Origin of the sequence: Sorangium sp. So ce363 (genome assembly GCF_051520435.1) — a bacterium.
Lineage (GTDB): Bacteria > Myxococcota_A > Polyangia > Polyangiales > Polyangiaceae > Sorangium > Sorangium cellulosum_B.
Genome location: NZ_CP150333.1, coordinates 5,217,124 through 5,447,809, shown reverse-complemented (window position 1 = coordinate 5,447,809; position 230,686 = coordinate 5,217,124). Strand labels below are relative to the sequence as shown.

Annotated in this window: 181 protein-coding genes, 3 tRNA genes, 1 pseudogene and 2 riboswitches (2 of these 187 running past the window's edge); of the genes and pseudogenes, 85 read left to right on the top strand and 100 right to left on the bottom strand. The window is 71.3% G+C overall.

Features of this window, described 5'->3' with window-relative positions; genetic code table 11:
- From WMF12_RS20720 to WMF12_RS20710, 3 genes are all read right to left on the bottom strand, one after another.
- Nucleotides 1-164, bottom strand: the 5' portion of a protein-coding gene (locus WMF12_RS20720) for a hypothetical protein (protein ID WP_437873245.1). The gene continues 1,228 nt to the left of window position 1, outside the view; the window shows 164 of its 1,392 coding nt (coding positions 1-164); the start codon lies at nucleotides 162-164; its stop codon lies off the left edge, out of view.
- 17 nt (nucleotides 165-181) lie between these two features.
- Entirely contained in the window at nucleotides 182-1,090 is a 909-nt protein-coding gene (locus WMF12_RS20715; RefSeq protein ID WP_437873875.1) for an RHS repeat-associated core domain-containing protein, read from the bottom strand.
- Nucleotides 1,091-2,721: 1,631 nt separating this feature from the next.
- Complete coding sequence (locus tag WMF12_RS20710; protein WP_437873244.1) at nucleotides 2,722-4,197, bottom strand: DUF6531 domain-containing protein; 1,476 nt, start codon at nucleotides 4,195-4,197, stop codon at nucleotides 2,722-2,724.
- A 573-nt stretch (nucleotides 4,198-4,770) separates the two neighbouring features.
- Here WMF12_RS20710 and WMF12_RS20705 point away from each other — a divergent pair.
- On the top strand, nucleotides 4,771-6,234 hold the full coding sequence (locus WMF12_RS20705; RefSeq protein ID WP_437873243.1) for an alkaline phosphatase D family protein: 1,464 nt from the start codon (nucleotides 4,771-4,773) through the stop codon (nucleotides 6,232-6,234).
- 102 nt (nucleotides 6,235-6,336) lie between these two features.
- Here WMF12_RS20705 and WMF12_RS20700 read toward each other — a convergent pair whose 3' ends face one another.
- The 5 genes from WMF12_RS20700 to mxcG form a co-directional block, all read right to left on the bottom strand.
- Nucleotides 6,337-7,719, bottom strand: a complete 1,383-nt coding sequence (locus WMF12_RS20700; RefSeq protein WP_437873242.1) for an OmpA family protein — start codon at nucleotides 7,717-7,719, stop codon at nucleotides 6,337-6,339.
- A gap of 237 nt (nucleotides 7,720-7,956) precedes the next feature.
- Nucleotides 7,957-8,874 (bottom strand): trypsin-like serine protease, encoded by a 918-nt coding sequence (locus WMF12_RS20695; protein WP_437873241.1) that lies wholly within the window; start codon nucleotides 8,872-8,874, stop codon nucleotides 7,957-7,959.
- Between the two features lie 197 nt (nucleotides 8,875-9,071).
- Nucleotides 9,072-10,325, bottom strand: a complete 1,254-nt coding sequence (locus tag WMF12_RS20690; RefSeq protein WP_437873240.1) for an MFS transporter — start codon at nucleotides 10,323-10,325, stop codon at nucleotides 9,072-9,074.
- Between the two features lie 10 nt (nucleotides 10,326-10,335).
- Entirely contained in the window at nucleotides 10,336-11,658 is a 1,323-nt protein-coding gene (locus tag WMF12_RS20685) for an aminotransferase class III-fold pyridoxal phosphate-dependent enzyme (RefSeq protein ID WP_437873239.1), read from the bottom strand.
- Between the two features lie 45 nt (nucleotides 11,659-11,703).
- The gene (mxcG, locus tag WMF12_RS20680; RefSeq protein WP_437873238.1) at nucleotides 11,704-16,131 is read right to left on the bottom strand and encodes a myxochelin non-ribosomal peptide synthetase MxcG; all 4,428 of its coding nucleotides are present in this window, start codon (nucleotides 16,129-16,131) and stop codon (nucleotides 11,704-11,706) included.
- Nucleotides 16,132-16,801: 670 nt separating this feature from the next.
- Between mxcG and WMF12_RS20675 the strand changes: the two genes are divergently transcribed.
- The 4 genes from WMF12_RS20675 (at nucleotide 16,802) to WMF12_RS20660 (ending at nucleotide 22,058) form a co-directional block, all read left to right on the top strand.
- Nucleotides 16,802-16,927, top strand: coding sequence for a hypothetical protein (locus WMF12_RS20675; protein ID WP_437873237.1), 126 nt, complete (start codon nucleotides 16,802-16,804; stop codon nucleotides 16,925-16,927).
- A gap of 244 nt (nucleotides 16,928-17,171) precedes the next feature.
- The gene (gene mxcH / locus WMF12_RS20670; protein ID WP_437873236.1) at nucleotides 17,172-19,700 is read left to right on the top strand and encodes a TonB-dependent siderophore myxochelin receptor MxcH; all 2,529 of its coding nucleotides are present in this window, start codon (nucleotides 17,172-17,174) and stop codon (nucleotides 19,698-19,700) included.
- Nucleotides 19,701-19,749: 49 nt separating this feature from the next.
- A complete protein-coding gene (locus WMF12_RS20665; protein WP_437873235.1) occupies nucleotides 19,750-21,063 on the top strand; it encodes a hypothetical protein in 1,314 nt (437 codons plus the stop codon).
- 98 nt (nucleotides 21,064-21,161) lie between these two features.
- Nucleotides 21,162-22,058, top strand: coding sequence for a PepSY domain-containing protein (locus WMF12_RS20660; protein ID WP_437873234.1), 897 nt, complete (start codon nucleotides 21,162-21,164; stop codon nucleotides 22,056-22,058).
- Nucleotides 22,059-22,113: 55 nt separating this feature from the next.
- Here the strand turns inward: WMF12_RS20660 and WMF12_RS20655 are convergent, their stop codons facing one another.
- The 5 genes from WMF12_RS20655 to dhbC all read right to left on the bottom strand — a co-directional run bounded on the left by WMF12_RS20655 (nucleotide 22,114) and on the right by dhbC (nucleotide 27,811).
- On the bottom strand, nucleotides 22,114-22,890 hold the full coding sequence (locus tag WMF12_RS20655) for a 2,3-dihydro-2,3-dihydroxybenzoate dehydrogenase (protein ID WP_437873233.1): 777 nt from the start codon (nucleotides 22,888-22,890) through the stop codon (nucleotides 22,114-22,116).
- Between the two features lie 12 nt (nucleotides 22,891-22,902).
- On the bottom strand, nucleotides 22,903-23,748 hold the full coding sequence (locus WMF12_RS20650) for a siderophore-interacting protein (protein ID WP_437873874.1): 846 nt from the start codon (nucleotides 23,746-23,748) through the stop codon (nucleotides 22,903-22,905).
- 46 nt (nucleotides 23,749-23,794) lie between these two features.
- Nucleotides 23,795-24,787, bottom strand: a complete 993-nt coding sequence (locus WMF12_RS20645; RefSeq protein ID WP_437873232.1) for an isochorismatase family protein — start codon at nucleotides 24,785-24,787, stop codon at nucleotides 23,795-23,797.
- A gap of 94 nt (nucleotides 24,788-24,881) precedes the next feature.
- A complete protein-coding gene (locus WMF12_RS20640) occupies nucleotides 24,882-26,552 on the bottom strand; it encodes a (2,3-dihydroxybenzoyl)adenylate synthase (protein WP_437873231.1) in 1,671 nt (556 codons plus the stop codon).
- A complete protein-coding gene (gene dhbC / locus WMF12_RS20635) occupies nucleotides 26,549-27,811 on the bottom strand; it encodes an isochorismate synthase DhbC (RefSeq protein ID WP_437873230.1) in 1,263 nt (420 codons plus the stop codon). The genes WMF12_RS20640 and dhbC overlap by 4 nt, the downstream gene beginning before the upstream one ends.
- Before the next feature lie 242 nt (nucleotides 27,812-28,053).
- Nucleotides 28,054-28,280, top strand: a riboswitch (cobalamin riboswitch).
- Between the two features lie 207 nt (nucleotides 28,281-28,487).
- Between dhbC and WMF12_RS20630 the strand changes: the two genes are divergently transcribed.
- The gene (locus WMF12_RS20630; RefSeq protein ID WP_437873229.1) at nucleotides 28,488-30,518 is read left to right on the top strand and encodes a TonB-dependent receptor domain-containing protein; all 2,031 of its coding nucleotides are present in this window, start codon (nucleotides 28,488-28,490) and stop codon (nucleotides 30,516-30,518) included.
- Nucleotides 30,512-31,744: a YncE family protein gene (locus WMF12_RS20625; protein WP_437873228.1), complete on the top strand. Its 1,233-nt coding sequence runs from the start codon at nucleotides 30,512-30,514 to the stop codon at nucleotides 31,742-31,744. Before WMF12_RS20630 ends, WMF12_RS20625 begins: the two co-directional genes overlap by 7 nt.
- A gap of 34 nt (nucleotides 31,745-31,778) precedes the next feature.
- Here WMF12_RS20625 and WMF12_RS20620 read toward each other — a convergent pair whose 3' ends face one another.
- Both WMF12_RS20620 and WMF12_RS20615 read right to left on the bottom strand, forming a co-directional pair.
- On the bottom strand, nucleotides 31,779-32,735 hold the full coding sequence (locus tag WMF12_RS20620) for a ribonucleotide-diphosphate reductase subunit beta (RefSeq protein ID WP_437873873.1): 957 nt from the start codon (nucleotides 32,733-32,735) through the stop codon (nucleotides 31,779-31,781).
- A gap of 59 nt (nucleotides 32,736-32,794) precedes the next feature.
- A complete protein-coding gene (locus WMF12_RS20615) occupies nucleotides 32,795-35,302 on the bottom strand; it encodes a ribonucleoside-diphosphate reductase subunit alpha (protein ID WP_437873227.1) in 2,508 nt (835 codons plus the stop codon).
- A 255-nt stretch (nucleotides 35,303-35,557) separates the two neighbouring features.
- Nucleotides 35,558-35,765: riboswitch (cobalamin riboswitch) on the bottom strand.
- Between the two features lie 138 nt (nucleotides 35,766-35,903).
- On the opposite strand from WMF12_RS20615, the gene WMF12_RS20610 reads away from it, so the two are divergent.
- Entirely contained in the window at nucleotides 35,904-36,770 is an 867-nt protein-coding gene (locus WMF12_RS20610) for an NAD-dependent protein deacetylase (RefSeq protein ID WP_437873226.1), read from the top strand.
- Between the two features lie 34 nt (nucleotides 36,771-36,804).
- On the opposite strand, the gene WMF12_RS20605 is transcribed toward WMF12_RS20610, so the two are convergent.
- On the bottom strand, nucleotides 36,805-37,380 hold the full coding sequence (locus WMF12_RS20605; protein WP_437873225.1) for a prolyl hydroxylase family protein: 576 nt from the start codon (nucleotides 37,378-37,380) through the stop codon (nucleotides 36,805-36,807).
- Nucleotides 37,381-37,503: 123 nt separating this feature from the next.
- Here WMF12_RS20605 and WMF12_RS20600 point away from each other — a divergent pair, with 123 nt between their 5' ends.
- Both WMF12_RS20600 and traA read left to right on the top strand, forming a co-directional pair.
- A complete protein-coding gene (locus tag WMF12_RS20600) occupies nucleotides 37,504-40,377 on the top strand; it encodes a helix-turn-helix domain-containing protein (protein WP_437873224.1) in 2,874 nt (957 codons plus the stop codon).
- 196 nt (nucleotides 40,378-40,573) lie between these two features.
- Complete coding sequence (traA, locus tag WMF12_RS20595; RefSeq protein ID WP_437873223.1) at nucleotides 40,574-41,884, top strand: outer membrane exchange protein TraA family protein; 1,311 nt, start codon at nucleotides 40,574-40,576, stop codon at nucleotides 41,882-41,884.
- Between the two features lie 56 nt (nucleotides 41,885-41,940).
- Here traA and WMF12_RS20590 read toward each other — a convergent pair whose 3' ends face one another.
- Nucleotides 41,941-42,429, bottom strand: a complete 489-nt coding sequence (locus WMF12_RS20590; RefSeq protein ID WP_437873222.1) for a type II toxin-antitoxin system RatA family toxin — start codon at nucleotides 42,427-42,429, stop codon at nucleotides 41,941-41,943.
- 49 nt (nucleotides 42,430-42,478) lie between these two features.
- Between WMF12_RS20590 and WMF12_RS20585 the strand changes: the two genes are divergently transcribed.
- The 4 genes and pseudogenes from WMF12_RS20585 to WMF12_RS20570 all read left to right on the top strand — a co-directional run bounded on the left by WMF12_RS20585 (nucleotide 42,479) and on the right by WMF12_RS20570 (nucleotide 47,479).
- Nucleotides 42,479-43,072: a Uma2 family endonuclease gene (locus tag WMF12_RS20585; RefSeq protein WP_437873221.1), complete on the top strand. Its 594-nt coding sequence runs from the start codon at nucleotides 42,479-42,481 to the stop codon at nucleotides 43,070-43,072.
- Between the two features lie 198 nt (nucleotides 43,073-43,270).
- Nucleotides 43,271-43,389: pseudogene (locus WMF12_RS20580) on the top strand (serine hydrolase); the annotation flags it as partial.
- Nucleotides 43,390-43,646: 257 nt separating this feature from the next.
- Nucleotides 43,647-45,155, top strand: coding sequence for a metallophosphoesterase (locus WMF12_RS20575; protein WP_437873220.1), 1,509 nt, complete (start codon nucleotides 43,647-43,649; stop codon nucleotides 45,153-45,155).
- Nucleotides 45,156-45,394: 239 nt separating this feature from the next.
- The gene (locus WMF12_RS20570; RefSeq protein ID WP_437873219.1) at nucleotides 45,395-47,479 is read left to right on the top strand and encodes a hypothetical protein; all 2,085 of its coding nucleotides are present in this window, start codon (nucleotides 45,395-45,397) and stop codon (nucleotides 47,477-47,479) included.
- 65 nt (nucleotides 47,480-47,544) lie between these two features.
- On the opposite strand, the gene WMF12_RS20565 is transcribed toward WMF12_RS20570, so the two are convergent.
- Both WMF12_RS20565 and WMF12_RS20560 read right to left on the bottom strand, forming a co-directional pair.
- On the bottom strand, nucleotides 47,545-47,934 hold the full coding sequence (locus tag WMF12_RS20565) for a response regulator (RefSeq protein ID WP_437873218.1): 390 nt from the start codon (nucleotides 47,932-47,934) through the stop codon (nucleotides 47,545-47,547).
- The gene (locus WMF12_RS20560) at nucleotides 47,931-50,807 is read right to left on the bottom strand and encodes an ATP-binding protein (protein ID WP_437873217.1); all 2,877 of its coding nucleotides are present in this window, start codon (nucleotides 50,805-50,807) and stop codon (nucleotides 47,931-47,933) included. Before WMF12_RS20560 ends, WMF12_RS20565 begins: the two co-directional genes overlap by 4 nt.
- Before the next feature lie 134 nt (nucleotides 50,808-50,941).
- Here WMF12_RS20560 and WMF12_RS20555 point away from each other — a divergent pair, with 134 nt between their 5' ends.
- Genes WMF12_RS20555 through WMF12_RS20545 form a run of 3 tightly spaced genes read left to right on the top strand, consistent with a single transcriptional unit; the run spans nucleotide 50,942 to nucleotide 53,867 of the window.
- Nucleotides 50,942-51,064 (top strand): hypothetical protein, encoded by a 123-nt coding sequence (locus WMF12_RS20555; protein WP_437538562.1) that lies wholly within the window; start codon nucleotides 50,942-50,944, stop codon nucleotides 51,062-51,064.
- On the top strand, nucleotides 51,061-52,047 hold the full coding sequence (locus WMF12_RS20550) for a hypothetical protein (RefSeq protein WP_437873216.1): 987 nt from the start codon (nucleotides 51,061-51,063) through the stop codon (nucleotides 52,045-52,047). The genes WMF12_RS20555 and WMF12_RS20550 overlap by 4 nt, the downstream gene beginning before the upstream one ends.
- A complete protein-coding gene (locus WMF12_RS20545; protein WP_437873215.1) occupies nucleotides 52,044-53,867 on the top strand; it encodes an ArnT family glycosyltransferase in 1,824 nt (607 codons plus the stop codon). Before WMF12_RS20550 ends, WMF12_RS20545 begins: the two co-directional genes overlap by 4 nt.
- Nucleotides 53,868-53,873: 6 nt before the next feature.
- Here WMF12_RS20545 and WMF12_RS20540 read toward each other — a convergent pair whose 3' ends face one another.
- The 4 genes from WMF12_RS20540 to WMF12_RS20525 form a co-directional block, all read right to left on the bottom strand.
- Nucleotides 53,874-55,337, bottom strand: coding sequence for a hypothetical protein (locus tag WMF12_RS20540; RefSeq protein ID WP_437873214.1), 1,464 nt, complete (start codon nucleotides 55,335-55,337; stop codon nucleotides 53,874-53,876).
- 64 nt (nucleotides 55,338-55,401) lie between these two features.
- Nucleotides 55,402-55,617, bottom strand: coding sequence for a hypothetical protein (locus WMF12_RS20535; protein ID WP_272099673.1), 216 nt, complete (start codon nucleotides 55,615-55,617; stop codon nucleotides 55,402-55,404).
- Between the two features lie 118 nt (nucleotides 55,618-55,735).
- A complete protein-coding gene (locus WMF12_RS20530; protein ID WP_437873213.1) occupies nucleotides 55,736-56,752 on the bottom strand; it encodes a tetratricopeptide repeat protein in 1,017 nt (338 codons plus the stop codon).
- 163 nt (nucleotides 56,753-56,915) lie between these two features.
- Nucleotides 56,916-57,368 carry a hypothetical protein gene (locus WMF12_RS20525; RefSeq protein WP_437873212.1) on the bottom strand — a complete coding sequence of 151 codons (453 nt, stop codon included), beginning with the start codon at nucleotides 57,366-57,368 and terminating at the stop codon, nucleotides 56,916-56,918.
- A gap of 183 nt (nucleotides 57,369-57,551) precedes the next feature.
- Between WMF12_RS20525 and WMF12_RS20520 the strand changes: the two genes are divergently transcribed.
- Nucleotides 57,552-57,884, top strand: a complete 333-nt coding sequence (locus tag WMF12_RS20520) for a hypothetical protein (RefSeq protein WP_437747315.1) — start codon at nucleotides 57,552-57,554, stop codon at nucleotides 57,882-57,884.
- A gap of 124 nt (nucleotides 57,885-58,008) precedes the next feature.
- On the opposite strand, the gene moeB is transcribed toward WMF12_RS20520, so the two are convergent.
- The gene (moeB, locus tag WMF12_RS20515; protein ID WP_437873211.1) at nucleotides 58,009-59,172 is read right to left on the bottom strand and encodes a molybdopterin-synthase adenylyltransferase MoeB; all 1,164 of its coding nucleotides are present in this window, start codon (nucleotides 59,170-59,172) and stop codon (nucleotides 58,009-58,011) included.
- Nucleotides 59,173-59,374: 202 nt separating this feature from the next.
- Entirely contained in the window at nucleotides 59,375-60,925 is a 1,551-nt protein-coding gene (locus WMF12_RS20510; protein ID WP_437873210.1) for a hypothetical protein, read from the bottom strand.
- A 97-nt stretch (nucleotides 60,926-61,022) separates the two neighbouring features.
- Here WMF12_RS20510 and WMF12_RS20505 point away from each other — a divergent pair, with 97 nt between their 5' ends.
- Nucleotides 61,023-61,736: a cob(I)yrinic acid a,c-diamide adenosyltransferase gene (locus WMF12_RS20505; protein ID WP_437747312.1), complete on the top strand. Its 714-nt coding sequence runs from the start codon at nucleotides 61,023-61,025 to the stop codon at nucleotides 61,734-61,736.
- Nucleotides 61,737-61,757: 21 nt separating this feature from the next.
- Here WMF12_RS20505 and WMF12_RS20500 read toward each other — a convergent pair whose 3' ends face one another.
- The 3 genes from WMF12_RS20500 to WMF12_RS20490 all read right to left on the bottom strand — a co-directional run bounded on the left by WMF12_RS20500 (nucleotide 61,758) and on the right by WMF12_RS20490 (nucleotide 64,785).
- Entirely contained in the window at nucleotides 61,758-62,555 is a 798-nt protein-coding gene (locus WMF12_RS20500; RefSeq protein WP_437873209.1) for a CDP-alcohol phosphatidyltransferase family protein, read from the bottom strand.
- Between the two features lie 245 nt (nucleotides 62,556-62,800).
- The gene (locus tag WMF12_RS20495) at nucleotides 62,801-63,946 is read right to left on the bottom strand and encodes a hypothetical protein (protein WP_437873208.1); all 1,146 of its coding nucleotides are present in this window, start codon (nucleotides 63,944-63,946) and stop codon (nucleotides 62,801-62,803) included.
- A gap of 356 nt (nucleotides 63,947-64,302) precedes the next feature.
- Complete coding sequence (locus WMF12_RS20490) at nucleotides 64,303-64,785, bottom strand: MarR family winged helix-turn-helix transcriptional regulator (RefSeq protein ID WP_437554343.1); 483 nt, start codon at nucleotides 64,783-64,785, stop codon at nucleotides 64,303-64,305.
- A 253-nt stretch (nucleotides 64,786-65,038) separates the two neighbouring features.
- On the opposite strand from WMF12_RS20490, the gene WMF12_RS20485 reads away from it, so the two are divergent.
- Nucleotides 65,039-67,786, top strand: a complete 2,748-nt coding sequence (locus tag WMF12_RS20485) for a transglycosylase SLT domain-containing protein (RefSeq protein WP_437873207.1) — start codon at nucleotides 65,039-65,041, stop codon at nucleotides 67,784-67,786.
- A gap of 187 nt (nucleotides 67,787-67,973) precedes the next feature.
- The gene (locus WMF12_RS20480) at nucleotides 67,974-69,347 is read left to right on the top strand and encodes a hypothetical protein (protein ID WP_437873206.1); all 1,374 of its coding nucleotides are present in this window, start codon (nucleotides 67,974-67,976) and stop codon (nucleotides 69,345-69,347) included.
- A 111-nt stretch (nucleotides 69,348-69,458) separates the two neighbouring features.
- Here WMF12_RS20480 and WMF12_RS20475 read toward each other — a convergent pair whose 3' ends face one another.
- Entirely contained in the window at nucleotides 69,459-73,886 is a 4,428-nt protein-coding gene (locus WMF12_RS20475; protein ID WP_437873205.1) for a protein kinase domain-containing protein, read from the bottom strand.
- Nucleotides 73,887-74,146: 260 nt separating this feature from the next.
- Between WMF12_RS20475 and WMF12_RS20470 the strand changes: the two genes are divergently transcribed.
- Nucleotides 74,147-74,593, top strand: a complete 447-nt coding sequence (locus WMF12_RS20470) for a response regulator (protein WP_012236479.1) — start codon at nucleotides 74,147-74,149, stop codon at nucleotides 74,591-74,593.
- A gap of 103 nt (nucleotides 74,594-74,696) precedes the next feature.
- Nucleotides 74,697-75,467, top strand: coding sequence for a carbon-nitrogen hydrolase family protein (locus tag WMF12_RS20465; protein ID WP_437873204.1), 771 nt, complete (start codon nucleotides 74,697-74,699; stop codon nucleotides 75,465-75,467).
- 130 nt (nucleotides 75,468-75,597) lie between these two features.
- Here the strand turns inward: WMF12_RS20465 and WMF12_RS20460 are convergent, their stop codons facing one another.
- Both WMF12_RS20460 and hemW read right to left on the bottom strand, forming a co-directional pair.
- On the bottom strand, nucleotides 75,598-76,539 hold the full coding sequence (locus WMF12_RS20460) for a pyridoxal-phosphate dependent enzyme (protein ID WP_437873203.1): 942 nt from the start codon (nucleotides 76,537-76,539) through the stop codon (nucleotides 75,598-75,600).
- 72 nt (nucleotides 76,540-76,611) lie between these two features.
- Nucleotides 76,612-77,856, bottom strand: a complete 1,245-nt coding sequence (hemW, locus tag WMF12_RS20455; protein ID WP_437873202.1) for a radical SAM family heme chaperone HemW — start codon at nucleotides 77,854-77,856, stop codon at nucleotides 76,612-76,614.
- Between the two features lie 250 nt (nucleotides 77,857-78,106).
- Here hemW and WMF12_RS20450 point away from each other — a divergent pair, with 250 nt between their 5' ends.
- Nucleotides 78,107-80,281, top strand: coding sequence for a RelA/SpoT family protein (locus tag WMF12_RS20450; protein WP_437538533.1), 2,175 nt, complete (start codon nucleotides 78,107-78,109; stop codon nucleotides 80,279-80,281).
- Between the two features lie 10 nt (nucleotides 80,282-80,291).
- Here the strand turns inward: WMF12_RS20450 and WMF12_RS20445 are convergent, their stop codons facing one another.
- Nucleotides 80,292-80,894, bottom strand: coding sequence for a YkgJ family cysteine cluster protein (locus WMF12_RS20445; protein ID WP_437873201.1), 603 nt, complete (start codon nucleotides 80,892-80,894; stop codon nucleotides 80,292-80,294).
- Between the two features lie 56 nt (nucleotides 80,895-80,950).
- Between WMF12_RS20445 and amrB the strand changes: the two genes are divergently transcribed.
- A complete protein-coding gene (amrB, locus tag WMF12_RS20440) occupies nucleotides 80,951-82,456 on the top strand; it encodes an AmmeMemoRadiSam system protein B (RefSeq protein WP_437873200.1) in 1,506 nt (501 codons plus the stop codon).
- A gap of 112 nt (nucleotides 82,457-82,568) precedes the next feature.
- On the opposite strand, the gene WMF12_RS20435 is transcribed toward amrB, so the two are convergent.
- Complete coding sequence (locus tag WMF12_RS20435) at nucleotides 82,569-83,798, bottom strand: FHA domain-containing protein (RefSeq protein WP_437301585.1); 1,230 nt, start codon at nucleotides 83,796-83,798, stop codon at nucleotides 82,569-82,571.
- Nucleotides 83,799-84,211: 413 nt separating this feature from the next.
- Between WMF12_RS20435 and WMF12_RS20430 the strand changes: the two genes are divergently transcribed.
- A tRNA-Gly gene (locus tag WMF12_RS20430) sits at nucleotides 84,212-84,286 on the top strand.
- Nucleotides 84,287-84,473: 187 nt separating this feature from the next.
- Nucleotides 84,474-85,637 (top strand): AAA family ATPase, encoded by a 1,164-nt coding sequence (locus WMF12_RS20425; RefSeq protein WP_012236471.1) that lies wholly within the window; start codon nucleotides 84,474-84,476, stop codon nucleotides 85,635-85,637.
- On the opposite strand, the gene WMF12_RS20420 is transcribed toward WMF12_RS20425, so the two are convergent.
- From WMF12_RS20420 to WMF12_RS20410, 3 genes are all read right to left on the bottom strand, one after another.
- Nucleotides 85,549-86,754, bottom strand: coding sequence for a pseudouridine synthase (locus tag WMF12_RS20420; protein ID WP_437873199.1), 1,206 nt, complete (start codon nucleotides 86,752-86,754; stop codon nucleotides 85,549-85,551). The two genes, WMF12_RS20425 and WMF12_RS20420, sit on opposite strands and share 89 nt — an antisense overlap.
- A 227-nt stretch (nucleotides 86,755-86,981) precedes the next feature.
- A complete protein-coding gene (locus tag WMF12_RS20415) occupies nucleotides 86,982-87,761 on the bottom strand; it encodes a hypothetical protein (RefSeq protein ID WP_437873198.1) in 780 nt (259 codons plus the stop codon).
- Nucleotide 87,762: 1 nt separating this feature from the next.
- Nucleotides 87,763-88,626 (bottom strand): hypothetical protein, encoded by an 864-nt coding sequence (locus WMF12_RS20410; protein ID WP_437873197.1) that lies wholly within the window; start codon nucleotides 88,624-88,626, stop codon nucleotides 87,763-87,765.
- 307 nt (nucleotides 88,627-88,933) lie between these two features.
- Here WMF12_RS20410 and WMF12_RS20405 point away from each other — a divergent pair, with 307 nt between their 5' ends.
- The 11 genes from WMF12_RS20405 to WMF12_RS20355 all read left to right on the top strand — a co-directional run bounded on the left by WMF12_RS20405 (nucleotide 88,934) and on the right by WMF12_RS20355 (nucleotide 102,181).
- A complete protein-coding gene (locus tag WMF12_RS20405) occupies nucleotides 88,934-89,143 on the top strand; it encodes a ribbon-helix-helix domain-containing protein (protein WP_012236467.1) in 210 nt (69 codons plus the stop codon).
- Between the two features lie 257 nt (nucleotides 89,144-89,400).
- Nucleotides 89,401-91,203, top strand: a complete 1,803-nt coding sequence (gene lepA, locus WMF12_RS20400; RefSeq protein ID WP_437554314.1) for a translation elongation factor 4 — start codon at nucleotides 89,401-89,403, stop codon at nucleotides 91,201-91,203.
- Nucleotides 91,204-91,283: 80 nt separating this feature from the next.
- On the top strand, nucleotides 91,284-91,925 hold the full coding sequence (locus WMF12_RS20395) for a hypothetical protein (RefSeq protein ID WP_437873196.1): 642 nt from the start codon (nucleotides 91,284-91,286) through the stop codon (nucleotides 91,923-91,925).
- A gap of 23 nt (nucleotides 91,926-91,948) precedes the next feature.
- Nucleotides 91,949-93,391, top strand: a complete 1,443-nt coding sequence (locus WMF12_RS20390) for a M16 family metallopeptidase (RefSeq protein WP_437873195.1) — start codon at nucleotides 91,949-91,951, stop codon at nucleotides 93,389-93,391.
- Nucleotides 93,388-94,752 (top strand): M16 family metallopeptidase, encoded by a 1,365-nt coding sequence (locus tag WMF12_RS20385; protein ID WP_437873194.1) that lies wholly within the window; start codon nucleotides 93,388-93,390, stop codon nucleotides 94,750-94,752. The genes WMF12_RS20390 and WMF12_RS20385 overlap by 4 nt, the downstream gene beginning before the upstream one ends.
- Nucleotides 94,753-95,085: 333 nt before the next feature.
- A complete protein-coding gene (locus WMF12_RS20380) occupies nucleotides 95,086-96,081 on the top strand; it encodes a collagen-like protein (RefSeq protein ID WP_437873193.1) in 996 nt (331 codons plus the stop codon).
- Between the two features lie 65 nt (nucleotides 96,082-96,146).
- Complete coding sequence (locus WMF12_RS20375; protein WP_437873192.1) at nucleotides 96,147-96,668, top strand: hypothetical protein; 522 nt, start codon at nucleotides 96,147-96,149, stop codon at nucleotides 96,666-96,668.
- 100 nt (nucleotides 96,669-96,768) lie between these two features.
- Nucleotides 96,769-98,169, top strand: a complete 1,401-nt coding sequence (locus WMF12_RS20370) for a tetratricopeptide repeat protein (RefSeq protein ID WP_437873191.1) — start codon at nucleotides 96,769-96,771, stop codon at nucleotides 98,167-98,169.
- A 194-nt stretch (nucleotides 98,170-98,363) separates the two neighbouring features.
- Nucleotides 98,364-99,950, top strand: a complete 1,587-nt coding sequence (locus WMF12_RS20365; protein ID WP_437873190.1) for a protein kinase domain-containing protein — start codon at nucleotides 98,364-98,366, stop codon at nucleotides 99,948-99,950.
- A gap of 63 nt (nucleotides 99,951-100,013) precedes the next feature.
- Nucleotides 100,014-100,976 carry a hypothetical protein gene (locus WMF12_RS20360; RefSeq protein WP_437873189.1) on the top strand — a complete coding sequence of 321 codons (963 nt, stop codon included), beginning with the start codon at nucleotides 100,014-100,016 and terminating at the stop codon, nucleotides 100,974-100,976.
- Nucleotides 100,976-102,181 (top strand): lipoprotein receptor, encoded by a 1,206-nt coding sequence (locus WMF12_RS20355; protein WP_437873188.1) that lies wholly within the window; start codon nucleotides 100,976-100,978, stop codon nucleotides 102,179-102,181. The genes WMF12_RS20360 and WMF12_RS20355 overlap by 1 nt, the downstream gene beginning before the upstream one ends.
- Before the next feature lie 64 nt (nucleotides 102,182-102,245).
- On the opposite strand, the gene asnB is transcribed toward WMF12_RS20355, so the two are convergent.
- From asnB to WMF12_RS20320, 7 genes are all read right to left on the bottom strand, one after another.
- A complete protein-coding gene (gene asnB / locus WMF12_RS20350) occupies nucleotides 102,246-104,258 on the bottom strand; it encodes an asparagine synthase (glutamine-hydrolyzing) (protein WP_437873187.1) in 2,013 nt (670 codons plus the stop codon).
- 1 nt (nucleotide 104,259) lies between these two features.
- Nucleotides 104,260-105,849, bottom strand: a complete 1,590-nt coding sequence (locus WMF12_RS20345; protein ID WP_437873186.1) for a class I adenylate-forming enzyme family protein — start codon at nucleotides 105,847-105,849, stop codon at nucleotides 104,260-104,262.
- A 19-nt stretch (nucleotides 105,850-105,868) separates the two neighbouring features.
- A complete protein-coding gene (locus tag WMF12_RS20340; protein WP_012236454.1) occupies nucleotides 105,869-106,129 on the bottom strand; it encodes an acyl carrier protein in 261 nt (86 codons plus the stop codon).
- A 390-nt stretch (nucleotides 106,130-106,519) separates the two neighbouring features.
- Nucleotides 106,520-107,494: an NAD(+) synthase gene (gene nadE / locus WMF12_RS20335; RefSeq protein ID WP_012236453.1), complete on the bottom strand. Its 975-nt coding sequence runs from the start codon at nucleotides 107,492-107,494 to the stop codon at nucleotides 106,520-106,522.
- Nucleotides 107,495-107,693: 199 nt separating this feature from the next.
- Nucleotides 107,694-108,659 carry an aspartate carbamoyltransferase catalytic subunit gene (locus tag WMF12_RS20330; RefSeq protein ID WP_272099608.1) on the bottom strand — a complete coding sequence of 322 codons (966 nt, stop codon included), beginning with the start codon at nucleotides 108,657-108,659 and terminating at the stop codon, nucleotides 107,694-107,696.
- Between the two features lie 8 nt (nucleotides 108,660-108,667).
- Nucleotides 108,668-109,231: a bifunctional pyr operon transcriptional regulator/uracil phosphoribosyltransferase PyrR gene (gene pyrR / locus WMF12_RS20325; protein WP_012236451.1), complete on the bottom strand. Its 564-nt coding sequence runs from the start codon at nucleotides 109,229-109,231 to the stop codon at nucleotides 108,668-108,670.
- 165 nt (nucleotides 109,232-109,396) lie between these two features.
- A complete protein-coding gene (locus WMF12_RS20320; RefSeq protein WP_437873185.1) occupies nucleotides 109,397-110,731 on the bottom strand; it encodes a hypothetical protein in 1,335 nt (444 codons plus the stop codon).
- A gap of 107 nt (nucleotides 110,732-110,838) precedes the next feature.
- On the opposite strand from WMF12_RS20320, the gene WMF12_RS20315 reads away from it, so the two are divergent.
- The 9 genes from WMF12_RS20315 (at nucleotide 110,839) to ribD (ending at nucleotide 118,122) form a co-directional block, all read left to right on the top strand.
- Nucleotides 110,839-111,570 (top strand): YceD family protein, encoded by a 732-nt coding sequence (locus WMF12_RS20315; RefSeq protein ID WP_437873184.1) that lies wholly within the window; start codon nucleotides 110,839-110,841, stop codon nucleotides 111,568-111,570.
- A gap of 4 nt (nucleotides 111,571-111,574) precedes the next feature.
- Nucleotides 111,575-111,769, top strand: a complete 195-nt coding sequence (gene rpmF, locus WMF12_RS20310) for a 50S ribosomal protein L32 (RefSeq protein ID WP_012236448.1) — start codon at nucleotides 111,575-111,577, stop codon at nucleotides 111,767-111,769.
- A gap of 88 nt (nucleotides 111,770-111,857) precedes the next feature.
- On the top strand, nucleotides 111,858-112,853 hold the full coding sequence (locus WMF12_RS20305) for a beta-ketoacyl-ACP synthase III (RefSeq protein ID WP_437747284.1): 996 nt from the start codon (nucleotides 111,858-111,860) through the stop codon (nucleotides 112,851-112,853).
- 159 nt (nucleotides 112,854-113,012) lie between these two features.
- On the top strand, nucleotides 113,013-113,954 hold the full coding sequence (gene fabD / locus WMF12_RS20300; RefSeq protein WP_437873183.1) for an ACP S-malonyltransferase: 942 nt from the start codon (nucleotides 113,013-113,015) through the stop codon (nucleotides 113,952-113,954).
- 6 nt (nucleotides 113,955-113,960) lie between these two features.
- A complete protein-coding gene (locus tag WMF12_RS20295; protein ID WP_437747282.1) occupies nucleotides 113,961-114,707 on the top strand; it encodes a 3-oxoacyl-ACP reductase family protein in 747 nt (248 codons plus the stop codon).
- Between the two features lie 146 nt (nucleotides 114,708-114,853).
- A complete protein-coding gene (gene acpP, locus WMF12_RS20290; protein WP_437873182.1) occupies nucleotides 114,854-115,102 on the top strand; it encodes an acyl carrier protein in 249 nt (82 codons plus the stop codon).
- A 127-nt stretch (nucleotides 115,103-115,229) separates the two neighbouring features.
- Nucleotides 115,230-116,474: a beta-ketoacyl-ACP synthase II gene (gene fabF, locus WMF12_RS20285; RefSeq protein WP_437873181.1), complete on the top strand. Its 1,245-nt coding sequence runs from the start codon at nucleotides 115,230-115,232 to the stop codon at nucleotides 116,472-116,474.
- Nucleotides 116,475-116,498: 24 nt separating this feature from the next.
- The gene (gene nrdR / locus WMF12_RS20280) at nucleotides 116,499-116,960 is read left to right on the top strand and encodes a transcriptional regulator NrdR (protein WP_012236442.1); all 462 of its coding nucleotides are present in this window, start codon (nucleotides 116,499-116,501) and stop codon (nucleotides 116,958-116,960) included.
- Between the two features lie 16 nt (nucleotides 116,961-116,976).
- A complete protein-coding gene (gene ribD, locus WMF12_RS20275; RefSeq protein WP_437873180.1) occupies nucleotides 116,977-118,122 on the top strand; it encodes a bifunctional diaminohydroxyphosphoribosylaminopyrimidine deaminase/5-amino-6-(5-phosphoribosylamino)uracil reductase RibD in 1,146 nt (381 codons plus the stop codon).
- A gap of 18 nt (nucleotides 118,123-118,140) precedes the next feature.
- On the opposite strand, the gene def is transcribed toward ribD, so the two are convergent.
- Nucleotides 118,141-118,653: a peptide deformylase gene (def, locus tag WMF12_RS20270; RefSeq protein WP_272099591.1), complete on the bottom strand. Its 513-nt coding sequence runs from the start codon at nucleotides 118,651-118,653 to the stop codon at nucleotides 118,141-118,143.
- A gap of 124 nt (nucleotides 118,654-118,777) precedes the next feature.
- The gene (locus WMF12_RS20265; protein ID WP_437873179.1) at nucleotides 118,778-120,910 is read right to left on the bottom strand and encodes an ATPase, T2SS/T4P/T4SS family; all 2,133 of its coding nucleotides are present in this window, start codon (nucleotides 120,908-120,910) and stop codon (nucleotides 118,778-118,780) included.
- Nucleotides 120,911-121,909: 999 nt separating this feature from the next.
- Between WMF12_RS20265 and WMF12_RS20260 the strand changes: the two genes are divergently transcribed.
- Nucleotides 121,910-122,116 carry a cold-shock protein gene (locus WMF12_RS20260; RefSeq protein ID WP_012236438.1) on the top strand — a complete coding sequence of 69 codons (207 nt, stop codon included), beginning with the start codon at nucleotides 121,910-121,912 and terminating at the stop codon, nucleotides 122,114-122,116.
- Nucleotides 122,117-122,292: 176 nt separating this feature from the next.
- On the opposite strand, the gene WMF12_RS20255 is transcribed toward WMF12_RS20260, so the two are convergent.
- Together WMF12_RS20255 and WMF12_RS20250 are read right to left on the bottom strand one after the other, a co-directional pair.
- Complete coding sequence (locus tag WMF12_RS20255) at nucleotides 122,293-123,237, bottom strand: metallophosphoesterase family protein (protein ID WP_437873178.1); 945 nt, start codon at nucleotides 123,235-123,237, stop codon at nucleotides 122,293-122,295.
- Between the two features lie 127 nt (nucleotides 123,238-123,364).
- A complete protein-coding gene (locus WMF12_RS20250) occupies nucleotides 123,365-124,330 on the bottom strand; it encodes a formylglycine-generating enzyme family protein (protein WP_437873177.1) in 966 nt (321 codons plus the stop codon).
- 238 nt (nucleotides 124,331-124,568) lie between these two features.
- Here WMF12_RS20250 and WMF12_RS20245 point away from each other — a divergent pair, with 238 nt between their 5' ends.
- From WMF12_RS20245 to fxsT, 3 genes are all read left to right on the top strand, one after another.
- Nucleotides 124,569-126,068 (top strand): SIR2 family protein, encoded by a 1,500-nt coding sequence (locus tag WMF12_RS20245; protein ID WP_437873176.1) that lies wholly within the window; start codon nucleotides 124,569-124,571, stop codon nucleotides 126,066-126,068.
- Nucleotides 126,069-126,094: 26 nt separating this feature from the next.
- On the top strand, nucleotides 126,095-127,171 hold the full coding sequence (locus WMF12_RS20240; RefSeq protein ID WP_437873175.1) for an ATP/GTP-binding protein: 1,077 nt from the start codon (nucleotides 126,095-126,097) through the stop codon (nucleotides 127,169-127,171).
- A 144-nt stretch (nucleotides 127,172-127,315) separates the two neighbouring features.
- Nucleotides 127,316-130,186, top strand: a complete 2,871-nt coding sequence (gene fxsT / locus WMF12_RS20235; RefSeq protein ID WP_437873174.1) for an FxSxx-COOH system tetratricopeptide repeat protein — start codon at nucleotides 127,316-127,318, stop codon at nucleotides 130,184-130,186.
- A gap of 1 nt (nucleotide 130,187) precedes the next feature.
- On the opposite strand, the gene WMF12_RS20230 is transcribed toward fxsT, so the two are convergent.
- The 4 genes from WMF12_RS20230 to WMF12_RS20215 all read right to left on the bottom strand — a co-directional run bounded on the left by WMF12_RS20230 (nucleotide 130,188) and on the right by WMF12_RS20215 (nucleotide 135,127).
- Complete coding sequence (locus WMF12_RS20230) at nucleotides 130,188-131,507, bottom strand: pyruvate dehydrogenase complex dihydrolipoamide acetyltransferase (protein WP_437873173.1); 1,320 nt, start codon at nucleotides 131,505-131,507, stop codon at nucleotides 130,188-130,190.
- Nucleotides 131,508-131,546: 39 nt separating this feature from the next.
- Nucleotides 131,547-132,530, bottom strand: coding sequence for a pyruvate dehydrogenase complex E1 component subunit beta (locus WMF12_RS20225; RefSeq protein WP_437747272.1), 984 nt, complete (start codon nucleotides 132,528-132,530; stop codon nucleotides 131,547-131,549).
- Nucleotides 132,527-133,504 carry a pyruvate dehydrogenase (acetyl-transferring) E1 component subunit alpha gene (gene pdhA, locus WMF12_RS20220; RefSeq protein ID WP_437873172.1) on the bottom strand — a complete coding sequence of 326 codons (978 nt, stop codon included), beginning with the start codon at nucleotides 133,502-133,504 and terminating at the stop codon, nucleotides 132,527-132,529. The genes WMF12_RS20225 and pdhA overlap by 4 nt, the downstream gene beginning before the upstream one ends.
- A gap of 201 nt (nucleotides 133,505-133,705) precedes the next feature.
- Nucleotides 133,706-135,127: a protein kinase domain-containing protein gene (locus WMF12_RS20215; protein WP_437873171.1), complete on the bottom strand. Its 1,422-nt coding sequence runs from the start codon at nucleotides 135,125-135,127 to the stop codon at nucleotides 133,706-133,708.
- 179 nt (nucleotides 135,128-135,306) lie between these two features.
- On the opposite strand from WMF12_RS20215, the gene WMF12_RS20210 reads away from it, so the two are divergent.
- Nucleotides 135,307-136,362: a hypothetical protein gene (locus tag WMF12_RS20210; protein WP_437873170.1), complete on the top strand. Its 1,056-nt coding sequence runs from the start codon at nucleotides 135,307-135,309 to the stop codon at nucleotides 136,360-136,362.
- Nucleotides 136,363-136,479: 117 nt separating this feature from the next.
- Here WMF12_RS20210 and WMF12_RS20205 read toward each other — a convergent pair whose 3' ends face one another.
- On the bottom strand, nucleotides 136,480-137,052 hold the full coding sequence (locus WMF12_RS20205; protein WP_437873169.1) for a hypothetical protein: 573 nt from the start codon (nucleotides 137,050-137,052) through the stop codon (nucleotides 136,480-136,482).
- A 356-nt stretch (nucleotides 137,053-137,408) separates the two neighbouring features.
- Between WMF12_RS20205 and WMF12_RS20200 the strand changes: the two genes are divergently transcribed.
- The gene (locus WMF12_RS20200) at nucleotides 137,409-138,284 is read left to right on the top strand and encodes a M48 family metalloprotease (RefSeq protein ID WP_437747267.1); all 876 of its coding nucleotides are present in this window, start codon (nucleotides 137,409-137,411) and stop codon (nucleotides 138,282-138,284) included.
- Nucleotides 138,285-138,400: 116 nt separating this feature from the next.
- Nucleotides 138,401-138,730: an FKBP-type peptidyl-prolyl cis-trans isomerase gene (locus WMF12_RS20195; RefSeq protein WP_012236426.1), complete on the top strand. Its 330-nt coding sequence runs from the start codon at nucleotides 138,401-138,403 to the stop codon at nucleotides 138,728-138,730.
- Nucleotides 138,731-138,836: 106 nt separating this feature from the next.
- Here WMF12_RS20195 and WMF12_RS20190 read toward each other — a convergent pair whose 3' ends face one another.
- Together WMF12_RS20190 and WMF12_RS20185 are read right to left on the bottom strand one after the other, a co-directional pair.
- Nucleotides 138,837-140,024: a Stp1/IreP family PP2C-type Ser/Thr phosphatase gene (locus tag WMF12_RS20190; RefSeq protein WP_437873168.1), complete on the bottom strand. Its 1,188-nt coding sequence runs from the start codon at nucleotides 140,022-140,024 to the stop codon at nucleotides 138,837-138,839.
- Between the two features lie 101 nt (nucleotides 140,025-140,125).
- On the bottom strand, nucleotides 140,126-140,956 hold the full coding sequence (locus WMF12_RS20185) for a hypothetical protein (protein ID WP_437873167.1): 831 nt from the start codon (nucleotides 140,954-140,956) through the stop codon (nucleotides 140,126-140,128).
- A gap of 115 nt (nucleotides 140,957-141,071) precedes the next feature.
- Between WMF12_RS20185 and WMF12_RS20180 the strand changes: the two genes are divergently transcribed.
- Nucleotides 141,072-142,523 carry a sigma 54-interacting transcriptional regulator gene (locus WMF12_RS20180; RefSeq protein ID WP_437873166.1) on the top strand — a complete coding sequence of 484 codons (1,452 nt, stop codon included), beginning with the start codon at nucleotides 141,072-141,074 and terminating at the stop codon, nucleotides 142,521-142,523.
- A gap of 36 nt (nucleotides 142,524-142,559) precedes the next feature.
- Here the strand turns inward: WMF12_RS20180 and WMF12_RS20175 are convergent, their stop codons facing one another.
- The 3 genes from WMF12_RS20175 to WMF12_RS20165 form a co-directional block, all read right to left on the bottom strand.
- Nucleotides 142,560-143,927 carry a hypothetical protein gene (locus tag WMF12_RS20175; RefSeq protein ID WP_437747263.1) on the bottom strand — a complete coding sequence of 456 codons (1,368 nt, stop codon included), beginning with the start codon at nucleotides 143,925-143,927 and terminating at the stop codon, nucleotides 142,560-142,562.
- Nucleotides 143,928-144,017: 90 nt separating this feature from the next.
- Entirely contained in the window at nucleotides 144,018-145,109 is a 1,092-nt protein-coding gene (locus WMF12_RS20170) for a hypothetical protein (protein WP_437873165.1), read from the bottom strand.
- Nucleotides 145,110-145,460: 351 nt separating this feature from the next.
- Nucleotides 145,461-145,877 carry a YbjN domain-containing protein gene (locus WMF12_RS20165; protein ID WP_437873164.1) on the bottom strand — a complete coding sequence of 139 codons (417 nt, stop codon included), beginning with the start codon at nucleotides 145,875-145,877 and terminating at the stop codon, nucleotides 145,461-145,463.
- 213 nt (nucleotides 145,878-146,090) lie between these two features.
- On the opposite strand from WMF12_RS20165, the gene WMF12_RS20160 reads away from it, so the two are divergent.
- Entirely contained in the window at nucleotides 146,091-147,902 is a 1,812-nt protein-coding gene (locus WMF12_RS20160) for an N-acetylmuramoyl-L-alanine amidase (RefSeq protein WP_437873163.1), read from the top strand.
- Between the two features lie 40 nt (nucleotides 147,903-147,942).
- Here WMF12_RS20160 and WMF12_RS20155 read toward each other — a convergent pair whose 3' ends face one another.
- Both WMF12_RS20155 and WMF12_RS20150 read right to left on the bottom strand, forming a co-directional pair.
- Nucleotides 147,943-148,530, bottom strand: coding sequence for a response regulator (locus WMF12_RS20155; RefSeq protein WP_012236418.1), 588 nt, complete (start codon nucleotides 148,528-148,530; stop codon nucleotides 147,943-147,945).
- Nucleotides 148,531-148,533: 3 nt separating this feature from the next.
- Complete coding sequence (locus tag WMF12_RS20150; RefSeq protein ID WP_437873162.1) at nucleotides 148,534-149,451, bottom strand: NUDIX hydrolase; 918 nt, start codon at nucleotides 149,449-149,451, stop codon at nucleotides 148,534-148,536.
- A 526-nt stretch (nucleotides 149,452-149,977) separates the two neighbouring features.
- Here WMF12_RS20150 and WMF12_RS20145 point away from each other — a divergent pair.
- Complete coding sequence (locus WMF12_RS20145; protein WP_437538483.1) at nucleotides 149,978-150,340, top strand: TraR/DksA family transcriptional regulator; 363 nt, start codon at nucleotides 149,978-149,980, stop codon at nucleotides 150,338-150,340.
- A gap of 126 nt (nucleotides 150,341-150,466) precedes the next feature.
- On the opposite strand, the gene uvrA is transcribed toward WMF12_RS20145, so the two are convergent.
- On the bottom strand, nucleotides 150,467-153,436 hold the full coding sequence (gene uvrA / locus WMF12_RS20140; protein ID WP_437873161.1) for an excinuclease ABC subunit UvrA: 2,970 nt from the start codon (nucleotides 153,434-153,436) through the stop codon (nucleotides 150,467-150,469).
- 253 nt (nucleotides 153,437-153,689) lie between these two features.
- On the opposite strand from uvrA, the gene WMF12_RS20135 reads away from it, so the two are divergent.
- The 10 genes from WMF12_RS20135 (at nucleotide 153,690) to WMF12_RS20090 (ending at nucleotide 163,751) form a co-directional block, all read left to right on the top strand.
- On the top strand, nucleotides 153,690-154,748 hold the full coding sequence (locus tag WMF12_RS20135; protein ID WP_437873160.1) for an SUMF1/EgtB/PvdO family nonheme iron enzyme: 1,059 nt from the start codon (nucleotides 153,690-153,692) through the stop codon (nucleotides 154,746-154,748).
- Nucleotide 154,749: 1 nt separating this feature from the next.
- On the top strand, nucleotides 154,750-155,739 hold the full coding sequence (locus WMF12_RS20130) for a formylglycine-generating enzyme family protein (RefSeq protein ID WP_437873159.1): 990 nt from the start codon (nucleotides 154,750-154,752) through the stop codon (nucleotides 155,737-155,739).
- 275 nt (nucleotides 155,740-156,014) lie between these two features.
- Nucleotides 156,015-156,088, top strand: a tRNA-Ile gene (locus WMF12_RS20125).
- A gap of 35 nt (nucleotides 156,089-156,123) precedes the next feature.
- On the top strand, nucleotides 156,124-156,879 hold the full coding sequence (locus WMF12_RS20120; RefSeq protein WP_437873158.1) for a zinc ribbon domain-containing protein: 756 nt from the start codon (nucleotides 156,124-156,126) through the stop codon (nucleotides 156,877-156,879).
- Nucleotides 156,880-156,892: 13 nt separating this feature from the next.
- Complete coding sequence (locus WMF12_RS20115; RefSeq protein WP_437873155.1) at nucleotides 156,893-158,164, top strand: serine/threonine-protein kinase; 1,272 nt, start codon at nucleotides 156,893-156,895, stop codon at nucleotides 158,162-158,164.
- Between the two features lie 161 nt (nucleotides 158,165-158,325).
- Nucleotides 158,326-158,847 carry a hypothetical protein gene (locus tag WMF12_RS20110; protein WP_437747253.1) on the top strand — a complete coding sequence of 174 codons (522 nt, stop codon included), beginning with the start codon at nucleotides 158,326-158,328 and terminating at the stop codon, nucleotides 158,845-158,847.
- Between the two features lie 24 nt (nucleotides 158,848-158,871).
- Entirely contained in the window at nucleotides 158,872-161,274 is a 2,403-nt protein-coding gene (locus WMF12_RS20105; protein WP_437873153.1) for a PrkA family serine protein kinase, read from the top strand.
- 8 nt (nucleotides 161,275-161,282) lie between these two features.
- Nucleotides 161,283-162,077, top strand: coding sequence for a TatD family hydrolase (locus WMF12_RS20100; protein ID WP_437873151.1), 795 nt, complete (start codon nucleotides 161,283-161,285; stop codon nucleotides 162,075-162,077).
- 68 nt (nucleotides 162,078-162,145) lie between these two features.
- Nucleotides 162,146-163,534 (top strand): TonB family protein, encoded by a 1,389-nt coding sequence (locus tag WMF12_RS20095; protein WP_437873149.1) that lies wholly within the window; start codon nucleotides 162,146-162,148, stop codon nucleotides 163,532-163,534.
- A 140-nt stretch (nucleotides 163,535-163,674) separates the two neighbouring features.
- Nucleotides 163,675-163,751: transfer RNA gene (locus tag WMF12_RS20090), tRNA-Met, on the top strand.
- A 59-nt stretch (nucleotides 163,752-163,810) separates the two neighbouring features.
- Here WMF12_RS20090 and WMF12_RS20085 read toward each other — a convergent pair.
- The gene (locus WMF12_RS20085) at nucleotides 163,811-165,505 is read right to left on the bottom strand and encodes a L,D-transpeptidase (protein ID WP_437873147.1); all 1,695 of its coding nucleotides are present in this window, start codon (nucleotides 165,503-165,505) and stop codon (nucleotides 163,811-163,813) included.
- A 158-nt stretch (nucleotides 165,506-165,663) separates the two neighbouring features.
- Between WMF12_RS20085 and WMF12_RS20080 the strand changes: the two genes are divergently transcribed.
- Nucleotides 165,664-166,278: a protein-tyrosine phosphatase family protein gene (locus tag WMF12_RS20080; protein WP_437747248.1), complete on the top strand. Its 615-nt coding sequence runs from the start codon at nucleotides 165,664-165,666 to the stop codon at nucleotides 166,276-166,278.
- Here the strand turns inward: WMF12_RS20080 and murJ are convergent.
- A complete protein-coding gene (murJ, locus tag WMF12_RS20075) occupies nucleotides 166,247-167,902 on the bottom strand; it encodes a murein biosynthesis integral membrane protein MurJ (RefSeq protein ID WP_437873146.1) in 1,656 nt (551 codons plus the stop codon). The two genes, WMF12_RS20080 and murJ, sit on opposite strands and share 32 nt — an antisense overlap.
- Before the next feature lie 60 nt (nucleotides 167,903-167,962).
- Entirely contained in the window at nucleotides 167,963-169,477 is a 1,515-nt protein-coding gene (locus WMF12_RS20070; RefSeq protein ID WP_437873144.1) for an alkaline phosphatase family protein, read from the bottom strand.
- Nucleotides 169,478-169,939: 462 nt separating this feature from the next.
- Between WMF12_RS20070 and WMF12_RS20065 the strand changes: the two genes are divergently transcribed.
- The gene (locus WMF12_RS20065) at nucleotides 169,940-170,866 is read left to right on the top strand and encodes a hypothetical protein (protein ID WP_437873142.1); all 927 of its coding nucleotides are present in this window, start codon (nucleotides 169,940-169,942) and stop codon (nucleotides 170,864-170,866) included.
- A gap of 451 nt (nucleotides 170,867-171,317) precedes the next feature.
- Nucleotides 171,318-172,892, top strand: a complete 1,575-nt coding sequence (locus WMF12_RS20060; protein WP_437747244.1) for a sigma 54-interacting transcriptional regulator — start codon at nucleotides 171,318-171,320, stop codon at nucleotides 172,890-172,892.
- A 143-nt stretch (nucleotides 172,893-173,035) separates the two neighbouring features.
- Here WMF12_RS20060 and WMF12_RS20055 read toward each other — a convergent pair whose 3' ends face one another.
- Entirely contained in the window at nucleotides 173,036-174,550 is a 1,515-nt protein-coding gene (locus tag WMF12_RS20055; protein WP_437873139.1) for a phytoene desaturase family protein, read from the bottom strand.
- A 16-nt stretch (nucleotides 174,551-174,566) separates the two neighbouring features.
- Nucleotides 174,567-175,463 (bottom strand): isoaspartyl peptidase/L-asparaginase, encoded by an 897-nt coding sequence (locus tag WMF12_RS20050; protein WP_437873137.1) that lies wholly within the window; start codon nucleotides 175,461-175,463, stop codon nucleotides 174,567-174,569.
- Nucleotides 175,464-175,732: 269 nt separating this feature from the next.
- On the opposite strand from WMF12_RS20050, the gene proS reads away from it, so the two are divergent.
- Nucleotides 175,733-177,289 carry a proline--tRNA ligase gene (gene proS / locus WMF12_RS20045; protein ID WP_437747241.1) on the top strand — a complete coding sequence of 519 codons (1,557 nt, stop codon included), beginning with the start codon at nucleotides 175,733-175,735 and terminating at the stop codon, nucleotides 177,287-177,289.
- 88 nt (nucleotides 177,290-177,377) lie between these two features.
- On the opposite strand, the gene WMF12_RS20040 is transcribed toward proS, so the two are convergent.
- From WMF12_RS20040 to WMF12_RS19995, 10 genes are all read right to left on the bottom strand, one after another.
- Complete coding sequence (locus WMF12_RS20040; protein WP_437873134.1) at nucleotides 177,378-178,040, bottom strand: hypothetical protein; 663 nt, start codon at nucleotides 178,038-178,040, stop codon at nucleotides 177,378-177,380.
- Nucleotides 178,041-178,441: 401 nt separating this feature from the next.
- Complete coding sequence (locus WMF12_RS20035) at nucleotides 178,442-180,085, bottom strand: serine/threonine protein kinase (RefSeq protein WP_437873132.1); 1,644 nt, start codon at nucleotides 180,083-180,085, stop codon at nucleotides 178,442-178,444.
- Nucleotides 180,086-180,223: 138 nt separating this feature from the next.
- A complete protein-coding gene (locus WMF12_RS20030; RefSeq protein WP_437747238.1) occupies nucleotides 180,224-180,871 on the bottom strand; it encodes a hypothetical protein in 648 nt (215 codons plus the stop codon).
- A gap of 97 nt (nucleotides 180,872-180,968) precedes the next feature.
- Nucleotides 180,969-181,895 (bottom strand): PfkB family carbohydrate kinase, encoded by a 927-nt coding sequence (locus WMF12_RS20025; RefSeq protein ID WP_437718701.1) that lies wholly within the window; start codon nucleotides 181,893-181,895, stop codon nucleotides 180,969-180,971.
- Nucleotides 181,896-182,074: 179 nt separating this feature from the next.
- Nucleotides 182,075-182,962, bottom strand: coding sequence for an S-methyl-5'-thioadenosine phosphorylase (gene mtnP, locus WMF12_RS20020; protein ID WP_437747237.1), 888 nt, complete (start codon nucleotides 182,960-182,962; stop codon nucleotides 182,075-182,077).
- Nucleotides 182,959-183,597 (bottom strand): guanylate kinase, encoded by a 639-nt coding sequence (gmk, locus tag WMF12_RS20015; RefSeq protein WP_012236392.1) that lies wholly within the window; start codon nucleotides 183,595-183,597, stop codon nucleotides 182,959-182,961. Before gmk ends, mtnP begins: the two co-directional genes overlap by 4 nt.
- Before the next feature lie 9 nt (nucleotides 183,598-183,606).
- The gene (locus WMF12_RS20010) at nucleotides 183,607-184,476 is read right to left on the bottom strand and encodes a YicC/YloC family endoribonuclease (protein ID WP_437555443.1); all 870 of its coding nucleotides are present in this window, start codon (nucleotides 184,474-184,476) and stop codon (nucleotides 183,607-183,609) included.
- Nucleotides 184,477-184,502: 26 nt separating this feature from the next.
- A complete protein-coding gene (locus WMF12_RS20005; protein ID WP_437747236.1) occupies nucleotides 184,503-185,549 on the bottom strand; it encodes an SDR family oxidoreductase in 1,047 nt (348 codons plus the stop codon).
- A 23-nt stretch (nucleotides 185,550-185,572) separates the two neighbouring features.
- Nucleotides 185,573-185,890 carry a hypothetical protein gene (locus WMF12_RS20000; protein ID WP_437747235.1) on the bottom strand — a complete coding sequence of 106 codons (318 nt, stop codon included), beginning with the start codon at nucleotides 185,888-185,890 and terminating at the stop codon, nucleotides 185,573-185,575.
- Nucleotides 185,891-186,099: 209 nt separating this feature from the next.
- Nucleotides 186,100-186,612 (bottom strand): DUF507 family protein, encoded by a 513-nt coding sequence (locus WMF12_RS19995; RefSeq protein WP_012236388.1) that lies wholly within the window; start codon nucleotides 186,610-186,612, stop codon nucleotides 186,100-186,102.
- A 212-nt stretch (nucleotides 186,613-186,824) separates the two neighbouring features.
- On the opposite strand from WMF12_RS19995, the gene WMF12_RS19990 reads away from it, so the two are divergent.
- Complete coding sequence (locus WMF12_RS19990) at nucleotides 186,825-187,586, top strand: Crp/Fnr family transcriptional regulator (protein WP_437873128.1); 762 nt, start codon at nucleotides 186,825-186,827, stop codon at nucleotides 187,584-187,586.
- Nucleotides 187,587-187,983: 397 nt separating this feature from the next.
- Here WMF12_RS19990 and WMF12_RS19985 read toward each other — a convergent pair whose 3' ends face one another.
- From WMF12_RS19985 to WMF12_RS19960, 6 genes are all read right to left on the bottom strand, one after another.
- On the bottom strand, nucleotides 187,984-189,075 hold the full coding sequence (locus WMF12_RS19985; protein WP_012236386.1) for a TIGR04552 family protein: 1,092 nt from the start codon (nucleotides 189,073-189,075) through the stop codon (nucleotides 187,984-187,986).
- Nucleotides 189,076-189,168: 93 nt separating this feature from the next.
- Nucleotides 189,169-189,348 carry a hypothetical protein gene (locus WMF12_RS19980; protein WP_012236385.1) on the bottom strand — a complete coding sequence of 60 codons (180 nt, stop codon included), beginning with the start codon at nucleotides 189,346-189,348 and terminating at the stop codon, nucleotides 189,169-189,171.
- A 506-nt stretch (nucleotides 189,349-189,854) separates the two neighbouring features.
- On the bottom strand, nucleotides 189,855-190,298 hold the full coding sequence (locus WMF12_RS19975) for a hypothetical protein (RefSeq protein ID WP_437873126.1): 444 nt from the start codon (nucleotides 190,296-190,298) through the stop codon (nucleotides 189,855-189,857).
- Between the two features lie 6 nt (nucleotides 190,299-190,304).
- Nucleotides 190,305-190,748 (bottom strand): c-type cytochrome, encoded by a 444-nt coding sequence (locus WMF12_RS19970; protein ID WP_437873125.1) that lies wholly within the window; start codon nucleotides 190,746-190,748, stop codon nucleotides 190,305-190,307.
- Between the two features lie 218 nt (nucleotides 190,749-190,966).
- Nucleotides 190,967-191,590: an OmpA family protein gene (locus WMF12_RS19965; RefSeq protein ID WP_437554177.1), complete on the bottom strand. Its 624-nt coding sequence runs from the start codon at nucleotides 191,588-191,590 to the stop codon at nucleotides 190,967-190,969.
- A gap of 466 nt (nucleotides 191,591-192,056) precedes the next feature.
- Entirely contained in the window at nucleotides 192,057-193,127 is a 1,071-nt protein-coding gene (locus tag WMF12_RS19960) for a hypothetical protein (protein ID WP_437873124.1), read from the bottom strand.
- Between the two features lie 247 nt (nucleotides 193,128-193,374).
- Here WMF12_RS19960 and dnaE point away from each other — a divergent pair, with 247 nt between their 5' ends.
- The gene (dnaE, locus tag WMF12_RS19955; RefSeq protein ID WP_437873123.1) at nucleotides 193,375-197,013 is read left to right on the top strand and encodes a DNA polymerase III subunit alpha; all 3,639 of its coding nucleotides are present in this window, start codon (nucleotides 193,375-193,377) and stop codon (nucleotides 197,011-197,013) included.
- Here the strand turns inward: dnaE and WMF12_RS19950 are convergent.
- From WMF12_RS19950 to WMF12_RS19930, 5 genes are all read right to left on the bottom strand, one after another.
- Complete coding sequence (locus tag WMF12_RS19950; protein ID WP_437873122.1) at nucleotides 197,006-198,007, bottom strand: AAA family ATPase; 1,002 nt, start codon at nucleotides 198,005-198,007, stop codon at nucleotides 197,006-197,008. The two genes, dnaE and WMF12_RS19950, sit on opposite strands and share 8 nt — an antisense overlap.
- Before the next feature lie 68 nt (nucleotides 198,008-198,075).
- A complete protein-coding gene (locus WMF12_RS19945; protein WP_437873121.1) occupies nucleotides 198,076-198,687 on the bottom strand; it encodes a D-glycero-alpha-D-manno-heptose-1,7-bisphosphate 7-phosphatase in 612 nt (203 codons plus the stop codon).
- Between the two features lie 7 nt (nucleotides 198,688-198,694).
- Nucleotides 198,695-199,315 (bottom strand): D-sedoheptulose-7-phosphate isomerase, encoded by a 621-nt coding sequence (locus WMF12_RS19940; protein ID WP_437747226.1) that lies wholly within the window; start codon nucleotides 199,313-199,315, stop codon nucleotides 198,695-198,697.
- A 63-nt stretch (nucleotides 199,316-199,378) separates the two neighbouring features.
- Nucleotides 199,379-200,374 carry a GHMP family kinase ATP-binding protein gene (locus tag WMF12_RS19935; RefSeq protein ID WP_437873120.1) on the bottom strand — a complete coding sequence of 332 codons (996 nt, stop codon included), beginning with the start codon at nucleotides 200,372-200,374 and terminating at the stop codon, nucleotides 199,379-199,381.
- The gene (locus WMF12_RS19930; RefSeq protein WP_437873119.1) at nucleotides 200,371-201,117 is read right to left on the bottom strand and encodes a nucleotidyltransferase family protein; all 747 of its coding nucleotides are present in this window, start codon (nucleotides 201,115-201,117) and stop codon (nucleotides 200,371-200,373) included. Before WMF12_RS19930 ends, WMF12_RS19935 begins: the two co-directional genes overlap by 4 nt.
- A gap of 123 nt (nucleotides 201,118-201,240) precedes the next feature.
- Between WMF12_RS19930 and WMF12_RS19925 the strand changes: the two genes are divergently transcribed.
- The 6 genes from WMF12_RS19925 (at nucleotide 201,241) to WMF12_RS19900 (ending at nucleotide 206,135) form a co-directional block, all read left to right on the top strand.
- Nucleotides 201,241-201,513, top strand: a complete 273-nt coding sequence (locus WMF12_RS19925) for a hypothetical protein (protein WP_437873118.1) — start codon at nucleotides 201,241-201,243, stop codon at nucleotides 201,511-201,513.
- Nucleotides 201,514-201,857: 344 nt separating this feature from the next.
- Nucleotides 201,858-202,445, top strand: coding sequence for a hypothetical protein (locus WMF12_RS19920; protein WP_437873117.1), 588 nt, complete (start codon nucleotides 201,858-201,860; stop codon nucleotides 202,443-202,445).
- A gap of 305 nt (nucleotides 202,446-202,750) precedes the next feature.
- Complete coding sequence (locus tag WMF12_RS19915; RefSeq protein ID WP_437554160.1) at nucleotides 202,751-203,326, top strand: ATP-binding protein; 576 nt, start codon at nucleotides 202,751-202,753, stop codon at nucleotides 203,324-203,326.
- A complete protein-coding gene (locus WMF12_RS19910) occupies nucleotides 203,323-203,889 on the top strand; it encodes a SpoIIE family protein phosphatase (protein ID WP_272099468.1) in 567 nt (188 codons plus the stop codon). Before WMF12_RS19915 ends, WMF12_RS19910 begins: the two co-directional genes overlap by 4 nt.
- Nucleotides 203,890-203,896: 7 nt before the next feature.
- Entirely contained in the window at nucleotides 203,897-204,457 is a 561-nt protein-coding gene (locus WMF12_RS19905) for an STAS domain-containing protein (RefSeq protein ID WP_437873116.1), read from the top strand.
- A 172-nt stretch (nucleotides 204,458-204,629) separates the two neighbouring features.
- A complete protein-coding gene (locus tag WMF12_RS19900) occupies nucleotides 204,630-206,135 on the top strand; it encodes an HAD-IG family 5'-nucleotidase (RefSeq protein ID WP_437873115.1) in 1,506 nt (501 codons plus the stop codon).
- Nucleotides 206,136-206,177: 42 nt separating this feature from the next.
- On the opposite strand, the gene dusB is transcribed toward WMF12_RS19900, so the two are convergent.
- Entirely contained in the window at nucleotides 206,178-207,164 is a 987-nt protein-coding gene (gene dusB, locus WMF12_RS19895) for a tRNA dihydrouridine synthase DusB (protein ID WP_437873114.1), read from the bottom strand.
- Between the two features lie 494 nt (nucleotides 207,165-207,658).
- On the opposite strand from dusB, the gene WMF12_RS19890 reads away from it, so the two are divergent.
- On the top strand, nucleotides 207,659-209,257 hold the full coding sequence (locus tag WMF12_RS19890) for a serine/threonine-protein kinase (protein ID WP_437747218.1): 1,599 nt from the start codon (nucleotides 207,659-207,661) through the stop codon (nucleotides 209,255-209,257).
- 376 nt (nucleotides 209,258-209,633) lie between these two features.
- Here the strand turns inward: WMF12_RS19890 and WMF12_RS19885 are convergent, their stop codons facing one another.
- The 9 genes from WMF12_RS19885 to WMF12_RS19845 form a co-directional block, all read right to left on the bottom strand.
- The gene (locus tag WMF12_RS19885; protein WP_437873113.1) at nucleotides 209,634-210,146 is read right to left on the bottom strand and encodes a hypothetical protein; all 513 of its coding nucleotides are present in this window, start codon (nucleotides 210,144-210,146) and stop codon (nucleotides 209,634-209,636) included.
- 920 nt (nucleotides 210,147-211,066) lie between these two features.
- A complete protein-coding gene (gene leuB, locus WMF12_RS19880) occupies nucleotides 211,067-212,131 on the bottom strand; it encodes a 3-isopropylmalate dehydrogenase (protein WP_437873112.1) in 1,065 nt (354 codons plus the stop codon).
- Nucleotides 212,128-213,774: a citramalate synthase gene (gene cimA / locus WMF12_RS19875; protein WP_437873111.1), complete on the bottom strand. Its 1,647-nt coding sequence runs from the start codon at nucleotides 213,772-213,774 to the stop codon at nucleotides 212,128-212,130. The genes leuB and cimA overlap by 4 nt, the downstream gene beginning before the upstream one ends.
- A gap of 83 nt (nucleotides 213,775-213,857) precedes the next feature.
- On the bottom strand, nucleotides 213,858-215,552 hold the full coding sequence (locus WMF12_RS19870; RefSeq protein ID WP_437873110.1) for a 2-isopropylmalate synthase: 1,695 nt from the start codon (nucleotides 215,550-215,552) through the stop codon (nucleotides 213,858-213,860).
- A gap of 34 nt (nucleotides 215,553-215,586) precedes the next feature.
- Complete coding sequence (gene ilvC, locus WMF12_RS19865) at nucleotides 215,587-216,600, bottom strand: ketol-acid reductoisomerase (RefSeq protein ID WP_012236362.1); 1,014 nt, start codon at nucleotides 216,598-216,600, stop codon at nucleotides 215,587-215,589.
- A gap of 106 nt (nucleotides 216,601-216,706) precedes the next feature.
- Nucleotides 216,707-217,255 carry an acetolactate synthase small subunit gene (ilvN, locus tag WMF12_RS19860; RefSeq protein ID WP_012236361.1) on the bottom strand — a complete coding sequence of 183 codons (549 nt, stop codon included), beginning with the start codon at nucleotides 217,253-217,255 and terminating at the stop codon, nucleotides 216,707-216,709.
- Nucleotides 217,256-217,392: 137 nt separating this feature from the next.
- Nucleotides 217,393-219,102: a biosynthetic-type acetolactate synthase large subunit gene (gene ilvB / locus WMF12_RS19855; RefSeq protein WP_437873109.1), complete on the bottom strand. Its 1,710-nt coding sequence runs from the start codon at nucleotides 219,100-219,102 to the stop codon at nucleotides 217,393-217,395.
- A 93-nt stretch (nucleotides 219,103-219,195) separates the two neighbouring features.
- Complete coding sequence (locus WMF12_RS19850) at nucleotides 219,196-219,648, bottom strand: hypothetical protein (protein ID WP_437873108.1); 453 nt, start codon at nucleotides 219,646-219,648, stop codon at nucleotides 219,196-219,198.
- A gap of 106 nt (nucleotides 219,649-219,754) precedes the next feature.
- Nucleotides 219,755-219,985: a hypothetical protein gene (locus tag WMF12_RS19845; RefSeq protein WP_437873107.1), complete on the bottom strand. Its 231-nt coding sequence runs from the start codon at nucleotides 219,983-219,985 to the stop codon at nucleotides 219,755-219,757.
- Nucleotides 219,986-220,397: 412 nt separating this feature from the next.
- Between WMF12_RS19845 and WMF12_RS19840 the strand changes: the two genes are divergently transcribed.
- The 4 genes from WMF12_RS19840 (at nucleotide 220,398) to WMF12_RS19825 (ending at nucleotide 224,866) form a co-directional block, all read left to right on the top strand.
- Nucleotides 220,398-221,414, top strand: a complete 1,017-nt coding sequence (locus tag WMF12_RS19840; protein WP_437873106.1) for a hypothetical protein — start codon at nucleotides 220,398-220,400, stop codon at nucleotides 221,412-221,414.
- A 147-nt stretch (nucleotides 221,415-221,561) separates the two neighbouring features.
- On the top strand, nucleotides 221,562-223,022 hold the full coding sequence (locus WMF12_RS19835; RefSeq protein WP_437873105.1) for an amidase: 1,461 nt from the start codon (nucleotides 221,562-221,564) through the stop codon (nucleotides 223,020-223,022).
- A gap of 37 nt (nucleotides 223,023-223,059) precedes the next feature.
- Nucleotides 223,060-224,256: a saccharopine dehydrogenase family protein gene (locus WMF12_RS19830; RefSeq protein WP_437873104.1), complete on the top strand. Its 1,197-nt coding sequence runs from the start codon at nucleotides 223,060-223,062 to the stop codon at nucleotides 224,254-224,256.
- Nucleotides 224,257-224,299: 43 nt separating this feature from the next.
- Nucleotides 224,300-224,866, top strand: a complete 567-nt coding sequence (locus tag WMF12_RS19825) for a gamma-glutamylcyclotransferase (protein ID WP_437873103.1) — start codon at nucleotides 224,300-224,302, stop codon at nucleotides 224,864-224,866.
- Here the strand turns inward: WMF12_RS19825 and gyrA are convergent.
- The 4 genes from gyrA to WMF12_RS19805 all read right to left on the bottom strand — a co-directional run bounded on the left by gyrA (nucleotide 224,863) and on the right by WMF12_RS19805 (nucleotide 229,808).
- Entirely contained in the window at nucleotides 224,863-227,484 is a 2,622-nt protein-coding gene (gene gyrA / locus WMF12_RS19820) for a DNA gyrase subunit A (RefSeq protein ID WP_437873102.1), read from the bottom strand. The two genes, WMF12_RS19825 and gyrA, sit on opposite strands and share 4 nt — an antisense overlap.
- Nucleotides 227,485-227,923: 439 nt before the next feature.
- Nucleotides 227,924-228,496, bottom strand: a complete 573-nt coding sequence (locus tag WMF12_RS19815; RefSeq protein ID WP_437873101.1) for a hypothetical protein — start codon at nucleotides 228,494-228,496, stop codon at nucleotides 227,924-227,926.
- Between the two features lie 303 nt (nucleotides 228,497-228,799).
- Nucleotides 228,800-229,033: a hypothetical protein gene (locus WMF12_RS19810; RefSeq protein ID WP_437873100.1), complete on the bottom strand. Its 234-nt coding sequence runs from the start codon at nucleotides 229,031-229,033 to the stop codon at nucleotides 228,800-228,802.
- A gap of 79 nt (nucleotides 229,034-229,112) precedes the next feature.
- Nucleotides 229,113-229,808 (bottom strand): hypothetical protein, encoded by a 696-nt coding sequence (locus WMF12_RS19805; protein WP_437873099.1) that lies wholly within the window; start codon nucleotides 229,806-229,808, stop codon nucleotides 229,113-229,115.
- Between the two features lie 137 nt (nucleotides 229,809-229,945).
- Between WMF12_RS19805 and WMF12_RS19800 the strand changes: the two genes are divergently transcribed.
- Nucleotides 229,946-230,686: the 5' end (the start) of a protein kinase domain-containing protein gene (locus WMF12_RS19800; RefSeq protein WP_437873098.1), read on the top strand. Its footprint extends 792 nt past the window's final position; the window shows 741 of its 1,533 coding nt (coding positions 1-741); the start codon lies at nucleotides 229,946-229,948; its stop codon lies off the right edge, out of view.

The following is a 230,686-nucleotide window of genomic DNA, read 5'->3' as shown; positions in this document are numbered from 1 at the left end:
TGAAGAGCGCGCTCCCAAGTAACGAGGATCTCGGAGCAAGGCACGCCGCGTTCTTCAAGGAACCTGCGCAGCAGGAGCTCGTCCCACGAGCGGCTGAATTTGGCATGGCGCTGGATCCAGGAGAGGAGCGAAGGGGTGAATTCTTCTAGGTCGCCGATTGTCATCGTGGTTCCCGTGGCGATCAGCGGATCCGCGTCCACTGGCCATTCCGATGCTCCCAGGTGCCCAACGCGCTCGGGCCTCCGGGCGGAGGGGCCGCGTTGTTGAAATACGCTGCGTTTGCCGGGTTGTTGGTGAAGGATGTGGGAGGATTGAACACCGGCCCTGTATGGCCGCCCGCTGTTCCCGTTGCGACCACATTGTTCGGCGGAGTCATCCCGGCGAGCGTATAAAGCCGCGGGATCATCTGACTGCAATTCTCGCAGGCGGGCCACCGCTTCTCACCGCCTGGATTGGATTGGTCTATCCTACGTCCGCTCACGATCCCGTCATTCGTGTCGATTCCGCTTAACGCGCTGCCCAGGTTCTGCTGCCATCCCGGATCCCCCGGACGACATGACCTCGGTGGAGTTCCGGACCGTTGGGATGGCGGAGTCCCGTTCCACTCCCACTCGTTCAGGTAGTTGCTCAGCGCGTGCGGCTCAGCGCATCGCCCGCGCGAATCGTTCTGCCTTGCGGTATTCGCATCGTTCGGAGGCAACGCAGCGCGTACGGCAGGATGCAGGTCGTCCAGGCTGGCACCGCTCTCCCCTCGACCGAGGACCGGGCGACTGCCCGCCGGGCCCGGGCCGTAGAGCACCGACTGCGCTGCGAGGCCATCCAAATCGAAGGCCTCCGTCGGCCTTCCCTCCGCGTACGCATAGGTTCGCAGGCTCCCCTCCAGCCGGATCGGCTCCGGGCTCAGGTACTGCCCCGTCTCCGGATCGTAGTAGCGGTGCCTGTTGTAGTGGAGCCCCGTCTCTTCGTCCGCGTACTGCCCCGGGAACCTGACCGGCGTCAGTCCCGCCCGCTCGTCTTCGACCCTCCCGAACAGCGACGCTTCCAGCGTGCCGACGAGCCGGCCATCCTCCGCCACGAGCGCCTCCGGCATCCCGCTCGGCGCGTCGACATAGTACCGGACCTCGTCATGATCGCCCCGCCGCACGAGGTCGGCCAGCGGCAGCGAGGCCCCTGGCAGCACCGCGTACACGCGCTCCTCCACGACCGGAGCCCCGCTCGCCGGCGCGCGCTCGCGGACCTCGTGCACCATCGCGTCTCCGCTCCAGGCGTACCGCGTGATGCTCTCCACGGCGCCAGCCCTCTCCACCCGCTTCTCGAGCCGCCGCGCGAACGGGTCGTACACGAAGCGGACCACCCGCCCGTCCGGCAGCCGCACCGCCTGGAGCAGGTTGTCGTCGCCCCAGTCGAAGCGCCACGAGCGGCCGTCAGCGGCGGCCTTGCTCGTCATGCGCCCTCGCTCGTCATACGCGAACGTCACCTCTCCGCGCGCCACGAGCCGCCCGCCGGGCGCGTACTGCCGCTGCGCTGCGCCCTCGTACAGCTCTCCGCCCGGTCCGTGGCTGAAGCGCTCCATCTCCTCCCGTCGTGCCCCCTCGGTCCGCTGGCGCGCCACGGTCATCCCGTTCGCGTCGCGCGGGATCTCCACATGGCTCCCTCGCGTCGCCTCGCCCACCGCCTGGAGCAGCCCCGCCGGCGACCACCCGTAGCTCTGCGCGAAGGTCACCCCGAGGGGCAGCGGCCCCACCCACGCAGGCTCGCCCGTCCGCACCACCGGCCCTGCCTGCGGGCTCATCACACTTACCCCCGCGATGAGCCCATCCGGTGTCACGTCCTTGGCGATGCGTCCGCCTGCCGGCAGCGTTCGCTCCACCAGGTTGCCCGCCGGATCGTAGGCCAGGCGCAGCACCCCCGCCGCGCCCAGCACGACCTCGACCGCCCGCCCCGCCGCGTCGCGCGCGATGTCCATGGTCCCGAACGGACCCGCCGTCCGCACCGCGTTACCGAGGGCGTCGTACGCCGTCTCCGTCATCGTCCGCTGGTTGCCGCGCGCGACCGTCTCGCGCACCACGCGCCCGCGCGCGTCACGCGTGTACTCGCAGCTGACCTCTCCGCTCGTCACGTACTCCATCCGGCCGAGCGGGTCATAAGCGATCTTGTCCCTTCGCCCGTCCGAGAAGCTGCGCTCGATGAGCCGCCCGCACGCGTCGTAGACGAGCTCCACGTGACCCGCGCCGTCCCGGATCTCGGTGATCCGACCCATCGCGTCATGGCGGTAGATGATCCGGCGTCCATCGAACGTCTGCTCCTCGACGATGCGCCCCTCTCCCCGACGCACGTACCGGTGCTCATCGCCGGCCTCGTTCACCACGCGCACGAGATCCTGCTCGCGATCGTGGAAGTACCGCACCGAGCTGCCATCGGGCCGGACCACCTCGGTCACGACGCCGATCCCTCCCCAGCGCAGCGTGGTCACGCGCCCGTCGGCGTCGACGATGCGCGAGAGGCGACCGTCGGCGTCGTGATCGTAGCGCTCGGTCGCTCCGCTCGGCCGCCGCACGGACACGAGCCGCCCGCTCGCGTCGTAGGCGTAGATGGTCTCGAGCCCCCGCTCGTCCACGAAGCCCGTCACCCGACCCAGGAAATCATACCGAATCCGCCGCGTTGACCCGTCGGGCTCGATCACGGTCACGCGGTTGCCGAGCGCGTCGTACACCATCCGGGTCACGCCGCCGTTCGGGAGGGTCGCCTCGACGAGCAGGCCGCGTTTGTCGTAGCGGAACGCCGCCACGAGCCCGAGCTCGTCGGACACCTCAGCGACATCCCCTTGCGCGTTCCGCTCGTAGCGGGCGACCCCTCCGAGCGCGTCCCGCACCTCGGCGATGCCGCCCAGCTCGTCGTAGGCGTAGTCCGTCTTCGCGCCCATCGGATCCACCACTGCGCGCAGCCGCCCGATCGCGTCGCGCTCGCAGCGCCACGCATGCCCGAGGGCGTCGCGGTACTCGAGCACGTTGCCCGCGGCGTCGAACCGGTACGAGTGCAGCCCCCCTGCCACACGACCTTGTCCGCCTTGTCCAGGGGATTGCCCTCGATGCGCCGCTTCGACCGCGAGGTGATCACCTCGGTGAAGACGCCGTGATCCTCGATCTTGACATGGCAGAACCCCTTCGCCCTGGTCTCGCCGTCATCCAAGGTGTCAGGCAGCTCGCGGTCGAGCGCGTCGTTGCCGGGTCGCTCGCACCACGTCTCGACGCAGCGGCCCCGGTCGTCGTAACGAAATTGCGCGACGAGCCCCCCGGGCTCCCGGCGCCGGATCAGCCGGTGCTCCTCGTCGTACTCGTACCGATGCTCGTGGCCGGCCGCGTCGATCGCGGCCACGAGATCACCCCGCTCGCCGTACCGGTACGTGCGAAACGAGGTCCATCGCCCCTGCGCCGACGCGTTCTTCACCTCGAAGGCAGCGACCCTGCCGTCCGCGTGCCGGCGGACGCGGACGACCCGCCCTGCGCTGTCGAACACGTGCGATAGGCGCTTCCCCTCGTACGCCAGGCGCACCTCGTTGCCGTAGCGATCGACGATGCGCGACAGGAGCCAGGAGCTCTCCTGCTGCTCGCCGAGCACGTACAAGAGCCCTCCCGCCTCGAGCGTGTAGCCCGCCTCGTGCCGCGTCAGCCGGCCGCAGGGGAGGGCGACGGGGCGTCCCGGCTCGGGCACCGCAGCCGTCGTCGGCGCGGCGTTCGGCTCGAGCACCCGGAGCGTCCTCCTCCGCTCCTCGATGGTCCAGGCCAGCGAATGGCTCCAGCCGAACCCGAGGCCCAGATCGACGTCGCGCGTCTCCGACGAGTAGCTCCGTTCGATGAACAGCGGGATGGGCCCCGGCAGCGCTAGATCGACGACCTTGGCCGTGTAGACGCGCCCGGTCACGGGGTCGATGGGATCCCCCGCCGACGTGCCCCCACCGCGCCCGTGCGAGGGGTTCGGACAGCCCCCGCCGCTGCCCGGACCGCAGGAGCCGGCGTTCTTGCCGCCGCCCTGCGCCCCCTCGCCGTCACCGCTCCCGTTCGCGCCTTGCCCGCCTCCGCGCCCCCGGCCTCCGCGCCCGCTGCCGCCACCCCCGCCGCCGTCTCCGCCGAGGATCCACGTGCCGGGGTTCATGCCAGGTATCGCAGGGATGTTCGGAACCGGAGCCGTGCGTGCCATGGCGCCATCGTTTCCAGCTGTCCCGTGCAGTCAACCTCTCGGCGAGCGGGGGAGGTGGCAGCCCCCCGGGCGCAGGATGCCGTGGTGATAGATTCGGCACACATGTAGTGTCATTTGGCATGCAGATCTGTAAACATCGGTACACACGTAGTGTCATTTGGCATGCAGATCTGTAAACGTCGGGGCACACGTAGTGTCATCTGGCATGCAGATCTGGTGACCGCGCCGAGCGCTGACGGCGACGGCGGGGAGCGCGGCGCGATCCCGAGGGGCCCCGGCGTGGTCCGCCTGCCCGACGGCTCGCTGCGCCTGTTCTACGAGGTCGGCGGCGGGCCAGGGCTACCCCGTGGTCGCCGCCGGCGTCGCGCCCGCCGACGCCGCGCTGCCGCCCCCCACGCCGTGAGCACGAGCGGAGAGCGCCTCTGGCCCGACGCCTCGCCCCTCTCGCGAGCGCCTCGAGCGAGCCGAAAAACTTGCGTCCGGCCGCCCGCGACGAAACATAGGGGAGAGTGCCCGCCAGGACCACGGCGCCTCTTCCCTCAGCCTGACGAGCTCTCGCCAGAGAGGCGGACCATGGCGTTCAAAAGCGCAGTCATCGGACACACGACGCAGACAACCAGCAGGATCTTGGCCGTCTTCGAGAGGCCCAAGGGGAGGGCGAGGCTGGCGTTCGCGGACGACAACGGCGTTCGCACGCTCGACGTGCCGATCAGCAGCGCGCCGCCCTTCGGGCTCGCCACGTTCGAGCTGAGCGGGCTGAGCGGCGAGAGGGTTCGTTATGGCATCGTGGAGCACGACGCAGGAGACCCGCTCCCCACACCCGCGGACAACCTGAGCATCAACGGCTCCGCCTTCCGCACCGTCACGAACGGGCCGATTCGAATCGGCCTCGTGAGCTGCAACGACATCGATAACCACGAGTTTCCCAAGGAGAGGCGCGGGGCGATGTGGCGGGCGCTCAAGGCCCTCGTGGACGAAGGCAAGGTGAACCTTTTGGTTCACGCCGGTGACCAGATCTACGGCGACGGTGATCCCACGGGCTGGTCGGCCTCGGAGGGGCGCACCGCCGCGTACCGCAGGCACTACGTGCACACGTGGTCGCACCCTGACGTGGCGGCGGTCCTCGGGAGCTGTCCGAACGTCATGATGTGGGACGACCACGAGATCTACGATGGGTGGGGGTCGAACAACAACGACGGCTCCCCGCCGGCCGTGGAGCGCTACAGGGCCGCGGAGCAGGCGTTCAAGGAGTTTCAGGCGGCGCTGAGCCCGAGGGACCGCTTGAGCAGCTCGGGGTTCGGCTGGATCGCGAAGCACGGCGACGTCGCCATCCTCGCGGTCGATGGGCGGTCGCAGCGCTCGTGGAAGAACGGGACGATCCTCGGCAAGCAACAGCTCGACGACCTCGAGCTCAGGCTCAACGAGCTCGCGGCGCTCGATCTCAGGCACCTCTTCGTCGTGGTCGGCACGCCCGTCGTCTACCTGCCGCTCGCGGCCGCGGAGGCGCTCACGAACACGTTCAACATGGCCTCCGTCGATGACATCCGGGACGGCTGGGCTGCCTCCAACAACCAGAACGAATGCAGGCGTTTCCTGATGTCTCTCATGAATTTCGCCGGCTTCAGCCCTCGCACCCAGGTGACGCTCATGGGCGGCGACATCCACGTGGGCACGATGGCGCACATCGACACGGTCCTCGGATTCGGGCAGCCGCGCTCGCGACCGCGCCTCTATCAGGTGACCGCGTCCGGCATCGCGCGCCCTGCCCCCAAGGGGATGTCCCGCATCATCCTCTCGCTGCTGACGAACGGCGGCAGTCAGAACCTGTTCAACGGCGACATCAAGGGGTTCCTCCGGGAGATCTCGGGGTCCGAACACAGGTACTGCGTCACGCATCGCAACTTTGCGATCCTCGATCCGAGCGACGGAGCAGACGACTGGGACAAGAACAACAACCTGGTGGTCCGCTTCCACGTGGAGAAGGACAACGGCGCCGTCGGCGTCCTCGAGCAAGTCCTCCCGAGAGTGCACACGTAAGAGCCGAGCGGCCATGCGCCGGCCTTTCGCCGGCGCCGGTACCCTGCTTCCGCAGGCCGGCGCCGGTACCTTGCTCCTGGCGCAGAAGGGTGAGTCGCCGCTTCAGAGGCTCAGGACCATGACGTCGATCCGGCGGTTCTGCGCGCGTCCGCCGGCGGTGTCGTTCGACGCCACCGGTTGCTCGGCGCCCATCCCGGCCACCTCGATGCGATGGGGAGCGATCTGTCGCGCGGTGAGCTCGTTGCGCACCGCCTGGGCTCGCGCCAGCGACAGCGATCTGTTCCCCTCGGCGCCGCCCACGGCGTCGGTGTGCCCTTCGATGCGCACCCGCGCGGAGGGATAGGCGTCGAGGATGACGGCCAGCGCTTCGAGCTTCGGCCGCGAAGCTTCGGTCAACTCCGTGGTCCCGAAGCGGAAGCTCACGCCTTCCATCGAGAAGCGCTTGGGGCCATCCGCGGCTCCGGCGTCGAGGTACCGCGCGATCTCCGCCTCGGAGCCGTGCTCGTCGACGGAGAGGACCTTGCCGCCCGGGAGCGTCATCTCGCCGGCCGTGATCCTGAGCTGCTCGACGATCTCCGGCGCGCTGGGGGGCGCCTCGCCGGGCGCGGCGGCCGTGGGCGCCTCGGCGCGCGGCGCCTCGACCTGCGGCGGCGGCGCGGCGGGCTGAGCGAGATCGTCCCTCGGAGCCGCCGCGATCGGGGCTTCGTGCGTGGGCTCGGCGGCGGTGCGCTCCGGCCTGCGTTCGCGGACGAACGCCCAGAGGCCTCCGAGCACCGCCGCGGCCAGCAAGGTCGGGAGCAGCCATTCTCGCGTCTGACGTTGACGGGCAGGCCCTTCACGCGAGGGAAGCGGGGTTGACGACTCCGTCGTTCGGGACGGGACGGGTGATACCGCATCATGCGGCCGTTCGCGCGCCGCCGCCGCGACGAAAGGAGCGCTCGCCGCCATGGAGGGAGCGAGGAATCCAGCGAGGCCCGCCGGGGCGCGCGGATCGTCCTTGAAGGCTTGCTTGTGATGAGAGAGCAGATCGGCGAGCCCTCGCGCGGTCAGCCCTCTCGACCTCACCTCGCGGCCGAGCACGCACGCGACGATCGGAGCGACCAGGCCGAGCATCGCGGTCGAGCACCGCTGCTCTGCGCCGGAGGAGCGGGAGATGAGATCGATCATCCCGCTCGCGCGGTCGCCGAACAGGCGGGCGATCATCGACTGCCCATGGCGCGAGAGCTCCTCGGCCTGCTCGGCGCGGAGGGGCCCTGCTCTCCCGAGCAGACCTTCGTAGTCCCGCTCGGTGATCATCCTGAACAGCTGCGCTGCGCCGCTCTCCGAAGAGGCGACCTGAGCCATTCCGGCGAGCAGCGTCGGCACCGAGCTCTCCGCGGCGCCGCGCACGTTCGTCGGCGATTCATCGCTCAGGCCCAGCCCCTTCGTTGCGGCCGAGATGAGCTCGGGCGTCAAGAAGCCCCTGGTGGTGTCCAGCAACGACATGGTTCCGATCCCTCCGGGAAGTGATCATCGGCGCGGGCGAAGCAGCGTCGTCGCGCACGCGACCCTGCCCGCATGAGCGTCGATCCCGTGTCTGTCTTCCGTTGACTCCGCGCGATGCGAGCGACGTGCCGGCACGCCCGCGCGTCGCGCGCTGTGCCGCGGCTGCACACGGCCTGCTCCTGCCGCGTCCTGCCCCTCGCGCTCGGCGAGGCGAGCCGGCGCGATGGCGCGCGGCGCTCAGCGTCGTGCGAGCGCGGCCGTGCGGGCCTCGGCCGTCAGCGCGGCGAAGGCGTCCGTGCGCGTATAAACGTGGTTGCCAGCCGCGGTGCACCCCGCGCCTCGCGACGTGATGCCCACCACGTCGCCGCGGTCGGCGTCGATCACCGGACCTCCCGAGTCGCCGGCGCAGGTCGCCCCCTCGATCTCGAACTCGCGCGGACCGAGGACCTTGCCGGTCGCCGGATCGGCGCGGGGCCCGACGGCGGCGACGAGGCGCGGACCGCGCGCGGCGCGGACGCCGAGCCGGTTGGACGCTCCGCCGCCGTACCCGACGGCGACCACGCTGTCGCCTGGATCGAGCGCCCCGACCTCGCGCATCCGCAGGAGCGCCACGTCGGTGAGGGGCCGATCGAGCACCAGATAGGCGATGTCCGCGTCGCAGAGGACGCGCTCTTTCCCGTGCAGCGTGGCCACGGCGCGCGCCCGCGCGGCGTCGCGGGAGACATCGATATGGTCCCCGGTGTAAATGGCGATCTCGGAAGGATCGATGTCTCCGCCGACGTGATCGCCGTTGTGCGACCGGCCCGAGCGATCGCAGCGAGGGGCCGCGGTCAGGTTGCGCGAGATGCAGTGACGCGCGGTCAAGACGAGGTTCGGCTCGACGAGCGCGCCGCTGCACAGGCTCACGCGTCGCTCGCCGCCCCGGGGATCGCGATGCGACACGGCCACGGCGACGACGGAGCGCGCGGCGCCGTCGATGAGGGGCTCAGGCGCGCCCTTCGCGCGGGGCGAGACCTCGGTGATCGGCGCGACGGCCGCGACCGGAGGAGGCGAGGCTTCGGCCGGGATGACGGCGACGACGATGCGTGGGACGAGGGCCGCGACGAGGCAGCCAAGGCATCCCGCGAGGCGCGGGACGAGAGACGGGGACACCATTGATGAGGTCACCGACAAAGAGCATGTGAAGAGCGGCCGTGCAAGCCGACCCCCTGGAGCTTTTCTCCAGCATCAGAAGGGGAGGTGCCCCCGGTGGGTTGTTGTTCCCACCGAGGGGAATCGGAGATGGAAACCAGGTCAGTCAGGTGAGGGGCGCCCGGCTGGATGCGCGCTCTCTGGACTCCCGCGCTCGTCGACTAGCCCCGGCCCTCCAGCGCGCGCTCAGCGCCGGCGCTGCTCGACGCGCCGAGGGCGACGTGTCGCTCGATCAGGAAGATCAAGCACGACGACGCGAGCGTGAAGGCGATCGCCAGCGCGGCCACCGCGCCCATGCCGTCGAGGCGCTGGTCGGGGAGCTCGTGCAGCATCCTGGCCGCGAGGAACGCGGCGAGCGCCGACGAGAGGTGATCCACGGCCGACTGGATGGATCCGAAGCGCGCCCGCTCGGAGGGGAGCGGGACCTTCGAGGCGAGCGTGCTGTGGGAGATGTTGCGGATCGCCGTCCCGGTCATGAAGGCGACGAAGACGACGAGCACGGGCAGCCCCGGCACGTACGAGTGGAACCCGGCATAGAGGACGGCCACGAGCATCGCCGCCCCGACCAGGCTCGTGCGGAACGCGCCGATGCGATCGATCAGCGCGCCCGCGGTGCGCATCACGACGAAGGTGAGCGCGCCGCCCGCGAGGTAGAGCAGGCCGAGCCGCTCGCGCGGATAGCCGAGGTTGTGCTGCACGTAGGCCGAGATGTTCGGGATGACGAGGAACGACGCCATCGTCATGACCGCTGTCGCCGCGTACGAGAGCAGCACGAGCGGGCGGCCGACGAGCGCGCGGAGCTCGCGCAGGGCGTCCTCCTCGGCGCGCGCCCGCGCCCCGGCGAGGTGGCCGCGCATCGAGGGGAGCAGCCGCAGCGCGAGCCCCGCGACGGTGAGCCCGAGCGCCGCGACGGCGAAGAACGGCGCCTGGAAGCCGCCGCGCCGCGCGAGCTCGAGGCCGGCCGGCACCCCGAGCACCGCGGCCAGGGAGTAGGCGCCCATCACGACGCCCATCGCCTTGCCGCGCCGCTCCGGCGGGATCGCGTCCGCGACGATGGAGAACGCGATCGAGGTCGCGGGCCCCCCGAAGGCCCCGGCGAGCACGCGCGCCGCGAGGAGGCTCGGCAGGCCGGTGGCGAGGCCGCCAGCGGCCGTGCCGAGGACGAGGCCGAGCATCGCGACGGCGAGCGCGCTGCGCCGGTCGAAGCGGTCCAGGAAGAACGCGCCGGCGACCCCCGAGACCGCCGCCGCCGCGGTGTAGCTGCCGCCGATCAGGCCGATGTCGGACATCGGGATGCCGAGCGCGACCGCGAAGTCCGGCCCGAGCGGCATGACGACCATGAAGTCGAGCAGGTTGACGAACTGGACCGCGGCGATGAGGAACAGGAGGGTCCGTTCGGAGCGAGCGTTCTGCACGACCGTGGGCTCAGCTCTGGGCCTTCGCGCCCGCGCCGCGCTCGATCACGCCGCGGCTCGCCAGCTCGAGCAGCGCGTCGTGCGCCGCGTCGATCGTGTGATCGATCTGCGCCTCGGTGTGCGCGCCGCAGAGGAAGTTGACGTCGCGCCGCAGCAGGACGCCGCGCCTCGCCATCGCGCCGACGAACGGCTCCATGCGCTTCGTGTGGACGGCCAGATCCTCGGCCATGAGGAAGAAGGGGATCGCGTCGTACCCCACGACGCGCAGCGGGAAGCCGCCTTGCTCCGCGCGCCGGTTGATGCCCTCGCGGAGCCGCTTCCCGAGCGCGGCGACCTTCGCGATGGTGTCGGTCTCGCGGTACTCGCGCAGCGCCGCCCTGCAGACCTCGAGCGAGAGCATCTCGCCGCCGAACGTCGTCGACACCTGGAGCTCCGAGAGCCGGCTCATCACCTGGCGCGGCCCGGCGATCGCCGACAGCGGCATGCCCGCGGCGATGCCCTTCGAGAAGCAGACGAAATCGGCCTCGATCTGGTAGTACTCCTGCGCGCCGCCGCGCGCGAGCCGGAACCCGGTGACGACCTCGTCGAGGACGAACAGCACGCCCTGGGCGCGGCACGCCTCGCGCACCTCGCGCAGGTACTCCGCCGAGACGCACCGCTTGTAGGGCAGCGAGAGCAGCACGAGCGCGAGCTCCGGGCCCTTGCTCGCGATGAGATCGAGCAGCGGCTGCTCGTCGGCCTCGGCCATGAGCGGCATGCGGTGGGTGTACTCGCGCAGCACCGCCGGGACGCCCGGGGTGTCGAACATGAAGTGATCGTGCCAGCCGTTGTAGCCGATGGTGACGACCTTCTCCCTGCCGGTCACGTGGCGGGCGAGCCGGATGGCCGCCGACGTCGCGTCCGCGCCGGTCTTGAAGAAGCGGGCCATCTCGGCGCCCGGGGTCATCGCGACGAGGTCCTGCGTGGCGGTGACCTCGACCTCCGTCGGCAGCGAGTGAAGGATGCCCCTGTCGAGCCGACGCCGGATGGCGTCGACGACCGCCGGGTGGTTGTGCCCCAGCGTGTTCGCCCCGAGCCCGCAGATGTAGTCGATGTACTGGTTGCCATCGACGTCGCGCACCAGCGCGCCCTCGCCGCCCTCGAGGTACACGGGGAACGAGCCGAGCGCGAACATCTCCGGCCGCTTCATGAGCGACTGCGTGACGCCGGGGATGAGCCGGCGCGCCTCGGCGAGCAGCGCGTTCGAGCGGTCGAGCCGGAGCCCCTCCGCGGCGCCTTGCGGCGCGCCGCCTCCCTGCTTCCTGTCCCGTGGGTCGATCGTCTGTGTGGTCATCGTGGTCGTTCTCTCTGGCTAGAGGTTCTCGTCCGTGAGCCGGTGTCATGAGGGGCGCGGCGCTCGCCGCGCCGCGCTGGAAGGGGGCGGCAGGAGGCCTTCCTCGACGCAGCGATCGAGGTAGCGGTAGAGGAGCGCGCGATCGATCGACGGGCACGTGATGCCGGTGCCGGCCAGGCCGCGCTCCAGGTTGTCGCAGCGCACGCGCCCGATGCCGAAGGTCGCCTCTCCGTCGGCCGGGGCCGACTGCAGATCGAAGAACGCGAGCGTGGCGCTGTCCGCGGCGTCGGCGCCGTCCTTCAGCCGCGCGCGCCACGCCGCGACCGGGCGCCGCTCGACCGGATAGCCGTAGTCGCGCGCCCAGTCGAAGAGCTCCGTCAGCCGGACCTCGGGCGCAGGGGCGACGTTGACCACGGCGCCCGTGGTCTGCGCGGTAAGCGTGGTAAGCGAGAGCCGCACGATCGCGCGCCCGACGTAGTCGACGGGCGTCCACACCTCCCTCACGTCGAGATCGGGCAGGACGCCGGCGGGGATGCCGGCCCGCAGCAGCCGGAAGACCAGATCCTGCTCGTTGACGACGCCGGTGTCGGGCGCGCCGACGACGCGGCCCAGGCGGTACACGGCGACCGGCAGCCCGCGCTCCGCGGCCTGCTGCACCAGGCGCTCGGCCGCCCACTTGCTCTGCTGGTAGCCGTCGCGCAGGCCGGGGTGCGGCGGCACGAACGCCTCCGCGACCTCGGGGCTCGCCGCGATGCCCGGGGCCACGGCGAGCGTCGACACGTGGTGCAGCGGCTTGGGGCGCACCGCCGCGGCCAGGCGGAGCGCCTCGCGCGTGCCGATCACGTTGGCGGCGCGCAGGCTGCGGTAGTCGCGCACGAGGCTCACCACCGCGGCGTTGTGGTAGATGGCGTCGCACTCCGCGGCGAGCTGGACGAACCGCGCGGCGCTCAGGCCGAGGCGGGGCTGCGTCAGGTCGGCGGGCACGGCGAGCACCCGCGCGTCGATGCCGTCCACCGGCAGGCGCTGCTTCGAGAGCGCCTGCCGGATGCGCTCCGCTGCGTGCGCCTCGCTCGCGGCGCGCACCAGGCAGACCACGGTCGCGTCCGTCTGCGTCAGGAGCTCGTGGAGCAGGTGCGCGCCGACGAAGCCGCTCGCGCCGGTGAGCACGACCTGCCGCGGGCGACCGCCGCCGCCGGACCACGCGAGCGATCGGGGGACGACGTCCTCGGGGAGCTCGGCGTCGGCCAGCATGGCGCCGGGGGGCTCGCCGCTCGTCTGCGCCGCCGCCGCGCCCTGCGCCTCGTCGAGGGCGCGCGCGAGCGCCGCGACGGTCGGGTGGCGGAAGATCATCGCGACGGGGATCTCCCGTCCGAGATCGACGCTGAGCCGGTTGGCGACCTGGATCGTCTGCAGCGACTGGCCGCCGCGCTCGAAGAAATCGTCGTGCGCCGACAGGCCGCTCACGCCGAGCACCTGCTCCCAGACCTGCAGCAGCTGCCGCTCGAGCGCCGTCGCGGCGGCAGGCGGCTCCGCCGCCGCGGCGATCGGCGCCTCCCGCAGCGCCTTACGGTCGATCTTGCCGGAGCTCGTCCTCGGCAGCCGATCGGTGAGCACGAAGGCCGAGGGGATGGCGGCCGCGGGGAGCAGCGAGCGCGCGTGCCGGCGGAGCTCGGCCGGCGACGGGGCGGGGTCCCCGGCGACGAGGAACGCGGACAGGCGCTTGCCGCCGCCGGCCGAGGCGTGCCCGATGACGGCCGCCTCCCGCACGGAAGGATGGCGCAGGAGCGCCGCCTCGATCTCGAGCGGATCGACGCGGTGGCCGCTGATCTTGAGCTCGTCGTCGACGCGCCCGACGAAGACCATCTGCCCGTCGGCCCGCTGGAGGACGAGGTCGCCGGTGCGGTACGCGCGCGGGCGGTCCTCCAGCTGGTCGAGCACGACGAAGCGCGCGGCGTCGAGGTCCGGCCGCCCGAGGTATCCCCTCGCCAGCCCGGGCCCGATGAGGTGGAGCTCGCCCACGGCGCCCTGCGGGACCAGCCGGCCGTGCGCTTGCGTGTGCGTGTCGACGATGGCCGCGCGGACGCCGGGCAGCGGCGTACCGATCGGCGCCTCGTGTCTGTCGTCCGGCGCCCCGTCCGGCGCGTCGCCGCCGCTCAGCGTGGCGGCCGAGGCGACGACGGTCGCCTCGGTGGGGCCGTAGGTGTTGAGCAGCCGCGCGCGCCGACCGACGGCGCGGCGGAAGCGCTCGACGCGCTCGGGCAGCGCCGCCTCGCCGCCGATGATGACGGTGCGGACGCCCTCGGGGAGCGACGCCGCGCCGGTCGAGAGGCCGTAGGCGAGCTCGTGCCAGAACGCGGTCGGCAGATCCAGGACGGTGATCCGGTGCCTTTCGCAGGCGTCGAGCAGCCGCGGCACGGATTGCAGCATCTCGTCCGTGCGCAGCACCAGCGCGGCGCCCGCGCACAGGGTCAGGAAGATCTCCTCGACGCTGGCGTCGAAGTGCAGCGGCGCGAACTGCAGCACCCGGTCGTCGCGGCGCAGATCGTAGCGGTGGGTCGCGGCCGCCACGAAGTGGGCCAGCGCGCCGCGCTCGATCATGACGCCGTTCGGGCGGCCGGTGGAGCCGGACGTGTAGATGACGTACGCCAGGTGCTCCTCCGCGCCCTGGACCAGCGCCCGCGCCGGCGCGCCGTGGATCGCCTCGTCCAGGAGCACGAGGTGCGCCGCGCGATCGCTCCCCACCTTCGCGGCGTGCTGCGACGTCGTGACGACGATCGCCGGTCTGGCGTCGTCGAGGATCGCCGTCGTCCTCGGCTGCGGCCCGTCCGGATCGAGGGGGAGGTAGCCTGCGCCAGCGTAGAGCGCGCCGAGGATCGCGGTGATGGCGCCGATGCTGCGCGGCAGGAGCACCGCGACCAGCGTGTCCGGCCCGGCGCCGAGCGCGGCGAGCCGGGCGGCGAGCCGCCGGGCGGCGAGGTCGAGCTCGCCGTAGGTCACGCGCTCGAGGCCGTGGTGGACGGCGGTCGCGTCCGGCTGCTCGCGCGCGCGCAGGGCGATCTGCTCGACGACGGGGCGCGCCGGCGCGGGCAGCGGGCCCCCGTCGAGCAGCGCGCCGGGCTGCCCGGCCGCCTGCGCGCCGGGCGCGCGCGCCGCGGCCCGGGGGAGGTCGATCTCGGCGCGATCGAGGGCCTGCTCGGGGGCGGCGGCGACCGCCTCCAGGAACGCGAGGAAGCGCCGCTGGTGCGCCGAGAGATCCTCGTCGCCGTAGCAGGCCGGGTTGGCGTCGAGGTCGAGCCGCGGCCCGCGCCCGTCCGATCTCGCGTAGATGCCGAACGACAGATCCTCGACCGGGCCGGCGGAGATGTTGTGCGCGACGCCGCGATGCCCCGCGAAGCGCAGGTCGTAATCGAACGGCATGATGTTGACCACCGGGCCGAACAGCCGGCGGCCGCCGCCGATCAGCTTGAGATCCCGGCGGAGCTGCTCGTAGCGATACCGCAGGTGCGGCCGGACGGCCGCGAGCTCGGCCGCGACCTGCCGGGCGACATCGACCAGGCTCGCGCCCTCGGCGACCGGCACCCGGAGCGGGACGATGTTCATGACCATGCCCGGGATGCGCAGCGACACCGAGCCGAGGCGCCCCATCACGGGCAGCCCCAGGACGATCTCGGGCGCGCCGGTGAGCCGGTGCGCGTACGCCGCGGTCGCGGCGACCACGACGTCAGGCCAGGTCGCCTTCGCCTGGCGCGCCACGTCCTTCAGCCGGTCGACGGTGGACGGCGCGAGCGACGCCGTCCGGCGCAGGCAGGCGCGCGACGCGGGCGCCGGCTCGTCGCCGAGGCTCACCGGCTCGGGCCGGTCGGCGAAGCGCTGCGTCCAGAAGGCGCGATCGCGCTCCAGATCGGGGGAGGCGCGGTAGGCCAGATCCTCGTCGACGACCCGGCGCAGCGACCCGAAGGCGCCGCCTTCGCTCGATCGGCCCTCGACGCGCGCGGTGTAGATCTCGGCCACCCGCCGCGCGATCAGCGAGAAGCCGTAGCCGTCCAGCGCGATGTGGTGCGCGCGCTGGTACCAGAAGAGCCGATCGGGCCCCGCCGTGAACAGCGCCTCCGTGAAGAGGGGCCCGCGCGCGAGATCCACCGGCCTCGCGAGATCCTCGCGCATCCACGCCTCGGCCGCGGCGAACGCGTCCGGCGCCGCGCTGACGTCGACGCGGTGTACAGGGAAGTCAGGGGACAGGTCGAGGCGCTGGCGCGGCCCATCCGCCTCGCTCGTGAAGCGCACGTGCAGCGTCTCTGCCTCCGAGACGGCCTGGCGTATCGCGGCCTCGAGGGTCGCGAGATCGATGGACCCGCAGATCTCGACGCACTCGCCCGCGTTGTACACCGGGCTCGCGGGGTCGAGCTGCTGGCCTAGCCAGATACCGTGCTGCGCGGCCGACAGCGGCCAGCGCGCGTCCTGAGGAGCGACCATGACGACAACCCTCCTGGTTCAACCGGCGCTCGACGGGACAGCCGCCAGAGGCACGCTCGCGGCAGGCGATCCGCGGCCCGCGACGACGGCGCAGAGGCGGCCGTGACGCCCGAGCCAGCGCCGTTGGAACGAAAGCGGAGCCCGCCGGCGCAGCGGGGCCCGAGCCCCGAGAGCACGCAGGGCAGGGGCGCCGGACGTCGTCCCGATAGCGGACCCAGCTCGATGACGCCGCGATGGGCGCGGCCACCTCGGCATCGACGAGTGAATGAAAATGAAAACTACTTTCAAGTTCGTTTATGGTGAGGTAGGGTGGGCATTGTCAAGCGAATTCGTTGGGACCCCCGCCACGGGCCACCGTCCCGTGGGGGGCCTGTCCGCGCCAGCGAGGCACGGCGCCGGCGGCCCGAGCGAGCGCGCAGATCGCGCCGGTTTCGGCCGCGATCTCGCGCTGCTCGGACCTGCGGACGTCGCGACGCTTCGCGGACGCTCTCCGACCGCTTTCGCTTGACAACGCTGTCGGTAGCATGGCAGGTTCCGGATTGAAAGTGAAAGTGACTTTCATTATTGAAAGTGGGGTTCCACGATGGACAACCTGATGTCGAAGGCGACTGCTCCGCCCGACAGCCGGTGTGATCACTGCGGCGTTGCTGGACGTGCCGAGCCCAATTCCGTGCGCTGCGGCTGCGGCAGCCTTCTCGCCCGGTATGTGCCCGGCGGCGTCGAGCTGAAGTGCCGGCGGTGCAAGCGCGTCGTCGTCGTCCCGGTCCCGGCGGCGGCGGAGGACGTGAGCGGTTGAATCTCCCAGAGCGCTGACATGACAGCTCGCGGCGGCGGCCCCTGGCCAGCGCGGTCTGCGCCATCCGAAGAGGCCTGAAGAGCCGGCGAGCGAGACGCCACGACAACCAGCTTGCGCAGAGCCGGCCAGAGCGCCGCTTCGTCACGCTCCGGTGAGCATGCCCGGTGATCTCATGATTCGATTACAGCGCTTGCGTTGCGCCGCGCTGGCCGGGACTCTGGTCCTCGCCCCCTGCGGTGCCCTGTTGGCCTTTGCAGCGGACGCGCGGGCGAGCGAAGAGGCCCCTGCCGGGGAGGACGGCGAGGGAGCGGCACCCGGGGCCGAGACAGCGCCGGCGGCGCGCGCCCCGGGCGATGGCGCCGCGCTCGCGGTGCGCCCGCCCGAGCTCACGGGCGCGGTCGAGGCGGCGTATCCCCAAGCGGCGCGCGAGGCGGGGTTGGAGGGGAGCGTCGTGCTGCGGCTGACGATCGACGCGGAAGGGCGTGTCACCAGCGCAGAGATCGCCGAGCCCGCGGGCCACGGGTTCGACGAGGCCGCGCAGCAAGCGGCGCTGCGCTTCCGCTTCACGCCGGCCTGGCGAGGCGACCGAAGCGTCGCGTCGCGCATCCTCTACCGCCACGACTTCCGGCTGCCTGCGCCGCCCCCCGCGGCCGCGCCCATCGCGGGCGTCGCCGGTGCCGCGCCCGTCACAGGACCCGTCGGTGCCGCGCCGGTCGCTGGCGCCTCAGGGCCAGCTCTGCCCGCGATCGAGGTGAGCGTGCGGGGGGCCTCCGAGGCCGAGCGGCTCCGGACCTCCGCGCAGGCGGTCCAGGTGATCGAGACCGTCGAGGCCAAGCGGCAGGCCGCGGATCTCGGCCAGGTGCTGGCGCGCGCCGAGGGCGTGAGCGTGCGCCGCCTCGGCGGGCTCGGCTCCGACGCGCGCTTCTCGCTGAACGGCCTCACCGACGACCGGATCCGCTTCTTCCTCGACGGCGTGCCGCTCGACCTCGCCGGGCACTCCTTCGGGGTCGCCAACGTGCCGGTCAACCTCGTCGAGCGCGCCGAGATCTACCGCGGCGTCGTCCCGCTGCGCTTCGGCACGGACGCGCTCGGCGGCGCGGTGAACCTGGTGACCGATCAAGACACGCGCGGTACGGGCGCGTCGGCGTCCTATCAGGTCGGCTCCTTCGGCACGTACCGGATGACCCTCGGCGCGCGCCACGCGCACGCGCCGAGCGGCCTCTTCGCCCGCGCGAGCGGGTTCGTCGATCGCGCGCGGAACGACACCCCGATCGACGTCATGGCGTTCGACGAGAGCGGGCGCCTGTCGCCCGCGCGCGCCCGGCGGTTCCACGATGGCTACGTCGCGGCCGGCGGCGCGGCCGAGGTGGGGGTCGCCCGGCGGCCGTGGGCCGACCGCCTGCTCCTCCGCGCCTTCTTCACCTCGCACGACAAGGAGGTGCAGCACGGCCTGCTCGTCGACATGCTCGACGGCAGGGTCAAGTCGCCGCCCTTCGGAGAGGTCACCTTCGGCAGGCAGACCGGCGGCGCGCTGCTGCGGTATGCGCAGCCGTTCTTCGGGAGGGCGCGGCTCGACGCCCTCGCGGGGTACTCGTACGCGCGCACGACCTTCCTCGACGTGGCCACGTGCACCTACGACTGGTCGGGCGGCTGCGTGGAGCGCCCGTATCGGGGGGAGGTCGGGGACGACGCGAACGACCAGCAAGTCCGCCAGCACACCGCCTTCGCTCGCGTCAACCTGGCCTGGCACCCCGCGACCGAGCACCTCCTGCGCTTCGGGCTCTCGCCGAGCCACGTGACGCGCACCGGGAGGAACCTTGTCGTGGCCGAGCCCGAGAAGGACCCGCTGACCGCGGAGCGGGAGCTGTGGAGCGGCGTGGCAGGCGTCGAGTACGAGGCCAGGCCCCTCGAAGGCCGGCTCGCGAACATCGCCTTCGCCAAGCTCTACCTGCACGGCGTCCGCACCCGGGAGCACCTGCCGAGCGGCCGGATCGGCGACGTCGATCGAGCGACCCACCGGGTGGGGGCAGGGGACAGCCTGCGCTTCCGCTTCACCGACGCCCTCTACGCCAAGGCCTCGTACGAGTACGCCACCCGCCTGCCGACGCCGGAGGAGCTGTTCGGCGACGGAGGGCTCATCGTCTGGAATGTCCACCTGGAGCCGGAGGCGAGCCACAACGTCAACCTGGGCGTGACCCTGGAGCGCGCGGAGACCGGCGCGGGACAGCTCCGGTTCAGCGCCAACGGCTTCGGTCGCTTCACCGAGGATCTGATCACGCTGCGAAGGCACCTGGGCTACTCGGAGTACGGCAACACGCTGTCGGCGCGATCCGTCGGTATCGAGTCGACGGCCGGGTGGACCGCTCCGGGCGACTGGCTGTCGGTCGACGGTCACGTCACCTGGCAGGACTTCCGGGACGGCTCGACCGGCGTTCGCATCCAGAACCAGCCGTACCTGTTCGGCGGGGTCGTCGCGCGCGCGCAGTGGCCCGAGCTCGCGGCGCGGCGTGATGTCCTGTCCATGACCTGGCACGCCGATTATGTACACGCCTTCTTCGTCGGCCCGGAAGGCCGCGGCGTAGCCGATTCCAAGGCGGAGATCCCGTCGCAGCTCGTGCACACGCTCGCGCTCACGTACCTGGTCGAGCGCGGCGGATGGACGGTGAGCTCGACCGTCGAGGTGCAGAACCTCACCGACGAGAAGGCCTTCAGCTTCTACGGCGTCCAGCGCCCCGGGCGAGCGGCGTACGCCAAGCTCGCCTTGAGCCTGTGAGCCGATGTTCGTGCGACAGCAGTTGAAACCCGACACAAGGAGATCCTTCATGTTATTTCGTGCGCGCTACGCGAATGCCCTCCTCTTGACCCTGCTCCTCCCGTGCTTCGTCGCCTGCGGCGACGACACGAGCGATGGCACGAGCAGCGGCGCGACGAGCGGCGGCGCCGGCGGCGCGGGGGGCGCCGGCGGCGAAGGCACCGGCGCCGGCGGAGCCACCAGCGGCACGGGGGGGACGCCCAACGCAGGGCCGGCGTACGCCCTCACGGTCCAGGTGTTCGGGCCGGACGGCGGCGACACGCAGAGCTACGTCATCGTGACGGACGACATCGACTCCGATGAGATGCTGTCGCTGGACGACGCCATCGAGGTGCAGGGGCGCGCCCTCGGCGTCGGGCTGGACGGCGGAGGCGCGGTGTTCGTGGCGAGCGACGCCGCGGCGACCGTGACCCGCTACGACCTGCAGGAGGACGGCAGCCTCGAGGAAGGGGACACCATCAGCTTCCAGGGCAAGGGCCTCGCGAAGCTCGGCGAGTACGGCACCCAGTTCCACTTCGTCTCGGAGACCAAGGCGTACTTCTTCGATGGTCCCACCGCCCAGGTGGTCGTCTGGAACCCTCAGGAAATGACGGTCACCGGCGACATCCCGCTCGAGGATCTCGTGATCCAGGACGCCACCCTCACGTACTCCTCCTCGTCGCCGCTGGTCCAGGGCGACGACGTGATCACCTTCGGCGGCTGGCGGATCGGCGCGGAGGTCCCGAGCGTGGCCGCGGTCGTCGTCGTGGACAGCGCGACGGACGAGGCGACCGTCGTCACCGACGATCGCTGCGGTTACGTGCGCGATGGGGTCGAGGGGCCCGACGGCATGATCTACGTGGCCACCGAGGCGTACGGCGCGGCGGTGCACCGGCTCAACCCCGACAACGCGGCCGCCCCGTGCATGCTGCGCTTCGACCCCGAGACGAGGCAGTTCGACCCCGAGTTCCACGTCGAGCTGAGCACGCTGTTCGACGGCGACGCCGCCGGCTCGCTCTTCGGCGGTCCGGACGGGAAGGCGTTCCTGCGGGTGCTCGACGAGAGCCTCTTCGCGATCGCGGACGACACCCACCCGCGCGTGCTGGCGAGCGCCGCGGCGTGGCGGTGGGCCAGCGTGGCGCTCGGCGATACGCCGACCGCCACGGTGCTCGACGCCGCGCCCGGCGGCGGCAGCGTCCTGAGCGTCGCGCTCGGCGACCGCACCTTCCTGCTGGAGTTCCAGGGCCAGGAGTCGACGACGCTCCGCGAGATCGGCGAGGACGGGCCGGGCGAGGCGAGCGTGAGCGCGCCTGGGCTCACCTTCTCCGTCGCGAAGATCCGATGACGCTCGCGCCCGATCACGAAGGAGCGATGAGGGACAACGCCGCGCGAGGGCCCCGTTCGCCACGGGGCCCCCGCGGGCGGCCGCGTTACGGCGCGATCATGAAGGTCGTGCGGCGCGTGCACATGTACCTGGGCTTGCTGCTGTTCCCCTGGATACTGCTGTTCGGGATCAGCGGCACGCTCTTCAATCACCCGCAGATCGGGCGAGACATCGACAGCCGGTCGCTCTCGGGAGAGCGGCTGTCGGCGCTCACCGGGTTCCAGCCCTGGGATCCCGGCGAGCTCGCGCGCCAGGTCGTCGAGCAGCTCAACGCCGGCTCGCCCTCGCGCTACACGCTCGATCCGGGGACCCCGGGCGCGTTCTCCGGGTGGCCCCTGCTCGCGGCGCCGCGCGCCGACGGGGGACGCCAGGTGGTGATCCTGCGCCTCGACGACGGCAGCGCGACGGTCTCCAGCCACCCTCCCGAGCCGGAGGCCCCCGCGCCCCCGTTCGCCGGCGTCGCGATCGACCTGCCTGGACACAGGATGGCGGCGGTGCAGGAGCAGATAAAGGATCTCCTGCCCAAGATCGGCGTCGACGCCGCGGCGCCGCTGCGCGCCCACCCGAAGATCAGCCCGGAGCTGCGCTTCGGCATGCGCGACGCGGACGGCCGCGCCTGGAACGTCACGTACAACCTGGGCACGGGGCGGCTCGACGGGCGGCCGGCCGGCGCGCGGGGGTGGCCTCGCTTCGTCGAGGTGCTCGAGACGCTCCACAAGACGCATCACTTCCCCGCGCACGGCGGCGTGGCGTGGCTCTGGGCGCTCTTCGCGGACATCACCGGGATCACGCTGGTCGTGTGGGCGCTCAGCGGCCTCGCCATGTGGTGGCAGATGAAGCCCTCGCGGGTCCTCGGCGCCCTCGCGATCGCCGCCGCCGTGGCGCTCGCCGCGGTGGTGATGGTCGGCACGGCGTCGGACGCGCTGTTCGGAAACGTGGGCAAGGAAGGCCCGTGAGCCCGGCGCGCCGGTGTCCGCGCCCGCGGACATCGACGCTTCGGGCGGGCCGGGATCAAGCGCCCAGCGTGGCGCCTCCGTCGACGCAGAGGTCGTGCATCGTGATGTGCCGCGCCTCGTCCGAGAGCAGGAACAGCACCGCGCTGGCGACGTCGTCCGTCGTGGCGATCCGGCGCAGCGGGATGCCCAGCCGGAACGCCTCGGGGGCGCCGGCGATGACCTCCTGAGCGCCGCGATCATCCGCCCAGAGCGCGCGCTGCATCGGCGTGTCCGTCGAGCCAGGGGACACCACGTTGCACCGGATGTCGTGCTGCGCGAGCTCCACGCCGAGGCACTTCGTCCACTGGGCCGCGGCGGCCTTCGAGGCCGCGTAAGCGCCCATGTTCATCCGCGGCGTGCGCGCGGCGTTGGACCCGACCGTCACGATCGACCCCGATCGGCGCGGCACCATGCGGCGGGCCACGGCCCGGCTCACGTTGAACACCCCCCGGGTGTTGACCGCGAAGGTGCGCTCCCAGTCGTCGCTCGTCAGCGAGAGGGCGCCGCCCACGCGCAGCACGCCGGCCACGTTGACCAGCATCTCGAGGGGGCCGAGCTCGCGCTCGATCCGCTCCACCGCGCCGTCGACCGCCTCGCCGTCGGCCACGTCCACCGCGAACGCCGCGGCGCGATGGCCGCTCGCCTGGAGATCGGCGACGACGGCGCCCAGGCGCTCCCGGTTCGCGTCCACCGCCGCCACCGCGGCGCCCCGCGCGGCGAGCCTCCGGGCGACGGCCTCGCCGATCCCCTGGGCCGCGCCGGTGACGAGCGCCGCCTTGTGCTTGAACTCCATCGATCGCTCCCGTCAGGCCCTGTCGAGCCCGTCCATGATCCGGTGCCGCTCCGCGTGGTACGCCTCCTCGGACTGGCTGGCCTTCCAGTAGGGGATCGCGTACAGCGCCTCGCGCCCGAGCCCGCGCTCGTCGAGCAGGTGATCGCGGATCGCGACGACGGACGACGACTCGCCCGCGACCCAGGCGAAGACGCGGCCCGCTGGCCACCCCAGGGCGCGGACGGCCGCCTCGAGCCGGGGGCCCGGGGCGTGCTCGCCCTGCAGGTAGATCCAGGTCAGCGCGACGTGCGGCGGGCGATCGATCTCCTGCACGTCCGCCGCGTCGGGGACCGCGACGATGGCGTGGCCGCGCGCCGTCTTCGGCAGGGCCTCGAGCAGCGCGCCGATGGCCGGCAGCGCGGAGAGGTCGCCGGCCAGGAGGTACCAGTCCGCGGGGCCGAGCATCGGATCGGGGCCCCCCGGCCCGGCGATGCCGATGCGGTCGCCCGGCCTGGCGTGGTGGGCCCACCGCGACGCGGGGCCGTCGTCCCCGTGCAGGACGAAGTCCACGTCCAGCTCGCCGGCCTGCGCGTCGTACCTGCGCACCGAGTACGTGCGCGTGATCGGCCGCCGCGGCATCGGAGGCCAGGCGGGGCCGTCCGGGCCCAGCGTGGGCAGCTCCGGCGCCGCCTGGTCGCCGCGCGGGAAGAAGACCTTGATGTGCGCGCCGCCGCAGCGCGCGGGGAACCCCGCGATCGCCTCGCCGCCCAGCGTGATCCGCCGCATGCGGGGAGAGATCGCGGTCGTGCGCAGCACCTCGAGGAGGCGCGGCGGGGTGCGCGCCACCGTCCTGGGCGGGGATGTCGCGACGTGATTCATGGTGACCTGTGCCATGGGGAAGCCGTCGTGGGGCAAGCTCGGCCGGTCAGCGGGCGGCTTCCTGGAGGGGCGCCTCCGCGCGGTGCCGGGGCGCTGGCCTCGCCTCGCGCGGCAGCCGGGCCGACAGGAGCTCCCACCAGTGCCCGAGCGTCGGCAGCTCGGCGAGGTCCACGAACGCGACGTCGATCCCCGCGGCGCGCCACTGCTCGACGAGCGTCATGAGCCGAATCGAGTCGAGCCCCAGATCGAGGATGCCATCGCGATCGGAGATCGCCGAGGGGAGCTGGTCGAGGACCTCGGCCACGTCGCCGCGCAGGCGCTCGACCCATGGCGCCCGGTCCTGCGTCCCCCCGAGCGGCGCCAACGCCGGTGCGTCGCGCTGCGGGGTGCTCGTCCGCTCGCGGGGCGCGAGCGCGGCCAGGACGTCGCTCGTCGGCAGCGCGACGCCGCACCGCTGCGCGACGTAGGCGATGGCCATGTCGTGCTGCTGCCGGGAGAAATCGGCGGTCCCGTCGGTCACGAGGAACGGCTGGACGTCGTTCATGAACGCCTCGCACGCGGTCAACAGGCACCCGATGTGCGCGTACACGCCGCACACGATCAGCTGATCTCGGCCCCACCGGCGCAAGAGATCCAGCAGCTCCGTGCGCTGGAAGGCGCTGTACCGCCACTTGGTGAGCACGGTGTCGGCGCTTCCAGGCGCGAGCTCGCGCACGATCTCGTGTTTGTCGGGCTGCTGCGTCAGCCCGGGCCCCCAGAGATCCGTCAGCAAGCCGCGCTGGGCCCTCGTCTGCTCGGCGGGCTGCTTCGTGTAGACGACCGGGATCCCGCTCGCCGCGCACCGCTCCCGGAGCAGGCGGGCACTTTCGATCAGCTCGACCATCGGCGACGCGCTCGCGTCGTAGAAGCCCAGGAAATACTCCTGCATATCGTGGATCAAGAGGACGGAGCGCCCCGGGTCCGGCCGCCATGACACCCGGCTCTCCGGGAGCTCATCGGCTCGTGGCATGCGATAGGTCTGGATGCGGGGGATGGCCATGGTCGTTCCTCTTTCTCTCTCTCGTGATCGCAGCGCTCCTGTCGATGGAACGGGCCGCGGGCGTCGCTGCGCCGCCTGGGCCCGCGCTGTCCTCTCAGGCGCGCGCGCCCTGCGCGAGCCTGTCGGCGATCCACCGGCGGAGCGCCTTCTTGTCCACCTTGCCGACGCTCGTCGTCGGGAGGGCGTCGAGCCACTCGATGCGATCGGGCACCTTGAACTGGGCGACGCCGCGCTCGCGCAGGAAGGCGTTGATCTCCCTCGCTGGCGGCGGCTGCCCGCGGGCCACGAGGAACGCGCACGATCGCTCGCCGAGGTGCGAGTCCGGCATGGCGACGAGCGCCGCGTCGCGCACCGCCGGGTGGGCGAGGACGTGGTTCTCGACCTCCTCGGCCGCGATCTTCTCGCCGCCGCGGTTGATCTGATCCTTGGCGCGGCCCTCCACGACGAGGTAGCCCTCGCGGGTCCGCCGCACGAGATCGCCCGTGCGGTAGAAGCCGTCGCGCGTGAACGCCTTCTCGTTGTGCGCGTCGGCCCTGTAATAGCCGCGGATCGTGTAGGGCCCTCGCGTGAGCAGGTGACCGACCTGCCCGGGCTCGACGTCGCGGTCGTCGTCGTCCACGACGCGGACCTCGTCGTGGGGCGAGATGGGCCGGCCCTGCGTCTCGAGCGCGATGGCGTCGGGGTCGTCGAGGCGGGTGTAGTTGACGAGCCCCTCCGCCATCCCGAACACCTGCTGCACCTTGCAGCCCAGCGTCGGCCCCACGCGGCGCGCGACCTCCGCGGGGAGCCTGGCGCCGCCCACCTGGAGCACCTTCAAGCTCGACAGGTCGTGCCGCGCCGTCCGGGCCGACTCCAGCCAGACCGAGGCCAGCGGCGGCACGAGCGCGGTCAGCGTGACCCGCTCCCGCTCGATCCACGGGAACGCCTCGTCCGGGCTGGGGCGGCGGCAGAGCACCACGCGGCCGCCGGCGTGGAGCACGCCCAGGCTCCCGGGTGAGCTGAGCGTGAAGTTGTGCGCGACGGGGAGGACGGCGAGGTAAACGCTGCCCTCGTCGAGCCCGCAGATCTCCGCGCTGGCCCGCACGCTGTAGAGGTAGTCGTCGTGCGTCCGCGGGATGAGCTTCGGTACGCCGGTGCTCCCGCCGGACAGCTGGAAGAAGGCGACGTCCCCCGCGGCGGGCTCCGGGAGCTCGACGGGCTCCCGGTCCAGGCCGGAGAGCGCGGTGTGCTCGCCCGGATCGCCGGCCACGAGCACGTGCCGCAAGGTCCTGACGTCGCGCCGGATCTGGCTCGCCAGCGCGCGGTAATCGAACCCGCCGTCCCGGTCGGCGATGACGTACGCGACCGCCTCGGTGTGCTCGCAGAAAACCGCGATCTCGGCGCGCCGGTGCGCTGGCAGGGCCAGCACGGGGAGCGCCCCGAGCCGGAACAGCGCGAAGCACACCTCGAAGAACTCCGCGATGTTCGGGAGCTGGACGACGACGCGATCCCCCGGCCGGAGCCCGAGGTGCAGCAGGCCCGCGGCGAGGCGATCGGCGCGCCGATCGAGCTCACCGTAGCTCAGCCGGCGATCGCCGCTGACGAGCGCGATCCGATCCGGGTGCCGCGCGGCCCGCTCGCGGAGCAGGCGCCCGAAGGTCTCGCCGCGCCAGTAGCCGGCGCGCCGGTAGAGATCGGCCATCTCGGCCGGCCACGGAGTCCAGCCGTCGAGCGCCTGCGTTCGCGCCTGCGCGGGCGCCTGCCGGCTCTCCTCCGGAGCGCTCATGCCATCTCCGGCGCCTGGTTGAGGCCGAGCGCGTTCAGCATGGTCCCGAGCTTGGCGGTGGTCTCGGCGAGCTCGTGCTCGCCGTTCGAACCGATGACGATCCCGGCCCCGGCATAGAGGCGGAGCGCCCGGCCGGCGACGTCGGCGCAGCGGATGACGACCGCCCACTCGCCGTCGCCGCTCGCGTCGGACCAGCCCACGAGCCCCGTGAAGAACCCGCGATCGAACCGCTCGATCGCCTCGATGGCGTCGCGGGCGCGGTCCGTGGGGTATCCGCACACCGCGGGGGTCGGGTGCAGCGCGGTGGCCAGCTTCATCGAGGAGATCGAGAGATCGCGCAGCTCCCCGGTGAGCCGGCTCGACAGGTGCCACAGCGTCGGGGTCTGCGTGAGCGAAGGCTCGTCGGGGACGCTCAGGCGCCGGCAGAACGGCCGGAGCGCGGCGGCGACGGCGTCGACGACGATCGCGTGCTCGTGCCGGTCTTTCTCGGACGCGAGCAGGGCGATCGCCCGCCGGCGGTCCTCGTCGGGGTCCGGGCTGCGGACCGCGGAGCCGGCGAGCGGATTGGCGATCACCCGGAGCCCGGAGCGGGACAGGAGCAGCTCCGGGCTCGCGCCGATGAGCGTCCGCGCGCGCGAGGTCGGGACGCCGCGCTCCGCGCTGGAGAGCCCCGCGGTCGGATCCGAGAGGTTGGCGGCGAAGGTGTAGCCGTTCCGGTTCTGGTGCGAGAGGCGCTGGAGGACGAGGCGGAGATCGACCGGCTCTCGCAGGACCATCTCCAGCATCCTGGAGAGGACCACCTTGCTCAGCGCCTCGGACCGCATCAGGCCCACTGCCGTCTCGACGCCGCGCACGTAGTCGCGGGGCTCGGGGACCTGGCGCAGCTCCTGGATGGTGATCGGCAGGTGCGACCGCGGCGATTCCGACGTGTGGTTGAGCGGGCCCGCGCTCTGGATCGCCCTCGGCACGATGAGGTGCGCCGGCGACGTGCTGTTGAACGGCACCGCGCCGACCACCATGGGGAGGCCCTGGCCGGCCCTCGACGCCGCCGCGAGCACCCTCGTGACGCGGTCCGCGAGGCGGTCGCCCTGATCCGCGCCGTTCGGCTCGAGGATCATGTCGTGTACGCCCTGCGCGAGGAGGGTGCGTGTCGGCGACGCGAAGAAGAACGCCGACTCAGGGGTGTATTGCTTCAACAGCTGCCCTGCGTTCACCGCGGGCAGCGCGACAGAGGCCGGTATCGAGATGGAACTCGTCACATTCAGCTCCGATGGGCGTCGAGAGCCACGTGGGCTCGGATCATCGGGCGCTGGACGTCAGGTCTCGGGCCGCTCGTTTCTGGTAACTGATAAAGAAAATCAGTTTCAAGTAACTCTTGGCACGCGCGTGCAAGACTGTCAAGGGACTCCCGGTTCTGTCTCGGGTGTGCATCGCCGGTGGGCCCGTGGACGGGGCGCTCCGGGCCTTCGCTTCTGCGTTGACATCCTGCGTGACGGGTGCGACGAGTCGCCCCGCCATCGGTGCTCGTCCGGCCATCCCCTGGCGAGCTGAAAAGGGAACCCGGTGAGAATCCGGGACTGCCCCCGCAGCGGTGAACGGGAACGACCATCACCAAGAAGCACTGGGCATGCACCAGAGCAGCCTGGGAAGCGGTGATGTGTAGGAGAGCGACCGGCGACGGCCGCAGCGCCCGTGAGTCCGAAGACCTGCCGAAGGTGCGCGCGCCGGTGCTCTGGCGCGCGTTGACCTGAGCCTTCGAGGGGAAGGCGCGCAGGCTCTCGACCACCTCGCTCGCGCGCGGTGCCGTGGCCCGTCACGCAGCCTCCTCGCTTCGGCTCTCAGCTCACCCGGAGCAGCGCTGGGTCGACGCGGGCAGGCGGCGCGTGAATGGTTGATTCCTCTGATCGTCGGTCGCGTCGGCGCCGGAGCGCCGGCGTGGCGTGCTGGCTCTCGCTCGCCGCCTGCAGCGCCGTGGCGGCCCTGCCGGCCGCCCGCGCCGACGATCCGCGCAGGCCGGAGGCCGAGCAGGAGGCCGGTCGCGCTGCCGCTCCACCGGGGGCAGACCCGCTGGAGGTGCGCGTCGAGGGGGATCGCATGCGCGCGCCCGCGCCGCCCAAGGACAGGTCCGTCGCGGGGTCGGTGCTGGGCCGCGAGCGCCTCACCGGCGCGGGGCTCGGAGCGGCGGACGTGCTCCGCACGCAGCCGGGCGTCCTCATCATCGAGTCGGGCGGCTTCGGCGGGCCGGCGACCGCGGCCCTCCGGGGAGCGACCGCCACGCAGACGCCGGTGTACCTCGCCGGCGTCCGCCTGAACGACGACGTCGTGGGGACGGCGGATCTCTCCCTCGTGCCCCTCTGGCTCATCGAGCGCATCGAGATCTACCGCGGCCACGCGCCCATCGAGGCCGACCGCCTCGGCCCCGGCGGAGCGATCTTCTTCGAGCCGCGGCGGCCTTCCCGGACGACGGCCGGCGCGGGCGCCATGGCGGGCTCGCTCGGCGCGCGGCGCGGGTGGGCGTTCGCCGGCGCCAGCGCGGGCCCGGTGAGCGCGATCGTCGGGGTGAGCGCGGAGGCCGCGGAGAACCGCTACGCGTTCGTCAACGATGGCGGGACGCTCTTCGACGAGAGCGACGACACCCTGGAACGCCGGCAGAACGCCGACGTGCGCACGATCGACGCCTGGGCGCTCGCGCGCGTCGAGCTCGGGGGCGGCGCGATCGTCGACGTGATCGCGAACGGCACCGGCCGCGAGCAGGGCGTGCCGAGGCTCGCGCTCCTGCCGTCCCGCGAGGCGCGGGGGGAGTCGCGGCGCGCGCTGACGTCCGTCGCGGCGCGGGTGCCGTTCGGCGGAGAGGCGCAGCACACGCTCGAGGCGCGCACCTCGTTCATCGAGGCGCGGTCGGAGGTCCATGATCCCCTCTTCGAGCTCGCGCTGCTCACGCCGGAGCTCCGCCTCGCCGGCCGCCGCCTGGAGCAGACGCTCGGGGCGACGCTCTCCTTCGCCGACCGGCTCCGGGTGCGGCCCGTGCTCTCGGTCGCGCGCGAGGGCATCTCGCGCGCGCCGGACGACGTACCGCTCGCGCGGGCGCGGCGCTCGTTCGCGCGCGGCGCCGTCAGCGCGGAGGCGCGCCTCGGCGAGGGGCTCGCGCTGCACGCCCTCGCGAGCGGGGAGTGCCACGCCACCGGGGCGGACCGCGAGCGCCCTTGCGACGTGCTCGTCCCGACCGGGCGGGTCGGCGTGGAGGCGGGGAGCGACCGGCTCCGGCTCCTCGCGACCGTGGGCCGCTACGTCCGCGTCCCGACGCTCGGCGAGGTGTACGGCGTCTCCGGCGTCGTCCACGGCAACGCGGAGCTCGAGCCGGAGTCGGGCGCCACGATCGAGGCCGGGATCCGGGCGCAGACGGGGCGCGGCGCCGTGCTGCGCGGCGCCTTCCTCGACGTGTTCGCGTTCGGGAGCGCGGTCTCCGGGCTCGTCGCGTACGAGCGCTCCGGCCAGGGCTACGTGAACCCGTACAACGTCGGCCGCGCCCGCGTCGTGGGCGCGGAGCTCTTGGCCGGGGTCGAGGTGACCTGGTTCCTCCGCGCCGAGATCGCGGCGACGCTGCTCGATCCGCGGGACACGACGCCGGGGCGGACGACGAGGAACGACCTCCTCCCGTTCCGCTCGCGCCTCGTCGTCGCGCCGCGCCTGCACGCCGAGTGGAAGCGCCCGGGCGGCGCCGTGTTCTCGGGCGCGTCGGGCGAGATCCGGGCCGTGTACCAGTCGAGCCGGTACGCCGATCCCGCCGGGCTCGGCGTGATCGCGGAGCAAGCGACCCTCGACCTCGACGCGGAGGCGAGGTGGCTCGGCGGGCACCTCGCGGTGAGAGGTCGCGTCGCGGATCTCCTGGACGCGCGGCGTACGGATGTCGTCGGGTTTCCGCTCCCGGGACGGAGCGTGTTTTTCACACTGGAGTCAACATGGTGAAGATCAGACTGTTTGCGATCGCGATCTCGATTCCGATCCTCGGGTGCAACGTGGATTCGCCGCCGCCGTCGACGGGCGGGGTCCACGGCGGCGGCGACGGCGACGCGTGTGAGAGCGGCGTCGTCATCGTGACGAGCGACTACCAGTCGACGAACATCGCTGTGTCGGCGCTCGACGGGACCACCCTGTCGCCCTCCTTCGTGTCGAGCGGCGCGGCGAAGCCTGGGCTCAGCCTCGCGCTGTCCGGCGACGTCGATGTCCCGGGGGCGGCGCCGCCGTCCGGCCGCGTGGTCCTGCTCGATCGGTTCGGCACGAACGTGATCACCTGGATGGATCTCGAGACCGCCGAGGTCCTCGCGCAGCTCCCGGTCGGGCAGGGGTTCGAGTCGAACCCTCAGGACTACATCGAGGTGGGCGCGGACCGCGCGCTCGTGTCGCGCTACGGGAGCAACCCGAGCCCGGGCGTGGAGCCGTTCGACGAGGGCGGCGATCTCCTGATCGTCGACACGAAGGAGTACTCCATCGTCGGGCGCATCGCCCTGCCGGAGGAGGAAGAGGGGCTCCTGCCGCGCCCGTCGGGGATGGCGCGCGTCGGTGACGACGTGGTCGTGGCCCTCGGCCGGCTCGCCGCGGACCTCTCGACCGCGGGCGAAGGGCGCTTCGTGGGCGTCTCGCCGGAGCAGGGCGCCGTCACATGGACGGTCGACGTGCAGGGGCTCTACGGCTGCGGGCGTCTCGCCGTGTCGCCCTCGGGAGAGCGGCTGGCGGTCGCCTGCTCGAGCCGCTTCGACGCCGAGGCGATGGAGTACGACCCGGCGACGAGCGACATCGTGATCTACGACGCTCGCACCTCGCCCCCGGAGGAGATCGAGCGGCTCGGCGTGGCCAGGGCGCTCGGCGCCGCCGTCCAGCCGACGCTCGCCTTCGCCTCCGAGGACGTCCTCCTCGGGACGGCCTACGCGGGCGGTGCGTTCGCCGGGGACCGCGCCTTCTCCGTGAGCATCGCCACGGGCGAGGTCACGACGCTCGCCGAGGCGACCCAGTCCTACGCCTTCGGCGGCGTCCACTGCTCGCCCGGCTGCGGCGATGTCTGCCTGCTGAGCGACGCGGAGAGGAGCAAGCTCCGGCGCTGGAAGGTGGCGGCGAACGGCGCGCTCGAGCCGCTGGAGGACGCGACCGTCGACACGGAGATCGGGCTCCCGCCGCGAGGGATCGGCGGGCTCTGATCGGCCCCGCGGGCGGTACGTCGGTTGACAGGCGTCAGAACGCGGCGTCGAGGACGACCTCCCCGGAGACGCCGACCTGATACGCGGAGACGCGGCGCTCGAAGAAGTTCGTGACCTCCTGGACGTCTTGCAGATCCATGAACGAGAACGGGTTCTTCGCCCCGTAGCGCTTCGGCATGCCGAGCGTGGCGAGCCGCTGGTCGGCGCAGAACTCGAGGTAGCTGCGCACGTCGCGCGCCGACATGCCCGCGACGCCGGCGCCGAGGAGATCCTCGGCGAACCGGGCCTCGCAGGCGATCGCCTCATCCATCATGTCGAGGATCGACCGCGAGAGGCCGGCGTCGAAGAGCTCGGGCTCCTCGCGCCGCGCCGTGCCCACGACCTCGAAGGCGAAGCGCATGTGCGCGCTCTCGTCGCGGAAGACCCAGCTCGTCCCCGCGGCGAGCCCGTGGAGCAGGCCGCGTGAGCGCAGGAAGTACACGTACGCGAACGCGCCAAAGAAGAAGAGCCCCTCGACGCACGCGGCGAAGCAGATGAGGTTCAGGAGGAACCGCTGCCGCTCGGCGCGCGACTCGAGCCCCCCGAGCGACTCGACGGAATCGAGCCACCGCATGCAGAAATCGGCCTTCTGGCGGATCGAGGGGATGTTCTCGACCGCCGCGAAGGCGCGGTGACGGTCCTCGGGATCGGGGATGTACGTGTCGAGGAGCGTCAGATAGAACTGGACGTGAAGCGCCTCTTCGTAGAGCTGCCGCGACAGGTACATCCGCGCCTCCGGGGCGTTGATGTGCCTGTACAGGTTGAGGACGAGGTTGTTCGCCACGATCGAGTCCCCCGTGGCGAAGAACGCGACGAGGCGCTGCACGAGGTGCCGCTCCGCGTCGGTCATCTTCCGCAGGTCGCCCACGTCCGTGGAGAAGTCGACCTCCTCCACGGTCCACGTGTTCTTGATGGCGGAGCGGTACATCTCGAAGAAGGCCGGATAGGCCATCGGGCGCAGGGTGAGGCACTGGCCCGGATCCAGGAGGCGCGCGGGGCGGCTGACGCGGCTCACTGGCAGGCCTCGCACGCCTCGGGGTTCTCGAGCGCACACGCCACGTCCGCGGCCGCCTTCGCCGGCGGCGCCTGCCCCCAGCCGCCCTCGCGGCGCGGCGCGGCGCCGCCCTCGGGCGTGCGGTCCGGCGCCGCCTCCACGGTCGCCTTGGCGATGCGCGTCGCGGGGCGCGATCGCAGGTAGTACGTCGTCTTGAGCCCCTTCTTCCATGCGTGGAAGTACATGCTCGAGAGCTGACCGATGGTGGGGTTCTCGATGAAGAGGTTCAGCGACTGGCTCTGATCGATGAAGGCCCCGCGATCCGCGGCCATGTCGATGAGCGAGCGCATCGGGATCTCCCACGCCGTCCGGTACACGGCGCGGAGCTCCTCGGGCAGCTCGTCCATGCCCTGGACCGAGCCCTCCGCGAGCTTGAGCCGGGCGCGCACCGCGTCGTTCCAGGCGCCGAGCCGCTTGAGCTCCGCGACCAGGTAGCGGTTCATCTGCAGGAAGTCCCCGGAGAGCGTCTCGCGCTTGAAGAGGTTGGACACCTGCGGCTCGATGCACTCGTAGCAGCCCGCGATCGACGCGATGGTGGCCGTCGGCGCGATGGCGACGAGCAGCGAGTTCCTGAGCCCCTCGGCGCGGACGCGCGCGCGGAGCGCCTCCCAGCGCGCCGTGTCCTCCGGGACGACGTCCCACGCGTCGAACTGGAGCTCTCCGCGCGCGGCGCGCGTCTCGTCGAACGCCGGGTGTCGCCCCTTCTCCGCCGCGAGGTCCGCGGACGTCGAGAGCGCGTGGTAATACACATCCTCCGAGATCCGCCTCGAGAGCTCACGCGCGGCCGGGGCGTCGAAGGGCAGGCGCATCTGGAAGAACACGTCCTGCAGGCCCATGAGCCCGAGCCCGACGGGACGCCAGCGGAGGTTCGATCGCCTCGTCGAGGGGATGGGGTAGTAGTTGAGGTCGATGACGCGGTCGAGCTGGCGGACCGCGGTCCGCACCGTGCGCGCGAGCTTCTCGAAGTCGACCGCGACCGCGCCGTCCGCCAGCGTGACCGTGTGGCGAGCGAGGTTGATCGAGCCCAGGTTGCAGACGGCCGACTCCTCGTTCGAGGTCACCTCCAGGATCTCGGTGCAGAGGTTCGAGAGGTGGACGATCCGGCCCGGCAGCGCCGTCTGGTTGCAGGCGCGGTTCGACTTGTCCTTGAACGTCATCCAGCCGTTGCCCGTCTGCGCGAGCGTGCGCATCATCCGCGCGTAGAGCTCGCGGGCCTTCATCGTCTTCTTGGCGAGGCCCGCCCGCTCGGCCTCGACGTAGCGACGATCGAACTCCTCACCGTAGAGATCGGGGAGATCGCGCACGTCCTTCGGGTCGAACAGGCTCCATTCACCGTCGGCCTCGACCCGCTTCATGAAGAGGTCCGGGACCCAGCTCGCGAGGTTCAGGTTGTGCGTGCGCGCCGCCTCGTCGCCCGTGTTGTCGCGCAGTGAGAGGAACTCCTCGACGTCGGCGTGCCACGGCTCGAGGTAGACGCAGCAGGCGCCCTTGCGCTTGCCGCCCTGGTTCACGGCCGCGACGGACGCGTCGAGCGTCTTGAGCCAAGGCACGATCCCGCTGGAGTGCCCGTTGGTGCTCTCGATGAGCGAGCCGCGCGACCGCACCCGGTGGTAGGCGAGCCCGATGCCGCCCGAGAACTTCGAGAGCATCGCGACGTCGGTGTAGCGCTGGTAGATGGTCTCGAGGTGATCGTCCGGCGAGTCGAGCAGAAAGCAGCTCGAGAGCTGCTCGTGGCTCGTCCCGGAGTTGAACATCGTCGGTGAGCTCGGCAGGTAATCGAGCGACGAGAAGAGCCGGTAGAGCTCGATGGCCTGCGCCGCCGTCTCGGACAGCGCGCACGCGATGCGCAGGAAGAACTGCTGCGGCGTCTCGATGACGAGGCGCGTCTCGGGGTGCTTCAGCAGGTAGCGGTCGTAGAGGGTCCGCAGGCCGAAGTACTCCAGCTCGTTGTCCCGCCCCGGCTCGATGGCGTCGTTCAGCTTGCGGGCGTTCTGCGCCACGAAGCCGTGGAGCCGATCGTTGATGAGGCCCAGCCGCCGCCCCACGGCGATGGACTGCGAGAACGCGTGGATCTCCTGATTGCGGACTTCCTTGTCGATGTACGTGGCGAGCAGGCGCGCCGCGAGCTTCGCGTACTGGGGCTCATCGGCGATGAGCGACGCCGCCGTCTGGATGGAGAGCTGATCGAGCTCGCGCGTCGTCGCGCCGTCGTAGAGGCCGCTGATGGTCTTTGTCGCGACGCGGAGCGCGTCCACGTCGGACAGGGCCGCGCAAGAGCGGCTCACCGCCCGGACGATCTTGTTGACGTCCACGGGCTCGCTCGACCCGTTCCTCTTCTTCACCCGCATCGTCGTGTGCGGGAGCGTCTCCTCCGCGCCGGCGCTCGTCATGGCGGGCGCGTGGGGTGCGTGGAGCGCGCGCAACGGCGCCGCGCCGTTGCTCTTCACCAACGGTTCGTTCAGCATGGCATCCTCCTCGTCGTGCTCGTTCCGAGCGGTCCCGGACCGCTCGCGTCGATGCCGCGAGAGCGAAGAAGCCAGCCGATGCGCGCGGGTGCGCCAGGCTCTCTGGAGGAGCCATCGGACCGACCGCTCGCCCCCGCGGGCGAAAGGAAGACAGCGCGGGAGGGGGTCGGAACCGGGACAAGCGCGAGAGTCTGCGCCAGCTCGGACCTACCCGCCTCCCTCGAGGCTTCCAGGTCAAACCGGCGCTGGATGTCTCTCCTGCGCAGGATGTTGGCAGGTCTTCGGGCTCACGAGCGCTCCGGCTCTCGCCGGATTCCTACGGTCCACCGCTTCCCAGCCCGAGGGCCAGTGCGCGTCGTGGAGATCGTTCTCGCTTACCGCTGCGGGGCAGCCCCGGATTCACACCGGGTTCCCTTTTGAGCCCCGGGCCGAAGCCCGAGGCACCAACATGGGCACTACATATGGTGGTGCAGTGAGTCGGTCAAGCGAGATGTTGTGGGGGAGCTCCTTTGCTCGGTTGCACGCTCGATTGCATGTTCAGTTGCATGGTTGCGTGGTCGACGCTGGCGGCGCGCGCCGTCGCGGGCCACAACCCGGGCATATGCCGCTCAGCGAAGCGCGTCCGGCCGATCCGCTCGACGACCTCGTCGCGCTCCTGCGCGGCAAGCGGATCGTGGCGCTCACGGGCGCGGGGTGCAGCACCGAATCCGGCATCCCGGATTATCGAGGGCCCGAGACGCGGCGCCGCGCGCGGAACCCGATCCAGGGGCGGGAGTTCTCCCGCTCGGCCGAGATCCGGCAGCGCTACTGGGCGCGCGCCGTGATCGGCTGGGAGCGGTTCTCCAGGGCCGAGCCGAACCCCGCCCACCGCGCCCTCGCGCGGCTCGAGCAGGCGGGGCAGCTCGATGGCCTCATCACGCAGAACGTCGACGGCCTCCACCAGGCCGCGGGCAGCCGTCGCGTCATCGAGCTGCACGGGACGCTCTCCGAGGTCGCCTGCCTCGCGTGCGGCGCGATGGAGCGGCGCGCCGCCCTCCAGGAGCGGCTCCTCGCGCAGAACCCCGGCTGGCTGCGCCTCGCGGCCGACGTCGCCCCCGACGGCGACGCCGACCTGCCCGCCGAGCATGTGGCGGGCTTCCGGGCGCCGCCGTGCCTCCGCTGCGATGGGCCGCTCAAGCCGCGCGTCGTCTTCTTCGGCGAGAACGTGGCCCGGCCGATCGTCGACGCGGCGTTCGCGCTCGTGGACGCGGCGGACGCGCTCCTCGTCGTCGGCTCGTCGCTGGCGGTCTTCTCGGGCTACCGCTTCGTGCTGCGCGCCGCGCAGCGAGGCACCCCGATCGCCATGATCAACCTCGGCTCCGCGCGCGGCGAGGAGCTCGGCGCGCTGAAGATCGAGGCCCGGGCCGGCGAGGTGCTGCCGCGCCTCGCCGAGGCGCTCGGCGCCGGCGCCACCGCGGCGCCCCGCTGAGGCGCCGAGCGCCGGCGCACGCGCGGCGCTGGCATCACCCGCGCCGGTACATCACGTCGCTGCGGAGGACGTACTTGCTCCCCCGTGTCACGGCGGCGCCGCGGTGGAGCCGGCGGTGCTCGAACAGGAGCGCCATCCCGCGCCGCGGGGCGATGCTCCGGCCGCCCCAGAAATCGGTCGTGCCGCCCTCGAAGTCGTCGTTCAGGTAGATCATCGCGGTGAACAGGCTCCGCTCGCCGCCGGATCGCACGAACGACCCGTCGCCGTGCCAGTTGAAATATTCGCCCTCGGTGTAGCGATAGTAGCGGAATCGCTCGTTCAGCCCGACGGCGCGGTGGAGGCCGAAGCTCGGCGGCGTCCAGGGCGCGAGCCGCTCCCAGAGGCTCGCGGCGAGGTCCGGATCGTCGATCATGACGCGGCCGTTCTTGCGCACCTCGAGGTTGATCACCTCGCTGCCCCCGATCGGCGCCTGCTCGAAGCCTCGCGCCTCGGCGAGCGCGATGAAGCCCTCGCACTCCTCGGGCGACAGGACGTTCGTCACCGTGAAGATGCGGAGATCGTCGGTGTAGTCGGTGCACTGGGCGGTCCGTTCGGCGTGCAAGGTGCTCATGCGTGAAGCGTGGGTCCAGGCGGACCGGATCCGGAAGGGCGGGATCCGGGCAGGACCGGGCAGGACCGGGCAGCGCGGTGGACAGGAGAGCGCCGCATCGCCGATGATCGCGCGCTCGCACCGATGGCACGGGTCTCCAGGGCGGGCCGCGGCGCGGAGCCCGCGGTCCGCTTCAACCACACGCTCCTCCAGCGGGCGCGGCTCGATCTCGACCTGACGCAGGAGCAGGTCGCCGCGTCGATCGGCGTCGACGTGCGGACCTACCGCCGCTACGAGTCGGGCGCCGTCAACGATCCGCGGCTCGGCTTCTCGGTCCGGAGCCCGTCCCGGCGGCGCATCATCGAGCGGCTCGGCGCCGAGCTCGGCCTCGCCGAGGCGGAGCTGCTCGTCGTCGAGGCCGAGGCCGAAGCCGCGCCGGCGGCGGATCCCGCCGCAGAGGAAGCGGGTGCGGCGAGCCAGGCCGCGGAGGCGCCCGCCGGGGCGAGGAGGGCGCTCGCGGGGGCGGGGGAGGCGCCCGACGAGGAGGCAGCGGAGAAGGCGCCGGCCGGCGCGCCCGCGCCGTCGCAGGGAGCCGCCCCGGCATGGCGCCCGCTGCACGCGCACACGCTCCAGCGAGCGCGGCACTTCGTCGGGCGCGCGGAGATCCTCGATCGGCTCGCCGCGTGGGCCGACGGCTCGCCGCCGCGCCCCCGGGTGATCGCGCTCCTCGGCGTCGGCGGGGCGGGCAAGACCGCGATCGCCGAGCGCTTCCTCCAGGGGCTCGGCGACGCCCCGCGGCCCGGCGGAGTGCTCGTCTGGAGCTTCTACGACGACCCCAGGACCGAGGCGTTCCTCGATCAGGCGGCGGCCTACTTCGCGCCGGGCGCGGGCGCCTCGGGCCCGGCGGCGCCGCGGCCTCAGGCGGCGCCCGGAGAGCAGCTCGCGCGGCTGAAGGAGGCGCTGGGGCAGGGACCGCCGCACCTGCTCGTGCTCGACGGGCTCGAGACCGTGCAGGCCGAGGGGGGCGCAGGGCGCGCGCACGGCGAGCTCCACGACGCGCTCCTCCGGCGGCTGCTCTGCGCGATCGCGTCCGGGCTCGGCGGCGCGCGGGCGCTCGTCACGTCGCGCTTCGAGCTCGCGGATCTGTCCGCCTGGGCCGAGGGCGGGCTCGCGACGATCCGGCCCGAGCCGCTCTGCGAGGGCGACGCTGCGTCGCTCCTGCGCCGCTGGGGCATCCGCGGCGACGACGGCGCCCTCGGCGCGCTGCTCGAGACGACGGGCGGCCACGCGCTGTCGGTCGCCGTCGTCGGCTCCTACGTGGGCGCGTTCCTCGGCGGCGACGCGGGGCGGCTCTCCGCGGCGCAGGCGGCGCACCTCGCCGAGGCCGAGCAGGACGACGTCCTCGCCCGCCGCCTGAGCTCGGTGCTGTCGGCCTACGCGCGCGCGCTGCCGCCGGGTGAGCGGGATCTGCTCGCGCGCCTCTCGGTGTTCCCCGGCGGCGCGGGCGAGGAGGCGCTGCTCCAGCTGGTCCGGGCCGGCGGCGAGATCGCGGGCGCCATGGTGGGGTGGGGCGCCGCGGAGCTCGCGCGCGGGCTCGCCCGGCTGGAGCGGCTGGGGCTCGTGTTCGCGGCGCGCCCGGGCGAGCGCTGCTACTCGACGCACCCCTTCGTGCGGCAGCACTTCAAGTCGCTGCTCGGCGTGCCGCCGGAGCGCGTCCACGCCGCGGGGAGCGCCGCGCCGCCGCCGCGCCTCGACGAGGCGCCGCGCCGGGCGCCGCGGGAACGCGAGGCGGTCGACGCGTACGAGGCCATCCTCACCGAGCTGCTCGGCGCCGGGCGGGCGGGCGAGGCGTACGACATCTACGCGCTCGCCCTCGGCGGCTTCGCGCACCTCGGGCTCAAGCTCGGCGACATGGCCCGCGGCGCCCGTATCCTGCGCGCGTTCGCCGGCGGCGACGACCCCCGCGGCATGCCGGCCTCGCTGCCCGCGCGGGTGCGCGCGTCGCTCGCGTACGACGCGGGGCTCTATGCGGGCGCGCTCGGGGATCTCGCGTTCGCCTGCGCCTGCTACGAGGCACACAACGAGATCGCCGGGGCGCTCGCCGACCCGGCGCCGATCGCGACCGGCCTGCGCACGCTGGCGTATACGGAGCGGCTGCGGGGCGACCTGACCGGCGCGCGCCGCCTGCTCGAGCGGTCGGCGGAGATCGCCGGCGGCGCCGCGGGGAGCGCACGCCGCGCCGCGGACCAGGGCCACGCCGTGCGCGCGCTGGCGCTGCTCGCCGCGGTGCTGCACGACCTCGGCGAGGTCGACGCGGCGGGCGAGCGCTTCGCGCGCCTGCGGGAGCTGGGCGACGCGCCGGTGGCGCGCCGCGCGCTCTGGGAGGCGGAGCACGCGCTAGCGCTCGGGCGCCGCGACGAGGCGCGCGAGGCCACGGAGCGGAACATCGCCGAGTGCAGGCGGAGGGGATGGGAGGGGCACGTCGCTCACGGCCACACGCTGCTCGGCCTCGCGCTGCTGGACGGAGGCGAGGGCGGCGACGTCGCGTCGGCCGAGGCGCACCTCGTCGAGGCGCGCCGCTGGGCTGCCGCGACGGGCGAGGTGGAGGTCGCGCTGCGGTGCCACGAGCTCGCGGCGCGGATCGCGCTCGCCGCTGGCCGGCTCGACGACGGCGCGCGGCAGGCGCTGGAGGGGCTGCATGTCGCGGAGGCGTGCGGGTTCGGCCCGTTCCGCGCCCGGCTCGCGCTCGTCGCCGCGCGGTGCGCGCTCGCGCGCGGCGCGGGGGCGGCGGCGTCCGCGACGGCGCTCGCCGACTCGTCGGTGGCGTGGGCGGGTGAGGACGCGTGGGCGAGGGCGGACGCGCTGCACTGGGCGGGCGTGGCGCGCGCGGCGGCGGCGCGCGGCGAGGAGCGCGCGCGAGGGCGGGAGCTGCTCGCCGAGGCGGCGGCGCTGCGGGCGCGCCTGCGCCACCCCGGGGCCGGAGCGTCGCGGGAGGCGCTCGCGCGGCTAGGCGGATGAGGGCGCGCCCCGCGCGCGCGCCGGCGACGAACGGAGCGCCGCGGGCGGACACTCCGCTGCTCGCTGTCGGGATCGTGCCCGCGAAGGGGATTTCTGGGCTCCGCGTTACGAGCGCGGGATAACGTGACGTGCCGTGAATCGCGGGTCGCATGCGAGCGGCCGCGTAGTTGCGCTGTTTTCCTTGCCAGGAGCGACCATGTTCCACCGACGTCCCAAGCTGACGATCTCTTTCGTGCTCGCCCTCTCCACGGCGCTGGGAGCACCGGGCGCCGCGAACGCCGAGCCAGTGATCATCGAAGGAGGTCCTGTAGCTCCGCTCCCCGCCGAGGCAGGTACGGGCCTGTGCGGCGCGCAAAGGCCATCGTCCGCGCCAGATGTCGACTTCTGGGTTCCGACGAGCGACAGGGCGGGCTTCATCGAGAAGATGAACACGTTCTTCGACGCGGGGCAGGAAGAACTCGTGAGCTCCGTGGTGCGCACACCGCTCGATCTCTCGAACAAGTACGACGCCGGGAGCGAGGCGAGCTTCGGCGATTTTCTGGACGCTGTCTCCGACTGCCCGGCAGGAGGGTGCGACTTCGTCGCGAACGAGCCCGACGTGGCGTTCGGCATGCGCCTGCGCGGGTACCTGGCCGTGCTGCCCGACCACATCGAGCAGCCTGTCCACTTTGGCATTTACGCCGACGACGCCGTGGCCCTCGTGATCTACGACTCGGCGCAGGCCGCCTATCCGGTGCTGGTGCAGCCACCCGCGCTCGGCGCACCCAGCTGGCGAATGACGAATACCGTCACGTTCGCCGAGGAGGGCCTGTACCCCGTCGAGATCCTCTATGCCGCGATCGCCGAGCATTCAGAGCTCGAGGTGTCGCTCCTGGTAGGCGAGTTCGAGGATTTTCAGCTCAAGGCCGGCGAGGCCGGCAGCACGAACCTCGCCGAGTCCGGCTTCACGCTCCTTGAGCCGGCGGCGTTCCATCGGAGCGTGGCGGGCGACGCCTCCGCGTCGGACGAGGACGCCTGTGCGCAGTGCGGCCGCGAGTTCATCGGCCAGAGCGGAAACACCGGCTGCGAGCCGGGCTCCTACTGCAACGACGCCGCGCTGTGTGCGCCGTGCGTCGTCGACGCCTTCTGCGGGCCTTCGTGCAACCCGTGCAGCGCGGCGGCGCCGCGCTGCGCCCTCGTGGAGGGGACGCCGGCGTGCGTCGCGTGCGTGGGCGACGCGGACTGCGATGACGGCGAGGTCTGCGACCTCGAGGCGCACGCCTGCGTGGTGCCGCCCGGCCCCGACGCGGGCGCCGGCGGGACCGGCGCGGGTGGGGGCGGCGGGGGCGGCGCGGGTGGGGGCAGCGGCGGCGCGGCGTCCGAGCCAGACGCGGAGGACGACGAGGGCGGCTGCGGGTGCCGGGTCGGCGGCGAGGGGCGGCAGGGCGGCGGGCTCGCCTTCGCGCTCGCTGGGCTCGGGCTCGCGCTCGCGGGCGCTCGTCGCCGGACGCGCGCGGCCTCGCGGTGAGCGGGTCCACGGAGCGCGGATCGCGCTGAGCTCCCGCGGCGCGGCCTTGCCGCGCGTCAGACGGCTGCCGGGCCGCGCCTCGGCAGCCGCTGAAGGATGTCCGTCGTCTCGGCGCTCTGCTTGAGCCCGGCGAGGCGCTGCTCGATGTCGCGCCTCAGCACGGCCGCCATCACCGGCTCCAGCACCGGGGCGAGGGCCTGCGGGCGCGCGGTGAAGTTGTAGCGGAACGTGACGCGGGTCTGCTGCGGCGATAGCGCCTTGAAGAGCCATGCGCCCGAGAACTGGCGGAAGATCCGCGGCCCCTCGACCATGGTGATGGCCACCTGCTCCGGCGGGTTCAGGGTGATGTAACGGGCCTCCATGGACAGCCCGTTCTTCGCCCGCACCCACACCCGCACGCCGACGGCGGGCTCGGTCGCGCCGTCGCGGTAGCGCATCTCGCGGAGGAACGGGTCCCACTCGAGCCGGAGAGCGTAGTCCTGGGACAGCGCGAAGAGCTCGTCGGAGGCGGCGTCGATCTCGGCGGTGCTCTGGATCGTGGGCATGGCGCCGAGGATAGGGTCGTGACGCGCTGGCGTGGCATACTGCCGGACCATGAACGAGCCGGCGCGCAAGATCGTCTGGACATACGCCGAGTATCTCGAGCAGGAGCGGGCGAGCCCGACGAAGCACGAGTTCTTGAACGGCGAGATCTTCGCGATGGCCGGCGGGACGCCGGAGCACGCGCGCCTGTGCCTGAGCGTCGGTGCCGAGCTTCGGGCGCAGCTCCGCGGGCGGCCCTGCGCGGTCTACTCCGCCGATCTGCGCGTCCGCGTGCAGGCGACCGGGCTCGCCACGTACCCTGACGTCAGCGTCGTCTGCGGGAGGCTCGAGCGCGATCTCGCGGACAACGACGCGGCGCTCAACCCGATCGCCCTGGTCGAGGTCCTCTCCGAGAGCTCGGAGGCCTACGACCGTGGGCAGAAGTTCGCGCACTACCGGCGGATCCCCTCGCTCCGGGAGTACGTGCTCGTCTCGCAGCACGAGCAGCGCATCGAGGTGTTTCACCGCAACGAGGACGACTCGTGGACGCTCCGGGAGGCCCGCGCTGGAGGGGGCGCGCATCTCGAGGCGATCGGGTGCGCTCTGTCGGTCGACGAGGTTTACCGAGACCCGTTCGCCCAGGTCGCGACGGAGGCAGAGGGGTGACTCCAGTATTCGTGATGAGCCTCGCCACATCGGCTGGATGAGCGGCTTGAGCGAGTGATTGCTCGACACCCCTACCGCGCCGCGTGCGGCCGAAAGCGCCCGTGCGACGCGGCACGGAACACCAACCCGGTCCTGACAGCCCCCCTCACGAACGGGAGTTGAGCGCGCCGAGGTGAGGGTGACGCAAGACGACCACCCGTCCTGCAGCTCGTCGGCGAGGGCGAGGTCGATCTACGCGCCGATCGAGACCCACCAGCCGGACCTCGTGCGCGCCGACGGCATCGACGGCCGCGAGATCACCGTGCGTCAGCTGCTGTACGGCGAAGCGGGCGCCGAGCAGGCGTACATGGACGTCCTCGATCTCGTCGATACCGCCCTGTGCGAGTGACGGCCCGGGGGCGCTCGCGCACGCCGAGCGGCGGCGAGCCGGCGGGCGAGTCGATGCCGGCCGAGCCGTCCGCTCGCCCGGCGCTCGCCCTCCTGCGAATCGTCGCGGCACGCGGCTTGCGACGCGCGCGGGGTGGGGGACGCGGCCGTCGCTCATGGCGAGATCGCTCCACCCTGGAGCAGGGCAATGGATGGCGCAGCCAGGGATATCTTCGTCATCAGCGATCTGCACATCGGTGACGGCGGCGCGCGCGACAACTTCGAGGCAGGCAAGAAGACGTCGCAGCTGCGTGCATTCCTCGACCACGTGGGCAGCGAGGGGGGCGAGCTCTTCATCCTCGGCGACCTCTTCGAGCTCTGGCAGATGAACCTCAGCCTCCTGTTCGTGAAGCGGCGGGCGCTCCTCGACCAGCTCGCCGCGCTGAGGCTCGTCTACGTGCCCGGCAACCATGACGTCGATCTCGTGCACTTCATCGAGACGGACCTCCTCAATCACCCCTTCTTCGCGTGCATGCGCGCGCCGTTCACCCGGGAGCTCGGCGGCAAGCGGTTCCACTTCTGCCACGGGCACGAGACCGATCCGTTCAACGCCGGGGACGAGCCCGGCTTCGGCCGCATGTTCTCCATCCTCGCCGGCGTCGCCGAGGACGAGAACGGCTCTCCTCTCCTCAAGGGCGGCGAGAGCGTGGAGGACGTCCTCGAGCGATTCGGCGACTCGATACTGACGATCTGGAAACGCACCCTGGCGACGATGAGCCAGCGCGTGACCGAGGGGGACCCGTCCCCCCGCGGGGCATTGACGCCGGCGCAGAACCCGGACCGGCTCGGCGAGCACGTGGTCGGGGTCCGCGCGGAGCTCGACACGGGCGCATACGACGTGGCTGTCCTCGGGCACACCCACAAGGCAGGCTCTATCGGTGACTGGTATTTCAACAGCGGTTCATGGGCCGGGCCTCTCAACTCGTTCCTTCGCATCTCTCCGGACGGACATGTCCGCTATCTGGAGTGGAAAGACGGTCGCGCCGTCGAGCGCGGGATGCCCCTCGTGCTCCCGGATGCGAAGCCCGATCGCGCACGTTCGGCGACGAAGAGCCCGGTCGCCGCGGCCCTCTCCGCCGCGAGGACGATCTTCCCGAAGCCGACGCGCCCGGAGCGCTCCCGATGGATCCTCATCGCGCAAGGCGCCCTCGCGCTCTCCGTGGGCGCCGGCGCACTGACGATCTCCGTCGGTCAGGGGTCCTCCGCGGGGTGGCGCCTGCTCGTCCTGGCCTTCGCTGCCTACGCGCTCGTCGATGGCGCCCTGTCGCTCGTCGGTGCGTTGCGGGAGCCGCCCATCCGACGCCTCCTCTCCCGCGTGCGCGGCGTGGCGAGCCTCCTTCTGGGCCTCGTCGTGCTTCGTCGCGGTCACGTGGTCGAGATGTTCGTGGTCCTCGTGGGGTTCTTTGCGTTCATCTCCGGCGCGCTGCGCGTCGCGGCGTCGATCGTGCTCAAGGGAATGGTGGAGTCGAGGTGGCTCTTCGTCGTGGGCGCTGGCTCGACGCTCGCCGGCCTCGTCCTGCTGCTCTTGCCCGCGTCGGCGGTGCCTCTCAAGTTCGTGCTGGCCGGCTATCTCTGTTACTACGGGGCAGGGGAGCTCCTGGCAGGCGTCTTCGGGCAGCGGCTGCCCAGGGCGGCGGGCGTCCGTCCCTCCGCATGAGGCCGCTCCCGCGCCGCCGGACAACGCTCCTTCCTACCTGCGCGTAGAAACACCCCCTCTCCGGGCGTCCTTGATCTACGCTCCTGCGCGTCTGGCAGTCCGGCGGCCGATCGCGCGGGGAGGCGTTCTCGCGGCGCGACCACGGCGCCGGGCGCTCTCGCGGCGCGCCTCCTCGCTCTCGCTGGCCTCCCGGCCGCCCCGCGCGCCTCGCAGGTCAAAGGCCCCTCGGAGCTGCAGCCATGAAGATCTCCCTCCCGATCCCGCCGTCCCGCCGCGCCCCGCTCGGCGCCCTCGCCGGGCTCGCCGCCCTCGCCGCGGGCGCCGCCTGCTCGGCTCCGCACCCCCCTCTGCCGGCCGAGCCGCCGCCGGCCGCGCCACCAGCGCCCACGCCCACCCAGGCCGCGCCCCAGGCCCCGCGCTTCGATCAGATCCCCCGGCTCGAGCTCAACCGCATCGCCGTCGAGCTCGATCTCCCGCTGTTCTGGATCGCCGACCGCAACGGCTCGGGCGCCGTCGACCCCGACGAGGTCTCCGCCCTCTGGCGCCACACCCCGGCGCCGACCTGGGTCGCCTCCGGGGCCTTCACCCCGGCGTTCACGTCGGCTTATGCCGCGATGACCCAGGTCAAGGCCGAGGGCCACCTGCGCGCTGGCCTCGACGAGGCCGAGGTGCGCCGCCGCGATGCCGTCCTCGCGGAGCTCGCGGCCGGCCGCCCCTCGCTCCTCCGGTCCGACTTCCGCGGCGCGCCCGCCGAGGATCGCGCCATCGTCGGCCACCTGCTCAAGGTGGCCGAGCTCATCGAGCAGATCCACGCGAAGCAGCTCGGCTCCGCCGGCATGGCCGACAAGATCCCGGCCGACGACCCCGCCAGCCGGGCGTTGTTCTGGCGCAACCAGGGGCCCTGGTGCCAGCAACCCAGGACGCGCGACGATCCGAGCTGCAGCGCGCTGCCGAGCAGGCCGCCCCGCGTCACCGGCGTCTATCCGGCGCGCCTCCAGCAGGACAAGAAGTTCTGCGCTGCGCTCGAGGCGCGCCCGGATCAGAAGGCGCTCCTCTCTCCCTTCACCGTGGTGGTCGAGGAGCGCGGCGCCCTCAAGGCCGTGCCTTACAGCGAGGCCTACAAGCCCGAGATGGAGGCGGTGAGCCGGGAGCTCAAGGCGGCGGCCGAGGCGATCCAGAGCCCGAGCGAGGCCGCCTTCAAGGCCTACCTGCTCGCGGCGTCGCAGGCGTTCCTCGACAACCGCTGGGAGGTCGCGGACGAGCCCTGGGCGAAGATGAACGCCGAGAACTCGGCGTGGTACCTGCGCGTGGGGCCGGACGAGACCTACTGGGAGCCGTGCAGCCGCAAGGCGGGCTTCCACGTGAGCTTCGCGCGGATCAACCAGGAGTCGCTGACCTGGCAGAAGAAGCTCGATCCGGTGAAGTCCGACATGGAGACGGCCTTCGCGAGCCTCGCGGGCGCGCCGTACAGGGCGCGCAGGGTCGCTTTCCACCTGCCCGACTTCATCGACGTCCTCATGAACGCCGGCGAGTCGCGCGCCGCGACCGGCGGGACGTCAGGGCAGAGCCTGCCGAACTGGGGGCCGGTCGCGACCGAAGGCCGCGGCCGCACCGTGGTCATGGTGAACCTCCTGCAGGACGACGACAGCCGCGCCGCGCTCCGGGAGGCCGCCGCCTCGCTCCTCTGCAAGACCACGATGGAGAGCGTCTCCCTCGAGCGCCCCGTGGCCGCGCTCGGGACGGTGCTGCACGAGGCGGCCCACAACCTGGGCCCGGCGCAGGGCTACAAGGTGCAGGGCAAGACCGACGACGAGCTCTTCGGCGGGCCGCTCGCCGTGATGCTCGAGGAGCTCAAGGCCCAGACGGGCGCGCTCTTCTTCACCAGCTGGCTCGCGCAGAAGGGCGTCCTCGACCCGGCGCTCGCCCGCATGTCCGAGGTGAGGGACGTGATCTGGGCGCTCGGGCAGGCGGGGCAGGGCATGTACACAGCGGGCGGCGAGCCGCGGCCGTATGGTCACCTCGCCGCGATCCAGCTCGGCAGCCTGCTCGACGCAGGAGCGATCGGTTTCCACCGCGGCGAGACCGCGGCGAACGGCGCGGACAAGGGGTGCTTCTCGATCCAGTCGGACAAGCTGCCCGCCGCGGCGGAGGCGCTCGCGAGGACGGTGCTCGGGATCAAGGCGCGCGGCGACAAGGCCGGCGCGCTGCGCCTCCGCGAGACGTACGTCGAGAAGGCCGGCGCCTGGAAGGCGCTCCGCGGCGTGATCGAGGAGCGCATGCAGCGCATGCCGCTCGGCAGCGTCGTCTACGCGATCGAGCTGTAGCGGGTCGTCCCCCTGGGCTCCGCGCTGGCATCCATGCCGCGCCGCGCGCTGCTTGCCGCGCGCGCTCAGCGGACCGCAGCCCTGACCAGCCGCAGCAGATCGTCGAGATCGACGGGCTTGCGGACGATCCAGAGCGCTCCCTCCTTCATGCAGCGCGCGGCGGCCGCGTCGGAAGCGTGCGCCGTCACCACGATGACCGGCAGGTTCGGGTGGAGCCGCTTCAGGGCGGCCAGGGTCTCATCGCCGCCCATGCCTGGCATCCGAAGGTCGGTGATCACCAGATCGAACGGCTCGCCCTTGACCTGCTCGACCGCCGCCTCGCCTGTCGCCGCGGTAGCGACGTCGTACCCCTCGAAGGACAGGACGGTATCCAGCGTCTCTCGGATCGCTGGCTCATCGTCGATCACCAGGACCCGCGGCCTGCTGCCCGGGCGCTCGCTCGGCTGGTCGTTCACGTCGTGTCCCCGTCGCGGCCTTGCGCGTGAGATGCGGGCAGCCACATGCGGATCGTCGTCCCCGCGCCGAGCTCGCTCTCGACGCGGATGTCGCCGCCGTTTTCCTGGATGAACCGATGCGTCAGCGAGAGCCCGAGGCCGGTCCCCTTTCCCGGCGGCTTGGTGGTGAAGAAGGGCTCGAACAGGCGGTCCAGGTGTTCGGGGCGGATACCACAGCCGGTGTCGTGCACCTCGATCTGCACGCCCTCGATGTCCCTGCAGGGGAGGGGGTGAGCCTCGACCTCGACGGTGCCGCCGCGCGGGGTCGCATCGATCGCATTGCCGATCACGTTGAGCAAGGCGGAGTCCAGCTGCGCCGGATTCACGAGCACGGTGGGCAGCGGCGCCGCGGTGGAGCTGTTCACCTTGAGGTGGACGGCGCGCTCGCGCGCCCGCGGCGTGGAGAGCTCGTACGCGCGGCGGAGCGCGGTGGACATGTCGCACGTCTCCCGGCCGATCGTCTTGCCGCGCGAGTAATCGAGCAGCGCTCGCGTGAGGTCTGAACAGCGGTGGGCCTGCTGCTCGATGGTGCGCAGGACCTTGAGCAGCAGGCGCTCATCGGGCATCCCGTGGCCGTCGCGCTGCCGCTTGAGGACGAGCTGGGCGTTCATCAGGATGATGGCGACCGGGTTGTTCAGCTCGTGCGACAGCCCCGCGACCAGGGTTCCGATCGCCGCCATCTTGCCGGCCTGGACGAGCTCTTCCTGCGTCTCCGAGAGCCTCTTCAGGGCCGTCGCGAGCTCGCTGTTCTTCGCCTCGAGCTCCTGGTAGGCGCGGTGCAGGCGCTCGGCCGCGCGGACCCGCGCCTTGAGCTCCAGCGGATCGAACGGCTTGACCAGGTAGTCATCGGCGCCGACCTCCAGCCCCCCCACCGTCTCGGCGCGGCTCGCCCTGGCCGTCAGGAGGATGATCGGGATAGAGCGGAGGTCGGGCTCCTGCTTGAGCTGCCGGACCAGCTCGAAGCCGTCCATTTCCGGCATCATCACGTCCGATACGATGACGTCGGGCCGGCTCGCGTTGACCGCTTCGAGCGCCTCGCGGCCGTTGGTCGCCAGCGCGATCTCGTACTCGGCCAGCAAGATGTCCTCGATGTAGGACCGCATGTCCGGGTTGTCTTCCACCACGAGCAGGCGCGGCGCGGGCTCGGTCCGCCGCACCCCGGCGCCGCTCGCGCCCGTGGCGCGCAGCTCGGGCTGGGCGAAATCGCCCGCGCCGGCGCGTGTTTCATTCGCGCTCGTCCGCACCGGCGGGCCAGGGGGCGGCGGCGCGATCCGAGGGGCCGCAGCGCGCGGCAGCCGCACGAAGAAGCGAGAGCCAGCGCCGCGCTCGCTCTCCACGCCGAGGGTGCCGCCCATCAGCTCCGTGAGCTCTTTGACCAGCGACAGCCCGATCCCGGTCCCTTCGTGCTTGCGCGTCATCGACGCGTCGATCTGCTGAAACCTCTGGAACAAGAGGTGCATCTTGTCCGACGGGATGCCCGGACCGGTGTCCTCGACGCAGAGCTCGAATACGCCGTCGCGCGGCCGCAACCCGACCGCGATCCGACCCCCCGGCGGGGTGAACTTGAGCGCGTTGCCCAGCAGGTTGAGCGCGATCTTCTCGAATTTGCGCCGATCGAGGGGGACCGTGTCCAGCGCGGGGTCGACCTGGAGCGCGAGCTGCAGGCGGCCCCGCTCCGCCGCTGGCCGAGCTTCTTCCACCAGGTCGGCGACGAGCGTCGTCACGTCGACCGCCTCCCAATCGAGCACCATCTTGCCGGCCTCGATCTTCTGGTAGTCGAGCACGTCGTCGACAAGCCGGTGCAGCCGCCGCCCGCTGCGCTGAATGCGCTCCAGGTGCGTCCGCACCTTCGGCGACAGCGGCTCGTCCGGGCTCGACAGCAGCGACTCGAGCGGCCCGAGGATCAGCGACAGCGGCGTCCGCAGCTCGTGGCTCATCATCGTGAGGAACTCTCCCTTGGCGCGGGCAGCGGCGTCCGCGGCCTCCTTGGCCTTGTGCAGGTCGAGCTCCATCTGCTTGCGCTCGGTGATGTCGGCGTAGATCCCGAGCAGCCCCGTCACCTCGCCGCTCTCGTCGCGGATGGGCACCTTGCTGGTGAGCAGGACCCGCCGCTGGCCGTCCGGGCGGAGCAGGGGCTCCTCGATGTCGAGCATCGGGACGCCTCGCTCCATGACCTCGCGGTCGATCTTCACGAAAGCGGCCGCGTCCTCCCCCATGCCCCAGACGTCGAAATCGGTCTTGCCCACCAGGTTCTCCAGGACCCTTGTGTGGGTGTCGTTGAGGAAGTTCTGGTTTCCTCCGAGAAACCGGCCCTGGCGATCTTTCCAGAAGATGGCGTGTGGGACATTGGCGATGACGTATTTCAGCACCGCTTGCTGCTGGTCGAGCGCGTCCAGCGCCCGCTGTCGTGCGGTGATATCGATGCACGTGGCGAGGGCGCCAGTGACCTTGCCGGCCGGGTCCCGCAGCGGGATGTAGCGAGCCTCCAACCAGCCTTCCGGCATCTGCCCGACGGTCGTCACCGCTCGTCCCTCGAGGGCATGGCGCGCGTTCTCGGTGACGCACGGGTAGGCGGCGAACACGTGGAACACGGAGCGGCCCACGCGCTCGCCAGGCTTCAGCCCCAGGGCTTCGAGCCCGCGCCCCTCGAAGAGGGTGATGATCCCGCGCTCGTCGAAGGAGAAGAGCGCGAGCGGCGCATGGGTGAGCACAGTGCGCAGTCGCGCCTGGACATCCACCGGCGTCGGGGCTCGGGAGTTCGATCCACGGGCGGCGCGCGTGCGGGGGAGGTCGACATGGCCGACCTCGGCGGGCTGGCGGGAACGGTACGACATGGTTTTGTGGGGTAACCAACATAATGCCGGCGCCAGGAACGTTTAAGCTCCACACCGCCAGAAAACCGGCCGCGGGGCAGGAGCCATCCGTCGCATTTCCTCCACGATTTCCATCGTGTAGGGCTACCGACGTGATGGACCTCATCCGCCGCGCCGCGCTCGCACCGTCGTGCTACAGGCCCGAGCCGGTGATCGCCGTCTCCGCGCTGCTCTTGCCGGCGGCACGCGCCGATCGGCTCGCCCGGAGGACGGCGTGACCTCGGCGCAGCTCCATGAGACGGCCTCGCCCGCGGGCGAAGCGGCGAGCGCGCGCGGCCGGCGCCGCGCCCTCGGCCTGCTCGCCCTCCTCGGCCTGCCGGCGCTCGGCCTCGGAGAGCTCGTGGCGCACGTGTACTTCAGCGAAAGCGCTCCAGATTTCGACGCCTGGCGCGAGGTGGGGGCGCCCCTCGCGGCGATGAAGCAGCCGGGGGACCTCGTGGTCGTCGCGCCTGGATGGGCCGATCCGGCCGCGCGCCGCGCGCTCGGGGACGAGCTGATGCCCTTGCGCGACGCCGCCCGGCCCGACGAGAGCCGCTACGCGGCCGCGGTCGAGATCAGCGTCCTCGGCCAGCGCGCCGAGGAGCTCGCGGGCTTTCGCGAGGAGGCGCGGCAGGAGCGCGGCCCCTTCGTGCTCCGGCGCCTCGTGAACCCGTCGCCCGCGCGCGTCGTCTACGACTTCGTCGACAACGTCGCGCCGGCGTCGGCCGACGTGCGCGTCACGGATCCTCCGGCCGCGTGCCGCTGGAACCCGCGCGCGCGGATCGCCGCCGGCGGGCTCGGCGGGAACCCGACGTTCCCCGCCGAGCGCTTCGAGTGCCCCGGCGGCCCGTTCTTCAACGTGGGCGTCACGGTGATCGCGGACGAGGAGTTCCGCCCTCGCCGGTGCATCTGGTCCCACCCGCCGAGGGACGGCGAGATCGTCACGCGCTTCCGCGGCGTCCCGCTCGGCTCGGTGATCCGAGGGCACGCGGGCATGTACTGGATCATCGAGCGGGAGCGGCGGGGCGCGCCGGTCACGCTGTCCGTGCGCGTGAACGGCGAGACCGTGGGCGAGGCGACGCACGCCGACGGCGACGGGTGGGCGGCGTTCGAGTTCCCGCTCGCCGCCCACGCGGGCGCGGCCGAGGCGGAGGTGGAGTTCGCCGTGAGATCCGCCGACTATACGCACCGCCACTACTGCTTCGAGGCGGACACCCGATGAAGCGCTCGGCGCCACTCGCGCCCGCCGACGGCCTGATCGCGCTCGCGTTCGCGGCGGCGTACGTCGCCCTGCTGCTCGCGACCGCGGGTGATCTCGGCTACGCGCGCGACGAGGGCTTCTACTTCTTCGCCGCGAACCGCTACGGCGCGTGGTTCCAGGCGCTCCTCGAGGCGCCGCGCGCGGCGCTCGATCCGCGGAGCGTCGACGCCGCCTGGTCGGTGAACCACGAGCACCCCGGCCTCATCAAGTCGCTCTTCGCGCTCTCCAACCTCGTCCTGCAGAAGCGGCTCGGGCTCTTCGCCATGGAGGGCACGAGCTACAGGTTCCCCGCGATGGTCCTGTCGGGCCTGGGGGTGGCGCTCGTGTACCTCTGGGGCACACAGGCGCGCGATCGGCTCGCCGGCGCGGCCGCGGCCGCGCTCTTCGCGATGCTGCCGCGGTACTTCTACCAGGCGCACCTCGCGTGCTTCGACGCGCCGATCGTGACCGTGTGGGCCCTGTGCGCCTACGCCTACTGGCGCTCGCTGCGGGACGGCGGGGCGCTGTGGCCCGTGCTCACCGGGGTCGCCTTCGGCCTCGCGCTCGACACGAAGCACAACTCCTGGTTCTTGCCGATCGTCTGCGTCTCGCACGCCGTCGGCATGGAGCTCAGGGACCGGATCGTCGCGCGCGCGATCGCGGCGAGGGCGGCGCCCGCGGCCGCCGCCGCGGCGTCGCCTGCGCGGCCCGGAGGCGCCCGGCGACCTCTGGCCGCGCTCGCCGCGATGGCGACGATCGGCCCTCTCGTCTTCTACGCGCTCTGGCCGTGGATCTGGCGCGACACGCTCCCGCGCCTCCGCGAGTACGCGTCGTTTCACCTGAACCACGAGTACTACAACATGGAGTTCCTCGGCCGGAACTACTGGACGCCTCCGATGCCGAGGGCCTACGCGCCCGTGATGACGGCGGCGACGGTCCCCGTCGTGACGCTGGGCCTCTTCGCCGCGGGGCTCTGCGCGGCAGCGCGCGAGCGCCTCCTCTATCCGCTCGCGTGCGCGGCGGCGCGGCTCGCCCCGGAAGGCGGGAGGCTCGCGCTCGCCGCGGAGCGGGCGCTCGCCGCGCGGCTCCGCCCGCCCGCGGACGATCCTGGCGGCACGGCGCTCCTCTGGTTCCTCGCCATCGCCGCGGTGTACGGCGCCTGGCTCTCCCCGAGCACGCCGATCTTCGGCGGCACGAAGCACTGGATGACGGCCTACCCGTTCATCGCCCTGTTCGCCGGCGCCGCGTTCTCCGCCGCCGTGCGGCGCGCGCGCGTCGGTCTACGCGCGCTGCTGCTTTCCCGGCGCGCGCGCGGATCCCGCGCGCGGACCAGCTTCGCCGCGCGCGGCCCGCTGGTCCCGGCGCTGCTCGGGGCGGCGGTGGTCGCGGCGCCCATCGCCGAGACGCTGCACGCGCACCCGTGGGCGCTCTCGAGCTACACGCCGCTGGTCGGCGGCGCGCCCGGCGCGGCGAACCTCGGGCTGAACCGCACGTTCTGGGGGTACACCACGGGCGCGGTCGTCGCGTACCTCAACGAGCACGTCCCACCCCGAGGGACGGTGTACATCCACGACACCGCTGGCCCGGCGTGGGAGATGTTGCTGCGCGACGGGCGCCTGCGAGAGGACATCCGTGGCGTGGGGGCGGTCGCGGGCGCGGACTTCGCCCTCTACCACCACGAGAAGCACATGCTGGGGCAGGCGTACCAGGCGTGGGTCGCGTTCGGGACCACGAGCCCGGATCACATCGCCGGACCCGATGGCGTGCCCGTGATCCTGGTCTACCGCAACCGCGCCCGCTGAGCGCGATCAGCGCTTCTTCGCCGCCGCCTTCTTGGCGGGTGCCTTCGCCGCCTTCTTGGCGGGCGCCTTCGCCGCCTTCTTGGCGGGCGCCTTCGCCGCCTTCTTCACGGAGGCCGGCGCCGCGGCCTTCCCGGTCGCCGCCTTCTCCGCCGGCGCGCTCGCCTTCTTGGTCGCGGCCGCCGGCTTCTTCGCCGGCTCCTTCTTCGCGCCTCGGACCGCCACGGCCCTGGGCTTGCTCGCCGCGGGCTGCTCCGTCGCCGGCTCGGCCGGCTTGCGGGGCTTCTCCCGCGGAGCGGCCTTCTTGGAGGGCGCCTCCTCCTCGTCGAGGTCCTCGTCCTCGTCGTCGAGGTCTTCTTCCTCCTCGTCGTCGAGGTCTTCTTCCTCCTCGTCGTCGAGGTCTTCTCCCTCCTCGTCGAGCGCCTCGCTCTCGTCCTCGTCGTCGAGGTCTTCGTCCTCGCTCTCGTCGTCGAGGTCTTCGCTCTCTTCCTCCACCGCCACCGGAGCAGGCTCGCGGCGTCGCGACGGCGGGGCGTCGTTGCGCAGGGGAGCGGCGGCCGGCTTCCGGGCAACGTCGAGCTCGTCGAGCGGGTCGCCGAGCACCACCGCTATCTCACGCTTGAAGTCGGTCATGTGACTGTCGACCTCGAGCGCATCCTGCTCGGACAGCGGCGTGAGCTTGAGCTTGAGGACCCGATCGCCCGCGAGCTCCCACGACGCGGCACAGCCGCCCTCGCGCAGCATCCTCGAGGCGATGGAGTCGATCCGCTGGCGCAGACCGCCGCGCGCCCCGGCCTCGATCTTGCGCTGCAGCTCGAAGCGGCGCTCCATCACCGGGAGCGTCACCACCTTCGCCTCGACGAGATCGGAGAGCTCGTCGGCCACCGCCTCCTCGATCTCGAGCCGCGCGTCGGGGTCGCTGCTCTCGAGCGAGAATGTCGCCTCGCGGAGCTCGGGATCGTAGCCCGTCAGCTTGCCGCCGGCGCTCTGGGCCGCGCGCGTCAGCGACTCGCGCAGCACCTGCGCCGGCGCGCGCTTGCCGACCGTCGAGGCGACGTACCCGAGCGTGTCCAGGCGCACGTGCACAGGGCCGTCGTCCTCGAGGCCGAGCTCGGGACGCGGCCCGAGCAGCGCGTCGCGCATCACGCGGAAGACATCCCGCTTGATCACGTTGTCCTCGGTGAAGATGTCCTCGACGTGCTCGGACTCCATCAACGTGCTCGTGAGGCTCGCCACGAGCTCCTCGACCTGGTCGTCGATCTCGTCGGTGCCGAACGTGGTCGTGGGCTCTCCGTCGACGAGGGCCCACGGCTCGAGCCGGGGCGTGATGGCCGCGATGTCCGCAGCCATCTTGTCCTCCAGCTCGCGCGCGAGCGCCGTCGCGCCGCCCCTGGCCACGAGGATGTGCCCGTGCGCCTTCAACGCGTCAACGATGCTCGTGGAAAGTCGGCGGGAGAGATTGCGCTCGTTCACGAGGCGCGCAGCTTACACGGTTTGCGCGGCCTGGCGATATTTGAAGACCGCGGATCGGCCGTGCTCAGGGGTCGTTCTCGATCACCTTGATCAGCACGCCGCCGATGCGCTCCGGGATGACCGCGCGCGCCGCGTCGGCTCCTCCGGACCGGATGCTGACGCGGACGATGAAGCCCACCCCGTCCTCCCGCTCGACCCCGATGCCGACACACCACGGCTCGCCGCTGATCTTGGCCTTGAGCTCGTCCTTGGCCCGCCGGGCCGATCCCACGTCGCTCATCTCGTTCACCTCTCCTGAATTGGAGCGCGTTGCAGCAACCTCTCGCGCTCACTCGCTGGTTCCGACCGCCAAGACCTGCCACGTCGCGGGCGCGTCGGCGACGCCCGCGGCGCCCGCCTCAGAGGTGCCTGCGCGCGATCTCGGCCCACGTGCCGGTCGGCTCGATCTCGAGGTACCTGCGCCAGCACGGGCGCGCCTTCGTCGGATCGCCGATCTGCTCGTAGGCCATCGCGAGGTTGTAATAGGCGTCCGCGAAGCGCGGATCGCTCCCGATCGCACCCTGGAAATAGCGGATGGCATCGGCCGCCTGGCCGCGCTCGAGCATCACGTAGCCGAGGTTGTACTGCGCCTCCGGCTGGGCCGCGTCGAGATCGAGCGCCTTCATGTAGAGCGCCTCCGCCTGCTCCTCGGCGTTGCGCCGGAAGCAGATGTTGCCGAGGTTCGTGTAGGCGATGGCCAGCCACGGGTCGATCTCGAGCGCGCGACGGTAGAGCGCCTCGGCCTCGTCCATCGTCGCCGGATCCTCATCGAGCTGGCTGGCCTGCATGTAGAGCTCGTAGGCCGTGCGCGCGCGCTCCCGCCCCACCTTCGGGCGGAGCACCCGCACGACGTCGTCGCGCAGCTCCTTCACCTCGAAGTCGAGCACCATCTGCCCCGTGAGCGGCTCGAACGCGCCCGACGCGCCCCGGACCACGACCGCCTTGCCGTCGAAGGCGACGCGGAGCTCGGCGAGGGGGCGCGTCACCTTGGGGAGCGCGGTTCGGATGTTGTCGATCGCCCGCGCGACGTCGCGCAGGCGCACCTTGCGGGCGATCAGGTCGCGCGCGGCGCGCAGCGCGATCAGGTCCGAGAAGGTGTACGCGCGCCGCCCCCGCCGCCGGCCGCTCGGCGCCGCGATGCCGGCGCGATCGAGCGAGCGCAGTCGCCCGGGCGAGATGCCGAGCAGCCGCGCGACCTCGGTGCCGGTGAACATGTCGGTGACCGGCTCGCGGGCGCCCGGCGCAGGGAGCGGCGCCTCTGTCGCGTCCGCCCGCGGCGCAGGCGGGGGCTGCGACACCCGCCCGCCACCAGGGCCGAACACGACGTGGATCACCTTGTCGGAATTTCCGGAGGCGGAACGGTCCTTCTTGCTCATCGCAGCGTCACCGGCTCCGCGCCGAGGATCGGCGGAGGCAGAGCGCGTCGTGGGGAGCGTACCCCGCCTCGCGCCGGAGTGCTCCCGTTCTCCACGTGGACACGCGCGTCAAGGGGGCACGGCCGGCGGTCGCGGTCTCGTCGGGAAGGTCCTTGCATCGCCGTCACGCGCGCGCCGTCCTGTCCGTCGTTATCAGCACGCGCGCCGTGACGTCCACGGTCAGCGCGAACGAGACCGCCGCGGCGTGCGGCGCGAAGCCGCAGCGGATCTCGGCCTGCATCGGCCCGAGCGGCCCCCCCGCGCGCGCGGCGGCTTCTCGGTGGGCCACGCGGAGCGCCCGCAGCCTGAGGTGAGGGTCGAGCGCGAGCGCCCGATCGAGCCGCGCCGCCAGCGGCGCGTCCGGCGGCAGCGCGACGTGCAGGCTGGTCGACCCGTAGTAGACGAGCGCGCCCCCCTCGTCGCGGGTGCTGCCCTCGCTCAGCACGTCGGCGCTGTCGAACAGCGCGTGGAGGCGCCCCGTCGAGCAGGTCACGAGCTCGATGTGCCTCCGCTGGAGGAGCGGTGGACGCTGGACCTTCGCCAGACCGGGACCGGGTAGACGCTCGCTGCGCGACATGGCGATCGCGATCGTGGCACCGCTGCGCGCTGCGTCCCAAAAGCGCGCGGAGATTCGCACAAAGTTGCTGCGGCACCTGATTTCGTGCGGGACGCCGGGGGCCGCGCGGCCGCGACGAATTTGGCCACGCGCGGCGCGCCTTGCCACGATGCGTGCCGCGCCGAAGGGCGCGAAGGAGCGAGCATGGACTACACCGGCACGGATCGCCGCAAGCACCGGGTCTTCATCACCCGCAACACGGAGTATCACGTCCGCGACGACATCTGCGTCGCGGTCCGCGATCGGGCCGCGCGCAAGTTCAGGCCAGCCCACCTCGCGCTGCACCTGAAGCTCCAGGGCGCGGTTCGGATCAACCCGAACGGCGTCGTGATCCCGGAGCCGCAGAACGCGCGCGTCGGCAGCCCCATCTATTTCACCCAGATGGATCACGACGGGATGGAGCGGCAGATCGTGACGAGCCGCGTGGAGGCGATCGAGCGGCCCGAGAAGGCCACGGTGCTCCAGTACCCCTCGTGACACAGCGGAGCGCCCGGCCGCGCGGCGCGGGCGCTCGTCGTCGTGGACGTGGTCCTGGTCGTCGTCGTGCACGCCCCGCCGCGCGGGCGCTCGTCGTCGAGCGCGCCGCGCGTGGCGTGTCCGCTCAGCCGAGCGCGCAGAAGCCTTCGTAGTCGATGTAGCTCGTGATGGTCGGCGACTCGCCGCAGACGGGGCAGTTCTTGTCGCGGCGCAGCTTGAGCTCGCCGAACTTCATCCGCAGCGAGTCGTAGGTGAGGAGCCGGCCGATGAGGGGCGCCCCCTTGCCGAGGATCAGCTTGACCGCCTCGGTCGCCTGGATGATGCCGATGATCCCCGGCAGGATCCCGAGCACGCCCGCTTCCTGGCAGCTCGGCGCGAGGTGGGCGGGCGGCGGCTCGGGGTAGAGGCACCGGTAGCAGGGGCCGACGCCCGGCATGAACGTCGTCACCTGGCCCTCGAAGCGGAAGATCGAGCCGTGCACGACCGGCTTGTTCTTGAAGACCGAGGCGTCGTTCACGAGGTAGCGCGTCGGGAAATTGTCGCACCCGTCGACGATGATGTCGAACTGCTCGAAGATGCGGTCGACGTTGCCGCTGTCGACGCGCTCCTGGAACTTCACGACCTTCACGTCGGGGTTCAGGTCGCGGATCGCGGTCTCGGCGCTGTCGACCTTGGGCTGGCCCACGCGCGAGGTCGCGTGGAGGATCTGCCGCTGGAGGTTCGAGTTGTCGACGACGTCGGCGTCGACGAGGCCGAGCGTCCCCACGCCGGCGGCGGCCAGGTAGAGGGCCGCCGGGCTGCCGAGGCCGCCGGCGCCCAGCAGGAGCACCTTGGAGGCGAGCAGCTTGGCCTGCCCCGCCTCGCCGACCTCGGGCAGGAGCAGGTGCCGGGAGTACCGATCCCGCTGCGCGTCCGTGAGGTTGGGCGGCATCTCGACCGGGTAGGCCATGTCCTTCCAGCGGGAGAAGCCCGGGTTGGCGCTCTCCACGTTGGTGTAGCCGAGCTCCTGGAGCGTCTTCGCGGCGAGCGCCGAGCGCGTGCCGCCGGCGCAATAGGCCACGATGTGGGCCGACTTGTCCGGCAGCTTCTGCTCGACTTGGATCTCCAGAAAGCCTCGCGGGATCGAGATCGCGCCCGGGATGAAGCCGGCGCGGTACTCCTCCTTCTCACGCACATCCAGGAGCACCATCGGGACCTTGTCGTCGAGGCGGCGCTTGAGCTCAGTCAGCGAGAGCTCGCGGATGGACTTGCGGACGTCGGAGATGAGGTCGCTATAGGTCGTAGGCATCGTGGCTCCTCAGGGATGGAGAGACTTAGGTGCCCGGCGCTACGAGTCAACGACGGACGGCCGGCGGTCGAGAATTGTGGCCACGCGGGCAGAGCGAGCGCCGCGCCTGTCGGCAGGGGCGAGGCGCGTCGGCTCGGCCTGCCGGCGCGGCGCAGCCAGCCGCTCGGCGGCGGCCGGAGGGCTGGGCTCCGCCAGGGCGGAGCTAGCGGCTGCGAGGCAAGAGATCGGGCCGCGATCGGAGCGAGGCGAGGGGCTCCTCCTTCTGCATGCCCCCCTCGCACTCGATGCGCGCGACGCGACCTGCGGGCGGCACGTCGATGATCGTCGCCGGCTCGTTCTCCGACTTGCAGAGCGCGAGCACCTTGGTGCCCGGGGCGAGGCGCCCGCTGCGGAGCTGCTTGCGCGGCAGCTTGATCTCGGCGTCGTCGGCGAGCCGCCGGACGGTGATGTCGGCTCCCTGGACGTCGCTCACCACGCCGAGCTCGAGCGTCGGCTGCTTCTCGCGGAGCGGGCCCCACACGCGCTCGCCCTTCAGCTGGTCGTTCGGCGGCAGCCAGTCGACGGTCGGCTCCTGGGCGAGGCGCGGCAGCGGCACCCACCCGATCGCGACGTCGAACGCCGCCGTGACCACGGCCGTGCCGGGGTCGACCTCGGTCACCAGCGCGCGATCCTTGGTCTGGCCGATGACCCACACGGGCGTCGAGGGCAGGAGGCTGCGCGTCGGCTCGCCGTCGCTGTCCGACGCGGGCGAGACCGCGACGGTGCCGTGAGACCAGCGCTTTTCCGGCTTCTTCATGGGCTTCATCCGGACCTTCCGCGCCTCGACCCACGCCGCGAGGGCGGCGCGCTTCCGCGCGAGCAGCTCGGGCAGCGCGCCGCTCCCTGGCAGCTCGGCCGCGTCGGGCGCGGGCGCCTCCCAGCGCAGGAGCGCGATGGTGGCGTCGAGCTGTTCGAGCGTGGCTGCCGCGTCCTGGGTGCCGAGCGCCCTGCCTGCGAGCTCGGCCAGCCGTGGCGCCGCGGCCGCGCGGACCCGCCCGAGGATCGCGCGCCCTTGCTCTTCGGAGGTGTCTCCACGCTTCACGGCGGCGTCGATCTTCTCGACCACGCTCGCCCAGCGTCCGGCCGAGACGTCCGCCTCGACCTGGCCATAGAGGACCTCGGCGATGGTGGCGTCGAGCTCCGCGGTGAGCCGGTCCGTGGCGGCGTCGCCGAGGACCGCCCTCGTCGGCGGGGCCGCGAGGAACGCGCGCGCCTCCGCGAGCTTGCCGGCGATGGTCGCGTCGTCGACCTTCCTGCTCGCGCACGCCGCGGCCTGCGACGCCACGAGCCGCCGGACCTCGTGGGTGAACGCCTCGCTCTTCAGCTCGTCGATCCGCGCCGACAGCTCGTGGAACGCGGCCTCGCACTCCTTCTGGTCGAGCAGCTCGGCGGCGTCGTTGGCCCAGACCTTCGCCTCGCGCCTGTCGACCTTCTCGCGCAGCTCGCCGATCTGGTACCGGTGCGAGTCGACGCCGAGCCCGCTCGCCTTGTCGAGCAGCCCGCGGGCGTCGGCGTACCGCTTGTCGGACAGCGCGCGGCTCGCCTCGTCGACGCGGCGCTGGCTCTCCGCGATGCGCGCCATCTCCGCCGTGACGGCGGGCTTCGGCGCCGGTCGCGCGGCCGGCTCGGCGGCGCAGCCGGCCGCGACGGGGATCGCGGCGAGGACGAGGGCGATGGAGACGGGATGACGGAGCAGCGGCCCTGCTGAGCGCATAGGGACAGGACTGTTCCACTTCCCCCGGAGGATCGTCAACATCGCCTCCGGCGGCGTTTCTTGACCCTCGTGCGCTGAGGCCTTACGTGAGCTCCCCGTGAGCGACGACGATACGCGCGGGACGGGTGCCCAGACGCCGGACGCCGGGGAGAGCGGCGGCGCGCGCGTCTTCAAGGCGCCGAAGATCACGATCAACCGCGTCTACACGCGGCAGGGGGACGGCGGGCTGACCCGGCTCGTCGGCGGGCAGCTCGTCCCGAAGGACGACGCGCGGATCGAGACCTACGGCACCGTCGACGAGCTCAACGCGCTCGTCGGCGCCGCGCGGCAGACGTTGATCGAGCTGCTCCCGGGGGCGCCGAGCGAGGGCGCCCAGCGCCTCGTGGAGCTCGGGCGCACGCTGCTCCGCGTCCAGCACGAGCTCTTCAACCTCGGGTCGATCCTCGCGACGCTCCCGGAGGACGTCCACCCGAAGCAGCCGCGCGTGACGCAGGCCGAGATCGATCTCCTCGAGGCCGAGATGGACCGCTGCCAGGTCGAGCTGCCGCCGCTGCGCTCGTTCGTCCTCCCCGGCGGCTCGCGGCTCAACACGGACCTCCACGTGGCGCGGACGGTGTGCCGCCGGGCGGAGCGCTGCTGCGTGCGCCTCGCCCAGGCCGGCCACGCCGATCCGCACGCGGTCCGCTACCTGAACCGCCTGAGCGACGCGCTCTTCGTCTGGAGCCGCTGGGCGGCCGCGCTCCTCGGCACGCCGGAGCTCCTCTGGGAGCCCGATGCCTCGGCGAGCGGCGGCAAGGCGCCGCCCGCCTGAGCCGCGCCGGCCTGGCCGGCATCACAGCGGCGCGCTCGTGGCCTTTCCGCCGCGGAGCAGGCGCGGGTGCTCTCCACCGGAGCGCGCGGTCGTCCTCGGCTCGCGCGGCGCCGCCGCGTCGGCCGCCGCGAGGGCGGCGCGCGTGCGCTGCACGAGCCGCAGGCCCGCGGCGAGGCCGACGCCTGCCACGAGGGCGATGCAGGCGAGCGTGATCGGGAAGGGGAGGGCGCCGGTCAGCCGCGCGGTCGGCACGGCCGGACCGAAGACGAGCGCCGCGACGAGGTAGGCGAGCCGCTCGTGCCGGCGCATCAGCCCGTCGGGCAGCGAGATCTGGTAAGCGTCGGCCTTGGCCCGCGCGTAGCTCACGAGCGACGAGGCGACCATCGCGACGAGCGGGATCGCGAGCGCCGCGGGGTGCTCTCGGTAGAAGACGGCGAGGCCGATGAGCGGCGCGGCGTCGGACAGGCGGTCGAGGCACGAGTCGAGCACCGCGCCGGCGCGCGACGCCCTGCCGCCTTCGCGCGCCACCATGCCGTCGAGCGCGTCGAGGACGGCGCCGGCGATGAGCAGCGCGGCGCCGGACCGGAAGCGGCCGGCCGCGAGCAGCGGCGCGCAGGCGAGCGACAGGCCGAGCGAGAGGTAGGTGAGCGCGTCCGGCGAGACGCCGAGGCGCACGAGCGCGCGTGCCGGGGCGTGGAACGACCAGTAGAAGGCCTCGACCACCGGCCTGGGGAGCAGCGCGCTCCCAGGAGAGGCGCCGAGCCGCGGCATCGCGGGTCGGCCGCGGCGCGCGACGCGCACGGCGTAGGCGCCGAGCACGGCTGTGCAGATTAGGATCGCAAAGGCGCAGGGGAGGACGGCCACGCCGAGGGCGGTTGCAGGGTTCGATCCGGGGCCGCGTCAGGCGACGCGGGCGCATCGCCGCGGGCGATCGGGCTGCGCTGCTGCGAGCGACGACCTCGCGCCGTCGCGGGCGGCCTGGCCGCGTCCCCGCGCGCCGCCCGTGCGGGCGGGATGCGGTGAACGGTCGCGGAGGATCGCGCCGCGTGGGCGGGCGGGCGGAGCTAGGGGCAACTGGCGCGCGAGAGCCGGATGCCCTGGTCTTGCTCCGTGTAGGCGATACCGAGCTCCTGGCCTGTCCAGGCCAGCGCCGGGTACCGGGCGGTCGCGCCGCCGCTCGCCTCGATCTCGTCGCCCATGGGCTCGAGGTCCCCGCTCAGCAGCGTGACGAAGACCCCCGGGGGACCGTCGCGGAACTGGTAGTACGCGACGGCAAGGCCGTGCCCTGTCCACGCGAGCGCCGGCCAGTTGGCGCTGTCTTCGCCGTGCGAGACGATGGCCTCGGGCGACACCTCGTCCTGCGCGGAGATCCGGAGCGCGCGGATCTGCTCCGCGCCGCTGCGGGTGTCCTCCCAGACGAGGAAGGCGTCGTCTCCGCCGAGCACGACGCGCGGCACCTTGGCGGTGACGCCCTGGTGCGCGATCGGATCGAGCGGAGCGCTCTCCTGGCCCGGCCTGGCGAAGCCGAGCGCGTCGCCCTGGCTCCAGACCAGCGCGGTCCTCTCACCGTCCGAAGCGACGGCCGGAAATTGCGCCTGATCCAGCGGCATCGAGCTGCTCAGCGCGCCGCTGTCGAGGTGGCCGAGCTGCGACCCGCCCGCATCCATCCACGCGATGAGCGTCCCGTCCTGGCTCGCCGCCGCGGTGGGCCAGGACTCGGCCGCTCCGCTCCTGGCCAGATCGAAGGCCGCGCCTTCGGCGACGCCTTCCAGCGTTGCGCGGCGGCCGCGCACGACGCTGCCCGCGCCGTCCTGATCCTGCCAGAGGACGAGCAGGCCCTGCCCGTCGCGGTGAACGCTCGGGTGGCTGGAGACGCCCGGCCCGTCGTCGATCACCTCTTCCCGCAGCTTGTTGCCCTCCGCGTCGACCGTGGTGAGGAGGATGTCGCCCTCGTCGGCCGCGCGCTCGTGCCACGCGATGGCGAAGCCCGCCCCCGTCCACGCGATCGAGGGCGTGATCCCGCGGCCGCTGCTCACCTTCAGGCCCTCGGCCGCGATCGTGCAGGCTGCGGCATGGCTCCCGGTCCCTCCGCCTCCCGCCGCGTGCCCTCCGCCTCCCGTCTCTGCTTGCCCGCCTCGTTCTCCGGAGCCGCAGCCCCATGACGCCGCGATGATCGCCGCGCTGATCGAGCCAAGAACCCAGTGCCTCATTGTTCCCCCGTCGTGGTGATGGGAGGCGCTCGGCGCGGCGCGCGCCGCGCGGAGATCGCACCGAATGCCTCGATTCACGGGTCCGGCGCGGCGACGTCCTCCGTCTCGGAGACGGCGAGGCGCAGATCGCCGTGCGGGACGACCGCCGTTTCTCTGTTCGATGTCCGGAGGGGCTGCGGGTCGCGGCCCAGCCCTGCGCTTCACGCAGATCACGCAGCGTGCGCCGAGCTTCAGGCCGCGAAGCGCCGTTCGCTCAGCGCGTCGCGGCTCCAGCGCCGTGCGCGCCTGCAGGCATTCTCCGATCGGCGCTGCCCTGACTGGATCGCGCGCCGCGCGCGCGGATCCGACCGGCGGCTCTACTCGTCGCCCTGCTGCGGTTGCAGCGCCTCAGCGACGGCCGCGAGCACGTCCTGCGCGGCGTCGAGCTTGCGTCGCGGCACCGACTTCAGCGCCTGTCGCACGGCCGCCTCCACCGTGCCGGTGCGGAGGCTGTCGAGCTCGCGTCCGCGCGCGGTGAGGCCCAGGAGCGCGCGGCGCCCGTCCTTCGGGTCGACCCGGCGCTCGATGATCCCGCGCTCTTGCAGCCGCTTCAGCACCCCCGTGAGGGTGCTCGGGTGCAGCTGCATGATCTCGGCGAGCTGACCGGCGGAGATCCCCGGGTAGCGCCCGACGATGCGAATGACGAGCCGCTGCGGGCCCGTCACGCCCATCTTCGCCTCCATGCGCTTCGACGTCGACTGCAGGCCGTGATCGACGGCCCACAGGAGCTTCATGAAGTCGAGCACCTCGCCCAGCCGAGAGCTCTTCTCTGAAGGGGGTCCGGCTGGAGACGAGCGCATCGCCGGTGCTTGCTAGCTCGCCCGGACGCGGGCGGCTAGTGCTGGTCGCAGCGAGGGCCGTCGGCCCCGGGCAGGCGCGGGGCGCGGCGCCGGTGCAGAACGCCGAGGAATTCGGGCCGGAACATCGCGGGAAGCCGCGGGCGCACCGGGACGCACCGGGAAGCGCGGCGATGTCGAGCAACCCACGGCGCCGCCGTTGTCTCCGCGCTTTGCCGTAGCGCTGGCGGGCGGTTTCGGAGCAAGATCCACGTCGATGAGCTGGGCACGGCGAGCCGCTCTGTGGACCGGGCTCGGCGCGCTGCTCTGCATCTCGGGCGCGGCCGTCGGCCAGGCGCCATCGGTGCGCGCGTCCTTCTCGGCGGCGTACCGCGCCTTCCGTGATCCCGGCCTGCTCGATCGCGCGCCCGCCCTCGCGGCGACGGCCGACGCCTGCCCTCCGCCCGCTGGCGACGCGCCGCCCGCCCTCACGGCGCTCCTCGTGCACGAGTTCCAGCCCGCGGCGGACGACGATCTCGAGGACCCCGACGGGGCGGTGCTGGCCACGCTGGCGATGCCGGACCTCGACGTGCCCCTCACGCGCCGCACGATGCGGTTCGTCCGCTTCTTCGCCCAGTCCGACGAGGGGCGCGCCCTCTTCCAGCGGCGCTTCCGGCGCGCCGGCGCGTACCGCGAGATCATCGAGCGCTCGCTCCGCGAGGCGGGCCTCCCGGAGGATCTGCTCTGGGTCGCGGCGATCGAGAGCGGCTTCGACCCGCGCGCGGTCTCGCCGGCCGGCGCGGCGGGGCTCTGGCAGTTCATGCCGAGGACAGGCGAGGCCTACGGCCTGGAGCAGTCCGAGTGGATCGACGCCCGCATGGGCATCACGCGGGCCACGGACGCCGCGACCGCGCACCTGCGCGACCTGTACGAGCGATTCGGCCGCTGGGACCTCGCGCTGGCGGCGTACAACCTCGGCCACGAGGGCGTCCTCCGCGCGCTGTCGAAGGTCGCGGCGGCGCGCGATCCCGAGGCCCGCGGGCCCGTCGGGCTCGCTGAGCTCTCGCAGGCCGGCGCCATCCCCAAGGAGACCGCGGACTACGTGCCGCAGATCATCGCCTTCGCGATCGTCGCGGCGAACCGCGGGCGCTTCGGGCTGGACCTGCCCGACGTCGCGCCTCTCCCGCCGCTCGACCTCGGCGAGGTCGCGGTGCCGCCGGGGACGCGGCTCCGCACGATCGCGCGCGCCGCGGGCATCTCGACGGCCGTGCTGCGCGAGCACAACCCCGAGCTCCTGCGCGACCGTGTCCCGCCCGGCCGTGTCGACCACCTGATCTCGCTGCCCGCCGATCGCGTCGCGCGCGCCATGGCCCTCTTCCCCGCCTACCTCGACCACGAGGAGCTCGACGAGGACGAGGGCGACGGCGCGAGCGCTGGGCTGCCGCAGCGCGCCGCGATCGGCGAGCTCGCGCTGGACAGCGCGTCGCTGCCGCCCCGCCCCGTGTCGCTCGGTCGGAACCGGCTCCCCCTCTTCACCCCGCCCGGCCAGGCGCCGGCGCCCATGCCGCTCCTCGGCAACCCGGAGGCGCTCGATGCGAGGCTCCCGATCGTGATGGTCGGCGGCGGCGTCGGCTTTCGCCCTGCCTTCGAGGACGACCCGCTCGGCGTCCGGAGCGGGCGCCTCGTCCCGGTGTCGCCTTTCGACGACGTCGGAGGCCCGAGCGCGCGCCGCGCCCTCAAGGGGCGCGAGGCGGCGATCGAGAAGCAGATCGGGCTCCTCGCGGGGCTCGGCCAGGAGCAGGTGCAGCGCTTCCGCCTCCCGAACGGCATCGCGGTCGACTTCCGGGAAGATCCCGCGGCGCCGCTCGTCTCGATCAGCGCTGCCGTCGCCGTGCCGGCGCGGTCCGCGGGCGACGCCGGCGCGACGGGGCCCGCGCTCGCCAGCGAGGCGCGCGTCGCGATCACCGTGCCTCCGCGGGATCTCGACGTCGGCATCGACCTGGTCGCCGCGCGGCTCAGGATGCTGCTCGGCGAGGCGAGCGACGCGCGCGTGGCCGAGCTCAGGCGGCAGGCCAGCGCGGCCTCGCGGCGCGCGCTCGAGCGGGCGCCGTACGGCCCCTCGTGGCTGGCGCTCGGGGACGCGCTGTTCCCCGCCGGCCACCCGCTGGAGGGCACCTTGATAGGGGCGCGCGGCGACGCAGGCGCGGCGAGCGATCTCCTGCTCACCGAGTCGCTCCGGCGCGAGCGCGCCGCGGCCCAGGCGACGATCGCGCTCTCGGGCGACGTCTCCCGCGCGGCGGTCGAGCAGGCGCTCGCGCGCTCGCTCCAGCGCGCCGTCGAGGAGCCGGAGCGGCCCATCGGGCCGCATCCGCGCGAGGAGCGGATCGTCATCGAGGACGCGGTGCCGGCGCCGCGGCTGCTCTATGGCTGGATCGCGCCGCCGGAGGGAGGCACGGACGAGGCGCCGCTCCGGGTGGCGATGGAGATCCTCGTCAGCCCGCGCGTCGCGCGGCTCGCGAAGGCCCTCGTGGCCGAGGGGCAGCTCGCGTCGGAGGTGACGGGGCGCCTGTCGCTCGGCGCGCAGGCGAGCGTCGCGGCGGTGGAGCTCACGCCCGCGCCGTCGCGCAGCGCCGCCGAGCTGGAGCAGCGCCTCGACGCCGAGCTCGCGTCGCTCGCGACGTCCGGGCCTACCTGGCGGGAGCTGGCCCTCGCGAAGGCCTTGCTCAAGCTGGATCTCGAGAGAGAGCTCACCCGGCGCGCGACGGTCGCGCCGCCGCCCGCGTCTCCTCGGCCGATCACCGATCTGCGGCTGCGCGCTGCGCTCGACCCGGGCAGCCTGCCGAGGCTGCTCCGCGCGCTCGAGGAGGTCGAGCCGGCCGATGTGCGCGCCGTGGTCGCGCGGACCTTCGGCCGAGAGCGTCGGGTGAGCGTCACGACCTGGCCGCGCGGCGGAAGCGGCGGAAGCGCCGTGGCGACCGCGGCACCCTCGACGCTCCCGCCGCTCGCTCCACCGCAGCAGCCGTGAGGCCGCTGGCGCTTGTTCAATCGGACGAACGCGGCCGAGCGTGCCCAAACGTGCCCGAACGCCCCTGAACAGGTCGGCGTGTAACCGGCGTCACATGTTCAGCACCTCGCGCGCCAGCCGGCTTTTTTCACCATGAACTTATGGACAGGTATGGACAGCTGGTAGCGATTGGAGATAGCACGGGAGAATGACGACCCCTGTGAAGCCGCTGATGGCTGCGGCACCGGCGAGCGAGCACTCCGGCCATTTCCAGGACGGTGTCTATCGGCCCTCTCTCTCGTCGCCCGCGGAGGCGCAGGCGCTGCGGGTGACGCGAAGCGGCGTCGTGGAGCGCGCGGCGCGGACCACCGCGAGGACGCACTCCGGCGTGCGGTTCTCGGAGGTGTCCGAGCTGCCTTCGCTGCTCGACCACGTGCCCGCGGTCATCGCGCTGGAGCGGCAGCCGGTGCTGCGCAACCTGCTCATCACCCAGTGCTACTACGAGATCTCCGCGGAGCTCGTGAAGCTGCTCGGCGGACGCAACGCCCACTGGTGCACCTTCGCCACGTGGGCCTCGAAGACCGCGGGGCGGTTCATCCGCAACGAGGAGGTGCCGGCGGTGCTCCGGCAGCTGATCCTCTCGGACGAGGACGAGCGGGAGGTGATCTCGCAGCGCGCCGGCATCGCGACGGGGCGCGGCAAGGGCGAGCCCGAGCGCTCGCCGCTCGCCAGCGGCGTCAACCTGCTCACGCCCTGGTGGGGTCATGGACTCGATCTGATGGAGATCCCAGAGCGGATCTTGCGCGAGCTGAGCTCGGACATCGCCCTCGGCAATCTCAAGGTCTTCGAGGAGCTCGGACCCCTGTTCGTCCGCATGATCCACCTCTATCGAGAGTGCCCGCGGCCCGGCGACGCGCAGCTCGCCGCGCTGCTCGACGGGCTGCAGACAGGGCAGTCTCGTGAGGGCGGACAGGGGCTGCTCCGCAGCGCCATGGCGCGCTACCACGAGGCGATGCTCACGGAGGAGAAGGACAGGAAAGCGGAGCTGGTCCTCCTCGCCAACGCGCTCGTCGGGCTGCACGAGCAGGTGCGGCTCCAGCCGTACATCGCGAGGGCGCTCAACGCGCCCGTCCGCTGCCTGCGCGACTCGATCGGCGTTCCCGGACGGCACCTGCCCGACGCGCTCAGGTCCGTGATCCGCGAGCAGGCCGAGAAGGTGCAGGCGGTCTGGCGTCTGCTGGCCACGAAGGAAATGATGACCATGCGCCTGCCGGACGAGCTCCTCGATCTCGGCTACGACCTGCCCGCGCCGCCCGGGTTGCCGCTCCACTGCGCGGAGCTCGCGACCATCGAGGATCGCGAGCTCTTCGACCTCCTGAGCGAGTACAACGCGCACGACCAGACGACGCACGGCTGCGGCGCAGAGGACTGGGCGTCGCTGCCCGAGCGCATGGGCTACATCCTCGAGCTGTTCCGCTCACGGCAGTCCTGCACGCGGCTCCTCGAGCGGCCCTTCAGCCGCGAGCAGCACGCCGAGATCGTCGCCTGGCGGGTGCCGATGCCCATCCACGGCGAGCTCTAGCGCCGCGCTCCGGAGCTCCTGCGGCGTCTCCCGCGGTCGCCTCGCGGCGGGACGCGCCTCGCGCGCCGCCGAGGCGCGCTGCTCCTTCTCTTCCAGCGCGCCGCCCTCCGCTCAGGGGCGGGCCGCGCGGCGCTCGGAGAGCTGCGCCAGAAGGCCGAGCGCGCCCTGACCCTCCGCGATCTCGCGCCCGCGCCGGAAGGCCGCCTCGGCCCGATCCCGCGCCTCCGCGGCCGTCGGCGCGCCGCGCACGAGGGCGATCTCGCCCTCGAGACGGTAGAGCTCTGGCTCGAAGTAGCGTTCGTCGCTCTTCTCGACGAAGGCCAGCGTGTCGGCGAGCAGCGCGCTCGCCTCGTCGACGTTGCCCGCGCCGAGCTCCGCCTCGATGAGCGCTGACCGCCAGTAGGTGAGCGACACGCGGCTGCCGACGCCCGTCAGCATCGCCAGGCCTCCGCGGATGCGCGCGGCGCCCTCGGCATACCGCGCGCGCGCCGCCTCGCCGGCCGGCCCCTCGGCCGCGCGCGCCGCCGTCGCCCAGCCGAGGTCGATCTGGCTGAGCGCCGCCCAGTGGGGCATGCCCACCTCCTCGGAGAGCTTGCTGAGCGCGTGCGCGTGCGCCTCCGCGCCCGCGAGATCGCCGAGCAGGCAGCACAGCACGGCCGCGAAGTGCTCGACGAAGCCGCGGCTCACGGGCTGGTTCAGCTCCTCGCACAGCGCGATCGCCTCGTCGACCGAGGCCCTGGCGCGCTCCGGCTCGCCGAGATGGAACGCGATCCAGGCGAGGTGAGACAGGGAGAACGCCGCGGCGTCCTGGCCGAAGAGGAAGGCGAGCGGGAGGTGACGCGCGGGATCGTAGAGCGCGAGCACCTTGTTGAAGTGCTCGCGGGCCTCGCGGAGGTGCCCTCGGAGGAAGCGCGTCGCGCCGAGCGCCTGGTGGGCGCCCAGCGTGATGCCGGCGTCGCCCGTGCTCTCGGCGAGCGCGAGCAGCTGCTCGCCGTGCTGCTCCGCCAGCGCGTAGTCGCCGCGGACGTGGAAGAAGATCCAGAGCCCCCACAGCGCGGGGAAGAGCTGCGGCGAGGAGCCCGCCTCGCGGCAGAGCGCGTGCGCGCGCGCGTACGTCGCCTCGACCTCCGGGGCGGCGTAGCCGCGCGTGATCATCAGCGGGACGCCGAGCGTGGTCTGCAGCGTGATCTCGTCGCGCGTCCGCTCCTTGGTCTCCGGGAGCTGCTTGAGGAGCTCTAGCCCGCGGCTGAGCTGGCTGATCGCCTCGGCGTGCGCGGACGAGAACAGCGAGGCCTCACCCGCGCGCTGCCACGCCGCGATCGCGGGGCCGAGCAGCGCTGCCTCGGTGTAATGCCGCGCGAGCAGCTCGGGCGGCGTATCCGTGGAGCGCTCGGCGAGGACGGCGGCGATGCGCGCGTGGTACACCTGCCGGGTGCTGCGGAGCAGCGACTGGTAGGCGGCGTCCTGCACCAGCGCGTGCTTGAACGTGTACGTCGAGCGCGGGGGGCGCCCCCGCTGGAAGAGCAGCTCGGCGTCGACGAGCTGCGCGAGCGCCTCGCGCAGCAGCTCGGGGCTCGACGCCATGAGCAGCGGCTCCGCGCCCGCGCTGCCCGCCGCGCACAGCTCGAGCGCCTCGTAGCCGAACGATCGGCCGAACACCGCGGCGAGCTGCGCGACCTCCTTGGCAGGGCCCAGGCGATCGAGGCGCGACATCAGCGAGTGCTGGAGGGTGGTCGGGATCTCGGGCGCACCCACCCCCTGGCGCGCGGCGCTCGGCGCGCCGGTCGACTCCTCTGCGGCGGCTTGCGCGGCGGCTGACTCGACCACCATGCGCGTGAGCTCCTCGGCGAACAGCGGGACGCCATCGCTGCGCTCCGCGAGCGTCCGGATCATCTCGTCTGGCAGCGACGCCTTCATGCCCGGCGCGCCGCTCGTCGCGTATTTGCCGGCCAGCTGCTGGACGAGCGCCCGCATTCGCTCGGCGCTGAGCGGGGCGAGGTAGATCTGGGTGAAGTGCGAACGCACCGGCCACGGCGGCGCGAACGTCGGGCGCGCGGTCAGGAGCAGCAGCAGCGGAGACGGCCGCCCCTCGTCGATGAGCCGGCCGAGCAGCTCCAGGGTCGACGGGTCGGCCCAGTGCAGGTCCTCGGCCGTGAGCACGAGCGGCTGCCGATCGGCGAGCCCGAGGAAGAGCTGCAGGAGCGAGGAGATGGTCTCCTGCCGCTGGCGCTGCGGGGTGAGCGCCGGCACGGGGTGACGTCCCTCCGTCGGGATCGACAGCAGCGCGGCGAGCAGCGGCACGGCGAGCGGCCCCGCCTCCGCCTCGGCGAGCAGCTTCTCCAGCCGCGCGAGCCGGTCTTCGCGCGGCTCGAGCCCTGCGCCGCGCTCCGTCGGCGGTGCGGCGCCGCTCAGCGTGCTCGCGCGCTCGCGATCGCCCGCGAGCAGCGCGTTGAGCAGCTCGATCACCGGATAGAAGGCGCTGTTCTGGAGCTGCGGCGAGCAGCGCGCCTCGAGCCACAGGTGGGGCGTCCCGGCCAGCCGATCGCGGAACGCGCGCACGCTCCGCGACTTGCCGATCCCCGCCTCGCCCGTCATCAGCACGACCTGGCCCGCGCCCCCCGCGGCCCGCGTCCACCGGGCCGCGATCTCGTCGAGCTCGCTGTCTCTCCCGACGAGCGGCGTGAGCCCGTGCTGCATCCTCGCGTCCAGCCGGTCCCGCGCGGTCGTGCGCCCGTGCACCGCGAAGACCTCGATCGGCTGGCGCGCCTCCTTCGGGCTGATCTCGCCGAGCGCGTCCACGTGGTAATAGCCCTCGACGAGCTTCAGCGTCGCGCGGCTCACGAGCACCGTGCCCGGCTCCGCGTGGGCCTTCAGCTGCGTCGCGGCGTTCAAGGTCGGGCCTGCGAGCGATGGCGCGGCGTCGCTGTCCGCCACGACGACCATCCCGGTGTGCACGCCGACCTGCACGGACAGCGGCATGGACACGAGCTCGCGCGCGTTCAGGCGGGACATGTGCTCGACCAGATCGAGCGCCGCCTGCACGGCGCGGAGGGCGTCGTCCTCCCTCGCGACGGGGTGGCCGAAATACGCGATCGTCTCCTCGCCTGGGGAGCGGAGGAAGACCCCCTCTTGCGCCCCGATCACCTGGGCGCACACCGCCTGATACATCTGGACGAGCTCGTGGAACGCCTCGCTGTCGACCGTGTCCGCGATGCGCTCGGCGCCGGCGAGCCCGCAGACCAGCACGGTGAGCTGGCGGCGCTCGCCGCGGCCGGTGGTGGACATCGGCCGCGTCCCGGGCGCGACGCTGGGGCGGGACGTGAAGTTCGTCGCCGGCGCCGTCTGCGGGCTCCCCGAGGCGCCGAGGTGGATCGACGCGTTGCGGATCGGCCTCGCCGGCGCCGCGGCGGGCGCGACATTGCGGCCTGGGATCGCGAGCGTCGGCGCGGCGCCGAGCCGCTCGTCCTGCCGCTGCTGCTCGGGGGATTTGCGCACCGTGCCCGGCGGCGGCTCGGGTTGCTCGGACGGCACGAGCTGGGTCTCCTGCTCGGCCTCGACCTGCCGCGCCGGTCGCGTCGCGATCGCCCGCTGCTCCAGGGCGCCGCCGCGCTCCTTCAGCGAGGCGGAGTGTCCAGGATCGGGCGGAAGCGGCCACGGGATCCCCGACACGTCGCACTCCTCCAGCAGCTCGTAGGCGTCGCGGGCGGACCGGAAGCGGTGCGCCGGCGACTTGGCGGTCGCTTGCTCGAGCAGCACGCCGAGGGGGTGGCCGCGGAGGGCGCGGGGGATCGGCACCGGCTCGGGGCTCAGCTGGCGGAAGATGACCTCGGCGATCGTCGCCTCGTGCATCACGGGCGCGCCGATCAGGCACTCGAGAAAGGTGAGCCCCCATGCATAGATGTCCGCCGCTGTGGTCGGGGTGGACTGCACGAGCTGCTCCGGGGCCATGTAGGCCGGGGTCCCGTTGAACTCCCCGGTGGGGGTGAGCGCGCGGTAGTCGGCGGAGCGGGCCTCGCCGATGAGCGCGGCGATGCCGAAATCGAGCACCTTGGCGTGCGTCCGCTTGCCCGACCCGGCGACCATGATGTTGTGCGGCTTGAGGTCGCGGTGCACGACGCCGCGCTCGTGGGCGAAGCCGATGGCGTCGAGCACCTGCAGCATCAGCCGCTTCGCCTCGTTCGGCTCGACCCCCCTCGTGCGCTGGCAGCGCGCGGTCAGCGTCTCGCCGTCGACGTACTCGAGCGCCAGGTAGAGCTCGCCTTCGGGCAGGCGCCCGGCGTCGAGCAGGCGAACGATGTTCGGGTGGCTCAGCTGGGCGATGACCTGCATCTCCCGCTCGAAGCGCGCTTCCTGGGAGCTCGACTCGCGCGAGCGCCGCAGCACCTCGGGCCGAAGCAGCTTGAGCGCCACGCGCTGGGTGGTCACGATCTGGCGCGCATCGTAGACGACGCTATGGCCGCCGCTCCCGAGGTGGCCGAGCACCTGATACCGGCCGTCCACGAGCGCGCCGACCTCGAGCAATCCATCGCGAGCGGGCATCCCCTGATCTCTTACCGCCGAACGCCGCCGGAGTGGATCGTGAACGCCGCTGCCGGTCCAGGTTGATCGCTCGCGGCGCATCGCGAGGCCCGCTGAAGCGACGCGAGACAGGGCGCCGGGGCGAAGCGGCGCCCACCTCTGCCGGCCTTCCCGCTGTGTCGCGTGCCTGGCTGTCCTTCGCTGGGCGTGATGCAGGCAACCAGATCGCCTCGGCTTGAGCGCGTGGTGCAGGAGAACGAGGTCTGATACCCTCGCGCTTGATGGGCAATGCCCCGCACTCCGGCAGCATGCCGCCACCTTCGAGTGGTCGGGGCCAAGGAGCCCTCCTCTACGCCGTCGACGATGAGGAGCTCAACCTGGACCTCATGGATCGGGCGCTCCGCTCCGGCTACCAGGTCCGCACCTTCGGAGACCCTCGCCGCGCGCTGGCGGCCGCGGTGAAGGAGCCGCCCGCCGTGGTCGTCGCCGACTACCGGATGCCTCATTTCAGCGGGCTCGCGCTGCTGCGCGAGCTGCGCCGGCAGGGGCTGAGCTACGTCCCGGTGCTGGTCTGCGCCCCGACCGACGTCGAGCAGATCCAGAAGATCTCCCGGGAGAGCGCGGCCTTCCGGATCATCACGAAGCCCTGGATCGCCTCGGATCTTCGCCGCCAGGTCGACCTGGCGGTGAGCCTCCACCAGCTCCAGGTCGCGCGGAACCACCGCTGAGCCGAAGGCGCCCCGTGGCTTCGCCGTGCGCTGTCCGGGGCGATGCGACCGGATCGCCGGCGGGCGGCGCGGGAGCGTGCTCGCGGTGCCGGGGCGTCCGGTGGTGTCCTTGAGCGATCGCTCCCTCGACGTGGTCGCGCTCGAGCTGCCGCAGCGCTTCGGCGACCGAGGGGGCGCGCTTGCCGAGATCGACGGTCTCCTCGGCTCGCCAGCGCTTGCGGGGGCAGACCTGGTGCTGCTGTCCGAGCTCATCCTCACGGGCTATGTCTCGCCGCGGGGCGACAGCGATCTGCGCCGCTTCGCGGAGCCGATCGACGGGGAGTCGGCGGAGCGGCTCGCCGAGTTCGCGCGAAGGCATGGGATCGCGCTGGCCGGCCCCCTCGTCGAGGCGAGCGGGGGCCGCTTTTACAACAGCTTGCTCGTCTTCGACGCCGACGGACGGCGCGTGGGCCATTACCGCAAGCGTCATCCGTGGTTCCCGGAGCGCTGGGCGGCGCCGGGGGATCTCGGGACGCCGGTCCTCGAGCTGCGCGGCGTCAAGCTCACCGTCGCGATCTGCTTCGATGTTCACTTCGTCTCCGAAGACGCGGGCGACGCGCTCGATGAGGCCGATCTGCTGCTCTTTCCTACGGCGTGGGTCGACTCGCCCGGGGAAGGGGACATGCGCGCCGATCTCCTGCCCGTGCTCGCCCGGCGCCATCGCATCTCGATCGTGAACGCCAACTGGGGGCCCTCCCGCCCTGCGCTCGACGGCCAGGGCGGCTCGCGCATCCTCGACGCGCAAGGGCGGTCGGTCGCAGCGGCGCCGCCCGGCCCAGGGCCGAGCGCTGTACGCGCCGCCTTGCGCTTCGCGCGAGAGCGGCGCGGCACGTGAGCGTGGGCGCGGGGAGCGCCAGCGCGCCCTCGCGCGTAGGCTCGAACGCCTGAGCGCGCTCAGGTGAAGGTCGAGCTTCCCCGCGCGGGCGCGGCGAAGCTGGGAGCCGGCGTGGCTCCCGCGATCGCGCTCAGGTGAACGGGAGCCGGGTCAAATCGACGTTGCCTCCGCTCACGATGACGCCGATCCGCGCCCCTTGGACCAAGCGCCGCAGGACCGCCGCCACCGGGACGGCCGCGCTCGGCTCGATGACGAGCTTCATCCGCTCCCAGACGACGCGCATCGCCTTGACGATGTCCTCTTCGCTCACGGTGACGATCTCGACCCCGCGCTCGCGCAGGACCGCGAAGGTGAGCTCGCCGAGCGAAGTGCGGAGGCCGTCGGCGATCGTGACCGGGTCGTTCGAGGGGATGATCCTCCCCTCGCGCATCGATCGCGCCGCGTCGTCCGCGGCCTCAGGCTCGGCGCCGATCGTGCGCGCGCGCGACAGCGAGCCGGTGGCGATGGCGGTCCCGGAGAGCAGCCCGCCGCCGCCCACGGGCGCGACCACGGCGTCGAGATCGTCCACCTGGGCCGCGAGCTCCAGCGCGGCCGTGCCCTGGCCGGCGATGATGCGCGGGTCGTTGTAAGGATGGACGAAGATCGCGCCCGTCTCGGAGATCACGCGGGCGATCGTCTCCTCGCGCGACCGGAGCGTGGGGGCGCAGCTCACGACCCGGGCGCCGTAGCCCTCCACGGCGGCGCGCTTCACCGCGGGCGCGTTCTCGGGCATGACGATGTACGCGGCGACGCCGCGGATTCGGGCCGCGAGCGCGAGCGCGGCGGCGTGGTTGCCCGAGGAGTGGGTCGCGACGCCGCGCCGCGCCTCCTCGTCCGAGAGGGACAGGACCGCGTTGCACGCGCCGCGGAATTTGAACGCCCCGACCCGCTGCAGGTTCTCGCACTTGAAGAAGACGCGCGCCCCCGCGATGCCGTCGATCGTGCGGCTGGTCATGACGGGCGTCACGTGGGCGTGGGGCGCGATGCGCACGGCGGCGCCGCGGATGTCCTCGACGGTAGGCAAACGGCTCATGGGACGCTCATCGGAGCGCGGTCCCGGCCCGGCGTCCACCGCGAGCCCACGTGACGCCCTCGCGGCGCTGCTTCAGAACAGGTCGGCCGCGATGCCGTCGGCGAAGACCCAGGCTGCTCGCGGGACGCGGACCCGCCCGCCGGCCACCTCCAGGCGGCCGGCGCGCTCGAGCCGCTCCGCGGCCCGCCTCCGCGAGGGCGGCCACGCCGGCACCCCGAGCGCCGCCGCGGCGGCCTCGAGATCGAGCCCCTCGCGCAGCCGCAGCCCGAGCATGATCCGCTCGGACAGCCGCGTCTCCGGGTCGAGCCGCTCCTCGCTCTCCACGGCGATCGCCTCGCCGCCCTCGGCCATCGCAGCCATGTACCGTTCTGGACTCACGATGTTCCGGTACCGGACCGCGAACGCTTCTCCATGCCCCTCCGCGCCGGCCGAGCGAAGGCCCCAGCGCGGGTCCGGGCGAGACACCGTCCCGTAGGCGGCGCACCCGAGACCGACGTAGTCGATGCCTTGCCAGTAACCCAGGTTGTGGCGCGCCTCGTGACCCGGCCTCGCGTAGTTCGACACCTCGTAATGGGCGAGCCCCTCGGCCTCGAGGGCCTCGTCGATGGCGAAGAACGTGTCCGCAACGCCATCGTCTCCGGCGAGCGGCAGGCGACCGCGCCGCGCGAGCTCTCCGAACGAGGTGCCGGGCTCGACCGTCAGGCTGTACGCCGAGATATGGGTCACCCCCGTCGAGGCCACGGCGCGCGCCTCGGCGGCGGCGTGCTCGGGGCGTTGCTCCCGCGCCGCCTCGACCGTTCCGACCGCGACACCGTAGATGAGATCGCCGCTCACGCGCGGCATCCCGGACCGGAGCGCCGCCGAGAGCGCGCCGAGCCCGCCGTCTGGGTCGTGCAGGCGCCCGAGGAACCGGAGGCGATCGACGTCGAGGCCCTGAACTCCGATGCTGAGCCGGTTCACTCCGATCGCTCGGAACGCTCGGGCCCGCTGCTCATCGAGCGAGGTGGGGTTGCACTCCACGGTCACCTCGAGGTCCGGCGAGAGCCGGCCGGCGGCCGCGGTGATGGCCGACAGCACCCTGCCCATCTCGTCCGGCTCCCACAGGGACGGCGTCCCGCCGCCGAAGAAGATGCTCCGGAGCTCGCGCTCGCCCAGCACATCCTCCCGCTTCCGGAGCTCGGCCAGCACGGCGTCGGCATAGCCGCGGTGGTCGATCGCCTCCCGCGCCTTCGCGAAAGACACGAAGTCGCAGTAGGGACACTTCTTGAGGCACCAGGGGAAGTGGACGTAGACGGTGATCGGCTCCATGGTTTTCATGAATCCGCGACAACATTCGACCCGACGCAAGCGGGCGAAGCGGAAACTCCGAGATGAACCGAGATGAGGACGAGGACGACGTGGATGGCGACGAGGACGCGCGGCGGAGCGCGCGTGCCCTGCGCCGGGCAACGCGCCTGGGCACCTTACTCTGCGCGCGCGCGTCGCGCATGGTGACACAATTGCGGGGTCTAGATCGCGGTGTTAGCGTGCGAAAGGGAGGGGGCGCATTGCGCCCACCGAACTCTTCATGCTGACGTTGACGGAGCTTGTCGATCGCGTCCGGACCTATCAGCCGGCTGCAGACGTCGATCTCATCGCCCGGGCCTACGCCTACAGCTCTGATGCTCACAAGGGGCAGACCCGCAAGAGCGGCGACCCTTACTTTTCCCACCCGGCGAGCGTCGCCGCGATCATCACCGAGCTCAAGCTGGACACGGCGAGCGTCTGCGCCGGTCTCTTGCACGATGTCGTCGAGGACACGCTCGCGACGACCACCGACATCGAGAACAGCTTCGGCCAGGAGGTGGCGTTCCTCGTCGACGGCGTGACGAAGCTCTCGAAGATCAACTTCGCTTCCAAGGAAGATCGGCAAGCCGAGAACTTCCGCAAGATGCTGGTGGCGATGGCGCGGGACATCCGCGTGCTCCTCGTGAAGCTGTGCGACCGCCTCGACAACATGCGGACGCTCGAGTTCATGAAGCCCGAGGCGCAGGACCGGATCGCCCGGGAGACGATGGAGATCTACGCGCCGCTCGCGAACCGCCTCGGCATCGCGCGCTTCAAGAGCGAGCTCGAGGACCTGTCGTTCAGGTACATCGAGCCGGAAGCCTGGTCGGACCTTTCGCAGAAGGTCAAGACGACCGCGAAGGAGCGGGACAAGTACATCCACGAGGTCTCGAAGGTGCTCGCGGGCAAGCTCGCGGAGCAGGGCTTCGCGGTCGACGTCACCGGCCGAGCGAAGCACCTCTACTCGATCTGGCGCAAGATGCAGGCGCAGCAGTGCGATTTCGATCAGGTCTATGACGTCATCGCGTTCCGGGTCCTCGTCGAGTCGGTGGCTGACTGCTACGCGACGCTCGGCGTGATCCACTCGCAGTGGACCCCGGTCCCCGGCCGCTTCAAGGACTACGTCGCGCTGCCCAAGCCGAACATGTACCAGTCGCTGCACACGACGGTCATCGGACCCGGGCGCGAGCGGATCGAGATCCAGATCCGCACCCACGAGATGCACCGCGTCGCGGAGCAGGGCATCGCGGCGCACTGGAAGTACAAGGAGAACAACTCCGGCGGCATCGACCCGAAGGACGCCGCGCGGTTCGGCTGGCTCCGCCAGCTGATGGAGTTCCAGAAGGAGCTCAAGGATCCGGCCGAGTTCCTGGAGAGCGTCAAGGTCGACCTGTTCCAGGACGAAGTGTACGTCTTCACGCCGAAGGGCGACGTGCGCGTCTTCCCCCGCGGCTCGACGCCCATCGACTTCGCGTACGCGATCCACACGCAGGTCGGCGAGCACTGCTCGGGGGCACGGGTCAACGGCGCCATCGTCCCGCTCCGATCGAAGCTCCGGAACGGCGACGTGGTCGAGGTGATGACCAACCCGAGCCAGCACCCTTCGAAGGACTGGCTCGATTACGTCTCGACCAGCCGCGCGCGCTCGAAGATCCGCAACTTCCTGCGCACGGAGCAAAGGGAGAAGTCGCTCAAGCTCGGTCGTGAGCTCCTCGAGAAGGAGATGCACCAGCGCAGCATGAGCCTGAGTCGCCTCACGAAGCACGAGGGCGAGCTGCGCAAGGTCATGGAGCGCTTCGGGGTCACCTCGGCCGACGAGCTCTTCATCTCGGTCGGGTATGGCAAGGTGAGCGTCCGCGCGGTGTGCGAGTTTCTCGCGCCCACGCCCAAGGAGAACGAGAAGGGCACGCCGACCCCGCCGCCCGAGTCGATCAAGGAGGGGCGCATCGAGTCGCTCGTCCGCAAGGTCACCGGGCGCGACAGCCACGGCATCCGGCTGAACGGCATCGACGACGTCCTCGTCCGCTACACGAAGTGCTGTAACCCGCTCCCAGGCGACGAGATCGTCGGCTTCATCACGCGCGGCCGCGGCATCACCGTCCACCGCCGCAACTGCGCCAAGGCGTTCGACACGGACCCGGAGCGCCGCGTGGAGATCTCCTGGGACTCGCGCGCGAAGATTAACCGCCCCGTGCAGATCAAGGTGATGACGGCGAACCGGCCGGGCATCCTCGCGACGGTCGGCCACACGTTCCACGAGCAGGGCATCAACATCAGCGAGGCGACCTGTCGCGCGGGCGACGACGGTCGGGCGATGAACACGTTCACGTTCCTGTGCTCCGACCTCGCGCAGCTGAAGAGCGTGATCCGGCGGCTGCAGCGGATCCCCGGCGTGATGGCCGTCGAGCGGACCTGAGCGGCGGGCCTCAGCGGCCACGGCGAGCGCGCGCCGAGCTGCTCGTCCTGGGCGGCGCGCCCGCGGCGCTCGGTCCAGCCTCCGCCAGGGCGCGGGTGAGCGGACGGCCGAGGTCGCCGCCCGGCTCGTGTAGCGCGGCGATCTCCTGCACCTTGCGGACGAGCCGGGTCACGTCGTGGTGGCGGACCGGGGATCCAGCGGAGGCGCGATCACAAAAGAACGTGCGGCACCCGAGGGGCCTCGCGGCATAGATCGCGCAGCGGCCGGCGTCGGTGAGCATCGGGCACCGCCGCTCCGACGCCTGCGGCAGCGCGCGTCGCCGGCTCGGGCCGCCGGCGGACGCCCCCGGCTCGGGCGCTCCCGCCCCGTCCGCTCGCACGATCCCCTCGAGCGCTCGGCGGCCCCCGCGAGCCGCGATCGCGCGCCGGACGGCAGCGAGCTCGACGGACGTCACGTACGGTTCGCGGCCTGTGATCCCGAACCGACAGCACTCGGTCGAGGCCTCGCACGTCCAGCCACTGAAGACCTCTTCCGCCTCGCGGTACACGGCCGACAGCTCGGTGAACAGATCGGCTTCACGGACGGGTGGATCGAGGGTCGTGGTTCGACGCATTCGTTCGGAGGCGCTCTCGTGGTGATCGGACGTACTGCCAGCCCGAAGCGGCCGCGATGCAAGGGGTGGGGAGGGGTGCGGAGCCGGGCGGAGCTTCAAGCAGCGACCCTAGTGCCACGCAGCGCCGCTGCGAAGTAGCAATCCGCCATCCTGACGGGGGCTCTGACGCAGGGCACCAGCGCTGTCCGTTCTGGAGCGAGCTGCCGCTGCGACCGCGGGGGCGTCGGCGCTGTTCCCGGATGCGCGAGGCCGCGCGCTGGGCGGCGAGCGCGCACGCGCTATTCTCGCGCTGGATGCCGGTGCTGCGCCCGAAGCTTCGAGCCCTTGAGATCGTCGTCATCCAGGATGAGCGCCATGGCCGCGCGTTGATGCTGCGCGACACCGAGGGCATCGCGCCGTCTCCGGTCGTCGTTCCCGCCGCGAGCGCCGCCGTGCTCGCGCGCTTCGACGGGAGGCGACCGATCGACGAGATCGCGCGTGACGTCGCCCGGTCGACGGGCCAGCACGTGGACGCCGCCCACGTGTCGCAGCTGGCCGACGAGCTGGAACGCGCGTGGATGCTCGACAGCCCGCGATTCCAAGCGCGCCGGCGGAGCGTCGTGCAATCGTTCGACGCGGCGCCGATCCGGATGGCCGCGCACGCGGGCGGCGCGTACCACGGCGATCGGCGGAAGCTCGCCGACTTCATCGAGCGAAGGTGCCTCCAGGTCGCGCGGCCGCAGGGCGGAGCGACGCGCGCTGTAGCGCCGCAAAGCGCGCCAACGCGCATGGTCGGGCTCTGCGCGCCGCACATGGATCTCTGGCGCGCCGCGGCGGGCTACGGGCATGCCTATGCTGCGTTGGAGCAGGCGCTGGCGGGTCCAGGGCTCGAGCAGGTCGACACGTTCGTTCTGCTCGGGACGTCGCACGCCGCGATGCGCCGTCCGTACGCCGTCTGCGAGAAGACGTTCGCGACGCCGCTCGGTCCTCTCGAGCCGGATCGAGAGATGATCGCGGAGCTCGCGGCGGCGAGCCGCTTCGACGTGCGCGAGGACCAGTACCTGCACAAGAACGAGCATTCGATCGAGTTTCAGGCCGTGTTTGTGCGGCACCTCCTTGGCGGCCACGCGGCGTCGATCGTACCCATCCTCTGCGGCCTCTCGGAGTGTCAGGCGCGGCGTCGCGACCCCGCGCAAGACGATGGCGCCGAGTCGTTTCTGAGGGCGCTCCGCGACGCCCTGGCGAAGCGCCCCGGTCGCGTCCTCGTCATCGCAGGAGCGGACCTCGCCCACGTCGGCCCGCGCTTCGGTGATCCCGCGCCCCTGGACGAGCGGCAGCGGACGGCGCTGCGCGACCGCGATCTCGCATCGATCGAGCGCGCGACGTCGATCGATGCGCCGGGCTTCTTCGTCGACGTCGCACGTGACCTCGCCAGCCGTCGCGTCTGCGGCCTCGGCCCCATCTACACGCTGCTCCGCGCGCTCCCGCCGTCGTCCCGCGGCGAGATGCTGCACTACGAGCAGTGCGTCGACCCCGAGGAGGGATCGATCGTCAGCCATACGTCTCTCGGATTTTACGGTTGAAGATCCGCGCCTGGGCGTCCGCCTTGCGCGCGCTGGCGCTTCGTCATCGAGCTCGCCGAGAGCCCCCCGCGCTGGCGCGACGCGAGGCTCCCGCAGATGAAACGGGCGTCACTCAGCCGCGCGGGACCCTGCGGCGCGCGATGTCGAGGCCGAGCCGGTCGGCCTCGCGGTAGATGGCCTGCCGCGACATGCCCAGGGCACGCGCAGCCGACGCGACGGAGCCGTTGGCCCGGGCGAGGGCGTCCTCGAGGCGGGCGCGCGCGAGCGAAGGATCCGTCGCGGGCGGGAGGTTCGGCTTCACCCGCGGGCCGCGCGCGAGCGATCCCGCGATCGGCGTGACGGAGAGCGGACCGTCCGGCGCAGCCTGGGCTGCGGTCACGATCGCGGACTCGAGCTGCGGGACGCCGCCCGGCCAGCCGGCGCGGACGAGCGCCTCCAGGAGCTGCGGAGTGAAGCGGTCGAGGCCGATCGCGTTGCGCTCCGCGATGTCGCGCACGATGAGCGGCACGTCCTCGCGCCGCATCTCGAGCGTCGGGATCGTGATCCGCTTGCCGGAGAAGAGCGAAGCGAACCACGGCGCCACGCGCCCGTCGCCGGCGGCACGGTCGAGCGGCTGTCCGGTCGTCGCGATGATGCTGACGCCGTTCGAGCGACCGACCGAGTGCGCGATCTCCAGCTGCTGCGGGCGCGGCAGGCGATCGGCGTCGAGGACGAGCCATGTCATCGGTCGTGCGCCCGGCGGAATGGCCGGCTTCGTCTCGGCGCTGCCATCGACGACCAGCGTCTCACCCAGGCCCTCGCGCACCGCTGCGGCGAGGCGAGCCAGCGTCCGCTTCCCGACCCCGGGCGCACCCTCGATGCAGACGCTGGAGCCCGACTGCACGAGCTTCATCACCGGGTCGATCCAGTCCTTGCGCTGCTTCGAGCCGAACACCAGCGGCCCGAGCCGAGACGGCGCGCCGTCATACAGCGCGAGGTGCCGCTCGACGAAGACCCCGAGCTGATGCCCGAGGCGCACCACGTCGCCGTGCATCACGCCGATGCGCCGGGCGCGGACGCCGTTCACCCACGTGCCGTCGTGGGTGTCCATGTCCTCGATGTAGCAACCGTCCGAACGGACGCTGATCTTCGCGTGCTCCGGCGCGATCCCGTGGCCCTCAATGCGCCCGTCGCGCGCGGCGCTGCCGATCACGGCGCCGTCCATGAGGCTCACGATCCGCGGCGGAGCGTCGAGCCCGATCAGGACGAGCCCCCACCCGCCGTCGTCATCCTGTCGTTTGGCGTGGACTCCGGACCGGTACTCTTTCTGAAGGACCGGCGCCGTTGTCTCCGCAACGTCCACTCGCAAAGCAGTCTGTTCGTTCATGCTCCCCCCAAGTCCAAAGGACCTGCCTGGTCGACCCAGGCCAACCAAGAGCGCGCCGAGTGGCGGGCACCCCTTATGATGTAAGAGCCCCCCACACGGTGCCGCTGTCGCGAACGCGAAGGCTTTTGTGAGCGGCACCGTTCGTGGTGCTGCTTGGCGAGCCCCCTCGCTCGCAATGGCCACACAATACTCGACCAGAGCGGCCGTGCAACCTGCCGGCGACGGAAGTTTTGAGGTTTTGTTGTTGAGAGCTTGACTCCCACCACGCCGATTGGTACTCATCCGCCACGCATCGACGGAGCGAACCTCCGGTGATGACCCGGCGCGAATCAGGATTTTTCTGACAAACGCCTTTAGAAGTGGTTTCCTGAATTAAGTGATTGACATCTGCGGGAGTAACTCAGTGGTAGAGTGCAACCTTGCCAAGGTTGACGTCGCGGGTTCAAATCCCGTCTCCCGCTCCACGACATAGGCTCTGCGGCAGCGAGCAGACCCTGCGAGGCCGGTGTGACCCACCGGCCTCTGTGTTTTGTTCAACGTTTTGCTCAACGTTTTGCTCAACCGCTCGGCGCGCTGGCGTCGTGGGAACGCACGGGGCGATGCGCCGAACGGTGCGCCAGGCGGCGGGCCTGTGATACGAGGATTCGCCTCATGTCCGCTCCGCTCCACGAGCGCCTGCGCCTGCTTGCCCATAGCCTCGAGCGGCAGTTCCTAGGCAAGGACGAGATCATCCGCCTGCTCATGATCGCGGTCGTCGCGGGCGAGCACTGCGTGCTCCTCGGCCCGCCGGGGACCGCGAAGAGCGCGCTCATCCGCACGCTCGCCGAGCTGATGCAGGCGCGGTACTTCGAGTACCTGCTCACGCGCTTCACCGAGCCGAACGAGATCTTCGGCCCGGTCGACATCGGTGCTTTTCGCGAGGGCGTCTACCGCCGGAACACCTCGGGGATGCTCCCCGAGGCGGAGATCGTCTTCCTCGACGAGGTCTTCAAGTCGAACAGCGCCATCCTGAACGCGCTGCTCACGCTGCTGAACGAGCGCAAGTTCGCGAGCGGCGGCCAGGTGCTCCGCTGCCCGCTCATCAGCGTCTTCGCTGCCTCGAACGAGGTGCCCGGCGACGAGACGCTGACCGCGATCTTCGACCGCTTCCTCCTGCGGGTGCAGTCCGACAACCTCGACGCCTACCACTTCAGCGAGCTGCTCCAGCGCGGCATCCAGCAGGAGATCCGGCATATGGCCGGCGAGCCGCTTCGCCCGCTCGTCGCGGCGCGCGAGCTCGCCGAGCTCGGCCGAGGGTTCGGCGCGCGGATGAACTTCGGCGATGCGTTCCTGTCGGCCTACAAGGGGCTGGTGTTCCAGATCCGCGCCGAAGGGATATCGCTCTCGGATCGTCGTGTCGTGAAGATGCTCAAGCTCTTCGCAGCGAGCGCTTACCTCGATGGCCGCCAGACGACCGACGCGAGCGACTTCTTCGTGCTCAAGCACATCTGGAACAACCAGGATCAGGCGGCGATCCTCGAGGGCATCGTGCAGCCGGTGCTCGAGGCCTTCTTTCGCGAGCACCCGGATCGCCGCCGCGTCGGCGCGCTCGGCGTCGGCGTGGAGGCGCTCGCCGCGGAGATCGATCGGATCCGGCAGATCCTCACGGGCGGCGCCTCGCTCGGCGACGTCCAGCTGTTCAGTCAGCTGAAGGCGCTCGGCGAGATCAAACAGGCGCTCGCCGGCATCAACGACGCTCGCGCCCGCGAGCTCGAGGCGCGCGTGTCTCAGCTGCTCGAGGCTTCGTTTCGGAGCGGACGCTTCGCGCAGATCTAGCGGCGCCCGGTCCGGGCGTCGCCGGCGCGGCGGCGTCGGTCCTGGAGCGAGCCGTCCTCCCTGCCGGGCTCCGGGCGGGCGTGCTCGGGGCGGCGTCGGTCCTGGAGCGAGCCATCCGCCCGGCCGGGCTCCGGGCGGGGGCGGGCGTGCTCGGGGTGGTGTCGGTCCTGGAGCGAGCCATCCGCCCGGCCGGGCCCTGACCAGGTGCGCTCGGGGCGTCGGCGTTGGTTCTGGAGCGAACTCTCGGCTGTGCCGGTCCCCGGCCGCGCGCGGCAGCACCAGCGGCTTCCTGTGTAGGCCGAGGTGACGCCTTCGCGCCTGACCGGGCCGAGCTGGCCGTGCGGCGGTGGTCGACCGGACCCGACGACGCGCCCATCACCGCGCCGCGGATCCGCTTGGGCACGCCGAACGCCTCGCGGATGTGGAGGAGCTCATCCACCGTCAAGGCGCGCCACTCTCCCGGCCGGAGGCCTTCCGAGCTCACGCCGGCGAACGTCGTCCGGGCCAGGCGCATCACGGGCCAGCCGGTCGCCTCGCCCATGCGACGGATCTGCTGGTTGCGGCCCTCGCGGAGGGTCACCTCGATCCACGTCTTGTCGCCCTCGTGGCGGAGCAGCCGCGCCTCGGCCGGCAGCGTGACGCCATCCTCGAGGCGGATCCCCTCGCGCCACGGCGTGAGATCGTCCTCGCTCATGACGCCCTGAACCTTCAGGACGTAGGTCTTCGGCACGCCGCCGCGCGGATGGAGCAGCGCGTTGGCGAAGTCGCCGTCGTTTGTCATGAGGAGGATGCCGCTCGTCGCGAAGTCGAGCCGACCCACGGGGTAGAGCCGCGCGCCCGTGCCGCGCACGTGGTCGGCGACCGTCGGGCGCCCCTCGGGATCGCGCAGTGTCGAGACGACGTTCCGCGGCTTGTGCAGCGCGACATAGACCGGCGCCTCGGAGACGAGGCGCTTGCCGTCGACCTCGATGCGGTCCTTTTGCCGGTCGGCCTTCAAGCCGAGCTCGGTCACGACGCGCCGGTTCACGCGCACCCGCCCGGCGAGGATGAGCTCCTCCGATGCGCGACGCGAGGCGACGCCGGCGCGCGCGATGATCTTCTGCAGACGTTCTTCCATGGTGTGCTCGGGACCTACGCCGACGCGATGGTGTCGGCCGACGGCACTGATAAGCACGCTCCGCGCGCCGCGTCGACCGACCTGGGCGGTACGCTGCTGGGATCCGAGGCCGACGGCCGGCACGCCTGCCCTGGCGAACGCCTGCGGCGGCAGGAGCACCTGTGCGCGCTTGCGCCGTCCGGGCAGGGGGCGAAGTTGACCCGACCTCGGCTCGAAGGAGGCGCGCTCTATTTCTTCTTGTCGCTGGAGGGCGCCGCGCTCCCGCTGTCGCCCACGGCCTCGTTTGCCTTGTCCGCGGCCGCTTGATCTTCCGCAGCCTTCTTCGCGGCTGCAGCGGTGGCCTCCTCTTCTTTCTTTCGCTCGTCGTCCTCGAGGCGGCGCTTCAGCTCGTTGTCGTGATCCCACCGATCGACCCGCTCGTCGGCATCGACGTCCACGCCCATCCGCTCGAGCCGACCCATGCGGTAGATCTCCCAGACGTCCGGCTTGCCGTCGCGGTTCGTGTCGCGCTTGATGCGCGCGAGCTTGCCGCCGCTGTAGTACTTCCACTCGTCGGGGTTGCCGTCGCGATCGGAGTCGACCTTCACCTCGGCCAGCCTTCCACCGGCGAACGTGAGCCATGTGTCGATCCGGCCGTCGTAGTTCGAGTCGGACTCCTCGTGAAGGCTCTCGCCCTTGTCGTTGTACTTTCGGACGACGTCCTTCACCCCGTCGAAGTTGGTGTCGATCTCGCGGCAGACGAGCGCCCTCTGGCGGTCTTCGCCGGTGCCCACGATCTGCCAGACGCGCCTCACGTTGGGCTGGATCGCGCCTGGCCCGGCGGTCTCGCTCGTCTCGCGATCTTCTTTGCCCTTCCAGTCGCACATCGAGCGATCGTCGATGCTGCCGTCGGCGTTGCGAGCCGCCTCGACCCTCGGCGCCTTCGCGCCTTCGAACCCTGGATCCGAGCCGCACGCCGCGCCGAGCAGGCTGAGCGTGGCCAGCGCGATGAGCGCTTGTCTCCTCATGTCACGGTCCCTTCTTGGCGGCCGGCTGGCCGGGCGCGGAGCCCGCGGGCGCGGTGCTCGCCGATGCAGCCGCGCCAGCGGGGGCAGCGGTGGGCGCGGCGGTCGTCGATGCAGCCGCGCCCGCGGCGGGGGCAGCTGTGGGCGCGGCGCCCGGCGCCCCGGCAGCCGCAGGCTGCCCTGCGCCCGCCCCTCCCTCCACGGGCGCGGCGCCGCCGGGCGGGGGCACGGGCGCTTTCGGCGCGCCGTACGACTCGGCGCAGAGATCCACCACGCTTCCGGGATCGGCCTTGCCGTCGGCGTTCTGATCGCTCGCCACGACCGCGCACTTCGCGTCGTTCGGGTTGTTGAATTGCCACCACTGGTCGACGATCCCATCGCCGTCGGAGTCGCGCTCGCGGCGCGCGAGGCGCGGACCCTCGTAGTAGTCCCAGGTGTCGAGCTTGTCGTCGAAGTTGGTCTCGCGCTCCTTCAACACGACCGCGCCGCGCTCGTAGTGAGCGATCTCGTCGGCCCGCCCGTCGCGGTCGAAGTCCGATTCGCGCCGCCGTTCCACCCCCTTGCCGTCGTAGTAGATGAAGGCGTCGATCGCGCCGTCCAGGTTCAGGTCGACGACCCGACAGACCTCCCGGCCGTCTTGCTTCACGTGGATGATGTCGGGTATCCGGTCGCCGTTCACATCGACCTTCTCCGCAGAGGCGGAGTCCTTGTCGCAGGGCTCGTGGACGACCGCCGTGTCCCGTTCGCTGGTGGAGCCCTTCGCGCTCGAGGGTTCCGGCGTCGAGGACGCGCAGGAGGCGACCGAAATGGTGATCAGGGCCACAAGCGAGCACCTGGACGACCGCCAGGTGAGCGGGAATCGCGTCATCAAGAGATTCCTCCGGCCAGCCCGGAACCCTCGGGACAGAAGCTCGACGCGCCGGGCGAGCCGTCCCGACGCGGACCAGCTTCAAGCCGCAGTCTAGACCGCGGCCCGCGCGCACATCAAGAAGCCCACTAAACGCGACGGACGCGACGGACGCGACGGACGCGACCCGCGGCCCAGCCCGGCCGATCCCCGAACCCCGGCGAGCACGGTGGCGCCATTCCGATTGACATCATACGTACCGGCATCTAGGGTAACGTCTTGTCAGTCGTACCCTTCGAGACTGGCGGGTTACCCTCCCGGGCGTGACATGTCGCGGAAGAAAGTCTCGACGACCATCTACATCACGCCCGAGCAGGCCGAGCGGCTGAAGATCCTGCACGAACGCACCAAGGTCCCGATCGCGGTCTACATCCGCGAAGGGATAGATATGGTCCTCAAGCACTACGAGCACGTGCTGCCAGGGCAGATGTCCCTGGAGAGCCCGCCGGTCGCCGCGCCGCCGATCCCGAAGAAATGACCGGCGCCGGGGGCCGCAAGGCTCTGGGCCCGGGGTGCTGGGCGCCGGTCGCTCGGGGTGGATAGCTTCGCGGCGCGGGTCGCGCTAGGAGCAGGCACGCCGCGGTCCTCCATTTTCCGCGGCGCTCGTAGAGCCGCGCGCCGCGGCTCGCTCCCCCTGAGGGGCCCGGACGTTCCAGTCCGCTCCCTCGCATCTCGGTCGAGGCCGCGCGCTGCGGCCGCTAACGCTGGTCAGGTCGCCGCGCCCTGAAGCTCGCTATGCCCGTTGATTCCAAGCTCATCCGCAACTTCTCGATCATCGCCCACATCGACCACGGCAAGTCCACGCTCGCCGACCGCATCCTCGACGCGACCGGGGCGCTCACCGCCCGCGAGCAGAAGGAGCAGTTCCTCGACAAGATGGACATCGAGCGCGAGCGGGGGATCACGATCAAGGCCCAGACCGTTCGCCTGGATTACACCGCGAAGGACGGCCAGACGTACCGGCTGCACCTCATCGATACGCCCGGGCACGTCGACTTCAACTACGAGGTCTCGCGCAGCCTCCAGGCGTGCGAGGGCGCGCTCCTCGTCGTCGATGCCACCCAGGGCGTCGAGGCGCAGACCCTCGCGAACGTCTTCCTCGCCCTGGACAACAACCTCGCGATCCTCCCGGTCCTCAACAAGATCGACCTCCCCTCGGCCGACGTCGAGCGGACGACCCGCGAGATCGAGGACGTCATCGGCCTCGACTGCTCCGGCGCCATACCCGCCAGCGCCAAGACGGGGATCGGCATCGCGGAGATCCTCGAGGCGGTGGTCGCGCGCATCCCGGCGCCGAAGGGCGACCTGAACGCGGCGCCCCGCGCCCTCATCTTCGACAGCTGGTACGACAGCTACCGTGGCGCGGTCGTCATGGTGCGCGTCGTCGACGGCATCATCAGGAAGGGCCAGAAGGTCCGCTTCATGGCGACCGGCCGCGACTACGAGGTCACGGAGATGGGCGTGTTCACGCCCCACGCGACCGCCATCACCGAGCTCGGGCCAGGGGAGGTCGGCTTCCTCGTCGGCAACATCAAGAGCGTCGTCGACACGAAGATCGGCGACACGGTGACCGACGCCGTCCACCCGGCGACGACGCCGCTTCCCGGCTTCAAGGAGGTCAAGCCGATGGTCTTCGCCGGGATCTTCCCGACGGACTCGGCCCAGTACGAGGACCTCCGCGACGCCCTGTCGAAGCTCCACATGAACGACGCCGCGTTCGTCTTCGAGCCCGACACCTCCGAGGCGCTCGGGTTCGGCTTCCGGTGCGGCTTCCTGGGCCTGCTCCACATGGAGATCATCCAGGAGCGGCTGGAGCGCGAGTACAACCTCGACCTCATCACGACCGCGCCGAGCGTCGTCTACCACTGCTACCTGAACGACGGCTCGATGAAGTCGATCGAGAACCCCGCGAAGCTCCCGCCGCCGAACCTCACCGATCGCATCGAGGAGCCGATCTTCCGGATGACCGTCCACGTGCCGTCGACGTACGTCGGCGCGGTCCTCGCCCTGTGCCAGGAGCGGCGCGGGGAGCAGAAGTCGATCCAGTACGCCTCGTCCGACCGCGTGATCATCACCTACGACATGCCCCTCAGCGAGGTGCTCTTCGACTTCCACGACAAGCTGAAGAGCGTGTCGCGCGGCTACGCGTCGATGGACTACGAGCTCGTCGGGTACCGCGCCGACGACCTCATCAAGCTGGACATGCTGGTGAACGGCGACCCGCTCGACGCCCTCAGCGTCATCGTGCACCGGGACAAGGCGTACGCCCGGGGCCGGGACCTCGCGGTGAAGCTCAAGGACATCGTGCCGCGCCAGCAGTACGAGGTCGCGATCCAAGCGGCGATCGGGTCGAAGGTCATCGCGCGGACGACCGTGAAGGCGATGCGCAAGGACGTGACCGCCAAGTGCTATGGCGGCGACATCAGCCGCAAGCGCAAGCTCCTCGAGAAGCAGAAGGAGGGCAAGAAGCGGATGAAGATGGTCGGGAGCGTCGAGATCCCGCAGGAGGCGTTCCTCGCCATCCTGAAGATCGACTGACGCGCGGGGAGGCTGGTCACCGCGCGCCGCGCGGCCACGCGAGCGTGGCGGCGCGCGGCGCACGCTCGTATAAGCCGCCCATGCAGCCCGCCCCCGTCCGGCCGCGCGAGCTCCGCGCGGCGTTCTCTGCCCTCGCCCTCGCCCTCGCCGTCCTCGCGTGCGACGAGCCGCCCGCTCCGGCGCCTCGAGCGTCCACCTCAGCCTCCGCGCCGCCGGGCGCGGACAGCGCGGCGCCGGCCCCGAGCGCCGCGGCGACCCTCGCGGCCATGGAGGCCGCGAAGCGAGAGTTGCCGCCGCGGCCGATCCCGATCGGGTCGAGCGGGCCGATCCAGCCGAGCGCGCCGGCGGAGCAGCAGATGATGGCGATCCAGTACACGCTCGCCATGGTGTCGCCGCGGTCGACCGACCCGCTCGTCGACAAGCCCTACCTCGAGGGCATCCTGCCGAAGCTCGCCGCGGCGGTGCGCACCGCCGACAAGGGCAAGACCCCGCCGAACCCTGTCAAGGCGACCAAGGGGAACAGGAAGATCGAGGTCGACATGGGCAAAGGGTGCACCGAGCGCACCCCGTCCAACCTGCTCGCGCAGCGGGCAGGCTCCTCTCTGAAGGAGGCGTACGACGCGGGGATCCTCGTCGTCTCCTGCCACGACGACCGATGGGAGTGCCACCAGTCGACGCGGGATCCGAGCGACGTCCTGTGCCACGCAGCGCCGCGGCGCTGAGCGTGGTATGGGCTGCGCCTGCCATGCAGGAGACGCTTGCCTACTCGGTCCCCGGCGCCAACGCCCTCCCTCGAACGGGTCCGCTCGCCGAGATGCTCGTCGAGCTGAACCGCGAACGCCCGCCGCTCGCCCGGCTGCGCCACGACGCCACCGTCGCGTTCGGTCCGACGATGCGCGTCGAGCGCTTCGCCCTCGGGAACGGGCTCAAGGTGCTCGTGCTCGTCGACCCCTCGGCGCCCGTGGTCTGCCTGCAGACCTGGTTCGGCGTCGGCTCGCGCCATGAGCGCGTGGGCAAGACCGGCATCGCCCACCTCTTCGAGCACCTCATGTTCGGCGAGACGGAGAGCGTCGCTCACGGCGCGTTCGACCGGATGCTCGAGGAGGCCGGCGCCGAGACGAACGCGGCGACGTTCCTCGACTGGACCTACTACCACACGAACCTGCCGAAGGACGCGCTCGAGCTCACCCTCCGCCTCGAGGCGCAGCGCATGGCGCGGCTCGTCCTCCGCGATCCGCAGGTGTCGAGCGAGAAGGAGGTCGTCGCCAACGAGCGGAGGCAGCGGGTCGACGACGACGTCGACGGGGCGGTGAGCGAGCTGCTCTACAAGGAGGCGTTCACCAAGCACGCCTACGGGTGGCCGACCATCGGCTGGATGGAGGACATCAAGGGCTTCACGACCGAGGACTGCGTCGAGTTCTACCGGACGTACTACGCCCCCAACAACGCGGCGCTGGTCATCGTCGGCGACGTCGCGCTAGACGAGGCGCTGCGCGGGGTGCAGGACCACTACGGCGCGCAGGAGCCCTCGAAGATCCCGGTCGAAGAGGTGTGCCCCGAGCCGCCGCAGATCGCGGAGCGCCGCGCCGAGGTGGTGAAGCCGACCGCCACGCACAAGGTCGCGATCGGCTATCGCGCGCCGGCGCTCGGGGATTTCGACCACGCGCCCCTCGCCCTGCTGAACGAGATCCTCTTCTCCGGGCGGTCGTCGCGCGTGCATCGCGCGCTCGTTCAGGAGCAGGAGATCGCGAGCGAGGTCCGGGGTTGGGTGGGCTCGTTCCGCGATCCTTCGCTCTATGACATCTATCTCTCGGCTCGCGGCGAGCACACGGGCGAGGCGCTGCTCGCGGCCCTCGAGCCGCTCCTGGAGGCGGTGCGCCGCGCCCCCGTTACCGAGGCGGAGCTCGATCGGGCGAAGGCGCGCATCGAGCTCTCGGTCCTGCAAGGGCTCGAGACCGTCGCCGGCAAAGCAGAGCAGATCGGCTTCTACGAGACGGTGCTCGGCGATCCTGCGGCCCTGTTCGAGCGGCTCGCCGCCTACCGGCGGGCGACCGTGGGGGATCTGCTGCGTGTGGCGCGGCGCTACCTGGTGAGCTCGGCGCGGACCGTGATCCACGTGATCCCGGACGGGACGAGCGACGAGGACGACGAGGACGGGACGGACGCGGAGAGCGAGGAGGCATCGTGAGCCAGAGCGTGAAGAGCGGCCTCGCCTGGGGCGCCGAGGGGCAGGGCAGGGGAGCGACGGGGGGTCGCGTGGCGCCCCGCGACGGCGCGGTGCTCGTGGAGACGAGCCACGCGCTCCCCATCGTCAGCATCGTGGTCGCGTTCCCCTCTGGCTCGGCGCACGATCCGGCCGGGCGCGAGGGGCTCGCGCGCGTCACGGCGCGCATGCTCCGCCGCGGCGCGGAGGGCTACAGCGCGAACGAGATCGAGGAGACGATCGACGCGCTCGGCGGGGAGTTCGGCACCGACGTGGCGACGAGCGCGACGACGGTGCATTTCGAGGTGATCAAGCGCTCGCTCGACCGGTTCGTCGAGCTCGGGGCCACGCTCCTCGCGCGCCCGACGTTCTCGCCGCCGGAGCTCGCGCGGCTCCTGCGCGAGGCCGAGGCCGAGCTCATCGAGGCGCGCGACAGCGATCGCTCGCTCTGCAGCCGCGCCTTCCGGCGGACACTTTTCGCCGGGCACCCGTACGGCCGCCGCACCGCGGGCACCATCCCGACGTTGCGGGAGATCACGCGCGACGACGTCGCCGCGTTCTATGCGCGGCACTACAGCCGGCGCAACGCGATCGTCGCCATCTCGGGCGACATCGAGCCCGGCGAGGCGCACGGGGTCGCCGAGCGCCTCCTGTCCGGCCTGCCCGAGGGCGAGGCGATCCCCGATCCGGTGACGGATCCCGGTGCGAGGCCGGGGCGTTGCCTCGTGTTCGTCGACAAACCCGAGCGGACGCAGACGCAGATGGTCATCGGCGGGCTCGGCACCGACGCCCACGACCCCGATCACATGGCGCTCCTGGTCGCGAACACCGCCTTCGGAGGCACCTTCTCGTCGCGGCTGATGCAGGAGGTACGCGCGAAGCGTGGCTGGTCCTACGGCGCCTCGTCGCGCGCGGGCTTCGATCGGCACCGCGACGCGTTCACCATGTGGACCGCGCCCGCGGCGCAGGACGCCGCCGCCTGTCTCTCCCTGCAGCTCGGGCTGCTCGAGGCGCTGCGGCGCGATGGGATCACCGAGGACGAGCTCACGTTCGTGAAGCGCTACCTCGTCCGCTCGCACGCATTCGAGATCGACACCGCGAGGAAGCGCGTGCACCAGAAGCTCGACGAGCTCCTGTACGATCTGCCGGAGGGGTACCACGAGACCTACCTGAAGCGGATCGAGGACGTCACGCTCGAGGAGGCGAACGCCGCCGTGCGGCGCCGGATCTCCGAGGACGATCTCGTTATTGGCGTCGTCGGCACGCACGAGGAGATCGGCGAGGCGATCGCCGCGGCCGTCCCGAAGCTGGCCGAGGTGAAGATCGAGCCGTACGATCTCGAGTAGCCGGCGCCGCGCCGAGGGCGATCACGTCGCGGCGCGCAGGCCGCGAGACCCGGGCGCGCGCCGTCTCGGGCGCTCTCGCCCCGCGGCGGCGAGGCCTCGCGCTGGCGACGCCGGCGGCCTGTCCGAGCGGCGTCGGACGCCCGGGAGCGCGATCGGAACCGCCCGTCGGCCGCTGGCATCCAAGGCGCTGCTCCTTCGCGAGATCGTGGCAGGGCTCGCGGCCCGCTCCAGGATCATCGGCACCTCCGGCCGCGATCGCTCAGCGCGCGCCGCGCGATGCCTGCCACGGCGCACCTGGCGCCGGCTCGCGAGGGCGAACGAGGGGAGCTCGCGATGAAGGCACGAACCATCCACGCGCCGGTCCTTGCGGCGGTGACCGCGCTGTCCGGGCCCGCTGCCGCGGCGGTCCCCGTCACGATCACCCACCAGGGACGCCTCTTCGATTCGGTGGGCCAGCCCATCGACGACACGCTCGACGTGGTGTTCGCGTTCTACGACGCGCCCGACGCGCCCGTGCCCGTCTGGAGCGAGCTCCACACCATCACGTTCGACCAAGGTTATTTCTCGGTCGACCTCGGCGAGCTCGCGCCCGTCGACAAGCCGGTCTTCGACGGCGCGGCGCGCTACCTGGGGATCACCGTCGGGGACGACCCCGAGATGGTGCCCCGCGCCAAGATCGCGAGCGTTCCGTATGCGCTCCAGGCCAGCAACGTCGCGGGGGACATCACGCCGAACTCGATCTCCATCGGCGGTCGCGTCGTCATCGACAGCAGCGGCGTGTGGGTCGGCGATCCGATCGGCCTGCAGGGCGCGCCGGGGCCCGCGGGCCCTCCCGGCGCGGCCGGTCCGGCCGGTCCGGCCGGTCCGGCTGGGCCGCCTGGCGCTGCCGGGCCCCCGGGTGCGCCGGGGGCGGAGGGGCCGCAGGGACCTCCTGGTGTCATCTCGAGCACCTACGTTTCCGCCGCGGGTGCCGCCCCTCAGAAACCGCTGCAGTTCCTGGCTGCGCCCGCGACCGTGAGCGTGACCGCCTCGGGGCAGCGCGTCATCGTCGTCTCCAACAAGGCGCTCGGCGCCGCGTCGACCCCGGCGGACCAGCTCCACCTCTGGATCTGCTCTCAGCAGCTCTCGCCTCTCGGGGAGCTCAGCCCAGAAGGGACGGGCGTCTATGCGGTCCAGGTCCCGGCGCACACCCGCATCACCATGGGGCTGAGCGCAGTGCTGTCGCCTCCCCCAGGCCAGTACAACGTCGGCCTCTGCGGGAAGTCCGATAGCCCCTTCTGGACCAACAACGACTATTCGTACACCTCCGCTGTCGTCTCGATGCAGTAAGGTCGGGCTGGGCGGCCAACCTCGCGCGCCGCGAGGCGCGCGGCGCCTGCCCTCCGATCGCCACCATGCAGAAGGAGCTGATGACCCCCGCGGCGATCCTGCTCGGCAGCGTCTTCATCGCAGCAGGGCTCTACCTCGGGCTGCAGCGTCCGCCGCCACCTGCGCCTCCGTCGGCCAGCGTGGAGGCCTCGACAGCACGCGCGGGCGCGCTGCCTGCGACTGCGGGCGCGCGCGCCCCTTCGCTGCCTGTGCATCACCCTGCGTCGGCAGGGGCCTCGCCGCTGACGAGCGAGCTATACAAGCGTGTCGAGGGGGATGCCGCCAAGGAGCTCGAAGCGCGCCGGTCGCTCTTCGTGAAGCAGTGCTGGGAGCCTTCGCTCAGGAAGAATCCCGCTCCAGCGCGCGCCAGGTACATCTTCAACATGACCTTCGATGCGTCCGGGGACGAGATCGCCCGCGGCATCAGCGAAGTGCGAGGGATGGATCGTCCCGACGCGGCGCAATGCCTCCGGATGATGCCGCTGGGGCTCGTCGTGTCGCCGCCCGGAACGCGCGTCTCCGTCGAGGTCGAGATGACCCTGCCGTGAGCGCGCCGTGGCTGTGAGCGCGCCCTCACCGCGGCGGCCGCGCTGCAGCGATGCCTCTCTGCCGTTTGGTCCGCGATGGACGGTGGGCTAAGGTCACGCCGTGCCTTGGCTTGCCGAGCTCGCCCTGCACCTCTGCCGCGTGCTGCACCTGGTGGTCCTGGCGATCGCGCCCACGTCGCTCTCGCCTGAGCCGCTCCCGGCCGGCGCGCTCGCCCTCTCGGGATCGCTCTCGGCGGCCGCGCTCGCCGCGGCGCTCGGCCTGTCGGCGTGGTTCGCCGCGCGGCTCGATACACGGCTCGCCAGGAACGGCGCGGCGCTGCTGTGGATCGCGATCGCCGCGGCGCTCGCGGCCACGCTCTACTACCGCGGGCCTCGCGCGCCGCTCGCGCAGGGGGTCGTGTTCGTCGCGGTTCCCCTGTGGGCGGCGCTCGCGACCCTCGCCGCCGCCGCCGCGGAGCGCTGGCTCGGATCGAGCTTCAAGCACCGGCGCATGGGGGCCGCGATCGTCGTGATCGGCCTCGGTGTCGTCCAGCTGAACGGGGCAGCGCCCCTGCTCGGGTCGCGCGAGAGGATGTGGTGGGCAGCGCTGCGCCGCGACGGCGCACACCTGCGCGCGATCGACGAGCTCACGAGGCCGCTCCGCGAGCGGCGCAAGGTGGACGAGCTTGACGGCGTCGCGGCGCGCTGCCTGAGGATGCACCCCGCCGCCGCGCCCGCCGCGCCGGCCACGTGCGCCTGCCTCGCGCTGCGCGCCGAGGCGAGGCTGCACGCCCGCAACGCTGGCGCCGCCCTCCGCGATGCGGAGTCCGCGCGCGAGCGGTGCCCGGAGCAGAGCAGCACGCGCGCGGTCCTGGCCGAGGCGCTCGCCGTCGCCGGCCGCCCCGAGCGTGCCGAGGCCGAGGCGCGGGCCGCGCTGGAGGAGGGCGGCGACCCGTCGCGGCTCCGCTATGCGCTCGCGCTCGCGCTCGAGCGCGCGGGTCGCCTGGCCGAGGCCAGGGCCGAGGCGGATCGCGCGATCGACGCCGGTGCCGGCCGGAAGGCGCAGCTCCTTGCGGGAGCGCTCGCGATCCTGGCCGGAGATCTCGACGGGGGGAAGGCGCGCCTCACGCCGCTCGCCGAGCAGGATTCCTCGGACGCCGAGGTGCTCTACAACCTCGCGCTCATCGCCGACAAGCGCGGCGACTACAACGGCGCACGTCAAGGCTACCTCGCCGCCCTGAAGGCCGAGCCCAGGAGCGCCGATGCGCGCTACAACCTCGCGCTCCTGACGTTCCGTGCGGGCATCGCCGAGGAGTCGCGCCACCACGTCCGCAAGTTCCTCGATGCGTTCCCGGACGATCCGCGGGGCAGCCAGCTCGCGCAGACGACGGGCACGCCGCTCGACAAGACGTACACGACCGACAAGACGGACAAGGCCGACGGCGGCGGCGTGCTTCCGGGCCGGCCCGCCGAGCGGCGGTCTCTGCAGGAGCCCGCCGCCGCGAGCTCGGGTTCTCGCTAGCTTCCGCCGCGAAGCGTCGTAACCGACGCAAACGACGCAAACGACGCAAACGTCGCAAACGTCGCAAATGCAGGGCGCGGGGGATGGCGGGGCTTCTACGCCATTTCATGCTGTCGGCCCCAGTTCACTTTTGCATGGCGCGAACGTGACCCTGGACGACGACCTGTGTTATTCCAGAAGGTCTGGGAGGCTGCGTGACACCCGCCGCGGGGAACACCGTTGCCGATCGCTTTCGCCTGGTGCGTCCGCTCAGGCAAGGCGGGATGGGCTCGGTGTGGCTCGCCCAGCACCTCGGCCTCGACATCCCGTGCGCGATCAAGTTCATGAACGCGCAGGGCGTCTCCAAGGAGGTGCGGCTCCGGTTCGAGCGCGAGGCGAAGGTCGCCGCGCAGATCCGCAGCCCGCACGTCGTGCAGATCCTCGACCACGGCGTCTGGCAGGGGACGCCGTACATCGCGATGGAGTACCTCGAGGGGGAGGACCTCGACACCCGCATCCAGCGCGTGGGGCGGCTCGACCCGCACGACACCATGGCGATCACGGCGCAGGTGGCGCGCGCCCTCACCAAGGCTCACGCGAGCGGCCTGGTCCATCGCGATCTCAAGCCGGCCAACATCTTCCTCGTCCGGGACGACGACAGGGAGATCGCCAAGGTGCTCGATTTCGGCATCGCGAAGGACAGCACGCCGCAGGTCACCTCCACGACGAAGACCGGCTCGCTGCTCGGGACGCCCGCGTACATGAGCCCGGAGCAGGCGCAGGGCACCAAGAGCATCGATCACCGCTCGGATCTCTGGTCGCTCGCCGTCGTCGTGTTCGAGTGCCTCACCGGCAAGCTCCCGTTCAACAGCGAGGCGTTCGGCGATCTGCTCCTCAAGATCATGGTCAAGCCGCTGCCCGTGCCGTCGCAATTCGCCCCCGTGCCGCCTGGCTTCGACGCCTGGTGGGCCCGCGCGGCGTCGCGCGAGCCGGACGCGCGGTTCCAGAGCGCGAAGGAGTTCTGCGACGCGCTCGCGATCGCGCTCGACATCGCGAGCGAGAGCTTCGAGCCCAGGACGAGCATCGTCGGCCCGTTCCGCGTGTCCGGCGAGCGCATCTCGGTGGAGCTCGGGTTCGCGCCACGATCGAGGGAGAGCGCGGCGCTCCCCGACGCGGGGCCCGACAGCGCGGCGCCTTCGTTCGGGGACGCGGTCACGCTGATCGCCTCGGCGGACGGCGAGGCTGCGCGGACCTCGGCTGGGCCCGGCGCGACGGTGGCCTCGCCAGGCGCAGCGGTGGGCGCGTCCGCGATGTCCGGCCGCCAGATGCGGCCGCAGACCACCAGCGCGCTGGTTTCGGTGGTATCTCCTCCAGTCCGGCGGCCTGTCGTCGGACGCGCGCTCGCCGCCGCGGCGGCCGGCGCGGTCGTCCTCGTGGCCGTCGCGTTCTTCGTCCTGCGCGGCGGGAGCCCTGACGCGACGGGGCAGCCGCTCGCGCAGCCGGCTCCCACGGCTTCAGTGTCCGATGCGCCGCGGGGGCCCGACGTCGTGGCGCCGGCCACCGCCTCCGCGCAGGCGCCGGAGCCGCCCCCCTCTGTGGCCTCGACGGCTGCGGCCTCGGCGACGGCGCCCGCGGCGTCTGCGACGCCGTCCTCGGTCTCGGCGACGCCGTCCTCGGTCTCGGCGACGCCGGCGAGCGGCCCGCGTGTGCCATCGGCTCAGCCCGCTCAGGCGAAGCCGCGTTCCCCCGCGCCGCCGGGGAGCGTCCGCCGCAAGCCGAAGCCGACGGATTTCGGCATCTGACGTTCACCTGCAGCACTTCGCACGGACCTCCTTCGTATGGCTCGTCGACTAGGGATCGCTTCCTTGCTGCTCGCCCTGACCTTCACGCCCGCCGCGCTGGCTCAGGTCTCGGACGCCGATCGCGCGACCGCGCGCTCGCTCGCCGTGGAAGGGCAGGAGGCCCTCGAACGAAAGGACTTCGCGGCCGCGCTCGATCGGTTCAGCCGCGCCGACGCCATCATCCACGCGCCGACCCTGCTGCTCGGCGTAGCCCGAGCCCAGGTCGGCGTGGGCCAGTGGATCGCGGCCCAGGAGTCGTACAGCCGCATCCTCCGCGAGGGGGTGCCGGAGAAGTCGCCCGAGCAGTTCTTCGAGGCGATCGCGGCCGCTCAACGCGAGCTCGACGCGCTCGCGCCCCGGATCCCGCAGGTGCTCATCTCGGTGAGCGGGCCGGACACCGCCGCCGTCACGATCGACGATGCGCCGGTGCCGCGCGCCGCGCTCGGGGTCCGGAGGCCGGTCGATCCAGGCGACCATGTCGTCCGGGCGTCGGCCGCGGGGTTCGCTCCGATCGAGGTGAAGGTGACGCTCGCCGAGGGCGCCAGCGAGACCGTCGCGCTCCAGCTCAAGCCGGTCGCGCCGCCGCCTCCGGTCAAGCCGCGTCCACCGGTGGCGCCGCTGCCAGACCAGGGCGCTCCTGCTTCCGGTTCCGGCGGCAGCAGCCGCACGGTGCTGGCGATCGCCGCGTTCGGGCTCGGCGGCGCCGGGCTCGCGGCCGGCGCCGTCGGCGGCGTGCTCGCGTTCGGCAAGCACGGCGATCTCTCGGAGCGCTGCCCCGGCGGCCGGTGCGCCCCGTCGCTCAAGGGCGAGATCGACAGCTACCACGCGATGGGCACCCTCTCGACGATCGGGTTTGCGATCGGCGCGGTGGGCGTCGGCGCGGGGGCGTTCCTGCTGCTCACAGCGCCGAGATCGCCGCAGCGCGCCGGGATATCGATCACGCCCGTGATCGGGCTCGGCTCCGCGGGAGCGAAGGGGAGTTTCTGATGCGCCAGGCGTTCGGAATCGGCTCGATGGTCTGCGTTGCCATCATGACCGCCGCGGCATGCACCAGCGTGCTCGGGGACTTCACGGTGAGCGAAGCCAGCGCGAGCTCGGCCGGTGGATCCGATGCGTGCGCGACCGGCACGGCGGACTGCGACGGCAACCCCGACGACTGCGAGGTGAACCTGCTCGACAACCCCCAGAACTGCGGCGCTTGCGGCGCGGTGTGCCTGGACGGCGGGACGTGCAGCGCGACCGGCTGCAGCGGGGCCACGGAGATCGCGCGCGGGTTTCCCACCATCGAGGCTCCGAACGCGAACCTCCTCACCGTCTACCAGGGCGAGGTCTACTGGACCGCCGGCGAAGGCACGGACGGCAGCGTGCAAAAAGTGTCGATCCTCGGCGGAGCCGTCACGACGCTCGCCGTCGGCCAGAACGCTCCGTACGGGATCGCCGTCAACCAGCACGGCGTCTTCTGGTCCAACCTCAACGACAAGGACGTCTTGATGGTGGACCGCAACGGAGCACGCGCGCCAGAGGTTCTCTTCGACTCGGACTTCGCGACCCTCGGCGTGGCTGCGGACGACAACGCGGTGTTCTGGGCGCAGCGCGCAGCTGGCATCGGCACGCCGGGTGACGGGAGCCTCATCGGCCAGATCCTGATGCCCGGCGAATGGGCGGACGACGAGTTCCTCGAGGTCAGCAATGCTTCGCCGCACCTCATCGCGCTCGACCAAGAGCACGTGTACTGGGTCGACAGGAGCCTGCGCGGCACGGTGAACCAGACGCATCGGCAGACCCGCGACACGAAGCGGCTGGCCGACGAGCAGCCGTTTCCGTACGCCATCGCCGTGGACGACGACCACGTCTACTGGACCAACAGCCCGCGCGGGGATCACGCCAGCGAGCTGTCTGCCGTCATGAGGGCGCCGAAGGACGGCTCGGAGGACGCGGTGGTTGTCTGGACGGCCGCCGAGGATGATGACGTGGCGCATGCGTCCCCCGACTGCATCGCCGTCGATGGGCTCGATGAGTTCGTCTACTGGACCGATCAGGGGTCGCCCCGCGTGATGCGGAAGCTCAAGGACGGCACCGGCAGGGCTCGGCCGCTGTACGAGGGCGGCACCCCGCGCGGGATCGCGCTCGCAGGGGGGGTCGTGTACTGGGCGGACGAGAGCAGCGGCACGATACGCAAGCTCCCCCGCTGAGGGGCGGCGCACATGCGCCCCGCGGCGTCACGCCGCCGCTCAGCGCGGGGCCGAGCGCGGCCGGTCAGCCTGCAGCGTCGCGCACCCGATCGACGTCGACGCCCAGCCGGCCTGACGTGTCGTCGGCGGCCGAGACGACGCGCGCGCCCTGGAGGATGTCGCGCGCCATGAGCTGCGTGGAGAGGATCGCGCAGAACGCCATGTCGTCGGTGTTGCTCATCGATTTGCCGCCGGTCTTGCGGCACTTCGCGACGAGCGCCGCGACGGGCTGCGCCTGCCAGATGCCGGCGTCCTTGATGGCATCCGGCGACAGGCACGCCTCGACATAGTCCGGCGTCCCGCTCCCGAAGAAAGGCTGCACCACGGGCGCGCGGTACGGCTGCTTCTTCCGATCGAGGACGCCGGGCGGCAGGAGATCGCCCATCGCGCGCTTCAGCACGTGCTTCTCGTCGAGGGTGCGGAGCTTGAGCGCGTCCGGCAGCGCGTCCGCCACGTCCATCACGTTGGGATCGAGGAACGGGAAGCGCCCCTCGACCGAGTTCGCCATCATCATGCGCTCGCCCTGGGAGGAGAGCAGGTAGCCGGAGAGCAGCGTCGTGATCTCCAGGTACTGCGCGCGCGCGAGCGGCGTCCAGCGCATGAAGTCGCGCGGCAGCTGCTCCCTCAGGCGATCGGCCGCGGCGGTGTCGCCGATGCCCTCGCGCATCGCTGGATCGAGCATCAGCTTGATGCGGCTCGTGGCGTCCCAGCGCGGGCGGTGGGAGTAGAACGGGTCGTCCGTCTGCGCGAGGTTCCGCCCGAAGAAGGCCTTGGCCATCTCGACCTGCGCGACCGGCGACCGCTGCAGGTAGGGGTAGAGCCGGAGGAGGAGCTGCGGCCTGAGCTTGCTGTCCGGGTGGCGCGCCCAGAAGCGGCGTACCCGGTCCTCGCGGAAGATGTCGTAGCCGGCGAAGAACTCGTCGGCGCCCTCGCCCGTCAGCACCACGCGGTAGCCGCTCTGCCGGACGAGGCGCGCCAGGATGAACAGCGGCGCCGGGGCGGTGCGCAGGAGCGGGGCCTCGGCGTGGTAGACGACCTCCGGGAAGACGCCGGCGATGTCGGCGTCACCGCACTGGATCGACGCGTGCGACGTGCCGAGGTGCGCTACGGCGGCGCGCTGGTACTCGGCCTCGTCGAACTCGCGCTCGGCGAACTCGACCGAGAACGTGCGCAGCGGCACCTCGCGGTTCGAGGCGATGAGCGCCGCGACGATCGTGGAGTCGAGCCCGCCGCTCAGGTAGCTGCCGACGGGGACGTCGGCGCGCAGGCGGATCGTCGAGCCGCCGCGGACCGCCTCGCGCACGCTGGACACGAGCCCCGCCTCGTCGCCGCCGGGCGCGCGCCCGACGGGGAACTCGGGGCGGAAGCGGACCGAGACGCGCGGCGCCACGTCGCGATCGAGGTCGAGCGTCGCCACCGCGCCCGGCGGGATCTGCTGGATGCCCTCGTACGGCGTGAGCGGGGCGGTCGGCGCCCAGAACGTCAGCGCCTCGTCGAGGCCCTCGCGGGAGATCGCGCGGGGGATGGTGGGGTCCTGGAAGAGCGACTTCACCTCGCTGGCGAACCGGAGGACGCCGCGGTGGACCGTCCAGAAGAGCGGGTTGATGCCGACGCGGTCGCGCGAGAAGAACGCGCGCCTCCGCTGGACGTCCCAGATGACGAACGCCCACTGGCCGTTCAGCCGATCGACCATGGCCTCGCCGTACTCGGCGTAGGCGTGGATCAGCGCCTCGGTGTCGCTCTTGGTCCGGAAGTGATGGCCGTTCGCCGTGAGCTCCTCGCGGAGCTCGATGTAGTTGAAGATCTCGCCGTTGAAGCAGACCCAGAGCGTCTCCTCGGCGTTGGCCATCGGCTGCCAGCCGCCGTCGAGGTCGATGATCGACAGGCGCGAGTGGGCCAGCGCGACGTGGCGATCGCGGTAGATGCCGAAGCCGTCAGGGCCGCGGTGGCGGAGCGCCCGCGCCATCTTGAGGGCCAGCTCGCGGTCGGGGTTCGGCGCGTCGGTGCGTAGGTTGATGAGGCCGGCGATACCGCACATATCAGATGAGCTCGCTCTTCTTGACTTTGCCGCTCGCCGTCTTGGGGAGCGAATCCATGAACTCGACGAACTTGGGCACGGCGACCTCGTCGAGCTCGGACCGCACCTTCTTGCGGACGTCGTCGGCGGTCACCGCGGCGTCAGGGGCCTTCACCACGGCGGCCTTCACCGCGACCCCGAGCACCTGATCCGGCACGCCGACGACCGCCGCCTCGACGACGCCCGGGACCTTGCAGATCACCGACTCGACCTCGAGGGGGCTCACCTTCTCGCCGCGGGTCTTGATGATGTCGTCCTTGCGCGCGACGAAGTAGAGGTACCGGTCCTCGTCCATCTTGAAGAGGTCGCCGGTGTGGAGCACGACCTCGCCCGGGAGGGGCCCCGGCCGGAGCGCGCGTGCGGTCGCGTCGGGGTTCCTCCAGTAGCCGCGCATCACGTTCGGCCCGCGCACGACGAGCTCGCCCACCTCGCCCGGCTCCGCGTGCGTGCCGTCCTCTCGCTCGATCCAGAGCTCCTCGTTCGGCATCGCGATGCCCACGGAGGACGGCCGCTCGAGCGCCAGGGAGGGCGGCAGGTAGCAGACGCGCGTGCACTCGGTCTGGCCGTACATCGCGAAGAACGAGACGTTGGGCAAGAGCTCGCGGAGGCGAAGGAGCTGCGGCGCCGGGAGCCCGTACGCGGCGTTCGTCATGTACCGGAGCGCCGAGAGATCGGCCTTCGCGAAGTTCTTGAGCGAGAGCATCGACGCGAAGATCGTCGGCACGCCCGCGAAGCCGGTCGCCCGCTCCTCGGCCATCCGCTGGACGATGGGCCACGGCATGGAGAAGCCCTTCTCGAGCACGACGGTCCCGCCGAACGCGTGGGTCACGAGCAGCTGGAAGAGCCCGTAGGTGTGCGACAGGGGCAGCACGCAGAGGATCACGTCGTCCGCCGTGTGCTCGAGGTACGCGCCGATGGCCGCGGTGCTGTTGCGGAGGTTCTGGTGCGTCAGCATGACCCCCTTCGACTCGCCCGTGCTGCCGCTCGTCCAGCAGAGCGTCGCCAGATCGAGCTCGATCGCGCGGCGCGCAGGGGGCTCGCCGGGCGCGCCGGCCAGGGCCTCCTGGAAGTCGCGCCCGTCGGGCGGGGGCCCGGCCGCGGCCGGGGGAGCCGCGCCGCTCAGGAACGTCGCCGCCGGCCTCGCGCCGGGCGGGAGCTCGGCCACGGCGGCGAGGCTCTCGCGCATGCCGCGCGCCGCCACGAGCACGCGGGGGCCCGCGAGCTCCATCACCTGGCCGAGGCGCCGCGGTCGCATCGCGGTGCCGAGCAGCGACGGCACGCCGTCGGCCCGGAGCGCTCCGTAGTACGCGACGACCGCGTCCACGCCGTTGTCGAGCGCGACCATGACGCGATCGCCGCGCTGCACGCCCGCCTCGCGGAACAGGGCGGCGCAGCGATCGGCCAGCGCGTCCAGCTCCCGGTACGTGATCCGCCGTCCCTCGCAGACCAGCGCGACGTGGTCGGGGCGAGAGGCGGCGAACGATCGCAGCGCGGAGTCGATGAGGAAGCGATCCGAGCGCGGATCGCGACGAGCGGTGTGCTGCGTGCTCATGCGCCCCCCGGGGTTCGGGCTAGTTGCTGCTCTTCTTCCCGCTCACGTAGGTGACGAGCCTGGCGATCGAGCCGAAATTCTCCGGCACCATCTCCTCGTCGGCGACCTGGATACCGAGATCCTGCTCGAGGAACTGAACGATCTCGAGGACGGCCGTCGAGTCCAGGATCCCTTGATCGAGCAAAGCGACCTCGGACCCGAGATCGGCGGTAGCGCCCCGGTATCCGAACGAGGTGACCAGGAAGTTGCGAATCGTCGATTCGATGCTGGAAGTGCTCATGGAGGTAGTCTCCACGTCTATCACCCCCCCGGCTTTCCTGTCGAGAACACTCCGCGGAGCGACGGCCAGCGCGCAGATCGCGGCAGGACGCGGTTGCGGTCGCGGTTCATCGTTCACGTTCACGTTCACGTTCACGCACGCACGCGTCCGCGCTCGTTCGTGTGCGGTGTTCCCCGTGCCGTCCGTGTTCGAAAGCCGCCGCCAGGGCGCGCCGCGGAGGTGAGATTGGCGACTGACGATCTCGCTGTGAGCCCGTCCGCCACCGTCGTCAACGTGAGTGAATGTCAACGAGGTTTCGCGCTGTTTCCGGCGGGTTTCACGACCGGGGAACGGCGTCCCAAGCTGAGAATGCCGTTGACAGCGGCGAACGCGGTCTGACGGCGCGGCTCGTCAGGCGTGGCCCTGATCGCGGACGAGCAGCGGCTGCGCGTGGAGGTACTGCGCTACCCGACGCTTCGCTTCGATGTCCTTGAACACGCGCTCGACCTGCTGCGGCGTGATGCCGACGGCAGACGCCGCGTCCGCGGCCGGAACGTTGTTGTTGTAGGCGTACAGGCAGAGGTCCATCTTGTCGTAGGGGAGCGCGAAGTAGAACTCGTCCTGCCCCTGCGGCATCGAGAACGTGTCCGTCGTCGGCGCGCGCCTGCGGATGTCGGCAGGGACGCCGATGTACTCGGCGAGCGCGTAGACCTGGCTCTTGTACAGGTGCGCGATCGGCTTGAAGTCCGCGGCGCCGTCGCCTTGCTTGACGAAGAAGCCCTGATCGTACTCGAGCAGGTTCGGCGTGCCGGCGACGGCGTAATTGAGCCTGTCCGCGTGGTAGTACTCCATCATCTTGCGGATGCGCTGCTTGAAGTTCGTCGCGGCGACGAGCTGCAGGTACGCGTTCAGGGGCATCCGCTTCACGCGCGGCTCCTCGCCGGGCGGCTGCGCCGTCAGCTGCGAGACGTTCAGCCTGTCGCTCTCGAGGATCGAGGGGAGCGTGATCTTGAACTTCCAGCTCTCGTTGTAGTCCGGGTAGACCATCCGGATCGCCTCGTCCTGCCGCTCGTAGCAGCGGAGGCCGGTCAACGCGGGCTTGATGTTCTCGATGACCGCCTCGATGCCGAGCCCCTCGGCGAGCAACTTGCCGAGGCGGAGCGCGTCATCGGAGGTGTCGCGCTCGGGCATGAAGATGCCCAGCACCTTGTCCTTGCCGAGCGCGCGGACGCACAGCGTCGAGACGACGGAGCTGTCGATCCCGCCCGAGATCCCGACCACGGCCCCGCGCCGCCGCAGCGTACCGAACACCTGATCCCGGATGGCCTGCTCGATCTCTTGCGCTACCGCCGGGGCATCGATCCTGAGGACGTCTCGCGAAAACATGGTTGGCTCCACCCTTTCAAAAAGATGGACCAGCCTATTAAAACGAGGCGCAACAGGGAACCCTGTTCGCTGCCAGCGGGCGTATGCCAGGGGGGAGCCGCGCGCGTTGGCCGCGTCTTTCATGGTTCCGTGGGTTTCATGGGCCAGGGCGTCCGTCTACCCCGGCTGCGCCGCCGCGCCCGGAGGGCCGGGGCGATCGTCAGGGCGCGGGCCGTGGCTCGCCGGTCGCGGAGAACTCGTTGGCCTCCGCGGCCAGGATCCAGAGCACGGCCATCCTGACCGCGACGCCGGCCTCGACCTGGTCGAGGATCACGCTCTGTGCGCCGTCCGCGACGCGCGGATCGATCTCCACGCCGCGGTTCATCGGCCCCGGGTGCATCACGATCGCGTCTGGCTTGGCGAGCGCGAGCCGGGCTGGGTTCAGCCCGAACGTGCGGCTGTACTCGCGCGTGCTGGGCAGGAAGCTGCCGCTCAGCCGCTCGCGCTGCACGCGCAGCATCATCACCACGTCGGCCCCTTCGAGGGCGGGCTCGATCCGATCGTAGACCGTCGCGCCGAGCGACTCACCCGCGATCGGCAGGAGCGTGCGCGGGCCGGCGAAGCGGACCCGCGCGCCCATCGTCGTGAGCAGGTGCGCGTTCGAGCGGGCCACGCGGCTGTGGACGATGTCGCCGCAGATGGCGACCTCCAGCCCTTCGAGTCGTCCCTTGGCGCGCCGGATCGTGAACGCGTCGAGCAGCGCCTGCGTCGGGTGCTCGTGCGTGCCGTCCCCCGCGTTGACGACCGCGGCGCGCGTGTGCGCGGCGACGTGGTGCGGCGCGCCCGACGCGGCGTGCCGGATGACCAGCACGTCCGGCTGCATCGCCTGGAGGTTCTGCACCGTGTCGAGCAGCGATTCCCCCTTGACCGCGCTCGAGGTGGAGACGCTGATGTTGATGACGTCGGCGCTGAGCCGCTTGCCCGCGAGCTCGAACGACGTCCGCGTGCGCGTCGACGGCTCGTAGAAGAGGTTCACGACCGTCTTGCCGCGGAGCGTGGGCACCTTGCGCACGCTCCGCCGGGAGACGTCGAAGAGCGACTCGGCGGCGTCCAGGAGGGCCACGATCTCGGTACGCGAGAGACCCTCGATGCCGAGCAGGTGTCGGTGCGGGTAGATCCTCCTCATGCGCTGGCTTACGTTCCTTCCGGTGGCGGGGGGGGCTCCGAGAGCTTTGTGCCGGCGGCGGTGACGAGAGCCCAGAGCTCGCCCGCGCGCTCCACGACGTCGATGCGCTGCCCGGGGGCGAGCTCGACCGCGCGGACGATGTAGTCGGGGTGAATCGGCAACTCCCTGCCGCCGCGATCGACGAGCGCGACGAGCTCGATCCGCTGCGGTCGCCCGTAGTCGAGCACCGCGTCGAGCGCCGCGCGGATGGTGCGACCGGTGTAGATGACGTCGTCGATCAGCACGATGCGCCGGCCGTCGACGGGGAAGGAGATGTGGCTTGGGCCGATGCGCGGGTTCGGCAGGGCGGTCGCGGCGTCGTCGCGGTAGAGCGTGATGTCGACGGCGCCGACCGGCGGCGCGTGCCCCTCGATCTCGAGGAGCAGCGCGGCCAGCCGCTTGGCCAGCGGCTCACCGCCCCGCCGGATCCCGATGAGCGCCAGATCTTCCACGCCGCGGCCGCGCTCGGCGATCTGGAGCGCGATGCGCCGCAGGCCGCGCCCGATGGCGGCCGGGTCGAGCAGAGCTTCCATGGCGCGGCGAGGGCTAGCACGGCGAGCGCCCTGCACCCAAGGCCCGCGTGCGCTGTCCGCCGGATCGCCCGCGCGCCCGAGGGCGCGCGGGCGATCCGGCCGTGCTGAGGAGGAGGAGCGCCGTCGGCGCGGCGTCGCGGCAGCGGCGCGGAGGCGCGGGCGGCCTCAGTCGGGCTGGTGCAGGACCCGCTGGGTGCGCTCGACGAAGTAGAACCGCTCGAAGCCCGCGCGCTGGAACGTGAGCGCGCCGAACCCGTTGACGGCGATCGCGGCCGCGCCGAGGGCGTAGAACGGCGCGCCGAAGCGGCGGCCGGAGACGGCGATCATCGCGAAGAGAAACGGGGCGAAATCGTTGGAGAAGCGGTAGCCGAACTGGAGCCAGCCGGTGTTCTGGTAGAGGAGGCTCGGCAGCGCGACCGCGGACACCGTGGCGGCGAGCGCCCAGAACGGGGGCGGCGTGCGTCGGGGCCAGAGGGCCCACGCGTAGATCGGCGTGGTCACCCAGAGCGCGAGCCCGTGGGCGTTGATCTGGAAGGGGGCGCCCTGCACGTGGGTGTACGGCAGGCCGGTGAGCACCACCGCGAGGTTGCGCGGCAGGTAGTGGTACGAGAAGAGCCCCCACTTCTCGATCCGCGCGCGCCACGCGATGTGGAGGTACCGGTGGCCGAACTCGGCCGCGTCGCCGAAGCGCGCGTGGTTGTGCCAGAGCAGCGCCGAGAGCACGAGCGCCGCCGGCGCGGCGAACAGGGCGAGCCGGCGCAGGAGGGCGCGCGGGTCCGAGCGGTCCACGCGGAGCGCCTCGAACAAGAACAGCGGCAGGGCGAAGCCGAGCGGCGTGCGGGTCGCGAAGCCGAGGCCCAGGGCGAGGCCCGCCGCGAGCGGATGGGCGGCTTCGAGCGCGCAGTAGAGATAGACGCACGCCAGCGCGACGCCGACGACGTGCGCCGCGAACCACACCGTCCCTTGCACCGCGCTGAACCAGTAGACGCTCCCGAGCGCGAAGAGCAGCGAGAGCGCGACGTTCTCGGCCTGCGTGCGGTGGCTGCGGCGCGAGGCCGAGAGCTTCTCCAGCGCGAGGAAGAGGACAGCGGGCCCGACGCCGGCGAAGGCCAGGAAGAACTGCCCGTCGCGCACGCGCTCCGCGCTGCCGGCGAGCTTGACGAGCGGCGCGATGAGGACCGCGGGGAAGGGGGGGAAGCTGACGTAGTAGCGGTCGCCGAACACGGCGAAGTCGTTGCCGCCCGCGTGCGCCGGCGGCGGTCCGCCGAGATCGAGGCGGCCGTGGAGCCACGCCTCCGCGAGCAGCGCGTAGTGGTTGTAGGGCGTGTGAGCCGCGAAGATCTCGCGGGAGGAGCTCGCGGCGTACACGAGCGTCACGAGCGCGTAGAGGGCGATCGCGACCGCTGCGCGGCGGCCTGCGCGCCGTGCTTCCCCTGAAGGTTCCGGCCGCCGATCGGCGGCGCCCGCGGCGCGGGCCTCGGGCGTGGCGCTACGGTCCATGCGCGGGCGACGCTACCATGCAGCCTGATGTGACGGCGGCCGCCGGTCGTTCTTGCGAGCCAACGCACCCCGCGCTAAACGCTCCGCTTTCACTGGCCCGGAACCCCATGTCCCAGTTTGCCGTCTCTGCCAATGACATCGACATCTCCGGTATTTCGCTGGACATGCCGCTGCCGCTCGACTGGATGAACGCGGCGCTCGCTGACGCCGACGTCACCGGGCGCGCGCCAGGCCACCTCTCGGCCCGCCTCTCGCGGACGGGGAACGAGATCGTCGTGCGCGGCCGCGTCAAGGCGCCCGTCGCCACGCCCTGCGCGCGGTGCCTTGCCCCTGCCTCGCTGGACGTTGACGCCGAGCTCTCGCTCCTCTTGCGTCCTGCCCCGAAGGCGGACGGCCACGGTCACGGCCACCGGCGGGACGACGCTGCCCGCAACGGCGCGGCGAAGCCTGGGGCGAGCAAGGTCAAGGAGGCCGAGTACGAGTTCACGGCGGACGAGGCCGACGTCGACACGTACGACGGCGAGACGGTCGAGCTCGATCCGTTCATCCGCGAGGCCATTCTCCTCGAGATGCCGAACTTCCCCTTGTGCTCGGAAGCTTGCCCGGGTATCGGTCCTGCCGCGTCCCGAGAGGACCGCGAAGGCGGCTCCTCGGCCCTCGTCCGCGGGGCGGCGGAGGAGGATGAGGCCGCTCCAGGCCTCGACCCGCGGCTCGCGCCGCTCAGCGCGCTCCGAGAGAAGCTTGGACAGAAGCCCAGCGGCTCTGACAGGCGCGCGCAACCTGCATCGCCCCCCCCGGCCAAGGCCGGGACACCGAAGAAGAAGACCAAGAAGGAGTAGTTCCGTGGCCGTCCCCAAGAGGAAAACCACCCCCAGCAAGCGCGACATGCGGCGCGCCAACCACGACAAGGTGACCCCCGTCCAGCTCGTCTCTTGCGAGAACTGCGGGGAAGCCCGGCTCCCGCACCGCGCCTGTGGCGCCTGCGGGCACTACAACGGGCGCAAGGCGAAGGCGACCAAGGCGACCGCGGCCTCATGACGGGCGCGGGTGCGCCGGCGCGCGCGAACGCTGCGCCCGCGCACCTGGGCGCGGCGCCGGCTCGCGCGGATGCGCGAGGGGCCGTCGCATGAGCTCCCCGCAGCCGAGGAGCCGCATCCTCGGGACGGGCAGCTACGCGCCCGCCCGAGTCGTGCACAACACCGATCTCGAGAAGATCGTCGACACCTCCGACAGCTGGATCAGCGAGCGAACGGGGATTCGTCGACGTCATATCGCTGCCGAGGGAGAGCTCACGAGCGACATGGCCGCTGCGGCCGGCCGCTCTGCGCTGGACGCCGCCGGGCTCTCGGCGGCTGACCTCGACATGATCATCGTCGGGACGATCAGCGGCGACACCCCGATGCCCTCCTGCGCCGTGTACGTGCAGCAGAAGCTCGGCGCTCAGGAGATCCCCGCGTTCGACATCTCGGCGGCCTGCGCCGGCTTCGTCTACGGCCTCACGATCGCCGATCAGTTCATCGCGAACGGTGTGGCCCGGCACGTCCTCGTGATCGGCGTCGAGCTGCTCTCGCGCATCCTGAACTGGAAGGATCGCACGACGTGCGTCCTGTTCGGCGACGGCGCTGGCGCGGTCGTGCTCGGGCCTGCGTCGGGCGACGGCAGAGGCATCATCTCGACGCGGATCTTCAGCGACGGCACGCTCGCGAACTCGCTGGTCATCCCGGGCGGCGGCACGGCCGAGCCGCTGACGCCCGAGGGCATCGAGCAGAGCCGCAACAAGGTCCACATGGTGGGGCAGGACATCTTCAAGGTCGCCGTGAAGAACCTCTCCAGCGCCTCGCTGATCGCGCTCGACACGGCGGGCATGGCGGCGGGCGACCTGGACTGGGTCGTCGCCCATCAGGCGAACCTGCGGATCATCAGCCAGGTCGCCGCGCGGCTCAGCCTCCCTCTGGAGAGGTTCGTGCTCAACATCGAGGAGTACGGCAACACGTCGAGCGCATCGATCCCCATCGCCCTCGACGAGGCGGTGCGCGACGGGCGCATCAAACCGGGGCAAAACGTCCTGTTCTGCGCGCTCGGCGCTGGCATCTCCTGGGGCGCGTCCGTCATCCGGATGTGAGCGGGCCATGCGCGTCTGCCTGCGTCGGGGTCGAGGTCTGCGCGTCCGCTTGAGCTCGCCGGGCGATCCGGCCTGAGGTAGTCTCGCGCGCGCCGGCCGCATGACGTGGTTCGGGGGACGGACGACGTCCGCCTCCCTGGCTTGGAATTGAGGGCAAACGTGAAAATCGCTTGGCTGTTTCCAGGGCAAGGGGCGCAAGAGGTGGGGATGGGCAAGGCCCTCGCGGAGGTCTCGGCGGCCGCGCGCGGCGCGTTCGCGCGGGCGGACGCGGCGCTCGGCGACCCGATCTCGCGGCTTTGCTTCGAGGGGCCGATGGAGGCGCTGACGCAGACGAGCAACACCCAGCCCGCCATCGTCGCGACGAGCTGCGCCGTGGCCGCGGCCCTCATCGAGCACCTGCCCAACCTCGATCCGCCGCTGTACGCGGCCGGCCACTCGCTCGGCGAGTACAGCGCGCTGGTCGCTGCCGGCGCGCTCGAGATCGAGGATGCGGTAAGGCTCTGCCGGATCCGGGGCAGCGCCATGCAGGAGGCCGTACCGGCGGGCGAGGGGGCCATGGCGGCGCTCATCGCGCTCGACCAGGAGGTGGTGCTCGCGATCTGCGCCGAGGCGGCGCAAGGCGAGGTCGTCGCTCCGGCGAACTACAACGGGCCGGGGCAGATCGTGATCGCCGGGCACGCCGGCGCGGTCGCGCGCGCGGGCGAGCTCGCCGTCGCCCGCGGCGGCAAGGCCATCCCGCTCAAGGTGAGCGCTCCCTTCCACTGCGCGCTGATGCGGCCTGCGGCCGAACGCTTGCGTCCCGAGCTAGAGCGCACGCAGCTGATGCCGCTCGCCTTCCCCGTGATCGCGAACGTCGACGCCGCGCCGAACGCCGATCCGGAGCGGGTGCGGTCGCTCCTCCTGCGCCAGATCGATGGCACCGTGCAGTGGATGCGGACGATCGAGCGCATGGCAGAGGATGGCGTGACGCACGCCCTCGAGATCGGCCCTGGCAAGGTGCTGGCCGGGCTGGTGAAGCGGATTACGAAGCAGATCAAGGTGCTCAGCGTGAGCGACATGGCGGGGATTGAGCGCGTGAGCGCGTTCCTTTCGGAGGCATAGGCATCGATGTTCGACCTTACGGGCAAAGTTGCGATCGTCACGGGTGGATCGCGAGGGATCGGGCGTGCTGCGTCGGAGGCGCTCGCGGCGCAGGGCGCGCACGTGATCGTCAACTACGTGCGCGGAGAGGCCGAGGCGCGCGCGGTCGTCGACGCGATCACCGCGCGCGGCGGGAAGGCCGAGGCGCTCGGGTTCGACGTCGCGGACATGCCGGCGACCGAGGCCGCCATCGCCGAGGCGGCGAAGCGCCTTGGCCGGCTGGACATCCTCGTCGCGAACGCGGGGATTGCGATCGACGGCCTGCTCCTGCGGATCAAGGAGGAAGACCTCGATCGCCTCTTCGCCGTGAACGTGAAGGGCTCGATCGCGTCCGCGCGCGCGGCGACCAAGGTCATGATGCGCGCGCGCACAGGCCGCATCGTCTTCCTCTCCAGCGTTGTGGCGGAGATGGGCAACGTCGGCCAGGCGGCGTATGCCGCGACGAAGGCGGCCCTGCTCGGCGTGACGAAGTCGCTCGCCCGCGAGTACGCGGGGCGCGGCATCACGGTCAACGCCGTGGCGCCCGGGTTCATCGACACCGACATGACGACGACGATCAGCGCGGAGATGAAAGAGGGGCTGACGAGGATGGTCCCGCTCGGGCGCACGGGCCGAGCAGAGGAGGTCGCCGCGGCGATCGCATTCCTATGCTCCGACGAGGCGAGCTACGTGACGGGCGAGACGCTGCGCGTCAACGGCGGGATGTACGTGTGAGAGCGCTGGCTTGAGGACCCCGGCTGCCAGGCGTCACGCACAGCGGCAAACCAGGCGCACACGAAAAAAGCGGTCGCAGGTAATTCGATGGTGCAACGCTGATGGCGATGGGCTACTAGGGGTTCCGTTTTCCCGGGAGGAATACCATGGCTGAAGGTCGCGACATCACGGCCGAAGTAAAGCGGATCATCAAGGAACAGCTCGACGTCGACGAGAAGGACATCAAGCCTGAGGCGAGTTTCATCGACGATCTGGGCGCCGATTCGCTGGGCCTGGTGGAGCTTGTCCTCGCGTTTGAGGAGGCGTTCGAGATCGACATTCCGGACGAGGACACGGAGAAGATCCGGACTGTCCAGGACGCGATTGACTACATCGAAAGGAATGCCAAGAAGTAGCGTCCCCACCGCCCTACCGGACGCGGCGTCACCATGGAGGTGGGTTGGCGCGTGAGCCAGCGAAGGATCTGCTCTTCGCCACTGCACGCGCTCTCACCTCTGTGGTGGCGCTAGGGCAAGAAGAGCCATGGAACGCGTTGTCATCACCGGCATCGGGCTCGTCACGCCCAATGGCCTCGGGACGCAGGCCACCTGGCAATCTTTGCTGGCTGGTCAGTCGGGTATTGGACCCATCACCCTCTTCGACGCGAGCTCGTTTCCGACTCGCTTTGCTGGCGAGGTGAAGGGCTTCGTTCCGGAGGAGTACATCCCCAAGAAAAAGGTGAAGGAGATGGGCCGCTTCGCCCACCTCTCCATCGCCGCCTCGCAGATGTGCATGCAGGACGCGGGGATCGAGCTCACCGACGAGGACCGCGATCAGTGCGGCACGTTCATCGGTGTCGGTCTCGGGGGCCTCGAATACCTGTTCCAGCACTCGATCACGCTGCACGAGAAGGGCCCCCACAAGGTGAGCCCGTACTTCATCCCGACGGTCATCGCCAACCTCGCTGCAGGGCAGGTGGCGCTGGCGCTCGATCTGCGGGGCGCGAGCTACTGCAACACGAGCGCATGCTCGTCGAGCGCGCACTCGCTCGGCGAGGCGTTCGAGTGGATCCGCCGGGGTCGCTCGCACATCATGCTCACGGGCGGCGCGGAGGCGACGATCACCGGCCTCGGCATCGGCGGCTTCTGCGCGATGTTCGCCCTCTCGAGGCGCAACGACGAGCCGCAGCGGGCGAGTCGCCCCTGGGACAAGGGTCGCGACGGCTTCGTCTGCTCCGAGGGCGCCGGGTCGCTGCTGCTCGAGTCGCTCTCCCACGCGAAGAAGCGCGGCGCGAAGATCTACGCAGAGGTCGTCGGGTACGGCGCCTCGTGCGACGCGTACCACATCACGAAGCCGGCGCCCGACGGCGCCGGGGCGCAGCGAGCGATGAAGATGGCACTCGAAGACGCCAAGCTCGCGCCGGACGCGATCGACTACATCAACGCTCACGGCACCTCGACTCCGCAAGGGGACATCGAGGAGACCCGGGCGATCCTCAAGACCTTCGGCGATCACGCGGCGTCGAAGCGCCTCTGGGTGAGCTCGACGAAGTCCGCGATGGGCCACCTGCTCGGGGGCGCAGGTGGGGTCGAGGCGGCGGTCTGCGCCCTCGCGCTGCGCCACGGCGCGGTGCCGCCGACGCTCAACCTGGACGATCCCGATCCTGAGTGCACCCTCGACTACGTCCCGTTCACCTCTCGCGAGCGCCGCCTGAAGCACGTGATGTCGAACTCCTTCGGCTTCGGTGGCACCAACGTGTCGCTCGTCTTCTCCCAGTTCGACGGCTGATCGCGCGCCGCGCTGGATGGCTCGATGAAGTGCCCATTTTGCGGCCATCTCGAGGACCGGGTCATCGACTCCCGCGCTGGCGGCGCGGGTGAGGTGATCCGGCGTCGGCGCGAGTGCGCCTCGTGCGAGCGCCGCTTCACGACGTACGAGCGCGTCGAGGACATCCTGCCGACGGTCGTCAAGAAGGACGGTAGGCGCGAGTCGTTCGACCGACAGAAGCTCGTGCGAGGGCTCCGGATCGCATGCAACAAGCGGCCCGTGTCCACCGACCAGATCGAGGCCATCGCCGACGCGATCGAGCGCGAGGCGCAGGAGTCCGAGCGGCGGGAGATCTTATCGACCGAGCTGGGCGAGCGGGTGATGAACCACCTGCGTACCCTCGATGAGGTCGCCTATGTCCGGTTCGCAAGCGTTTATCGTTCCTTTCGGGACATTGACCAGTTCATGGTCGAGCTTGGCAAGCTTGTGAAGGCCAAGGCGCCCTAGTAGATCCGGCACTTCGATGTCTGCGAAGCCCCCCAGCCCCGATCCCGAGCTCGACGCCGCGATGATGCGCCTCGCCATCGAGGAGGCGCACAAGGCGATGCCGTCGCCGAACCCCCCGGTCGGCGCGGTGGTGCTGAACGCCGCGGGGGAGGTCGTCGCCGTCGCGCACCACGCGCGCGCTGGTGAGGAGCACGCCGAGGGGCTGGCGCTCGCGGCCGCCGGCGACGCGGCGCGCGGAGGGACGCTCTACGTGACGCTGGAGCCCTGCAACCACGAGGGGCGCACGCCGCCCTGCGTGGACGCGGTTCTGAGCGCCGGCATCAAGCGCGTCGTCGTCGGCGCGCCCGATCCGAACCCCGCGGTGGTCGGCGGCGGGGCGCAGCGGCTCAGCGACGCCGGGCTCGCCGTGGAGCTCGGCGTCGCCGGCGCCGAGGCTCGCGCGCTGATCGCGCCCTGGACCAAGTTCATCACGACAGGCATCCCCCACATCGCGCTCAAGCTCGCCCTGTCGCTGGACGGTCGCATCGCGACCCGCACAGGCGCCTCGAAGTGGGTCACCGGCCCCGAGGCGCGCGCCAAGGTCCAGGAGCTCCGCTCGCGGCACGACGCGGTGGCGATCGGGATCGGCACGGCGCTCGCCGACGACCCTCGGCTCACCCTGCGCGAGCCTGCGCTCGCGCCCGGGGGGCGGAGCCCCATCCGGCTCGTCTTCGACACGCGGCTCAGGCTGCCGCTCCACACGCGCCTCGCCCAGACGGCGCGGGAGGTGCCGACCTGGGTGCTCACGGGCGCCGACGCGCCCGAGGAGGCGGAGCAGGTGCTCGTCGACGCTGGCTGCGTCGTCCTGCGCGCGCCAACCTCGGCCGAGGGCCGGGTCGACGTGACCGCCGCGATGCGCCTCTGCGCCTCGCAGGGGATCGTCTCCATCCTGGTCGAAGGTGGCGCCGAGCTCGCCGGCAGCCTGCTCGCGTCGCGCCTGCCCGACGAGCTGCACGCCTTCGTCGCTCCGATCCTGCTCGGCCCCCGCGGCCGGCCGGGCGCGGTCGACTGGGCGGGTCCGGACACGCCAGGCGACGCGCCCCGGATCGTCGATCCACGCTGGGAGCTCTGCGGTCGCGACGCGTACGTCAGCGGCCCGCTCGCCTTCCCGGCGCGCAGCTGATCGGCGCGCCCGGGCAGGTCAGCTCGCGGCTTCCGCGCCGCGCTTCTGCATCTTCCGCTGGACGATGCGCTTCTTGAGCGTGCCCATCCGGTCGATCATCAGCACGCCGTCGAGGTGATCGAGCTCATGCTGGACGGCCACGGCGAGCAGGCCGTCGGCCGCGATCTCGAACGTCGCGCCGTCGCGCCCGCGGGCGCGGACGGTGACGCGCTCGGCCCGCTTGATGTCCTCGCTGATGCCAGGGAACGAGAGGCACCCTTCGGGGCCGGTCAGCTGCCCCTCTTGCCGCACGATCTCCGGGTTGATGAACACGAGGAGGTTGCTCGGCTCGTTGTCCGCGGCGATGTCAACGAGGAAGACGCGGTGTGGCTCCCCGATCTGCGTGGCCGCAAGGCCGACGCCGGGCGCCGCGTACATGGTCTCGGCCATGTCGTCGATAAGCTTCGTGATTTCGGGCGTGATGTCCCCGACCGGCTGTGCCTTCTGACGCAGGCGCGGGTCGGGATAGTGGAGGATGGTGCGGATGGCCATGGCTACTGAGCATCATAACCTCCGTTCCTAGCTGGCGCCCGTCAAGACGCTCTCATCTCGCGTGTTGCGTGGGCTCCGCGTGCCTCGCGCTGGCCACGCTGGCCAGCCTTCGCGCGGACAGCCGCTAGCGATTTCGCCGGAACGAGGTCGACGTATCGACGCTGACCCCGCGGGACTGAAGATCTTCCACGATGTCCGGCACCAGCCCGGAGGGGTGAAACGTCCCCTCGAGCGCGCCGCCGGCGGCCGTCCGCTCGACCACGAACGTGAAGACGTCGCGAATGGCGATCTGCCCGCCCTCCACCGCGAGCTCCGCGATGCGGAGCACCCGGTGGCGACCGTCGCGGAGCAGCGCGATCTCGATCGCGAGGTCGAAGGACGAGGCGAGCCACTCGCGCGCCGTCTCCGGCGTGATCCCGGGGCGGGTCGCGGCGATGTCGGCGGGGAGCCTCGTCACTGCTTGCCGCAACGTCGGCGCGCGGGAGGCCGCGAGCACGCCGTCCATGCCGCCGCCGATGGCGTCCACGATTTCGGCCGCGACGTGGCCCGAGAACGAGCTCACCACGACCCGCTCCGGCCGGATGCGTACGGCCGCCCGCACGGCCCGGGTGCGTTCGTCCGTCGTGGCCCCGAGCGCGATGGACAGCGTGTTCGGCTGATCGAGGGCGAGCTCGTCCTCCTCCTGGAGCACCACGAACCGGTCGTCGGGCTGCGCCGCGGCAGCGAGCGCGCCGAGCAGCCAGCCCGTCCCGGCGTCCCGCGTCCCGGTGACGAGGAGGTTGCCGCGACCGAGCACGCACTGGGCGAGCAACCCGGCCATCGCGCGCGAGATCGTCCCGTTGCGCACCAGGTCGTCCAGCGTGACGTCGGGGCGCTGCGGCTTCCGGATCACCAGGGTGGAGGTCGCGGCCGGCGGCAGCACCGCGAACAGGCGGCGCCCCTTCGGCAGGGTCCGCTCGACGAAGCTCGCGCCCGCCTCGATCGGCTGGCCGGCCGCCATGCAGAGCCGGCGGATGGCCCGGCCGACCGCGCGCTCGCTGCTGAACCCGACCTCCGCGATGACGCGCCTGCGCCCGTGCATCGCGATCACGTGGTCGTAGCGGAACACCTGGATCTCGCTCACCTCGGCGTCTTCGAGCAAGCGGTCGAGCGGGCCGAGCGAGAGGAGCTCCCGCTGCGCGTCGGCCACGAGCGCCTCGACGTCGACCTCGGGGGGGAGCTCGCCCGCCGCGCGCAGCGCCTCCGCGCCCGCGGCGCTCGCCTGCGCGATGCGCTGAGCGAGCGCGCTGTCCGGCGGCGCGCCGCTGTCGAGCGGCGTGAGGTCGACCAGGTCGGCGAGCCGCTCCATGAGGCGCCCGAGCGCCCGGCGGTGCGCCACGGCATGCGCCGAGTCGCCCTGTCCCCGGTCGACCCGATCCGAGACGGGCGGGATGGCGCGCCGGCTCGGGATGGGGACCACGCTCGGATGGACGGCGACGTTCGAGGCGCCCTGCGGCGACACCGCGGCGGTGCTCGTTGTGCTCTGTGCAGGCAGCGGGGTCGCGGTCGCGTACGGGCGCGGCGCCTGTGGGGGCGGTGTGGCGGCGTTGACGGCGCGGCCGTCGCGCGCCGGCGGTGCGGTGGTCATCGCCGGGTGCGCAGGCAGCGGCGGGACGGACGCACCGCCCTGCGAGCCCGGCGTGAGCGGCGGACGAGGCGAGGGGATGCGAGGCGGACCGGGGACGGGGATGGCCGCGGCCGCGTCGACCGACTCGTCCGGATCGTTCTCGAGGGGGAAGTGGCTGATCACGCCCTGGCTGGTGCGCGACGGCTCGCCCCTCTCGTTGATCAGCGGCAACGGCGCCGACCGGTGCAGCCCTTTCTCGGCGGACGGCGGCGGCCCGCGATCGGGCAGAGGTCCCGGCTCGCCGGACATCTCTTCCGGCGCGCGCGGAGGCGCCGTGCTGTCCGGAGGGGCCGTCCCGGCCGCCGCCGTCTCGATCCGCAGCACGAAGTCGCCGATGTAGATCTTGTCGCCTTCGCGAACGATCGTCGCCTGAGCGATCTTCCGGCCGTTGACGTACGTGCCGTTCGTGCTCTTGAGATCGGTGACGATGAAGCGCCCGTCGCGGAAGAGCAGCCGAGCGTGTCGCTTCGACACGTTGCCCTTCGGCAGCATCAGGTCGTTGCCCTGCACGCGGCCGACGTTGATCTCTGTCCGGTCGAAGGTTTCGCGGCGCTCCGCGCCCCCTTTCTCGCTGATGATCACCGAGAACATCTCGTCGCCTCGCGGGGCCAGGGCGGAGGTGAGACCCGATGCCCTCGCCACGCCATACGAGCAAGCTCGAACAGACATGTCAACGAGATGCCTTCGATTCCTGCTCCCGGGCGGCGAGCGGGCTCGAGCCCGGGACTGCGCCGCCTACGCCCCCTGAGCGCACGCACCGGGCGCGGTGCAGGTCGAGCGCGCGATGCCGGTCCGGGGATCGATCCGCCGAGCTGTCGCGCCAGCGCGCAGGGGGAACGTCGGCGAACAGGCTGAGCCGGCGCCGCCAGGTGCGTGATGTCCTCCGAGCAGGTCGCCTGCTCCGCTGCAACGCTCGATCGATGTTCTCGGCAAAAGCTCCGCAAGCGCCTGGCCTGCGCTCGGAGAGCGCCCGGAGCGCGCTGCGTCGCTCGCTCCCACGACGCGCGCAGCACGAGGAGCGCGCCCGAGTCGCCGCGCCATTGCGGCGGAGGCCAGGAGATCGCTGCCCGACGTGCGAAGCTCGCTGCGTGACATGGCGAAGCCCTCACGGACCACGACGCCCTGCGCGGGCCGAAGGACAAAGTTCTTCGATAAAAGCGCAAATCTTGACGGTTGCGCGAATTCTGCTTCGCACCCTACGGCGCGCCGTCACCGCGCGTGATCGTGTACTCGCCGTCAGGATCCGCTGTACGACGCGAAATTCTCATCGGAGGCTGCTGCAACCGGAGACTGCCGGTGAAGCGGTACTGCCTCGCGCAAGCGCCCGCCGAACCATCATCGCTGCTTGACCTTGGCGCATCGAGCCGTTTACGTTGGCGCCCGCTCGGACCGGGGAGAATCGTCGAAGTCGCCGCGCACGCACATCAACCAGCGGCTGGGCAGCCGCCCTGCGCAAGCTGGATCTGTCTACGAGGGGGGGTTGCTGCATGCAGCCAAGCCCGCATCGGAATCAGGGACCGCAGCCGTGGTCACCTCCCGACTGCCAGCCTGCGCGCCTCGGGTATCGACGAGCTCTGAAGTGGAGGAAATATGGCAGTTGGCAAGGTTAAGTGGTTCAACGACGAGAAGGGTTGGGGCTTCATCAAGCAAGAGACTGGCCCCGACGTCTTCGTTCACTATTCGCAGATCAACGGGGAGGGGCGCCGTCGTCTGTTCGAGGACGAGACCGTTGAATTTGAGATCAAAGAAGGTCCCAAAGGTCTGCAGGCGGTCAACGTGATCCGCGCCACCGCCTGACTTTCCTCCTGACCAGAGCCCCACCGGACTGCCCGCGCAGCGCCCCCGCTGCGCTCGAGTCACGGCACTGCCGAGCCCCGAACATCGCGCGCCCGCCTGGACGGTCCTGCGTGCGGCGGATGGATTGCGCGCGGCTCCGGTGGGGCGCTCGGCGGAGCGCCGAGCGCGCGGCGGGCTCATCGCTCGGGGACCGGGACCTCGCGGAACGCGTCTTGACCCGGGACGAAGCGGTGCGACGTGATGCCCCCGATCGTCCCCGCGTCGTCGATCTCGTAGACATTGAACCCGGCCATCCGTTCGTCGCTGTCGTGAAGGAGCGAAGCGCTGGTGGCGCCCACGGCGTCGATGTGACCCCGCTCGGTGTGCAGCTTGCGGTGAATGCGCCGGTGCAGGTGCCCATGCAGCAGCAAGCCGCGGCGCACCTGCCGCAGCAGCCGCCCCTCTGCCGCGGCATCACCCAGGCCTTCCAGCAAGGCCTTCGCCCGGCTCGCCGGGTTATGGAAGGGGTGGTGCTGAAGCACGACCGGCGTTCGCCGCCGCACCTCCGGGTGTTCTAGCGCTCGCTCGAGCGCGCGCAGCTGGACCGGGCCGAGCCGCCCCGATGCCACCAGCGGGGGACGCGGCCAGGCGGTCGAGAGGCCGATGATCGCGACGGGCCCGCGCAGGTGCACGAAGGGGAACGCCGAGCCTCCGCCATCGCGGGGGGCCCCACCGTCGTCGCTCTTCCCAGGCGCGTCGAGGACGATGTCGGAGCGCAGGTACGGCGCGAAGTACTGAGAGAAGCGCTGCGAGCGGTGCGCGCCCTTCGTGTACGCGTCGTGGTTCCCCGGGACGATGCTCACCCGCTCGGGCGGAAGAGCGAGATCGCTCTGCAAGAAGTTGCGGACCAGGACGAACTCTCGTTCGAGCGCGAGGTTCGAGACATCGCCGGTGATGACGACGTGGTCCACGCCGAGCCGCCGTATCTCCCGCGCCGCTGCGTGCACCGCGTGCGGCTTGTGGATGGCGTGGCGCCGGAAGCGGAGGTTGAGGTAGCCCGTGAGACGCTTGTTCAGGAGCCGGAACGGGAAGGCCCCCTCGAGGGAGAGGAGGTGCAGGTCAGAGAGGTGCGCGATCCTCACGGGCGCAGTATGGGCTCTTCCGGCGCGGCGGCCAACCGCCGCGCGCCTCAGCCCGCGCAGCGGCCAACCGCCGCGCTCCTCGAGCGCTCGTCGCGCGCGCCTCGGCTCGAGCGTCGCCCGCCGCGGCTCAGGCGTCTCGCGCGCAGCGGAAGCCGCGCCACGCGCGGCGGCTAGTCGGCGAGTCGTGCCCCCGCGCGGCGCCACGCAGCCAGGGCCGACCCAGGATGTAGCTGCCGCCGCGCAGCACGCGCTCCTCCCCCATGTCGGGCCCCCGCGGGTTCTTCGCGCTGCCGCTTGGATACTCGGGATGGTAGTAGTCAGCGACCCACTCCTCGACGTTACCGGCGAGGTCGTCGATGCCATCGGGGGTGCGGCCGGCCACGAGCGAGCCGACGGGCGCGAGCTCGAGGAAGCCGTCGCCGTCGTCGAGCTCGTCGAACGACAGCCTCCCGTGGTTCGCGTGGAATGGGTTGTAGACATGACCCCAGGGGTAGCGGCGCCCGGCCACGCCCCGCGCGGCCCGCTCCCATTCGGCCTCGGTCGGCAGGCGACCGCCGGCCCAGACGCAGTAGCGCTGCGCGTCGCTCCACGAGACGAGAACCACCGGAACCTCGGGCCGATCGAAGCGCTGCCCGCCGGAGGCATACGGAGGTTCGGCACAGACGCCGGCCGAGACGCACCGGCGGTAGCTCGCGACGGTCACCTCGGTTCGGTCGATCCAGAAATCCGACAGGTACACCTCGTGGGGCACGAGCTCGTTCGCGAAGCTCGCCTCGGTCTCGTCGACGCACAGCTCACCGGCCGGCTCGAGCTTGCAGAGCGTCACCGCGTGCGCGATCTCGACCTCGCTCGATCCCATCGTGAAGCTCCCCGCGCGCACGAGGACGGCAGGCGGACCGGGCGCGCGCAGCGCGACGACGCTCGCGGGCGAGCGCGCGCGCTGGCCCGCGGCGGCCGCCGGGAGCGCGGCCTCCGCGCGCGCCGGGAGGCGCGGGGCGCGCCGCGCGCGGGGTGGTGGAGCGGCCACGCCGGCCAGGGAGAACGCGACGAGCGTGGCCACCGTCGCCAGCGTGAAGAGGGCCGCCGGACGCATGTCGGAGACGTAGCATGCTCCAGCCTCGCGGACTGTTTCCGCCTCTTCCGACTTCGCTCGATGCGGCGGTCAGTCGTCTCGGACGTCATGACCGCAGCGGGCCGCCTGGTCGAGCGTTCGACCCTGCGCCGCGCGGCGCACTTTTGCGGCGCGTCGCGCGACGCGCGGCGAAGGCGCACCACGCGACGCGCCGCAAAAGTGCGCTGCGCGCCGAGGAGCGATAGACTCGAGGGGCTCGATGTCAACCCTTATGGACAACGCGAACACGGTGAGCGCGGAGGTCGACGCCGCGGTGATCGAAGCGCTGCATGAGGCGCTCGAGAGCGGAGAGCTCGTGCTCTTCGTGGGGGGAGGCATCTCGGCCGCGGCCGGGCTGCCGACGTGGCGTCAGCTCGTCGACCTGCTCGTCGAGAGGGTGCGCGAGCAGACCAGCGACGAGGTCGCGATCGCCGAGGTCGCGGCCCTCGCGCGATCGCAGCGCTACAGCGAGGCGCTGGGCGCGGCGGAGCAGGCGCTCGGCCCAGCGGAGTTCAACGCGTTCGTCGAGGATGCGCTCGACGACGAGGGGCTCGAGCCGCCGCGGATCGCGATCGCGATCGCCGCGCTGCGAGACAAGCTGCGCGCCGTGCTCACCACGAACCTGAACCACCTGCTCGAGCGCGCCTTCGGCTTCGAGTGGGACACCATGTGGCGCGTCACCGACGAGGTCGCGTGGCGGCGGCGGTTCATCCTCAAGCTGCACGGCACGCTGAAGGAGCCGCACAGCTGGGTGTTCGCGCGCGAGCGCTTCCTCGCGTCGATCGCGCCGCCCGACGTGCGCAAGTCGCTCACGACCGTGCTCTCGCGGTGCCCCGTGCTCTTCATCGGCTTCGGACGCGCCGACGGGAACTTCGACGAGATGCTGACGGACATCCACGCGCTCTCGGGGGCCTCGCCGCCGCCCCGCTTCGTCATCGCCCCGGGCTCGAGCCTGACGCCGCTCCGCCGCAAGACGCTCGCGGACATGGGGTTCCTGCTCCTGCCTTACGACACCCCCGACGGCAGCCACGACCGGGTGCTCGCGATCCTCGAGCGCACGTGCGCTCCCCGGCCGCGCGCGATCACGTCGCGCGGTCGCTCGATCCTTCCGCCCCCGATCCCCGATCTCGAGCTCCCGCCCTCGTCGTCGCCGCTCGGCGCGCTGTACGACCTCCCGCCGGACTCGGCCGCGTACGACGACACGGTCACGATGACGGGGGCGCTCGAAGCGTCGCGGCGCGAGCGCGTCTCCGCGCCTCCGGCGAGCCCGATCGAGGTGTTCTTCTCGTACTCGGAGAGCAACCGCGAGCTGCGCGACAAGCTCGAGACGCACCTCACCATCCTCAAGCGGAAGGGCGTCATCCGCGGCTGGCACGACGGCGAGATCGGCGCTGGCGAGGAGCGCGACACGGCGCTGGCCGAGCACCTCGAGACCGCGAAGGTCATCCTCCTGCTCATCAGCGCGGACTTCCTCGCGTCGGACTTCTGCTACGACGTCGAGATGCAGAAGGCGATCGAGCGCCACGAACGGGGTGAGGCGCGCGTCATCCCCGTCATCCTCGACGCCTGCGACTGGGAGGGCGCGCCCTTCGGCAGGCTGGCCAGCTTGCCGCGGGGCGGGCGCCCGGTGACGAGCTGGGTCAACCAGAGCGAGGCGTTCACCGACATCGCAAAGGGCATCCGAAAGCAGGTCGAGCAGCTCACCCAAAACCCCTCCTGAGCTCACCGAGCGCCGGCGCCCAGCCGGTGAGCCATTCAGAGGTGCCACCGCCGCCCGGGATCTGGAGCGTCCCCGCGTCGACCAGCCGGAACCTGGCCGCGCGAGACGATCTGCTCGCCGAGATCGGCGCCGCGCTCGCCAGGCGCGGCGTGGCGCCGCTCTGCGGGCTCGGCGGCACCGGCAAGACCAAGCTCGCGATCGAGTACGCGTACCGCAACGCCGGCGCCTACGACACCGTCTTCCTGATCGACGGTCAGTGCCAGGCGACGATGGACGCCTCTTTCGTCACGCTCGCCGCGGAGCTGAGGCTGCCCGAGCACGAGCAACTGGATCCCGCTCGCGCAGTCGGCGTGGTGCGCAGCAAGCTCGGGCGCCGCGGTCGCTGGCTCCTCCTCTTCGATGGCGTGCGCGACCCGAGCGAGGTCGAGCCCTACATCCCGAGCGTCTCCCACGGCGGCCACATCCTCACGACGTCGCAGAACCCTATCTGGCGCGGTCTCACGACGGTGAACGTCCGCGGCATCGAGCGCGCCGAGTCGGTGCGCTTCCTGCTCCAGCGCACGGGCGAGACCGACGCGGAGTCGGCCGACGCGCTCGCAGAGGAGCTCGGCGATTTGCCGCTCGCCCTGGCGCAGGCCGGCGCTTACATCGAGGAGACCGGACGCCCGCTCGCGGAGTACCTCGCCCTGTTCCGGCAGCGGCCGGCCGCGCTCCTGGAGCGCCCCGTCAGCTTCCCGGTGACGGTCGCGACCGCCTGGGAGAGCTCGCTCGCGGCCGTGTTCAGCCACCAGGCAGCGGCGGAGCTCCTCAGCTTGTGCTCGTTCCTGCCGATGGACGCGATCCCTCGGCGGTCGCTCAGCGAATACGATCCGCTCGCGCTCGACGACGCCATCGCGATGCTGCGGCTGCACTCGCTGATCGAGGTGCGGCCGCACGCGCTCAGCGTCCACCGCCTCGTGAAGATCGTCGTCCGCAACCAGCTGCGGCGGGACGATCGGCGGCGATGGATGGATGCGGCGCGCCGCATCGTTCAGGCTTCCGGCCGGATTTCCCCGAGCACGGAAGAGGAGCGCGAAGGTAGGACGGAGCCGGAGTCGGGGTAAGGCAAGCCCCCCACGAGACGATGGAGGTTCGACCCGCATGTATCCGAGAGCGTCAACTACCGTCTCTTCCTGGGTCTTTTCCGACCGCGTATTCTCGTTGCGCGTCAGGTCGGTCGTGAGACTTTAAGGCCCGCGAGAGGAACTATGGTTGCCTTGGCGACGAGCCCCGCCGATGTGTTCTTCTCCTACTCTCCGAGGGACGAGGACCTGCGGCCCAAGATCGAGACCCACCTCGACGCGCTGAAACGGCAGGGGGTCATCCGGAATTACCAGGGCTTCGCGCTCGGCGGAGGGAGGGAGCGGCGAGAGGCGACCGCGGCGAGGCTGCGCGAGGCGCGGGTCGTGCTGCTGCTCGTGAGCGCGGATTTCCTCGCCACCGACGCGTGGCTCTCTCCGGAGATGCGAGAGGCGATCGCTCGCCACGAGGCCGGCGAGTGCCGGGTCATCCCCGTGATCCTGCGGCCCTGCGCCTGGGAGAAGACGCTGCTCGGCGAGCTGCAGCCGCTGCCGAGCCGCGCGCGGCCCGTGACGAGCTACCCCAACCAGAGCGAGGCGTTCACGGAGATCGCGAAGGGGATCCGGAGCGCCGTCCGCGAGACGGAGCCGCCGACGCAACGGCCGGCCGCTCGAAGGCCGTCGAGCTCGCCCGACGCGGAGCCTCACATCAAGAAGCTGCCGCCGCGGAACCCGGGCTTCACCGGGCGCGACCAGCTCCTGAGCGAGCTGCGGAGCACACTCACCACGGGGGGGCCCGCTGCGCTCACGCAGTCCATCAGCGGCCTCGGCGGCGTCGGCAAGACGCAGCTCGTCGCCGAGTACGCGCACCGGTACGCGAGCCAGTACAACGTCGTCTGGTGGATCCGCGCCGAGGAGCCGGCCACGGCGGCCGAGGACTTCGCGCGCCTCGCCGCGGCCCTCGACCTGCCAGAGCAGAACGAGGCCGACCAGCGGATCGCGATCGAGGCGGCCCGGTCGTGGCTGTCGCGCAACGACAGGTGGCTCCTCATCTTCGACAACGTGAACGACCCGCAGGACGTCGCCCCGTACCTCCCGCACCCGCGCACCGGGCACATCGTTATCACCTCCCGTAACCCGAGCTTCCGCGGCATCGCCACCCCGCTCACCGTGCCGGCGCTGGATCGCGCCGACTCGGTGAAGTTCCTGCTCGATCGGACCGGGCAGAGCGACGCGCGCGCCGCGGAGAAGCTCGCCGAGACGCTCGGGGATCTCCCCCTCGCGCTGGTGCAGGCGGCGGCGACCATCAAGGAGACGGGATCGTCCATCGCGACCTACCACGCCGCCTTCGGTGATCACCAGCGCGGGCTCCTGCTCCGCGGCATGCCGATGGACTACCCGACGCCGATCGCCACGACCTGGGGCCTCGCGTTCCAGGAGGCGCAGCGCCTCTCGCCCGTCGCGGTCGACCTCTTGAGCCTGTGCGCGTACCTGGCGCCCGATGACATCCCGCGCGAGGGCCTCGCCGACGCCGCGCCGCACCTGCCGGCGGCGCTCGCCGAGGCGCTGAGCGATCCGCTGATGCTCGACGAGGCGGTCGCCGCGCTCCGCCGCTACTCGTTCATCGACGTGCACGAAGGCGCGCTCTCCGTGCACCGGCTCGTCCAGGCGGTGGTCCGCGATCGCCTCTCGCCCGAGGACCGGAAGGTGTGGGCCGAGGCGGCGGTACGGCTCGTCGACCACGCGTTCCCCGAGAGCAGCGACGAGGTGGAGACGTGGCCCTTCTGCGCCCGATGGCTGCCGCACGCGCTCGCCGCGGCGAGCCAGGCCGAAGCGCACGACGTCGCGAGGGAGGTGCGCGGGCGGCTCCTCGCCCGGTTCGCCGTCTACCTGCAGGGGCGCGCCGCGTTCGCGGAGGCGAAGGGGTACCTGGAGCGGGCGCTCGCGCTCCACGAGGCGGTGTTCGGCCACGACGATCCGAAGGTCGCGGCCGTGCTGCGCAGCCTCGGCAGCGTCCTCCACGACCTCGGCGATCTCGGCGGCGCGCGGGCGCACCTGGAGCGCGCGCTGGCGATCGACATCGCGAGCTTCGGCCCCGATCACCCGGACGTCGCGCGCGACGTGAACGACCTCGGCAGCGTGCTCATGGATCAGGGCGATCTGCCGGGCGCCCGCAAGCACCTGGAGCGCGCCCTCGCCATCGACGAGGCGACGTACGGCCCCGACGATCCGAGCGTCGCGATACGGCTCAACAACCTGGGCGCCCTCTTCCGCGACCTCGGCGACTTCGCGGGCGCGCGCGTGCACCTCGAGCGGGCGCTCGCGATCGACATCCGCGCCTACGGTCCGGACCACCCGACGGTCGCGATCGGGCGCACGAACCTCGGACGGCTGCTCCACGATCTCGGCGACCTCAAGGGAGCGCGCGAGCAGTTCGAGGAGGCGCTCAAGATCGATGAGCACAGCTACGGCCTCTACCACCCGCGCTTCGCGCTCGCGCTGAACAACCGCGGGCGCGTGCTGCGCGATCTCGGAGACCTGGCCGGGGCGCGCGCCGACTTCGAGCGGGCGCTCGCGATCGTCGAGGACACCTACGGGCCGGATCACCCGGACGTGGCGCGGGACATCAACAACCTCGGCAGCGTGCTGCGGGACCTCGGCGATCTCGAGGGCGCGCGCGCAAACTTCGCGCGCGTGCTGAAGATCGCCGAGGCGACCTACGGCCCGGACCACCCGGCGGTGGCGATCGGCTGCAACAACCTTGGCAGCGTGCTGCAAGCGCTCGGCGAGCTGCCCGGGGCGCGCGAGCAGCTGGAGCGCGCGCTCGGCATCGCGCAAACCACGTACGGTCCGGATCACCCGGTCGTGGCGAGCATCGTGAACAACCTCGGCCGCGTCTTGCAGGCGCTCGGCGATCTGTCGGGCGCGTGGCAGCAGATCGAGCGCGCCGTGGCGATCGCCACGAAGGCGCTCGGGCCGTCGCACCCGTCCGTGCAGATCTTCTCGCGGAACCTGGCGCGCCTCGGCGACGCCCTGGGGAGCAGCGCCGAGGCGACCTGAGCTAGCCGATCAGGATCTGCGTCGGGTGCTCCAGGAGCTGGCGCAGGACCTTGAGGAAGGTCGCGCCGACCGCGCCATCGACGACGCGATGATCGCAGGAGAGCGTCATGCTCAGGCGGCGGCCCGGTACGATCTGCTCGCCGCGCACGACGGGCTCGCGACGGACCTGGCCCACGGCGAGGATCGCTCCCTCGGGCGGGTTGATGACGGCGCCGAAGTTGTCGATCCCGTACATGCCGAGGTTCGAGATCGAGAACGTGCCGTTCGCCATCTCCTCGGGCCGCAGCTTCTTCGCCTTGGCTCGCCCGGCGAGCTCGCGCACCTCGGCCGCGATGTCGAGCACCTGCTTGCGATCGACGTCGCGCACCACCGGCGTGACGAGGCCCTCGGGGACGGCGACCGCGACCGAGATGTCGACGCGCTGGTGAATGAGGATGGCGTCCGGGGTGAACTGCGCGTTGCACTCCGGGACGCGCACGAGCGCGATGGCGCACGCCTTGACGAGGAGATCGTTGAAGCTGACCTTGGCCGGCTTCTCCCCCTCGGCGGCGGTCGCCGCGAGATCCGCGTTGATCTGCTCGCGAAGCGCGTTCAGCGGATCGGCGTCGACGTCGATCGAGAGGTAGAAGTGCGGGACCGTCTGCTTGGACTCGGTGAGGCGCCGGGCGATCGCCTTGCGCATCATGCTGAGCGGCCTCACCTCCGGCGCAGCGAGCTCGCCGGCGGCGGTCGCCTTGGCCGCCCCGGCGGCCGGCGCCGGCTTCAACCCCTCGAGGTCGCGCGCGACGATGCGCCCGCGCGGACCGCTGCCGGCGACGCTGCTGAGGTCGAGCCCGCGCTCTCGGCCGAGCTTCCGCACGTAGGGCGACGCCTTCACGCGTCCGTTCGACGACGGCTGCGGCGCGGCTGGCTGCGTGGGCGGCGAGACCGCCTCGCCGCGCGCCGCGGGCGGCGGGCTCGTCACGGGCGCGTCGCCGCCGGCCGGCGGCGCGGCGCGCTCTCCCTTGGGCTGAGCCTCCGCCGCGCTCGGCTTCGCCGCGGCAGCGCCGCCGCTCCCGCCGGCGAGGGCGCTTACGTCCTCGCCCGGGGTGCCGATGATCGCGACAGGCTGGCCGAGCTGAACCACGCTGCCCGCAGGCACGAGGATCTTGAGCAACGTCCCTCGATCGAAGGACTTGTACTCCATGGTCGCCTTGTCGGTCTCGACCTCTGCGAGCAGATCGTCGATGTCGATCGCGTCGCCTTCCTTCTTGTGCCAGGCACTGATCTGCCCCTCCTCCATGGTCGGGGACAGCTTCGGAAGTTCCAGAACCTTCGCCATGGGTCTATCAACCTTGATCGGGGATGTGGGTCCGCTCAGTCAGCTTTTGTAGAGAACGCGGTGAACATTTTCGATGATCCGCGACGCCTGCGGGATCACGTACTGCTCCAGCCGCGCGTTGTAGGGCATCGGGACGTCGAGCGTCGTCGCGCGCAGCACGGGCGCGTCCAGCTCGTCGAACGCGAGCCGCTGGATGCGATCGGCGATCTCCGCGCCGACGCCGCCGTACGGCCAGCCTTCGTGCGCCACGACCGCGCGGTGCGTCTTCGTGACGCTCTGCACGATCGTCTCCTCGTCGAGCGGGCGCAGCGATCGCAGGTCCACGATCTCCGCGCTGATGCCCTCCTTCTCCAGCTCCGCCGCCGCCTCGAGCGCGACGTGCACCATCCGGCTCCACGCGATGATCGAGACGTCGGTCCCCTCGCGCACGATCGAGGCGACCCCGAGCGGCACAATGAAATCCGGGTCGTCGGGCACCTCGCCCTTCACGCCGTAGAGCGTCTCGCTCTCCATGAAGAGCACCGGGTTGTCGTCCCGGATCGCCGACTTGAGGAGACCCTTGGCGTCCGCCGGCATCGCGGGCGCGAGGACCTTGAGGCCGGGGACGTGCGCGTAGAAGTGCTCCATCGAGTGTGAGTGCTGCGAGCCGACCTGCTTCGCCGAGCCGTTCGGCGCCCGCAGCACGAGCGGGATGGTGAGCTGCCCGCCGGACATCTGCCGGAGCTTCGCCGCGTTGTTGAGGATCTGGTCGAACGCCACGGCGGAGAAGTTCCACGTCATGTACTCGACGATCGGCCGGAGCCCGACCATCGCCGCGCCGATCGAGATGCCCGTGAACCCGCTCTCGGTGATGGGCGCGTCGATCACGCGCTTGCTCCCGAACTTGTCGAGCATCCCCTCGGTCACCTTGTAGGCGCCCTGGTAGTGCCCGACCTCCTCGCCGACGAGGTACACCCGCTCGTCGCGCTCCATTTCCTCGATCATGGCGGCGCGAACCGCCTCACGGAATCTTAGGACGGTCATCGCGCAAAAGGTCCTGCATAGGTTGTGGGCTCGAGCACCTCGGGCCCGGGTTCGGGGCTCTCCTCGGCGAAGCGGATCGCGTCGGTGATCTCGTCTTCCACCTCTTTCTCGATCGCCTCGAGGGCGGCCTTGTGGCCCTTCTCCTCGAGCTCGACGCGAGAGCGAAGGAGCACGTCCTTCTTCTTGCGCTCCTCGAGCTCCTCCTTCGTCCGGTACTTGCCGGGATCGCTCATCGAGTGGCCCCGGAAGCGGTACGTCCTGATCTCGACCAGCGTCGGCTCCGACTGCGTGCGCGCCCGCGTGACGGCCTCGGCGAGGCGATCACGCACCTGGAGGACGTGCTCGGAGTTGAAGCGATCGCGCTCCATCCCGTAGGCGAGCGCCTTCAGCGAGACGTCCTCGACCGAGAGCGTCCGGGAGAGCGGCGTCCCCATCGCGTACTCGTTGTTCTCGCAGACGAACACGATCGGCAGCTTCCACAGCGCCGCGAGCGACATCCCTTCGTGGAAGTCGCCGATGCTCACCGCGCCCTCGCCGAAGAACACCATCGAGACCCGGTCCTCGCCGCGGTACTTCGACGCGAACGCGGTCCCGACGGCGATGGGGATGTGCCCGCCGACGATGCCGTAGCCGCCGAGCATGTTGTGCTCTTTGTCGAAGAAGTGCATCGAGCCGCCGAGCCCCTTCGAGCACCCGGTGACCTTGCCGTAGAGCTCGGCCATCGCGGCGCGCGAGCTCATCCCGCGGGCGAGCGCGAGGCCGTGATCGCGGTAGGTGGTCATCACGTAGTCGTCGGGGCGGAGCGCCGCGGAAGCACCGACGGCGATGGGCTCCTGACCGATGTACAGGTGAAGGAACCCGCCGATCTTGCTCTGCGCGTACGCGCGGGCCGCTTCTTCCTCGAAGCGGCGTATCTGAAACATCTTTCGGTAGAGCGACAGATGGAGATCGTCGCCGTTTGTCAGGGTAGTCATCGCGGAGATCTCAAGGGGCAGAACAGCAATTCAGACAGTCGCTAGCGCAGCGATCGGCGTGATTCCAGGGCGCCCTCTCCGGGGCTTGCGATGGACCCAGCGAGGCGCTTGACGTCGGCCGTGCAGGACAGCGACGGTGCTTACTCGGGCTCCTTTACGGGAGTTTTTTCCGCGTGACAACGCATCCGCGATGTCACCCGTTCAACGCGCGGCAGCATCGGCACCACCGGCGTCCTGCGTGCCGGGCTCTGTGGTCTCTGGCACGCCGAGGTCGTCGGTCTCCGGTGTTCCGGCGTCCGCGCCTTGCTCGTCCTCGGGAAGCGCGGTCGGCACGGGCGAGGTCGTGGCGCTGCCCGGCGCGCTGGCGCTGGGCTCCGCGGCGCTGGGCTCCGCGCTGACCGTCGCGCGCGCCGTGGTGTCGGCGGGGTCGTGCTTCGGGCGCGCAGGCCGCGTCGACGGGACGGCGCGCGGTCGCGGCGCCGTGGTGGCCGACGAGGCGATCGGCGCTGCTCCGACGGCGGGCTCCTCGGCGGGCGCGTCTGCAGATCGCAGCGCGGTGTGGAGGAGCAGCGCGGCCGTGGCCACGACCACGGCCGCACCCACGGCGATCTGCCCCGCCTTCCGCTCGCGGGGAGGGAAGTCGGCGTCGAGCGGATCTGCGCGCACCGCGGCTGGCTCGGCGGGCAGCGCCGGCGTCGCCGTGACGGCGCTGTCCAGCATCCGCCTCGGCATCTGGCTGGAGGCGGCCCACTCGAGGCTGTTCGCGAACGCGGCGCCGAACTCGTCGCAGCTCGGGTATCTGTCCTCGGGTCGCTTCGACAGCCCGCGCGCGAGCACCTGATCGAGCGACGGGGGGAGGCCGAGCTCCTTCGCGATCGGCGGCGGCTCGTCGCTCGCGATCTTCGAGGCGACCGAGACCGCGTCGTCGCCCGGGAACGCGCGGCTCCCGGAGATCGCCTCGTACATGACGGCGGCGAGCGAGAACTGATCGCTCTCGGGCGAGAACTTGCCGACGCGGAACGTCTCCGGCGCGCTGTACGCGGGCGTCCCCATGAGCCCTCCCTGGTGCGTCAGCGTCGAGTCCGGGATCCGCGCGATGCCGAAGTCGGCGATCTTGCCGCCGTTCGCGGAGAGGATGATGTTCTCCGGCTTGATGTCGCGGTGGACGATGCCTGCCCGGTGCGCGATCGTGAGGGCCTCGCCGAGCTCGCACGCGAGGCGCGCCGCCTGCGACGCCGAGAGCGGCCGCCCGAGGAGGTGCTGCTTGAGCGTCGGCCCCTCGACGTACTCGAAGACGAGGTAGAGCCCGAAGTCCGGGTCCTCGCCGACGTCGTGGAGCGTGACGAGGTTCGGGTGGGTCACCCGGGCGGCGGCGCGCGCTTCGTGGCGCATCCTCACGATGAGCTGCTCGCGGACGTCGCGCGGGATGCGCAGGTCGTCGCGCAGGTGCTTCAGCGCGACGTCGCGATCGAGCAGCGGATCGTGCGCGAGCAGCACGCGCCCCATCGCGCCCTCGCCGAGGAGGCGCTGCACGTGGTAGCGGCCGAGGGCGGCGGGCAGCACGGAGCTATCGCTCGGCTGTGCGAGCGCGCCGCCGCCATCGGAGGACGAGGATCGAGGCACGTCGCGTCGGTTCTATCCGGCCGGCGGCCCCGGCGGAAGGCCTGGCCGGCGTCTCGCTTCCGGTTATGCTCTGCCGCAGCGCGCCCCGGGTCCACGAGCGGCGCTTGCGGTTCTGCGGAGGCGGTTCCCGCAGGGGCCTGGCGGCGTGCGGCATCCCAGAGAGGGCGCAGCGAGCACAGATGAGCACCGAGAGCGCGTCGAAGCCGGTCCAGGTCGCCGGAGCTACGAAGAAGCGAGGCAAGGCCAAGTACATCGTGCTCGTCGGCTTCGTGCTCATCATCGTCCTCGCCCAGCAGACGGGGCTCCTCGGCTTCGGCGTGGCGCACCTCCGCGCCGCAACCTTCCCGAGAGACGAGTCGCTGCTCGAATATGTCCAAGGCAACGTCCCCGGCGTGGTGATCGTCGACCCTCACCAGATCGATCTGCAGGCGCTCGGCGCGGAGGGGAGCGCGGTGCGGCTGCACATCGAGCGCACCCGTGACGACATCAAGAAGGCGACGGGCATCGATCTCGGGTTCGACGTCGACAAGCTGGTCGTCGCCCCGTCGCTCGTGGTCGCGCGCGGGCGTTTCAACGAGCAGAAGCTCGCGGAGCGCCTGGCGACGCACAGCTACGTCCAGGCGGAGTACAAAAGCGTGAAGTACCTGCTCCGCGCCGGCGAGGACGCGATCGCCGTGCGCGACGGGTCGATCCTGCTGTATGGCGCCGAGCCAGAGATCCGCGCGAGCATCGACGCCGAGGAGGCCGGGACGTCGCTGGCGAGCAGGGACGAGGCGACGTCGCGCCTCGCGCACATCGGGTGGGATCGTCCCCTCCTGGGCGTCGCCCTCCTTTCCGAGAGCAAGCCGAGCCTCCGCGCGATCCTCACCGGCTCCACGGGCCCGCGCGCCGTCACCGTCGGCGTCTCGACGAAGGGCGGGCTCTCGGCGACCGTCGCGATCGACGCCGCGTCGGCCGACGCGGCCGAAGAGCTCCGGAAGCTCCTCGAGGAGAAGCGCGCGAACGTCGATGCGCTGAAGGCGCTCGTTGGCCCGGAGCCCGGGGCGGCGCTCGCCGAGATCGCGAAGCGCGCGACCCTCGCCGTGGAGCCGGGCGCCGGCCGGCTGACGGTGCAGGTGGAGGTGCGCCCCGAGGAGATCGAGCTGCTCGCGAAGGCCGGCCATGCGGCGGCAGGCTCGCTCGGGGATATGTACAAAAATGTGCGGCTGCTTCAGCTCCTCGCGCCGGGCCCGTGAGGTCACCGTCTGAGCGGAAGGCGCGCTCGGCCCGTATCGAGGTGGGCACAGCTGTGCGCGACGGCAGCACCGCTCATGTCGAGCTGGAGCGGCCGGCGGGGCGTCCCTGGTCGAGGCTCAGAGCTCGGCGCAGCGCGGGCACCGCGCCTCGACCCGGTCTGTCGCGCTCTTGACCCGAGCGCGTGCGGAGTCGCACCGCTGGTCCGCATCGCCGGCGAGCCCGCAGAGGTGCTGCGCGGCGCGGCTCATGGACGCGAGCGCGCGGCACGCGGTCTCGCACGGCGACGCGGACGTCGGCTCGGCCTCGATCTTCTTGGACGGGGGCTCGCCGCCGGCGGCCGTCGCCCGCGGTGACGGCGCGGCGCGGCTGTCGGGTACGCTCGGACTTGGCGGCGAAGCCGCCGGCGGCGCCGCTCCCGGCTGCGCCGCTTCCGCCACGGTCCGGCCCTCGTCGCGCTGTGCGGGCGCGCCGATCGCCTGATCGAGCTCGTCCTCCGCGCGCTCGAGCTCCGCGAGCGCATCATCGGCCGTCTCGACGGCGCTTCCCTTGTGCGGCGACATCGAGGTCGCAGCGGCGGGCTCCGGCGCCACCGGGGCTTGCGCGACGGAGGCGCCGCCGCAGCCAGAGAGCGCGGCGGCGCTGATCCACAGGGTGGCGGCGGCGGCAGACCAGGCACGGTGTCTGTTCATCGGTCCTCCTGCGCCTGACGCCCGGCGCCCGGCTTTCGGCTCATCGCGGCGCCGCGGCGTCGCGGACAGCGCGCCGAGATCTTGCGTGCGGCGCGGCGAGGTTGACCCCCTCGCCGTGCGCTATGCTCGCGGCGATGAATCTGCTTCGACCGATCGGCGCCCTCGTTCTGGCTCTCGGACTGGTCGCAGGCTGTCAGCGAGGCAGCTCGCGCCGGCCTGCGTCTCAGCCGTCGTACGGCCAGGCCTATCCTCCGTACGGCGCGCCCCAGCAGGGTGCTCCTCCACAGCAGCCTGGGTACCCGCAGCAGCCCGGGTACCCGCAGCAACCCGGGTACCCGCCGGCGCAGACCGGGCCTGTGCCGGCGCCTACCTTCAACGTGCCCACGATGCCGGGGCTGCCGGTGCTCGGCGATCCCATCAACGACATCAACGTCAGCTGGCTCCAGTCCGAGGCCGGCGTCGTCATGGGCGCGTTGATCGGCGCGCTGCCGGCGGCCTCGCAGCAGAAGGTGAGGGGCATCCCGTTCATCGCCGATCCGACGGTGGGCGAGGTGAACGCGTTCGCCGGCTGTGACGACCAGCGGATGCCGTTCATGGCGATCACCGACGGGCTGCTCGAGGTCGAGGCGCAGATCGCGCAGTTCAAGGCGACCGACGAGGTCTTCGGGACGAGGAAGCTCGACGAGTTCCTGCGGATGCTCGCGCAGCGACAGCGGCCTGGGCAGCCGATCGTCCGGCCGCCGGTGGGCTTCGTCGATCCGGTGCAGCACACCGACGCGCGCAAGGTCGAGCGGCAGCGCCAGCTCTACCACGAGCAGCTCGCGTTCGTTCTCGGCCACGAGCTCGGCCACCATCACCTCGGGCACACGGGCTGCGCGAACGGGCAGGGGGGGAGCCGGGGCGTCACGCCCGCGGATCTCGGGCGGATGCTGTCGCGCACGCTCCCCATCTTCAACCAGCCGAACGAGATCGCGGCGGACGTGGCGGGCGTGAACAACCTGCTCGCCGCTGGCGCGCGGCAGCAGGGGTACCGCTGGACCGAGGGCGGCGCGATGCTCACGCTCGGCTTCTTCGCGTCGCTCGATCAGCTCACGCCGGCCACGATCCTGTTTGCCTTCGAGCAGACGCACCCGCACCCGCTGCTGCGGCAGCCCGTCGTCCAGCAGACCGCCAACACCTGGCGGATGACCGGAGGCGCGCCCGTGTTCACGTTCCCTGGTTTCGGCGGCTGAGCCACGATTACCCGAGCGTCTTTGCGCTCGCGGGCGCTCGTCCGGAGGGCTCATCTGCTGCTTCGGCTTGACGCGACCGTGCAGCGCTCCTCCCATCGCGCCGAAAGGAGTCGACCATGCAAGCAGAGCTCGGGATCGAGGACCTCAAGGAAGGCACAGGCGCGGAGGCGAAGCACGGCCAGCTCGTGACGGTGCACTACGTCGGCACGCTGACCAACGGCGACAAGTTCGACAGCTCGCGCGACCGCGGCCAGGGATTCTCGTTCAAGCTGGGGGCCGGGCAGGTGATCAAGGGATGGGATCAGGGGGTCGCCGGCATGAAGATCGGCGGCCTCCGCAAGCTGACGATCCCGCCGGAGCTCGGCTACGGCGCTCGCGGCTTCCCGCCCGTGATCCCGCCGAACTCGACCCTCGTCTTCGAGGTCGAGCTGCTCGCGGTCAAGTGATCTGCCGCGTCGGCCCCGCGGCGTCGGTCGCTGCTCGCGACCGACGCTCGGGGCGGCGCGCAGGTCGACGCCGACGCGGCCGCCCCGAGCGCGCCCGCGGCGCGGCTCACGGCTTGATGGGGGCGCCACACTCGACGCAGAACCGGTTGCCGATGAAGAGCTCGTGCTTGCAGTGCGCGCACCGCGCGACCCGCACCTCGGTCGCGCGCTTCGCGGGCTTCGATGGCGGGGCTTCCTTCACGGGAGGCCTCGCCGCCGTCGTCACCGCGGTGTAGCGACCGGAGCCAGCGGCGGCCCGCGAGCGCCGATCCGTGAACGGCGCGGCGGCCATGCGCGCCACCGTGCCTGGCGCGCTGTGGGCCTGGCTCCGCAGGCCGCTGTCCGCGATGGAGTGGACCTGCTGCGCCGCGATGTCGAGATCGACCTCGTCGACCGGGAGCTGTCCGTCGTGGACCGCCGCGGGCGGAACCGTCTCGCCGAACTCATCGACGTGGAGGGGCCGGGTGTCGTCGAGCTCGGCGCTGTTCGGTTGCCGCTCGTCCTGCGCGTCGAGCTGGATGCGGACGATCAACGCCGAGATGTTGTCGGTCCCGCCCGCCTCGTTGGCCATCTCGATGAGGAGCTCGCAGGCCTCGTGCGGATCCTGGGTGATGTCGAACACATCGAGCATCTGCTGCTCCGAGATCATCCCGCTCAACCCGTCCGAGCAGAGCAGGAAGACGTCGCCGGGCTGGGTGTGCTCCGAGCGGATGTCGACCTTCACGGCGTCCTTCATGCCGAGCGCGCGCGTGATGATGTTCTTCGGGAGCCTCGCCAGCTCGTCCTGGCTCAGGTCGGGCTTGAGCGCGAGGGCGTCGTTGATGAGCGAGTGGTCCTTCGTGAGCTGCTCGATCTCGCCGTGTCGGATCCGGTAGCAACGGCTGTCGCCGACGTGCCCGACATGGATCTGCTCCGTTTCGCACGACACGTAGGCGGCGACCACCGTCGAGCCCATGCCCTGGTGCTGGGTGTACGTGTTCGAGATGACGAACACATCGTGGTTCGCCTTGCGGATCGCCGCGACGACGCGCCGCGCTTCCGGATCGAGCTCCTGTTCGTCGGCCGGGACGGGGCCTGGCAAGCTGCCGGCGCGGGTCGCCTCGAAGAAGTTGTCGAGCGATTTGGTCGCGAGCGCGCTGGCGACGTTGCCCGCGTTGTGCCCGCCCATGCCGTCCGCCACGACGAAGAGGCCGAGATCGGACTTCACGAGGACGTTGTCCTCGTTGTGCTTTCGCTGGCGACCTACGTCGGTCACGGCAGCCGCGACGGGTCGGGTGCGGCTGCTCGTCCTGAACTCGCCCATTCGCGGCAGATTATACCTGCCCCTCGCTCTGGACCGCCCACATTCCGGCTGCTTTAGCGGCGGGCTGCTCCCTGGAAGCCGGTCGCTTGAGCGGCGATCCTCGGTGACGTACCGGCCGAGGCTGCCGGTGGTCGCGTGCCCCGGGGTAGGGGATCCAGCGCGAGGCGCACACCGATCTGGAAGAATCCGTAGGCCGTGGGGTCGGAACCCTCGTCAGGGCGCGAGAGGTAGGTGCCGGCGTCGAGCTCTGCGAACACACCGACGCCAAGGATCGGCGCCGGGTAGAAGTCGGCGCCCAGCGCGATGCGGGCGACATCGAGACCGTGAAACACGTGATCGGTCCCGGTTGGACCGGCCGCCGAGGCCTCCGGCCATGTGAAGACCGCCCGCCGGTACCCCACGCCGTAGCTGATCCAGGGGTCGACCGCGATCCCCTGGGCGACGTGGTAGACGAACCCCAGACCCAGATCGAGGCTTCGGCCGGAGCAGTCGCTGCAGCCTGCCGCTGCCGGGAGCAGGGTGTAGGAGCCGCTTGCTTCCAGGACGGTCACGCGGCTCAAGCCGATGCCGAGGTTGGCGCCGAAGGCGAACCCGCCAGAGACCGTGTCGGCGACCGGTTGGCCGGCGGCCATGCCGCCGAAGGGCTGGCTGTACCCGGCCCGTCCCTGGAGCAGGAGGTGTCCGCTTCGATCGTCGGGCCCGGCGGGGCGCTTCACCCCGGCTTCCGGCCCGGCCTCCTCTTCTTCTTCGGCCGCGGCCGTCTCCTCGGCTGCGGCCGTCGCCTGATCTGCGGGCTGGGCGAGGGCCTGGTTGGCCGAGAGCACCCAGCCCGCTGCCGCCACGCCGAGCAGCGGCGCGGTCCACCTTGTCGAGCGCGATCTCACGAACGGCCTCTAGAACAGCGCGGTCCAGAGCGCAAAGGGGGCGCGTGCCGACGAGCAGGAATGTCGCCCGGGCGACGCAACTGCGCCTCGCGTGCCGACGACAAACCTCCTGGACATGGACGACGCACAGATCCGCAGCGACCACGACAGCCCTTCCAGACCCCTCACCTCGGCTCACGGCGGTATGGCGGCGTCCGCGCCGCCTGCGGCGCCAGCCGCGCCCCTCGTGGCGCTGCCGGGAGCGCTCGTCGGAGCGCCCGGCGGTCGATCGGACCCCGGCGCGCGCGGCGGTGAGCCCCTCTCGACCCGGGACGTCACCGTGGAGATCGTGGACGATAGCGACGCGCTCGCCACGGTGTGGCTCCGCTGCGAGCATCCCAGCGGAGGCGCTCCAGTGCGCATCGCCGTCGCGCCGGGCGCCGAGCTCATCCTGGGAAGCGCCCCGGCTGCAGACGTGAGGCTTGACGATGCCGCGGTGAGCGCCCGGCACTGCCGCGTCGCGCACCGCGGCGCATCGATCGAGGTGACGGACCTCGGCTCTCGCAACGGCGTTCGCGTCGGTGGCGTCCGCGTGCGGCAGGCGATGCTCGTTCCTGGCGGCTGCTTCGAGATCGGTCGCACGGCGATGTGCGTCGAGGCGGCCCGAAAAGTTCCGGTGATCGAGGAGGATGGGCCGCCGCTCCCCGGGCTCATCGGCCGCTCGCGGCCCATGCGGCAGCTCGCCGCGGCGGTGCGGCGGGTGGCGCCGCTCCAGCTCCCCGTGCTGCTGCGCGGCGAGTCGGGCACGGGCAAGGACCTCGTGGCCCGGGCGATCCACGCGGAGAGCCCCCGGGCCGACCGGCCGTTCGTGGTCCTGAACGCCGCCACGATCCTGCGGGAGCTCGCCGAGTCCGAGCTGTTCGGCCATCGTCGGGGTGCGTTCACCGGCGCGGTTCGGGAGCGTCAGGGGGCGTTCGTCGAGGCCAGCCATGGGACGCTCTTCCTCGACGAGATCGCGGCGCTCTCGCTGGAGGTCCAGGCGAAGCTGCTGCGCGTCGTCGAGGAGGGGATGGTCCGCCCGCTGGGCGCGGAGAGGGCGACGCAGGTCAACGTGCGGCTCGTCGTCGCCACCTGCGAGCCCCTGGAGACCCTCGTCAGTGAGCGTCGCTTCCGCGCGGATCTCTACGAGCGCCTGGCGGTGTGCCGTCTTCAGCTCCCCGCGCTGCGCGATCGGCCCGACGACATCCCGCTCCTGGCCGAGCACCTCCTGGCGAGCTCCGAGATTGGCCGGCGCCAGCTGTCCCCTGGGGCGCTCGCCGCGCTGAGGGCGCACCGCTGGCAAGGCAACGTCCGGGAGCTGCGGAACGTGCTCATTCAAGCCGCGCTGCGCGCGCATGGCCGTGTGCTGCCCGAGCACATCACGGCGGTCATCGCCGATCGCGAGCCCCCGGTCCGCCGGAAGATCACGCCCGCCGATGCGCTCCGCGCCTTCGAGGAGGTGGGCGGCAACGTCAGCGCCGCTGCCCGCCTCGCGGATGTCCCGCGGTCGACGATGCGGGATCTGCTCCGTGTCGCGAGGGATACGTGAGCTCGATCCGCGGCGCCCGCGCACCGGACTGCAGCGCTAAAAGGCGCCTGCGACGCTGAGCGTGGCCTGACCTGGCGCCACGAACGGCGCGATCGCGGTGATGCGCGGCCCGTCGGCCGCGGTCTGCTGCTTCTGCGGGTACCAATCGATCATGGCGTAGGTCGCGGTGCCGACGACCCCGACGCCGAAGAGGACCCACCCTGTGATCGCCCAAGGGACCGCGCCGTCAAAGCGGTCGAGCTTCTCGCGGAGCTTTCCGCATGCGTTCCTGAAGTCGGGGAGGTCGCCCGACGGATCTTCGCGCGCGCCACAGGGCTGAGACCTGCGGTTCGCAGGGATCGCGCTCTGGTGACCCGCGACGTACGTCTCGATCTGCTGCCCGATGTCGTCGGCGCTGCTGCGCGCGTCCACCGTGATGGCCGAGCCGACGATCCCCATGACCAGGCCGACCCCGGCGACGCCGGTCCCTGCCCAGGCGAGCGGCTTGCGAGCGTACCAGTGGAAGAACGGCTCGCGTCCGCCGGAGGCCTGCGCCGGGCTCATCGAGCCCATCGTGCTGCTCGTCGAGACGCTGACGGCGCCCGAGCTCGTCGGCGCTGCGGGTGACGGTGAGGGGCTCGGCGCGGCTGCGCCCGGAGCCATCGCGCCGGGAGCGGTCGCGCCCGGCGCTGGCGGCGCGATGTTCGTCGCCGGAGGCTGTGCCGGCGGTGGCGGCACGGCGCCCGGGGGGGCTGAGGTGGGCGCAGCGGTCGGCGTCGCCGGGGGGGGCGCGCCGACAGGCGGCGTCGCGGGCGTCGCACCGCTCGTGCCCAGGGTGAGCGTCGCGGGCGTGGCTGTGCCGATCTTCGCGTCCACCTGCGTGGTCGCTGATCGGTCCAGGTAGGTCGCGAACAAGGTGTGCTTGCCGGGCGTCACGAACACCGGATCGAGCAGCGGCGCCTTGCCGATGAGGACGCCGTCAACGCTGATGTCCGCGCCATTCGCGTCGGCGGTCACGACGAGGAAGCCGGTCTTCCGTTTCACATCGGCGATCGCCTTCTCCGCTGCCGCGCGCTGCTCCGGCGTCGCCGCGGCGTGCTCGCGCAGGAACTGCTGCAGGTGCTTGCCGGCGTCCTGGAGGTGATTGGAGCGAAGCTCGCTCTGTCCGAGGTTGAGCAGCACTGCCGGGTGTCGCTTGAGCGCGTAGACCTGAAGGAACGCGGTGCGTGCCTCCTCGAACCGACCGGCGTCGTACGCCTTGACCCCTTCCTCGTAGCGCTGGCGCGCGACCTCGGTCACGGGGTCGGACGGTTGCGCGAAGCTCAGCGGTTCGCTGAAGAGAGAAGGGGGGAGCCCGGCCTCCGTGAGCACGGCGGGAGCGATCAGCGAGAGCAGGAGGACTGGGGCGCAGGCGCGTGTTTTCATGGCTCCTCAGATCGGGCTTCGCCTCGTCGGCGTCCGCGAAAGGATACGATTGCAGCAGGCCTCGCTGCCGAGGCGAGAAAGAGGTGCGCTTCAGAACGGCGCATCGCGGATGATGCCGCCGCCCTTGCTGCCTCCGGTCGAGCTCGTGCCACGCTGCGCCGGTGCTGGAGGCGCGGGCCTCTGTGCAGGGGGGGCTGCCTTCGGCCTGGTCGCTGGCACCGCGGGCGTCGCTGCGCTCCCGGCGGAAGCGGGCGCCGTGGCAGATGCAGGCGCCGTGGCCGCAGGAGGCGTCGTGACAGAGGTAGGCGCCGCCGCGGCGGCAGATGTTGTCGCCGTGGGAGCCGGAGGCGACGCTGAGGCGCTCGACGCCGGCGAGGCGCCGTCGTCCGTAGCGGTGGCGGCGGTCGAGGCAGCGGGGGCCGCCTGCGAGGCGGCGGGGGGCGTGGTCGCTGCGGCGGGTGTCTCCGCCGTCGACGATGCCGCCGGGGGCCCGGGATCCTCTCCGGCGTCGTCTTGACGCAAGGTGCGAACGACGACGAGCAGCAAGGCCACGCCCGCGAGGGCGAGCACGACCCGCAGCGCCGTCTTGTTCGGCGTGGACACGGGGATCTCGATCGGATCGTGGTCTTCCGTGCGGATGCCGGACGCGGCCACGGAATCAACGTTCTCCCTCGCCGGATGCGCCGCGCGGGAGCCTCTGCGCGCCGGCCGTGCCGACGGCGGTTCGTTCTCCGGGGGCGGGGAGGGGGACCGGTCCACCCGCGGCTGCGGCTCAGCGGCGTGCGTGCCGGCCGCGGCGCCTGGCGCGCCGGCCGCAGCCGCCGGCTCACCCATTCCTACCTGTGTTTTCCCTGCCGGCGCGGGGGGCTGGTCCCGCGCCACCGCGCCGCCCTCCAGCGCGATCGGGGCGCTCGCGTCCGAGGCGCCTCCGGCCGTCCGGGCGTCGATGACCGGCTGAGGCGAGGGGCTGGCCTGCTCACCGGCCCCCGCCATTCCCGCGTCGCGGGACGTGGCCCCCGCCGCGGGCGGTCCCGGCGGGTCCTCGCCGATCGCGATGGTCGGGACCCCCTCGATCACGGTGTCGGACACGCCGGACGCGCCGGCTGGTGGGGCCTCGATGACGCGCGTCGTGGGCGCCGCAGGTGCAGCAGGAGAAGGCGCCACCGCGGGTCCAGGCTTCACCGCCGGCGCTTCGGCGGGGGAGGCCGCCTGGGCTTCCGACGATTTCGCAGCGGATGCGCCGGGCTCCTGAGCAACGGCGCCGCCGCGCGCGTCGCCTCGGGCGCCCGACAGCTCGTCGAACCCCTCCCAGGATGGCCGGATCGACGACGCGATCCGTTCCGCCTCCTCAGCAGAGAGGGAGCGCTCACCAGGTTCCGCGGTCGTCGGTTGCTCCCCCGCAGTCATCGCGGTGAGGAACTTACCACCCGCGTCTGCTGCACCGCAATCTCGCGACGGATCGGCGCATCACGGGCTGCCGCGCACGGCGGGAGCGCGCGCCCCCCGGCGCCCCCGGAAACCACCGCGAACGGCTCACCCGCCGCGCACATCGCGCAGCAGCGCGTCATCCCAGGTGTCGGCGACCTGGCTCACCGTCGTGACGATATCCTCGAACTCTTCGTACTCGAGCGCGCTGAGGCGCCGCAGGCAGCGCACCACCACCTCGTTGCGCGACTTGTCGATCGCGAAGGCCGCGTCGGAGGTGGTGATGAAGCTGAGCTCCAGGAGACGTCTATAGAAGGCCTCGCGCCCGCTCAGGGGGACGGCCATGATGGGAGAGAAGACCATCAGGACGCCTTGAGCCTCCAGCACGTTGACGCCGATCGTCGCGCTCCCGTGCTGAAGCTGCGCGTACCCCGTCTCGTCGAGCGTGCTGGCGCCAGCGCCGCTCGGCGATCTGGCCCCGACTTGAGAGCTCGCGTTGTACCGGGCGAGATACGCGTTGACCATGCTCGTCGCGTCGGCAAACCTCTCCCCCGACGCGCGGTCCGCGTAGAGGGGTCCTGTGGATGAAGTGGGCGTGAGGTCGGGCACGTGAAACCTCCTGGACGCATCGCCAGTCGCTCGGCGCGCGGGGCTGAACTGGCGAACCGACAGCACACCAGCCCGGCGTGGTTGCATCGTAGCGCTCCGGCGTTCGCGGCGATCGCGCTTTTTGCAGTGGTGGCGCACGCCACCCTCGGGTGCAGCGCGGAGGGCGGCGCGCCGGCTGCGCCCGCCGGCATCTCCGACGAGGAGCGCGCCGCCGCGCTGCTCGATCCGGCTGCGCTCCTCCCACCCCGCGCCGAGACGGTCGCCCTCGCCGATGCCGTCGCCATCGCGTCATCGCGCGCCGGGGCGCCGGCGCAGGCGGCCTCGCTCGCGGAGCTGGCCGGCGACCTTCGCGTGCGGCTCTTCCGCCTCGATCAGGCGGTCACCGACGCGCGCGAGGCGATGGAGCTCTACAGCGCGGCGGCGACGGCCTTCCGCGCCTCGGCCGATCCGGCCCACGTCGAGCGCGCGTGCCAGGCCGAGCGCCGCCGCGCGCTGCTCGCCGGCGAGCTCGCTCACGACGCGGCCGTCGCGTACCGCGAGCTCTACCTGGTCTCGCGGCGCTACGCGGCCCTCGCCCCGCCCGCGCCGTCCGGCGGCGCGCCGCGCTCGCAGTGCCTGGGCGCGCTCGCGCTCGCGCTCGCGCAAGCCGCTGCCTACCGGCCGAGCGGGGATGCGCTGCGCGCGCTGGAGCAGGAAGGACACCGGGTCGAGGGCGTCGCGCTCGCGCTCGCATCGGGGCCGGCGCCGGGCTCCTCCGCCGCGCCCGCGAGCTCCGCGGGCGCGGCGCCGGTGCAGGTGACGACCGCCGAAGCCACCGGCGACGTCATCGTCGCCCCCCGGGCGCCGGCCGCGCCCACCGGCCCGGTGAAGATCACCTCGATCGAGCGGCACGGCTCGGACAAAGGGGCGCGCGTCGTGGTCGAGCTCTCCGCGCCGACGACGTTCGACGTCGGCACGCTCGCGGCGGACGAGAGCGCCGGCAAGGACGCGCGCGTGTTCGTCGACATCGCGAGGGCGACGTCGCGCGGCATCGCGAGGGAGATCGAGGTCGGCGGCGTCCTGCGGCGCGTGCGCGTCGGCGTCCAGCCGGATGGAACGCGCGTCGTCCTCGATCTCGCCGCCAACCTGCACCGCCGGATCTTCTACCTCCCCGATCCGTTCCGGATCGTCGTCGACGTGAGCACCCGCCCTCCGTTGCGCGATGACAAGGACAACCCCGGCGGCGCGCGAGAGGTCCGGCGCGTCGCGATCGACCCGGGGCACGGCGGCAACGACACCGGCGCCGTCGGCCCGACCGGGTTGAAGGAGAAGGACGTGACGCTCGACGTCGCCCACCGCGTCGCCCCGCTCCTCGCGCGCGAGCTCAAGATCGAGACGCTCCTCACGCGGGACAGCGACACCTACGTCCCGCTGGAGCTCCGCACCGCGCGCGCGAACGCGTTCCACGCCGACCTGTTCGTCTCGATCCACTGCAACGCGAGCGAGAACGGCCGCGCTCGTGGGGTCCAGACGTTCTCGCTCGCGGCCCCTCACGACGGCGAGGCGACGTCGGCGCAGCTCGCGGCGCGCGAGAACGCCGCCCGCGCCGGGCGGGCAGGGCAGGGCGTGGACCCAGGTGATCTCGGCGCCCGCCTCGAGGTGGCGGCGATCCTGTCGAACCTCAACGTCGGCGACATGGCGGCCCGCTCGCGCCACTTCGCCGAGCTCCTCCAGCGGTCGTCGCTCGCCTCGCTCTCGCCCCGCTACCCCGACACGAAGGATCAGGGCGTCAGGGGCGCGGGCTTCTTCGTCCTCGCGGGCGCCGACATGCCGGCCGCGCTGTTCGAGACCGCGTTCATCTCGAACCCCGAGGACGAGGCTCGCCTCGCGACCGCCGACTTCCGGCAGAAGATGGCGGACGCCATCGTGAACGCGATCCGCGCCTACCGCGAGGGCAAGTGAGGGGTGCCGCTGGCCTGCGCGGGCGTCGCCCGCGCAGGCGTCACCCTCGCTCGAGGCCCATGAGCCGCTCGAGCGAGTCGCGCAGCTCGCCGGCCTCGCCCTTCTTGATGAAGTCGTAGGCGCCGGCCTCGGTCGCGTTCTTCTTCATGTCCTCGTGGTTCGAGTACACGATGCAGCGGATGTGCGAGGTCGCGTCGATGGAGCGGAGCCGCTCCAGGCAGCGCACGCCGTCGAGGCCCGGCATCATGATGTCCAGGATGAGCGCGTCGGGCTGGAGGTTGCCCACCGCGACGAGCGCGTCGAACGGATCCTGGAACGTCGTCAGGTCGAACCTCCGCGACAGCGTCTTGCGGAGCGCGGCGAGGACGGAGGGGTCGTCGTCGACCACGACGACCTTCGGCTTGCCCATCCGGAGGATCTCCGGGATCGGGTAGCCGTACTTTCGGAGGAAATCGAGCACGTCCAGCCGCCGGAAACGGAGGTGCCGTCCGGGCGTGCGGAAGTGGCGGATCTCCCCCTTGTCCGCCCAATTGTGGATGGTCTTGAGGTCCACCTGACAGAAGCGCGCGACGTCGCTCGCGGTGAACAGCTCGGGCTGCGTCGTGTTCTCTTTCGGGTTCGTTTCCATGGCTCACTCCTCGAGATCAGGCGTCGCCGGCACGGAGGGGGCATTCGTCTGGGGGGTGTCGAAGCTGGTCGGCACGGGTGGATCTGGCTCTCGTTCCTGTTTGATGTGGATCAGGGATCCATGTGCGCAGCATTCTTCGGCGACGAAGCGCCCGTTGCGCAGGACATAACGGGTCGGACCCTCGGTGGGCCGATCGCGGGCCTCGTGCGAAGGGTCGCCTGGCAGCGCCAGGTAGGGCGGCTCGGCCCCATCGCCCGGGACGAAGCGCGGACAGATCGGCAAGAGCGACTGGCGTTCCGCGAGCGCCACGGCGCTGCGCACGTCTGCGACCGCGGCGAGGAGCTCGAGCGTGCGTGAAGTCGGCGGAGCGAGAAGGATCTCCCCACGCGCGGCGCGCTCCAGGACCTCGGACGGCGCTGCCCAGAAGCTCATCGTCGTCTCGTGCCCGTCGTGTCGCCCGATCTGGCCTGGCGGTAGCGGTAGCAGGAAGAAGCGCGCGTCGAAGCGCCGCGCCTCGGCGAGGGGCGTGATCCACCGCGCCCACGGGACGAGCGCCGCGAGCGCGAGCTTCAGGCCGCGCCGCGCGAGGACCGCATCGAGCGGCGCCCCGGCGGCGAGCTCCCGCCCCACCGCGTCGACCTCGTCGCCGGACAGCGGAAGATCGGTCGGCAGGATGCCCCCTTCCTCCAGCGTCTCGCGGCACGCGGCCACGCACAGCGTTCGCGCCGGCGTCTCGCCCGTCGCGAACGCAGCGGCGCGCGCCGGTGGCTCGGTCGCCCGATCCGTCCAGACTTCCGCGCCGTCCTGCGCGTCCACTTTCCCACCAGGGAACACCACGGCGCCCCCCATGAAGCTCGAGCTCGCGTGGCGGCGAACGCAGAACACCTCGATTCCAGCGCGACCGTCACGGAGGACGATCACCGTGGAGGCATCGCGGGGACGGACCGGGGTTCGGTTCTGATCGAAATCCAGCAATATGGGATAAATTTGTTCCACGTGAGCTGCCTTTCGTCAAACCGTCCGCTGCGTCTCATTTCCGGCGTGCTCTGGGGTGAGCATGCGGGTTTGAGGCCAAGTCCGCCGCCTTTTCCGGTGGCTCGGGGACTTCCCGCAGATGCTTTCCACGCTGTCCCGACAACCGATGCCAACCGATGCCGCAGCGCGCGGTCGGTCGCGGGCGTGATGGTGCTTGATGGCGACCGATGGCGAATCGAGAGGCGTCGGCCGCAGTGAGCTCGGGCGATCTCTGCCGACGACGGAGGCGTCGTTGACGGGCTCGGCCCCCACGCCTAGAATCCCGCGCCTCGCAATTTCGGGGGGTTGTCTGCCTCTTCGGACATGTCGCGGAGCCGTAAGTCCCGGCAGCCGGGGTCAGCGCCCCGCGGCTTGCATGCGCCAGGGAGCTCAGACGGCAGCGCCGAACGGCGCATTCGACGCGAGAGGACCTATGAACAAGGCCCAGCTGAAAAAGTTCAAGACCCTGCTTGAGACGAAGCGCGACGAGATCGTCAAGAAGGCCAAGCAAACGCTGACCGAGGACATGATGCTCGACGCGAACGATCTCCCTGACGAGATGGACCTCGCGTCGAGCGAGTACCTGCAGTCGTTCACCTTCCGGCTCCGTGGCCGCGAGAAGTCGTTCCTCGACAAGATCCACAAGGCGCTCGTGAAGATCGAGGACGGCTCGTTCGGCAAGTGCGAGGAGTGTGAGGAGGAGATCTCGGCGAAGCGCCTTGAGGCGCGCCCCGAGACGACCCTGTGCATCCGCTGCAAAGAGGATCAGGAGAGGGTCGAGAAGGACTACGGCTGACGCTGCGCCACGCGAGGAGGCCGGCCGTCGGTCGCCTCCTTGCGCGAGGGTGCCTCGGCGCCGTCGGGCGTGCGCTCCTGCTCCCGGTCCACGTCGCGCGGACCGGGCGGGGCCACGCCCGTTCTGCTATTTACGGGCGGCTGCGCGGCTGCGCGGCTGCTGTGGGGTGCGACGCTTCGACGCTGCGAGCACCTCGCGCAGGTACGCGCCGGTGAATGACGCCTCCTCCTGCGCGATGTCCTCCGGGGTGCCAGCAGCGACGATCGTCCCGCCGCGCTCGCCGCCCTCGGGGCCCAGGTCGATCACCCAGTCGCTGCATGCGATCACGTCGAGGTTGTGCTCGATCACGAGGACGGTGTTCCCGGCGTCGCGCAGGCTCATCAGGCTCGCGGTGAGCACCTCGATGTCGGAGAAGTGCAGGCCCGTCGTCGGCTCGTCGAGCACGTAGAGCGTGCGGCCGGTGGCCTTGCGCGCGAGCTCGCGCGCGAGCTTCACGCGCTGCGCCTCGCCGCCCGAGAGCGTCGTCGCGGGCTGCCCCAAGGTGATGTAGCCGAGGCCGACCCGCGCGAGCGCGGCGAGCCGCTCCCGGACGCGGGGGAGCGCCTCGAACTGGTCGATCGCCTGCTCGACCGTCAGGTCGAGCGCGTCGGCGATCGACATCCCGCGGTAGAGCACCTCGAGCGTCTCGCGGTTGTACCGGCGGCCGCCGCACGTCTCGCACGTCACGAAGATGTCGGGCAGGAAGTGCATTTCGATCCGGAGCACGCCGTCGCCCTGGCAGGCCTCGCACCGTCCGCCCTTCACGTTGAACGAGAAGCGGCCCGCCTTGTACCCGCGCGTCCTCGCCTCCGGGAGGCCCGCGTAGAGCTCGCGGAGGAGCCCGAAGACCCCCGTGTACGTCGCCGGGTTCGAGCGCGGCGTGCGGCCGATCGGGGCTTGATCGATCGAGATGACCTTGTCGATGTGCGAGAGGCCCTCGATGCCGTCGCACGCGCCGATCGGGGCGGAGCTCCTGTACAGCTCGTTCTTCGCGGCCGGCAGCAGCGTGTCGACGATGAGGCTCGACTTGCCCGAGCCCGACACGCCGGTGACCGTGCAGAAGAGGCCGACCGGGATCTCGGCCGTGACGTTGAGGAGGTTGTGGGCCCGCGCGCCGCTGACGCGGATGAAGCGCCCGTCGGGGCGCTGGCGCTTCGTGGGGATCGCCAGCTGCTTCTTGCCGCTGAGGTACGGGCCGGTGATCGACGCCGGATCGGCGCTCAGCTCCTCCGGCGTGCCCTGCGCCACCACGTTGCCGCCGTGCACGCCGGCGCCCGGGCCCATGTCCACGATGTGGTCGGCCGCGAGGATGGCGTCGCGGTCGTGCTCGACGACGACCACGGTGTTGCCGAGGTCCACGAGCCGCCTGAGCGCCTCGAGCAGGCGCGTGTTGTCGCGCGCGTGCAGGCCCACCGAGGGCTCGTCGAGCACGTAGAGCACGCCGACGAGCGCGGCCCCGATCTGCGTCGCGAGGCGGATGCGCTGGCCCTCGCCGCCGGAGAGGGTCTGCGCGGAGCGGTCGAGCGTGAGGTAGTCGAGCCCGACGTCGATGAGGAACCCGAGGCGGGCGATCACCGCCCGGAGCAGCGGCTCGGCGATCGCGCGCTCGCGCGGCGCGAGCGCGCCGTCGACGTGGGCCTCGCCCGCGGCCTGCCCATCGGCGGAGGCCCGCGGCGCCCCTTCCTTCGGCGGCATGAGGCCCTCGAGGAAGACGCGCAGCGTGCGCAGCGGCAGGGTGCCGACGTCCGCGATGTTGCGATCCCCGAGGCGCACGGCGAGCGCCTCCGGGCGCAGGCGCCTGCCGTCGCAGGCGTCGCACACGCGCGTGATGACGAAGCGGCCGATCTCGTCGGAGAGCGCGGCGCTGTCCTCGTCGGGATCGGCCTCCTCCTCGTCGGCGAGGGCGGGCTCGCCGCTGCTCAGCAGGCGCTCGAGCCGCGGGATGATCCCCTCATAGGCGGCCCTCTTCTTCCCCCGGCCGCCGGCGCCCTGGGCGTCGCTCCCCTCGAGGATTGCCTGCCGCACCGCCGCCGAAAGCTTCGCCCACGGGACGTCCGGATCGCAGCCGAGCGCGCTGACCGCCCGCTCCGTCTCCGTGGCGAGCGAGAGCGACCCGCGGCGCCCCCAGGCCACCACCGCGCCCTCGCGGAGCGTGCGCCGAGGATCGGGGACGACGCGGTCCGGATCGATGCGGGTCCTCGCGCCGATGCCGTCGCAGGCCGGGCACGCGCCGTGCGGGCCGTTGAAGGAGAACATCCGCGGCTCGATGGGCGGCAGCGAGATGCCGCAGTCGATGCACGCGAAGCGCTCGCTCATCCAGAGCGGCTCGATCTTCATGCCGTCGCTGGAGATGTCGACGAGCAGCCTGCCCTCGCCCAGCTTGAGCGCGAGCTCGACGGAGTCGGTGAGCCGGCCCTTGATGCCGTCCTTGACCACGATCCGGTCCACGACCACATCGAGGTCGTGCGCGCGCGTTCGGTCGAGGACGATCTCGTCGCCGAGATCGACGATCTCGCCGTCGATGCGCGCTCGCACGAAGCCCTCCCGGCGCAGCCGCTCGATGTCGAGCTTCAGCTCTCCGCGGCGGCCTCGCGCGATGGGCGCCATGATCGTGACCCGCGTCTTGTCCCCGAAATCGAGGATGCGGTCGACGATCTGCTGCACGGTCTGGGCTTCGATCCGCTTGCCGCACGCGGGGCAGTGCGGGGTGCCGACCCGCGCGAAGAGCAGGCGGAGGTAGTCCGAGATCTCGGTCACCGTGCCGACGGTCGAGCGCGGGCTCTTCGCCAGCGCGCGCTGCTCGATCGCGATGGCGGGCGAGAGGCCCTCGATCGACTCGACGTCTGGCTTGGACAGCTGCTCGAGGAACTGCCGCGCGTAGGCGGAGAGCGACTCGACGTAGCGGCGCTGCCCTTCCGCGTAGATGGTGTCGAACGCCAGGGACGACTTGCCCGAGCCGCTCGGGCCGGTGATCACCACCAGGCGGTCGCGCGGAAGCGACACGCTGACGTTCTTGAGGTTGTGCTGCCGGGCGCCTCGAACGACCAGTCGATCCATAGGGGGAACCGGAGAGCTATCACACACGGAAGCGGGCGTGGCGCCGCTCCTGCTCGCCGCTCGCTGCTCAGTTGGCTCTGTTGCCCCTGTTTCCCCTGTGGTCCCGCCCCGTCGCGCGCCGCGCCCGCGACGCCCCGCACCGCACCGCGCGCGCCAGGTCTTCCGGTTGTCTTGCAATTCTTCTCACGTCGCTGGGCTGCGAGCTGGACTATGAGAGGGCGCGCAGGTGGAAGCGCGTGCAAGGAGTGTCCTGATGGCGGTCGGCGCCGGCGCTGCGCTCGGCGTGGTCGCGCTCCTTGCGCGGTACGCCCCTGAGCTCGACGCGCTGCTGCTCGCGCCGCCCTCTCCGTCCGGGCGCTCCGAGCCCGGCCCCGCTGCGGCGCGTTCTGCCGGGCCCGCGGCACCAGCATCGTCCACGCCTGCACCCGCCACGGCCGCTGGTCAGGAGGAGGTAGCAGCGCCCGCTCCGGGCTCGCCTCCCGATGCGGCCCCGGTTCCGCGAAGCGCGAGCCTGCAGGCCGCCGCGGCGGCCCCGCTGGTCGATCCCTTCGCGGCGGATCCGGTGGCGCGCGCTGCGTGCCCCGCCGACATGAGCCTCGTGGAGGGCGATTTCTGTCCATCCCTCCCGTATGTCTGCACCCGCAGCGGCGATGGAGCCGGCCATGGCTGCCCCGAGTACGGGCGCGGCGCCCGCTGTCGGGCTCCGGTGGATCACCGGCGCTTCTGCGTCGACCGCCACGAGTGGCCGAACCGGGTGGGCGAGCTCCCGCGCGTCTACGTCGACTGGTACGAAGCGAAGTCGCTCTGCGCCTCGATCGGCAGGCGGCTGTGCCGGCGCTCCGAGTGGATGCTCGCTTGCGAAGGACCGAAGCGCCTGCCGTATCCTTGGGGCTTCGTGCGCACGCCCAGCCCTTGCAACATCGACCGCGCCGCGATCGAGTTCGACATCGACGCCATGGTGGACGAGGCGACCCGCGAGGGCGAGATCGCCCGGCTGTGGCAGGCCGATCCCATCGGATCGCACCCGAACTGCATCAGCGCCTACGGGGCGTACGACCTCTCCGGCAACGTCGACGAGTGGACCGATAACCTCGCCGACGATCCGGGCACGTCGCGCCCGGCCACGCTCAACGGCGGCTACTGGGGTCCTGTTCGGAACACCTGCCGCCTCACGACCGGAGGGCACGGGCCGACGTTCAAGTTCTACCAGGTCGGCTTCCGCTGCTGCGCGGACACGGTCGACGGCGTCGTCACGCCGCCGCCGCGGCCCTTCATCGAGCGCGACCGCGAGAAGGACGGCGTGTACGACTGACATGCGCGAGCGCATCGCCTTCATCGCCGCCCTCGTCGTCGCCGCCCTGGTGAGCGCGCTCCTCTTTGCTCCCCGCTTCCAGAGGCCGCCTGGGCCGCCCGACGCGGCGAGCGCAGCCCCGGCTGCGAGCATCGCCCCGCCAGAGCCGGCCCCGCCCGCGCCCGCGGTGGCGCCTCCGGCGCCACCGCCGCTGCCTGCGTACGTGCGCGTCGACCCGGAGAGCCGCGCGGCGTGCCTCGGCGGGATGGTGCTCGTCGACGGCATTTATTGCCCGTACGTCGGGCACCACTGCGCCGCTTACATCGACGAGGAGAAGGACATCTGCGCGCGGTTCGAGCCGGAGGTCCTCTGCGAGGGGCGCCTCCAGCACCGGCGCTTCTGCATCGACGTCTTCGAGTACCCGAACATCGAGGGCGTCCGCCCGGTGGTGATGGTCAACTGGCTGGAGGCGAAGCGCGCCTGCGAGATCGAGGGCAAGCGGCTCTGCTCCGGCGAGGAGTGGGAGTTCGCGTGCGAGGGGCCGCAGATGTGGCCCTATCCTTACGGGATCGCTCGCGATCCCGAAGCCTGCAACATCGACAAGAAGATCTCGATGCCGGTGCTCGAGACGTTCGCTGACCCATGGAAGATCTCGGCGGAGGTCGAGCGGCTCGATCGCCGGGTTGCGTCCGGGGAGATGCACCGGTGCGTCAGCCCCTTCGGCGTGCGCGATATGACCGGCAACGTCGACGAGTGGGTGAACAATGAGCTCGGCACGCTGGACGAGAAGCCGTTTCGATCGACGCTGAAAGGCGGCTACTGGGGGCCGATCCGCTCGCGATGCCGCCCGGTCACGTCGACGCACAACCGGTGGTTCCGCTTCTATCAGGTCGGGTTCCGGTGCTGCTCCGACGCCCTCGACGGGGGCAAGGCCGTGACCCCGGCGGCCAAGACAGCGCGCATCCCACGCCGCAGCCCGATGGTCGATCCGGGCGGGCGGCAGGGGCCGTGAGGGGCCGCAGCCCGGGCCTCTGGCGTGGCCTCTGGCTTGGACTGACCGCGCGCGCCGGCGCAATGTCCCTGCGCCATGCCCGGCGAGGCCCCCCTCGCGCTGCGCCCGGTCCGCGAACGGGCTTCCCTCACGGCCGAGCCACCCCTGACCGCCGTGGCGCCATCGTCGAACCCGGTCCGGCCGAACCGCTCCCCTTCCAACTGCGCGCCGCTTGGACTACGTTGTCCGCCGGTGCGAAAGTGGGCGGCCCCGATCGGGGGTTCGCCCTTGTACCAGGGCCTATAGCTCAATCGGTCAGAGCCCCCGGCTCATAACCGGGCTGTTCCTGGTTCGAGTCCAGGTGGGCCCACGAAAGCCACGAAACAGAAGGAGACAAGGAAGCACGTGAGCATCCGCGAGCAGATCGCATTCCTCGAAGAGCTGTCGGCCATCGACAGCGAGATCCGCCGCATCGATGAGCAGCTCGACAAACAGCGCGGCAGCCTGGAAGGGATGCGGTCCGACCTGAAGCGGCTAGAGGAGCGGCTGAAGGGCGATCGGGAGACCCTGGCGGCGATGGAGAAGACGCGCTCCGAGCTCGTCGTCGAGCTCCGACAGATGTCGAGCCAGATCGAGCGCTCGCGGGAGAAGCTGCAGCGCTCCCGGAACGAGCGCGAGTCCAACGCGGCGCAGCGCGAGATCGAGGAGCTGCGCAAGCTGCACCGCGATCGCGAGGAAGAGATCGAGCGGCTGAACTCGGCCTCCGAGGGGGCGCGCTCGGCGATCGATGTGGCGGAGGCGAAGCGCGTCGATCTGGCGGGGGCGATCGACGGCAGCGCGCCGGGGACGCAGGCGTCGCTGGCCGCGCTCGAGGCCGAGCGCGCCCAGCGCGCCGAGGCGCGCGAGCAGGTGGTCGGCAAGCTGCCGGTCGTCCTGTACCGCCGCTACGAGTCGATCCGGACGCGCAGGCCCGTCGCGATCGCCCGCACCTACGACGGCACATGCCTCGGCTGCCACCTGTCCGTGCCGCCGATGATGTTCCAGAAGATGCGCCGCCAGGAGGAGTTCGAGCGGTGCCCGAACTGCAACCGGATCCTCTACTACATGCCGCCGGAGCCCGCGACGGGCAGCACGCCGGCCGCGGACCCCTCCCGCGCCTGATCCCGGGTGCGGCTTGAAGACGTGCTCCGCCTGTTTCAGGCTCTTCTCGCACGACAGCGGCTTCTGTCCCGTCGACGGGCAGCGCCTCATCCCGGTCGCTGAGGTAGCGCCGCCGGTCCACCCGGAGGACAGGCGCGTCGGCGCGACCCTTTGCGGCGGGCGCTACCAGATCTGGCGGATCGTCGCCGACGGGGGCATGGGGCGCGTCTACCAGGCGCTCGATCTTCGGACCGGCCGCAGCGTCGCCCTGAAGATCCTCCACCCCGAGGTCGCGCTCGACGAGGTGAGCGTCGAGCGCTTTCACCGCGAGTTCGAGGTCAGCGCGTCGCTGCCCCACGAACAGATCGTCGACGTGCTCGCCTTCGAGAAGACCGAGGACCACAGCTTCGCGCTGGTCATGGAGTACCTCGAGGGCGAGGAGCTCCGGACGGTCCTCAAGCGCGACAAGGTGCTGCCCCCCGAGCGCCTGGTGCGGATGCTGTCGCAGATCGCGCTCGGCCTCGAGGAGGCGCACAAGCGCAAGGTCGTGCACCGCGATCTCAAGCCGGACAACATCTTCCTGGTCGGCACGCACGACGGCGACATGGTGAAGATCCTCGACTTCGGCAGCGTGCGCGACAACAGCGAGGGCGCGAAGAAGCTGACCGTCGTCGGCACGACGATCGGGTCGCCCTTCTACATGTCCCCCGAGCAGGCGCAGGGGCTGCTCGCGCTCGACCATCGCGCCGACGTCTGGTCGGTCGCGGCGATCGTGTTCGAGTGCGTCACGGGGCAGGTCCCGTTCCACGCGCCGACCGGTCCGATGATCCTCGTGGCCATCATGGGCAATAATCCGCTGCCTCCGAGCGTGGCGGGCAAGGCGTACGGGGCGCCGGCCTCGCTCGATCCGGTGATGGAGGAGGCCTTCATGAAGAGCCCGGAGGCGCGCCTGCCCTCCGTCGGCCTGCTCGCCGATCGCGTGGGTCAGGCGTACGGCCTCGCGGGGTCGCACCGCGACTGGGCGTACCTACCGCAGAAGGAGCTCGCGGCCCGGATCCGCGCCGCGCTGCCGTCGGTCCTGGCCCGCCAGCCGCATGCCTCGGCGAGCGTGGGCGCGGTCCCCGCCGGCGCGAGCGGCGGGTCGATCGCCGCCGCGGCCATCGCGCCCTCGCCGGACGCTTCCGAGGCGTTCGCCGAGGACATCGTGATGGGCGTGCCACAGCGCTTGCCGCGGTGGGTCATCCCCGCGGTGGCCGGCGCGGCAGTGCTGCTCTGTGCGCTCGTCGCGCTGCTGATTTCGCGCTGACGGCGGCGCCGGGCCGTGCGCTCGTGCGACGTTGCGCCTTACGCGCGGCGGCGGCGGCGGCGGCGTAAGGCGTGCGCGCGCTCCGGTTCAGTGCGCCATCGTCCTGGGCGCCGGGGCCCGGCGTTCGCGCTGGCGCCGCCGCTGTGTTATTTGTGTTGACCATGAGCACTCATCCTTCAACTCGGACCGGCAAGCCCCTCTCCGCCGCGATGTGCCTGATCGCGCTCTCCGGGCTCCCCGTCCTCGGCTGTAGCCAGAGCGAAGCGGCGACCTCTCGCGGCGCCACCGAGGCAGCACCTGCAGCCCCACCCCAGGGCGGAAAATCGAAGGTCGAGGATGCGGTCTACACCCTCGAAATGAAGCCGACAGGGACGTACAAGGCCGGCCAGGAGGGGCTCGTGGAGGTGTCGCTCCTGTCTAAGGGCGACTACCACATCAACGACAAATACCCCATCAAGTTCAAGGTCACCGAGGCGGCCGCCGAGGGCGTTTCGTACCCGAAGCCCTTGCTCAAGCGCGAGGACGGCGCGTTCGAGGAGACCAAGGGCGTCCTCAAGGTCCCGTTCGTGGCGGCCAAGAAGGGCAAGACCAAGGTGGCGGGCGTGCTCTCCTTCAGCATCTGCAGCGCCGCGAATTGCCTGATGCAGAAGCAGGAGCTCGAGGCGGTCGTCGACGTGCAGTAGGCGGAACGGTAAACTCAGCCTCACGTGAACAACGACACCTCCGGTTACCGGGGGGGCCAGCCCAGCGAGGTCGGCCCCAGCCAGACGGTCCAAGGCAGTGCGGCTGAGCGGGCTCGAAAGGCCCTCTCCGAGCTCGACGCCATCGCCTCCTCGATGGCCAGGCGGTTCAACGAAGAGCAGCGGGTCCTCTCCTTCCAGCAGTACCTGGAGCTCTTCGCTTCCAATCCGGTCCGCTTCGGACGCGACGCGGCTCGCTACGTCCGCGACATGTTCGACCATTTCGGCACGCGGACGATCAAGAAGCCCTGGGGGGAGCTGACCCGGTTCCAGCTCTTCGATCTGCCGTGGGAGCTGCCCGCAACCGAGCCCGCGCAGCAGGGCGCGCCGGCCGCGGCTTCGTACCACGGGCGGGACTTCGCGCTGATCGGCCACGAAGAGCTGCAGGCCGAGGTCTACCGGGTGCTCTGCAACTTCGTGCGCGAGGGCAGGGCCAACAGGCTCGTCCTGATGCACGGGCCGAACGGCTCGGCGAAGAGCACGCTCGCCGCCTGCATCCTGCGCGCCCTGGAGCACTACTCGACCCTCGATGAGGGGGCCGTGTACCGCTTCCACTGGGTGTTCCCGAGCCGCAAGACGATGCGCGGCTCGATCGGCTTCGGCGGCGACGTGAAGGCGAGCGCCGCGGACGGCACGAGCTACGCCCACCTCGAGGACGATCAGATCGACGCCCGGCTCGTGATCGAGCTCAGGGATCACCCGCTGTTCCTGCTCCCGGTGCGCGAGCGGCGGGCGCTCATCCTGAAGCTTTACGAGGACGCCGGCGCGACGGAGCCGCCGCCCGAGTGGCTGATGAGCGGCAAGCTGTCCCACAAGAACCAGCAGGTCTTCGAGGCGCTCCTCGTGGCGAGCGGCGGCTCGCTCGTCGAGACGTTGCGGCACGTCCAGGTCGAGCGGTACTTCATCTCCCGCCGCTACCGCGTCGGCGCCGTCACGATCGGCCCGGAGCTCTCGGTCGACGCCGGCGAGCGGCAGATCACGGCAGATCGCTCGCTCGCCTCGCTCCCGACCTCGCTCCAGGCGACGACGCTCTTCGAGGCGCACGGTGAGCTCATCGAGGCCGCCGGGGGCGTGCTCGAGTTCAGCGATCTCCTCAAGCGACCGCTCGACGCTTTCCGGTACCTCCAGCTCACGCTGGAGACGGGGGAGGTCAGCCTGCCGCAGCAGACGGTGCAGACGAACGTCGTGATGATCGGAAGCGCCAACGACGTGCACCTCAACGCCTTCCGGGAGCACCCGGAGTTCCCGAGCTTCCGCGGGCGCTTCGAGCTCCTGCGTGCGCCCTACCTCCGGAGCTACCCCGACGAGCAGGCGATCTACGACACGCAGATCGTCCCGTTCGTGACCCGCCACGTCGCCCCGCACGCGACGCGCGTCGCCGCGCAGTTCGCCGTGCTCACCCGCATGCGGCAGCCGGAGGCGAAGCGGTACCCCGACGCGCTCGCGCCGCTCGTCTCGAGCCTCACGGCCGTCGAGAAGATGGAGCTGTTCGCGACGGGCACGGCGCCGGAGCGGTTCGACGCGGAGGCGCAGAAGGTCCTGCGCGCGGGCATCGAGGCGATCTACCACGAGAGCGACGCGTCCGTGGACTTCGAGGGGCGCCTCGGCGTCTCGCCGCGGGAGGTGCGGACGCTCCTGCTCGACGCGGCGCAGAGCGAGGACCACGCGTGCCTCTCCCCGTTCGCGGTGCTCTCGGAGCTCGACGCGCTCTGCAAGCGGCAGGCGGAGTACGACTGGCTCAAGGAGAAGCAGCTCGCGGGCGGCTACCACGATCACCGGCTCTTCCGTGAGGTCGTGCGCACGCGCCTGCTCGACACGACCGAGGAGGAGATGCGGACGGCCAGCGGCCTCGTCGACGAGACGCGCTACGCCGAGCTGTTCGATCGGTACGTCTCCCACGTCGGCGTCTGGGTGAAGGGGGAGAAGATCAGGAACCCGCACACCGGCGACTTCGAGAACCCTGACGAGCGCATGATGCGCGAGGTGGAGGCGCTCCTCGGGGTCCGCACGAAGCACGACGATCACCGGCGCGGCCTGATCTCGGCCATCGCGGCATGGGCCATCGACCACCCTGGGCAGAAGATCGTCAACGCGGTCGTGTTCCCGCAGCAGATCCGCAAGCTGCGGGAGGCGGTGTTCACGGAGCGGCGCAAGGGCGTGGCGCTCCTGGTTCGCGATCTCGTCGCGCTCCTGCGCGACGCGCAGAGCGACGGCAAGTCCGAGAAGGGCTGGGGCGAGCTGCGCGAGGAGGAGCGCAGGAACGCGACGCGCGCGCTCGAGCGGCTGCGCGGGATGGGCTACTGCGACCGCTGCGCGCTCGACGCCGCGAGCGCGCTGCTCCGCGCGCGCTTCGCTGAGCTCGTCACCTGAAGCGAAGCATGATCATCGACTCCCACTGCCACGTCGATCCGCGTCATTTTCGCGAAGGAGCGGACGCCGTCCTGGACCGCGCGCGGGCCGCCGGCGTGGACGCGTTCGTGGTCGTCGGCGTCGACGCGGATCTCTCCGCGGCGCGCTTCGCCGCGGCGCTCGCGGCGCGGCGCGCCGACGTGCACGCCGCGGTCGGCGTCCATCCGCACGATGCCTCTGCCTTGGACGACCGGATGCTCGCGGAGCTCGAGGTCCTCGCGCGCCTGCCCGAGGTCGTGGCCGTCGGCGAGATCGGCCTCGACTACCACTACATGCACTCGCCGAAGGACACACAGCAGCGCGTCTTCGCCGACCTCGTCGCCCTCGCTCGGAGGGTGGAAAAGCCCATTGTCATCCACACGCGCGAGGCGCCAGAAGACACGCTCGCGATCCTGGAGCGCGCCCAGGCGAGCGACGTCGGCGGCATCATCCATTGCTTTTCCGAGGATCGCGCGTTCGCCGAGCGGGCGCTCGCGCTCGATTTCGACCTCTCGTTCTCGGGCATCGTGACCTTCAAGACTGCGCGCGCGATCCAGGAGGTCGCCGCCTGGGCTCCGGCGGATCGGATCCTGGTCGAGACGGACAGCCCTTACCTCGCGCCGGTGCCGTTCCGGGGGAAACGGTGCGAGCCAGGGCACGTGCTGCACACGGCGCGCTTCGTCGCGGAGCTCCGGGGCGAGCCCTTCGAGGCGCTTGCCGCGCGCACGGCGGAGAACACCCGCAGGCGGCTGCGGCTTCCGCAGGACGGCGCGCTCACCGGCTGAGACGAGCGCGCGCGGGTCCGCGCCTGCGGGCTCGCCCCAGGCACGTTTCGAGGCATAGTGACAGCACGATGGCGCAGAGGTCTCGCGACGGTCGCCGGATCGCCTCCGCGTGGGCGCTCTCCGTCGCGGCCCACGCAGGGCTGGTGGGCGCAGGCGCGCTGGTCGTCGCTGGCTCGTTCTCGGCACGGGACGTAGCGCGCGCGCGGACGGTCGGGTCGCCAGCCCCGATGAGCGCGCCGATCGAGATCGAGCTGCCTGTCGTCACGGACGGCACGCTCGACCGCGCGGCGGCGACCGCGTCCGAGCTGGCCGTCCGACTTTCGCGCGGCGGAGGGGAAGACGCACCGCGGCCGGACACGGGGACGAGCGGGCGTGGCGGTACCGACGCGGCGGAGCTGCCTGCGTTGAACCTCGCCGACAGGGACGACGCGACCTTTCTGTCTCCAGAGATCCGTTCGCGCCTCGACAGGAGCCAGATCCAGCGCATCCGCTCGTCGTCCCAGCGCGCATCGCGCGAGGACTGGCGCGCCAGCCGGGAGCCCATGGAGCTCACGTTCCTCGCGGGGGGGCGGGTAGGCCGTCGGGCCGAGCGACGCACGTCGGCCGAGCGCGATCCGTCGCTCGGGGCGCGCGATGGAGGCGCGCCCCAGCGTCGCGGCGGTAAGCTCGGCGCTGCGGCCCAGCCTGCAGGCATCGACGGCGCGACCGACGCGTCCGCTGCGCGCGACGCGACGCTTTCCCTGGGGGCGAGCCCGCGCGCCACAGGCGGTGCCGTCGAGGGAGGCGAGCGCGCGTCCGCGGGGCTGGGCGTTCGCGACGGGCGGCCCGGCGAGGATCACCGCGAGAGCGCGGCGGTTCCGCTGGCGCGGCCGATGGTCGCGGTGGGCACGCCATCCGTCCCCGCCGACGCCGTGGGGCACCCGAACGACACGGTGGACAGCGAGCAGGAGGTGGCGACGGCGATCCAGTCGCTCGTTCACGCCAGCTCGGCCGGAGGGGCGCGTGGGTTCGGGCCAGGCGGACAGGCAGGACCGGGCGCGACCGGCGCGGGTAGCGTGGCGGGCCGCGGTGCGCGTTCCAGCGCGCTCGGCTCAGGGCGCGGGCGGCTGCTCGACAACGATCCGCTCGATCGCAGGCGCAGCCATTACATGAGGCAGGTCATGGCCAAGCTGCACCCGCTGTGGGCCGACGCGTTTCCCAAGTGGGCCGCAGGCGAGGGGCTTCAGGGGACCGTGATCGTGACCTTCGTGATCCGCGCGGATGGGACCGTGGGGAGCGCGTCGGTGACGCGGCCGAGCGGCATCCCCGAGTTCGATGAGAACTGCCGGCGCGCGGTGCTGCGCGGTTCGCCGTACCCCCCGGTGCCGCCCGAGCTCGGCGAGAGCTTCCGGTGGTCGATGCCGTTCGAGGCGAGGAACCCCGCGGTCCTGCCGAAGCACCGAGAGCGCGAACGGTGACCCCGAGCCATCTTTGGGGATGACTGTGATGACCGAGATGACCGAGAAGTCGGAGATGACCGCGACGATCACGCGTCGCAACGCGCACGACCTTGCTTGACAGAGCAGAGACGGGGCGGTACTAGTCCGCCCTCACTTTTGCCGAAGTAGCTCAGCTGGCTAGAGCAGGCGTTTCATACGCGCCGGGTCGGGGGTTCGATTCCCTCCTTCGGCACCAGCAATGGTGACAGTCGGCCGCTGGCCTCCCTCGGAGGGCCAGCGGTGGCTGCGTGAACATCAAGGCCGCACGTGAACGAGGGTTCCTTCCTCGTCGTTGCTGTACACAGCGTGCCAGCCTTCGGGGAGCTCCGGTTCGGCCCACAGGAAGATGCGCCGCGCATCGATGGGCGTCAGCGCGATGTCGTGGAAGCCTTGTGCTTCGCCGACCCCGGCGCCCCAGTACATGCCGGTGATCGCCTGGCTCGGCGCGATGTCCATCACCCACGGGGCGTCGGTGACGTCGAAGCTGTCGGCGACCTCGCGCGGATCGATGTTGCGCGTGACGTGCTTGCTCCGCACGCGGAAGGTGCCGCGCGCGGTGGACGCGGTCGATTCAGGGTCGCGCAGCTGATCGCGTCCGGACGAGATCAGCGTGGCGTAGATGGGCTTCTGCCCCTCGTAGGCCGTCAGGGTCTGGTTCACCACGCTGACGTCGAGCCAGCGCTGCGTGCCTTTGGCGAAGTCGGGGAGCTTGGTGCGACGCACGATGACGACAAGGTCCTGCGCGCGCATCCAGAAGCCGTCGCGCGCCTCCTCGAAGCGGACGCCGTCCACCGTCCTGAACCTGCCCGTGAGCGGCACGCCCGTGTGGCGCTCGAGCTCCTCGTCGTTCGCGTTTGCCTTGCCGCGGCTGAGCGACCACGTGTGAACGTCGTGGCGATGGACGAACGCCACAGGCAGCCCGAGCTTCTCGACGTCGAGGCCGTGCCACGGTGATCCGAGCGCGGCCTGGAGCCGGTCGGTCGGGACGAGCCGTCCTTCCGGCGTCACGCCGAACCTGCGTCCGTCGTTCGCTCCCGCCGTGAACGTGCGGGTGATCGCGACCCCGCTGCCTTTGCGCAGCGCCACCGTCTTCAGCGCGGCGCGCAGATCGACGCGGGCGCCGCCCGTTCCGTCGATGTCGATGCCGAGCGCGACGACAGGCGGGAGCGGCGCGATCGCGTCGGCGATGGGGAAGAGGAAGTATCCGGCCTCGGTCCTGCGCCCGTCCTCGCCGATGCCGTCGCCTCGCGGCAGCAGCACCGGGGGCCCGGAGGAGACGCCGCGCGCGTCCAGCGGGACGTCGTTGGCTGACGCGCCGAGCTGCGCGTCGCTGCGCTGCACACGCTCGAGATGGCGATCGAGATCCGGCTCGGCGTGCTGCAGCTCCTCGCGGCTGGGCACCCCGAAATACACCGGAGCGCCCTGGGTTCGCGCGCGGCCATAGCGGTAGGGGAGGGGCCGCGACGTGTCGGGCAGAGCCGGCAGGAGCGCGAGCACGTCGGTGTTCAGCGTCGCGCCGTCGCCTACGCAGACGAACCCGCGAGGGCGGATCGCATACCAACCGCCGCTGCACCCCGCGCGTCCGTACGGCTCCGAGGACCTCACGACGGCGGCGCCAGGATAGAGCTCGCCGAGCTTGCGTGCGCCCGCCTGCGGACGCGCGAGCACGGGCGTCCCTGCGCGAAGCGCGACCAGCTTGGGGCCGTCCGCTGGCAGCGCGGCGACCTCGAGCGCATCGTCGCTCGCCCCCTCCTTCGACAGCTCCACCGCCGCGCCTGCCGGCTTGCATCCGCACACGGTCAGCGCGACGAGCAAGCTTGCGAGCCGCCCATCGACGCGTCGCGAGCGGGGGCCGCCGTCGAGGCGCCGTGGCGCGCAGGGCAGCGGCGTCCGGAGGCGCGGAGGCGAGACCGAGCGGGAGAGATCCGTCGGCAAGGAAGCGAGCGGCATCTGCCGATGCATGCCCGGTTCGCGCGCGCTGGGCCAAGTTCCGTGGCGTCGCCTGCGCATCGTCGGTGCGCTCGGCGCGCGTGTCGTGGGCGTGCGTCATCGGCGCGCGTGCCGCCAGGCCGCTGGCGCGAAGCGAGCGTCGACGCCATGAGGTGCGCGTGCGCTTTCGCCCTGCGGTGGTGTTCCTCCTGCTCGCGCCGTATGCCCTCGTTTTCTATGCATTCCTGGCGTTGCGCCGCGCCTCCGCGTCGCTCCGGCCGCGGCACCCGTGGCGCACGTGGGTGAGCCCGAACCTCCTGATCGGGGGGTTCCTTCTTCCAGGCGACGTCGTCGAGCTTCGTCGCCTCGGCGTCCGCGCCGTGATCAACGTGTCGCGCGAGCTGTACGATCCGGTGCTCGCGCTGCGCGCGGCGGGGGTCGAGTACCTGCGCATCCCCTGCTGGGACATGTGCGCTCCCACGCTCGAGGAGGCCGCGCGCGGCGTGGCGTTCCTCGAGCGGCATATCGTCGCTGGCCACCGTGTCCACGTCCATTGCGCGAGCGGCGTGGGCAGGAGCGTCACGCTCGCGCTCTGCTACCTCGCCACCCGCGGCGGCGTCGAGGTGGGCGAGGCGCTCGCCCTGATCGAGCGACGGCGTCCGCGCGTCGCGCTGCGCCCCGTGCAGCGCGCGTTCGTCGAGCGCTACGTCGCGTGGCACCGTGCGCACGCGGAGCGCCGTGCGCGCGCGGCGCCGCCCGTGATCACCTCCGGCGCAGGAGGGACTTCAGGCTGAAGAGCCCGAGCGCAGGCGCTGCGACGGCGAAGGCGCCGCCGGACGCAGCGAGGATGAGCGCGGCACCCCAGGGCGCCGAGGCCACCGCCTCGGGCAGCGCCGCCTTCAACGCGGCGCCGCAGCCGACCGATATCGCCGCGAGCAAGGCCACGCGGCCGATCCGGATCTGATCCAGCCCGAGCCCGCCGATCTCGCGCCGCACGCGGCGCCCGAGGGCGATCGCCTCGACCCATCCTGCGATGACGGCGCCGAGCACCACGCCGAGCACGTCGAGCCACTGCATCAGGAGGAGCGCGACGGCGGTGCTGACGACCACGCGATAGAGCGCGTAGCGGGCCGGGGTCCTCGTGTCCCCCAGCGCGAACGACGCGGTGATCAGCACGCGCCCGGCGGCGTTCCCGAGCAGCGCTAGGCCGTAGGCGCACACGAGCGGCTCGACCCTCGCCGTCGATTCCTGGTCGAACGTCCCGGTCTGCAGCAGCAACGTGATGAGCTCCCGCCCGAGCACCATGAACACGGCCGTGGTCGGCACGGTCAGCACCGTGATCCGCGCGAGCGACGCCCCGAGTCGGCGCGACAGCGCCTCGTTGCGCCGCGCGACGTCGGCTTCGGCCGTGTCGCGCGCCATCTCGGGCAACGCGACCGCGGCCTCGCCGGCGCCGAGGATGCTCATCGGCAGGAGGTAGACCGTCTGCGCGTAGCTGAAGGCCGCGTTCGCGCCGGCGCCGAGGAAGCTCACGAGGAGCGTGTCGACGAGCCCGGACACCTGGATGATCCCGCGGCCGAGCAGCGCGGCGGGCAGCTTGCTGCCGGCCTCTCGGACGCTCGGGTCGCGCGCGTCGAGGCGCGGCCTGAGCCCGCCGAGCAGCGAGCGCGCCGATGGGAGCAACAGCGAGAGCTGCAGCGCCGCGCCCGCGAGCGCGCTCCACGCGAGCGCCTCGGCGAGCGGCTCCCCGCGCATGCCGAGCCACGCGCCGCACGCGAGCAGCCCCGCGATCTGGGCGGCGCTCCACGCGACGGGCGCGGCGTACGGGAGGAAGAACCGCCGGTGCGCGTTGAGCACGCCGAGCCCCCACGCGGACAGCACGAGCAGGCCGGTCATCGGGAAGATGATCCGGACGATCCGGGTCGTGCTGGCGAGCTTGTCGTCGTCGAAGCCCGCCGCGACCAGGAAGGACAGCCACGGCGCCGCGAGCACGCCGGCGAGCGACGCGGCCGCGGCGGCGACGAGCAGGATCCCGAGGGCGGAGAGCGCGAAGTGCGCCGCGCGTCGCGCGTCGCCGGCCGCGCGGAGGCGCGCGTAGACGGGGATGAAGGTCGCGGAGAGCGTCCCCTCGCCAAGCAGGTTCTGGGTGATGTTCCCCGCGCGGAACGCCGCGGCGAGCACGTCGGCGAGCTCGGATGTCCCGAAGAAGTGCGCCGTCACCCGCTGGCGGAGCAGCCCGACGAGCCGCGAGAGGATGATCCCAGCGGTGACCATCGCCGACGAGCGCGCCGCGCTGGTCGCCTTCTCCTGCCCGGCCGCCGGCGGGCCTGCGCTGGTCGCCGGGGGCGCGCCCGGGGCTGCGCTCGCCGGCGTGGTCCCTGCCTGTATGGCGGCGGGCGGATTGAGATCGGGCGGCACGGCGGCGCTTCTATCAGACCTCCTGCCCCCGGGCGACCTCGGCGCCGGCTGGCCGGCGCCTCAGTCCCTGAGCCTCGCCGTGCCGAGCCGCTCGGCGTGCGCCAGCACCCGCCGGGCGATGGCCGGCCCCTCGTCCCGGCGATCGAGGTGCCGCGGGATGAGCCCGCGCTCCGCGGCCTCCCACAGCTCCGGCTGAGAGATCCCGGACTCGGTGCGCGAGCGCAGCCGCGACAGGGAGATGTCCATCTCGGGCAGCAGGATCGGCGCCTGAGGAGCGCGGAGGAGCGCCGGATCGATGCAGCATGAGAGATCGTTCGTGCCGGCGGAGCGCGCGTTCAGCGAGGGGAGATCGAAGCGCGCTTCCAGCGTGCGGATCACCGACGCGTGGTCGAGCACGGTGCTCACCGCGCAGCCCCTCCGGACGAACGGGCCCGCCACGATCGACGGCACCCGGAACCCGAGCTGGGTGAACAGGGGATCGTCGTCCGTCGTCGACGGCGGCGCGACGTGGTCGAAGAAGCCCCCGTGCTCGTCGTAGGTGATCACGAGGAGGCACTGGCCCCACTGGGGGCTCTTCGCCAGCGCGTTGTAGATGCTGGCGATGAGCACCTGCCCGAGCTGCACGTCGTGGTCCGGGTGATCGTCGTTCGCGGTGGCGCCGAAGAACTGGGGATCGATGACGGAGAACGAGGGGAGGATCCCCGCGGCCGCGTCCTCGAAGAAGCGCTCGATCCCGGAGACGCCCTTGAATTTGAAGTACGCACCCGAGCACCACGGGACGTCGTGGAAGTAGTTCCTGCTGGAGATCCCTGCGTCGCTCAGCAGCTCGAACACGCTCGTGAAGCCGGTGACCGGCACGTTCCTCGAGACGCCCCTCGACGTGGCGCCGTGCAGGTAGAACCGGTTTGGCCAGGTCGGGCCGAGCACCGAGGAGAACCAGCGCTCGCAGATCGTCGACGCGTCTGCGAGCGCGTAGAGGACCGGCAGATGCTCCCGCACGTGATAGCCCATGACGTCGCGCTGGTCCGGCCCTGCGTGCGCGATGACGAACCCGTCGTTCATCCCTTGATTCCACTGCGTGTGGGCAGCGTCCCAGCTGTGCGGCGGGTCGGCGGGCGTGAAGTTGTCGAGCTGGAAGGGCGAGATCCGCGTCCCATCGAGCGCTCGGTTCGACTCTGTGCCTGTCAGACCGTCGATCTGCCGGCCCTCTTTCAGCAGCAACGAGCCGAGATAGTGGTCGAAGGAGCGGTTCTCCATACAGAGAACGACGATGGTGTTGATGGGCGCCAGCAGCTCCGCCGGGCTCAGACCTCCCGTCTCTGCGCACCGATCCGGAGCGCCGCCGGCCTCCCCACCTTCCGGCTGTCCTGAGCCGAGCGCACCTCCTGAGCCACCCGCACCGCCGGCTCCGTCGCTCTCGTCCGCGCTGCCCGCGCTCGGCGGGGCGTCGCCGAGCAACATCGCGCCCTCTGGGGTGCTGCATCCGAAGGCCGAGGCGCCGAGCGCAGCGCCGAGCCCGGTCAGCACATGGCGGCGGGTCAGAGGATCACAGGTCGAACCATTCCGTTTGTTCATCACGCACAGGATTCCCATGAACGCGGGTCCGAGGAAGGAGTTTTGGTCTCATCCAGAAGGTGACGAATCGTCCGCTGCGTAATCGATGTAGCGGACGTAGCGGACGTAACTGAAGCGGATGTAACCGCTGTAATGGACATAACTGGTGTGATGGGCATGACACACGCAACGGATGTGACGGACATGACGGATGTGACGGAGGTGGTCGACGTAAACGTAAAGGGATCAGCCGATGAAGCCGAAGTAGCGGGAACAGTCGACGTAACCGGCGCAACGGGTGTAACGGGTGTACCGGAGAAAACCATTCTTTTCGCGAGGTCAGCGGGGTGGTATGGGTAAAAAACGCAGGGGTCTACGTCTGCGAACTGTCACCTTCCGATGAGCTCGAATCCACTTCCACCTACTCCCGGCCGGCAAGCTACCGTCGCGAACGGCCGGCCGCTGCGGTTGTGCATCGTGGACATGAACAATGGCCACGTGAACCAGGCGATGCGCTGTCTACGCGGGCTCGCCGCGGGGTTCTTCGAACGCGTTCAGGCGGGCAATCCGGGCCTATCCTGCGAGGTCGTCGAGGTGTCTCCCAGAGACACCAACGCACCCATCCCTACGGACTGCGATCTGTACCTCGCGTCAGGGGGGCCCGGCTCTCCCTTTGATGGGGAGGGCGAGCCCTGGACGCGGGATTTTGCGCGCTTCGTGGACGGCGTGGTCGAGTCGGCGATCCAGGGGGGCGCGCACCGGCGTGCTCTCTTCGCGATCTGCTACTCGTTCGAGCTCGTCGTCCATCACTACAAGCTGGCCGACGTCGTGCCCCGCGCCGATCGCAAGTTCGGCGTCATGCCGATCTACACGACCCCCGTCGGCCAGCAACACCCGCTGCTGGCGCCGTTTGGGGACCGTCTCTTCGCGTTCGAGCACCGCAACTGGGAGGCGGTGAACCTCGACGAGCGCCAGCTGAGCTCCCTCGGCGGCCAGCTCCTCGCTCGTGAGAGCCGTGACGGCATCTCCAAGGGGCGGGCGATCCTCGGGTTGCAGGTCGCGCCCGGCGTCGAGGCGGTCCAGTTCCACCCAGAGGCGGATCGCGCCGGCGTCATGAGCTGGTTGGCGCGCCCTGAGCAGGCGGCTGCCTTCAAGGCGACCTATGGAGAAGTGACCTACCTTGCGATGCTGCGCACACTGGACGATCCTCGACGGCTTGCGCGCACCTATGCGCTCGTCATTCCGGGCTGGCTCGGGCGCTGCTTCAACGAGATCGCCGGTCCCCGCGGCTATGCGGAGCTCCCATCGCTCGAGGACCTCCCGTGCTCTCGCTTCAGCGCACACTGCAGCGCCGAGGAGCCATCCGCGCGATCGCTCGCCTCTGGCGAGCGCGTTGTGCGCCAGATCTGAGCGGAGCGCCGAGGTGGCCTGCAGAGGATGCGTCCGAGGGCTACACTGCAGAAACGAAAGAGAAAGAACTGGGATGTAGAGGCAGCAGAGGCAAAGGCAGCGAGGCTGCGAGGGAGAGGAGGAAGCAGAAGCAGAGGAAGCAGAGGAAGCAGAGGAAGCAGAGAAACCAAAGCTTACCGCCGCAGCGCCGACGAAGTGCTGCTCGCGCCTTGCGCGCCGGGCAACCTCTGGCTTATGGTCATAGGATAACGGGACGAGCGCGAGCAGGGCTCGCGGGCCAACATTTGGAGCCGGAGGCTCCTCGGGCACGCATGAGAGAGAACGCATGAATCACTCGCGTCCGGCCGCTCCGACGACTCCATCTTCGCCGGACGTCCGCGAGCCGGGCGCGTCTGAGGAAGGCCACGCTGGCGTCGACTTGCCTGTGGAGCCCAAGATCGCACGGCCATCCATGCTGCACGACGACCTCGGAGCACAGGAGGTCCAGGTTGAGTCGCAGCTGGGCGTGACGGACCCGATCGCCATGTCGCAGGTCCGTGATGCGTTGACGCAGCTGAGCCGCGAGCGCGGGACGCAGCCGCACGTGCTGCTCATCATCTACCACCGGCAAGGCGCCGAGACGGTGCGGCTGATCGAGGGGGTCGGCGTCGTCATCGGCCGCGATCCGAGCGCCGACGTCGCGATCCCCGAGCGCAGCCTGTCGCGACGCCACGCGCGCTTCACGTTCCAGCGCGGCGACGTGCTCATCCAGGATCTCGGCTCCACGAACGGCACCTTCCTGAGCGGGCAGCGCGTCGAGCACGGTGTCTTGAAGCCCGGCGACGAGGTGATGCTCGGGGAGATCACGGCGTCGCTGCGCGTGATCGCGAGCGCCGAGCTGCCGGTGCTGAACCTCGACGCGCTCGACGGGCGTCGTGGCGCCTCGGAGCGGAGAAAGATGCCGAGCATCGAGAACCTGGTGGGAGGATCCACGCCGGTGGGTGGGCTGCGCACGGTCGGCGACGAGGGGCTCGTGATGCGCAGCCCCGCGATGCGCCCGGTGCTCGAGACCGCGATGCGCCTCGCGCGCTCGTCCGCGCCCGTGCTGCTCCAGGGCGAGACGGGGACCGGCAAGGACGTGCTCGCGCGGCTGATCCACGAGGCTGGCCCCCGCCACAAGATGCAGATGATCCGCGTCGGATGCAGCGGCGTGCCCGCCCAGCTCCTCGAGAGCACGCTCTTCGGTCACGAGGCCGACGCCTTCCCCGGCGCGGTCCACGCGCAAGAGGGCGTCTTCGAGACGTGTGCGGGCGGCACCCTGGTGCTCGATGAGATCGGCGATCTCCCGCCCTCCTGCCAGGCCGCGCTGCTGCACGTCCTCGACACCGGTCGCATGGTCCGTCTCGGCTCGACCAAGGAGATCGAGGTGGACGTGCGGATCGTCGCGACCACGTACCGCGATCTCGAGGCGATGTGCGAGGCGGGCACGTTCCGTTCGGATCTGCTCTACCGGCTCAACGCGGCGCCGCTGCGCATCCCGCCGCTCTGCGAGCGGCGGGAGGACATCGGACCGCTGGCGCAGCGCTTCCTCCGGCAGGCGAGCGAGGTGCACCGCAGGAACGTGCGCTCGCTCGATCCGGAGACGCTCGCGCTCCTGGAGCAGTACCCCTGGCCGGGCAACGTACGCGAGCTGCGCAGCGCCATCGAGCGCGCCGTCGTCATCGCGCGGGGGCATGTCATCACCCCGCTCGACCTGCCGGAGAGCATCCACTCCCTCTCGGCGCCCAAACGTTCCACGCCGCCGCCTGATCGGACTCCCGTCGAGCTCGCAGGGCCGCCCAGCTCCGCGCCGACGATCGGGCTCAAGGCGCAGATGGACCGTCTGGAGACGGAGATCATCCTCGATGCCCTCCGCGGCACCAACGGCAACCTGGCGATGGCCGCTCGGCGGCTCAGGATGCCGCTGCGCACGCTCCAGGAGAAGATCGCGAGCCACGGCCTGAAGCGCTCCGACTACCGGGACGGCCCGTCGTCGCGGTCGAAGTAGCGAAGCGCGGCGCCTCTGGAGCGGGGTGCAGGTCCGTGGGATGCGGGCTCGGCCGCCAGACGGGCGAGTGAGGCATACGAAAGTACGCCGCAGCGAGCCGAACGACGCGGCTGAGCCCGTGGCGCACGAAGATGCGCCGCGCGCTAGCCTTCGTCCTCCAGCACCGCCAGGGCCGCATTGCGCCCGCACGCGCCGTGGACGCCGGCGCCGGGGTGCGCATAGGACGAGCCTAGATACAGGCCGCGGAGCGGCGTGCGGTAGCGGAAATAGGGGAACACCGGCCGGAAGATGAGCTGGTGCCGGATGTCGGCCGAGCCTCCGCCGAGATCGCCGCCGATGAGGTTTGCATCCATCGCCTCGAGATCGTCCGGCGCCCAGATCTTCCGGGCGATGATCCTCTGCCGGAAGCCAGGGGCGAGCTCCTCGATCCGCGCCTCGATGCGATCGGCGAAGCGCTCGCGCGAGTCCGCCCAGCCGCCCTCGATGGAGGAGGGGACGCGGGAGTAGGCCCACAGGGTGTGGCGGCCGGCCGGCGCGCGCGTCGGATCGACCAGCGACTGCTGCCCGATCACGAGATAGGGGTGCTCGGGGAGCGCCCCGGCGCGCACCTGCCGCGTGAAGGTCGAGAGGTCGTCGAGGCTGTCGCCCGCGTGCACGACCGCCGCGCGCGCGGGGTCCTCGTGGGACCACGGCGTCGGGCCGTCGAGCGCCCAGTCCATCTTGAAGGTGCCGAACCCTTGGCGGAACCGGCGCATGGCGCGCTGCACCCGCTCGGGAACCAGCTCTGACGCGAGCAGGCGGAGGTAGAGCGTCGGCGCGGCGAGGTCGGCGACGATCGCGCGGCGGGCGCGGAGCTCCTGGCCGTCCTCGAGCCGGACCGCGACCGCTCGTCCCTCCCTGGCGATGATCTGGTCGACACGCGCGCCGCAGCGGAGGGCGCCCCCGCGCTCCTCGACGCGCCTGAGCAAGGCGCTCGTGATCGCGCCGGCGCCGCCCTCGGGCACCGCGAAGCCGCCGCTCGAGGCGAGCACGGTGAGCATGAAGCCGACGATCGCTCCGCAGGGATCGTCCGGGCCCACGTCGGTGTGGAGCGCGAGCCCGGGGACAACGCGCCGGGCCGCCTCTGTCCGGAAGGTGCGCGTCGCGAAGCCACGTCCGCTCGAGAGGGCCACCTGCGCGAGGCGGAGCAGGTTGAGGGGCCCGAGCCGGAGCAGCGGCCCGAGGGCGGGCGGCGTGGACAGGAGCGCGTTCAGCAGCCGCTCGCGGGTGGCCGCGTGCCAGCTGGCGATCCGGCGCCACGCGGGGCCATCTTCGCCGAGCGACCGCGCCGTCGCCTCGACGTCCCGCGCGATCGAGGCGCACGTCCCGTCGGGCGCCGGGTGAGCGCTGTCGATCGGCGCGTGCCGCCACACGAGGCCGGCCCCCGGCAAATCGAGCGGCACCAGCGCGGGGCTCGTCTGCCCGAAGGGGAAGAACGCCGCGCCGAGATCGTGGCGGAACCCGGGGAGGGTCACCTCGCGCGTGCGGACCGCGCCGCCCGGCTCTCGCTCGGCTTCCAGCACGAGCACCGAGAAGCCCGCGCGGGCGAGGTACGCCGCCGCCGTGAGGCCGTTCGGTCCCGCGCCCACCACGATCGCATCAGGGTCTCCACTTTGCATCGTCGTCTGCGGCTCCTCAGCCCACGAGCTGCGCGCTTGCCATGGTGCGGTTCGAGGCGATCGCCTGGCCGCTCCGCCCCACCACGAGCACGCCGACGGCGAGCACGTCGGGGAACATCGCGACGCCGCGCTGCGCGGCGCGCGCGGGCGCGACGCCATCGGCGAGCCAGTCATAGACGGTCCGCGCGAGGAAGCGGCGCGCAATCTCCTCGCCGACGCCGGTCGCCGCCACGGCGCCGTGGGGGCCAGCGTAGATCCCTGCGCCCAGGAGCGGCACGTCCCCGATGCGGCCGCGGAGCGAGTAGGTCGACCCGCCCGTCGACGCCGCGGCGGCGAACCGGCCGTGCGTGTCGCGCACGACAGCCCCGACGGTGTCGCACTCGATTGGCTCGGCGTCGAAGTTCCAGAACCGCGTCGCCGTGAGCGCACGGAAGCGCGCCGCGTCGTTCGTGGTTTCGTCGTCTCCGCCCTCGCCGCGCAGCGCGGCGAGGGCGCGGGCGTGCTTCCGGCGCGCCTCCTCGGTGACCGGATCATGGTCGGCGAACCCCAGCCGGCGAGCGAACGCCGTCGCGCCTGCGCCGGCGAGGAGCAGGTGCGGCGTCTCCATCACCTTCGCGGCGACCAGGACGGGGTTCTTCACCCGCTCGATGCACGCCACTGCGCCGAACCGTCCATCGCTGGCCATCACGGCCGCATCCATCTCGATCGTCTGCCCGTCGAGGCGGAGGTTCGCGCCCGTCCCGGCGTTGAAGCGTGGGTCGTCCTCGAGGCGCACAGTCGCCCCGATCGCCGCCGCGAGCGCCTCTCCGCCCCCGTCCAGCGCGCGGCGCGCCTCGTCGGCGGCCCTGGCGCAGCTCTCCGAGCCGCTCTGCGGCGCGGTCACCCCGCCGTGCGTGAGGATGACGTAGTCCACGTCGTTCTCCTGCGCGTACCACGACGGCGCGCCGCCGCGAAGGCAGCCTGGCGCGCGGCGGCCGGTGGGGCGAGCGGCATCGCTCCAGCCTGCGGGAGGGCGGCGCGGCTCCGGCGCTGGGACCGCTGCGCTCGACACCCTGCCGCGCTCCTGATACGTCGCGCGCTCAGCCCGGAGCGGGGCCGGCGCCAGCCGACCGTCCGCAGCGGGACGAAGGCGGCCCGGTCGAAGGCCGCCGGCCAAGCCGCCCATCGAGGAGAGCAGAGACCGTGGCCAAGAACGAAGCGCCGAAGACCGCCATTACGCCCACCCGCAACGAGGACTACCCGGAGTGGTACCAGCAGGTCGTGCGCGCGGCCGACCTCGCGGAGAGCTCCCCGGTCCGCGGCTGCATGGTCATCAAGCCGTGGGGCTACGCGATCTGGGAGAACATCCAGCGCGAGCTCGACAGCATGTTCAAGGCGACCGGCCACAAGAACGCCTACTTCCCGCTGTTCATCCCGAAGTCGTTCCTTGAAAAGGAAGCGGAGCACGTCGAGGGGTTCGCGAAGGAGTGCGCCGTGGTCACCCACCACCGGCTCGTCCCCGGCCCTGGCGGCGGGCTCATTCCCGACCCTCAGGCCCGGCTGGAGGAGCCGCTCATCGTGCGCCCCACGTCCGAGACGATCATCGGCGCAGCGTTCGCGAGCTGGGTGCAGAGCTACCGGGATCTCCCCTTGTTGATCAACCAGTGGGCGAACGTCGTGCGCTGGGAGCTCCGGACGCGCCTGTTCCTGCGGACGGCGGAGTTCCTGTGGCAGGAGGGGCACACGGCGCACGCGAGCGAGGCCGAGGCGCGCGAGGAGACGCTGCGCATGCTCGGCGTCTACGCGACGTTTGCCCGCGACTTCATGGCGATGCCCGTCCTCGAGGGGCCGAAGACGGCGAGCGAGCGCTTCCCCGGGGCGGTCGACACCTATGCGATCGAGGCGATGATGCAGGACCGGAAGGCCCTGCAGGCCGGGACGAGCCACTTCCTCGGGCAGAACTTCGCGAAGGCGAGCGGCATCAAGTTCCAGACCAAGGAGGAGACCGAAGAGCACGCCTGGACGACGTCCTGGGGCGTATCGACGCGCCTCGTCGGCGGGCTGATCATGACCCACAGCGACGACGACGGCCTGGTGCTCCCGCCGCGCCTCGCGCCCGCGCACGTCGTGATCCTGCCCGTTTACCGGGGCGACGACACGCGCGCCAAGATCGACGAGTACATCGACGGGCTCGCGAAGGAGCTCCGGGCGCAGCGCTTCGGCGAGCGCCGCGTCGAGGTCGAGATCGATCGGCGGGACATCCGCGGCGGCGACAAGCAGTGGGAGTGGGTGAAGAAGGGCGTCCCCCTGCGCATCGAGATCGGGCCGCGCGACGTCGACGCCGGCGTGGCCATGGTGATGCGCAGGGACCGCTCGCCGAAGGACAAGTCGAGCATGGCGCGCGGGGAGCTCGTGGGCCGCATCACGGAGATCCTTGGCGACATTCAGGCGACCCTCTACGCGCGCGCGCTCGCCGTGCGCGACGGCAACACGCACGTGATCAACAGCCGCGCAGATTTCGACGCGTTCTTCGCGTCGACCGGGGGCAAGGAGGCGCAAGGCGGGTTCGCGCTGGCGCACTGGTCCGGCGATCCGGAGATCGAGACGGCGGTGAAGGATGCGCACAAGGTGACCATTCGCTGCATCCCGACCGGGGGGTTCGAAGGGGCGCCGTGGGCCGACGCGCTGACGGGTGAAGGGCAGTGCATCTTCACCGGCAAGCCCAGCCCGCGGCGCGTGGTGTTCGCGAAGTCGTACTGAGCCGCGGCGGTTCGCAGGGCGCGCGCCGACGCGTCGGCGCGTTCCCTCACCGAAAAGACGCCGCGCGCTTCCTCGCAGCAGCGGCGCCTCAACGGCGAAGGGCCGGGAGCACGTGCTCCGCCAAGATGGCGGGGAGCAGCCGCAGCTGCGCGCAGTGCTCCCCGGGGCCCGCTCCCGCGTAGCCGCGCACGTAGAGGCTGCCGCCGTCGTACATCCGGGTGAGCCGCAGCGCGTCTCCTGCCTCCGCTGCGCGGTCGCCCGGCGCGCCGGGCGCGGCGGAGGGGGCCTCGTCCCCGCTCGAGGTCACCGCGATGGGGGTGGCTCCGAGCTCGCGAAGAAGGAACGTGGCCGCCTCTTTCGTGGACGCGTAGCCGCTGGTCGGGATCTCGGTGTGCGTCAGGTAGAAGACCGGCGCGCCGCGCGCGGCGGCGTTGGCCAGCGCAACGTAAGGGGCGAGCTGCCCCTGCGCGAGCGACGTATGCCCCGGCATGTAGGAGCCATAGAGGGAGTCGAGCAGGATCAGCGCATCCACGTGGCTGCTCCCGCGCTCGATGATCCTGCCGATCGCGCCGGACCCAGCGCTCCAGGACGACAGCACCAGGCGGCGCATGTGCGCGCCCGCGCTCCCGGATGCGCTCTCGACCTCGCGGTCGATCGTCTGGAGCAGCGCGTCCCAGCCGCCGCCCTCGAGCGCGCGCGCGTATTCGCTCGATCGGGTCCCCACGTCGATCCCGGCGATGACCAGATCCATGTCCCTGGGAGCCAGCAACTTCCGGACAGGCTCGGCGCCGTGGAAGTGGATCAGAAGATCGTAGCCGCCATCCGAGCGAACCGCGTGCGCAGGCGGGACGAGGAGCCTTCCGAGCGGAAGCGGGCGCCATCGCTCATAGGCGCCGAACCCTTGGTCGGCAAAGCCGCACCCCGCTTGCGCTTCGTGCTGCGTTTCGTGCTGCGTTTCGTGCTGATCGAGCGCCGCGCGCTCGGGCTCACCGCCCCTGGGCAGGGGCGACGGTTCCGCGGACGCGCTCGCCTGCGCCGGGGTTGGCGAGGCGCTGGACGCTCGGCTCCGCCGCAACAACAGGGCGCCGCCTACGACGCCCAGGCTTGCTGCCAGGAGGAGCGCGTCGCGGAGCTGCCGCGCCCTGCGGCCGCTCAGAACCCGGGGTTGGTCACGGTCGGTACCCACTTCGTCGAGGGACGCTTGCCCGGGGTTGTTCTGCGCGCGCTGGTGGCGCTCGATCCAGCAGCCGTCGCGCTCGGCGTCGCGGCGGTCGTTGCGCCTTTGGCCGTCGGGTCCGGAGCGCTCGCCCCGCGCCCCTCCGGGTCGCTCGCCTCGGGGGCGGGCCGAGCACCCACGCCGCCGTGGTCGGCCAGGAGCGTGGGCGCGCCGTCCGGCCTTGGCGTTGCGCCCGTCGTGGCTTCGGTCGCCGCCGGGCCAGCGCCGTGGGCGTGCACCGTGAGCTCCTCGGACATGCTCTGCTGCGGCGCGGGCCGCCGGAGCCACATCACCCCGGCGCCCAGCAACGTGATGAGCGCGAGCGCAGCGGCTGCCACCCGCGTCCCCGAGCGGCGGCGCGCCGCCGGGACCTCGATCGGGCCCAGCTGAGTGTCCTGGCCAGGCGAGCTCGGGATCAGCGACTCGGATGGCAGCGATGGCAGCGCCGGTCGCGAGGGCGCGGGGGTGCTCCGGCGAGACGCGGGGAGCTTTGCGCTCGGGTGACCAGGAGGGAGCTGCGTGAAGAAGAGCTCGCTGATGCTGTCGCGAACGAGCATCACCTCGGGCGGGTGGGAGGCGCGCTCGTCGAGCATGCGGACCGTGTCGCGCAGCGCTGCGCGCCGGCGCTGGTTGCGCTCTCCCAGGAGCCCGCGCACGAACGCCCCGACGTCGTGGTCCGTCACCGTCGGCTCCTTGGCCAGCACGGTCTCCAGGGCGCTCTCCAGCTCGAGCATCGTCTGGTATCGCCGCTCCGGCTCCTTCTGCAGGCACTTCATCAGGACCTGGTCCAGCTCGGGCGGGAAATCCGGGTTCTTCAGGCGAGGCGAGAGCGCCGGTCGCGAGGTGATGTACTTGAGCGTGAGGAGGTCGTTCTCTGCGGCGAAGGGGTGCTCTCCCGTCGTCAACTTGTAGAGCACGATCCCCATCGCGAAGACGTCGGTGCGCCGATCGACCCGCTCGCCTCGCGCCTGCTCCGGGGACATGTACGGCACCTTGCCCTTGATCTGTCCCGCGGTCGTGTCGTTGTGCGTGCGATTGGTTGCCTTGGCGACCCCGAAGTCCACGAGCTTCACGTGGCCGTCGTACGTCACGAGGATGTTCTGGGGTGACACGTCGCGGTGCACGAGCCCGAGCAGCTGGTCGTCGTTCTGCGGGTCCCGGAGCTCGTGCGCGGCGTGCAAACCGAGGCAAGCGCGGCCGAGGACGCGGAGCGCGATGCGCAGCGGGATGGCCACGCCGCTCTTGTTCGCCGCCTTCGCGATGACCGACAGCGCCTCGCCGTCGACCCACTCCATCACGATGTAGAGGACGTCGTCCTGCTCGCCGAGGTCGAGGATCTCGGCGACGTTCGGGTGATGGATCCCCGAGGCGAGCCTCGCCTCCTCGAGGAACATCTTCTCGAACTGGGGATCATCCGAGAGCGACGGCAGCATCGTCTTGATGGCGACCGTCTTCTGGAAGCCACGACGACCCTTGTGGCGCGCGGCCCACACCGTGGCCATTCCCCCCTGCGCGATGGGCAGGAGGAGCTCGTAGTGCCCGAGCTCCTTTCCCGGCAACAGCTGGGGTTGGGGGATCATGACGTCGTGCGGCGCGCTCCTGACCGATACACGGGGACCTCGGAAGCTCGATCAAGTCTAGCCATCCGGACCCTGCGGTCACGATATGTGGTTCTGATTACAAATTAGGCCAGCGGAGCTCCTCGCCGCGGCAGGGGATCACGCGCCGGGCGGGACCGCCTGTCCCCAGAGCTGCTGGTAGATCTCGCTCAGCTTCTGGTGGGTCTCGGCCGAGAAGCCGTTGGTCGCGTAAGGCCAGCGGAAGCCGTCTCCCATGGCCTGGTTGCACGAGAAGGAGACGAGCAGGTCGACAGGCGTGGGGTTGTTCGGCCGCACCATCGAGATGCCCAGGCCGGGATAGAAGCAGTTGCCGCGGTCCGCGGTGAAGCTGTCCTCGTCGCCGAAGACGTCGAGGATCTGGTCCTTGAGCTCCGCGTCGGCGTCGCTGGTCGTGAGCTGACGCTGCTGGAGGATGACGAAGTTCTTGAAGCGCGGCTGCGCGGGCAGGACCGGCGTGCTGGCGGTCTGTCCCGGGATGAGGTTGGGCGGGATGAGCCCGGGCAGCGCCTGCTGCAGCCCCTGAAGGGCTGCCTGCCCCATCTGCTGGAGCTCGGGCGGGATGCCCGGGATGAGGGTAGGGGCCCCGGTCGTCGCTACGGGCGTCGGGGCCAGCTCCTGCCCCTGGAGGCGGAGGACCGTGATCTGCGCCTTGTCCATCTCGTCGAACGGCGCCGTACGGGCCGCGCAGCCGAAGACGAGGGGGGCCAGCAAGGCGATGCCTGCGAATGTACGGGTGGTGAGGTTCATGTTCACTTTGACGGTCGTCTAGCACGGCTATGCGCCGGAAGGTGAACAGCGACCGCACACGGCAGGCGCTCGCGCCAGCGCCGCCCCCAGGCGGGCTTCACATGGTGCTTGCGCCGAACTCGTACAGCGCCCGGATCTCGGTCAGTCGCGCCGCGATGTCGGCTCGAGTCACCGTCGCGATCCGCCGCGTGCCAACCGCTTCGACGCAGAACGACGCCGTCGCCGTCGCATGGAGCATGCCGCGCCGGAGCGCGAGCGGCGTGATCTCCGGCTGGCACGCCAGGTAACCGATGAGCCCGCCGGCGAAGGCGTCGCCGGCGCCCGTGGGGTCGATGACGTCCTCGAGCGGGAAGCCGGGCGCGGCGAACACGCCCTCCTCGTCGAAGAGCAGCGCGCCGTGCTCTCCGCGCTTGATGATCAGCCGGCGCGGACCACGGGACAGGATCTCCTTCGCCGCGCGGCGGATGTTGTACTTGCCCGAGAGCTGGCGCGCCTCCTCGTCGTTGACCACGAGCGTGTCGATGCGGCGCAGCATCGCCGCGACCGCCTTCGGCTCCCCCTCGATCCAGAAATTCATCGTGTCGGCGAGGACGAAGCGCGGCGCGCGGACCTGCTCGAGGACGTCGAGCTGGAGCGCGGGATGGATGTTGCCGAGCAGGAGGAAGGGCGTGTCGCGGTAGGTCTCCGGCAGCTTCGGCGCGAACGACGCGAACACGTTGAGCTGCGTGTCCAGCGTCGTGCGATGGATGAGATCCACGTCGTAGCGCCCGGCCCAGCGGAACGTCTTCCCGGGAGCGCGCTCGACGCCCTCGATCGAGATCCCTCGAGATCGCATCGCCGCGAGGGTCTCTTCGGGGAAATCATCGCCCACCACGGCCACGGTGCGCACCGGAGCGAAGCACGAGGCAGCGAACGCCGAGTAGGTGGCCGAGCCACCGACGACGTCTCTTTCGTTGCCGGCAGGGAGCTCGAGGTCGTCGAACGCCATCGAGCCGATGATGAGGATCGCGGATGAGGTCGTCACAGGACGCCTCTTAGCCAGGTTTGTGCGTAGCCGCTAGCCGCGCGTTTCGTTTCTGCGACGGCGCCGCTGGGCCGCGGGCCGCACCCGACCCCAGCAGAGCCCGCCTTGCCCCTCGCGCGCGCTGCGCCCCCTCCCGCCCGTTGCGCGGAGGAGCGGGCGCGAGGGGCCCTGAGGTCAGCTCAGTCGGCCTTGCGCCGAGGGCCGATGAGCCACTCGAGCCGCGCCTCTGCGTCGGGCGATGACGCGCCGGCCGTGGTCATGATGCACTTCTCCAGCGCGTGACGGGCCGGGCTCTGCGACACATCGGGGAGATTGCGGGCGAGCGACTTCGCGACGTCCCGCGCATACCCGATATTGCGGTTGAGTACGGTGATGACCGTCTCGACGCTCACCGCCTCCTCGCTGACGTGCCAGCAATCGAAGTCCGTGGTGAGCGCGAGCGTGGCGTAGGGGAGCTCCGCCTCGCGGGCGAGCTTCGCCTCGGGCAAGTTGGTCATCCCGATGACATGTGCGCCGAACGTCCGGAACATGCGGCTTTCGGCCCGCGTCGAGAACTGAGGGCCCTCGATGCAGACATAGGTGCCGCCGCGGTGGACGCGCGCGCCGGTGGCGAGCGCCGCGTCGTGGACCGCGCTCGCCAGGATCGGGCACACCGGATCGGCGAACGGCACATGGGCGACGAGGCCTTCGTCGAAGAACGTCGAGATCCGCCGCTTCGTGAAATCGATGAACTGGTCGACGACGACGAGGTCGCCAGGCACGATGTCCTCGCGCAGGGATCCGACGGCGCTCACGCTGAGCACGTGCGTGGCGCCGAGCATCTTCAGCGCGCAGATGTTCGCGCGGTAGTTGATCGTCGACGGCGAGAAGCGGTGCCCGCGGCCGTGGCGCGGCAGGAAGAGCACCGTCGCGTCGCCGTCCTTGACCTGCCCGCGCAGCACCACGTCGCTCGGCAGCCCGAAGGGGGTGGAGACCGAGACCTCCTCGACGTCCTCCAGCCATCCCATCTCGTAGACGCCGCTGCCGCCGATGATGGCGAGTACGTCGCGCGTCGCGCCGGCGCTCATCGCTCGAACCTCCGCTCCGAGAGCAGCCGCTCGCAGAGGGCCGCGCGCCGCTGGCGGCGGCACCGCTCGGCGAAGACGAGCGACCGCAGCTGCTCGTAGGCGCGGTTGATCTCGTCGTTCACGATCACGTAGTCGAAGAAGCCGTAATGCTCGATCTCGCCCTTCGCGTTGCGGAGGCGGCGGAGCGTCGTGGGCTCGTCCTCGGTGCCGCGCCCGCGCAGGCGCCGCTCGAGCTCGGCGAGCGACGGGGGAAGGATGAACACGGCGACCGCCTCGGGCAGGCTCGCCTTGATCTGCCGCGCACCTTGGTGGTCGATGTCGAAGAGCACGCCGCGCGCGGTGGCGCGGGCGATCTCGATCTCCTTCAGGCTCGTGCCGTAGAGGTGATCGTGCACCCTGGCCCACTCGGCGAACGCGCCGATGCGGATCATCTGCTCGAACGTGTTCGGGTCGACGAAGTGGTACTCTCGGCCGTCGACCTCGTTCGGGCGCGGGCGCCGGGTCGTGTGGGAGACCGAGAAGCGCAGGTCGGGGAACTCGCTGCGCAGCCTCCCGCAGAGCGTCGTCTTCCCCGCGCCGGACGGGGACGACACGATGAGGAGGAGGAAGTCGTCACTGAGTGCTTCGGTCGACATGCTCTCCTGTCACTCGATGTTCTGGACCTGCTCCCGCAGGCGTTCGAGCTCCACCTTCATCGCCACGACGTGATGGGAGATGGCGGCGTCCTGCGCCTTGGAGCCCAGCGTGTTCGCCTCGCGTACCATCTCCTGAAGCAGAAAGTCGAGCCTCCTTCCGCAAGGGTCGCCGCTCGGGGCCGCGAGCGCGCCGCCGAACTGGTCGAGGTGGCTCCGGAGGCGGGTGACCTCCTCGGTGATGTCGCTGCGCTCGGCGAGCAGCATCACCTCCGCCTCGATCCGCGTCGCCTCGAAGCCGGCCTCGACCCCTTGGAGCAGGCGCTCGACCCGCTCGCGCAGGCGGCGCCTGAGCGCCTCGCGCGCCTCGTCCGCGCGCGCCACGACCTCGGACGACAGCGCGCGCAACGTGGCCACCCGCCCGCGCATGTCGCTGGCGAGCGCCTCGCCTTCGCGCAGGCACATGCCCTCCATCGCATCGATCGCGCGCTCGATGGCCAGCTTGAGCGCGGCGCGGACGGCCGCGATCTCGTGGCCGCCAGCGGGCGCGAAGAGGTCGGGCACGGCGCAGAGCAGCGAGAGCGGCACGTCGGCGCCCGGCGCGAGCTCGTCGCGGAGCTCCGCCAAGGCGCGGAACGCCGCGCGCGCCTTCGATTTGTCGAGCGTGCTCGGGGCCAGCACCGCGCCCTCGGTGCGCACGATGATCTCGATGCGTCCCCGCCGCAGGCGCTCGCGCGCCACCTGCTCGGCGAACATCGTCAGATCGACGAGCTCGCGCGGGAGCCGCGCGCGCACGTCGAGGAAGCGCTGGTTCACCGAGCGGATCTCGGCGACGACGCGCCCATCGGTGAGCGAAGCGTCACCGAGCCCGAAGCCGGTCATGCTCCGCACGAGCCGCCCCGCTCTACCTAGCTCGCCTTTTGTCCGCTGTCCGAGGCCCCTTGGGCCTTGGGCAGCGGAACCTTGCCACAGGTCACCGTGGCCGACGCGGCCGCGGGGCCCTTCTCACGGAGCGTCCGCAGGTACGTGACCGTGGGGACGATGCCGTCCTCCCAGCGTACGCGGGGCTCGTACCCGATGAGCTCGGCCGCGCGCGAGATGTCGGCGAGCGAGTGACGGATGTCCCCGGCGCGGGCGGGGAGGTGCTCGACCGCGACGTCCCGCCCGAGGGCCCGCGAGATCTCCTTGCAGAGCTCATTCAGCCCGATCCTGCGTCCCCCGGCGATGTTGATGACCTCACCCTTGAACTTCTTCGACGACGTCGCGCCGAGGAGGTTCGCGAGGACGGTGTTCTCGATGAAGCAGAAGTCGCGCGTCTGCTCGCCGTCGCCGAAGATCGGGATCGGCCGGTTCTGCAGGGCGGCGTCGACGAACCGCGGGATCGCCGCGGCGTAGGCGCCGTCCGGCGTCTGGTTCGGCCCGAAGACGTTGAAGTAACGCAGGCTCAGGGTCTCGATGCCGTAGATGCCTGCGAAGACCTTCATGTAATGCTCGCAGGCGAGCTTCGTGACCGCGTACGGCGACAGCGGCATCGGCTCCATGCCCTCGTGCTTCGGGAGGACGGGCGTCTCGCCGTACGCGCTGGACGACGCGGCGAAGAGCACCCGGCGCACGCCCTGGCGGCGCGCCACGTCGAGCACCGTGACCGTGCCGCCGACGTTGACGGAGTTCGACTCGACGGGCGACTCGACGCTGCGCGGGACCGAGCCGAGCGCGGCCTGGTGGAGAATGACCTCGACCCCCTTGGCCGCCGTCGCGACCGCCGCCGCGTCCCGGATGTCCCCCGTGATGCGCTCGATCAGCGACTGGTGGGGGAGCCCGTCGAGGTTCTCCCATCGGCCAGTCGCGAGGTTATCGAGGACGCGGACCCGCTCGCCGGCGGCGGTCAGCGCCGCGACGAGGTTGCTTCCGATGAACCCGGCACCGCCGGTGATCAAGTAGCGAGGCGTGGACATGTGCGTGCTCCCCCGGCGGGCGCCTACTTCTTCTTGAAAAGGTTGTCGAGCTTGGAGCGAGAAGCCGCGATGCGCTTCGAGTTGTCTTCCGGTACGCCGTTCTTGAACGTGAAGAAAGTACAATAATTCGCTCTCTCCCGATCCGGGATGTACTCGGCGATGTGCTCCTTGCACTGGTTGTGCGCGGCCGGGTCCCAGTTCTCGCAGTTCCTGCAGCAGTGGAGGTCGACACCGCAGTGGGGACAGGTGTCCGCGCGCTGGAGCTTCACCTCGAAGATGAGCTCGTTCTTGCATTTATGACAGAAGTGGCGCTTCGCCTCGACCTTCGGAATCCAGCTCATGATGTCCTCCGGTACCACGACGAAGCCCGATCCGGCAGAAGGAACGCTCCGCCGCGGGCATGGTCGCAGATGGTACGCGTTTATCCCACAGGCGATATCCCTGCGGATCGGGCACCGGGGCCATGGGGCGGACGGCGTCTCGCTGGACCGGCAAACGCCGCAGACGGTTCGCTTGCTCGGCTGAGAGTCCGCCTGCCTGGCGGCGGCGATTACAGCAGCCCCTTGCGTCGCTGGATCTCGCCCATGACCCGCTGGTATTCGATTTCCCAGGTGCGGGAGCCCTCCTGCACGTGGCGGAGCTTGCCGCGCACCTCGGTGTCGAGCGCCTCGTCCATCTCGAGGTACTTCCGAAGGATGGGCCTTATCCGGCGGCGCAGGTCGTGGTCCTCGACGAACACCTCCTCGACGTTGTTCGAGTGCATCAGCATCTCGAGCAGCTGGTCGAGGAGATAATCCATTGTTTCCTCGCCGGTCTTGATCCCTTTCTGCTCCGCGGCCAGGCGCTTGACCCGGTTGAACTCGCCCTGAGGCAGTCCGCGTGCCTGGAGGATCTCTTTCGCCCGCTCGGTCGCTTCCCGCTCTGCGTGCAGGTAGCTCGTGAAGACCGACTCGACGTCGAGCGCGACCTCTTTCTTCGATTCGCACTCGATATCGCGGTTGTCCACGAGCGCGCGGACGAGTTCTTCTGTGAGGGGAGTAATTTTGCCGCTAAAGAGGCGCATCCAACGTCCGTAGCTGGAGGAGCGGTCGAACTGGCTCCCCCGTGCAGGGGTTCATTCACGGGGCGTGCCCGGCTCGAACCGAAAGGTACGGGCCGGGTATCCAGGATGTCAACGCAAGTGGGAGGTTCCGGCACAAGTCGGGCCCCCCCCAGCCGGTGGGGGCCCCCCGGAACAGTAGGACCGCGACACCGCAAACCGCAGGAGCAGCCGCGATGATGATGGGTAAGGATGCGATGGCACGGAGCGTCAGGGTCCAGCCTGGCGCGCTCGGGAACGACGGTGGACTCGACCTGGACTCCCGCAAACGGCGGGTTGTCCGGCGCGGCGCGATCGGCAACGCGGCCTCTCCGGCCACGCAGTCGGCGCTGGCGGACGGAGGGACGATCCAACGCGTTGCGAAAGGGCGTCACCTGGTGACGCAGGGCGACGCCGCGACCGCGCTTGCCATGCTCAGCCTCGGCCGAGTCCGGCTGGTGCGTGGGATGAGCGACGGGCGCAGCCTGTCGCTCGGCTACAGAGGGGCCGGCGACGTGCTAGGCGAGGCTGCGCTCGGGGGCGTCACGGCCCACCGGGAGAGCGCGATCGCCACGGAGGACGTCGAGGCGCTCCTCATCCCCCTCGCGACGGTGCGCAACCTGATGGCGAGCGACGCCAACTTCGCCGCCGCCATCGTGACCACGCTGGTCGAGCGGCACACGGACACCGAGGAGCGCCTGGCGTCCATGCTCTTCCGCAATGTGGAGGCCCGCCTCTGTGAGTTCCTGCTCAAGGCCGCGACGCGCTGGGGCATCCCCGATCCGCGCGGGGTGCTCATCTCCGCGCCGTTCACCCATCAGGAGATGGCGAGCATGATCGGCTCCACGCGCGAGACCGTCACGCTCACCCTGGGCGATCTCCGTCGCAAGGGGGTGATCGAGATCGATCGCCGCCGGATCGTCGTCCTCGATCGCGACGCGCTGAAGGGCCGCATCTGAGCCCGCTCGTCCGGCGGTGTCATTGAGGGGCCGGCAGGCCTCCTCGATCGAGCGCCGTCGGTCACCGTCCAGGCTGTTCGCTCGGCGGCCTCTGCTCCGATAGCCCGACTGCTCCCGGCGTCGCAGCTGCGTTCGCCGCCCTGCTCACGCGTGCCGCTCTCCGGGGACCCACCCCGGATGTCTCGCGGATCTCCCCGGTCTGCCCGCTCGATTCGTCGCGGTGTTGCCCCACGCATCCGCCGCAGCCGTGGCCGTTCTGTCCGTGCGCTGCGCGGTCGGGTGTGCTGCGCGGTCTGGCCTCGCCACCGCGGTCCAGCGTGCTGCGCGGTCCAGCGTGCTGCGCGCCAGCGCCCTCGTCGTTACGGCGACTGGACGGCGACTCGCGCCGACCGCGGCGCTAGCGATCTCGCTTGGGTCCGCCGCTCGCCGGATCACGGGTGGAGCGGACCCCGAGCTTGAGCCTGCGCATGACGGCCTGCTTCTGCCGTTCCTTGTACCTGGCGTGGCTCGCCTCGCCGACCTCGTTCGCCGCCTCGGTCTCGCGGTCGATCAGCTGGAACTCGCACAGGACGAAGATGATCGGCCCGAGCGCCCAGGCCGCGGGCGGCGCCATGTCGAGGATCTCGGCGGGGAGCCGCACCGGCAGATCGACGACGAAGTGGATCACGCGGTAGCTCCGATCGCTGAAGCTGTTGTCGCCTGCCGTGAGCCCGTCGTCGACGTCGGTCTGCAACGCGTCGAGCATCGGCTGAAGGAAGGGCCGCGTCTCGCAGTAGCTCCGGAACCGCAGGATCGTGTTGGTGCTCTCGCCTGGCACGACGTAATTGAACGGAAACAGCCGCTCGGACAGGTACAGGAGCACCGGCAGCAGATCGTCCACGGTGCGGCAGACGATGCGGAAGCGGAGCTTGTCGTAGATGGCCGCCGCGGTCGTGTCGGTCTTCGACAGGAGCTTCGTGTAGAGCGAGTCCTTGTTCTTCCGCCCGCCGATGAACTCGGTGATCGGGAAGCCCGCCGCGAGCATGCCGCCGATCACCCGGTACACCTTCTCCTCGACGAGGTGGAAGACGTCCTGGTCCGACATGGGGATCGAGAAGAGGAGCTCGCGCCCGGCCAGGTGATGGATGATGTGCATCGCCTTGAGGATCGTGCAGGCGCAGAGCTGGCGGTGGCCCTTGCCCGAGGCGAGCAGCAGGATCTCCTCGACCGAGGCGCGTGCGACCGGGCTCGGGATCGGGAACTCGAAATGGCGGCGCAGGTACGCGATCGCTTCGTTCTTGACGCTCTCGAGGTGGGCGCGATCCCCCGGCTCGTCCGGACGGAACTCCTGCGCCAGCAAGAGATCCCGCGCCGCCTGCTCGCCCTGCAGGTTGAGCCTCCTCCAGTCGATGACCGAGTCGCCGCGCAGGATGAGGTGCACGGACTCCAGGTCCATGAGCGTGAACTCTTCGAGCCGCTTGAGCCGGCCGACCGAGGCGTCTTGCGTCATGACCTCACGCTCCCCGAGCGTAAGCGCCAGCGCTGTCGCGCGCTCGGGAAACCCTCGCGTCGAGGTGCAGCAGGCGGCAGCTGGGCGAGAAAGTCAGGAGACAGGGGCGTTCGGCGGGGCGGGGCTCGAGCTCGGGGTGCGGCCGAGCGAAAGGGTCCCGAGGAAGATGCCGATCGTCAATGCGACGACAGCGGCGTGGCCGAGGTACGCGCCACTGCAACCAATGGCGGCGAACGGGGCGAGCGCAGCCAGATACCACGGGGTGATCCTCATCGGTTCTCCTTCTCCGCCTCCAGCGGCACTGTACAGGCCGCATGGTCGCTCCCTCCGGGGGGGCACCAAGATGCACCACGATCGTCCCAGTCAGAGCGTGTAAGTGGTTGTAGGATAAGGTGCCACGCCCTGCTTCCGCGGGCCAAGAAGTAGCGGTTTCGGGGGGAACGCATCAAGGGAATTCGTTCTCACATTCCATTCCCACCCGAAACGCTGCCACTGGAAGCAAAAAAATATAAACAATAACAATTACTTATAACTAAGGACGAAGGTCTTTCATCAAGGGCTGCGTGCGGCTTGCTGGACGCGAGGTGGTACCTCAGAGACACGCGTCCAACTCACGGCGCTGCCTTGCTTGTCGGTTTCCGGGCGTCAACGGTCTCGTGCGCCGGGCGGCCGCAATGAGCGGCGGCAGGTCTCCGGCGCATCCGGCTGCTGTTGGGCTCGCTTTAGGAGCGCCGGCCGAAGCGTGCTCCGCGAGGCCGGCGGGATGCGCGGGGCGCCGTTCAGTGCACGAACAGCGTGATCCGGGACTCGTCCGCGAGCGTGATGGCCCGGCTCGTCACGTCGTGCCCGCCCTTCCTGCCGACCGTGATCTCCACCTGGTAGAGGCCGTCCGGGAGCGACACCTTCGTGAGGACAGCCCGTGGGGCCGTGCCCTCGGCGAAGCGCCATGAGCTGTCGATGACCGTCGCCGTGTCGTCCGCGCGGTCGCCCGACGAAGAATCCGTCCACGTCACGTCGAGCTGCACGACCGTCGCTGCGTCGTCGAGACGCAGCTCGACCTCCCGCTCTTCGGGCAGGCGCTTGAAGAGGATGCTCCCCGCATACAGCGCACCCAGCAGGAGGATCGCTGGCGCGAGACGCCGGAGCCACGGCGGCCGGCCCTCCGGCTCCGCAGGCCTCTCCTCCGGCGCCTCATCGAGATCGTGCTGCGGGGTCGAGCTCATCGAGCTTCAGCGCGCTCGGTTGGTGCGGACGCGCTTCACGAGGCCCTCGATCACCGGCTGCGGCAGGTCGAACGCGGGCATCTTGTTCTTGCCCTTCCTGATCGTGTCGGCCATCTGGGCGTCGGTCACCCGATCCTGCCACGCCGCGTCGGTGAGGTCCGGGGCGCGGACCATCGGGCCTTGCGGGCCGTCGCCTCGCCCGGCCCTGCCGTGGCAGGTGGAGCAGTTTCGCTGCCAGGCGAGCTCGATCAGCCCTGGATCGGTCTCATCGGACGCGACCGGCCGAGCGGCCACCTTGCCGCCCTGCCCCTCGCCGGGGTTCGGCGGATCGTGGTCGTCCCGCGTCCACGGGCGGACGTCGCCCGCCCCGGAGTTGCAGCCGAAGAGGCCGACCGAGAGGAGGGCGATGGAAAGGAAGCGACCCAGGGACCTGTCGTGACGTCTCCGCATGTCGTGGAGACGTACGGATAGTGAAGCTGGTGGGGGAGGCAAGAAAAGAAGGATCTCAGGGCGGCGTCGGCCGCCGGCGCGTGGAGAACGCAGCGGCGCCGGTGGCCGGCGCGCGCCGGCCGCTGGGCTCCGCCGTCAGCAGAAAGGGAGTGCCCCGACGTGCTCGGGCCCGCGGTGAGCGCGGCGTGCGGCACGAAGCGCGCCCGGGCGCAGCGGTGTCATTTGCAGGCGTCGCCGGCGACCTTGCCGCCGCCGTCCACGGGCTGCTTGTCGACCGCCTTGCCCTTGATGGCCGCGATGAAGAACCCGGTGCGGCGGTTCTGGGCCTTGCCCTCGGGCGTGTTGTTGTCGGCGACCGGCTTGGTCTCGCCGAACCCGACGGCGATGAAGCGCTTGCAGTCGTTCCCCTTCGCGACGAGCCAGCGAGCGACCGCCATCGCGCGCTTCTCGGACAGCGTCTGGTTCGCGGCGTCCTCGCCATCCGAGTCGGTATGGCCCTCGACGCGGAGCAGGCTGACATCCTCCCGCTGCTTCAGGAAGTCGTCGACGAGGTTGAGGACCTCGTCGCTCTCGGGCAGGAGCTTGTCGCTGTTCGTCTCGAAGACCACCGGGCCGGGGAGAGAGACCTCGTTGCCCTTGAGCTTGAACGTCAGCTTGAAGCGCGGGCGGGGCTTCTTCTCCTCCTTCGGCTCGGGCTTCGGCTCCGGCGGGGGCGGGGGCGGGGGCTCGGCCACCGGCTCCTTGCCGGCGTTGAACGAGGCGCTGGCCGTGCAACCCGCCGTCGCGGCGGCAGCGCCAATCATCATCACGGCGCACAGAACGGAAGCGACGTATCTACGCATGGACCTTGTTCTCCTCTGAGGGGCACGAGCCAGAGCTCGCATCGGCGACCCGCCGGGCTGACGCCCTTGGACGGCAGCTCGCCATGAATCTTCACCGCCATCGGGTACTTGCGTGGTGGACGCTCGAAGCGATGCCGACTTCTAGCGAAAAGTCAGGACGAACGAAACCAGGAAGAGGGCGCCTCGCGGCCCGCCCACCAGCGGGCGGACCGAGAGAGCGCGCTGGCAAGACCTCCCTTGCCTCAGCGCGTACCCTGGACGGGTGGGGTCGCTCCTTGAGACGCTCGCGGGGGGCGCGACGGCTCAAGCGCGAGCACGATCTTCGCGGGTGGTCGGAGCCAGCGGAGCAGGTTGCACGTCGCAGGCTGTGGGGATTCCGGCGGGCGCGGGCACCCGGGAGGTGCCCGCGGAGCCCAGGAGGCGTGCGCGACGCAGCGGCCGCCTGTGGATGGGAGTCGCGCGGCGATCAGCCTTCGTCAGCGGGCGCCGGCTGGCACGGCACGCCGGTCGTCTCGGCAGGCGGCGCGATCTCGCCCAGCTGGACCGCCTTCGCGGTGAACCCGATGCCGATGGAGATGGCGTCGCACTCCTTGCTCGGGTCCTGGCTGCCATCCTTCATGATGTCCGAGGCGCGGCGGACCTGGTCGAGGATCGTCTCCAGCGCGGGGCTTTCGCAGAAATTCGGCTGTACGGCGCCGATGACGCCGCGGAGCTCCTCGACGAGGACAGCCGTCTCGAGCACGCCCGCGATGGTCCCTTTGACCACCGATTTGTGATCGGGCGCGAGATCCATCGCGATCCTGACGTTGCGGATCGTGAGACCGATGATGGTGTCCGAGACCGTCAGGTTCAGCTGGAATGTGACCTGTGAATCCGGGCCCGAAACCCATGTGTCGTCGACGACGTAGCTGGCCGGGAACACCACCTTGGAGCTCTCGACGTCCTGAGCGTCGTCGAGGAGCTCCGGTACGACAGGCCACCGGTCGGCGCCATCCCAGGTGGGCGCCTCGCCCAGCGTGGCGCCGCCGTAGAGCTTCGCGGTGAGGGGGTTGTAGGACGACCGCTCGCCGAGCCCGTCGACCTTGAAGATCACCGTGAAATCGCCCTTGCTGATGGCGTCGCTGACCCGGGTCGACGGGTCGGTCAGGAGGTTGGAGATGAGGCCGACGAGCTTGCTGCCAAAGGCGTTGTCGATCCCATCGGCGCCGTCCGGATAGACCTCCGAAGGGGCGGTGTCATCCACCGGCTTGCACAGGTCCTGTGATACGGTGCTGGACACCTTGCCGTCGAGGTTGAATCCGTACTGCTTCCAGCTGCCGGCCGCCTTCTTCCCGTCGCGATCCGTATCGCCGAGGAAGAGCCGGTCGATCGCGAACGCGACGCCCTCGCCATCCCCTGCCTGCTCCGGCCCCGGCGCGGGCGGCTGGCCGAGGTCGACGTCTTGAACGACAGGCGCCGTGGCCTCGGAGCCACAACCGGCAGCGGACACGAGCGCGGTCGCCAAATACACCGCGACGGCGATACGGGATTGACGCATCATCGACCTCACTTTCTGGAAACCCCACCCCGGATCAGGCAAGTGCTCTCAGACGGGCGCACATGCTAGCGCCGGCCTGCGCGGCTCATCAAGGGCGATCCCCGCTGCGCAATGCGCTATATGTGAGCCCGCCGGCGAGCGTTGGTGGATTGTCCCAGCGCCTCCCGATCTCGCGCTCCGCACCCTCTCCCGGATTACCGGTCTTTCCCGACTACCACCACGATGAGAAGCCCCCTGGAAGCCTGCTGTGACCGCTGAGTTCATCCACCTCCACGTGCATTCGCAGTACTCGCTCCTCGACGGCTCGCTGCGCGTCAAGGATCTGGCCGCGCGCGCCAAATCGCTGGGAATGCGCGCCGTCGCCCTGACCGACCACGGGAACATGTTCGGGGCGATTCAGCACTACAAGGCCTGCAAGGACCAGGGCATCGGCGCGATCATCGGCTGCGAGGTCAACGTCGCCCGCAGCTGGGGCGCGGCCGCGGGGCAGGTGTCGCGCTCGGGCGTGGACGAGACGCCCGTCGATCACCTCGTGCTGCTCGCCGCGTCCGAGGAGGGCTACAAGAACCTCGTCCGCATCGTCTCCCAGGGGCACGTCGATCCCGTGAGCGGGCTCGCGCCGAGCGTGCGGCTCGACACGGTGGCGCAGCACAGCGCGGGGCTCATCGGCTTGACCGGCTGCATGGGCGGCGTGGTCGCCCAGCGGATCCTCGAGCAGGGCGAGGGGGAGGGGCGCGAGGCGCTCAGCCGGCTCAGGGACTGCTTCCAGCCGGGGAGCCTCTACGTCGAGCTGCAGGACCACGGGCTGGTCGAGCAGTCGGTGCTCAACGGCATCCTGGCGCGGGCTGCGGGCGACCTGGGGCTTCCGCTCGTCGCGACCAACGACGCGCACTTCGGCGCGCGCGAGGACGGCGAGGGGCAGCTCTACCTGTCGTGCATCGCGGCCAACCGCACGTTCGCGGAGGCGAGCGCCGCGCACCACGGCAGCTTCGAGATGTTCCTCAAGCCCGCCGACGAGATGATGCACCTGTTCCGCGACCACCCGCAGGCGGTGCGGTCGACGCTCGAGATCGCCGAGCGGTGCTCGACGCTGAAGCTCAAGCTCGGCAAGCCGATGCTCCCGACGTTCCCGCTGCCGAGCGGGTTCTCGGACTCGGCGTCGTACTTCCGGCACGTGGCGCACGACGGCCTCACGAAGCGGCTCGCCCAGATCGCGCAGACGGGCAGGAGAGTGGACGAGGCGACCTACCGCGCGCGGCTCGACGTCGAGCTCAACGTCATCGTCCAGATGGACTTCCCGGGCTACTTCCTCATCGTCTGGGACTTCATCAAGTACGCCAAGGACCACGGCATCCCGGTCGGGCCGGGCCGCGGATCGGGCGCGGGCTCGCTCGTCGCCTATGCCATGGAGATCACCGATCTCGATCCGCTCCCGTACAACCTGCTGTTCGAGCGCTTCCTGAACCCGGAGCGCGTGAGCATGCCCGACTTCGACGTCGACTTCTGCATGGACCGGCGCGACGAGGTCATCTCCTACGTCACCAAGAAGTACAGCAAGGAGGCCGACAAACCCTCCGTCGGGCAGATCGCGACGTTCCACGAGCTCAAGGCGCGGAGCGTGATCAAGGACGTCGCGCGGGCGATGGCGTTCCCCGCGAACGAGGCGCAGAAGATCGCGAGCCTCATCCCGCAGAAGAGCCCGGGGATCATGTACACGATCCCCGAGGCGCTCGAGATCGAGCCGAAGCTCAAGGCACTCAAGGAGAGCGACCCCACGGTCGCGGAGCTCCTGAAGCAGGCGCAGAAGCTCGAGGGGCTGACGCGGCACGCGGGCATGCACGCCGCCGGCGTCGTGATCAGCGAGGGGCCGCTCTGGGATCACGTCCCCTGCTTCAAGAACGGCGAGCAGCTCGTCACGCAGTACTACAAGGACGACGCCGAGCTGGCCGGGCTCGTGAAGTTCGACTTCCTCGGGCTGAAGACGCTCACCGTCATCGACATCGCGGTGCGGCTCGTGAACGCGCGGCCCGACCTAGCGGGCAACGAGGGCAAGCGCTTCGACGTGAACACGGTGCCGCTCGACGACACCGCCACCTACGCGCTCCTCCAGTCGGGCGAGACCACCGGGGTGTTCCAGCTCGAGTCGAGCGGCATGCAGCAGCTCTTCAAGGACCTCAAGCCGGACGCCTTCGAGGACATCGTCGCCGCCGTGGCGCTCTACCGGCCCGGGCCGCTCGGCACCGGCATGGTGAAGGACTTCGTCGACTGCAAGCACGGCCGCAAGCCGATCGAGAAGATGCACCCGCTCGTCGACGAGCTCCTCCAGCCGACGTACGGCGTCATCGTCTACCAGGAGCAGGTCATGCAGATCGCGCAGAAGCTCGCGGGCTACACGCTCGGCGGCGCCGATCTGCTCCGGCGCGCCATGGGCAAGAAGAAGCCCGAGGAGATGGCGAAGCAGAAGGCGACGTTCGTCGACGGCTCGCTCAACAACGGGGTGAAGGCCGAGGACGCCGAGCGCATCTTCGGGCTCCTCGAGTACTTCGCGGGCTATGGCTTCAACAAGAGCCACTCGGCGGCATACGCGCTGCTGACCTACCAGACGGCCTACCTCAAGGCGCACTACCCGGTCGAGTTCCTCTGCGCGCTGATGACGGCCGACCGCGACAAGATCGAGAAGGTCGTGCGGATCATCGCGGAGGGGCGCGCGTGGGGGGTCGAGATCCTCCCGCCCGAGATCAACGAGTCCAAGACCGACTTCACCGTCGTCTACAGCGCAAAGCCGGCGATGAACGGCAAGCGCGTGGCCGGCACCCGGCGCGGAGGCTCGCGGGTAAGGGACCCGTACGATCCGAAGATCCGCTTCGGAATGGGCGCGATCCGGGGCATCGGCGAGTCGGCGCTCGAGGCGATCCTCGAGGCGCGGGACGCGGGCGGCGCGTTCGCGGATCTGTTCGACTTCGCCGAGCGGGTCGATCCGCGGCGGGTCAACAAGGGCGTGTTCGAGGCGCTCGTGCAGTGCGGCGCGTTCGACGCGAGCCTCCACGCGCGGGGCATCTCGCGGGCGCGGGCGTTCGCCGGCATCGACAGGGCGCTCGATCGCTCGCGCTCCGCGAGCAAGGAGCGGAACAGCGCGCAGATCGGCCTGTTCGCGGCGGTGGCGTCCAAGAGCGAGGTGAGGCTGGACGATTACCCGATGGTCGAGGACTGGGATCTGCGCGAGACGCTCTCGCGGGAGAAGCAGTCGCTCGGGTTCTACGTCTCGGGTCACCCGCTCGATCGGTACGGCGTGGATCTCAACCGCTTCGACGTGACCGCGGTGAGCGCGCTGGCCGGCATGGATGCCTGGGCCAGGGTGCGCGTCGGCGGGATGGTCGAGGGCTACCGAGAGCGCATCTTCAAGGGGGGCGGCGGCAAGATCGCGTTCTTCGTGCTCGAGGACACGACGGGCCGGGTCGAGGTCAAGGTGCGCGAGAAGCAGATCGAGAGCTATGCGGATCTCTTGAACCGGGGGGAGCCGGTCCTGATCTCGGGGAAGATCAGCTTCCCGATGGTGGAGGAGGGGGCCGAGGAGGCCGAGGCCGCGCCGCGCGAGCCGACCCTGCTGCTCGACGAGGTGCAGCCGCTCGCCGACGCCATCCTCGCGCAGACCCGGAGCGTGGCGATCACGCTGAAGTCGCGCAGCGCCAGGCGCGAGCACATCGATCGGCTCGGGGCGCTCCTGCGGGCGAGCCCCGGGGTGTGCCCGGTGCAGCTCGTGATCCAGCTCGACGATGGTGCAGAGGCGGTGCTGTCGCTGGGGCGTGATCTGCGCGTCGAGCCGAACGACGCCATGCTCGGGCGGCTCGAGAAGCTGTTCGGCGAGAAGGTGGCCGAGCTCAGGTAACCGGCTCGTCCGCGCCCGCGTGCTCGGCGGCACGCACGAGGGCGCCGAGCTTCGCCTCCGCGTCGCCGCGGTCGCTCTGGTGCTTGAGCAGGACGCCGAGCGTGTCGCGCGCGAGCTCCGGTGTCACCGCGCGCTTGCCGAGCAGGAGCAGCGCGCGGGCCCAGTCGATCGTCTCGCTGATCGCGGGCGATTTCCGCAGATCCATGGCCCGCAGGGCGCCGACGAACGCCACGATCTGCGCCGCGAGGCGGGGCTCGATCCCCGGGAGGGCGACCTTCAGGATGGCGACCTCGCGCGACGGAGGCGGGTAGTCCAGGAACGCGTGCAGGCACCGGCGGCGCAGCGCCTCGGTCATCTCGCGCGTCGCGTTCGTCGTCAGCAGGACGAGCGGCGGGTGCGCGGCGCGGATCGTGCCGAGCTCGGGGATCGTGACCTGCATGTCGGAGAGCACCTCGAGCAGGAACGCCTCGAACTCAGGGTCCGCGCGATCGACCTCGTCGATGAGCAAGACGACCGGCGCGGCGCTCCGCAGCGCCGCGAGGAGCGGGCGCGCGATCAGGAAGTGCTCGCTGAAGAACGACGCCTCGCTCCCCGCGATCGCGCGCGCGGCTGCGGCGAGGCTCGCCGCGCCGGCGATCTCCTTCGCGACGGCGTCGCGGAGCAGCTGCGTGTAGAGCATCTGCTTCGCGTAGTCCCACTCGTACAGCGCCTTCGCCTCGTCGAGGCCCTCGTAGCACTGGAGCCGGATGAGCCCTCGGCCGAGCCCCTCGGCGGCGGCGCGGGCGAGATCGGTCTTGCCGACGCCGGCCGGCCCCTCGATCAGCAGCGGCCGCCCCATCCGGAGGGCGAGCCAGAGCGCGAGTGAGGTCGCCGGATCGGAGATGTAGCGGGCCGCCGAGAGGCGGGCGTCGAGCTCGGCCGCGGTGGCCGGGGTGTCGTCGCGGGCGCCCCGATCGTCGAGCGCGCCGCCGTCGTGATCCGGAGGAAGCGTCACGGCGGGACGGTAGCACGCCGCGCGCGGGCCATCGGGCGGCGCGGCACGGCGTGGCGCGCCAGAGTCCGCTAGCCGCGCGGCTCGGCGAGGATCTCGGCGGCGAGGAGATCGAGGCGCGGCGCCGCGCGATCGGGGCAGGGGAGATCGGCCTCGCCGCGGAGCGGGCACAGCTCGCAGCGGCGTCCATCCATGACGAGGCCCGCCCGCATGCCCGCCGCGCGCGCGGCCGCCACGTCGCTCGGCGCGTCGCCGATCATCCAGCTCGCCGCGACGTCGAGATCGAGGTCGCGCGCGAGCGCCGTGAGCATGCCCGGCTGCGGCTTCCTGCAGTCGCACGGGCCGATGAGCGCCGGATCGCCGCCCGGCCCGCCCTCGGGGTGGTGCGGGCACACCGCGAGCGCCGCGATCGCGACGCCGGCCTCGCGGAGCCGATCGACGAGCGCGCGGTTCGTGCGCTCGATCGCCCCCCACGGGACCTGGCCCTTCGCCGCGCCCGGCTGGTTGGTCGCGATCGCCAGCAGGAACCCGGCGTCCGCGAGGCGCCGCAGGCCCTCGATCGCGCCGGGGAGGAGGCGGATCTGATCCGGATGAAACGCGGTCACGACGACGCCGAGCTCGTGATCGCGCACCACGTCGATGAGCGTGCCGTCGCGGTCGAGCAGGATCCCGCGCTTCGCCACGCAGGGCTCAGCTCTCGGCCACGAGCTGGAGGAGCCGCTCGCAGATGAGGTGGTGGTAGACCTCGTGGAAGCCCTCCACGTGCGGCGTCGACGTGTAGCCCGCCCGCGTCCTCGGCACGATCACGCTGGCGTCGGCCATCTGGCGCAGGGCGCCGCCGTCGTAGCCGACGAGCGCGACCACCTTGGCCCCCGTCTTCTTCGCGAAATCCGCGGCGGCGACGAGGTTCTGCGACCATGGGCCGGCGCGATCGGCGCCCGAGCCGCCGTGCACGCTCAGGCACACGAGCACGTCGCCCGCGATCATGCGGCCGTCGAGCTGCTCGAGGAAGATCCGGTTGAAGCCGACGTCGTTGGTGAGGGCGCTGAGGAGCGCTGCGTTGTCGCAGAGCGAGGTGCACTTGAAGCGCCGCTTGCCATCGACCCACGTGAACTTGGCGATGTCGCAGGCGAGGTGGCTCGCGTTGGCCGCCGAGCCGCCGTTGCCGCACGTGTAGATGGTGCGATCGCTCCGGTACGCATCGAAGAGGATCTCGATGACGCGAGCCATGTCGTCGGGGCTCGTCGCGAGGGCGATCTCGGACGTCTCGCGGAGGTACTTTTCGACGAAGTCGTGCGTGCTCTGAGGCATGGCCGATCTATAGCCAGAGTCCCGTTGAAATGCCCAGCAGGAGGGGTGCGCCGGCGCGCCCGCTCACGATCGGTGCAGGTTCGCGACGATGCGTGCGCCGTCGAGATCGAAGCGGAAGCGCAGGACGCGCAGGCCCTTCGCGGCGAGCGCCTCCAGCACCCGGCGCCGCTCCGCCGGCCGGACGTAGAACATGAAGAAGCCTCCGCCGCCGGCCCCCATCAGCTTGCCGCCGAGCGCCCCCGCGCCTCGAGCGATCTCGTAGATCTCGTCGAGGACCTCGTCGGTCATCTTGGACGCGAGCTTACGCTTCTGGGTCCAATGGGCGTGGAGGAGCTCGCCATAATCGTCGAGCCTGCCCGTGACGAGGATGCGGTGCACGTCGCGGCCGATCTCCTTGATGCGGTGCATCCGCTCGACCACCGCGGGCTCCAGGTCTTGCAGCCGCCGGCCCTGCTCCGAGAGCACGATCCTGGCCGCTCTTTCGACGCCGCTCCACACGATGAGCAGGTTGCTCTCGAGCTCGTCCAGCACCTCGTCGCGGACCGGGACGGGCTCGACGTGCACCGAGCCGTCCGGAGAGAACGTGAACGCCGTGACGTTGCCGTAAGCGGCGATGTACTGGTCCTGCTTGCCGATCGGCTCTCCGAGGCGCTCGATCTCGATGGAGCAGGCCTCGCGAGCGAGCTGCTCGGACGATACGAAGTCGCGCTTGTACGTGTGCAGGGCGTTGAGGAGGGCGACCGTGAACGAGCTCGACGAGCCGAGGCCCGAGTTCGCGGGGAGATCCGCGACGCTCGTGAGCTCGATCGAGTGCTCGATTCCCAGCATCCGGAGCGCTTCCCGGAAGATCGGGTGCTCGATCGCGTCGACCGAGGGGACGATCTCGGTCTTGGAGTACGCGAGGCGGATGTCCCGGTGGAAGCGCTTGTTGGCCGTCACGTAGATGTACTTGTCGATGGCGGCCGACACGAGGTAGCCGCCGAAGCGGCCGGAGTACGCGGGCAGATCGGTCCCGCCGCCGCCGAGGGAGAAGCGGACCGGGGCGCGAGAGACGATCATCCCCGCTCCTCCGTCGCGGCCGCGGTCGTGAGGGCGGCCTCGAGATCGCGGAGGCCCTGCTCCGAGCCGATCTCGTGGAAGCGCGCCGCGACCGCGAAGGCCCGGAGGAGGCCGCGCGCCGCGAGGTCGCGCTGCACCACCTCGAAGCCGAGCGGCGCGTCGGCTGGCAGCGCCTCGACGACCTCGCGGCGGAGCGCGGTGGCGCCGTAATCGATGTGGTCGAGCGCGGGGTCGGGCGGCGCGCCCGCGCGCCGCTTCTCGTAACGCACCACCAGGTCGCCCGAGACCGCGGCGTTCGACGCATCGAACCGACCCTCGTTCCGGTACACGGCCATCGTTCCGAGCGCGCCGGGGTGTGTGCAGAGGTCCTGGAGCGGGGCCAGGTAGTCGAACGGGAGGTAGGAGTCGCCGTAGGTCATGAGAAACACAGGAGCCAGCTGGGGCAGCGCGCGGCGCAGCGCGCCGGCCGTGCCCAGGAGATCGGAGCCGTCGTCGGCATAATGGAGCGGCAGGCCCGCGAACCGGTCGCCCATCGCCCGTCGAACGGCGTCGCCGAGGTGGCCCACGCAGAGGACCACCTCACCAAAGCCCGCTGCGGCGAGCCGATCGAGGAGCCACGCCCCGAACGGCCGTCCGGCCACGGGCAGCAGGAATTTCGGGGTGCGCTCCGTCCGGGGGCGCATCCGGGTGCCGAGTCCGCCGGCGAGGATCACGGCTTGAGGAGGTGAGGCGTCGGAGCGCACGGGGAGGACCTACCATAGACGACGGTCGCCTTCGGGGCGTCTCCAGCGCTCCCCGCAGGCGACTCGGAGAAAAACGCCGCTACAAACTGTACGGCCGTTCAGGGGGCGGTTACGGTGCGCTCCATGACCAACAAGGACCTCGCTCCGCATCTTCTCCGGACGCTGGTTGCCCTCCAGAGCGAGGGCAAGACGGTGACCCTCGACACATTGACCACGGCCCTTCAGGTGCGTCGGACCGACGTTCGCCGGGCGATCACCGCCCTGCACCGCGAGGGGTATCTCGACGTCCTCCGCATGCGGCTGACGCTCCGCGGGCTCGCCCTCGGCGCGGCCTTTGGGGCGTCGCAGCTCCGCCCGTTGCGCCGCGCGTCGCTCCGCGCCGTCAAGGCTGCTTGAGCACACCCACAGGGCCGCCACCCTGGCGCGGCCGTGAGCGGCGAGTCGATCTCTGCCCGAGCGCGAGGCCCATGCGTGCGGACGGAGGGTCCCGACATGATCTCTCGATGCGTTTCAGATCTTGCCAGTATTTCATTTGATAAAACGGCAAATTCACACCGAACGCGCGCGGCCCCAGCCAGGGATCCGGCGCCCGGTCGCGAGCCCCGACCGGCGCAGGAACACCTGGTTTCTCCGGCCTGTGCGGGCCACTGTGCGTGGAAGACGTTGACATTCCGAGGGATTCATGAGACGGCGGCTGCGTGATATCCGATGTCGAGATCGAGAATGAGATTCGCGCTTCCGTGGCCGAGTTCTTGGAGGGCATGAGAGCGCTGGTCCGTAAGGACGTTCTCCGGACCGCCGCGCGGTACCTGCAAGTCGACATCAGCGCCGCTGGGATATCGACCGGGCCGGCCGCGACTCCCGCCAAGCCGATCCGGAAGGGCGAGCGCGCTCCGGCGCCGAGCCGCCCCGCCGCGCCTCCCCGCAGCGCCCCGTCGCCCAAGACGCCGACGCGCGCTGCGCCGCGCAAGAAGGCGGCCGCGCCGCGGACGAGCGGAGGTGGCGCGCGTCCGGCCGTCGCTGCGCCGAAGTCGCGCGCCGCGCGCACCCCGGCGCCCGCCGTAGCGGCCCCCGTGAAAATCGCCGAACAGGCCGCTCCGGCGAGCCCGGTGAACCCCGCGAGCCTGTCGTCCGGGAGCTCCGGGGACGAGATCGCCGAGGCGCTGCTCGCCCATGTGGAGATCGAGCCTGGGCAAGGGATCGACGACCTTGCGTTGGCGATGGGGACCCCTGCGGCGGAGCTCCAGGAGCCGCTCAAGAAGCTCCTTGCGGAGAACAAGATCACCGAGGAGCTGCGTCAAGGCCAGGCGTCGTACTACCCGGCCTGAGCGACCTCGGTGGGCCGGTCAGCCAGGCACGGGCGTTGCTTGGAGCCGGCCGTGGGCCGTCCGGTCGGCGCGGGCACGGGCCGGGCGACGCCCTGCGCGATGCGGACGATGGACCGAGCGAGCCCTGCTGGCGCTGTCCGGCCGGAGCTCGGCGGTTTCCGCCTCACAGCTGGCGAACCCGGCGATGCCGTCGCCGCGCACTCGACGCGGACGCGGGGCCCCGGTACCCTGCCGGTCCAGGCGCTTTCCGGATGACTCCCGCGCACGAACAGATTCTCAACGTCCTGCTCGGCTATCTCTCGGCGATGAACGCAGAGGGAGTCTTGCTCCGGGCCATGCGGGAGGCGGAGATCCAGCCCGAGGCGTTCTCGCTCGACGACCTCCCTGACATCCTTCCGAGCATCGAGCGCCGAGCCCGCCTCTATGTGGATCCGACGCGGCTCGGTCGGCTCAGGTCGGAAATTTCGGCGATTGGCGGCGAACGACCTTCGCGGCGCTCGAAGGTCATGGTCATCAACGTGGAGGCCGACATCAGCGAGGCGCGCCTGAGCGCGAAGGCCGTTTGCGATGCGGCCGGCGCAAAGAGCTTCACGTCGCACAAGGTCGCGACCATCGTCAGCGAGCTCGCGCGAAATATCGTCCATTATACCCCTGGCGGGACGATCGAGCTCGCGGTGCAGCGCGACAGCCCGGTCCGCTTCCTCATCGTCGCCGTGGATGAGGGCGCAGGCATCCAGAACCTGCAGGAGATCCTCGCCGGGCGCTACAAGAGCAAGACCGGTATGGGGCGCGGCATCATCGGGGTCAAGCGGCTGGCCGATCGCTTTCATATCGACTCGGGGCCGAAGGGCACGCGGGTGGAGATCGAGGTCCACCTGTGAAGCTCTCCGTGGAGTACGCGATCCTCCCCAAGGACGGAGAGCTCGTGAGCGGCGACGCCGCGTTCGTGCGGGCCGGGGAAGACGGCGTCCTCTTCGCGGTCATCGACGCCCTCGGCCACGGCGAGCACGCGGCGGCCGCGGCGAACGTCGCGCTCAAGGCGCTCGCCGACGCGCCGAGCGGCGAGGATGTCCGCGCCCTCATCGATCGCCTCCACGTGCGGCTCCGCGGCACCCGCGGCGCCGCCGGCATGATCTGTCGCTTCCGGGAGGGGCGGCTCCAGGGCTGCGGCATCGGCAACGTCGAGCTGATGTCGCACGGCACGCGCGTGCAGTGGCTCCAGAGCCCGGGCATCCTCGGCGCATCGCTCAGCAAGGTCCGGATCTTCGATGCGCAGCTCGCGCGGGGCGACCGGCTCGTCGTGTTCACCGACGGGGTCTCCCCTCGCTTCGATCTATCGCTGTTTCGTGGAATGAAGGCCGCGGATGCTTGCCGCGCCCTCATGAGCCGACACCGGCGCTCGCACGATGACTCAACGGTCTTGATCGCCGACATCGAACCTTAGGATGACCATGGAGCTCAAGCGCCTTCCCATCATCAACCTGTGGGACCGGATCCTGGTGCCCATCCAGGGGGACGTGACCGATGACCTCGCGGAGCAGCTGAACACCGAGGTGCTGCGGGCCATCCACGAGAGCGGCGCGAAGGGGCTGGTCATCGATCTCACGGCCGTCTGGATCATGGATAGCCACCTGTGCGCGGTGCTCTCGAACCTGGCGTCCGCCGCGCGGCTCATGGGCACACCGACGATCCTGTCCGGGCTGAGCCCCGAGATAGCGATGACGCTTCAGGCCATGGGGGTCGAGCTCGAGGCCGTGAAGACGGCGCTGACGCTCGAGCAGGCGCTCACGATGCTCGGGCTCGAGGTGCGCCGGGCCGAGGCGCGCGACGAGGACGACGACGAGGACGACGACGACCTGTTCGACGACGAGGACGAGGAAGACGAGGAAGACGGGTGGGAGGCGGACGACCGCGGCGACCCCCGTCGAGCGCCGACGAACGGGCGGTCCGCTCGGCCCGCGACGAGCATCGATCGGCGGCAGAGCGCGAAGAGCCGGCTCAGGCGTCGCTGAGGCCGCACGTGCGCGTGCGCGTCGACGACGACAGAGGCCGCGCGTGCGCGTCCACGACGACGACATCGACACGCCGAACGCGCCCTCCTGACGGCGGGGTGACGGTGATTGTCCGGGTGGGCAACGCCGTGGGTCCCTGGTATGCCTCACGACCGCTCTCCGGGCGATCACCATGGACAAGCTGGATTGCCTCGCCGCCCCGCCGCCCAAGCAGCGGGGGATCTTCTGCAACCGGACGCTGAATCTCCGTTCGATCAAGGCGATCGGATACGACATGGATTACACGCTGATCCACTACCGGGTGGAGGCGTGGGAGCGTCGGGCCTATGAGCACCTCCGGCATCTTCTGGAGAGCGAGGGTTGGCCGGTCGGGGACCTGACGTTCGAGCCGGACCTCGTGATCCGAGGGCTCATCCTGGACACCGAGCTCGGCAATCTGCTCAAGGTGAATCGGTTCGGCTACGTGAAGCGGGCCTTCCACGGCACGAAGCCGATCGACTTCGAGACCCAGCGCGCGACCTACGCGCGGACGATCGTCGACCTCGCCGACGGGCGCTACGTCTTCCTGAACACGCTCTTCTCTCTGTCAGAGGGGTGCATGTACGCGAAGCTGGTCGATCTGCTCGATCAGCGCCGGCTTCCCGAGGTGCTCGGCTACAGCGACCTCTATCGCCGCGTGAAGGATCGCCTCGACGCGACGCACATGGAGGGGCAGCTGAAGGCCGAGATCATCGGGGATCCGGACCGGTTCGTGCTGCTCGATCCGGAGATCCCGCTCACGCTGCTCGACCAGCGGGAGGCGGGCAAGAAGCTCGTCCTGATCACGAACTCGGAGTGGGTCTACACGCGCGCGATGATGAGCTACGCGTTCGACCGCTTCCTGCCGGGCGGCATGACGTGGCGCGACCTGTTCGACGTGGTCATCGTCTCCGCGCGGAAGCCGGAGTTCTTCTCGAGCCGCAGCCCGCTCTTCGAGGTGGTCACGGAGGACGGCCTCCTGCGCCCGGCCGGCCGGTTGCGCGTGGGCGGGCACTACCTGGGCGGCAACGCGGGGCTCGTCGAGCACCACCTGGGGCTGTCCGGCGACGAGATCCTCTACATCGGCGATCACATCTATGGGGATGTGCATGTGTCGAAGAGCGCCTTGCGTTGGCGGACGGCGCTCATCATCCGGGAGCTCGAGGACGAGATCCTCGCGATCGAGGAGGCGCGCGGGGCCGAGGCGCGCCTCGATCTCTGGATGCGGGAGAAGGAGGACGCGGAGCGCGTCTATGCCAGGCTGCGCCTGGAGCTCCAGCGGATGCGCGCCGGCTACGGGCCGGTCGCCGGGGCGACGGAGGGCGAGATCCAGGCGAAGATGAACGAGCTCAAGGCGAGCCTCGCGGCGCTCGACGCGCGGATCGCGCCGCTCGCGAAGGCCTCGGCCGAGACGTTGAACCCGAGGTGGGGGCTGCTCCTCCGCACGGGCAACGACAAGAGCCACCTGGCCCGGCAGATCGAGCGCTCGGCGGACATCTACACGTCCCGCGTCTCCAATTTTCTCCTGGCGACGCCTCACGTGCTGCTCCGCTCGCACCGCGGGAGCCTGCCGCACGATCCCATGGGCGCGCCGCCGGGCGCCGAGCGGCAGAACGGCGAGCCCGCCCCGGTCGACGATGCGACGCCCGTGGGCATGTAGGCGGCGCGGCCGCCGGCCTGCCGCGCCTCAGGCTGCCGCGCCTCAGGCCGCGAGCCGCTGCGCGGCGCTGTCGAGGATGTCGAGGCACCCCGACAGGCTGTCGCAGAAGAGCAGCTCGCGCCGGAGGGCCGACGCGCCGGGGAGGCCGCGGAGATAGCCGGTCAGGTGGCGCCGGGTCACGCGCACGCCGTGCGGCTCGCCGCGCGCCTCGGTGTTCGCGATGAGGTGCGCGCGGCACAGGGCGAGCCGCTCCTCGGCCGTCGGCGGCGGGAGGTGCACGCCATCGTCGAGGAGGGCCCGGGCCTCGCGGAAGATCCAGGGGTGGTCGATGGCGGCGCGGCCGACCATCACGCCGGCGCAGCCCGTCTCGCGGAGGGCGCGGTCCGCGTCGTCGGCGGTCTTGATGTCGCCGTTCACCACGACAGGGATGGACACGACCTCGCGCGCCCGGGCGGCCCAGCTCCAGTCGGCCGCGCCGCTGTGCCCCATCTGGGCCGTGCGGCAGTGGATCGTGAGCGCGGCGACGCCGGTGTCCTCGAGGCGGCGCGCGAGGTCGACGATCGGCATATGGGACTCCGGTCCCCAGCCGATGCGCGTCTTCACGGTGACCGGGAGCGCGACCGAGCGCGTCACGAGGCGGGCCATCGCCACCATCGCCTCCGGATCGCGGAGCCAGCCCGCGCCCGCGCCTCGTCCGGCGATCTTCGGCACCCAGCAGCCGCAGTTGATATCCAGGAACGCCGGTCCGGCCTGCTCGGCGACGCGCGCGGCCTCGGCGAGGCGCTCCGGGTTGGCGCCGTAGATCTGGATCGCCGTCGGCTGATCGCCGTCGGCCAGGGCGAGCTTGCGCCGCGCGGTCTTGCACCCGCGCAGCAGCCCCTCGACGTTGACGAACTCCGTCACGCACAGCTCGGCGCCGAGCTCCCGGCCGATGCGGCGGAACACGGCGTCCGTCACGTCCTCCATGGGCGCGAGGACGACGGGGCGGCTTGCGAACAGCCGGCGAAAGCTTTCGGGCGAGAGCGGCACAGTGGCGAGCTTTCAAGCATGGATCCGGCCGGTTGACCAGGGCGACCGCCGCGGCCCGGGGCGTGACGGCCCGCTGAGCTCGAGCCCGCGGCGCCGAGGCGCGAGCGGCGCCTGGCGCCTGACCCGCGCCGCGGGCCGGCGGCCAAGGCGACGAGCGAGACCCCAGCCCCCAGGCGCCCCGGTCACCTCGCCGCGCCTCGGCGTCCCGCCGCGCCGCTCCCCCGAGGCGCTGACAGGATTCATGACCTCACGGGCATGTGTGTGCACGGCGGACGAACACGGCATGTGGGGCGGCGAACGGTCATGTTGGTACGACATCCGGGGTGGGAGACGGCGGGCAGCGCAGCCCGGCATCGTGGCCGAGGAAACCTGCCGCACGAGAAGCCAACAACGCTCGCTTGACGTTCGGCGTGGCTCTGGCGACCCTCGAGATTGCCATGAAGCGTGCGCTGCTCCGAGAGGCTCTCCGCGCTGAGCGATCGGCCGCGGCGCGCATGCTCAGAGAGCGCGAGACTCGCCCGCTCGGCACGCGGCGCAGCGCGCCGGGCGCCCACGATGCGGAGAGCGTTCGTCGCGCGGTCCGCCGCGCTTTCCGGGTCGCGCTCTGGATATGGCCGGCGTTCACGCTTGTCGACGTGTTCATGGCGACCGTGCTGTACCCCGCGGCGCCGGTGTGGCGCTGCATCGTCCTGCGCGTACTCGAGCAGGCGCTCTCCCTCGCCGTGTACCGGCTCTCGGGGCGCCCGACGCTCTCGGGGCGCGTCGTGCTCCTCGGGTACGAGGCCGCGTTCCTCACCGCCGCGATCTTCATCTCGCTGATGGCGCTCGATTTCGGCGGTCTGACGAGCGCGTACATGCACGGGCTCTCCATCGTCGTGCTGCTCCGTACGGCGCTCGTGCCCGCGCCGTTCAGCAAGGCGCTCCTCGCCTCCGCGCCGATGTTCCTCGCCTTCCCGGCGACGATGGGCATCGCCGCGATCTTCTCCCCGTCCATCCAGGCGGCGTGGCTCGATCCGACGACGCTGCTCACGGCCGCGAGCCATTACATCTTCGTCCCTGCCTCGGGGGTGATCGGGGCGCTGTCGAGCCACGTCGTGTGGGCCGCGCAGCAGCAGGTGTATCAGGCGCGCAAGCTGGGCAGGTACCGGCTCGAGGCGCCGATCGGCAAAGGGGGGATGAGCGAGGTCTGGCTCGCGTGGGACGAGACGCTCCACCGCGACGTCGCCCTCAAGCTCCTGAGGACACGGGACGCGCCGGACCCGGCGGTGCCGAAGCGCTTCGAGCAGGAGGCGCACGCGGCGAGCAAGCTCAGCGATCCGCACACCATCCGGATCTTCGACTTCGGAGCGAGCGACGACGGCATCTACTACATCGCCATGGAGCACCTGCGCGGGGCCGATCTCGCCGCGATCGTGCGCAGCTACGGCCCCATGCCCGTGGCGCGCGCCCTGCGCTTCGCCCTGCAGGCCTGCCGCTCGCTCATCGAGGCGCACGAGGCCGGGATCATCCACCGGGACATCAAGCCGCAGAACCTCTTCGTCACCCGCGTTGGCGACGATCACGACTTCCTCAAGCTGCTCGACTTCGGCGTCGCGCGGATGGTCGAGGGCGGCCGGGACGCCGAGCTCACGAACAGCGGAATGCTCTGCGGGACGCCCGCCTATATGGCGCCGGAGGTGTGTCGTGGTGATCGGGCGGATGCGCGCAGCGACATCTACTCGCTCGGCGGCACGCTCTACTTCCTGCTCACCGGGGAGCTGCCGTTCGAGGGCTCGTCGTCGGGGCAGCTCTTCGTCGCGCACATGACGAAGGCGCCCCTCGCGCCGTCGGTGCGGCGCGGCCCCACCGTCCCTCGCGCGGTCGACCGCCTCGTCCTGCGGTGCCTCGCCAAGGACCCGCGCCACCGTTTCCAGAGCGCGCGGGCGCTGTTCGATGCGCTCCTTCCGCTGCTCGATGAGTCTGCCTGGACCGCGGCCGACGCGGAGCGCTTCTGGGTGACCGAGCGCGCGGAGAAGCTCGGCCGCCCGGAAGCGCCGCTCGAGCGCCCCACCGCGGCGCGCGGGGGCTCGACGCGGACCGCCTCCGCTCGATAGAGCCAGCGCACCGTCGCGCCGCGCGCGTGACTTTTATCTCACCTGCATGGGGGTCACGTGGTGGTGCTACACGAGGACCCGCTTCCCCGTAAGCCGCGTCCCGAGCCTCGCCGAGGCCGACGCTCGATCCCGGGTACCCCGGACCGCTCGCAAACCCGTGCGGGCGATCCGGGGGCACAGCGGTGGCGGTCGAGGCCCCCTCCGCGGCCGCGTGAGGGAGCCTCGACCCGTCAGGGGGCCCGTCGCTTCATCGTCCGCTCATGACCCCTTGCCGGCGTCTTACCGTGGCGAGGACCGAGCCGCGGCGGCGCCGCATCAGGGGCGCGGAGCGGGCGTCAGCAGGGCCTTCTCAAGCGAACCGTGTCAGCGCGGCGTCCTACCAGCCGCAGCCGCCGCCCCAGCCGCCCCAGCCGCAGCCGCCGCCCCAGCCCCAGGGCCGGAAGCCCCAGCCGCCCCAGCCCCAGGGCCGGAAGCCCCAGCCCCAGGGCCGGAAGCCCCAGCCGCCCCAGCCCCAGGGCCGGCCCCAGCCGCCCCAGCCGCCGCCCCAGCCCCAGAAGCGCGCCGCATCGGGCTTCTCGCCGACGCCCTCCTCGCCAGTCGGGCTCGGCGAGCCGGGGTCCGCGGCGCCGAAATCGGGCGCGCCGGGGGCCGGCGCGCTGGCGCTTGCTGCGCTGGGATCCGTCGCTCTCTCGTCCATCGCCGGATTCGCGCTCGACTCCTGATCAGCGGAATCCATCTCTTCGGCCTGGAACGCCTGCTTCGCCTCGTCGGTCTCGCTCATCACGTCGTCGGTGGGCGCGTCCGACGTCGTCGCCTCGGCCATGCAACCGGCCGCGGAGAGGGCCGTCGAGAGGGCGATGAGCGATGCGAACTTCGTCAATTGGCTCATGTTCCCGTTCTCCTGTGCACATCAATCCATGTCGAATGGAGTCATCGCCCGTCATGGCGACGAGCTTTGACACGCGGGGACCTGAGATCCCCCGCCGCACGATCATGTGTGGTGTTCGGGAGGTGATGTCGATTACCGCATAAAGGACACCTGAGACACCATGGACGCTTTCTGCGAGGCCGTGCGCGCCGCGAGGGAGGCGTCACGCGCTCCTTCCGGGGAGAGCGAGCCGCGGCTGCCTGGGAGGGCGCGAGCCGCGGCTGCGTGGCGCTCGCCGGCCTCCCACGTGCTCCGGCGGCTGCGCGCGCTCCTCGCAGATCCCGGGCGCCGGACGCCGCGTCATCGTTCTGGCTGGCCAGCGCAGAGGAGCGCAGGCGCGCCGGACTGCGATGCTACGAGGACCGGGCGCGGGAAGGCCTGTCCTTATGAGGCTTCGGCAGTGGTGCCTAGAACGCGAACAGCTCGATCAACGGAGATGGATCGGATGGCGCGGAGCACCCGGGCGTCGACCGCGAGCGACCGCCGCGCGGCGAAGGATGCTTCATGAAGGCTCGCGCGATCGTGTCGTCCGCCAGGATCTCCAGCGTGAAGGCTGATGGGGGAGATCCGCGCGACTGCGTCTCCGGAGCACATGCTCCCGCGGTTCACACAGGAGATCGTCAGGGCCACCATCGGACCCGTCCACGACACATACCGTCCCGTCCTGGTCGATGGTCGGGTGCGAAGAGCGATGGATTCGAGCGAGGAGAGCGGTGGACTGGACAGCCTGGGAGCAACGCGTAGGAGCGGCCCGCGAAGGGGCCTTGTGTCCACGCGTCGATGGCCGTGCAGGGAAGGGGGCGAGAAGAGAGCGATCGCGCCGTCGATGCGCGCGGCGAGCCCCGGTGAGGGGCTCGCCCGAGGCCGCCTGGAGGGAGCGCTCAGCCCGCGAGCTTCGCGCGGACCGCCTCGCCCATCCCCTGGGTCGACAGCTTGCCGCCGAGGTCCGCCGTCCGTGCGCCGCCGGCGATGGCCTGCGCCACCGCGCGCTCGAGCATGGCCGCCTCCTTGTCGAGCCGCAGCGAGTGCCGGAGCAGCATCGCGGCGCTCAGGATCGTCCCGATCGGGTTGGCGAGCCCCTTGCCGGCGATGTCGGGCGCCGAGCCATGGATCGGCTCGTAGACCCCGCGCGTCCCATCGCCCAGCGACGCGCTCGGGCAGAGCCCCAGCGAGCCGGCGAGCACGGCGGCCTCGTCGGTCAGGATGTCGCCGAACATGTTCTCGGTGACGATGACGTCGAACGCCGCGGCCGAGGTGATGAGCCGCATCGCGCACGAGTCGACGAGCTGGTGCTCGATGCGGATCTCCGGGTGGCGGGCGGCGACCTCGGTCGCCACCGTGCGCCAGAGCCGCGACGACTCGAGGACGTTCGCCTTGTCGACGGACGTGACGAGGCGCCTGCGCGAGGCCGCGAGGCGGAACGCGAGCTCGACGACGCGCTGGATCTCCTCGTCCGTGTACTCGAGCGTGTCGACCGCGCGCCGGCGCCCGTTCACCTCCTCGCGGAGGCGGGGCTTGCCGAAGTAGAGCCCGCCCGTCAGCTCACGGACGACCAGGATGTCGACGTCCGCGAGCCGCTCCGCCTTGAGGGGAGAGGCCTGGATGAGCTCCGGGAACAGGCGGATCGGCCGCAGGTTGGCGTACAGGCCGAGCCCCTGGCGCAGCGCGAGCAGCCCCTGCTCGGGGCGAACGCTCGCGCTCGGGTTGTCCCACTTGGGGCCGCCGACGGCGCCGAGCAGGACGGCATCCGCCGCGCGGCACGCGTCGAGCGTCTCCTGCGTCAGCGCCGTGCCGGTCGCGTCGATGGCGCACCCGCCGATGAGGTGCTCCGAGTAGCTGAAGCTGTGGCCGAACTGGGCGGCGACAGCGTCGAGGGTGGCGCGGGTTTCGGCGACCACTTCGACGCCGATGCCGTCGCCGGGCAAAAGAACGATATTGGCCTTCATGCGACCTCGCTGGCAGGCAACGTGGATGTGTACTGCTGTGGCTCTCTCGCTGCGAGCGTGAGCCCATACTCGATCCCGTCCGCGAGCGCATGCCAGGACGCATCGATGATGTTCGTCGACGCGCCGACGGTGCTCCACTGGCGATGCGCGTCGCGGCTGTTGATGAGCACGCGCGTCGTCGCCGAGGTGCCGTCGCGCCCGTCGAGGATACGCACCTTGTAGTCGACGAGCTGGATGTCACGCACGGCCGGGAACACGGGCGCGAGCGCCTTGCGGAGCGCGCCGTCGAGCGCGTTGACGGGGCCGGACCCCTCGGCCGCCGTGATCACCACCTCGTCGTCGACCGCGATCTTGATCATCGCCTCGGCGAAGGTGCCGACGCCCTCGCGCTGGCCCGCGATGACCTTGAAGTCGAGCAGCCGGAACGGCGGCTTGTAGCCCGGCGAGCTCCGGCGGAGCAGCAGCGCGACGGACGCCTCGGCCGCCTCGAACGACGAGCCGCGCGCCTCGCGCTCCTTGATCTGCTCCAGCACCTCGACCTCGGCGCCCGTCGGCACCTCGAGCCCGAACTCCTCGGCCTTGCTGAGGAGGTTGCCGCGGCCCGACAGCTCGCTGACCACGGTCCGCATCGCGTTGCCGACGAGCGCGGGATCGATGTGCTGGTAGGACGCAGGCTCGCGCCGCATCGCCGCGACGTGCACGCCGCCCTTGTGCGCGAAGGCGCTCCGCCCGACGTAGGCCATGTGATCGTCGGGGGAGAGGTTCGCCACGTCGGCGACGTAGTGCGAGAGCTCGGTGATCCCGCGGAGCGCCCCGTCCGGGAGCGCCTGGAGGCCGAGCTTCAGCTCCAGGTTCGGGATGATCGCACAGAGGTTCGCGTTCCCGCAGCGCTCGCCGTAGCCGTTGATCGTGCCCTGGACGTGCCGGGCGCCTCCGCGCACGGCGGCGATCGAGTTGGCGACCGCGCACTCACCGTCGTTGTGGGCGTGGATGCCGAGCGGGTGGCCCAGCGCCGCCTTCATCTCGGCCACCACCGCCTCGATCTGCCAGGGCATCGACCCGCCGTTCGTGTCGCAGAGCGTGACCACCTCCGCACCGCCGCGCACGGCGGCGCGCAGCGTCTCGGTCGCGTACGACCGGTCGAGCGCGAACCCGTCGAAGAAGTGCTCGGCGTCGTAGATCACGCGGCGGCCGTGCGCGCGCAGGAAGGCGATGGTCTCCTCGATCATCCGGAGGTTCTCGTCGAGCGTCGTGCGCAGCACCGCCGTCACGTGCTGGACCGAGCTCTTGCCGAAGATCGTGCAGACGCTCGTCCCCGCGGCGAGGAGCGCGCGCAGCCCGGGGTCGTCCTCGGGGGCCAGCGAGGCCCGGCGCGTCGAGCCGAACGCGGCGATCTTCGCGTGCTTCCACTCGATGTCCTTCGCCCGCTCGAAGAACTGCGCGTCTTTCGGGTTCGAGCCGGGCCACCCGCCCTCGATGAAGGTCAGGCCGAACGCGTCGAGGTGGCGCGCGATGCTCAGCTTGTCCTCGCACGCGAGCGAGATGCCCTCGCGCTGCGTGCCGTCCCGTAGCGTTGTGTCGTAGACGTCGACGCGGTCCGAGGGGCGGGCGCCCTGCTCCGCGCCGTTATGAGGCGGATTCATAAGGTTCGACTTCCTTGTGCAGCGAGATCGGGTCGCCGAGCTCATCGCCCCGCTGGGGGGCCTCCTGCGCTCGGCGCACGGCCCTACCTCGCGGTCTCGACGGCGGCGCCGTGGCCGCTCTGGTTGCTCTCTGACGCCGCCGCGTCGTCCTTGGGCTCGACGCCGTAGGTCGCGAGGAGCCGGTTCAGGGCGGTGAGGTACGCCTTCGCGCTGGCCACCAGGATGTCGGTGTCAGCGCCGTGGCCGTGGAAGACGCGCGCCGCGGCGTCGTGCTGCGGGTGCCGCTTGCTCGACGTCGCGTCCGCCCGGACGCGGACGCTCACCTCGCCGAGCGCGTCGATGCCCTCGGTCACCGCGTGCACCGAGAACTCGAGGAGGCTGCTCGGCACGCGGACGATCTCGTCGATCGCCCGGTAGGCGGCGTCCACCGGTCCGGTGCCGATCGCGGCGCGGACGTGCAGCGCCCCGTCCGGCCCGCGGAGGCGGACGGTGGCGGTGGGCATGCCGGTGGTCCCGCAGGCGACCTGGAGCGCGTCGAGCGTGTAGAGATCGTCGGCCTGCGCCCGCGTGGTCGAGACGATCGCCTCGATGTCGGGATCGGTGACGTGCTTCTTCTTGTCGGCGAGCGCCTTGAAGCTGGCGAACGCCGCCGCGAGCTGGGCCTCGTCGAGGTGGTAGCCGAGCTCCTCCAGCCGGTTGCGGAGCGCGTGCCTGCCCGAGTGCTTGCCGAGGACGAGCCGGGTCTGCGTCACCCCGACCATCTCCGGCCGCATGATCTCGTACGTCTCCTGGTGCTTCAGCATCCCGTCCTGGTGGATGCCGGACTCGTGCGCGAAGGCGTTGGCGCCGACGATCGCCTTGTTCGGCTGGACGTTGAAGCCCGTGGCCGCGCTGACGAGGCGGCTCACGGTGGCGATCTGGGTCGTGTCGATCCCGGTGCGCAGCCCGAAGACGGCCCGGCGCGTGGCGAGCGCCATGACGATCTCCTCGAGCGCGGTGTTGCCGGCGCGCTCGCCGATGCCGTTGATGGTCACCTCGGCCTGGCGCGCGCCCGCGCGGATGCCCTCCAGCGCGTTGGCCGTCGCGAGCCCGAGGTCGTTGTGGCAGTGGACCGAGACGATGGCGCGGTCGATCCCCGGGACGTTCTGGCGGATCCCGGCGATGAGCGCGCCGAACTCGCTCGGAATGGTGTACCCGACGGTGTCCGGGATGTTGAGCGTGGTGGCCCCGGCGGCGATCGCAGCCTCGAGCACCTGGTAGAGGAACTCCGGCTCGCTCCGGCCGGCGTCCTCGGGGCTGAACTCCACGTCGGCGCACATGTCGCGCGCGTACGCGACCATGGCTCGCACGCGGTCGAGCACCTCCGCCCGGGTCATCCGGAGCTTGTGCTTGAGGTGGATGTCGCTCGTGGCGAGGAAGGTGTGGATCCGGGGGTGCGCGGCCCGGGCGACGCCCTCCCACGCCTTGTCGATGTCGACCTTGGTGGCGCGGGCGAGGGCGCAGATGATCGGCGGGGTCGCGGCGGGGCGGCCGGGGACCGCGGCCGCGCCCACGCGCTCGGCGATCGTCTGGACGGCGAGCAGATCGTCGGGGGAAGCGGCGGGGAAGCCCGTCTCGATGACGTCGACGCCGAGCTTCGCCAGCGCGAGCGCGATCTCGAGCTTCTCCGACGATGTCATCGTCGCGCCCGGCGACTGCTCGCCGTCGCGCAGCGTCGTGTCGAAGATGCGGACGTAATCGGACGGGGGCATCGCTTGATTCGCAATCATCTCAGGCATGGTGTTCTCCGCCGCCTCCCACGAGTGGAGAGGCTCAGTCGCCGGGCTTGATGGTGACGGGATCGATGAACGGCATCATCTTGCGCAGGTTGGCGCCCACGATCTCGAGCCGCTGCTCCCGCTCCTTCGCCCGCGTCGCCTCGAACTTCGGCCGGCCCGCCTCGTTCTCCGCGATCCACTTGCGCGCGAACTCGCCGCTCTGGATCTCGGCGAGGATGCGCTTCATCTCCTCGCGCGTCTTGTCGGTGATGACCCGCGGGCCCGACACGTAGTCGCCGTGCTCGGCGGTGTCGCTGATCGAGTACCGCATGTAGTTGAGGCCGCCGCGGTACATGAGGTCGACGATGAGCTTGAGCTCGTGCAGACACTCGAAGTACGCGATCTCCGGCTGGTAGCCGGCGTTGACGAGCGTCTCGAAGCCGGCCTTCACGAGCTCGCTCGCGCCGCCGCAGAGCACCGCCTGCTCGCCGAAGAGGTCGGTCTCGGTCTCCTCCGCGAACGTCGTCAGGAGCACCCCGGCGCGCGTCGCGCCGATGCCCTTCGCGTAGGCGAGCGCCTGGGCCTCCGCCTTGCCGCTCGCGTCCTGGTGGACGGCGAGGAGGGCCGGGACGCCGCCGCCGGCCTCGAACGTCTCGCGCACCCGGTGGCCGGGGCCCTTCGGGGCGATCATCGACACGTCGACCGACGGGGGGGGCGTGATCGTGTTGAAGCGGATGTTGAACCCGTGCGCGAACATGAGCGTCTTGCCCGGGCCGAGGTGCGGCGCGATCTGCTCGTTGTAGATGCGCGCCTGCGACGTGTCGGGGGCGAGGATCATGATGACGTCGGCGGCCTTCGCGGCCTCGGACACCGTGGCCACCTGCAGCCCCGCGGCCTGCGCCTTGGGCCGGCTCTTGCTGCCCTCGGGCAGGGCGACGATCACCGTGACGCCGCTGTCGCGCAGGTTCAGCGCGTGCGCGTGCCCCTGGGAGCCATAGCCCACGATCGCGACCTTCTTGCTCTGGATGAGCGAAAGATCCGCGTCGTTATCGTAAAAAATCTTAGCCATCTCTCTCTCCTTACAACCGGGACCCGCACCTCGCGGGCTCCCGTCCTTCACGTCGTTCACGTGTCGCGCGCGCTCTTTACACCGTCGCTACACCGTCGTCATACCGTCAGGAGGCGCCGTTCTCGGCGGTGCGCACGGGGATCGAGTCGAACCTGGCCTCGGCCTCCTCGGCGCCGCGGGTCATCACGATCATCCCGGTCCGCACCATCTCGATGATCCCGAACGGGCGGAGCACCTCGAGCAGGCCCTCGATCTTGTCGCCGGTCCCGGTGATCTCGATGGTCAGCGCCTCGGGGGCGACATCGACGGTGCGCGCGCGGAACACCTCGCAGAGCTGGAGCACCTGCGCCCGGCTCGTCGCGTCCGCCTTCACCTTGATGAGCGCGAGGTCGCGCGCGACCGAGGCGGTGTGGGTGACGTCCCGGACCCAGAGGGTGTTGACCAGCTTGTAGAGGTTCGCCTCCAGGCGCCGCGCCCCGTCCTCGTCCGCCTCGAGGACCAGGGTCAGGCGCGAGATCCCGGCGATGTGGGTGCGCCCGACGCTCAGCGACTCGATGTTGTAGGCGCGCCGCCGGAAGAGGGACGCGACGCGGTTGAGCACGCCGGGGCGGTCTTCGACGTAGGCGATGAACGTGCGCAGGATGGGTCGATCCATGGATGCCTCTTGAAAGTCCCTCTTGTCTATGGTGCGCCCGGCTCCGGCCGCGGCGCGCTCGGGCGCGCCCCGCCCGTCCGACGGGCGCACGCTCACGCTGGAGCGCGCGCCCAGGGCGCGTGGGTCTGCTGGCGCGTTCACGGGTCCTCCCCGGTCTCCACGATGGGGCTCGGGCGCCGGATCATGTCGTTCAGGTCGGCGCCGGCGGGGACCATCGGATAGACGCTATCCTCCTGCTCCACACGGAAGTCGACGACCACGGTGCCCGGCGTGGCGCGGGCGCGCTCCACGGCCCCGGCGATCTCCTCGCGCTTCGTGACGCGGATGCCGGTCAGCCCGTGGGCCTCGGCGAGCTTCACGAAATCCGGGCTGCGCATCGGGGTCGCCGAGTAGCGCCGGTTGTAGAAGAACTCCTGCCACTGCCGCACCATGCCGAGGTAGCCGTTGTTGATGACGGCCACGTGGACCTTGAGCCCCTCCTGCGCGCAGGTCGAGAGCTCGCACGCGGTCATCTGGAAGCCGCCATCGCCCACGACCACCCAGATCTCATCCTCCGGCTTCGCGAAGCGCGCGCCGATCGCCGCCGGCAGGGAGAAGCCCATCGTGCCGAGCCCGCCGGAGGTGATGAGCTTCCGCGGGTAATCGTGCTTGTAGTACTGCGCTTCCCACATCTGGTGCTGGCCGACGTCGGTTACCACAAGCGCCTTGCCGTCGGTGAGCCGCCAGAGGTCGTGCATCACGTGCGCGGCGTACAATTTGTCGTTGTACGGCAATTGTTGAATGTCACGGACCGCCGAGTCGCCCTTCAACAGGTTGATGCGGTCGACCCACGGGCCGCGGTTGCGCTGCTTGCACCCGGGGATGAGCGACAGCAGCGTGTCCCGGACGTCGCCGATGAGGCCGACATCGACCTTGACATTCTTGTTGATCTCGGACCGGTCGATCTCGACGTGGATCTTCTTCGCCTTGACGGCGTAGGTCTTGAGGTTGCCGGTCACGCGGTCGTCGAAGCGCATCCCGAGCGCGATGAGGAGGTCGGCCTCCTGGATAGCGTTGTTCACCCACGCCTCGCCGTGCATCCCCATCATGCCGAGGCTGAGGGGGTGCTTCGCCGGGAAGCCGCCGAGGCCGAGCAGCGTGGAGGCGACGGGGATCCCCGTCTTCTCCACGAAGGCGAGGAGCTCGCGCGTCGCCTCGGCCCTGACGATGCCCTGACCGGCCAGGATGAGCGGCCGCTCGGCCTCGTCGATGAGGTCGATCGCCTTCTCGATGTCCGTCTGGACGGCGTGCTGCGAGGGGCGGTAGCCGGGCAAGCGGACCTCGCCCTTCGGCGGCTCGAATTCGATCGACGCCTGCTGGGCGTCCTTGGTGATGTCCACGAGCACGGGGCCCGGGCGGCCCGAGCGCGCGATGTAGAACGCCTCGCGGAGGGCGGGGGCGATGTCCTCCACGTCGGTCACGAGGTAGTTGTGCTTGGTGATGGGCAGGGTGACGCCCGTGATGTCCGTCTCCTGGAACGCGTCGGTCCCGAGCAGCTTGGAGGACACCTGCCCGGTGATACAGACGATCGGCGAGGAGTCGAGCATCGCCGTCGCGATCCCGGTGACGAGGTTCGTCGCGCCCGGCCCCGAGGTGGCGACGCACACGCCGACCTTGCCAGAGGCGCGGGCGTACCCGTCCGCCATGTGCGCCGCGCCCTGCTCGTGCCGGACGAGCACATGGCGGATCGGGTAACCGAGGATCGTGTCGTAGGCGGGCATGATCGCGCCGCCCGGATAGCCAAAGACCACGTCCACGCCTTCGCGGACGAGGACTTCCCAGATAATCTGTGCACCGGTTCGTTTCATAATTCCCGACTCCATCGAGTCACGCGGGTGAAGGTGGGGCGCATGGGGGCGCCTTGGCCGCGGGGTTCCGCCGTTTCTCAGAGGCTCAGCAACTTAGGCGATCGCGCGCTGCAGATCCTCCCGAGGGCCGTCGCCGCTGCTCTCCTCGCGGCGGAGCGCGTCGAGCACCCTGCGCGCGTCGTCGAGCGACACGACGCGCGAGCTGCCCGGTGCGCTCGCCGGCTTGGCGCGCAGATCCGCGCGCTGGTCCACGTTGGAGCGCGCGGAGGGCGGGTCAGCATGGAACTCGAACGATGCCTCCGCGGCGTCGCCGTGCGGGCGCGCGCCCTTGAGGTGCGTCGAGGAGCGCTGGGGCGCGCGGACGGCGCCCCCGCTGGCTCGGGCGCGGATCTCGTCGACGAGCGCCTCGAACTCCTCTCGCACGGCGCTCGACGCGACGGGCACCCCACATCCCGCGGCGACGAGCTCGGCGAGCTCCGCGATGCGCTGGCCGACGGCCTCGATTGAGGCGTCCTCCCGATTTTTCCTCGAATGTTCCTTGCTCACCTGATCCTCCTTCGACGACGGCTGCTCTCCGTGAACCCTCAGGCCGAAAAAAACGAAAGCCCCCGGACCATCTCGGTGCGGGGGCCTATCTCCATGCTGTTTCAGCTCAGAGCGGCGGCCCGCACCCGTTCCCGACGCGAATCAGCCCGACGACGTCAACTAGGCTGATGAGCGCAGGAATGGCTAGGCCCGCTAGGAGCCCGACGGACACGCCGCCTTCGACGACGACGAACGAACGCGCCGCCGAGGACGCCAACGAAGCACGGTGCACAACCTTCTCAGCGAGGGTCCCATCGCCGGAGGCGTGGGCGCTGGCGGTGCACATCGGCTTCTGCATGGCGTAGATGCTTCTACCCTACAGAGCTGCTGCGTCGCGTCAAGTTGTTTCTTTACAGATCGCTTGTTTCTGCGGCATTTCGTGGAGTTTTTTGTTCGAGCGCGCGCACGTGAACCGCGTGATGTTCAGCACGAACCGGCGCTGTCCGGGAGCTCGGTCTGCGGTGGGTCGAACGGCGATGCACTGCGCTCGATGTGCACGGATGCGTCGCTCGAGCGCGACGCCGGGCGAGTCGAGCGAGGCGCGCCGAGCGCGTCGCGTGGAGCGCGCGCAAGCGAGGGCGCGGCCAGGATGCTGGGGCGCCGGGGGAGAGGTGCGCAAACACCGGACGTCGGCTCATGCGCCCCCGAAGTGCAGACTGCTGTCTTGAACTGACTGCCGCCAGATCGCGCGACACACCCATGAACCCGACATGCAAGCGCATCGCGTCGCGCAGGCGCGCCCTGCCGATCGAACGGTCTCGCCCTGGGGTCTGCAACGCCGCCGCGTGGCCTCGCTCGGCACGGTCGGGCTCCTCGCGCTGAGCGGCGCCGCCGCGGCCCGCGCCGATCCTGCGCAGCCAGGGGATCCCACGGCGCTCGCCGGTGCACAGCCCGCGCGGCCGTCGCTTCCACCCGCGCCGCCTGCGCAGCCACCTGCTGCGCCGGAGCGCCCCGCCGCTGCGGCGCCCCGGACGCAACCGAGGGCGGCCGCCAACTTCAGCACGTTCCTCGAGCTCCGGAACGATTACTCGAGCGGCAAGAACGGCTTCTTCAACGCAGCAGTGCTCCGGGGGGATTACGCCTTCACCAGGACCTTCTCGCTGCGCGCAGACCTGCCGCTCGCGTACGTGGGCGACATCGAGGGCCAGCGCGACGTGGGGCTCGGCGACATCCTGATCCGGCCGCTCGTCCGCGTGGTCGGCACGCCGCGGTTCGCGCTGGTCCTGGGCACGGATCTCATCCTCGACTCGGCGTCGAAGCGCGCGCTCGGCGCGGGAAAAAACCAGGTGGCGCCCCTCGTCCAGGCGTACGTCCGTGTGGCGCGGCCCGCGCGGCTGGGGGCCCAGCTGCAGCACGCGGTGTCGTTCGGCGGCGATCCGGGGCGGAACGCCATCCAGAAGTCGACGATCAGGGAATTCGCGATCATCGAGCTGCCGCACGGGTTCTGGGTGAGCCCGGACCAGGCGTTCTCGATCGACCACCGCGGTGCGCACCGCGTCGTGTCGACGAGCGTGCTGGAGGTCGGCGCAGAGCTCAGCGAACGGGTGCAGGTGTACGTCGATCCCGGCATCCAGGTCGATGACCGGGGGGCGGTCGACTGGCTGGTCACCGGGGCGGTGAGGTGGGCCTTCCCGCAGCGAGCGCGGGCGCGCGCGGTCGCCGCCGCGCCGGTGCAGCGCGCGGGTACGGGGCAGGCCGCGGGCGCGGGGCAGGCCGCGGAGGAGTAGGCGGCTCGCGCCTCCGGCGTCCAAGAGGACGCCCGGCGAGGGCCGCGCGCGTCTCGCGCCCGGGATGGGGCGGGGGCGATCGACGGACCCGGGGTGGCGGACCCTTGACCTGGGTCGTCGTCCCGAGCCTGATCTTCGGTCGCACGCATGCTGTCACGAGATCCGCTGCTCCTGCTCTCCGCGACCCGGCTCGCCGCGCTGATCCGCGAACGCGCCGTGACGTCGGCCGAGGTCGTGGAGGCCCATATCCGGCACATCGAGCGCGTGAACCCGACGCTCAACGCGATGGTGGCGGACCGGTTCGAGGCCGCCCGCGCCGAGGCGCGCGCGGCCGATGCCCTCCTCGAACAACGCGGGGCCGCGGGCGCGCCGCCGTTCCTCGGCGTCCCGTGCTCCATCAAGGAGAGCTTCGCCGTCGCCGGCATGCCGAACTCCGCGGGGCTCGTCGCACGCGCCGGCGTGCGCGCGGAGGAGGACGCCGTGACGGTCACGCGCCTGCGCGCGGCCGGCTTCATCCCGCTCGGCGTCACCAACGTGTCGGAGCTCTGCATGTGGATGGAGACGAACAACCGGCTCTACGGCCGGACGAACAACCCCTACGACCCGGCGCGCACCGCGGGCGGCAGCTCGGGCGGGGAGGCCGCGGTGGTCGGCGCGGGCGGCGCGCCGGTCGGGCTCGGCTCGGACATCGGCGGATCCATCCGCATGCCCGCGTTCTTCAACGGCGTCTTCGGCCACAAGCCGACCGGCGGGCTCGTGCCGACCTCGGGCCAGTTCCCGCTGCCGGGCGAGCGAGGGCTCCGCTTCATGACGACGGGGCCGATCGCTCGGCGCGCCGAGGATCTCATGCCGGTGCTCCGCATCCTCGCCGGCCCCGACGCGCGCGATCCCGGCTGCGCGCCGCTGCCGCTCGGTGATCCGGCCTCGGTCGATCTCGGCACGTTGACGGTGCTCTCCGTCGAGCACGACGGGGTGCGCCGGGTGAGCGCCGATCTCGTGGCCGCGCAGCGGAGGGCGGCGGAGGCGCTCGCCGCCTGCGGGGCGACGGTGATCGAGGCCAAGGTCGACCTCCTAGCGCGGGCGCTCGACATCTGGACCGCGATGGTGGGCACGTCCGGGGGCGTCACGTTCCGGGCGTTGCTCGGTGATGGCCGCCCGGTCAGCCTGCCGCGCGAGCTCGCCCGCTGGTCGGTCCGCCGCTCGCCGCACACGCTGCCGGCGCTGGGGCTCGCGTTGCTGGAGGACGTCGGCGGGCTGCTGCCGGCGCGCGTCGAGCGGGCCCTGGAGCTCGGCAAGGCGCTGCGCGCCGAGCTCGTGTCGCGCATCGGCGAGCAGGGCGTGATGCTCTACCCGTCCTATCCGAGCCCCGCGCCGCGGCACTACGCGCCGCTCCTGCCGCCCTTCCAGTGGACATACACCGCGGTGCTCAACGTCATGGAGATGCCGGCGACGCAGGTGCCGCTGGGCCTCAACGGCGAGGGGCTGCCGCTCGGCGTCCAGGTGGCGGCGATCCACGGCAACGATCATGTGACGATCGCCGTGGCGGAGCACCTGGAGCGCTCGTTCGGCGGCTGGGTGCCGCCGTCGCTCTCGTGGTGCCGGCGATGACGTTCCCGCCCGCGGTCGTGGTATCAAGGCTGCCCCCATGACCAGCGACCGCGCGTACGACGTGATCGTCTTCGGAGCGACCGGCTTCACCGGTCGCCTCGTCGCCGAGTATCTCGCCACCAAGGGCAAGGACGCCTCTGCCCGCGGCGCAGAAGAGCGGCCCATCCGCTGGGCGATCGCTGGCCGGAACGCGGGGCGCCTCGCCGAGGTGAAGGCGGCGATGGAGGCGATCGATCCGGCGTGCTCCTCGCTGGGCGTCATCGAGGCGGCGTCGGACGACGCGGCGTCGCTCGAGCGCATGGCCCAGAAGGCGCGCGTCGTCATCACGACGGTCGGTCCTTACACGGCGCTCGGCGAGCCGCTCGTCGAGGCGTGCATCCGCGCGGGCACCGACTACGCGGATCTCACCGGCGAGCCCGGGTTCGTCGACCGCCTCATCGAGCGCCACCACGAGGCTGCCCGCGCGCGGGGCGTGCGGATCGTCAACTGCTGCGGCTTCGACAGCATCCCGCACGACCTCGGGGTGCTCTTCACGGTGACGAAGCTCCCCGCGGGCGAGCCGATCGTGGTGGAGGGCATCGTGCGCGTGCACGGCAGCTTCTCCGGCGGCACCTGGCAGTCGCTGCTCGAGATCATGGCGCGCCCCGGCCCAAGGAAGGGCGCCGCGCGCGGCGAGGACGCGCACGGGGCGCGCAGGGTGCGGGGGCTCAAGACGCGCATCCACTACGAGAAGGGGCTGCGCGCATGGCTCTGCCCGATGCCCAGCATCGATCCGCTCGTCGTGCTGCGGAGCGCGCGGGAGCTCGACGCCTACGGTCCCGACTTCCAGTACAGCCACAACGTGCAGGTCAAGTCCGGGCTGCAGCTCGTGATGGGGATCGCCGGCTTCGGCGCGGTCACGGCGCTGGCCAAGGTGGGACCGACGCGGGAGCTGCTCCGCAAGGTGCGGAGTCCGGGGGAGGGGCCGAGTGCGGAGGAGCGGGCGCGCAGCTGGTTCCAGGTGACCTTCCAGGGGAAGAGCGCGTCCCGCAAGGTGGTGACGCGGGTGAGCGGCGGCGATCCTGGTTACTCGGAGACGGCCAAGATGGTGGCAGAGTCGGCGCTCTGCATGGCGTTCGACCGCGAGCGGCTGCCGGCGCGCGCCGGGGTCATCACGCCGGTCGTCGCGATGGGGGAGCGGCTCATCGAGCGGCTTCAGGCGGCGGGGATCCGGTTCGAGCTGCTCGAGGGGTGAGCTGCGGCGGCTGACGGCCGGCGCGGTTTGGTACAATCGCCCCGTGCACCGCGAGACGTGGATCTTCGGTTACGGCTCGTTGATCTGGCGTCCTGCCTTCCGCTTCGAGCAGATGGTGCCCGGGTACATCACGGGGTGGACCCGCCGCTTCTGGCAGGGGTCTACCGATCATCGGGGCGTCCCTGGGGCGCCTGGGCGGGTGGTTACGCTCATCGCGGCCCCTGGCGCGCGCTGCTGGGGGATGGCCTATCGCGTTGCCGTGGCCGAGCTCGACGAGGTGCTTCGCGCGCTGGACCACCGCGAGAAGGGCGGCTATGCGCGCCACGACGTGCCGCTTCACCTTGAGGACGGGGCGGCGGTGCGCGCGGAGATCACGGCCCGGTCGGCCATCGTGTACCTGGCCACGCCGGATAATCCCGACTACCTGGGCGCTGCGCCGCTCCCCGAGATTGCCGCTCAGGTGCTTGCGTCGCACGGCCCGAGCGGCTCGAACGTCGAGTATGTCCTGCAGCTCGCCGACGCGCTCGCGGCGATGGGCGCCCACGACGAGCACGTGACCGAGTTAGCGGCCCTCGTCGGCCATCGAGCTCCGCGCGCGGTCGACGTCTAGTTGACCTCGCTGCTCCCGTTCCCGCCCGCGTGATCCGCGACCCCGTTGGTCCCGTCCACGCCCGCACCCGGCGGCGTCGAGCCGCCCTCCTCGGCCTCGGCCGCGTCCGCCGCGAAGGCCTCGACGGCGACGACCCGCTCGTCCTGGCCGACGTGCATGATCCGCACGCCCTGCGCGTTGCGCCCCGTCTCGCGGATCTCGCTCGTCTTGGTGCGGATCATCTGCCCGCGATCGGTCACGATCAGCACCTCGTCGCTCGGGCTCACCATGGCGACGCCCACGACCGGCCCGTTCCGCTCGCTCGCGTCGATGAGGATGACGCCCTTGCCGCCGCGGCTCTGGAGCCGGAACTCCTCGAGCGGCGTCTGCTTGCCGTACCCGCGCTCGCACACCGCGAGCACCCGGTCGCGCCCGTCGCCGCTCACGCCGAGGCCCACCACCACGTCGCCCTCGTCGAGCTCGATGCCCTTCACGCCCATCGTCGCGCGGCCCGTCGGGCGCACCTGGTCCTCGGGGAAGCGGATGCTCATCCCGCTCCGCGTCGCGATCACGAGCTCGCGCTTGCCGTCGGTGAGCGCCGCCGTGAAGAGCTGATCACCCTCCTCGATCCGCACGCCGATGATCCCCTTGTCCCGGTAGTTCTCGTACTCGTTGAGCGCCGTCTTCTTGATCTGCCCGCGGCGGGTCAGCGTCACCACGAACGTCTCGCCGTCGAAGCTCGGCACCGGCGTGATCGCCGCGACCTTCTCCCCCGGCTCCATCCCGACGAAGTTCACGATCGCCCGGCCCTTCGCGTTCCGAGGCGCCTGCGGGATCTCGTAGACCTTCTTGACGAAGACCTTGCCCTTGTCGCTGAAGAAGAAGACGTACGAGTGCGTCGACGCCACGAAGAGCTGGCTCACCCAGTCCTCCTCGCGCGCCTCCATCCCCACCATCCCCTTGCCGCCGCGGCGCTGCGCCCGGTACGTCGAGGTCGGCGTCCGCTTCAGGTAGCCGGCGTGCGAGATGGTCACGACCATGTCCTCTTCCTGGATCAGGTCCTCCATCTGGATCTCGGCCTCGGCCGGGACGATCTCGGTGCGCCGCTTGTCGCCGAAGCGCTCCTTGATCTCCTCGAGCTCCATCACGATCACATTCATGAGCAGCCCCATGTCGGCCAGGATCGCCCGGAGCCGCTCGATGGTCTGCGACAGCTCGCCGTACTCCTTCGCGAGCTTCTCCCGCTCGAGGCCGGTCAGGCGCGACAGCCGCATCTCGAGGATCGCCTTGGCCTGCCGCTCCGACAGGAAGTAGTCGCCGCGGCCGTCGGCCTCGGCGCACTCGGGCTCCGGGCGGCCGGCGCGCCGGAGGAACTCGCCGAGCCCCCGGAGGGGCAGCTTCTGCAGGTTCTCCCGCGCGTCGTCCGGATCGCTCGAGGCCCGGATCGTCGCGACGATGCGATCGATGTCGCTCGTCGCCATCCCGAGCCCCTCGACGAGCTCGCGCTGCGCCTCGGCCTGCCGGAGCTCGAACCGACAGCGCCGCGTCACGACCTCACGCCGGTGCTCGATGAAGTGCGAGAGCGTGTCCTTCAGGCTCAGCACCGCGGGGCGCCCGTTCGCGATCGACAGGTTGATGACCCCGAACGTCGCCTGGAGGTCCGTCAGCCGGTAGAGCTGGTTGACGACCACCTGCGGGAAGATGTCCTTCTTCAGCTCGATGACGATCCGCATCCCCTCGCGGTCGCTCTCGTCGCGCACCTCGCTGATCCCCTCGATGCGTTTCTCCTTCATGCACTCGGCGATCTTCGCGACCAGCCGGGCCTTGTTCACCTGGTAGGGGATCTCGGTGAAGACGATCTGCTCGCGGTCGCCCTTCATCGTCTTCTCGACCTGGTGGCGCCCGCGCATCGTGATCGAGCCGCGGCCGGTCGTGTACGCCTGCACGATCCCGCTCTTGCCGTAGATGAGGCCGCCGGTCGGGAAATCGGGGCCCGGGACGAGGTGGAGCAGCTCCTCCAGGGTGATGTCGGGGTTGCGGATGATGGCGATCGTCGCGTCGATGATCTCGCCGAGGTTGTGCGGCGGGATGTTCGTCGCCATGCCGACGGCGATGCCGCCGGATCCGTTCACCAGGAGCTGCGGGAACTTCGCCGGCAGGACGCTCGGCTCGAGCTCCGAGTCGTCGTAGTTCGGGACGAAGTCGACCGTGTCCTTGTCGAGATCGGCGAGCAGCTCGACGGCCATCCGCGACAGGCGCGACTCCGTGTACCGCATGGCCGCGGGCGAGTCGCCGTCGACCGAGCCGTAGTTGCCCTGCCCGTCGATGAGCGGGTAGCGCAGGCTGAAGGTCTGCCCCATCCGGACGAGCGCGTCGTAGACCGCGAGATCGCCGTGCGGGTGGTACTTGCCGAGGACGTCTCCGACGACGCGCGCGCACTTCTTGTGCGAGCCGGTGGGGCCGATCTTCTGCTCGTTCATCGAGTAGAGGATCCGGCGGTGCACCGGCTTCAGGCCGTCGCGCACGTCCGGGATCGCGCGGCCGATGATCACGCTCATCGCGTAGTCGAGGTAGCTCGTCCGGAGCTCGTCCTGGATGCTGACCGGAACCTTCTGCTGGATGTTCGACGTCTCTTCCATGGGGGACCTGCACCCGAGGCGCGGGGGGCGGGCGCGGCGCGCGCTCGGCCCCCGTCGTAGAGGCCCATCCCAGCGCGGCTCGAGCGTCGAGCGGAGCAGCAGAAGCGGCCCTGGCCTCGAACGACGAGCGACGAGGTGGAGTCCGGCCTTCGCCGCCCGCCCTATGACCCACGCTGTTCAGGGGATGCGACGGATGCGTTCAGGTACTCCAAGGGGCAGGCCGGCGCAAAGGGTTTGCCGGCCTCAGAGGGCGTTCCTGCCCGCGCGCGCGGGCGCGGGATCGCGGCCTGCCGCCGGCTCCTCGCCGGACGCCGCGAGGCGCCGGCGAGGGCGCATCAGGGGGGCCGGACAGCGCAGCGAGAGCGCGGGAGCGTCCTGGGCGGGGGCGCTGGACGGCGCGGCGGGAGCGTGAGGCGGCACACCGGGGGCGCCGGAAGGGTCAGGGCTCGACGCGGGTGGGCTGGGCGCACGTCCGGACGACGATTTCTACGTCCTTCTCCGCCACGATCGAGCCGGCGCCGTCCGGGGCGTCGGGGTCGGGGCCGGGGCACTCCCACGTCCAGATCGGGTCGGCCTTGTCACCGTTGGGGAGCAGCATTTCGGGGTTTCCGGAGGTCTCGCCACCTTTGGGCGTGAGCTCATCGGCGAACTCCCCCCCGTAGCCGTCGATCCTGACCGTGTACTCGTGCCCCTCGACGACGGAGGTGAACGACACGCTCCACGCACAGGAGATTGGCGGCGACGAGGCGAGGGGGGACGGCCCGCCCTCCGCGCTGTTGTCGGTGAGCGTGGCGACGTAGCTGCGGATGGCTTCCAGCTCGTCCGAACCCGAGCACTGGACGTCTCCCAGGAAGGCGAGCGGGTCGATGGTCATCGACGTCCCGAGCTGCAGGTCGTCGTCGCTGTTGGACCCGTCGGCGCAGGCCGTGAGCGCGAGGACGGCGAGCGCCAGGGCGCACCGGCCGGCCCGGGGTCGCGGGGAGCGCCCGCGCGCGTGATCCGCAGCGAACAACGTTCCGAAACCAGCTCGAGCTCGGCCCATCGGCAGGGGGCACTAGTCCAAGCCGGGGAACGGCGCCACATGAAACGCGGCCCAGCTGCGCGGGCGCGGCGCCGGGCACGGCGCGCGGCCGAGCGAAGCCCGCGAGAGGAGGCGCCGGCGGAGGCGGCGCTCGCGGGCGAGCTGCCGGATGCGCCGCTCGCGCTCGCGAGGCGGTGATGAGCTCGCGGAAGCTGCGGGCGCCCGCTCTCTACGGGAACCGACCCCGCAACGCCTCTTCACGTCGATGGAGCGCCGCGGGCACGCTGTCGCCGCTCATCGCGTCAGCGCAGGCTCCTTCCGCGATGCGCGGAGGCGCAGCAAGCTGAGCAGCTCGGCGAGATCGACGAGCCCCTCGGCTTCGATGGCCTCATCCGCCGATAGCTTCTCCCCGCGATCCTGCTTGTCCAGGAGCGCCTGCAGCCTTCGATCGACCCCCGCCGGGAGGCGGAGCTGTGCGAGATCGGAAGGGAGCCCCACATCAACGTGGACTGTTGCCGGCGTAGCCATCGTCGAAGTCCTCTCTGAACCTAGCAGGTTGGTGCGACGTCGGCGATCGGTCAGTCCGAGGGAGCTTCCCGCAGCTGTATTAGGGCCCGCCGGAGCCGCCGTTCCCGCCGCCGGAGCCACCGCTGCCCGCGCTGCCGCCGCCGGAGCCGCCGCCGCTGCCGCCGCCGGAGCCGGCGCTGCCGCTGCCGCCGCTGCCGCCGCCGGAGACATCGCTGCCGCCGGAGCCGCCGCTGCCCGCGTTGCCAGAGCTGCCGCTGCCGGCGCCGCCGCTGTTCGGGGCGGCGACGAACGCGCAGGCCTCGAGCGCCTCCGCCTGCGCGGTGATCACCTTGCAGGGGGTGATCGCGCGGTCCACGCCCGCGGCGAGCGGCGCCGCAGAGCACTCCGCCATGGACGCGACCTTGGCGCTGGCGCAGGCGCGCGCCTCGCCGACGGCGGCAACGCAGGCATCGACCTGGAGGGTCGTCGGCTCTGCCACGGTCTGGCCGCCGCCGGCGCCGCTCTCGAAGCCGTGCAGGCACTGGTCCCAGTAGAACTCGACGCAGGTGTTCACCCGCTCTTCGGCGTCCCCGGAGCCGATCCACTCCGGGCACACGGCGGCCGCCTCGCACCGGGCCTGCTCGATCCGCCGGCAGGCGTCGACGCCCACAGCGTCGTTGCCGCAGCTCGGCGCTGTGATGAGGGTCACGGCGCCGAGGCCGAGCAACGCGGCCGCGGCCCAGGGCGCGGAGCTCCGCCTCGCGGCGGAGAGGACGGCGAGCGCAGAGAAACCCACCCGGCGGAGCTACCACGCGGCCGCCGGAGGCGTCGAGTTTTCCGGCACACACCAGCTGCCCACCCCACCTCGGGGGGCGCGAACGGCGACCGGACAAGGCCCGGTCCGATCTATGCTCCCAGGGCCGCGATCACCCTATGGATCCGCCGAGCCTCGCGCAGCTCCGACCCGACACGCCTTTCCATGGGCGGTACCGCGTCGTGCGCCCCATCAAGACGGGCGGGATGGGGGCGGTGTACGAGGTCGTGGACGTGGTCACGGACCGCCGCCGAGCGCTCAAGGTGATGCTCCCCGGCTCCATCCAGGACCCGGCCCAGCGCGCCCGGTTCGCCCAGGAAGCCAAGATCACGGGCGGGATCGAGAGCGACCACATCGTTCACATCTCCGATGCCGGCATCGACGCCGACTCGGGGATGCCGTTCCTCGTCATGGACCTGCTCCAGGGCGAGGAGCTCGCGAGCCTGTCGGCGCGCCGCGGCCCGCTGCCGCCGGCCGAGGTGGTGCTCTACCTGGGCCAGGTCGCGCGCGCGCTCGACAAGATGCACGCGGCCGCCATCGTCCACCGGGACCTCAAGCCGGCAAACCTCTTCCTGACGAGGCGGGACGACGGCTCCCCTTGCGTGAAGGTCCTTGATTTTGGGCTGGCGAAGGTCGTGGCGCACCGCAGCATGGCGGACCGCACGGCAATGGTCGGGACGCCCCTCTACATGGCGCCCGAGCAGATCCGCGGCGACGTCGCCGTCGGGCCGAAGACCGACATCCATGCGCTCGCGCATGTCGCCTTCGCGCTGCTCGTGGGCAGCCCGTACTGGCTGACCGAGGCCAACGTCCTGCCGTCGGTCTACGCGCTCCTCCAGCGGATGGTGGCGGGGTTGCCC

Coding starts and splice junctions, on each gene's coding strand:
- WMF12_RS20660 (WP_437873234.1), top strand. CDS start 21,162: ATGAAGGTCGTGCGGCGCGTGCACATGTACCTGGGCTTGCTGCTGTTC.
- WMF12_RS20570 (WP_437873219.1), top strand. CDS start 45,395: ATGAAGATCTCCCTCCCGATCCCGCCGTCCCGCCGCGCCCCGCTCGGC.
- WMF12_RS20710 (WP_437873244.1), bottom strand. CDS start 4,197: ATGGCACGCACGGCTCCGGTTCCGAACATCCCTGCGATACCTGGCATG.
- WMF12_RS20390 (WP_437873195.1), top strand. CDS start 91,949: ATGCAGGAGACGCTTGCCTACTCGGTCCCCGGCGCCAACGCCCTCCCT.
- moeB (WP_437873211.1), bottom strand. CDS start 59,172: ATGCCTACGACCTATAGCGACCTCATCTCCGACGTCCGCAAGTCCATC.
- WMF12_RS20715 (WP_437873875.1), bottom strand. CDS start 1,090: ATGCCGGAGGCGCTCGTGGCGGAGGATGGCCGGCTCGTCGGCACGCTG.
- WMF12_RS20230 (WP_437873173.1), bottom strand. CDS start 131,507: ATGGCGAAGGTTCTGGAACTTCCGAAGCTGTCCCCGACCATGGAGGAG.
- WMF12_RS20485 (WP_437873207.1), top strand. CDS start 65,039: ATGAGCTGGGCACGGCGAGCCGCTCTGTGGACCGGGCTCGGCGCGCTG.
- WMF12_RS20535 (WP_272099673.1), bottom strand. CDS start 55,617: ATGAGCGACGTGGGATCGGCCCGGCGGGCCAAGGACGAGCTCAAGGCC.
- WMF12_RS20165 (WP_437873164.1), bottom strand. CDS start 145,877: ATGGTCAACGCGTATCTCGCCCGGTACAACGCGAGCTCTCAAGTCGGG.
- WMF12_RS20000 (WP_437747235.1), bottom strand. CDS start 185,890: ATGAGCTGGATTCCGAAGGTCGAGGCGAAGCGCCACTTCTGTCATAAA.
- WMF12_RS20205 (WP_437873169.1), bottom strand. CDS start 137,052: ATGAACAGACACCGTGCCTGGTCTGCCGCCGCCGCCACCCTGTGGATC.
- WMF12_RS20395 (WP_437873196.1), top strand. CDS start 91,284: ATGCAGCCCGCCCCCGTCCGGCCGCGCGAGCTCCGCGCGGCGTTCTCT.
- WMF12_RS20650 (WP_437873874.1), bottom strand. CDS start 23,748: ATGAATCACGTCGCGACATCCCCGCCCAGGACGGTGGCGCGCACCCCG.
- WMF12_RS20405 (WP_012236467.1), top strand. CDS start 88,934: ATGTCGCGGAAGAAAGTCTCGACGACCATCTACATCACGCCCGAGCAG.
- WMF12_RS20355 (WP_437873188.1), top strand. CDS start 100,976: ATGCGCCAGGCGTTCGGAATCGGCTCGATGGTCTGCGTTGCCATCATG.
- ilvN (WP_012236361.1), bottom strand. CDS start 217,255: ATGGATCGACCCATCCTGCGCACGTTCATCGCCTACGTCGAAGACCGC.
- WMF12_RS20225 (WP_437747272.1), bottom strand. CDS start 132,530: ATGACCGTCCTAAGATTCCGTGAGGCGGTTCGCGCCGCCATGATCGAG.
- WMF12_RS20320 (WP_437873185.1), bottom strand. CDS start 110,731: ATGGACCGTAGCGCCACGCCCGAGGCCCGCGCCGCGGGCGCCGCCGAT.
- WMF12_RS20195 (WP_012236426.1), top strand. CDS start 138,401: ATGCAAGCAGAGCTCGGGATCGAGGACCTCAAGGAAGGCACAGGCGCG.
- WMF12_RS20645 (WP_437873232.1), bottom strand. CDS start 24,787: ATGGCCATCCCCCGCATCCAGACCTATCGCATGCCACGAGCCGATGAG.
- WMF12_RS19980 (WP_012236385.1), bottom strand. CDS start 189,348: ATGAGGATCACCCCGTGGTATCTGGCTGCGCTCGCCCCGTTCGCCGCC.
- WMF12_RS20695 (WP_437873241.1), bottom strand. CDS start 8,874: ATGGTGTCCCCGTCTCTCGTCCCGCGCCTCGCGGGATGCCTTGGCTGC.
- WMF12_RS19835 (WP_437873105.1), top strand. CDS start 221,562: ATGCTGTCACGAGATCCGCTGCTCCTGCTCTCCGCGACCCGGCTCGCC.
- WMF12_RS20100 (WP_437873151.1), top strand. CDS start 161,283: ATGATCATCGACTCCCACTGCCACGTCGATCCGCGTCATTTTCGCGAA.
- fxsT (WP_437873174.1), top strand. CDS start 127,316: ATGGTTGCCTTGGCGACGAGCCCCGCCGATGTGTTCTTCTCCTACTCT.
- hemW (WP_437873202.1), bottom strand. CDS start 77,856: ATGAAAACCATGGAGCCGATCACCGTCTACGTCCACTTCCCCTGGTGC.
- WMF12_RS19935 (WP_437873120.1), bottom strand. CDS start 200,374: ATGATCGTCTCTCGCGCCCCGGTCCGCTTCTCCCTCGGCGGCGGCGGG.
- WMF12_RS20410 (WP_437873197.1), bottom strand. CDS start 88,626: ATGACGCGATTCCCGCTCACCTGGCGGTCGTCCAGGTGCTCGCTTGTG.
- WMF12_RS19840 (WP_437873106.1), top strand. CDS start 220,398: ATGCAAGCGCATCGCGTCGCGCAGGCGCGCCCTGCCGATCGAACGGTC.
- WMF12_RS20305 (WP_437747284.1), top strand. CDS start 111,858: ATGAGCTCCCCGCAGCCGAGGAGCCGCATCCTCGGGACGGGCAGCTAC.
- WMF12_RS19965 (WP_437554177.1), bottom strand. CDS start 191,590: ATGCGTAGATACGTCGCTTCCGTTCTGTGCGCCGTGATGATGATTGGC.
- mxcG (WP_437873238.1), bottom strand. CDS start 16,131: ATGGTCGCTCCTCAGGACGCGCGCTGGCCGCTGTCGGCCGCGCAGCAC.
- fabF (WP_437873181.1), top strand. CDS start 115,230: ATGGAACGCGTTGTCATCACCGGCATCGGGCTCGTCACGCCCAATGGC.
- WMF12_RS20555 (WP_437538562.1), top strand. CDS start 50,942: ATGGACCTCATCCGCCGCGCCGCGCTCGCACCGTCGTGCTACAGGCCC.
- gyrA (WP_437873102.1), bottom strand. CDS start 227,484: ATGGAAGAGACGTCGAACATCCAGCAGAAGGTTCCGGTCAGCATCCAG.
- WMF12_RS20010 (WP_437555443.1), bottom strand. CDS start 184,476: ATGACCGGCTTCGGGCTCGGTGACGCTTCGCTCACCGATGGGCGCGTC.
- WMF12_RS20525 (WP_437873212.1), bottom strand. CDS start 57,368: ATGTCGCGCAGCGAGCGTCTACCCGGTCCCGGTCTGGCGAAGGTCCAG.
- WMF12_RS20030 (WP_437747238.1), bottom strand. CDS start 180,871: ATGAACCTCACCACCCGTACATTCGCAGGCATCGCCTTGCTGGCCCCC.
- WMF12_RS20060 (WP_437747244.1), top strand. CDS start 171,318: ATGCTGCACGACGACCTCGGAGCACAGGAGGTCCAGGTTGAGTCGCAG.
- ilvB (WP_437873109.1), bottom strand. CDS start 219,102: ATGAAACGAACCGGTGCACAGATTATCTGGGAAGTCCTCGTCCGCGAA.
- WMF12_RS20375 (WP_437873192.1), top strand. CDS start 96,147: ATGCAGAAGGAGCTGATGACCCCCGCGGCGATCCTGCTCGGCAGCGTC.
- WMF12_RS19960 (WP_437873124.1), bottom strand. CDS start 193,127: ATGCGTCAATCCCGTATCGCCGTCGCGGTGTATTTGGCGACCGCGCTC.
- WMF12_RS20095 (WP_437873149.1), top strand. CDS start 162,146: ATGGCGCAGAGGTCTCGCGACGGTCGCCGGATCGCCTCCGCGTGGGCG.
- WMF12_RS20250 (WP_437873177.1), bottom strand. CDS start 124,330: ATGCGTCCGGCGGCCCTCTTCACGCTGGCGACGGTGGCCACGCTCGTC.
- WMF12_RS20480 (WP_437873206.1), top strand. CDS start 67,974: ATGACGACCCCTGTGAAGCCGCTGATGGCTGCGGCACCGGCGAGCGAG.
- WMF12_RS20110 (WP_437747253.1), top strand. CDS start 158,326: ATGAGCACTCATCCTTCAACTCGGACCGGCAAGCCCCTCTCCGCCGCG.
- WMF12_RS19885 (WP_437873113.1), bottom strand. CDS start 210,146: ATGAGCCAATTGACGAAGTTCGCATCGCTCATCGCCCTCTCGACGGCC.
- WMF12_RS20420 (WP_437873199.1), bottom strand. CDS start 86,754: ATGGAAGAACGTCTGCAGAAGATCATCGCGCGCGCCGGCGTCGCCTCG.
- WMF12_RS20640 (WP_437873231.1), bottom strand. CDS start 26,552: ATGAGCGCTCCGGAGGAGAGCCGGCAGGCGCCCGCGCAGGCGCGAACG.
- WMF12_RS20035 (WP_437873132.1), bottom strand. CDS start 180,085: ATGATCCCCCAACCCCAGCTGTTGCCGGGAAAGGAGCTCGGGCACTAC.
- WMF12_RS20340 (WP_012236454.1), bottom strand. CDS start 106,129: ATGAGCACTTCCAGCATCGAATCGACGATTCGCAACTTCCTGGTCACC.
- WMF12_RS20545 (WP_437873215.1), top strand. CDS start 52,044: ATGAAGCGCTCGGCGCCACTCGCGCCCGCCGACGGCCTGATCGCGCTC.
- asnB (WP_437873187.1), bottom strand. CDS start 104,258: ATGTGCGGTATCGCCGGCCTCATCAACCTACGCACCGACGCGCCGAAC.
- WMF12_RS20040 (WP_437873134.1), bottom strand. CDS start 178,040: ATGGATCTGGTCATCGCCGGGATCGACGTGGGGACCCGATCGAGCGAA.
- nrdR (WP_012236442.1), top strand. CDS start 116,499: ATGAAGTGCCCATTTTGCGGCCATCTCGAGGACCGGGTCATCGACTCC.
- WMF12_RS19975 (WP_437873126.1), bottom strand. CDS start 190,298: ATGAGCTCGACCCCGCAGCACGATCTCGATGAGGCGCCGGAGGAGAGG.
- WMF12_RS20625 (WP_437873228.1), top strand. CDS start 30,512: ATGGTGAAGATCAGACTGTTTGCGATCGCGATCTCGATTCCGATCCTC.
- lepA (WP_437554314.1), top strand. CDS start 89,401: ATGCCCGTTGATTCCAAGCTCATCCGCAACTTCTCGATCATCGCCCAC.
- WMF12_RS20130 (WP_437873159.1), top strand. CDS start 154,750: ATGCGCGAGCGCATCGCCTTCATCGCCGCCCTCGTCGTCGCCGCCCTG.
- WMF12_RS19970 (WP_437873125.1), bottom strand. CDS start 190,748: ATGCGGAGACGTCACGACAGGTCCCTGGGTCGCTTCCTTTCCATCGCC.
- WMF12_RS20070 (WP_437873144.1), bottom strand. CDS start 169,477: ATGAACAAACGGAATGGTTCGACCTGTGATCCTCTGACCCGCCGCCAT.
- WMF12_RS20460 (WP_437873203.1), bottom strand. CDS start 76,539: ATGAGCCGTTTGCCTACCGTCGAGGACATCCGCGGCGCCGCCGTGCGC.
- WMF12_RS20260 (WP_012236438.1), top strand. CDS start 121,910: ATGGCAGTTGGCAAGGTTAAGTGGTTCAACGACGAGAAGGGTTGGGGC.
- WMF12_RS20610 (WP_437873226.1), top strand. CDS start 35,904: ATGCCGCTCAGCGAAGCGCGTCCGGCCGATCCGCTCGACGACCTCGTC.
- WMF12_RS19915 (WP_437554160.1), top strand. CDS start 202,751: ATGAACGCAGAGGGAGTCTTGCTCCGGGCCATGCGGGAGGCGGAGATC.
- WMF12_RS20655 (WP_437873233.1), bottom strand. CDS start 22,890: ATGGAGTTCAAGCACAAGGCGGCGCTCGTCACCGGCGCGGCCCAGGGG.
- WMF12_RS20705 (WP_437873243.1), top strand. CDS start 4,771: ATGGCGTTCAAAAGCGCAGTCATCGGACACACGACGCAGACAACCAGC.
- pyrR (WP_012236451.1), bottom strand. CDS start 109,231: ATGGAAGCTCTGCTCGACCCGGCCGCCATCGGGCGCGGCCTGCGGCGC.
- WMF12_RS20155 (WP_012236418.1), bottom strand. CDS start 148,530: ATGGAAACGAACCCGAAAGAGAACACGACGCAGCCCGAGCTGTTCACC.
- WMF12_RS19870 (WP_437873110.1), bottom strand. CDS start 215,552: ATGCCTGAGATGATTGCGAATCAAGCGATGCCCCCGTCCGATTACGTC.
- mtnP (WP_437747237.1), bottom strand. CDS start 182,962: ATGAGCGCCGGCGCGACGCGCGACGTACTCGCCATCATCGGCGGCAGC.
- WMF12_RS20330 (WP_272099608.1), bottom strand. CDS start 108,659: ATGAGGAGGATCTACCCGCACCGACACCTGCTCGGCATCGAGGGTCTC.
- WMF12_RS20470 (WP_012236479.1), top strand. CDS start 74,147: ATGGGCAATGCCCCGCACTCCGGCAGCATGCCGCCACCTTCGAGTGGT.
- amrB (WP_437873200.1), top strand. CDS start 80,951: ATGCAAGGGGTGGGGAGGGGTGCGGAGCCGGGCGGAGCTTCAAGCAGC.
- WMF12_RS20135 (WP_437873160.1), top strand. CDS start 153,690: ATGGCGGTCGGCGCCGGCGCTGCGCTCGGCGTGGTCGCGCTCCTTGCG.
- WMF12_RS20665 (WP_437873235.1), top strand. CDS start 19,750: ATGTTATTTCGTGCGCGCTACGCGAATGCCCTCCTCTTGACCCTGCTC.
- WMF12_RS20425 (WP_012236471.1), top strand. CDS start 84,474: ATGTCCGCTCCGCTCCACGAGCGCCTGCGCCTGCTTGCCCATAGCCTC.
- WMF12_RS19940 (WP_437747226.1), bottom strand. CDS start 199,315: ATGCCTCAGAGCACGCACGACTTCGTCGAAAAGTACCTCCGCGAGACG.
- cimA (WP_437873111.1), bottom strand. CDS start 213,774: ATGAATCCGCCTCATAACGGCGCGGAGCAGGGCGCCCGCCCCTCGGAC.
- WMF12_RS20055 (WP_437873139.1), bottom strand. CDS start 174,550: ATGCAAAGTGGAGACCCTGATGCGATCGTGGTGGGCGCGGGACCGAAC.
- ribD (WP_437873180.1), top strand. CDS start 116,977: ATGTCTGCGAAGCCCCCCAGCCCCGATCCCGAGCTCGACGCCGCGATG.
- WMF12_RS20590 (WP_437873222.1), bottom strand. CDS start 42,429: ATGCCCACGATCCAGAGCACCGCCGAGATCGACGCCGCCTCCGACGAG.
- WMF12_RS20315 (WP_437873184.1), top strand. CDS start 110,839: ATGTCCCAGTTTGCCGTCTCTGCCAATGACATCGACATCTCCGGTATT.
- WMF12_RS20700 (WP_437873242.1), bottom strand. CDS start 7,719: ATGTCGTTGCTGGACACCACCAGGGGCTTCTTGACGCCCGAGCTCATC.
- acpP (WP_437873182.1), top strand. CDS start 114,854: ATGGCTGAAGGTCGCGACATCACGGCCGAAGTAAAGCGGATCATCAAG.
- nadE (WP_012236453.1), bottom strand. CDS start 107,494: ATGTTTTCGCGAGACGTCCTCAGGATCGATGCCCCGGCGGTAGCGCAA.
- WMF12_RS19990 (WP_437873128.1), top strand. CDS start 186,825: ATGATGATGGGTAAGGATGCGATGGCACGGAGCGTCAGGGTCCAGCCT.
- leuB (WP_437873112.1), bottom strand. CDS start 212,131: ATGAAGGCCAATATCGTTCTTTTGCCCGGCGACGGCATCGGCGTCGAA.
- WMF12_RS19905 (WP_437873116.1), top strand. CDS start 203,897: ATGGAGCTCAAGCGCCTTCCCATCATCAACCTGTGGGACCGGATCCTG.
- WMF12_RS20245 (WP_437873176.1), top strand. CDS start 124,569: ATGTCAACCCTTATGGACAACGCGAACACGGTGAGCGCGGAGGTCGAC.
- WMF12_RS19890 (WP_437747218.1), top strand. CDS start 207,659: ATGCTCAGAGAGCGCGAGACTCGCCCGCTCGGCACGCGGCGCAGCGCG.
- WMF12_RS19830 (WP_437873104.1), top strand. CDS start 223,060: ATGACCAGCGACCGCGCGTACGACGTGATCGTCTTCGGAGCGACCGGC.
- WMF12_RS19900 (WP_437873115.1), top strand. CDS start 204,630: ATGGACAAGCTGGATTGCCTCGCCGCCCCGCCGCCCAAGCAGCGGGGG.
- WMF12_RS20685 (WP_437873239.1), bottom strand. CDS start 11,658: ATGACCACACAGACGATCGACCCACGGGACAGGAAGCAGGGAGGCGGC.
- WMF12_RS19985 (WP_012236386.1), bottom strand. CDS start 189,075: ATGACGCAAGACGCCTCGGTCGGCCGGCTCAAGCGGCTCGAAGAGTTC.
- WMF12_RS20600 (WP_437873224.1), top strand. CDS start 37,504: ATGGCACGGGTCTCCAGGGCGGGCCGCGGCGCGGAGCCCGCGGTCCGC.
- WMF12_RS20490 (WP_437554343.1), bottom strand. CDS start 64,785: ATGCGCTCGTCTCCAGCCGGACCCCCTTCAGAGAAGAGCTCTCGGCTG.
- WMF12_RS20180 (WP_437873166.1), top strand. CDS start 141,072: ATGGACGACGCACAGATCCGCAGCGACCACGACAGCCCTTCCAGACCC.
- WMF12_RS20560 (WP_437873217.1), bottom strand. CDS start 50,807: ATGTCGTACCGTTCCCGCCAGCCCGCCGAGGTCGGCCATGTCGACCTC.
- WMF12_RS20495 (WP_437873208.1), bottom strand. CDS start 63,946: ATGAGGCACTGGGTTCTTGGCTCGATCAGCGCGGCGATCATCGCGGCG.
- WMF12_RS19810 (WP_437873100.1), bottom strand. CDS start 229,033: ATGGCTACGCCGGCAACAGTCCACGTTGATGTGGGGCTCCCTTCCGAT.
- WMF12_RS20450 (WP_437538533.1), top strand. CDS start 78,107: ATGCTGACGTTGACGGAGCTTGTCGATCGCGTCCGGACCTATCAGCCG.
- WMF12_RS19925 (WP_437873118.1), top strand. CDS start 201,241: ATGACCAACAAGGACCTCGCTCCGCATCTTCTCCGGACGCTGGTTGCC.
- WMF12_RS20530 (WP_437873213.1), bottom strand. CDS start 56,752: ATGAGCAAGAAGGACCGTTCCGCCTCCGGAAATTCCGACAAGGTGATC.
- def (WP_272099591.1), bottom strand. CDS start 118,653: ATGGCCATCCGCACCATCCTCCACTATCCCGACCCGCGCCTGCGTCAG.
- WMF12_RS20085 (WP_437873147.1), bottom strand. CDS start 165,505: ATGCCGCTCGCTTCCTTGCCGACGGATCTCTCCCGCTCGGTCTCGCCT.
- WMF12_RS20145 (WP_437538483.1), top strand. CDS start 149,978: ATGAACAAGGCCCAGCTGAAAAAGTTCAAGACCCTGCTTGAGACGAAG.
- WMF12_RS20520 (WP_437747315.1), top strand. CDS start 57,552: ATGGACTACACCGGCACGGATCGCCGCAAGCACCGGGTCTTCATCACC.
- WMF12_RS20065 (WP_437873142.1), top strand. CDS start 169,940: ATGAACAATGGCCACGTGAACCAGGCGATGCGCTGTCTACGCGGGCTC.
- WMF12_RS20615 (WP_437873227.1), bottom strand. CDS start 35,302: ATGCTGAACGAACCGTTGGTGAAGAGCAACGGCGCGGCGCCGTTGCGC.
- WMF12_RS20620 (WP_437873873.1), bottom strand. CDS start 32,735: ATGGCCTATCCGGCCTTCTTCGAGATGTACCGCTCCGCCATCAAGAAC.
- WMF12_RS20605 (WP_437873225.1), bottom strand. CDS start 37,380: ATGAGCACCTTGCACGCCGAACGGACCGCCCAGTGCACCGACTACACC.
- WMF12_RS20295 (WP_437747282.1), top strand. CDS start 113,961: ATGTTCGACCTTACGGGCAAAGTTGCGATCGTCACGGGTGGATCGCGA.
- WMF12_RS20445 (WP_437873201.1), bottom strand. CDS start 80,894: ATGCGTCGAACCACGACCCTCGATCCACCCGTCCGTGAAGCCGATCTG.
- ilvC (WP_012236362.1), bottom strand. CDS start 216,600: ATGGCTAAGATTTTTTACGATAACGACGCGGATCTTTCGCTCATCCAG.
- WMF12_RS20475 (WP_437873205.1), bottom strand. CDS start 73,886: ATGCCCGCTCGCGATGGATTGCTCGAGGTCGGCGCGCTCGTGGACGGC.
- WMF12_RS19995 (WP_012236388.1), bottom strand. CDS start 186,612: ATGCGCCTCTTTAGCGGCAAAATTACTCCCCTCACAGAAGAACTCGTC.
- WMF12_RS20345 (WP_437873186.1), bottom strand. CDS start 105,849: ATGAGCACGCAGCACACCGCTCGTCGCGATCCGCGCTCGGATCGCTTC.
- WMF12_RS20005 (WP_437747236.1), bottom strand. CDS start 185,549: ATGTCCACGCCTCGCTACTTGATCACCGGCGGTGCCGGGTTCATCGGA.
- WMF12_RS19845 (WP_437873107.1), bottom strand. CDS start 219,985: ATGCAGAAGCCGATGTGCACCGCCAGCGCCCACGCCTCCGGCGATGGG.
- pdhA (WP_437873172.1), bottom strand. CDS start 133,504: ATGACTACCCTGACAAACGGCGACGATCTCCATCTGTCGCTCTACCGA.
- traA (WP_437873223.1), top strand. CDS start 40,574: ATGTTCCACCGACGTCCCAAGCTGACGATCTCTTTCGTGCTCGCCCTC.
- WMF12_RS20575 (WP_437873220.1), top strand. CDS start 43,647: ATGGATGGCGCAGCCAGGGATATCTTCGTCATCAGCGATCTGCACATC.
- gmk (WP_012236392.1), bottom strand. CDS start 183,597: ATGTCGACCGAAGCACTCAGTGACGACTTCCTCCTCCTCATCGTGTCG.
- WMF12_RS20210 (WP_437873170.1), top strand. CDS start 135,307: ATGAGCACCGAGAGCGCGTCGAAGCCGGTCCAGGTCGCCGGAGCTACG.
- WMF12_RS20415 (WP_437873198.1), bottom strand. CDS start 87,761: ATGAGGAGACAAGCGCTCATCGCGCTGGCCACGCTCAGCCTGCTCGGC.
- WMF12_RS20175 (WP_437747263.1), bottom strand. CDS start 143,927: ATGAAAACACGCGCCTGCGCCCCAGTCCTCCTGCTCTCGCTGATCGCT.
- WMF12_RS20265 (WP_437873179.1), bottom strand. CDS start 120,910: ATGTTCTCGGTGATCATCAGCGAGAAAGGGGGCGCGGAGCGCCGCGAA.
- WMF12_RS20380 (WP_437873193.1), top strand. CDS start 95,086: ATGAAGGCACGAACCATCCACGCGCCGGTCCTTGCGGCGGTGACCGCG.
- WMF12_RS20510 (WP_437873210.1), bottom strand. CDS start 60,925: ATGCGCTCAGCAGGGCCGCTGCTCCGTCATCCCGTCTCCATCGCCCTC.
- uvrA (WP_437873161.1), bottom strand. CDS start 153,436: ATGGATCGACTGGTCGTTCGAGGCGCCCGGCAGCACAACCTCAAGAAC.
- WMF12_RS20585 (WP_437873221.1), top strand. CDS start 42,479: ATGAACGAGCCGGCGCGCAAGATCGTCTGGACATACGCCGAGTATCTC.